Raw genomic sequence first — 219,080 nt, 5'->3', positions numbered from 1 at the left:
TCCGATGGTGGGACCCACCATAGTCCGCGGCAGCACATGCACCGCGGACCGGCCAGCGTACCTGCCCGTGGAACGCCCCATGACTCCCTGTGACGTCCTGATCGCGGAGCCGTCCTCCTTCGCGGCAAGCAGGATCGGGTCCGGCTGCTCCGCGTCCTCCGGCCGGCGCCAGAAGGCGCGGTTCCACACCCGGGCAATGGCCAGCAGGGTCAGCAGGCTCGTGAGGACGGAACCGGCCACCAGGGTGTAGGACAGCGGAGTGGCTAACTCCACGCCGGCCTGCAGCAGCCCCACCTTGCCCAGGAACCCCGAGAACGGCGGAATTCCGCCCAGGTTCATCCCGGGAATGAAGAACAGGATGGCAAGCAGCGGCGAAATCTTGGCCAGGCCCGCCAGCCGGTCCATATTCGATGTGCCGCCGCGCCGCTCGATCAGGCCTGTGACCAGGAACAGGCTGGTCTGGATCACGATATGGTGCGCCACGTAGTACACGGTGGCGGCAAGGCCCACTTGGGAGGACATCGCCAGCCCGAACACCATATAGCCGATGTGGCTGACCAGGGTGAAGGAGAGCATACGTTTGATGTCCGCCTGTGCAATGGCGCCGAGGATGCCGACCACCATGGTCAGCAGCGCCACCGTCATCAGGATGTTGTTGATACGGTCTCCGGGAAACAGCAGGGTCTCCGTTCGCACCAGCGCGTAGACGCCCACCTTGGTCAGCAGGCCGGCGAACACCGCGGTAACCGGCGCGGGCGCGGTCGGGTAGGAGTCCGGCAGCCAGAAGGACAGCGGGAAGATCGCAGCCTTGATGCCGAACGCCACCACCAGCATGAGGTGCAGGACCATATTGGTGGCCGGATCCAGCTCCGCGAGCTTCACCGCAAGATCGGCCATGTTCACGGTGCCCGTAGCTGCATAGATCATGGCGATCGTGATCAGGAACAGCAGCGAGGAAACAACACTGACGACGACGTAGGTCACCCCGGCGCGGATGCGCGGTGTGGTGCCGCCGAGGGTCATCAGTACGTAGCTGGCGGTCAGCAGGATCTCGAAGCCGACGTAGAGGTTGAACAGGTCCCCGGTCAGGAAGGCATTGGAGACGCCGGCGATCAGGATGAGGAACGTCGGGTGGAAGATGGAGATGGGCCCTTCCTCATCCCCGTCCGCCAGGCCCTGGCCGACGGCGTAGATCAGGACCGCAAGGCTGACCGTGGAGGACACCACGAGCATCAACGTGGAGAACTGGTCCACCACCATCGTGATGCCAAAGGGTGGAATCCAGTTGCCGATGAAGACGGCTTGGGTGCCGCTGTTCCAAGCATTGACCAGCAGCAGGCACTCGAGCAGCAGCGTAAGGGACACCGCGCCGATGCTGACCCACCGCTGCGCGACCGGGTGCCGAATGAGCAGGAAGGCGAGAGCCGCGCCGAGGAACGGAAAGACGACGGCAAGCGGAGCGAGGCTGGACACGTTGAGGCTGGCGATGTCGAAACCGGTCGTCATTGTGCCCTCCTCGAATCATGGATCCTGCGTTCGTTCTGGGAACCGGCTGCCTCATCCGCCGCTTCAGCGGGCGTGAATTCGGTCGTGTCGACGGGCATCGGCGCGTCGTCCTCGGCATCGAAGCTGCTTTGGCTTGCGACCCTGCGGTCTTCGATGTCATCCTGCACCACGTCCTTGCGGCCCAGCACCCACGACCGGTAAATGATGCCCAGCAGGAAGGCAGTGACCGCGAACCCGATGACGATCGAGGTGAGGATCAGGGCCTGCGGCAGCGGATCGCTGTACTCCTCGGCTCCGACGCCTGCCGCATAGAGCGGCGAGCGGCCGGCGAATCCGCCGGTGAGCAGCAGCAGCACGTTGGCTGCGTTGGTCAGCATCATCAGTCCCAGCATGACCCGGGTCAGGCTGCGTTCCAGCAGCAGGTAGATTCCGGCGGCGAAGAGCACGCCCATGACCACCAGCAGCGTAATGTTGACGCTCATCGGGCAACTCCCTCGTCCAAGGGCGCTTCCGCCCGGTGGGCCCGCCGGGACTTATCCGATTCCGCCCCTTCTTCCGTCCGTTCGTCGATTTCCGCCCCCAGGCTGCGCAGGACATCCAGGACCAGTCCGACGACGACCAGGTAGACCCCGATGTCGAAGATGGTGGCGGTAACGAACTTGATGTGCCCGAAGACCGGCACGGTGGCTTCGATGATGGCGCTCTGGAAAACCTGTCCGCCCAGGAAGACCGGGGCCAGCGCCGTCAGCGCGGCGATGCCCAGGCCGGTGCCCAGCAGCGCACCTGCACTGACCGGGCTGGCCTCGGCCAACTCGATCCGGCCGCCGGCCAGGTACCTGATGGTGAGCGCCAGCCCGGCCGTCAGTCCGCCGGCGAATCCGCCGCCCGGCGTGTTGTGGCCGGTCAGCAGCAGGTAGATGGAGAAGATGATCACCGAGTGGAACAGCAGCCGTGTGATGACCTCGAAGATGATGGAGCGGCGTTCGGGTGCCAGGGTGCGGCCGGCGACCAGCCACGCGTCCCGCTTCACGACGGCGAACTTGCGGGCCGTCGCCAGCGCTGCCGTGCCCCGTTTGGCCATGTGGAGTCCTTCGCGGCCGCGGTCCACCGTGCCGCTGGCAACCCCTTCGGCCCGGCGCCGCTTGTCCCCGCGCCCGCGGATGAAGATCAGGCTGGAAACGCCGGTCGCGGCAATCGCCAGAACGGAGATCTCGCCGAAGGTATCCCAGGCCCGGATATCCACCAGGGTGACATTGACAATGTTGGCGCCGCCGCCGTCGTTATAGGCCAGCTCCGGGAACTGCAGGGAAATCGGCGCGGCAACCCGGGAGGCCATCGCGGAGCCGACGATCACCATCATCGAGATGCCGAAAGCTGCCGCCACTGCAGCGCGCAGCAGCTTGTTGCTTCCGGACTCCCGCGTCCGCAGTCTGGCCGGCAGTGCCCGCAGCACCAGCACGATGGCCACCAGCACGATGGTCTCCACCAGCATCTGGGTCAGTGCCAGGTCTGGGGCGCCGTGCAGAGCGAAAATCAGCGCTATGCCGTAGCCCGTGACGCTAACCATCAGCACTGCCAGGAAGCGCTTGTCCGCCCGCACGGCCGCATAGGCGCCCAGGATGATGCCGAGGCCGGCGATTGCCTGGGCCGGCGTGTCGAACCAGTGCCAGGCCTGCGGGCGCGGGCTGCCCAGCAGGAAAACCGCGGTGATCGGCGTCAGGATAGCGACGCCAATGATCACGAACAGATAGAAGACCAGCGAGCCACGCTGGGTGCGGCCGGTAACCCAGACCGCCGCATCGTCCAGGACCCCGATGATATTCCGGTAGATATCCGCGGCATCCAACCGGGGAGCCAGCTTCTCCTGGGCGCGTTCGATCCGGCGCCGGCCCAGGTACATCCCGATGCCGACGGCGAAGGTGAGGACAGTTAGGCCCAGCGCGGGCGTGAGGCCGTGCCAGAGCGCCAGGTGGCCGGCGTCGGCTGTCTCCCCTGCGGGGGCGAAGAGTGCCACGTACGGCTGGATCACGGCATCCGCCGGATCCGGCCACAGGCCGAAGACGATCGAGGCGGCAGTGAGGACCGCCGGCGCGGCCAGGAACAGCACCGGCACCTTGGTGAATTCGATGTCCGCGACGCCGGACTTGCGGGCAAAACCGCCCCAGACGAAGCGGGCGCTGTAGGCGAAGGTGAACATGGAGCCGATGACCACACCGGCCAAGAGCACGCTGGAGGCGAGGTTGAACTGCTGCAGTTCGGCGTGGTGGAGGAACGCCTCGTAGACCGATTCCTTCGCGACGAAACCCAGCAGCGGCGGCACGCCGGCCATCGAGGCGGCGGCAATCACGGCGATCACCCCCAGCGCGGGCGCCTGCCGGTAGACCCCGGATAGCTCGCGGATGTCGCGGGACCCGGTCTGGTGGTCAATGATGCCGACCACCAGGAACAGCGTGGCCTTGAAGCAGCCGTGGGCCAGCAGCAGTCCCAGGCCAGCGAGGGCCGCTTCCGGGGCGCCCAGGCCGACCACCATGATCAGGAAGCCGAGCTGGCTGACCGTGCCGTAGGCCAGGATGAGCTTGAGGTCGAACTCCCGCAGGGCTCGCCAGCCGCCCAGCAGCATGGTGCCCAGGCCCAGCACCAGCACCAGGGGCTGCCAGTACGCGGAGTCCGAGAATCCAGGGGCCAGCCGGGCGACCAGGTAGACGCCCGCCTTCACCATCGCCGCAGCGTGCAGGTACGCGCTGACCGGGGTCGGGGCGGCCATGGCCGCCGGCAGCCAGAAGTGGAACGGCACCAGCGCGGATTTGCTCACCGCGCCGATGAGCAGCAACACAACCGCGACGTCGACCACGGCCCCCTGCGCCAGCAGCTCCGGGGCCGCGGCGAGGATCTCCGAGATCCGGTAGGTGCCGGCCGACTCCCCGAGCATGACGATGCCGACCAGCATGGCCAGGCCGCCGAAGGTCGTGACGACCAGGGCCTGCAGCGCCGAACGCCGGGCGGACAGCCGCTGCCGGGCATAGCCGATCAGCAGGTAGGACAGGATTGTGGTCAGTTCCCAGAAGATGAACAGCAGCAGCAGGTCATCTGCGGTGACCAGGCCGAACATCGCACCGGCGAAGGCCAGCAACTGCGCCCCGAAGGCGCCCAGGTCCGCATCGTCGGCCTTGAAGTAGCGTGCGCAGTAGAACAGGACCAGGGCCCCCACGCCCAGGACCAGAAGGCTCATGACAGCAGCCAGTGCGTCCATCCGGAACGCCAGTTCCAGGCCGAGCTGCGGAATCCATTTGATAATGACCGACGGCGGCGCGCTGGGGGCGCCGGAAGCCAGCGTTTGGTCGGCGGCCGTGAAGGCGCTGAAGCGGAAGAGCAGCCAGCCGAAGCAGGCGGCGGCGACGGCGGCCAGGACGTAGAATGCGGAGCGGCCCATCCGGCGAAAGAATGCAGGCGCTACAAGAGCCACCACGAAAAGAGCGGTGAGCACAAGCAGCAAAACTGGTCTCCGAACTGTTGCCTCTTCGACTCACAAACGGGCTGCGGGAGCTCACGGGATTGAGTTGTCGAAGACGGACGGTCAAGGGCCTGTCATCCATTCTAACCTTGTTATTCGGGTGTATTGTGCACCCGGGTATATGCCATGCCGCACATATACCGCAGGACCTGCTCCCCCACAGATTCACTTTTTGTTCAACTCCAAGGGATTTTCCGCCCTTTTGGACGTATAGCATTCACGGTATGAGCGACGCCCAGCATTCGTCCGCCAATCCCCCGTCCGCCGATCTTCCGTCCGCCGATCCTTCGCCCCCCAATCTTTCGTCCGGGGGATCACCGGCGGGCGCTCCGCCCCGGGCTCAGCGGCTGATCGGCCGCCAGGTCCTGGCATGGGCCGGCTGGGACTGGGGCTCAGCGGCCTTCTTCGCTGTCATGAGCACCTTTGTCTTCACCGTGTACTTGACCTCTGAGGCTTTCGGCGGCGAGGACCGTGCCTCGGCGGTCCTGGGCGCCGGATTGTCGATCGGCGGCGCAGTCATCGCGCTGCTGGCCCCGGTTACGGGGCAGCGCTCGGACGCCGGCGGCAGACGGCGGCTCTGGCTCGGCATCAACAGCGTCCTCATCGTGGTACTCACCGCCCTGTGCTTCTTCGTGTACCCGCGGCCGGAATTCCTGCTGGCCGGCGTCATCCTCATCACGCTGGCAAACATCTTCGCGGAGTTCGCCGGCGTCAACTACAACGCGATGCTGACCCAGGTCTCCACCCCGCAGACCATCGGCAAGATCAGCGGCTTCGGCTGGGCCATGGGCTATGTCGGCGGCATCGCGGCGCTGGGACTGGTGCTGGTGGGGTTCGTGCAGCCGGAGGTCGGCTGGTTCGGCGTCACCTCCGAGGACGGGCAGAATATCCGCGCGGTGGCACTGTTCTGCGCCGTGTGGTTCGCGGTTTTCGCCCTTCCGTTGTTCCTCCTTGTCCCTGAAGTGCCGCGGCAGAAGTCGGCGAAGCTGGGCGTTTTCGCCTCCTACGGGCTGCTGTTCCGCCGGATCAAGGCGATCTACCGGACCAGCCCGCACACCATCTACTTCCTCCTGGCCAGCGCAGTATTCCGTGACGGGCTGGCCGCGGTCTTCGCCTTCGGCGGGATCATCGCGGCGGGAACCTTTGGCTTTTCGCTGGCCGAAGTCATCGTCTTCGCCATCGCAGGCAACGTCGTCGCAGCACTGGGTGCCGTCGGCGGAGGCTGGCTGGATGACCGCGCTGGCCCCAAGGCAGTCATCATTGCCGCTCTGGCCGGGCTGCTGGCCGCAGGAACCGCCGTGCTGGTACTGGGGCCGCAGACGCACCGCTTCCTGGGCCTGGACTGGACAGGTGCCACCACGTTCTGGGTCTTCGGCCTGCTGCTCTGCCTGTTCGTGGGACCGGCGCAGGCCTCCTCCCGCGCCTACCTGGCCCGGCTGGCGCCCGAAGGCGAAGAGGGCGAGCTCTTCGGTCTGTACGCGACCACCGGCAGGGCCGTCAGCTTCCTGGCCCCGGGGCTGTTCGCCGCCTGCATCGCGCTCTTCGGATCCCAGCGTTTCGGCATCCTGGGCATCCTGCTGGTGGTGCTCGCCGGACTGCTCGTCCTGCTTCCGGTGCAGGCTCCCGGCCGCGTCCGGAAGGCCGTCATCCCGGCCACCTAACGGGCTTAAAGTTGAAGCATGAACGTCGACGAGACACCGCTTCCCGGCATCGGCATGCGCAAGGACATGGTCATCAGCGACGGACGGCGGGTCGGCGTCGTCAGCCACCGGGACGGCCGGACCGAGCTGATTATTTCCCGGCTGGATGATCCCGACGCCTGCCTCGCCTCGATCCCGCTGTCCGGCGAGGAGGCCGCCGCGCTGGGTACCCTGCTGGGCGGCCACCAGATCGTCACGCAGCTGACCGAGGAACATCGCGACTTCGAAGGCGTCAACACGCGCCAGTTCGTAGTCGAGCCCGACTCGCACTTCGCCGGACGCCCGCTGGGCGATACCTGCATGCGGACCAAGACAGGCGCCTCGATCGTGGCCATTGTCCGCGCCGGCAGGACGCATGCTTCCCCCGGCCCGGACTTCATCCTGAACGGCGGCGACATGCTCATCACGGTCGGCTCGACCGAAGGCCTCGACGCGGCCGACAAGCTCCTCAACCGCAGCTGAGGTCCGGTGACCGCCACTGCCCTCGCACTCACCGAACTGGGCGCGATCTTCCTCGGGCTCGGGGTGCTGGCCAGGCTCGCCGGGCGGATCGGCATGTCCCCGATCCCCTTTTATCTGGTCGGCGGCCTGTTCTTCGGCCACGGCGGACTCATCGAACTGCGCGGCATGGAGGAATTCGGCCACATCGCCAGCGAAATCGGCGTCGTCCTGCTGCTGCTCATGCTCGGGCTGGAATACTCCGGCCAGGAACTAATGACCGGCCTGCGGCACTCCTGGCAGGCCGGCGTCCTTGATATTGTCCTGAACACGGTCCCCGGGGCGCTCGTGGCGCTCATCCTGGGCTGGGGGCCGGTCGGGGCCCTGGTCATGGCCGGGGTGACCTACATATCGTCCTCAGGCATCAGCGCCAAAGTACTCACCGACCTGGGGCGGCTCGGCAACCGGGAAACACCGGCCGTGCTGTCCATCCTGGTCTTCGAGGATCTAACCATGGCCGTGTACCTGCCGATCCTCACCACCGTCCTGGCCGGCGCCAGTTTCCTGGGCGGGCTGCAGGCGGTGGGCATCGCCTTGGTGGTGCTGACGCTCGTGCTGCTGGTCGCACTGAAATACGGGCACACTGTGTCCACGGTCGTGGACAGCCCGAACAACGAGGTCTTCCTGCTCACCGTGCTGGGCGCGGCGCTGCTGATCGCCGGACTCGCGTCCGCGACACAGGTCTCCGCTGCGGTCGGCGCGTTCCTGCTGGGCATCGCGATCTCCGGCGCCACCGCGGACAACGCCAAGCACATGCTGGAACCGCTGCGCGACCTGTTCGCCGCGATGTTCTTCGTGGTGTTCGGCCTGAACACGGACCCGAGGGGCATTCCGCCAGTGCTGGGCTGGGCTGTAGCCCTGGTCCTGCTGTCCTGTGCCACGAAACTGGCCACCGGCTGGTGGGCTGCCCGCCGGCAAGCGGTCGGCGTGCTTGGCCGGGCCCGGGCCGGCGCCACCCTCATGGCCCGCGGCGAGTTTTCGATCGTCATCGCCGGCCTTGCCGTGGCCTCGGGAGCCGTCGTGCCCGAACTGGCCGCTCTGGCCGCGGCCTACGTGATGCTCACCGCCGTCTTCGGCCCGGTCGCCGCCCGCCTGGTGGAGCCGGTGATGCGCCGCCTCCTGGGCCGCGAACCGGAGACGATCCGGGCCAGGTTCTGACAGGCCCGGGCCTAGATCCGGGTGCGGTGGAAGTTCAGGTGGCTGCGCGACGCCGTCGGTCCCCGCTGGCCCTGGTAGCGATTGCCGTATTCACCGGCACCGTAGGCGTGCTCGGCAGGCGACGACAGGCGGAAAAAGCACAACTGCCCAATCTTGGAGCCTGGCCACAGTTTGATGGGCAGCGTGGCCATATTGGACAGCTCCAACGTGACGTGGCCAGAAAATCCCGGGTCGATGAATCCGGCGGTCGAGTGCGTCAGCAGCCCCAGCCGGCCCAGTGAGGACTTGCCCTCGAGCCGTGCGGCAATATCATCGGGCAGGGTGACCGTCTCGTAGGTGGACCCCAGGACAAACTCGCCCGGGTGCAGGATGAACGGCTCATCCGGGGCGACCTCGACCAGGCGGGTCAGGTCCGGTTGGTCCTGCGCGGGATCGATATGCGCGTACTTGTGGTTGTCGAACAGCCGGAACAGACGGTCGATGCGCACGTCCACGCTCGAGGGCTGCACCATCGAGGGGTCGAAGGGATCCAGGACGATGCGCTCGGCATCGATCTCGGCACGAATGTCACGGTCAGAAATCAGCACCGTCTAAAAATATCGCATCGGCTGCCTGCGGGTGGTGCCGCCGTCATTGCAGCGCCTCTGCGGCAGGTCTACCGTGGGAGCACAATGCGCTCTTCGATTGTTCCGCCCTACCTGCTGGCCCGGATCGCGTCCCTGACTGGTCCTGCTGTCCCCGGGGTTCCGGAGCTGCACCGGGCCCCGGACGCCGCCCGGCAGGCCATCGATGAAGTCGAACCGCTGCGCCGTGACCGGCAGGCAGCCACCGGCAAAACGGCACCGACCCCCACCGTGCCGGGTGCCGCCGTCGTACAACAGCTCCGGCGGATCATATCCGACGCCGGGAACGAGCTGGCGCTGCCCGGGCGCACGGTGCGCTCGGAAGGCGACCCGGCCACCGGCGACGCCGCTGCGGACGAGGCCCATGACGGCCTGGGCGCAACCTTCCGGCTGCTGGCGGACGCGTACGGCTTTCCGTCGATCGATGGCCGCGGCTCGCCGCTGCGGGCCACGGTCCACTACGGCCGGGACTATGACAATGCTTTCTGGAACGGCGAACGCGTGGTGGCCGGCGACGGCGACGGCGAGGTCTTCGAGCGGTTCACCAAATCGGTAACGGTGTTCGGACACGAGCTGGCCCACGGTTTCACGCAGCACACGACGCAGCTGGTCTACGCGGGGCAGTCCGGGGCGCTGAACGAACATGTCTCCGATGTGTTCGGCGTGCTCGTGGAACAGTACCTGCTGCGCCAGAGCGCCGAGGATGCTAGCTGGCTGATCGGAGCGGGCATCTTCACCCCGCAGATCAGGGCAGCGGCGCTGCGCTCCCTGAAGGCCCCGGGCACCGCCTACGACGATCCGCTCATCGGCACGGATCCGCAGCCGGCGCATATGTCGGGCTTTGTGCGGACGACCGAGGATAACGGCGGCGTCCATATCAATTCCGGCATTCCGAACCGTGCCTTCTACCTGGCCGCAGCCGCGCTGGGCGGCCATGCCTGGGAGCGCCCGGGAACCGTGTGGTTCGATGCCCTCACCGGGACGAAGGTCCCCTCCGACTGCAGCTTCGCGCGCTTTGCGGAGGCGACGACGGAAGCGGCGTCCGAGCGCTTTGGCGCGGCCTCCGCGGAAGCCGGTGCGGTCCTCGTCGCCTGGCAGGAAACAGGAGTAGTGGAGTGAAAATCACCGTGTCCAGGACGGGAGGCTTCGCGGGAATCCGCCGCACCTGGAGCCTGGAGGTGGACCGGGATGAAGACCAGCGCTGGCTGCCGCTGATCGAGGCGTGCCCCTGGGACGAGATCCCCGAGGAAACTACTCCCACCCCGGACTCCTATACCTACCGCATCTGCGTGGACCGGCAGGAGGCTTCCATCCCCGAACGCTTCCTCACCGGGCCCTGGCGCGAACTTGTGGACCGGACCCGGGAGCAGGGCCGGCCGCTGCTGGATCCTGGCCCGTATCCGGAGTAGTGCCTTCCGGATCCCGGGCGAGCCGGGACGGCCACCAGATCGCCGGACCAGTGTCGTAGGCCAGAGCAGGCACCAGCAGCGAGCGCACGAGGAGAGTGTCCAGGAGCACTCCGAAGGCCACGATGAAGGCGATCTGCGCCAGGAACAGGATCGGAATCACACCCAACGCCGCGAAGGTAGCGGCCAGCACGATCCCGGCAGAGGTGATCACCCCGCCGGTGACGCGCAGTCCGCGCAGCACACCGTCCCGGGTGCCCGAGCGGAGGCTCTCCTCACGAACCCGCGTCATCAGGAAGATGTTGTAATCGACTCCGAGTGCCACCAGGAACACGAACCCGAAGAGCGGCACCGAGGCGTCCGCACCGGGGAATCCCAGGACATGGTTGAACACGAGCGCGGAGACCCCGAGGGTGGCCGCATAGGACAGGGCTACGCTGCCCACGAGCAGCAGCGCAGCCACAACGGACCGCAGCAGCACCATCAGGATCAGTGTGATGACCAGCAGTACGATCGGCAGGATCTTGGCAAAGTCGGCCTGGGCGGTGTCGTTGGTGTCCACTGCCGTTGCCGTCACGCCGCCGACTAATGCCTGGGGATCCGCTGCGGGCAGCGCACGCCGAAGTTCGCGAACGGCGTCCTCCGCTTCCTCTGAGTCTGCTTCATAGGCCAAGGTCGCGGTGATCAGCACGCTGCCCTCCCGCACCAACGGGCTTCCGGCTGCGGAGGCAGGTCCACCGGCCTCAGCGCCTGCGGATCCCGTGAGCAAAGACGCCTGGGCGATTCCCTCGGTGCTCTCCACGAGCTCCAGTACTGCGCCGGCCTTCGGCTCGGTGGCGAGGATCGTCACCGGGCTGCCGCTGCCGGCGTCGAAATGACGGGCCTGCGCCTGCTGGCCGTCCGCTGCGTCCGACTCGCTGAGGACCAGGTCCGTCTGCGCCACACCGTGGGCCTGCAACTGGAACAGACCACCGCAGAGCAGCACCAGCAGCGCGGTGGACGTGATCCAAGTGGTGCGAGGCCGCGCGGCCACCAAGCGCGCAACGCCGCTCCAGACTCCGCGGGTGGCGGTCCGGGCTTCGTTGGCCTCGGCTCCCCCCGCTCCGGAAGGGCCAGGCCTGGGCGTGAACGGCCAGAAGGCCGTGCGGCCAAACATCGCCAGCAGTGCCGGCAGGAAGGAAAGCGACGCCAGCAGGGCGAAAATGATTCCGACGGCGGCAATCGGTCCCAGGCTGCGGTTGGACTGGAGATCGGAGAAAAGCAGGCACAGCAACGCAAGGACGACCGTGGCGGCCGACGCGACGATCGGTTCGGCCGAGCCGCGCACTGCCGTCCGCAGCGCTGCCCAGCTGGATGCGCTCCTCGTGAGCGCCTCCCGGTACCGGGCTACCAGCAGCAGCGCGTAGTCGGTGGCCGCTCCGATCACGAGGATGGACAGGATGCCCTGGCTCTGGCCGTTGAGCTGGATCCAGCCGGCACTGGCCATCAGGTAGACGGTCAGGATGGCCGCGCACAGCGCGAAGACCGAGGTCAGGAGCACCAGGAACGGAAGGATGACCGAGCGGTAGACCACCAGCAGGATGACAAAGACAGCCCCCAGCGCCACCAGCAGCAGCAGCCCGTCAACGCCGCCGAATGCGCTGACCAGATCCGCAGTCAGGCCCGCCGGGCCGGTTACGTAGCCTCTGGTTCCTGCAGGCAGCTCCTGTGCGACGACCTCCCGCAACTGCGCCACCGTCTCCTTGAGTTCCGCATCATCGCTGATGGGAACAATGAACTGCACCGCCAAGCCGTCCTCCGAAGGGACCGGACCGATGACGGAGGGTGCCTGCGGGCTGGCAGCGGGCTGCACGCCGCCAATCTCTGCCATCCGGCCCCCGATCTCCGCATAGCCGGCGAGGTCCTGGCCGTTCAGCCCGGTCTCGGATTCGAAGATCACGATGGCAGGAATGGCGTCCGACTCGGTGAATTTCCGCTGCCACTCGCCCGCCTCCGTGGACTCCGCGCTGGCGGGGAGGAAGGAAGCCTGGTCATTCGTCAAGACTTCGGAGATCCTGCCAAACATCGGCCCGCCCACTGCCGCGCTGGCGAGCCAGATCAGGATGAGCACCGCGGGCAGCAGCAGCCGAAGTCTCGTTCCCGGGGCGTGACGGGGGGTCATGGGATCCTCCTCAGATCATCCATCTCTCCACCGCAGAATATCTCTACGATGGAAACAATATACTGGAACGATGACCACTTCCCCGGACAATCCTGCCGCGGGCAGCACAGAACTCCTCTACGCGCTGCAGCGCTTCACCGTTGAGACCGAGCGCTTCATCGACTCCCTGAGCCGCAAGCACGGAATACACCGCACGGACCTGAACGCACTGAATGTGCTTGTCGAAGCCGAACGAACGGGACGGTCGGCGACCCCCGGCACCCTGGGTGCCGCACTGCAGCTAAGTTCCCCTGCCACCACCGCGCTGATCGACCGCTTGGAGCGCGCGGGGTACCTGCGGCGGCGGCGGAGCCCCTCGGACCGCCGCCGGGTGGAACTGGAAACGTCCGACACTGCCCGCGCCACGGGTTCAGCGATCTTCGGTCCGCTCGCGCAGGAGCTGCAGAAGGTGATTTCCGCCCACCGCCCCGAGGATGTGCAGCTGCTCTCGCAGTTCGCGCAGGAACTAGCGGATGCCGTGGCCCGTGCGCGCGTAGCCGGGGATGCCGAGCCATCGGAACGGCCGCCGCACCAGTAACGGGGCATCACCAGGGCAGGACCGGAAGGGCGGCAGTCAGCCGCCGCCTGCCTCCGCCATCTCCCCTCCCGCATGTTACGCACGTGACTCTTGTCACTATTGTTACAATAGGGACTGCTGAGACACTTGCGGTTCGGGGCAGCCACTTTTCCGCACCACCTGCGGAATACCGGGCTGTCCAGGCCCGCTGCGGTGCCTCATGGCCACCATCCTGCATCCTGCGCACTTAGACCGGCCGAAAGAACCGTTCTTCCGGGACGGTTATTGTTTGACCCGAATCCGCAGGGGGATCCGGCAGAAGCAGGACGGACGTTGCACAGTCCGTGCGATCTGCCATGCCCGAATACTTCTCGACTCCAGGGGACGACCACTATGAAGAAACACTCTGCCTACGCCGTCGCCACATCCGCCGGCCTGATGGCGGCTCTGGCACTGGGCACGGTGCCGGCACCGGCAGCCGCCGCCGCACCGGCCGCCGCCATCCAGTCCACGGCGCCGGCAGCAGTGGCCGCAGCCTCCTACTCCGACTCGTTCGCCAAGCAGACCTTCGATCTAATGAATGCCGAACGAAGCCGGGCCGGCGTCCGCCCCATGGCCTGGCACCAGAGCATTGCCAACGTCTCCCAGGACTGGGCCGCGCATCTGGGCAGCGCCACCGCCAAACCCGGCTTCAACATGGCCAACATCCACCGTTATGACGGCGGCGGATCGCTGATCCCCGGCGGTGCGAGCTGGTACCGGGAGATCATTGCCTTCAATTACACGCCGCGGGCCATCGTGGACTTCTGGATGTCTTCACCCGCCCACAAGGCGATCCTGCTGGACCCCCGGGCAACGCACGCCGGACTGGGTTACGTTGTCCCGACGTCGGGGCCCTACAAGGGTATGTGGATGGTCGTCTCGAATCTGGCCGCGTATCCGGGCACGCCGTCGCAGGGATCGGCCGGCCCCAGCGGGCCCTTCTGGGACACCGGCGCCTCGGGATTCGTCAAGGAAATCACCTGGATGAAGAACCGCGGCATCACCACCGGCTGGCCCAACGGCTCCTTCCGCCCCTTGGACGCAGTGAACCGCGAGTCGATGGCTGCCTTCATGTACCGGATGGCCGGCTCCCCGGCCTACGCCCCGCCCCGCACATCCCCCTTCGCCGACGTGCCGACCAGCCATATGTACTACAAGGAAATCGCCTGGATGCATGCCAAGGGAATCTCAACCGGCTGGGCGGACCGAACCTTCCGCCCCTACGAGCCGGTTCAGCGCGAGTCGATGGCAGCATTCATGCACCGCTATGCCGCTGCAGTCTGCGGAGTCAACCGGTACGGCCACCGCTCCTTCACCGACATGAACACCTCCATCTTCGCCAACTTCATCGCCTGGATGGGCGGCCATGGAATCTCGACCGGGTACCCGGACGGCTCCTTCCATCCCGCCGAAGCAGTCAACCGCGAATCGATGTCAGCCTTCATGTACCGGCTGGACGGCCACATCAAGGCCTACGGCGGATGCTGACCGCTCCCAGCCCCCCGCCCGCACCATGTCATGGTTCGGAGTCTGCGGCCGGCTGAGGTAAGCTAAGTTTCGTCGTTTTACCGGGATCCGGTGCCGCCCCGGCGGCCGGTCCCAGTGCGGGCGTAGCTCAATGGCAGAGCGCTAGCTTCCCAAGCTCGATACGCGGGTTCGATTCCCGTCGCCCGCTCCACCCAACGGCGCCTTTGGCTCCCAGACCGGATGCCGGCGTCGTACATCCGGACGCTGCAGCAGCAGTGTGTCCAGTGACACATGGAAGCTCCCCCGCGGCACGCGTAGAATAAGCTGCTGTGAATCGCAGAATGTTTAAGTCCAAGATCCACCGCGCCACGGTCACGCACGCGGATCTCCACTACGTTGGCTCCGTCACCGTGGATATGGATCTGCTGGAGGCTGCCGACATTTTGCCCGGCGAGCTGGTCTCCATCGTCGATGTCACCAACGGCGCCCGCCTTGAGACGTACACCATCGAGGGTGAGCGCGGCACCGGCGTCATCGGCATCAACGGCGCCGCAGCCCACCTGATCCATGAGGGCGACATCGTCATCCTCATCTCCTATGCGGACATGACCACGGACGAGGCGAAGGCCTACGTCCCCACCGTGGTCCACGTCGACGCGGCCAACAGGATCAAGCAGCTCGGCTCCGATCCGGCCGAGTCCGTCACCGAAGAGGTACAGCGCCCGCCGTACGCGGTCGCACGCTGATCGCCGGCCGCAGCCTGTGCTGGGGGTCATTTCCGGGTTTTCCATTGTCTGGATCATCATTCTGGTCGGCATGTTCATCGGCCGCACCGGAGTCCTCGGTGAGCGTGCGCAGCCGGTACTGAGCCGGCTCGCATTCTTCGTCGCCAGCCCCGCCCTGCTGCTGGAAACGCTCAGCCAGACGGACCTGCGGGAGGTCTTTTCCGGCTCCCTGCTTGTCGCGGCCGCCAGCGCGCTGGTCACCGGCGTCCTGTTCTTCCTGGTGGCCCGGCTCTGGCTGAAGCGGGAGACACCGGAGTCCCTGATGGGCGGCGTCTCCGCCTCGCTGGTCAACTCCGCGAACCTTGGCCTTCCTATCGCCGCCTACGTACTGGGCGACGCCGCGCTGGTGGCGCCGGTGCTGATTTTCCAGCTGGCCTTCTACAGTCCGCTCCACCTGATGCTGATGGACTCCACCACGTCCCGGCACCGCACCACTCCTGTGAGTTTCCTGGTGCAGATCGTGCGGAACCCGATCATCATCGGCTCGATGATCGGCCTGCTCCTCGCCGCCACCGGATCGACCCTGCCGGAGCTGGTGATGGAGCCGATCCGGCTGATCGGCGGGGCGGCCATTCCGGCGATGCTCCTGGCCTTCGGCGTGTCGCTCTACGGCTCCCGGCCGCTGCGGGCGGCGGACGGGCGGCGGCTGGACGTGCTCATCGCCTCGGTGTTCAAGCTGGTCCTCCAGCCGCTGCTGGCCTACCTGCTGGCCGCCTTCGGCCTGGGCCTTGAGGGCCACGAACTGTTTACCGCTGTCGTGCTGGCCGCACTGCCCACCGCGCAGAATGTCTTCGTAGCCGCCGCCCGGTACGAACGCGGGGTGGTGGTCGCGAAGGACACGGTGCTGGTCACCACGGTCGTGGCGATTCCGGCACTGATGGCGGTCGCCGCGCTGCTGGCCTGAGCCTTGCCGACCGGGCCCCGGCGGCGCGCCGGCGGCTCGACCACGGTGCGCCCCGATGCGGCCGCGGGCACTGAATGGTGACAATTTGACAGCGATCCCGGCACCATAGGTGGCACCAATCACAAACACGGCATATCGTCATTGCGAAGGTTGCTTATGATCCTCAGGCTGACCGGCCTGGGGATCCGGCTGTCTACGACGATGTGGAGGCAGGAACCCCATGCCGATCGATCGAATGCTGCGCACCCGGCGCTGGCCCTGGGCTGCGGGGGTCACAGCTGCCCTGGCCGGCACCCTCCTCACCGGCTGCAGTCCGGCCAGTGCCACCCCGACGCTGACCTGGTACATCAACCCGGACGACGGCGGCCAGGAGGCTATCGCGCAGAAGTGCACCGCCGCGGCGGACGGCAGGTACCGGATCCAGACTTCCCTGCTGCCCAATGATGCGGCCTCCCAGCGCGAACAGCTCGCCCGCCGCCTGGCCGCCGGAGACACCTCGCTGGACATCATGAGCCTGGATCCGCCCTTCATCCCGGAACTCGCCGAACCGGGTTTCCTGGCGCCGGTGCCGGAAGACGTGGCGGAACGCACCACGCAGAATGTGGTGGAAGGCGCCCTGCAGGGAGCCATGTGGGAGGACCGGCTGGTGACGGTGCCGTTCTGGGCCAACACCCAGATCCTCTGGTATCGGAAGTCCGTGGCCCAGGCGGCCGGGCTGGACATGTCCCAGCCGGTGACCTGGGACCAGCTGATGGATGCTGCGGCCAGCCAGGAGAAGTTCCTGGGGGTCCAGGGCGCGCGGGCCGAGTCCATGACGGTCTGGGTCAATGCGCTGGTGGAGTCGGCCGGCGGGCAGATCCTGGAGAATCCGGAGGCGCCAGCGGACCAGCTGGAACTCGGGCTGGATTCGGACGCCGGCAGGGAAGCGGCACGGATCGTCTCCCGGATCGGCGGGGAAGGCCTGGGCGGGCCGGGCCTGCCCACCCAGAACGAAAACGTTTCGCTGCTCAACTTCCGGACGAACGAAGGCTCCTTCATGGTCAACTATCCCTTCGTCTGGCCGGCGACCAACGCCGCCGTCGAGGAGGAAACCGTGGAGCAGAGCATGCTGGACGATATCGGCTGGACGCTCTACCCGCGGGTCCATCCCGACCAGGAAACCGCTCCCCCGCTGGGCGGCATCAACCTCGGCGTCGGAGCGAAGAGCGACCATCCGGAACTGGCCTACGAGGCCATCGAATGCATCGTCAGCCCGGAGAACCAGACGGAGTATTTCATCACCAACGGCAATCCGCCGTCGAACACCACCTCCTACGACGACCCTGCCGTCACCGAGTCGTTCCCCATGGCCGGGGTTATCCGGGATTCGCTGCAGCTGGCGGCGCCCCGGCCGCAGACACCGTACTACAACGAAATATCCACCGGACTGCAGCAAGACTGGACTCCCCCGGATGCGGTCGATCCGCAAACGACCCCCACGGCCACCGAGGAGTTCATCATCGCCGTGCTACGAGGGGAGAAACTGCTGTGAGCGCGCCCACAGTAACCCGGACCGCGGAAGAACCGCGTCCGCGCAAAGCCGGAGGCAAGGACAGAGGCAGGACCAGAGGCAGCGAACGGACCCGGGCGGAGGCCCGGCTGGGCTGGTACCTGGCCGGGCCGGCGTTCGTGATCATGCTGGCGGTCACCGCCTATCCCATCCTCCAGGCCCTCTATGATTCGCTCTTCAGCTTCCGCCTGACCACCCCGGATACCCGCGAGTTCATCGGCCTGACCAACTATGGGGTCATCCTCACGGACCAGGTGTTCTGGCGGGACCTCGGCGTCACGCTGCTGATCACGATCGTCACCGTCGTCGTCGAACTCATCCTGGGCTTCGCACTGGCACTGGTGATGCACAAGGCGATCACCCAGCTGCGGGGCCTGCTGCGGACGGCGATCCTGGTCCCCTACGGGATCATCACGGTGGTCTCCGCCTTCGCCTGGTTCTACGCCTTCGACATCAACTCCGGTTACATCAACCGCTGGTTTGACTGGGTTCCGGGCATTTCGCCGGACCTGAACTGGTTCTCCGAATGGGGCCCGTCGATGTTCGTCATCATGGTCTCCGAAATCTGGAAGACGACGCCGTTCATCTCGCTGCTGCTGCTGGCCGGCCTGGCGCAGGTGCCGGGGGAACTGACTGAGGCGGCGAAGGTGGACGGCGCCACCTGGTGGGAGCAGATGCGCAAGGTCATCATCCCAAACATGAAGGCGGCCATCATGGTGGCGGTGCTGTTCCGCGCACTGGACGCCTTCCGGATCTTCGACAATGTGTTCATCATGACCAAGGGCGCCTTCGGCACGGAAGTGTTGTCGGTGCTGGCCTACCGGACCTCAATCTCACGGCTGGAGATCGGGCTGGGCTCGGCGGTGTCCGTGCTGCTGTTCATCTGCGTCCTGGTCATCTGCTTCCTGGCCATCAAGATCTTCAAGGTCGATCTGGCCGGCACCCGGGGAGGCCAGTGATGCGCAATCTCTCCACCCGGATGAAGTGGGTCTGGTCACTGGTCGCCGTCCTGGTGCTGGTCTACGCGCTGTTCCCGGTCTTCTCGATCCTCGCTACCTCCTTTAAGCAGCCCAGCGACCTGACCTCCGGGAAGCTGCTGCCGACCACCTGGAACACGGCCAACTACGAGGAGATCCTGGTCGGGGACGCCCAGGGCCTGTTCCTGTCGGCGCTGCGCAACTCCATCGGCATCTCGCTCATCGCGACCTTTGTCGCCGTCGTCCTGGCCACGCTGTGCGCCTACGGGATTGCGCGGCTGAACTTCCCCGGCAAGAAGCTGGTCCTGACCACCGCGCTGGCGGTCTCCATCTTCCCTGTGATCTCCATCGTGACCCCGCTGTTCAACGTCTGGCGGACCATTGGCCTCTACGACACCTGGCTGGGCCTGATCATCCCGTACCTGTCGCTGACACTGCCCATCTCCATCTGGACTCTGGCGGCGTTCTTCCGCCAGATTCCATGGGAACTGGAGCAGGCAGCCCAGGTGGACGGTGCCACAACGTGGCAGGCGTTCCGCAAGGCCATCGTCCCGCTGGCCGCCCCCGGGGTTTTTACGACGGCGATCATCGCCTTCTTCATCGCCTGGAACGACTTCGTGTACGGCATCTCGCTCACCTCGACCGAGGCGGCGCGGCCGGTGCCGGCGGCGCTGGCCTTCTTCACCGGCGCCTCCCAGTTCGAAGCGCCGGTGGGCGCGATCTCGGCTGCCGCGATCATCGTCACAATTCCCATCGTGGTGCTGGTCCTGGTCTTCCAGCGCCAGATCGTCGCCGGCCTGACCCAGGGCGCGGTCAAGGGCTGAGCGCGCGATGCCAAGACTTTGTAAACCCCAAGAAGAGGACCTGTTGCCATGGCCGCAATTACCCTGAAGAACATCGTTAAGCAGTACGGAGACGGCTTCCCGGCTGTCAATGACGTCAGCATCGACATCGAGGACGGGGAATTCATCATCCTCGTGGGCCCCTCCGGCTGCGGAAAATCGACGCTGCTGCGGATGATCGTGGGGCTTGAGGACATCACCTCCGGCGATTTGCTGATCAACGGCCAGCGGGTCAACGACAAGGCCCCGCGCGACCGGAACCTGGCGATGGTGTTCCAGAACTATGCCCTGTACCCGCACCTGACGGTCTTCGAGAACATCGCCTTCCCGCTGCGCCTGGCCAAGAACAAGCACAGCGAGGAAGACATCCAGAAGCGGGTCAAGGATGCGGCCCGGACCCTTGAGCTCATGGAGCACCTGGACCGCAAGCCCGCCAACCTCTCCGGCGGCCAGCGGCAGCGGGTGGCCATGGGCCGGGCGATCGTCCGCCATGCCGATGCCTTCCTCTTCGATGAGCCGCTCTCCAACCTGGACGCCAAGCTAAGAGGCCAGATGCGCTCCGAAATCTCCCAGATGCAGCGCAGGCTGGGTGTCACGTCCGTGTACGTGACCCACGACCAGACCGAGGCCATGACCCTGGGCGACCGCGTAGCGGTGCTGAAAAAGGGCGTGCTGCAGCAGATCGCTTCGCCGCGGGAACTGTATGAACAGCCGGTCAACCTGTTCGTCGCCGGATTCATTGGGTCACCGTCGATGAACTTCCTGCCGGCAACCATTGAAGCTGCGGCCGGCGGCACCCTGCTGCGCACCCCGATCGGCGACATCCCGGTTCCGGCGGACACGGCAGGCAAGGCGGCCGGCCGATCCGTGGTCCTGGTCGGCATCCGGCCGGAGTACTTCGAGGACGCTGGCCTGGTCGACGAGGCCAAGCGTGCCAATGGCTCCGTCTTTACCGCGGAGCTGACCCACACCGAATGGCTGGGCAACGAGCAGTACGGCTATATCAACTTCGATCCCTCGCCGGAAGTCAGGGCACTGCTGAGCGGATTGGCCAGGGATATGGACGCGGAGGAACTGCGGCCGCAGGTGGTCGTGACGCTGGATCCGGGCAGCCGCATCCGGGCAGGCTATCCGGCGGAAATCTGGCTGGACACCAGGAAACTGCATCTGTTCGACCCGGAGACCGGCGACAACCTGACCCGGGATGCGGCAGCGGGCGCGGCGCTGACCGAGGAGGCCAACACCGTACGGGCGGAGCAGATCTCCCATGCCCAGGAGCGGGTCGCGTCCTGACTTCCGCTTGTCCCCCCGCCCGGTAACCTGCCGCAACCCGTTCCCCGGGTTCCCGGGCACGAGCAGGTAACCTGTGGAGGGTGCAGGCAACATCACAGGTCGTGAAAGTCGTGGCAGCATGGCTGCTGGGACTGATGCTTGTTGTGGTCGCGGCGATTGTGACGGTATTCGTCGTCAATACCAACGTCTACGGCCCCGAGCAGCAGGTCCGCAGCTATTTCGATGCCCTCCGCAACGGCGAAGGCGAAAAGGCCTTGGGGCTGCTCAACGCCTCCGTTCCGGACGCGAATGCCGCGATGCTCGACGGCCCGGCGCTGACGGCCTCCGCCCAGTCACTGGAGGACGTGGAGGTCGGCAAGGCCCGCAAGCTGGATGAGCGGCACGTGGAGATTCCGGTGACTTACCGGCTGGACGGCCAGGAGAAGAGCAGCACCTTCGGCCTGGAGAAGACGGGTACGGACTGGCTGTTTTTCAACAAGTGGGCCTTCGTTCCCAGCGCCCTGCCGACCATCGAGGTATCCGTCGTCAACAAGCAGGAAGCCACCCTCAACGGCACCGAGGTCGCCCTGCCCGACGGCAGGAACCGCTTCGCGGTGTTCTACCCCGGAAAATTCGAAGCGACCTACACGTCCGAGAACTTTGCCGCACCCGCGACCTCGGCCGTCGTCGTTGGGCGCCAGCCGGCGGAAGCCGCACGCCTGATGCTCTCCACCGAAGCCACGCCCAAGCTGGTGGAGGACGTCAATGCCCAGGTCCGCGGATTCCTGGACGACTGCACCCAGCAGAAGGTGCTCGCACCGGCCGGCTGCCCGTTCTTCCACTTCACCAACAACCGCATCAACGGCGACATCAACTGGAGCATCACTGAATATCCCGAAGTGGTCATCGAGCCGTTCCAGGGCGGCTGGGTCCTGAAGCCGCTCTCCGGCAAGGCTGAACTGAACACCACGGAGGTGGACCTCTTCACCGGCGCGGCTGCTCCGCTGCATGTCGTCCAGGAATTCAACTTCACGGCCCGGCTGGCGGTTTCGGACACGACCACCACCGTCACGCCCGTCGTCAACTACTAAGCCGGCCCCCCTCCCACTACCCGCGAAACCTCAGTTTTTGCTGGATTTCCTCCTGAAAACCAGCAAAAACTGAGGTTTCGCCTGGGGTGTATGGGGTGAGAAGGCCGGGGTCAGTCCAGCCCGCGCAGGTCCAGCGTCAGCTCGCTGTCGCCGGCGGCGGTCAGCACCACGGGGATGCCCCAGTCCTGCTGGTACAGGTGGCAGGCGGCGTGGTCCGGGATCTCGCCGCCGGGCTCCCCGTCGCAGGCCGCGGCCCGGGCGGTGATGTGCAGGACGCCCTCGGCCACCTCCGGATTCAGCACCAGATCGCGCAGGAGCCCCACGGAGGTTCCGCCGCCGGAAACCAGCAGTTCCTCCGGGGAGGATGAGATCTTCAGCTGCGTCGGGTCGCCCCAGCGGTCGTCCAGCTTCTGGCCCTTGGGTGCCTTGAAACGGACGGTCAGCCCCAGCGCCCCGGGAGCCACCGTGGTCTTCGGACGCTGTGTCTGCGACGCGCCTTCGTCCACCTGCTGGGCTTCCTTGGGGATGGGAATGCGGATCAGCTGATGCTTGTTCGCCTCGACCACGATCAGCAGCGGTTCCGGGCCGGCGGTGTCCAGCAGCACGTCGGAGGGTTCGGCCAGGCCGCGGGCCAGGGTCGAAACCGTCCGGGTCGCCGGATCGAAGCGCCGTACGGCGCCGTTGTACGTATCCGCCACCGCGACGGAACCGTCCGGCAGCGCGGCCACGCCCAGCGGGTGCTGCAGGCGTGCCTGGGAGGCGTCGCCGTCGCGGAAACCGAAGTCGAACAGGCCGGTTCCGACGGCGGTGCCCACCTCGATGCCGCTCCGGCCGTCGTTCCCGGCGAAGGTGATCACCCGGACCGCCGATGTTTCCGAATCGGCAACCCAGATGTTGCCGTGGGCGTCCTCGGCCAGGCCGGAGGACTGGGCGAACCAGGCGTTGCCGGGCGCACCGTCGAGCAGGCCCTCGTTGCCGGTTCCGGCGAAGATTTCGACGGCGCCGGTCACCGGGTCGAAGGCAAAGATCTGGTGCACCCCGGCCATCGCCACGACCACCTGCTCCAGCTTCGTGGACCACACCACGTCCCACGGGGAGGACAGCGAAATGGCCAGCGGATCGTGGTCGCCGCGCGCGTCGACGGTGGAGATATCCTCGCCGGCGGCCCGGGGCCCGGTCTGCGCCGGCGGCTCGACCACGGTACGCCCGGAGGTACCGGCCGGGCTGGCTGCGGGTGCGGCCGCCGGGGCGGCCAAGGCGTTGCCCGCGTCCAGCAGGCGCTGCACGCCGTTGCCGGCGACGGTCGCCACCTCGCCGGTGGCCAGGTTCACGCCGCGGAGCCGGTGGTTGACCGAGTCCGCCACGACGACGTCGTACCCCACCTGGGCGCGCACGGCCTCAGGCAGCAGGACCAGACCCTGGGGCTCGTTGAAGCGGGCGTCGTCCGCGCCGCCGTCGTGCCAGCCCTTGGTGCCGGATCCGTAGGTGCGCAGCACCGTGGCCAGATCCGGTCCCAGTTCCACCAGGCGGTGGTGGCCGGTGTCACTGATTAAGAAGGAGCCGTCAACGGATCCGACGCCGGCGGGCAGGGAGATGACCTTGCCCGGGAAGCGCAGGTCCCCCGCGGTGGAGGGAGCCGGCACGTAGGGGCCGTCGCCGCGGTGCAGCGTGCCCTTGGCCTCATGCTCCTCGATCAGTTCCTCGACCAGCGAGCCCAGACCGGAGGAGTGGCCCTCGCCGGCCAGGTGGGCGACGATGTAGCCTTCCGGATCGACCACCACCAGGGTCGGCCATGCGCGGGCCGCGTAGGCCTGCCAGGTCTCCAGCTCCGGATCGTCCAGGACCGGGTGGTGGATCTCGTACCGTTCCACGGCGGCGGCCAGCGCCACTGGGTCGGCCTCATGTTCGAACTTGGGTGAGTGGACGCCGACGGTCACCAGCACGTCCTTGTACTTCTCCTCCAGTGGACGCAGCTCGTCCAGGACGTGGAGGCAGTTAATGCAGCAGAAGGTCCAGAAATCGAGCAACACGATCTTGCCGCGCAGGTCCTCCAGGTTCAGGCTCTTGTCGCCGGTGTTCAGCCAGCCGCGGCCTGTCAGTTCGGAGGCGCGGACGCGGTAGTTGGTTCTCATCAGTGTCCTATACTTCTCAGTCAGCGGTTGGGTCAGTGGCTCAGCGCCGGACGTCCCGGTCCCGCTCGGCCAATTTGGCAAACATATCGTTATAAGCCGCCAGTTCGGCGTCGTTATTCCTGTCGGCCGCCCGATCTTTACGCTTTGTTTCACGCGCATCAGTGCGGGACCAGGTCACGGCCACGATGATCGCCAGCAGCACTGTCGGGATTTCGCCGATCCCCCACATGTACGCGCCGCCCAGCTGCTGGTCCTCGATCGCAGACAGGCCCCAGTCCCGGCCCATGTTCCCGAACCAGGAGGCCTGGATGAGCGAATCTCCCCCCATGATGGACACGGCGAAGAAGGCGTGGAACGCCATCGTGGCCAGCAGGAGCACCAACCGCAGCGGATAGGGCGCCCGCCGGGGCAGCGGATCAACGCCGACCATCGTCAGGACAAAGATGTAGCCGGTCAGGAGGAAATGCACGTTCATCAGCTCATGCCCCACATGCTCGCGCAGGGCCAGACCGAAGAGCGGCGAGTAGTAGAACAGGATGATGCTGCCGGCGAAGTTGGCCGCAGCGAACAGCGGATGCGTCACCAGCTGGGAGAACTTCGAGTGGATCAGGATCAGGATCCACTCCCGCAGCCCGCGCGAGCCGTCCCCGCGTGGTGTCAGCGCCTTCAGCGCCAGCGTCAGCGGCGCCCCCAGGACCAGGAACAGCGGCACCACCATGGTCAGCGCCATATGGTCCAGCATGTGGGCGCTGAACAGCACCATGCCGTAGACGGCCGGGGCACCGGACGTGAAGTACGTCAGCAGCACCATGCCCACGAACCAGCTGAGGATGCGCAGGACCGGCCAGGAGTCGCCGCGCCGGTGGATCTTGATGACGCCCAGGACATAGGCCACGATGAGGGTCAGTGCCACCGCGACCCAGAGCCAATCGAAGCGCCATTCCGCCAGGTACCGCTCGCTGGTCAGTTCCGGCGGCAGTTCGTAGCCGGTCAGCAGCCGGGCGGGCGTCGCCTCGACCGGCGGCAGTTCCGGCACGGGCGGGGGCGTCCGCGACAGCACCACGGCCACCGCCGATACCGCGCCCATGATGAGCAGCTCCACGGCGATCAGCTGCCACAGGACCCGCTTGGCGGACAGGACGACCCCGGTGGCCGTTCCCCCACCCGAGGTTCCGGTGCCCAGCTGCGGGATGATCCACCGCCGGTGCATCCACCCGATGGCGCCCAGCAGCAGGGTGGCCGCCGTCTTCACGAGCGCCAGCGTGCCGTATTCGGAGGAGAACAGCTGGGACCAGCTGTTGATCCGGTAGGTGGCATTGACGACGCCGGACAGCAGCACCAGCACAAAGGCGAACAGGGCGAGGGCCGAGTAGCGCGCCAGCACGGCAGCGGTGTCATCCCGTCCGCCGCCCCGGCCAGGGGATGCCGGCACCGTCAGGTCCCGGGAGACGAAGGCCAGCACGATCAGCCCGCCGATCCACAGGGCTACGCCGACCAGGTGCAGGCCGATCGAATTGACCGCGCCGTAGTGGTCGTCCGCGCCGGCCGCATGCCCGACCAGCGCCATCGGGATCAGGCCGCCGATGGCCAGCAGCATCGTCAGCGCCAGGCCGGTGGTCGACCGGACGCCGAAGGTCAGCGTCGAGACGACGGCCGCGATGACGGAGATCGCCAGCCATGCCCGGCCATTGGGAATATCGGTCACAAAGCCCACCAGCGCGCTGGTGTACTGTGCGTCACCGCTGAGCGGCAGTCCCGAGATGTCGGAGAAGGTGAGGACCAGCACTGTCACGGCGGCCAGCGTCCAGGCGATGGAGGCCCAGGCCGCCAGCTGCAGCGCATGGGCGAATGCCGGATGCTCGTCGGCCGGGTCCGGCTGCGCGCCGCCGCGGGCGCGCCGGGGCCGCAGCTGCCGCGGCAGGATCACGGCGGCGAAAACCAGGGAACCGATAACGGTGGCCGCAGCCAGATTATGGACCGCCTCGGCCACCGGCAGACCCCAGCGGGTCAGGCCACCGGGGTCGGATACCTCCCCTGCCGCCGCCGCCCCGGAATAGATCAGCGCCAGGACCAGCACCACCGCGGTAACTGCGGCGCCGGCCAGCAGCCAGGGTGTGCCGACGCCTGCCGCAGCCTGCGCTCCCGGGGAGGCAGCGCCGTCGTTCCTGGGCTGCTTCCGCGGGATCGGGGGCTTGGACTGGGAGGAGGGTCTTGCATGTGGCACCCATCCATTCTCGTCCACAGGGCACCAATACCGGTAATTTCGCTGCACGTGCCAGCCGGCCGACTGCGGGCATCGGGGGTGCCCGGCAGCCGGCCGGCCGTCTGTCGGCCGGCGGTAACGCCGGTCACGTCGCCTGGTTCCACAGCAGGGGCCGTTGCGGGTGAACCAGGACTTTGGGCCGCCCGGCCGAGGGCATCGGGGGTGCGCCCCGGCCGGCCGGCGGTCTTGGAAGCCGGGACCTGCGCAGCAGGTTCCGGCGGAATGGGAGGCCGCAGCGCCGGCATCGATCCCGCGGCGGGTCCTCAATTGGCCGCAGGCGCCGGGTCGGGCACAGCCGCCTGCGGACGAGGGCAGACGGTCGACGGCGGGCGGTTCAGCGGGCGGCTCGAGGGGCCGACGGAACGAGGCCAACGGATCGAGGCCGGCGGGTCAAAGGCCTGGCCAGGCACCGCCCGCGGTCAGACAGCCGGCCGCGCAGGTGGCCCACGGTGGCGCATCGCCATGGATACGTCGGGGCCCAGGTATATCGGGACGGCTGTCGAAAGCGGCGGCCGGGCAGTCCGCCCGGTGCCGGTGATCATCCGCAGCGCTGGGAGCAAGGAGCCGATCCGGGCGTGCACGGCACAGTACAGATGGAGCGCCAGCGCATCGCTGCGGCCCATCAGCAGAATGACGACCAGTGCCATGGCGAGATGACCCAGCCAGGTGTAGTCGGGTTCGTGGCCGCTATGGACCGCGGCGGCAAACGCCGGCAGTGCCTGGCTGGCCTGAAGCTGACCGCGGCGCAGCCTGCCCGGCTGTAGGCCGGAGACGGGCTGGCCGCCTGCCGCTAGGCCGGAGGCAGCGGCCATGCCCGCCAAGCGTGCGTTCGCTATCCAGCTGCGCAAAGGCTGCGCGGCGTGTGCAGGCATCGGTCCTCCCCTCGGGCCCTCAGCTGTTCGGTTTCACAATTATGCGGAAGCAACCGGCCAGCGTCGAACCCGGAACACGGCATTGCAGGATTTTCACAAGGCGAAGCCAACGGCAGGTTTAAAGGCAGCAGGGCCGTCACCTTTCGCGGTGACGGCCCTGCCGAAGTCCGGGTGGAGCTTACTTGTTGGAGACTGCAGCCTTCAGCTTGGAACCGGCGGTCAGCTTGACGCTATGGCCTGCTGCGATCTGGATGGTTTCACCAGTCTGCGGGTTGCGGCCGGTGCGGGCCGCACGGTCCGTGCGCTCGACGGCGAGCCAGCCGGGGATGGTGATCTTCTCGCCGTTGGCAACGGAGGTGGAGAAAACGTCGAACAGAGCGTCGAGGACGCCGTTCACGGCGGTCTGGCTGGTGCCTGCCTTTTCTGCTACAGCTGCAACCAGTTCACTGCGGTTCTTAGCCAATTTAGGTCCTCCTGGACTCTTATGGACTCTTGCGGGATACGTGAGCTTTGCGCGGTCGCGAAAAGCTTCTGTGCGAAAACTTACCAGCTTGGCCGGAAAACACCCGCAAAATCGCGGAGTTTTCGGCGGTTTCTGGCCCAATTCGTGGGTTTTTTGCCCCATTGGAATGTGAAAAAGGGCGGCGGCCGAGGCCACCACCCTTTTTCACAGTGCTGTGTTTCCTACGCAGCTTCCGCTGCGCCGCTGGTTACCAGCTGGACTTGGTTACGCCCGGCAGTTCGCCGGCGTGGGCCATGTTGCGGAAGCGAACACGGGAGATACCGAACTTCTGGAGGGTACCGCGCGGACGGCCGTCGATCTGGTCGCGGTTGCGCAGGCGGACCGGGGAAGCATTGCGGGGCAGCTTCTGCAGGCCCAGGCGTGCGGCCTCGCGGGCCTCGTCGCTGGCGTTCTCGTCGACAAGCGTCTTCTTCAGTTCGAGGCGCTTCTCGGCGTAGCGGGCAACAACAAGCTTGCGCTGCTCGTTGCGGGCAATCTTGGACTTCTTCGCCATGTGCTTAGCGCTCCTCTCGGAAGTCGACGTGCTTGCGGATCTTCGGATCGTACTTCTTCAGGACCATACGGTCCGGATCGTTACGACGGTTCTTGCGGGTGACATAGGTGTAGCCGGTGCCCGCGGTGGACTTCAGCTTGATGATCGGACGTACGTCCTTGTCCTTTGCCATTAGAGCTTCACACCCTTCGCCAGGAGATCGGCGACAACGGCGTCAATGCCACGCACGTCGATAGTCTTGATGCCACGCGCGGAAACCTGCAGCGTGACGTTGCGGCGCAGGGACGGAACCCAGTAGCGCTTCTTCTGAATGTTCGGGTCGAACCGGCGCTTGGTGCGGCGGTGCGAGTGCGAAATACTGTGGCCAAAGCCGGGGCCGGCTCCGGTCACCTGGCAGTGTGCTGCCATGACTCTCCTCCAGTTGTAGTAAATATTGGCGGTACTCAACAGATACAGCGGTTTGGGCTGCCTCTGAATCTGCGTGCAAGAGCACCCGCCACCAGTTGTTACACCGTTATTACTGCGACTTTCCGGAGGTTGACCAGGACAGGTGAGAACTGCCCGAAGTGCCTCGCCGCGGGGAAGACGGTGACGATCAATCAAGATCAGGTAGTCGGAGGTGGACTCAACCACGACGACAGCCTTAAATTCTAGGGAAATACAGGCTTCAGCGCAAACCGGGAAGGCACGACGGCGGCACCGGTCCGGGCGTTCACGTTGCCTAGGCGCGGGTCAGGAGGCTGTGCGGGTCCAGGCGCAGCCGGATTCTTTCCCCGATCCGCTCCAGGGCTTCGACATCCTCGTCGTCCAGCGCATCAAAGACGAGCTGCCGGACGGATTCGACGTGGATCGGTGCCAGCTCGACGATAGCCGACCAGCCGTCGTCGGTCATGGTGGCCGTGGTGACCCGCGCATCCACGGCTGACTGGGTGCGCTTCACCCACCCGCGCAGTTCCAGTTTCTTCACCACATGGGACAGCCGGGACAAAGAGGAATTGCTCCGCCGGGCCAGTTCGCTCATGGCCAGGGTGCGGTCCTGGGCCTCGGAGAGCATCGCCAGCACGGTGTAGTCAAAATGGGAAACCCGGGCCGCGCGCTGCAGGGGCTGGTCCAAGGCACCGGGCAGCAGGGTGGTCACCGCCAGCAGGGAGAGCCAGGCCTGGCGCTCCTTCGAATTGAGCCAACGCGCATCAGTCATAGGATCAATTCTCCCACAGGTGCTTTAGTCTTCAAGCATGGGCCAGGCGCGGACCGGAGACACTCAGGATTCCAGCAGGTTGACCACCAGATCCGCCCGCTGCGCGGTCCTGGCAATCAGCTCGGCATTCCGTTCATCCGTCCCCGCCGCCCAGGCCCGGGCCTGCGCGGCGGTCATGCCGAACTGCTGGTGCCGGCAGGCCAGCCGTTCGCGCCGGACCTCCTCCGGCGGGGCCAGGTACCAGACCTCGTCCAGGCACGCCCGGACCCGCCGCCACGGCCGGCCCTCGGACAGCAGATAGTTGCCTTCCGTGATGACCAGCGGCACGGATTCTTCCACCGCGAGGGCCGAGCCGATGGCTTCATCCACCTCCCGGCGGAATTCGGGCGCATACACCACATAGCCGGAACCGCGCTGGCTGTGCAGCCGTTCGAGCAGTTCCGCGTAGCCGGCCGCGTCAAAGGTGTCGATGGCTCCCTTCCGGTCCCGGATGCCCAGGTCGGTGAGCACGCGGTTGGCCAGGTGGAAGCCGTCCATGGAGACGACGGCGGCCCGGTCGGCGCCGAGCGCGTGGACCAGCTTTTCCGCCAGCCAGGATTTGCCGGCACCGGGGGCGCCGGTTATGCCCAGGAGGTGCCGCCGGCCGGGAACGGCCAGCCAGCGCGCGCGGTCCAGAAGGTCATCGAAGCCCAGATGCACAGTCGCCATGGCCCCAAGCCTAACGGCCGAGGGACCCGCCGCGAGCGCAGCGAGTGGTGGGAGGCTGTTGAGCGCTATGCTGTCCCGACGGGGCCGGGCCCGGCACCCGGGCCCGGCACCGGGGCCCGGCACCCGGCTCAGCGTCCGGGCCCAGCGTCCGGGCTCAGCGTCCGGCGGGTACCGGTTCCGCCTCCTGCAGCGGCATGTCGTCCAGGTCCAGCAGCGGGTTTTCGTCCTGGGTCTCCACCAGCTCACGGGCCTCGGCCTGGGTAGCGACCGTGGGCATGGAGCCGGGCATCGGGCGCAGCGCGGATTCGCGCATGAAGAAGACCGTAATGGCGCCGACGATCGACGTGAGCACCAGCCAGTAGGCCGGCATCATGTCATTGCCGGTCAGCTGGATCAGGCCCTGCATGATGAACGGCGCGGTGCCGCCGAAGATCGCTACGGCGAAGTTGTACGCAATGCCCATGGCGCCGTAGCGGCTGGCCGTCGGGAACAGCGCCGGCAGCGAGGAGGCCAGGATCGAAACGTAGAACGTAACCGGGAACGCGATCAGGGCCAGGCCCAGCAGTGTGGACCAGATCTCGCCGACGCCGATCAGCGTGAAGGCCGGGACGGCGAAGAGGACAGTGCTGCCCGAACCGATCCACAGCACCGGGCGGCGGCCGATGCGGTCGGACAGCCGGCCGGCCAGCGGAATGCACAGCGCCATGGCCACCAGGATCGGGATCGTCAGCACGGTGCCCTCGAGCGGCTCGTAGCCCATGGAACCCGTCAGGTAGGACGGCATGTAGGAGGTCAGGGCATAGCCCGCGGTGTTGGCTGCGGCCACCAGCAGCATGGCCACGAGAATGCCGCGCCAGTAGTCCCGGAAGATGGCCAGCGGGCCGCGGGACACGACATCGTCGTCGGCGGCAGCGGCAATTTGTTCCTCGCGGGCATCAAGGGTGGCCTGGAAGGCCGGCGACTCTTCGATCTTGAGCCGGAAGTAGATGGCAATCAGCCCCAGCGGGCCGGCCACCAGGAACGGAATGCGCCAGCCCCAGGCTTCCATGGCCTCGGCACCGAGGGTCACCTGCAGCAGCGACACCACAATGGCGCCGATGGCGAAGCCGAGATAGCTGCCCAGGTCCAGGATGCTGGTGAGGAATCCGCGGCGCTTGTCCGGGGAGTACTCGCTCACGAAGGTGGTGGCGCCGGCGTACTCGCCGCCGGTGGAGAAGCCCTGGATGATCTTCATCAGCACCAGCAGCAGCGGCGCCCAGAATCCGATCTGCGCATATCCCGGCAGCAGGCCGATGGCGAAGGTAGACACCGACATCAGAATCAGCGTCCAGGCGAGGGTCTTCTGCCGCCCGATCTTGTCTCCGAGGTGGCCAAAGATGACGCCGCCGAGCGGGCGGAAGATGAAGGTGACGGCGAAGGTGCCGAGGACGAACATCAGCTGCACGGCCGCATCCGCCTCGGGGAGGAAAACGGCACCCATGACCAGCGTCAGGTAGCCGAAGACGCCGACGTCGTACCATTCCATCGTGTTGCCGACGACAGTGCCGCCGACAGCCTTCTTCAGCATCGGCTTTTCGACGACGTTGACATCGTCAACGCACAGTTTCCGGCGCCGGATCTTCAGCAGATTCGCGGCCTGGGCGGGCGGACGGGTGGGAACGGAAGGATGGACGTCTCTCGGCATTTGGGCCTTCTTTCATAGAGGTCATTTGCTGTGACTAGCCGTGCATCCGGCGCCCCGGAAATACCGGATCCGCCAAACAAGCGTTATATATTACAAGCTTGCTGATCAGTTTCCAAAAGCAACGGACCGCTTAGACTGACCTCCATGACGGAACATCCGGTCCTGCTCATCCCCGGCTGGGCCTGCCCCGCCTGCTACTGGGAACCCGTCGCCGGCCGGCTGCGGGCGCTGGGGCACCAGGTGGAGCCCGTCACGCTCCCGGGTTACGGACCCGAGTCACCGCTGCCGGATAGCTTCGGGTGGACGGTTTCCGAAGCAGCCGAATGGCTCGCGGCAGAAGTACGACGCCGACAGCCCGGACTGGGTGCCGCAACTCCGGTTGGGCAGGCAGTTCCGTTCCACCTGGTGGGCCACTCGCTCGGCGGCAGCATCGGCGCGACGCTCGCCGCAGCGCACCCGAAACTCGTGGCCACGCTGACGCTGGTGGGGATGGTGCCCGTGCCGCCGGCCCCGGCTGTGCGCACGCGCCTGGCGGAGCTGTTCCTGACCGAACTGTTTCTTTCCGACCCTGTTATTTCCGGCCCTGTCGCTTCAGCACAGGTCGATCCGCAGGCGGCCGAACAGTGCCTGCACAGCTGGTACGGAAGCATCCCCCAGGAGCACCGCGCCATGCTGGAGGCGCCGTTCAAGCTGCCCGCCAGCGTCGTACTGGCAAGTCTGCGGGCCGGCCTGGAGGGCGCGGCGCCGGAGGTTCCAGACCGCATCGTTGCGCCCACCCAGGTGATCGTCGGTGCCGGCGACGGCACGCGGCCGCCGTCGGCGGTGGACGATTTCCTGACCCGGCATCCAGGCTGGCGGGCCATCGTGGTTCCGGGTGCGGGGCACATGGTCCACTGGGAGGCGCCGGAGCAGTGCGCCGCGGCGATCCACACCCTCATCACTACCCCCGCGAAACCTCAGTTCTTGCGGGAAAAGCACTCAAAAAACCACAATAACTGAGGTTTCGCGGCAGGGGTGGGCTCGGGAGGGCGGGAGGCTTAGGCCGGCTGCGGCGCGGTGTGCGCAGCCGGCACTTCCTCGCCCGGCCGGGCCGGCCCCGGCGCGGTCCCGTCACCGAAGGGCCGGCCGCCCAGCGCTTCGCGGCCGTGCGCGGTGTGCCAGTTGGACAGGTCCGGGCCCTTGGGCACGATCTGCGTGGGGTTCACGTCCTCGTGCACGATGTAGTAGTGCCGCTTGATCTGGACGAAGTCGATCGTGTCCCCGAAGCCGGGCGTCTGGAACAGGTCCCGGGCGTAGGCCCACAGCACCGGCATCTCCGAGAGCTTGTTGCGGTTGCACTTGAAGTGGCCGTGGTAGACGGCGTCAAAGCGCGCCAGCGTGGTGAACAGGCGCACATCCGCCTCCGTGATGGTATCCCCCACCAGGTAGCGCTGGCCGGCCAGCCGGTCCTCCAGCCAGTCCATCGCGGTCCACAGCCGGTCGTAGGCGGCGTCATAGGCTTCCTGGGAGCCGGCGAAGCCGCAGCGGTACACGCCGTTGTTGACCTCGGTGAACACGCGCTGGTTGACCTCGTCGATCTCCGCGCGCAGTTCCTCCGGGTACAGGTCCGGGGCACCGTCGCGGTGAAACTCCCGCCATTCGGAGGAGAAGTCCAAGGTGATCTGCGGGTAGTTGTTGGTCACCACCTGCCCGCTGGGAACGTCGACGACGGCCGGCACGGTAATCCCGCGCGGATAGTCCGGGAAGCGCCGGAAGTAGGCCTGCTGCAGGCGTTCGATCCCCAGCACCGGGTCCTTGCCGTCCGGGTCCAGGTCGAAGGTCCAGCTGCGCTTGTCATGCGTGGGCCCGGGCATGCCCAGCGAAATAACGTCCTCCAGCCCCAGCAGGCGACGGACGATGATCGTGCGGTTGGCCCACGGGCAGGCGCGGGCAGCGATGAGCCGGTAGCGTCCGGGCTCCACCGGCCAGCGGCCCTCGTGGGGGTTGTCCCCGCCGCGGATGATCCGGTCTTCGATGTAGTTGGTGTCCCGGTTGAACTCCTGGCCGCCGGTCACGTAGTTGCCCTTGAGGCTGGTGCTCAGATCCTCGAAGGGGATGTCGGCGTCCGCGTGCTTACCGTGCATCGGCTGGTTGGCGCTGTTCTCCGTCATGTCCCCACCCTATCCCTCCACTGGGTCAGCAGCACGCGCACGTCAGAGCGCCCAAACGAGCGCATGGCGCTGAGTGCACCGGAGGGGTAGCGGTCCTCAGGGGTAATGGACCGGAGGGAGATCAGTCCCAGTCCGGCTGGGTCAGTTCGGGGTATTTCGGCTTCAGGCTGTCGCCGGAGGACACGCCCCGCAGCCGGCGGCCAATCCAGGGCGCGACGAACCGGCGCGCCCATTCCGCGTCCGCCCGCAGCGCTGCCAGCCGGGACAGTGCCGGCGCCTGCTCCAGCTCCGGCAGCTCGATGGAATGGGACGCCTTGAGGGTCTCCAGCACCTTGGCCGCCATTAGAGTGTGGCCGGCCCGGGACATGTGCAGCCGGTCCGTGTCCCAGTAGCGCCAGTCGCGGAATTCCCGCATCCGCCAGTAGTCCACCAGCTCCGCGCCGTGGTTCTCCGCGATCTCGCGGACCAGCTCGTTGTAGATGGCGGTCCGGCCGCGCATCTTGCCAAAGACGCCGGATTCCACGGCGTCGAATCCGGTGAACACGAGGACCGTGGCGCCGGTCGACGCGAGCCGGGCGATGCCGGCGTCGTACTCCGCCATCAGGTCGTCGATGTCGATCCTGGGCCGCAGGAGGTCGTTACCGCCGGCGTAAACGCTGACCAAGGTCGGCTTCAGGGCCACGGCGGGTTCGATTTGCCCGGCCAGGACACCGCCGATCTTCCGGCCGCGGATCGCGAGGTTGGCGTAGCCCCAGCCCGGCTCCTCCCGGGTGCCCGGGTCCGCGAGGATCAGCTGCTGCGCCACCCGGTCCGCCCAGCCGCGTACGCCGTTGGGCAGGCGGACGTCCCAATCCCCTACGCCTTCAGTGAAGGAATCCCCGACCGCCACAAAACGCTGCGAAAAAGTCACAGCAGTACCTTACCCGCCGGAGGTTACCGGCCGGTACATCCGGGACCTGCGGTACGACGGCGGCCATGCCCGGCGGGTGCCGCGGCGATAGTCTGGTGCAATGTTCATTGCCACGCTCACCTACAAGGTGCCCCTGGAAGTTGTCGAGCAGCAGACGCAGCCGCATATCGACTGGCTGGAGGAAGCCTTCGCCAATGGCTCGCTCGTTGCGGCGGGCCGCAAGGTGCCGCGCACGGGCGGAGTGCTGCTCTCCCTGCTGCATTCCCGCGAGGCCCTGATGGCGGAACTGCACAAGGACCCGTTCCACACGGAAGGAGTGGCGGACTACGAGGTCATGGAGGTGGCCATGACCCGGACCGCCGCCGGCTTCCGGAATCTGATGCAATAGCCGGACCTGCCGCAGCCCCCGGACAGAGTGGATCCGGGCCGGCCCCGCTGCTGGAGCCGGCCCGGAATCTGTGGACGGGCCTAGGGGTGGCCCGTGCTCCGGCCGCTGGAGCCCGGCTCGCCCGGATAATTCCGGACTTCGAGGTCCGCGTCTTCGTACGGACCCGCGGCGGTATTGATGTCGTAGGCCGGGTCCGCGGCGAATGTTTCGCCGGCAGCGGACGGTGAACCGGCGCCGCCGGCCTGCTTGGCGTCCTTGACGTGCTGCGGGGCTTCGGACGCCCGCTCCTTCACGTCCTCGGCGGCGCCCTTTGTCTCCGTCTTCACGGTGTCCGCCGCATCCGATGCCGTCGCTTTGACCTGCTGGGCGGCCTCGCGTGCAGGCTCCTTCAGGTCCTCGGCCATGCCCTTGGCAGTATCGCGCAGTTCCGAAACCATCGGCTGGGCCTTCTCCTTCAGGGCTTCGGCAGCGCGGTGCTCCTGCTTGCTGGCCGGGATCAGGGAGGAAACCAGCCAGCCGGCGCCGAACGCGATCAGGCCTGCGGCCAGCGGGTTGCCCTGCGTCTTGGACGCAACCTGGTGGGGGGCGTCCTTCACCGCCTCGCCGGCGTCATGCATCATGGAGCCGGACTGATCGGCGGCGTGGTGCGCTTTCGCGCTGACGGTGCCGCTGACGTCGTCGGCCCTGCCCATCACTTTGTCCTTAACTCCCACAAACCCCTGCTTGACCTTGTCGGTCTGGCGGTGGGCGATGCTGGAGGGACGGACCTTCTCGGCGACGGCGTCCACGTCCGAATTCAGGTTGCTGCGGGTGCGTTCGATATCACGGCGGATTTCTTCAGGTGTCTGGCTCATGGCTTGTTCTCTCCAGGCTTGAAAGTTGCGGGAAATTCCTTGACGGTTTCGGTCGTCTCAGGCATGCCCTTGACGGCCTTCAGGTCCTTCTTGCCGACGAAGTACAGCACGGCGCCGATGATGCCCCAGATGACGGCGACAATCAGCGCCGCCCAACCCAGGTTCATGACGTTGCCCAAGGCCCAGGTGAGCGCCAGGGACAGGAACAGCAGGACCATGTAGCCGGCGAATCCGGCGCCCCCGAGCATCCCTGCTCCCTTCCCCGCCTTCGAGGCGGACTCGCGCAGTTCCGCCTTGGCGAGCGCCACTTCCTGGCGCATCAGCGTGGAGACATCACGGCTGACTTCGCTGAGCAGGTCGCCCAGGCTGCTGGTCGCCGCCCGCTCTTCGGCATAGGTCTTCCCGCTCGGGTCCGCGTACCGGGCGCCGGCTGCGGTGGAGCCGGTCCCTGCTCCGACGGGACTCGACCCGCCGGGCACGGAACTGCCTGCTCCCGGAACAGCTCCAGGCGCTCCTGCATGGTATGGATCCTGTGTCATCAGCGTTCACCTCCGCCCGGCTGGTGCGCAGGCTTGGGTGTGCCTTCCTCCGGCAGATTCGGAGATGGCCCCTTGTCCACGTGGCCCTCGGCGACGGGAACCTGGCTCTCTTCCGTCGTGACTTCCGTCTTCACGTCGCGGTCCGCCACCGAGGGATCGTCGAGGCGCAGCTCCTTCGTCTGGTCGAGCTCTTCGTCAGGATGGCTGCCCTGCTCTGGATTAGTGCTCATCTTGTCCTCCTTGGATTAGCGCTTCCCTGGTTCGCCGGGCACCGGCAGCGCGCCGGTACCCTGGCCGGACACTAGAGGCCCGTGGGCCGATGCCGCGGCAGGCCGGTGGCAGAATCGATGTCCGTTTCGACGTCCGCATCCGGGTTGTAGCCTGCGGGCCGTTCCCCGGTCAGCGGTTCATACCCCTCCGGCGGCTGCCCCGTAGCCGGGTTGTAGCTGGCGTCCGGATGGTGGCCCGCCGGCACGGACGGGTCGATGCCGGTCGGCGGGTAGTCCGTTACCTGCTCGTAGCCGACGGCGGCAGGCCCGGCAACGGGATCGACGCCGGTCATGGGCTGCGTGTAGGACTGTCGCCCGGCGTAGGGATCCGTCTCCGGCGACGGCGGCGTCGTGGTGTTGTAGGGTCCGGGATTGCCGGCCGAAGGCGGCATGGCCGGCTGCGGCGGAACGGTGCGGCGCGCGGTCTGGGACGTACCATCGTCGGATGCCAGCCCGCGGGTCAGCCGTCCGGCCAGCAGGCCGGCTCCTGCTGCCACGGCCAGGAAGACGCCGGGCCGCTGGCGGGCGAAGCTGCGGACCTCGTCCAGCAGCGAGCCGGGATCGCGGTTGTCCAGCCAGCCAGCGGCGTCCCCGGCGCGCTGGGCGGCCTGCTGGACCAGATGGGTGGCCGTGCCGTTCTCCGAGGAATTGGCGGCCATGGAGTGGAGCTCGTCGCTGATGGAGCGCAGGCCGCCGGCCACGCGCTGCTGCTGCTGGCCGGCCTGGGACCTGAGATCGTCCCTCAGCTGGCTGGCCAGGTTCTGCGCCTGGGCCTTGGCCTCGTGGGCCACTTCCTTGGCCTCGGTCTTGGCTACGCCGGCCACATGCTGTCCGGCTGCCGTGCTCTCCCGCCCAACGTCGCGGGCTTCCGATTTGGCGGCGTCGGTGGTCGATTCCTTTTCCTGCGGCAGGTAGTCATTCATGATTTCCTCCTTAAGGGAAATACCGTGGATGTGCCGGGACGGTCAGTCAGACACTGGTCAGTCCGGGCGCCGGGCGAATGTTTCGCGGAGCAGGCGCCCGTGTGCGATATCCTCCCTTTCCTGTTGCAGTTTCTTGTCGCTCCGCTTGGTATCACGGGGCGGCAGCTGGAGTGTTTCCTCCGCCTCGATGCCGCCCTGAAGCTCACGCCCCCGCTCCATCTCTGCGTCGAATTCGGCGCCGAAGAGCAGGGAGAGGTTGGCCAGCCAGAACCACAGCAGCAGTACGATCACGCCGCCGATGGCGCCGTAGGTCCGGTTGTAGTTGCCGAAGTTGCTCACGTAGAAGGCGAAGCCGGTGGAGGCAATGGCCAGGACCAGCAGGGCCATCGCTGAACCCGGCGTCATCCAGCGGAACTTGGGCTGACGTACGTTCGGAGTGGCGTAGTACAGCAGCGCGATCACTGCGATCGCGAAGATCACCACCACCGGCCACTTGGCGATATTCCAGACGGCCAGGGCCGTTTCACCGAGCCCAATAACGCCGCCGATGGCTTCCGCAAACGGTCCGGACACCGCCATGAGGACCGCCATGAGGACCGCCATGATCAGCACCACCACGGTCACCACCAGCATGGTCGGTCGCAGCTTCCAGAACGGACGCCCTTCCTCAACCTCGTAGATCTTGTTCATGGCCCGGCCGAAGGCGCCGACGTAGCCGGAGGCGGACCAGATGGCGCCCAGGACACCAACGATCAGGGCCAGCCCTGCCGTCGGAGCGTTCGTCAACTGCTCAATTGGCTGACGGATAGCGTCCACCGCCGTGCCTGGGGCAAAGCGCTGGATGATGTCCAGCATGGTTTGGGTTGTGGTTTCCGCCTGCCCGACGACGCCCAGCAGGGACACCAGCGCCAGCAATCCCGGGAAGATTGACAGCACCGAGTAGTAAGTCAGTGCTGCGGCCAGATCGGTGCACTGGTCATTGCTGAACTCGCGCACCGCCCGCTTGAAGATATATTTCCACGACGGCTTCCGCACTTCGGTGGGGCTCTGGGGCTTCCGCGCATCATCCGGCGGCGGGCTGTCCCCTTTGTCCAAGGTCTGCCGCCGCGACGCGGTCTGGTCCGACATGCGTCCTCCTCAGGCTCAAGTAGCTGCTGTCCGCTGGAATTCCGTTGGAAATTCCGCATGACCGCGGGAATGGCTCCGGGTGCTTGAAGCCGACTATGCGGTAGCGATTGATGCCAGCATAATCATAAGTAAGCTTACAAAGGCAAGGGTCCATGTCCATAGCCCCGCGAGGAGCAGCCATGCGGATCGCCCTCATCGGGGCAACCGGGAACGTCGGCACAGCACTGCTGCACCGGCTGCACACTGCGCACCAGGTGTCCGGGATCCTGGGCATCGCCCGGAGGGTGCCGGATGAGTCCCGCCGGCCCTATGCCTATGCCTCCTGGCTGGGCCTGGACATCGGTGCTCCGGAGGCGCGCCGGACACTGGCAGCCGCGCTGGAAGGCTGCGACGCCGTCGTACACCTCGCCTGGGCAGTGCGGCCTAGCCACCGCGAGGATCTGCTCTACCGGATCAATGTCACCGGCAGCGCCAACGTCTTCGCCGCGGTGGCCGAAGCCGGTGTCCCCCAGCTGGTGTACGCATCGTCGCTCGGGGCCTACAGCCGCGGCGGCAAGGACCGGCGCATCGACGAGAGCTGGCCGGTCGGCGGGATCAGCAGCTCGCATTACAGCCGGCACAAAGCGCAGGTCGAGCAGCTGCTCGACGCCTTCGAGGCGGAGCATCCCGAGGTGCTGGTCACCCGGCTGCGGCCGGCCCTCATCTTCCAGGCTGCCTCCGGAAGCGAGGTCGGCCGGTACATGCTGGGGCCACTGCTGCCGAAGTTCCTGCCGGGCAGGCTTCCGCTCCCGGTGCTGCCCCTCCCGCGGGAGCTGGTCTTCCAGGCGGTCCATGCCGAGGACGTCGCGGAGGCCTACTGGCGCGCGCTGGAGCGCGGCGAGCCGGGAGCGTTCAATATCACCGCTGAACCGGTCATCACCCCGCAGACACTGGCACGGATGGCAGGCGCCCGGCGGCTGCTGTGTTTTCCCGTGACCTGGCTGCGGGCGGCGATGCGGCTGAGCTGGCTGCTGCGCGTGCAGCCGACGGATCCGGGCTGGATCGACATGGCCGTACACGCGCCGCTGCTGAGCTCCAGCCGGGCGCAGCGCGAGCTCGGCTGGGAGCCGAAGCATACCTCGACCGAGGCCTTGGCCGAACTCTGGTACGCCCTCGCGGCCGGGCGGGGCGTCGGCGGTTCTCCCCCGCTGGAGCCGCGGCGGCCGGGGCCCCTCGCCGCTAGCTGAGTTCGGCCTTGCCCTGCCGCCAGTAGCCCATGAACGCGACCTGCTTGCGGTCGATCCCGACGTCCCGCACGAGGTAGCGCCGCAGTTCCTTGATCACGCCCGCTTCGCCGGCAATCCAGGCATAGAACGGGAGCGCTCCGGCCGGCTTGCCCGGATTCTTCCCCTGCGCGGCCACCGCCGCATCCAGCCGCATCGGCGTCTCCCAGAGGATGGCTTCATCGATATTGACGTCCTCCGGCTCCGGACCGGCGGCGTCCATGTCCTTGATCTCCACCCAGCCCGGCACCGCGACGGCACGGCGCACGGCAGCGTCGAGCAGTTCCCCGTGCGCTGTACCGGGATGGGCTCCGCGTGCCAGCCAGACGATCTCCACGCCGGAACGGGTCCGGATGTCCTGGAAATCCGCGGCATCCGGAACCTCGAGGATCGCGTGCCCGGTGATGTCCTCGGGCAGCGACTCAAGGATCGCGTTGATCGCCGGAACCGCCGTCTCGTCGCCGGCAATCAGCACCCGCTGTGCCAGGCCCGGCCGCCATTCAATGCCGCCGTAGCTTTCCGCCGTCGCGCAGTTCGCCGCGTGGATGTTGGGACCGATGAGGACGACGCCGGCCCCCGGCTTGGCTGCCGCCGCCCAGTTCGATGCCGGGCCGCCATGGCCGCCGGCGTCGACATGCAGCACAAAATCCACATCGATTTCCGGGACTGCGGCGCCGCTGCGGTCGGCCCGTACCGTGTAGGTGCGCATGGAGCCGCGCGTGGCCGGATCCAGCTGGCGCCACTGCTGGTACCAGCCGTGGCCAGCGCCGATGGAACCGGCCAGGTCCGGCAGCGGAACTTCCCGGCCGTCGACCATCGACGGGATTATGATCTTGATCCGCAGGTCCCGCGTGGGTCCATGGACGCCGAAGCTGCGCAGGCTCTCGCCGCCGAAGGTGATGCGCCGGAAATCCGGGCCGATGTCCCGCACCCGCGTTACGGCGACGTCGAACGCCAGCACGGGGGACGGAGCGGTTGCGGTAGCTGTTGTCTGGGTCACGCTGCGGGCTCCTTTGCCAGTAGGACTTCCTTGCTGGGATCTGCGTGGTGGCGGCCAATCGGGACGATCAGCGGCGTGCCGGACACCGGGTCCTGCAGCACGCGGGATTCCAGGCCGAACACGTTGCGAACCACCTCGGCGGTCACCACTTCCGTGGGTGCGCCCGTGACCACGATCCGTCCTGCCTTCAGCGCCACCAGATGGTCCGCGTAGCGTGCGGCCAAATTCAGGTCGTGCAGCACGATGCCCACAGTGGTTCCGGCCCGCCGGTTGAGGTCGGTGACCAAGTCCAGCACCTCGACCTGGTGTGCCACGTCCAGGAACGTGGTGGGTTCGTCCAGCAGCAGGATGTCCGTCTCCTGCGCCAGCGCCATGGCGATCCAAACGCGCTGGCGCTGGCCGCCGGACAGCTCGTCCACCGGCCGCCCGGCAAGCTCCAGCGTTCCGGTGGCCTGCAGCGCGGAGGCTACGGCGACGTCGTCGTCCGCGGTCCACTTCCGGAACCAGCCCTGGTGCGGGTAGCGGCCGCGGCCCACCAAATCGGCGACGGTGATGCCCTCCGGCGCCACCGGGGTCTGCGGCAGCAGCCCCAGCACGGTGGCCACCTGGCGGGTGGGCTGCGAGTGGATGTCCTTGCCATCCAGCAGCACCGCGCCGCCGGCCGGCTTGAGCAGCCGGGACAGGCCGCGCAGCAGGGTTGACTTGCCGCAGGCGTTGGCACCGACGATCATGGTCACCTTGCCCGCGGGCAGCGTGAGGGACAGGTCCTGGACCACCGTGCGGTCCTCATAGGACAGGGTCAGGTTCCGGGCCTGCAGGGTGTGCATCATACTCATGCTCCTTGTCCGCTTCGGTTGGCCGTGACCAGCAGCCACAGCAGGAACGGCGCGCCCAGCGCCCCGGTGACGACGCCGACGGGCAGCGAAGTGCCGTCCCACAGCAGCGGTGCCACACTGGCCGCCGCGAAATCCGCGGCCAGCACGATCACCGCGCCCACCAGTCCGGCCGCGGGCAGCGAGGCGGTGCCGTGCAGCAGGCGGCGGGCGATGGGGCCAGCCAGGAAGGCGACGAAGGCAACCGGCCCGGCAGCCGCCGTCGCCACCGCCGCCAAGGCGACGCCGGCCAGCATCAGTCCCAGCCGCGAGGCCTCCACCCGCACGCCCAGGCCGGCGGCGGCTTCGTCCCCGAACTCAAGGCCGCGCAGGTTCCCGGCCAGCGCCGTGGTCAGCGGCAGCAGCACCAGCAGGGAGAGCGCCAGGACGCCGGCACGGTCCCAGCTGCTGGAGTTCAGCGAGCCGTTCAGCCAGACCAGCGCCTCGGATGCGGTCCGGACATCCGAGCGGGTCATCAGGAAGCTGACCAGAGCGTGCATCACGGCAGCGAAGCCGATACCCACCAGGATCAGCCGGTAGCCGGCCACGGACTTGGTGCGCCCGGAACTGCGGCCGGCCAGCAGGTAGATCAGCAGCGCGACGCCCAGTGCGCCTACCAGCGCCGAGACCGAGACGGCAGCGCCTGCGGCACCGAACACCACGATCGCGGTGACCGCCGCGGCGCTGGCCCCGTAGCTGATGCCGATAATGTCCGGACTGGCCAGCGGATTGCGCAGCATCGTCTGGAACACCGCCCCGGAAATGCCGAAGGCCAGGCCGATCAGGACACCGGTCACCGCCCGCGGCAGCTTGTTCTCCATCACGATGAAGCTGGCGCCCGGGATCGTCTCGCCGGTGAAATGGCCGGCAAGGATGCGGAAGAAATCCGGGATAGTCACCGTGTAGGTGCCCAGCAGCACGTTTACGGCGAGCAGCACGACGACGGCCGCCACCAGCGCGGCCAGCGCCAGCCGGGTGCGGCGCGCCGAGGCCCGGCGGCGCAGCCGGGCCTGCGCTGCGAGGCCGGGGAGCACCGCTGTCACAGTCCCACGGCCTTGCGCCGGCGCATCAGCCAGATGAAGACGGGCGCGCCGATGACGGCGGTCATGATGCCCACCTGGATCTCCCCCGGCGGCGCGATGACGCGGCCCACAACATCCGCGCCGACCAGCAGCAGGGGCGCCAGCACCATGGAAAACGGCAGGATCCAGCGGTAGTCGGGGCCGGTGAGCGCGCGGACCACGTGCGGAATCACCAGGCCCACGAACGCGATCGGACCGGCCGCCGCGGTAGCCGAACCGCACAGCACCACCACACCCAGCGCGGTGACGGCCCGCGACAGCCCCACCTTCTGCCCGAGCCCGCGGGCGACGTCGTCGCCCAGCGACAAGCCGTTGAGGATCCGGCCGGTGAACAGCGTGATCAGGGCACCGGCAGCCAGGAACGGCAGTACTGCCAGCAGCGTGTCCCATTCCCGGGCGGCGACGGTGCCGACCTGCCAGAAACGGAACCGGTCCAGCGTCTCCTGGCTGGAGACCAGCACGGCGTTCATCAGCGAACTCAGCCCGGCGGACAACGCCGCGCCGGCCAGGGCCAGCTTGAGGGGCGTCGCACCGTCACGGCCCAGGCTCGCCACGGCATAGACCACGACGGCGGCAAGCGCGGCGCCGGCGAAGGCGAACCAGATGTAGCCGGTCACTGAGCTGACACCGAAGAGGTAGATGCCGCAGACCACGGCCAGCGCCGCGCCCGAGTTCACACCCAGGATGCCCGGATCCGCCAGCGGATTGCGGGCCACGCCCTGCATCGCGGCGCCGGCCAGGCCAAGCGCCGCTCCAACCACCAGACCGGTGACCGTTCGCGGAATGCGGGAATGGATGACGGCGTGATCGCCGTTGGCGGGATCAAAGTTCGTGAGGGCATCGATCAGGGTGGGCAGATTAACGGGCCGCGCACCGAAGGCCAGGGAGGCGAAGCCGGACAGGACCAGCAGGACCAGGCAGCCCAGCAGCAGGGCCGTGCGCGGACCCGGACTGCGCACAGTGCCGCGGCGCGTATGCAGGACCGCCGGCCCCCGGGTCATCTCCACGACGGTCATCCGGCCCTCCTTCCGGTCGCATCCGGCCGCTCCGGTCAACGGAAGTAAGGCTAACCTACCGTGGCGTGGATTACGAAACGTTGGCGTCACCTATTGCACCCGGATGAGGGGAACAATCAGGAGGCGGTGTTCTTCCGCAGGGTCCAGACGTTGGCACCGTCGCGGCGTTCGTACACCACCGTGGTCACCAGATCCTCAAGAACCGGAAGCAGCAGGCGCTGCGGAAGCTGGCGCTGCCGGACGGAGGACGGGGACAGACGAGAGTACACCGGAGGCGGAACTGGAAGTGTTCCGGAATGACGGCGCCACTCCCCTGGCGCTGCAGGAGCGGCCGGCGTACCGGGCCGCCGGCGGGGAATCCATTTCCGACCACCTGGTCTGGATGGTCCGTCCGCCGCACCAGAAGGTGCTCTCGACGTCGGCCCGCGCCATGCAGGACGAGGAAGGCCGTTTCGAAGGCTCCGTGGTCGCCTTCAACGACGTCAAGGAGCTGGTGGCGGCGCTCTCGGTCAACGACGAGTTCGTCTCCAGCCTCTCCCATGAGGGTCCGGCTGGTCTGCGAAGTCCAGGACACCGGGATGGGTATCAGCGAGGCGGACCGCGCAGAGCTGTTCACGAAGTTTTTCCGCACCCCCGCGGCCCGCACGGCCACGATCCCGGGCATCGGCCTGGGACTGGCGATCACCAAGCAATTAGCCGCTGCTAACGTTCTAGCAAACGCCATAGCAAAAGCAGCCATAGCAAAGCCTCATCAAGCAGAGTATGCATGGGAAGGGAAAGGCACGTCGTGACAGCACAGGCACCGGCAGACCGCGGCCAAGGCCTGGCCCTGGTGGCCAGCGCTGAGGCCGAGATCCTCGACCTTGCACAGGAGAGCCTGCGCGGCGGCGGGTTCGGTGTCCTGGGCGCCACCGGTCCGGATGAGGCGCTGGAGGCGGCGCGCACCGGCCCGGACGTGGCTGTCCTGTGCGATTCGATGCCTGGGCTCTCCGGCCTGCTGCGGCGGTTGAAGGAGGACGAAGCGTGCGCCCGCCTTCCTGTCATCATGCTGGTGACGGGAGACAGCGCAGGGGACGAAGCACTGCTGACCGCGTCCGACTACCTGGTCCGGCCCTTCCGCCCCCACGAGCTGGTCCGGCGGGTCCGGACGGTCCTGGGCCGAGCCCGGCTCCAGCAGAGCCGCCGGCGGGCAGCCGAACAGTTCCGGGAGCAGACCCGTGCCGTCTCCGCGGCGATCCGACGCACCAATACCCCGGAGGTCATGGCCGAACAGCTGGTCAGCGGGCTCGCAGCCGCCTTCGGCGCGGACCGGGTCTGGCTTGCCACGTTCCAGGACAGCCGTGTGCCCCTGCTGGCCAACGGCTGGTCCCGGGGACTGCCCGAGACCACGGTGCCGCTGGGGGAAAACGGAGTCCAGGCGGAGGCGCTGGCGGCCCTCCTGTGGGAACGGTCCACGGTCCTGTCCGTCGACGACCATGCCGGGGACCAGCCGGACCCATCGGAATCCGGCGTCCCCGGACGGGGCCGGCTCAACGCCTGGGCGCTGGCCCGCGGCGCCAGGGCCTCCGCCGTGGCTGCCATCGGCCAGGGAAACCAGCCCTTCGGCATCATCTGGATGAGCACGGCTGAACCGCGCCGCTGGTCGAACACCGAGCTGGCGCTGCTGCAGCATGTCGCCAGCAACTTCGCGTACGGCCTGGTGCAGGGGCACCTGATTACCGCCCAGCAGCAGGTGGTGCAGCGGCTCCAGGAGCTGGACCGGGCCAAGAGCGAGTTCGTGGCCACCGTCAACCATGAGCTGCGGACGCCGCTGACCTCGATCATCGGCTACCTTGACATGCTGGAGGAGGGCGCCGGCGGTCCGCTGCCGGACGGCGCCGCGCGTATGCTCCAGGTGGTCGACCGCAATGCGCACCGGCTGCGCGGCCTGATCGAGGACCTGCTCACCCTCTCCCGCACCGATGCGGGGGATGTCCACCTGACCATTGCCCCGGTGCCGCTGGCTCCGGTGCTGAAAGCCGTCGTCGCAGCCCTCGAGCCGATCGCCGAGGCCCGGAATGTGGCCGTCCGCCTGGCGGACATCCCGGCCACCGCCGTCGTCGACGGTGACGAAGCCCAGCTGGAGCGCGTGTTCACCAACATCACGTCCAATGCCGTCAAGTTCACACCGGCCGGCGGCAAGGTGGAACTTTCGGCCGTCCTGTCAGGCGCCGGGGAGAACGACGGCGGCGGTTCGGTAACCGTCAACGTCGCCGATACCGGGATCGGCATTCCGGAACAGGACATCCCGCGCCTGTTCAGCCGGTTCTTCCGCGCTTCCAATGCCACCGCCGCGGCCATTCCGGGCACCGGCCTGGGGCTGTCGATCGTTCGGGATGTGCTGGAGCAGCACGGCGGACGGCTGGCCATTACCTCGACCGTCGGCCAGGGGACGACGATGGCGGTCACGCTGCCGCTGCGGACCGGGTCCTGAATCATGGCGGAGCAGGAGAAAGCAGACCCACGGCTGGAAAAACTGGTCGAGGGCGTTGTGCGCCTTGCCACCGGGGACCTGAGCGCCCGGATGGAGCCGTCCGGCTCGCGGGACGCCGTCGATGCCGTCATCACCGGCGTCAATCTGCTGGCCGAAGAACTCCAGCACATGTACCAGGACCTGGAGGACCGGGTGGAACAGCGCACAGCGATGCTCCAGGAGGCGCAGGCCGAACTCCACGCGATGGCCATGCGGGACGCCCTGACCGGTCTAGCCAACCGGGCGCTGCTGGCAGAACGGGTGGCGCAGGCCCTCCAGGACGCTGGCGACGGCAGCCTGCCGCCGGCGCTGATGATGCTGGACCTGGACTCGTTCAAGGCCATCAATGACAGCCTGGGCCACGTCACCGGCGACGAGGTGCTGGTGGAAGTGGGCCGGCGGCTGGCCGGCATCGTCCGCGCCACGGACACGGTAGCCCGGCTCGGCGGCGATGAGTTCGCCATCCTGGTGCCGCGGGCCACCGAGGACGCGGTCAACGGCATCGCCCACCGCGCCCTGGAGTCGCTGCAGCACAGCATCGAGGTCGGGACGGTTTCCGTCTGGGCGCCGGCCAGCATTGGCGTCCGGATCGGACGCGCCGGCGAATCGTTCGCGCAGCTGATGCGGGACGCGGACATCGCCATGTACCGGGCCAAGTCCCGGGGCCGGAACAATGTGCAGATCTTCCACCCGCGGATGCGGGACGCCTCCCAGGAGCGCTCCCGGGTGGCCGCCGAGCTCCGCTCCGCCCTGGGCAGCGACCAGCTTCAGCTGCACTACCAGCCGATCGTTGAGCTGCGGACCGGCCGGATCACCGGCGTCGAGGCCCTGGTGCGCTGGCAGCATCCGGACCGCGGGGCCATATCACCGGAGGCGTTCATCAACGTCGCCGAGGACACAGGGCTGATCGTGGACCTGGGCCGCTGGGTGCTCCATGAGGCGGTCTCCCAGGTGCAGCGCTGGGACCGGCAGATTCCGTTCCACCCGCCCTTCCGGCTGCATATCAACCTCTCCGCCACCGAGCTGCAGCGGGCGGATCTGGTGTCCGACCTGCGCAGCACGCTGGACGCCCACGGCATCGACCCGTCCCGCCTGATCCTGGAAATCACCGAAACGGTGCTGATGACGCGAGAGGCCGAAGAAACGCAGACGCTGGCCGAGCTGCTTCAGCTGGGGGTCGGCGTCGACATCGATGACTTCGGTACCGGCTACTCCTCAATCAGCTACCTGCGCTCGCTGCCTGTGGACACCGTCAAGGTGGACCAGTCGCTCATCGCCGGCATGGGCACCGATCCGGAGCAGCGCGGCTTCGTCGGCGCGGTGCTGCAGCTGATCGCTGCCGCCGGACTGCAGGCGATTGCCGAAGGCATCGAGACAGCCGAACAGGCCGAACAGCTCTCCAGTCTCGGCTGCGCCTACGGCCAGGGCTACTTCTTTGGCCGCCCTGGTCCGGCTGCCCAGCTCGGAGAAATGCTCAGGGCGCAATCGGTGCGCCGGTAAAGTGAATCGCATGCCGAAAATCTGGGACCGCATCCTGCTGCTGCCTAAGCTCGCCCGGCTGTCTTCCCGCGCGCCGCGGGACGAAGACACCGCCTGGGAAAAGTACTGGAACGGAATACGGAACACCGGTTTCCAGGGCGAAGTGCTCTGGGACTCCGGCTCCGCAGCGGAACTGCAGCGCTACGAGGAACATCTCCGCCGGCATCTGGACCTCTCGCTGCCGGTCATCGATATCGGCTGCGGCAACGGCAGTTTCACCCGCTGGCTGGGCACTGTCTTCCCCCAGGCCCTCGGCGTGGACGTGTCGGCGAGCGCTATCGGCCGCGCGCAAGCCGAGGCCACGGCGGAAGGCACCGCCAATGTGCGCTTCATGGTCCTGGACGCAACGCTTCCGGGAGCCGACCGGGAACTGCTGGAGCAGCTGGGGCCGGCGAATGTGTTCGTGCGCGGGGTACTGCACGTCCTCAAGCATCCGGCCCGGCAGGCGCTGGCTGCGAACATCGGCCGGGTGACCGGAGACCGGGGCCGTGTCTTCCTGGCCGAAACGAACTTCCAGGGCAACGGGCTGGACTATGTGGAGCACCTGGGCGCGACGCCCAAGCACATCCCGGCGCCGCTGCAGCGCGCCATCGAGGGCCTGCCGATGCCGGGCCACTTCGGCCCGCCGGAGCGCGCGAAGGCCTTTCCGGAGGATAGGTGGCACGTGCTTGCGGAAGGGCCGACATCGATCGAAGCGGTGCCGATGCGCACGGCCGGGGTGCGGGAGCAGATCCCCGGCTACTTCGCGGTCCTGGCCCGCCGCTGAGCCTGATCCCCCTGTGAGCACAGGACGACGCCGGCCCCGCAAAGGCGGGGGCCGGCATCGTAATTCTTGTTACTGTGCCGCTGCGGCAGCCTCGCCCAGCTGCGGCAGGAACTTGTCCAGCGCCCACGGCAGGCTCAGCGGCGACGCCGCCGAGATGGACAGCGTGAGGGTGTTGTCCGGGTCGGCCACCAGCGCGCCGTTCTGCACGGCGGGGATCTGGCTCAGCAGCGGATCAGCGGTGATCGCCTCCTTGGTCCTGTTGTCCGGCACCCAGGTGACGAAGACATCGGACTCCAGTTCGTTGGCGCGTTCGGCGGACCAGGCGACGAAGAAGTCCGTCTTGGTCTTGGCCGCTTCGGTGACCACCGGCGCCATTTCCATTCCGATGCTGCTCAGGAAGCGCGGGCGGTTGTCCTCCGCGGTGTAGAGGTTGATGCCGTCGCCCCGGTTCGGCTCCAGGTTGCCGTAGATGAACGTCTTGCCCCCAAGCTGCGGGTACTTGGCGGCCTCGTCGGCGATGGTCCGCTCGGTTTCCGCCACCAGCTCCTCGGCCTCGGCGCTCTTGCCCAGGGCCTTGCCGATCATCCGGGTGGATTCCTGCCACGGCGTGCCGTAGGCGACCTCCGGGTAGGCCACCACAGGGGCGATCTTGGACAGCGTGTCGTAGTCCTCCTGGGTCAGGCCCGAGTACGCGGCCAGGATCACCTCCGGGGTGGTCGCGGCGATCTCGTCGAACGCGATCCCGTCCGTCTCGGAGTACTGCACCGGTGCGTTCTCGCTGCCGATCGGCGCGCCCAGCTCCTCCAGCTTGGCGTCCTTCCATGGGGTGGACTTGTTCTCATTGGCGCCGAATTCATCGGCGGCCGTGCCCACCGGAACCACATCCAGCGCCAGGGCAACATCCGCATTGACCCAGGAGACGGTGGCCACGCGGTCCGGCTGCTCTTCGATGACGGTCTCGCCGAAGGCATGCTCGATGGTCACCGGGAACTGGTCCGAGGCCGCGGCCTCGCCGGACTCCTCCGCGGAGGTACCGGCGGGGCCGGTGGCGCAGGCGGACAGGGAAAGAACGACGGCGGCCGCCGCGGCTGCGATGCCGAGCCTGCCGCGGCGCAGCGCGCCGGATACTGAAGCGCCCAAGGGCCCTCCTTGACTCAAGAGTGACAAAACAAGGTAAGGCTAGCCTATGGTGTCACAGATTACGAAACACCCGCGTGACCTAATCGCCCTGGTCACGCTGACCGAGGGCTGCGGCGAGTTCGTCAGGTCGGTCCGGGCCGATGGGGCGCCCCATTCCCCTCCCCAACCGGAGTATGACGCGCCGTAGCGGACATTAGCGGACATCACTGGCCGTGACCGCCGACACAGTGTGATAATGATGCGCTATGGGGGTAATTCATTGGTGCCAGCGCCTGTGGGCCGGGCAAATTCCAGTCAGCAACCGAGTTGCGGCGGCGATCATTGCCGCTGTCTTGGCACTTTGGATCTGGGCCGGGTTCGGCGGACTGTCTGCGCCCCACACCCCTGGCCTGATCGTGGCACTGGTCTGGATCTACGCGGTCGGCGCCATCATGGTGGCGTCGGCGACCGCCGCGGTGGTCGCCGTCCGGCTCATAGTGCTGAATCTGCAGTCCCGGACCAGGCCCATGGAGAATGTCGTCGTCAAGTCCGAGTACAGCTCAGTGAATCCGGGGAAGGGCTTCGTCAAGCCGGGGACCACCTCAATGAAGCCGGCTTGGCGCTGGCCCCGGAAGCAGGAGCCGGCTGAACGGGCAAGCCTGCAGGCCAAGCGCCGGGACGAGGACCTGGTGCTGGCCGGGCGCCGCTCCGGCCGGGAAGCCAACCTTGACGGCCGGCATTTCCGGACCGGCCGTTGACCGAAGCCGACGGCTCCCCGCCGGTGCCTGGACCACTTCCCGGGGCCCTTCCACGGCCCCTGGCCGGGCAGGCCGCCCTGGTGGCCGGAGCCACCCGCGGCGCCTCGCGGGCAGTCGCCGTCGAACTTGCGCGCGCGGGGGCCACAGTCTACGCGACCGGCAGAAGCAGCCGCGTGACCGGTCACTCCGAAATCAACCGGCCGGAAACGATCGAGGAGACGGGCGAGCTCATCGCCGCCGCGGGCGGCACCGGATACGCCGTGCGGGTGGACCATCTGGACCCGGCGCAGGTGGAGGCTCTGGCCGGGCGCATAGCCGACGAACACGGGCGCCTGGACATCCTGGTCAACGGGATCTTCGGTGGAGACGCCTACGCCCAGTTCGGGCGCACGCTGTGGGAGCACGACCTGCCCGGCGGACTGCGGATGCTCCGCATGGGCATCGACACCCATGCCATCACCAGCCACTATGCCCTCCCGCTGCTCATCCGCCACCCGGGCGGGCTGGTTGTGGAGTTGACCGACGGGACCCGCGAGTACAACCGGAACTACCGGGCCGGCGTCGGATTCTTCTACGACCTGGTCAAGGCCGCCGTCGACCGGATGACCCTGGCCCAAAGCCATGAACTGGCACCGCGCCACTGCACAGCCCTCGCGGTCACGCCCGGCTGGCTGCGGTCGGAGAACATGCTGGACATTTTCTCAGTAACGGAAGCCAACTGGCGGGATGCCTGCGCGCAGCAGCCGCACTTCTGCATCTCCGAGTCCCCCACCTATACGGGCCGGGGCATTGCCGCCCTCGCGGCCGACAGCGGCCGCCACCGGTTCACCGGTCAGGTCCTCTCGAGCGGCCAGCTGGCAAAGCTCTACGGAGTCACGGACACCGACGGGACCCAGCCGGACTGCTGGCGCTACCTCACTGAGGTGCAGGACGCAGGACTCCCGGCCGACGATACGGGCTACCGCTGAGAAGCCGGCCCGTGCAGCCCGGCCCCCTGACACCGCCGTAATGAAACGTACAAAATAGTGCCCGCAGCAGCAGATACGGGCACACTTACCGATACCAAACCACTGATGTTTTGCCATGGGGAAAGAGAACTTATGACTCCGCTTACCGGTTACGAACCATCCGTCTCCGCCGAACAGGCCACCTCGCTGGCCCTGGCCGAACCGGGCCCCGAACGCGACCGGCTGGTCTGCGCCGCGATCCGCGGCGAGAAGACCGCCGCCAGCCGGCTGGAGATCGTCCTGGAACTGGAAGGCAGCGTTGTTCCCGCCGAAGGCGAGCGCTTCACGTTGCTGGATTCCAACGGCGGAGCTGCCGCCCGGGTGAAGGTGACCGACGTCGAACGCATGCCTTTCGGACAGGTCAGCGACGAGATCGCCAAGGCCGAGGATCCCTTCCTCGCCAACGCCGATGAATGGCGCGCGGCACGGCGCGAATCGTGGTCCAAGCTCGTTCCCCAAATCCGCAAGCTCTCCGGCGACCAGGCCTGGGAACTCAACGACGACACGATGGTCGTGGTCAAGCACTTCCGGGTGGTCTAGGCAGCTGCGCCTGGCATGCCTGCGCCTGGCGGCATGCCGCCGACGTCACCGTCGGCGGTATGCGCTGACCATCGGGCAGTCGAAGGGGTCCCGGGCAGCCAGTCCAACCCGGTTGAGGTACCGGACCACGATGCCGTAGGAGTTGACCAGCGAGGTCTCGGTGTACGGAATCTTTTCCCGTAGGCAGAACTCACGCACAATCTCACTGGCCCGTGCCAGATGGGGCCGCGGCATATTCGGGAACAGATGGTGCTCGACCTGGTAGTTGAGCCCACCCATGAAGGAATCGATAAACCGTCCGCCGGTGATGTTCCGGGACGTCAGGACCTGGCGGCTGAGGAAATCCACCCTGCTGTCCGCCGGAATGATCGGCATGCCCTTGTGGTTCGGGGCAAACGAGGCCCCCATATACAGGCCGAACACAGCCAGCTGTACGCCCAGGAACGCGAACGCCATGCCCACGGGCAGGAAGTAGAACACCGCGCCCAGGTACAGGCCGATCCTGGCCAGCACCACGGTGATTTCCATCCGGCGGGCTTCCACCTTGCTGCGGGACATCAACGCCTTCATCGAGACGTAGTGCAGGTTGATGCCCTCCAGCAGGAGCAGCGGGAAGAACAGATAGCCTTGGCGGCGGGTCAGCCAGGCCATGAAGCCCTTCCGCGTCGCTGCGTCCTCCTCCAGGAAGGACACCGTGTCGATCTCGATGTCCGGATCCTTGCCCCTGGTGTTGGGGTTGGCATGGTGGCGGTTGTGCTTATTCATCCACCACGAATAACTGATTCCGACGACGGCAGTCGCCAGCCAGCGGCCGGCACGGTCGTTTACGGGGCCGGATTCGAAGACCTGGCGGTGGGAAGCCTCATGCGCCAGGAATGCGAACTGGGTCAGCAGCACGCCAAGGGCGGCGGCGATCAGGAGTTGGAACCAGGACTCGCCCAGCAGTACGAAGCCCGCTCCGGCGGCCACCAGGGCTGCGGTCAGGACAGCGAATGTCCAAATATAGAACGATCGCCGACGGCGCAGCAGGCCTGCGTCACGCACCGTTTTCAGCAAGGCGGAGTAGCTGCTGGTGGCGCGGTCCGGCCTGGCGGCCTTCCGGCGGATAGCGGACGGGGAGGCAACAGTCATAAAGGGCCTTCGAAGTCGGTGTCGACTTCTCAGCCGCGGTCCGAGCAGATGCTCGCAAGATACCTTAAGCCTACAGGGCATTATCGATCCCCGGCCGATTATGTGATTCGGGCAGCACCCCGTACAGTTGAAAGCAGTTGTTGTGTATCACCCTTGTATTTCAAGCTGTAGGAACTCCTGCTGGAGTAGCCGTTGGCTTTTCTGAAGAGCGGAAGATGAACACCGCGACGAGCGCTCCCGAAAGTCGGGACCGATCTCAAGCTCCAGAAGGATTAAACAAATGGCTATTGGAACAGTTAAGTGGTTCAACGCTGAAAAGGGCTTTGGCTTCATCGCCCCCGAGGACGGCTCTGCTGACGTCTTCGCCCACTACTCCGCGATCAACTCCGGCGGCTTCCGCTCCCTTGAGGAGAACCAGCGGGTCGAGTTCGAGACCCAGCAGGGACCCAAGGGCCTGCAGGCCGCGAACATCCGCGTCGTCTAAGACTGACCCGGACAGGTTTTAGCAGCGGGGACCGCAGCACCGAAAGGTGCTGCGGTCCCCGCTCTTTTCGCTAACCGTGCCTTTTGGGCTACCCAGGCCAATCCGCCGCGCCGAACCTGTTTCGTCGTAGTAGCGTGAAGGGCAAGCTAGGATCAGTCACCGGAAGGACCATCATGAACGGCTCACCTCCTCCGGCCAGTCCGGACTCTCCCTTTGACCGCATCGTCATCATCTTCAACCCCCACAGCACCGGTGATGCACCCGAACTGGCCGAGGAACTGAAGGCCGAGCTAACCGAGCGGCTGCCCCGGACGCCGGTCGGGCTGAAGCCGACCGAGTACGCCGGGCATGCACGGGAACTCGCCAAAGAAGCGGCGGACAGCGGCGCTCCGCTGATCGTCTCCGTCAGTGGAGACGGCGGTTACAACGAGGTGGTCAACGGTGTCATGCAATCCCCCGGCACCCGGGCCGTTTGCGCGGTGAAGGCCGCAGGCAACGCCAACGACCACCGCCGCGTCACCAAGGAACAACCGCTGGCCGATGCCATCGTAGAAGGCAAGCCCCGGCGGATCGACCTGCTGCGCATCACCATCGGCGACGGCCCGGAGGCCAGGACATCCTACGCGCATTCCTACATCGGCTTTGGCCTGACCCCTGTGGTCGCCATCGACCTTGAAAAGGGCGGCAAAGGCTCCTTCAGGGAGATAGTTTCCGTGGTGCGCACCTTCGCCAAGTTCCAGCCGTTTGAGATCGCGCTCGATGATGGCACCCGCCGCCGCATCGACAGCCTGGTCCTGGCCAACATTCCGGAGATGGCCAAGGTGGCCAAACTGAGTGAGGCCGCCGAGCAGCCGAACGATGGACGGTTCGAGGTCATCCTGTTTCCTCACGCCAGCAAGGCCCGCGTGCTGCTCAAGGCACTGAAGGCCGCCACGAAGGGCCTGGGCCCGCAGCAGAGTGTTCACGAATTCAGCTTCACCAGCGTCAAGCCGATGCCTTTCCAGCTGGACGGCGAAGTCGAGGAGATAGATGCCCGGACGCCCATCCGGGTGGAAAGCGCTACCCGCGCGCTGGCCATCGTAGGCTAGCGCCCGCCGCGCAGCGTCAGGCGGCCCAGTTGAGGTCGATGGTGCCGACGCTGGCCGGCGGGACGGGCGGAAGCGCGGTTTGCCGGTCCGCTGGTCCGCTGGTCCGGCGGCGTGCAGTCTTTGGACCAGCCAGCGGGCGTGTTTCGATGCCCGCCGCCTGCCCTGCCCGCCCCCGCCGGCCCTGCCGGTCCACGCTCCTGGTATCTCGACTCCTGGTATCGCAGCCCGGGCCGGTCCCCTGGCCCGTGTTCGGGCTGCCGGTGTTCCGGGCAGCGGCGGTGCGGTCGAGTAATAGGTGCGGCCGGTGGGGTGGTGGTTTTGACGGTGTGCCGGGCCGGCGCGTCGCACCAGGGGGTCCGGCAGGTCCGGTCCCGATCACCAGCAGCCAGCGCAGCCCGGCCGGGAACAGCCGGGCCCGCGAATCCATCCCCACCAGCTCCCGGGTGCCGGAACCGCCGGACGCGCCGGACGCGGCTGACGCGCCGTCGCCACACTGGCCCCCCCCGCCGGGCTGTTCGGGGTTGAGCCGGGTGCGGCCCATTCGCCCGGCAGCGTGCCGTAGCCTTCCAGCCAGGCCGGTTCACTGTCACCGGCGAACAGGGTCCGGTCGGTCATCACCGGCTGCATCTGACGGTCCACGTCCGCCGCGGCGGCCTGGCCGGTGACGCGTTCGACCAGGGTGTCGGCCATGATCTGCCCCCGCCCCCGGGCATCCCCCGGGCGCGCAGGGTGTCCGCGTGCCGGGTCAGGGCGGCGTGCACGGCCACGCCCTGGGTGACCGGCAGCAGCCCGGTCACCCAGACCCTGGTGTCCGGCGCCGGCCGACACGACACATACCGTGCAGTACGGCATCACGCCCAATCTTGAGTTCATGTTCTGGACCGCGGTGAAGGGCCTGGCCGACGCCGCTGAGGTGCTGCGCGCCGTCGACCATCCGAACATTGGACTACTGCTGGACACGCTGCATTTCGGCCGCTCGGCCAGCCGGATCGAGGTCATCGCGGGCCTGCCCCCAGGAGTGGTTCCACTATGCCCAGATCTGTGATGCTCCCGCCGAACCGCCGGCGGACACGGCGGAATTGATCCGCCAGGCCGGCAGGACCGGCTGTTGCCGGGGCGCGGTGGGATCGATCTGGTTGGTCCGCTGGGTGCGGTGCCCGCGGGCCTGCCCATCGGCGTCGAAATTGCCTTGGCGCAGCCCATTCCGCCGGCGGAGCGGGCGGTGCTGGCGCGGCAGACCAGCCTGGAGGTGCTGGCGCAGCTGGCTCAGGCGACGGCGGGCGGGCGCGCCACGCGGCGCCTCGCGACCAGTGCCAGCACGGCACAGACCACGTAACCGGCACCCACGAAAAGCCAGCCACCGGCGAACGCGCCGGTGCGCTCCAGCAACAGACCCATAGTCAGCGGACCCAGCGCAAAGCCGAAGTACATGCCCAGGGACGCCACACCGGACGCCGCGCCCACCCGGGCTGCGGGAACGGACTTCATCACGCCCGCCATGACGATCACGTTGACGCCGAGCACCATGGCACCGTGCAGGACGACGCCGGCCCACAGCATCACGTCATTGCGCAGGAGGCCGGCCAGCAGCAGCATGACGGCGCCGAGCACCGCGCCCAGCGCCAGCATGAACAGCAGCGAGAAGGCCGGGACGCCCCGGGCCATCTGCCGGCCCCAGCCGATGCGGGACATCACGCCCACGACTCCGGAAACGGCGGCCGTAATGCCGGCCAGGACCAGCGAATAATCCAGTTCCCGCTGCGCGAAAAGCGGCAGGTAAACGTTCGTGGCCTGCGTGCCCGCACCGGACAGGAACGCATACGCGGCGAACACCCACACTGCCGCAGGCAGCCGCTTGCTGCCCGCCGCCGCGGCCGTGCCCGTCGCAGGGATGGGGCCCGCAGCCGGACGTGCTGCAGGGTTGGCCTCCCGGTCGGCGCGCTGACCGCGGCCGGCACCACCGTCGTCGTTTCTGGACCGCGCCGCCGGCTTCGGCTCCACCGGCAGCAGCTTCAAGCCCCAGAGCAGCAGGCCGACGGCGATCGCCGCCGCCACGCCTGCAGCGCCCTGCCAGCCGATGTAGAGAGCAGCGGCGGGAAAGAACAGACCGGAGAACAGCTGGCTGCCCTGCACGCCCGACTGCTTGACCCCGATCCAGCCCGGGCGCTTCTGCGCTGGCACATGGTGGATGATCAGCCGGTTCGTGGTGGGATTGGAAATGGCCTGCGCCGGACCGGCCAGGGCCACCGCTACCAGCAGCCAGGAATAATTCGGGGCCAGCGCCATGACCAGCAGCGCCAGCGCAGTACCGCCGAAAATGATGAGCATCTGCATCCACGCGGACACCTTGTCGCTGAGCCGACCCAACCAGGCGGCGCTGAGCGCCGCGGTGAAGAAGACGATGGTCGCCAGCAGACCGAACTGGCTCTCGCTGATCTGCAGATCTTCGATGATGAGCGGGCTGGTGGCGCTGAGCCCGTAGTTCATCAGCGGGCCCACGCCCATCGCGCAGGTCAGCACGAACAGCAGGCCGGCACCCGGCTTCTTGGTCAACGTATCCCCTTGCATGCGTCCGGCGGAGGCGGAAAACCTCCCGTCCCACCTTAGTCGGTGCCTCGGCGGGGCCCGGACGACGCCGGGTGCCGGCTGATGCGGGCAGCACAAGAGCCCCTCAGCTGCGAGCAGATTTAGCAGCTCAGGGGCTCTTGCGGTGTGAACATCTTCTGTGGAATGCCGGCGGAGGCTGGTGCGCTTCCGTGTCCAGTAGCGGGGTGATGTGTGCCCGCGTCCTATATCCGTGCGGGTTCCGCTTGTGGCTGCCCCCGTCCTGTCTGCTATTTGACCAAATGACGGGCAGGACGTGCAATAGATATCAAAGGCATTGGTCAATATGACTAATGCGGTTCGTGACTCATCGGCGGGAAGTGGTCATTTTGCAGGAACTGGACGCAACGGACCGGCGGATCCTGCTGGCTTTGGACGGGGATCCCCGCATACCGGTCATGATGTTGGCCCAAAAACTCGGCTTGGCCCGGGGAACCATCCAGTCCCGGCTCGAACGCCTCTCCTCCTCCGGTGCGCTGCGCCTGCACAGCACCCGGGTGCTGCCCTCCGCCCTGGGCCGCGGAGTCACCGCCGCGGTCAGCGCGGAACTGAACCAGCGGATGATCGATGAAGCGGTCGAAGCCCTCCGGCGGATCCCCGAGGTGATGGAGTGCGTGGCACCGGCCGGGGACACGGACCTGGTCATCCGCGTGGTCGCGCGCAGCCCGGAGGACCTCTACCGGGTGAGCGAGGAAATCCGGCTCTGTCCCGGCATCGTCCGGACCTCCACCAGCCTGTTCCTGCGCGAGGTCATCCCCTACCGGATGACCGGACTGCTCACCGATGGCTGACCGGCCCCGCTGGCTCCGCAGCACGCGCTCGTCTGAGCGCTCAGGCGTGCGCGTGCTGCGGAATCAACGGGGTGGGCGCGGGCGGGGAATATCAGCGGAGCGGATCGAAGGCACGGATTTCCGCCGGAACGTTGCCGGTGACAATCTGCTCGGCCAGCAGCTTACCCGTGGCCGGACCCAGCACGATCCCCCACATGCCGTGGCCGCCGGCCACGTACACACCGGGTGAGCGCGTCGCGCCGACGACCGGCAGCCCGTCCGGAGTCACCGGCCGCGGACCCACCCAGATGTCCTGCGTATCCTCAAGGTCCACCCCGGTGAACAGCGGGCGGACAGCCTTGAGAATGGCGTCGATCCGGCCGGTCTGCAGCGGCTCGTCCGGGCCGCGGAACTCCATCGTGCCGGCGACCCGCAGCCGCCCTTGGTAGGGGGTGCAGGCGATGCGCCGGGCCGGGAAGTAGATCGGATACTTTGCGGGTTCCTCGGTAGCGATGCTGAAGGAGTAGCCGCGACCGGCCTGGATGCGCGTGCGCACGCCCAGCGGCTTGGCCAGTTCCGGCAGCCACGCGCCGGTGGCCAGGACCACTACATCAGCCTTGACTGGCTCCCCTGCGAAGGTATCTACGGAGATGCCGCCCGGACCGTGCCGCAGCGAGCGGACATCCGCGCCGACGACGATCCGGCCGCCGCGGGCCCGGACTTCATCCGCCAGAGCCTCCACGAACGGACCCGGTTCCAGGAAACGCTGCCGGCCCATCTTGTAGACACTGGTGACCTTGGCGGACAGCTGCGGCACCTCACTGCGCGGATTCGCCAGCGGTTCAAGCGGAACGACCTGCCCGGCCTTTTCCACGTTGTGGATCTCATGGATGAAAGGCCCGCTGTCCTTCTCATCTTCGAATCCGATAATAAACGGGCCTTCATGCGTCTTGGCGGCTACGCCGTTGTCTGTCAGCTGGTCGAAGGCATCCAGGGCCATCCGGTCGATCGGCGTGAGGGCGTCCATCGCCTTCCGCCACGCACCCGGCGTGCAGTGCAGGCCGAACTGTGCCAGGAACGACCACAGCTGCGGATCCACGCGTGCCGGCACATGCAGCGGCGCACCGGGATCCAGCAGCGCCTTGGGTGCGTAGGTGAGCAGGCTCCGCTCGGCCAGCGGCATGGCCATGCCGGGCGTCAACCAGCCGGCATTTCCCCAGGACGCTCCGGCGGCCACGCCGGAACGGTCCAGTACCGTAACTTCCACGCCGCGTTCCTGAAGGTGCCATGCGGTCGCAAGTCCCACCATGCCCGCTCCGACGACGACGGCGGTGCGAGGCGCTTTTCCGCGTGAATACAACGTTGACTCCCTTGACTTTAGCTATCCATCCGGACGGCGGTGTGGCGGCACAGGATGTGTCCGCTCTCACAGCCGGATGTTTCCATTGTGAATAATCGCAAAGCGTGAAGCAATACATTTGGTGATAATTCGGAATACACTGGTTATTGTGAGTGAATATTCAGGGAACCCTCGTGTTCCGGGTGCCAAACCGAAGAATCTTCGTGGCGCCGAACTCGACGAGATCGACCGCGCCCTCCTGACCGCGCTGGCGGCGGATGCCAGGACCCCGAACACGGAGCTTGCCGCCAAGGCCGGGATCGCGCCGTCGACCAGCCTTGGCAGGGTGAAGTCGCTGCAGGAACGCGGAATCATCCGCGGCTTCCACGCCGATATTGACCCGGCAGCGGTGGGACTGGGACTTCAGGCGATGATCTCCATCCGGCTGCAGGCGCAGGCCCGGAGGGACATGCCGGGCTTTACCGAGCGGCTCTCGGCCCTGCCTGAGGTGCAGAGCATCTTCTTCCTGGCCGGCGAACAGGACTTTGTCATCCACGTTGCCGTGGCGGACTCAGGGCAGCTGCGTGCGCTCGTCTCGGACAAGCTCAGCGTCCTGCCGGAGGTGGCTGACACCATGACGAACCTCATCTTCGAGCACGTCGTGCCGCGCCCGAATGCCCCGCGGGTCTAGGCTGGTCAGCGTGACGCCTCAGGTACCTGAACGGATCCGCTGGGCCTTGGACCTGCTCGATGTCCAGCCGCAGGACCGCATCCTGGAGATCGGCTGCGGCCCCGGCGCGGCCGCGGCGCTGATCTGCCCGCGGCTCGCAGGCGGGCATCTCACCGCGATCGACCGCTCAGCCGTCGCCATCCTGCGCTCGGTCCAGCGCAATGCCGCCCATCTGAATGCCGGCCTCGTGGACTTCCAGCTCGCCGAACTGGCTGGCTTCGATGCCGGCGGAAGTGTGTTCGACAAGATCTTCGCGGTCAACGTGAATCTCTTCTGGGTCCGATCCCCGGCACGCGAGCTGGAACTGCTGCGGACTCTGATGCACCGGGACTCCACGCTTCACCTGGTGTATGAGTTCCCGGCGGAGAGCCAGTCCGGCCGCATCGCGGAGCAGATCGCGGCAGCTTTCACCGAACACGGCTTCAACGCAGCCGTCCTGGCCGGCACGGCTCCCACCCTGCAGGCCGTCACAGCGACGCTCCAGGACTGAAGCTACAGTGGCGGCTGACGCTACTGGCCGGAAGGCCAGGCCTCCATTTCATCCCCGTGGGGATGGAGACCGTGCAGCGGATGCAGCGCGGCGCTCTTGTCGAACCAGATGAACGCGTCATACCGGCGGCCAAGGACGGTGGGCACGTAGTTGCCCCAGCGCTCGGCCCGCGGGTCGTACACCACTCCGACGGCGCGGTGTCCCATCCGTTCGGAGGCCCAGTCCGGCGGCTGGTCGCCGAAGATAAACAACGACGACGGCTGTCCCTCGAGTGCCTCGTGCAGCAGCGCCTCCACGCTGCCCTCGCGGGCCTGCGGAAGCCGCATCGCGTGCGCCCGGCCACCCCAGTAATCGGCGGCGACCACCTTCCCCCGGTGGGATCCGAAACCGACGATCACCACGCCGTCGTCCGCATGCTCCTCCCGGACCAGCTGGCCCACGTTCAGCAGCCCGGCACTGGCCATGTCCGTCCAGCGGGCATCGCCCACGTGGGTGTTGTGCTCCCACACCACGGCCTTGGCCGGCGCCCCCGCGCGCGACGTATGGAAGTCCACCAGCCGCCGCAGCGTCGCGAACATGTGCCTGTCCCGCAGGTTCCACGATTCTGGACCGCCCTGGACCATGGCCCGGTAGTAAGCCTCGGCTCCGGCAGCAGTGAGCGCATTCTGCTCCGCATTGAAATGGGCCTCGCTGTTCCGGCCTGCGGCGGCATCCGTGGGCGCGGAGCGCAGGTCTCGCAGCAGGCGGACCACATCCTCCTCGCAGGTCTCCGGCACCAGCCGGGTGGCCCGGGCGTACTCCTGCGGATCCTCGGCGTAAGGTTCAAAGCACCGGAACGCCTGCATGGCGGTTTCCGCATGCTCCGGCTGGTAGCGCTGCATGTAGTCCAGCGTGGCCTGCAGCGATTCCCAGAGGCTGTAGACATCCAGGCCAAAGAAGCCGACGCGCTGCTCCGCCGGAAGATCCGCGTTGTAGGCGCGCAGCCAGCGGGTAAAGTCCACGACTTCGCGGTTGGCCCACATCCAGGTGGGCCAACGGTCGAAAGCGTGCAGAGCCTCGGAGGGATCCTCCGGCGCGTCCGGGGCCAGCGTCACCGAGGCGTTCACCCGGTAACAGTCCGGCCAGTCACCCTCGACGCCCACAAAGGAGAACCCCCGCTCGCTGATCAGCCGCTTCGTCAGCAGGGCCCGCCACGCATAGTAGTCATGCGTGCCGTGCGAGGCCTCACCGATCAGGACATACCGCGCGTCCCCGATCCGCTCCATCAGAGCGTCCAGGTCCTCGGTTTCTCGCAGCGGCCCGGCGGTCATGTTGATTTCCGCGTGCTGATCCATGGCCGCTTGGTTCCTACTCGTTCTCCTGGTCCGCCGTTTCCTCTGCTGCATCAGCCGCTGCGCTCTGCGCAGTTCCGCCTTCGCCGTCGTCCAGCGATTCCGTCTGACGCCATTCCTCGGTATGCGCCGGCTGGGGACTGCCCTGCACGGTGCCCTGCACTTCCTGCTTCATCTGATCGTCGAGGGCCGGTCCATGCTTGTCGCTGCCGCGCTCTGCCATGATGTTCTCCTCTTCTCTCCAGGGAACGGGACTTTCCCGTTCCTTTGTGCTGCAGTGGCGCCGTTCAGCGCTGCTGGGGCCTGAACTTCGCCAGCGGATCACCGCCGCGGTGGGAGGGATCGTCGCTGCTGTCCAGCTCATCTGCAGAGACCGTATCGCCGAAGTCCACATCCGCTGCGGCCTGGCCGATGGTCGGCTCCTCCGGCGGCACCTGCTCGTCGCCCGCTTCGAAGCGGGCCCGCTCGGTCTCGTCCCGCAGGGCCTGGTCGGACTGGCCCGAACCCGGGCGGCCCGAGTCCGGTTGGTCCGACAGGGCGGGTTCGGACAGGAAGTCTTCCTCTTCGCCGGAGACGGTGTCGTCCTGGATGAGCGGGTCCTCCTGCCAGCGGTCCGGGTTCTGCTCGGCGGCTCCCGGGTAATCATCCGGCACGGCCCGTTCGGACTGCAGCTGCTCCGGCGGAACCGCATCCACGCCTTCATCCGGAATCACCGGCTCTTCCCCGATCAGGGTCAGTTCTTCATCGGGTAGGTTCTGTTCGCTCATCTTGATGCCTTTCTGCTGGGAACGGCAGGTCAGCCTGTTTCAGTAAGCGTACTGATGATCGTGCCGGTTGGCCATGACGCGGTTGGCCCTGGCGGACCGGCCGGTCAGCGGCGGTCCTGCTCATGCGCGGCATAGGCGTCGACCAGGCGCCGGGCGTGGTCCCCGGCTCCGCCCTCCTCGTCCAGCGCGCCGTACATCGGCTCCAGCTTGGCTGCGCCCGCCGGAAACGGCGGGAGCAGCGGCACCGCCGGGTCGGTCACGACATCGAGGACCACCGGCCGGTCAGCGGACAGGGCCCGGTCCCAGGCGCCGCCCAGCTCCTGTGGGTCCTCGACCCGGATGCCGGTGAAGCCCAGCAGCTCGGCGTAGGCTGCATAGTCGAAGTCCGGAAGGGTCTGGCTGGCGTCGAAACGCGGTTCGCCTTCGGTCTCGCGCTGCTCCCAGGTGACTTCGGCCAGATCCCCGTTGTTGAAGACGCAGACCACGAACCGCGGATCCGCCCAGTGCCGCCAGTGTTCCTTGACCGTGAGGAGTTCAGCCAGTCCGGCCATCTGCATGCCCCCGTCCCCGGCCAGGACGACCGCCGGCCGGTCCGGATAGGCCAGCTTCGCGGCGAGGGCGTAGGGCACCGAGCAGCCCATGCTGGCCAGGGTGCTGGACAGGTGCGCACTGGCGCCGCGCGGCAGGCGCAGCTGGCGCGCGTACCAGTAGACCGGACTGCCGACGTCAACCGCTACCTGCACGTTGCCGGGCAGCCGGTCCGTCAGTTCCCGCGCCACCCGCTCCGGATTCACCGGGTTCGCCGGGACGGCGGCGCGCTTTTCGGCGATGTCCCGCCACCGGCTGACGAAGCCTTCCACTTCGCTGCGCCACGGCGCCGGCCCGCGGTCCTCGAGCCGCTCCAGCAGCAGCTGCAGCGTGGCCCGGGCATCACCGACCAGCCCGACCTCGACCGGGTAGCGGTTGCCGATGATGCGGCCGTCGTTGTCGATCTGGACGGCCCGGGCGGCACCGGGCGGCGGATAGAACTCCGTCCAGGGGTCGTTGGAGCCGACGATCAGCAGGGTGTCGCAGCCGCCCAGCAGATCCGCGCTGGCCGTGGTGCCCAGGTGCCCCATGACGCCGGCGGCGTTGGGGAGGGACTCATCCACGTAGGGTTTGCCGAGCAGGCTGGTGGCGATGCCGGCACCGAGCCGGTCCGCCACGGCCACCACTTCGCGCTGCGCGTCCTGGGCGCCCTGTCCCACCAGCAGCGCAACTTTCCGGCCGGCGTTGAGGACCTCCACCGCGGCGTCGAGGTCCTCGCGCCGCGGAACCACTTCCGCGGAGCGCCAGATCGGCGCCGTGATCACCAGTCCGTGCTCCTGCTTCAGCTCCGGCGCCGGTTCCTGCTGCACGTCGTGGGGCACGATCACCACGCAGGGCGAACGCGTGGCCAGCGCCGTGCGGAAGGCCCGGTCGATCAGCATGGGGACCTGTTCGGCCGTCGCGGCCTGCTGGGAGAACTGCGCTGCCACGTCCTTGAAGAGGTTCGGCAGGTCGATCTCCTGCTGGTAGGCCGATCCCAGCACGCTGGTGGTCTGCTGGCCCACGATCGCCACCACGGGAACACTGTCCAGCTTGGCGTCGTATAGGCCGTTGAGCAGATGGACCGCCCCCGGTCCCTGGGTGGAAGTGACGACGCCGGCACCGCCGGCGTACTTGGCGTGCCCCACTGCCATGAACGCCGCGTTTTCCTCGTGGCGCGCCTGCACGAACTCCGGAGCGTCCGCCCTGCGCATGGCGCCCAGGAACGCATTGTTCCCGTCACCGCTGTAGCCGAAGACCCGTTCCACGCCCCAGGCCTGCAACCGCTCAACCATTACATCCGCAACCAACCGCTTGCCCACTGCAGAACCGCCTCCTGAACCTGTCGAGCCTTGAACTTCCGAACTTCCGTAAATCAGAACTCCCGCTGGAGTGCCCGGACCAGCGAAGCGAAACGCTCATGGCCCGGCAGGTCGTCAATCAGCACGGCCTTGCCGTCCGCGCCGGCCAGCGGGATCCGCCAGTTGGGGTATTCGTCATGGGTGCCCGGCTGGTTCTGGGTCCGCCGCTCCCCCACCGCGTCTACCAGGGCGACGCCCAGCAGCGTGGACGGTGTCTGGGCCGTGAAAGCGTACAGCGCCTCGACGGTGCGCTGGACCTGCTCAGGCGAGCCGCCGCCGTCGTTCTTGTCCAGCAGCCCGCGCTCCCGCAGCAGCGCCAGCACCTGGCCCTGGTCCGCCGCATCCGCCGCGCGCTCCTCCTCCACCGTGCGTGCCAGCAGCCCCAGCGATTCGCGCAGGTTGACATGCTCACCGGCCAGGTAGCCCGCCGTCGGCGGCAGGTCATGGGTGTTGACGCTGGTCAGGCACTGCTCCCGGTATTTGTCCGGCGTCAGCGGTCCCTTCTTGTCCCGCTCGAACCAGAGGATGGATGTGCCGTAGATGCCCCGCTCGGCCAGGTAGACCTGCACGCTCGGTTCGAACACGCCCAGGTCCTCGCCAATGACGACGGCGTTCGCCCGCTGCGCTTCCAGCGCCAGGATGCCAATGAGCGCCTCGTGGTCGTAGTAGACGTACGCCCCGCCGCCCGGCTGCGCGCCTTCCGGGATCCACCAGAGCCGGAAGAGCCCCAGGATATGGTCGACCCGGATGCCGCCGGCGTGGCGGAGGATGGTCCGCAGCATGTCCCGGTACGCGGCATAGCCGGATTCGGCCAGCCGTTCCGGATGCCACGGCGGCTGGGACCAGTCCTGGCCGGCCTGGTTGAACATGTCCGGCGGCGCACCCACGCTCACCCCCAGCGTCAGCACATCCTGCAGCGCCCAGGCGTCAGCGCCGCTGGGATGGACTCCGACGGCGAGGTCGTGGACGATTCCGATCTCCATGCCGGCCTTCTTTGCCGCACGGTGGGCGGACTCCAGCTGCTCGTCGCAGAGCCACTGCAGCCAGCGGTAGAAGTCCAGCCGTTCCTCCAGCCGGGCGCGCTGCTGCTGCGCATACGGCGTGTGGGGACTGGCTGCTTCCTTCCACTGCGGCGAGCCGGCGGGTAGCTTTTCGGCCAGTGCGCACCACAGCACAAAGTCCTCCAGCCCCTGGCCCTGCTCCGCGCAGAAGGCCGCGAACTGCTGCTCGCGCGCCGGGCTGCGCGGCACGTCGTACAGCAGTTCCAGGGCGGTGAGCTTGGCCGTATAGGCCGAGTCCCGGTCCAGCAGGTCCGCGCGGCGGTTGGCCGGATGCAGGTCCCGGGCCAGTTCCTCGACGACGGCACGCTGCTGGGGTGCCAGATAGGCGTATTCGGGAATCTCCTCCACGCGGATGTACAGCGGATTGAAGAAGCGCCGCGTCGCCGGCAGGTACGGGGACGGTTCGACCGGAGGCACCGGTTCGGCCGCGTGCAGCGGATTGACCAGCACGAATCCGGCGCCGTATTCAGCTCCGGCGATGGCGGCCAGGTCGGCCAGGTCCGCGAAGTCGCCGATGCCCCAGGACCGGGACGACCGCACAGAGTACAGCTGCGCCATCAGGCCCCAGCTGCGCTCGCCGGGGCCGGGGGCCGCCGGCTCGAGCCGCTGGGGCGTCACCACCAGGTTGCAGCTGGCCTCGGCGCCGCCCTGTTCGGCGAACAGTGAATGCCAGCCCAGCGGCAGGTCCGGCGGCAGGGCAAACATCACGCGGTCCGTCGCCGCACCGTCGACCTCCCGCTGCTCGGTGGCCACGTGCTGCGGCAGGACCTCGAACCGGGAACCGTCTTCGGCAACGATCCAGACCTTCGCACGCGCCCCCCGTGGGATGTGCACCGGAACGCGCGCGTCCTGCCCTTCATGAATGACGACGACGGGCGGCAGCAGCCGCCGCCACGGCGCCAGTTCGCGCTCCAGCAGGGAGGCGCGGATCTGGTCCGGGGTGTCCGCCGGCACGCCCAGGGCGGCGAGGATGCGCCGCAGCGTGTCCTCGCCGACCTCCTGCTGCTGCCCGTCCCAGCCCTGGAACGAAATACCGATATCGTGCGCCTGCGCCAGCCGCTGCAGCTCGCTCAGCGCCTTTACCGGCTGCTTCGCGCCCGCGTCGTGCTGTCTGTCCGTCATCTTGTCCTGAGGGTCCTGCTCGCGAAGATCAGCCATGGGTCCACTCTAGGGAGCCAAACGCGATCAGGGCCATAGGCAGGAACCTGCACGCCTACTCCGTGCCGCCGCCTCCGCCGGCGGGATACTCCTCCGTGTCCGCGGGCTCCTGCGCGTCCGCGTCCGGATTCTGGCCATTGCGCAGTTCGTACTCCCCGCCCTCATGACGGGTTTCGGCCGACGGCACGGCGCCGCGGCCCTGTGTCTGCTGCGCCTGGGTGGTGTCGTCCGCGTGGGCCTGTTCTTCCGTCCGGCCCGCTTCTTCGGTCATGGTGATAACCTCCTGCACTCCACGGTCCGCCAATCCGGCACGCGGCGCAAGCCCCCGCAAGCCCTGCAGCTGGCTAACCGCCGTCCCACACCACCCGGCCGGAGGCGTCCAGGCGCGCTCCGTCCGCCGCCCGATGCGGGGCGAGTCTGCCGCCGGGCATCAGATGGGTCACCGGCAGCCCGTATTCCAGGACCACGACGTCGGCAATCAGCCGGCGGTGGCAGCGCCACCACACGCTCTCGCTGCACATCACGGCCACCGGCTGCGCTGCGGCGAGGGCCAGCAGGCGGCCGAGGGCCTCCCGGAATTCCCCGGTCCGGGTATATGCCGCGTACGCGCGGAACGCTTCCACCGTCCACCACGTGTCCGTCACCGGTTCGCCGGCCGGCAGCCGGCGGCGGCCGCCCAGATGTTCCTCCCAGCTGTAGCCGATCCCGGCGGCGGGCAGGTGGCCGGCCAGGAAATCCCGCTTTGTCTCCGGATTCCGGCGGCTGCCGGGGAACCGCCGGATGTCCACGAGGTGCCGGATTCCTGCCCCGGCCAGCAGCCCGACCAGCTCCGCGGCGTCCATCTTGCCGTGGCCCACGGTGACGAACCCGGCGGCATCGTGGGTTGTTCCGGAGCTCCCCATGGCGTCAACCGCTCAGACAGCGGTGCAGCCGCCGTCGGCGTTGATGCACGCACCGGTAATGATGGAGGACCTGTCACTGGCCAGGAACGCCACCACCTGGGCAACCTCCTCCGGCTCCGCCAGCCGCCCGATCGGCTGCCGGTCCAGCATCGCCGACCGGACCTCCTGGGGCAGGCCGGCCACCAGCAGGGTGTTCACGTACTTCAGGATCGAAGCCATGCTGATCACTGAGCCGGAGCCGTTCGCCAACATCCTGGCGGCGGCATGCTTGTTGCACAGCGCCACACCGGTCAGGTCGATGTCGAGGACCTTCTGCCAGGAGGCGAGATCCAGTTCCTGCACCGGCCCCTTCTGTTCGGCGATCCCGGCGTTGGCCACCAGGATGTCCAGGGCGCCGAACCTGCTGACGGCTGCGTCCATGAGCGCTGCCACGTAAGCCTCGTCGGTGACGTCGGGAGGCACAAAAGCCGCCCTCGTCGCTACCTCCATCAGCAGACGCTGGTGCGCTTCAGCGACAGGATCCGGCAGGAACGGCCCGTTGGTGGTCCTCCGGCCCCGGACTGCTTCAAGAAATTCCACCGGCTTCAGGCGCCCCGGCGGCCGGTCGGGGCCGCTTTCAGGGAATCGCGGCGTCGGATCCAGGCGCAGATGAATCCGAGCTGGACGGCCGCGTCCGCCAGATACATCCTGCTGATGTGCCCGGCCGGAGCGTAGGTGATGTCGCCCGCCGCCAGGGCCGACGATGTCCCCAGTCCGATCCGCCGGGACTGTTCAATACTGTGCGGGTCCGGACGGGTGCCCAGTTGGACCAGTCCGTTCGCGAGCAGCAGCCCGCTGACAGTGCGCACCAGCCACCGGTCCGTCTTCGGGCCGAACACCGCCTCGAACCTGCGCATGTGCAGCAGCGGCCACAGGCCTCCGGCAACATTGAAGGCCCCATGGATCCGGGCCAGTCTCTGGTCGTCCATCATCGAAACCTTTCGTCCATCCGGTTCACCGGACTAGCCGAATGATCAGCATGCTGATAAGACCCTACTATGGCCCGTCCCCATCTGTTCGTCACCCAGGGTGATATCCGGAACCTCAGCTGCTCCGCCTGGTTGCTTCCCACCAACGAACGGCTGGAAGTGGAGGACCATTGGTTCCGGTCGCCGGCCCGCGACCAGGAGCAGGAGCAGGGCGGGGACGGCACGGCGTACGGGCGTCTCCGGTCCGCCTTCGAGAACCTGAAGGGCGACCGGCAGGCCTGGGCCGGGCTCGGCCGGACCGGCCGCTTTGCCGTCCCGCTGAAGCTGTCGTCGCAGGATCCGGTTCCGGTCCTCACTGCCCTGCCGGCGGAAGGGATCCGCAGCGCGGAGGAACTCGCTCCGCGGCTTGAGGACTACCTTCGCTGTGCCGCGGAACTGGTGTGCGCGCCCCGGGAGGACGACGGCGGCGGCCGGGGTGCCGCCGTCGGAACCGGAAGCCCGGGGCCGCACCGGAGCGTGCCGCTGCTGGCTGTTCCGTTCTTCGGCACCGCCGGCGGCGGGGGCGACATCTTCCGCGGAGCGATCCTGGACGTCATGCTCCGGCAGATCCCGTCCACGTTGGAGGACATCCAGCGGCAGTGCGGCCGGCTGGTGGATGTGGCCCTGGTGCTGCAGGATCGGGCCGCGCTGGCCCTCGCACAGGAAAAGCGCCGCCTGGACCGTGCGGGTTCGTGGCCGGCGCTCGAGGGGCGGTTGTGGAAGCACATCGACCGGCTCAAGGACGTGGCCCTGGCCGGAAAACTGGTGCCGTTCATGGGTGCGGGAGTCAGCGCGGCGGCAGGCGCGCCGACTTGGCGGGAGCTGCTGGACCGGCTGGCCGACAAGCTGGGGGTGCCGCCGGACATCCAGGCGGAACTGCAGCGGCTCAACGCCCTGGACTGCGCCGAGTACCTGCGGTCCCAGTGCAGCGACCCCGCAGAGTTCGGCCGCCAGGTGGCGCAGCTGGTCAATGTGCGGCGCTATGGTCTGGCGCCGCTGCTGCTGGCCGGACTTCCGTCACCGGCGGCCATCACGCTCAACTTCGACACGCTCTTCGAAGACGCAGCCGCCGACACCGGGAACCCCTGCACCGTCATCCCCGACGGGCCGGGACCGGATCCCGGGCGCTGGCTGCTGAAGCTCCACGGCTCCGTGCGGAAGCCGGAGACCATCGTCCTGACGCGCGGGGACCACCTCGAATTCACTACCAGCGGCGAGGCGCTCTCCGCCCTGGTCAAGGCCCCCATGCTGACCCACCACATGCTTTTTGTCGGCTTCGGGCTCAGCGACGACCACTTTCACGCCATCGTCCATGACGTCAACCGGGCCCGGCCGAGGCGTGGATCCGGACAAGGACCGGACCCGGAGCGGATGGCCACCGTATTGACCCTGCACGCCGACCAGGTCCGGGAACGGCTGTGGCAGGACCGGCTCAAGCTCGTGCCCATGCTGGAAGGACGGGCACCGGCCGAGGGGGATGGCCAGCGATCCGACGATGCCGGGCGGCTGCTCGAAATCTTCCTGGACGCGCTGTCCGCGCACGTTATCAAGAGCCATGCCTATTTCCTTGCTCCGCATTTCGAGGAGGCGCTGGGCGAAGACCAGCGTGAACTGCGCCGGGCCGTCCTCGACTTTGCGGACCGGACGGCAGGTAACCCGCGCTTCGGACGGCAGGAAGCCTGGCTGAAGCTTGAGGAGACCCTGCGGGGCCTGGGCTGGGAGGGGAACGACGGCCGGCCGCCGGGCGGGCCGAAAGGGTAGTCATCCCCCGCGGCCCTCGATAGGCTAACTATCTGAGCATGTTTTGGATTCCAACTGTCTATTCAACTCGCCAACGCCGAGGGACTTCAGATGGGCTTTGACCAATATCATGAACCGGCCGGGGAACTGTCGGCGCAGACGCGGACTTTCGCCCGGATGTGCGCCAACCTGACCGAGGAAGCCGAGGCGATCGGCTGGTACGAACAGCGCATTTCCCTGGAGCGGGACCCGGCGGCCCGGGCGATCATGCTGGATTCGCTGGGTGAGGAATACAAGCACTTCAGCATGGAACTGGAATACCTGTTCCGCAGCAAGCCGCAGTGGCGGGAGATCGCCCGCGGCATCCTGTTCCGCGACGGTGACATCGTCGCCCACGCCGAGGCGGCGGAGGCTGCGGCCACCGAGGGCGCCGCAACTGCCGGCGGATCCGAAGCAGCCCCTGGTGCGGCCGCACCGGACGAGCCTGCCGGACCGGCTCCTGCCTCCGGCCCGCGCACGCCCTCTCCGGACACATCCCTTGGAATCGGCAGCCTAAAGGAGCAAACGCTGTGGCCATGAACCATCTGCTGCGAGAACACGCACCCATCTCCGACGGCGCCTGGCGGCTGCTGGACGCGGAGGCCAAGCAGCGGCTCAGTGTCGCGCTGGGTGCCCGCAAGCTCGTCGACTTCTCCGGACCGCTGGGCTGGGAGTACTCGGCCACCAACCTGGGACGGACCGAACGCGTGAACGGAACCGCCGTCGAGGGCGTCGAGGCGCTGCGCCGCCGTGTCCTGCCGCTCGTGGAACTGCGCACCGACTTCAGCGTCTCCCGCCGGGAACTGCTGGACCACGACCGCGGCGCCACCGACGTGGACCTCCGGAGCCTGGACCAGGCCGCACTCCGGATGGCCAGCGCGGAGAACATTGCCGTCTTCCACGGCTGGAACGACGCCGGCATCACCGGTATCACGGATGCCTCGCCGCTGCAACCCATCCCCCGGGTAGAGGACTTCAACGACTATCCCAAGCGGGTGGCGAAGGCCGTGGCCGTGCTGCAGAAGGCTGGCATCGGCGGCCCATTCGGCCTGGCCATGGGACCGGAGCATTACACCGCGGTGATCGAATCCACCGAACGGGGCGGCTACCTGCTGGCCGAACACATCCAGCGGATCCTCGGCGGTCCGATCGTCTGGGCGCCCGGGGTGCGCGGGGCGGTGCTCACCAGCATGCGCGGCGGCGATTTCCTGTTCGAGTCCGGGCAGGACCTGTCCATCGGCTACGACCACCACGATGCCGAGGCGGTCCACCTCTACATCGAACAGTCGTTCAGCTTCCATGTGGCGACACCGGAGGCAGCAGTCCAGCTCGAAAGCAGCTAGCCGGGGCCCGGCCAAGGGCGGCTCAGCACTGCTGTGGGCGCGCCTAGAATGTTGCCCATGGAACAGCTCTCCGAAGAACAGACGAACAAGCTCATCACAATGGCGATGGACCTCGCCCGCCAGGGCAGCACCGCCGAGCTCCTGGAATTCTTCGATCACGGACTGCCTGTCAATACCCAGGATGGGGGCGGCAACACCGCGTTGATGCTGGCGGCCTACCACGGACATGCGGAAACGGTGCAGGCCCTGATCGAGCGCGGCGCCGACGTCGACCTGCGCAACGACCGGGACCAGTCCCCGATCGCCGGGGCGCTGTTCAAGGGCGAAGATGCTGTGGTGGCAAAGCTGGTGGCGGCCGGGGCGGACCTGGAGGCCGGTACGCCGACAGCCCGCGATGCGGCCAGGATGTTCGGGCGGGAACACCTGCTGGAGAAATGAGAAATGCCCGGGCCGACCACATAGGCCGGCCCGGGCATTTTCCGCTGGTTGCTAGATGCTAGACCGAGTCGGAGTTTACGTCCGTCTCGGAGAGGTTGCCTGCCCGCAGGGCCTCGATGGCCTTGCGCACGCCTTCGCCGTAGGCCGGGTCGGCCTGCGTGCAGTTGGCGATGTGCCGCTCAATGGTGGCCTCGGAGGCACCGTCGATGGCACGGGCGGTGTTCTCGAAGAGCACCTGCTGCTGCTCGGCGGTCATCTTCTCGCGGAAGAGGATGCCGGGCTGCTCGAAGTAGTTGGCGTCGTCCTCGCGGTAGTTGAACCGGTCGGCGACGGCACCGACGGCGAGCTGCGGCTCGCGGTAGGCCTGCTGCTCTTCCCAGCGGCCGTAGGAGTTCGGGTTGATGCCCGGGGTGGCGCCCTGGTTGCCGTCGACGCGCATGGCACCGTCGCGGTGGTAGGAGTTGACGACCTTGGCGCCGCGCGGGTAGTTCACCGGGATCTGGTGGTGGTTGACACCGAGGCGGTAGCGCTGGGCGTCACCGTAGGAGAACAGCCGGCCCTGCAGCATGCGGTCGGGCGAGAAGCTGATGCCCGGAACCACGTTGGCCGGAGAGAAGGCGGCCTGCTCAACGTCGGCGAAGTAGTTCTCCGGGTTGCGGTTGAGCTCGAACTCGCCGACCTCGATCAGCGGGTAGTCCTTCTTGGACCAGACCTTGGTGAGGTCAAACGGATGGAACTTGTAGGTTTCCGCCTCGGCCTCCGGCATGATCTGCACGAAGAGGGTCCACTTGGGGAAGTCGCCCTTCTCGATCGACTCGAAAAGGTCGCGCTGATGGGACTCGCGGTCCTCGCCGACGAGCTTGGCGGCCTCTTCGTCGGTGAGGTTCTTGATACCCTGCTGGGTGCGGAAGTGGAACTTCACCCAGTACCGCTCGCCGGCCTCGTTGTAGAAGCTGTAGGTGTGCGAGCCGAAGCCGTGCATGTGGCGGTAGGAAGCCGGGATGCCGCGGTCGGACATCACGATGGTGACCTGGTGCAGGGCCTCGGGCAGGTTGGTCCAGAAGTCCCAGTTGTTCTCCGCGCTGCGCAGGTTGGTGCGCGGATCACGCTTCACGGCGTGGTTCAGATCGGGGAACTTCAGCGGGTCGCGGAAGAAGAAGACCGGGGTGTTGTTGCCGACGACGTCCCAGTTGCCCTCTTCGGTGTAGAACTTCACAGAGAAGCCGCGGATGTCGCGTTCGGCGTCGGCGGCACCGCGCTCACCGGCGACCGTGGAGAAACGGGCGAACATCTCGGTCTTCTTGCCGACCTCGGAGAAGATCTTCGCGCCGGTGTACTTGGTGATGTCGTTGGTCACCGTGAAGGTGCCGAACGCGCCGGAGCCCTTGGCGTGCATGCGGCGCTCGGGGATGACTTCACGGTCGAAGTGGGCCAGCTTCTCCAGGAACCAGACGTCCTGCAGCAGCATGGGGCCGCGCGGGCCTGCCGTCAGGCTGTTCTGGTTTTCGGGGACGGGCGCGCCCGCAACGGTGGTCAAGGGATTGGTGTTGTTCACAGTCATTCCTTCTCCTTTGTGTGAATTTGTGAATAGCTTCGTCGTACCGGCCTGAGTGGCCCGCGGCCCTGGGGCCAACGGTCACGCCTTTCCCTCATTGCTGGTGACTGCCGTCTTGGTCCGGCAGTCCGCGCAGAGCCCCTGGTACAGGACATCCGCAATCTGGATGGCCATTCCATGGGTATCCGATGGAGTGAGACAGGGGGCATGGCCCACTGCGCAATCCACGTCTTCGATCCGTCCGCATTCGGTGCAGACGGCATGATGGTGGTTGTCCGCCACCCGGGTTTCGTAGCGTGCCGGATTCCTGGGTAGCTCGATCCGGCGCAGCAATCCGGTCTCGGTCAGATCGGAGAGCACTACGTAGACTGACTGCACCGTAATGTCCGGCAGTTCAGCACGCACGGCAGCGGCGAGGTCCTCAGCAACAATGTGCGGAGAACGTTCGACGGCGTTGAGGACCGCCAGCCGCTGCCTCGTCACCCTGCGGCCGCGGGAACGCAACTGTTCGGCCCAGCGGGCCTCACGTTCGTTAGCCGGTGCGATCCACGTCATAGCCTCATTTTTACCACTTATTGTGAGTAAGTCATAGTAAGGACAGGTTAAGTTTTCATGGCCGGCGGATGACATCCGTGGCCGCATGGGTCAGCGCTCTGAAGAGCTCCGATCCCTCGGCGCTATAGGCTGTGGGCATGTCTGCACTGACTCAACCTGCATCCATCCAGCGCAGCAGCCGGCTGACCCGGTACCTGCTGGCGCCCAATCCCGGGCCCATGAGCCTGGACGGCACCAACTCGTACCTCATCGCGGACCCCTCCCCGGAAGCATCCGGAGGCCGGGTGGTTGTGGTGGATCCGGGACCGCTGGACGAGGGCCATCTGGCGCCGCTGGCCGCCGCCGGCACGGTGGAACTGGTGCTCATCACGCACTGGCACCCGGATCACACGGCGGCCAGCGACCGGTTCCACCGGATGACCGGCGCCCCGGTGCGGGCCCTGGACCCTGCCTACTGCCACGGGGGGCCGCCTCTGCGTGACGGCGAGGAGATCCAGGCGGCGGGCGTGCGCCTGCAGGTGCTGGCCACCCCCGGCCACACGGCCGATTCGGTGTCTTTCCACCTGCCCGACGACGGCCCGGCCGCGGGTGCCGGCCCCGCCGGTTCCGGAACCGGGAATGGTTCGGTGCTGACCGGGGACACCATTCTGGGCCGCGGCACCACCATCATTGACTACCCGGACGGGCGGCTGGGCCCCTACCTGGACTCGCTGGAACGGCTGCGCACCCTCGGCCCGGCCACCGTGCTTCCTGCCCACGGACCGGTCCTGCCGGATCTGGCTGCCATCTGCGCCAAGTACACGGCCCATCGCAGGGAGCGCCTGGACCAGATCCGCGCCGCCCTCGCACAGCTAGGGCGGGCCGCGCCGGTGGAGGCCGTCACGGACGTAGTGTATGCCGACGTCGATCCGTCCGTGCGCCGCGCGGCCGAAAAGTCCGTGGCCGCGCAGCTGGACTACCTGCGCGGCTGAACCGGCTGACCGCCGGGATCAGGCCGTCAGCACATTCACCGGCCGCCCGGCCCGCCAGGCCTTGATGTCCTCGAGCATCTGCGTGTAGCCGAGCCGGTGGGCCTGCCGGCTGACAAAGCCGATATGCGGGCTGAGAATCAGATTCGGAGCATCCAGCAGCGGCGATCCGGCCGGCAGCGGCTCGGTGTCGAACACGTCCAGGGCTGCCGCGGCAATCCACCCCTCGTGCAGCGCCCTGACCAGCATCGCCTCATCCACCAGCGGCCCGCGGGAGGTATTGACCAGGCGCCCGTCGGGCCCAAGCAGGCGCAGTTCCGACTCGCCGACGATCCCCCGCACGCGCTCGGACAGGCGCAGGTGGATGGTGACGATATCGCTGCGGCGGAACAGTTCGTCCTTGCCAAGCAGTTCCACTCCGGCGGCCGCGGCGCGCTCCGAGGTCAGATGCGGGCTCCAGCCCAGGGCATGCATCCCGAAAGCCTCCGCGAAGCGCGCCATCCTGGTCCCCAGCCTGCCCACCCCAAAGATGCCCAGCGTCGCCCCGGCCAGATCCATGCCCAGCCGGGCCTGCCACACCCCCGCGCGGATGTCCCGGTCGTTGAGCGGGATGTCCCGGGCCACGGCCATGACCAGGGCCCAGGCGAGCTCGGCCGTGGCATTCGTGGTGCGGGTGGTTCCGCAGACCGTGATCCCGAGCCGGCCCGCCGCGGCCAGGTCGATCGAGGCATTCGCCATTCCCGTCGTCGTAATCAATCGCAGCCGCGGCAGCCGGGCCAGCAGAACGGCCGTCATGGGTGTGCCCTCCCGCATGAGGACGACGACGTCGAACGGCTGAAGCCTGTCTGCCAGGGCGTCGACGCTGTCCAGATGGTCCGTGAAGCGGGCCACGGAAACCTCCGGACCCAGCTCATGCCACGGCGCGCTGCCCAGTGCCGCGTCCTGGTAGTCGTCCAGAACGGCGACGGCCAGCGGGCCCGCCGGCAGCTGTGGGGCGTCAGTCATGGCTCCATTTTTCGGCATCCCGGCGTGCTTCATGAACTTCGCCGGGGCAACTACTCACTGGAATACTGGGCCACGCCCAATTCCTTGCCGTAAGGACTATGTATGACCGACCAGATATTCCAGATCATCGCCATGGCGCTCTACATGATCGCCATGCTGTGGATCGGGTGGTGGGCTTTCCGGCGCACCAGCGACCTGGACGACTACATGCTGGCAGGGCGGGACCTCAAGCCCGGGGTCGCCGCGCTGAGCGCGGGTGCGTCGGATATGTCCGGCTGGCTGCTGATGGGCCTGCCCGGCGCCATCTACGTGTCCGGCCTGGTTGAGGCCTGGATCGCCATCGGGCTGACCGTCGGGGCGTGGCTGAACTGGAAGTTCGTGGCCCCGCGGCTGCGGACCTACACCGAGGTCTCCAGCAACTCGATCACGATCCCGAGCTTCCTGGAAAGCCGGCTCAAGGACCGGTCGCGCCTGCTGCGGGTGGTGTCCGGCCTGATTATCCTGGTCTTCTTCACCTTCTACGTCTCCTCCGGCATGGTCGCCGGCGGCGTTTTCTTCGAAAGCTCGTTCGGCTCGACCTACCTGACCGGCATGCTGGTGGTCGGCGGGGTCACGGTCCTTTACACCTTGTTCGGCGGCTTCCTCGGGGCCAGCTACACGGACGTCGCCCAGGGCCTGCTGATGCTCGCCGCGCTGGTGGCGGTTCCGATCGTCGGGATTTTCGCCACCGGCGGCCTGGGGGAAACGGCCGCCGCCATCCGCGAGGTCAACCCCGACGCCCTGAGCCTGGTGGCCGGGGGCTCCGTGGTGGCCATCATCTCCGCGGCCGCCTGGGGCCTGGGCTACTTCGGCCAGCCCCACATCATTGTCCGCTTCATGGCGCTCCGCTCCGCCGCCGAGGCCAAGGCCGGCCGGCGCATCGGCATCGGCTGGATGGTCCTCACCGTCTGCGGCGCCCTTGCCACCGCCCTGATCGGCGCGGCCTATTTCCAGCAGAACCCCGGCGCCACGCTCTCCGATCCGGAATCTGTCTTCCTGGATCTGGCGCAGATCCTGTTCCACCCGTTCATCGCCGGACTGGTCCTGGCCGCCGTCCTCGCGGCGGTCATGAGCACCATCTCCTCCCAGCTGATCGTCTGCTCCTCTGCCCTGGTGGAGGATCTGTACAAGATCGTGGCCAAGAAGGACGCACCGGCCAAGGCGCAGGTGGTCCTGGGCCGGCTGGGGGTCCTGCTGGTGGCCGTGGTCGCGGCGGCACTGGCCTGGAACCAGAACGACACGATCCTGGCGCTGGTGGCCTTTGCCTGGGCCGGGTTCGGCGCGGCGTTCGGCCCGATCATCCTGCTCACCCTGTTCTGGCGGAAACTGACCACCGCAGGTGCCCTGGCCGGCATGATCGTCGGGGCCGTCACGGTCTTCATCTGGGGCAATTCCGAGCTGGCCGCGGTGCTGTACGAGATCGTGCCCGGTTTCGCCCTGAACCTGCTGGTCGCCGTCGTCGTCAGCCGCATGACCTACAGGCCGTCCGCTGAAATCGACGCGGAGTTCGACGCTGCCCAGCGCCTGCTCACGGCCGAGACGGCGGAAGCGGTCGCCGTCCGGAGCTAGCTGCCGGTGGGGGGAACGGCGGTGGTGGTGCCACGGCCGTCGGGTCTACGGTGGAGGCGTAACATCCCCAACTATTTGGAGGCAGTTATGGCATCGGATTCCCACACCACCACCGACCACGACGAGATCCGCAAGTGGGTGGAGTCGAACGACGGCAAGCCCGCCAGCGTCAAGGGCACCGAGTCCGGTGAGGCAGCCGGCGTGCTCCGCATCGACTTCCCCGGCGGCGCCTCGGAAGAAAGCCTGGAACAGATCAGCTGGGACGACTGGTTCAGCAAGTTCGAGGACAGCAAGCTCGCCTTCCTCTACCAGTCGGAGAAGGCCAGCGGGGAAAAGAGCACGTTCTTCAAACTGGTCAACCGGTAACCCGGTTAAGCGCAACGACGACGGCGGCACACCGGTGCCGCCGTCGTCGTCGTTAATACCGCGGGAGACGGGCCGCTACGCGGGGTCCAGCACGAAGTTGTAGGTCACCTGCTCGCCCTCGTCCTCGGACCGCGGCTGCGGATCCAGGATCAGTTCCGGCTTGACGGCTGAGGCGATGTCGTCCGAAAGGTGGGCATCGCCGGTGAAGTACAGCTGGGCGGTCAGCAGTTGGTGGCCGGGAGCCGAGACCTTCAGGTGAAGGTGGGCCGGCCGCCATGCATGCCAGCCGGCGGCGGCAATGAGCTGGCCACAGGCGCCGTCGGTCGGGATCTGGTACGGCGCCGGCTTGATGGTGTTGATCTGGAAGCGGCCCTCGCCGTCGGCGATCACGCTGCCGCGCAGGTTCCATTCCGGCAGGTTGGGTGCGAACTGCGAGTAGTACCCGTCATTGTCCGCGTGCCAGATTTCCAGCTTCGCGCAGCCCAGCGCGCTGCCGTCCGTCGCGGTCACCTGCCCTTGGAAGAGCAGCGGAGTACCCTGTTCCCCGTCACGCATCGGCAGGGTCGCCGGGGTCTCGAGTTCGGGGGAATCCGGAATGTAGTAGGGTCCCTCGATGGTGCCCTTGGAGCCGTGCCGGTCCCCGGTGGCGACCTCCTCGACGCTGTGCTCCACCCAGACATCAAGGAACAGCGGCCATTCGCCGTCCTCGCCCACCCTGATCAGCCAGGCTTTGAAGGCGTTGTACTCGTCGTAGGTGACCTTGTGCCGGTGGACGGTTTCATTGACGGCGTTGATGACTTCCGAGGCGAGCAGGTCGACGCGTTCCGTATCGACAGCAGCGGTCCCGACCTTGCCGCTCTGCCGGAAGCGGTTGGTGGCGGCACCGCCTGATGCGGCTGCGGTTGCTTTTTCACTGGTTTCGTGGGCCATGGCAAATCCTCTGGATGCGTGGGCCGTGCGCCGCAGCGGCGGGCGGCCGGCTTGGCGAATATTGGGGATATGGGTTCGGCCCGAAGGCCGCAGTAAAAAGAGCTATGCCTCCGCATCCTACCGCATGCCCTTGTTCCGCAGCGCCATGGCAATGGCTGCCGACCGGGTCTCCACGCCCAGCTTGGCGTAGATGTGCGCCAGGTGCGTCTTGACGGTTGCCTCGCTGATGAACAGCCGCCGGCCGAGCTCCTTATTGCTCAGCCCCTCCACCAGCAGCGACAGCAATTCCGCTTCCCGCGGCGTCAGGGCCTCCTGGGGATTCTGCATCTGCTGGAAAAGCCGGGAGGCCACCGGCGGGGACATTACGCTGCGGCCCGCCACCGCTCCGCGAAGGGCCGCGAAGATCTCCTCCGGCGCCGAGTCCTTCAGCAGATAGCCCATTGCCCCCGCGTCGACCGCGCGCACAATATCCGCATCCGAATCGTAGGTGGTGAAGACCAGCACCGCCTGTTTCGGCCGCTGCCGGCGGATCCCGCGAATGGCCGTGATTCCGTCCGGTCCCTCGCCGAGCGCCAGGTCCATCATCACCACATCCGGGGAATGTTCGACGGCGGCACTCACCGCGTCGTGGCCGTTGCCGGCCTCTGCCACCACGGAAATATCGGGCTGGGAGTCCAGCAGCGAGCGCAGCCCGGCCCGGACCACCAGATGATCGTCGACCAGCAGTACCGTGATCACGAGGCGCCGCCCGGGCGCGCTTCGTCGAGGGAGCCGGCGCCGCTAAGGACCGGGGCCGGCAGTTGGGCCGCGACCACGGTGCCCTCCCCTGGCGCACTTTCCACCGAGAACACCCCGCCCAGCTGTTCCGCCCGCTGCTGCATCGCGCGCAGGCCGTACCCTCCGGTCTCCGAACCGGTTACCGGACGCTGCGGGTCGAAGCCGGTGCCGTCGTCGTAAATATCCAGCGACACGGCCCCCGGCAGGAAACTCAGCGTGATGCGCACCGTGGCTGCCTGTGCGTGCAGCATGATGTTCGCCGCAGCGCTCTCCGTGATGCGCAGCAGCGCGTTCCGGGTCTCCGGAGCCAGCGGCCGGACTGCCCCGCTGACGCTGACCTGTGCCTGCGGCACGTAGCTGTGCGCGATCTGGGACACGGCCTCCGTAAGGCTCAGCTCATCGGCCGGTGACGCGAGATTGTGCACCAGCCGGCGGGTTTCGGCCAGGTTCCGGCGCAGCAGCGCCGCGGCACGCTCCAGATTGGTCCGGGTGGCCGCAGCATCCGCCGGGAGCTGCTCGGCCGCCTCCAAATGCAGCAGGCTGCTGGCCAGCCCCTGGGTCACCGTGTCGTGCAGTTCGCGCGAGAGCCTGTCCCGCTCCGCCCGGATCCCCGCCTCATGCTCCAGCCGGGCGACGCCGGCCTGAGCGGCGGCCACCTGGCGCAGCAGCGCCTGGCGGGCCGCGGCGTCGCGCTCGATCCTCTCATAGACCAGCAGCAGCAGTGTCCCGGCAGCCAGCGGACCGAGCAGCATGGCCGGGTCCCGGGCATCCTCCAGCAGATACAGGCCTACGGCCGCGGGAACCACCACGCCCGCCGCACCCAGGTATCCGGCCGTACCGGACAGGCGGCCGCGGCAGATGAAGAACAGGGGAAAGGCGCACCAGGCAAAACTCGGCGCGGTCAGCACCAGGGTCGCCCAGATGGCTATCAGAACGGCAATCCGGGTGCCGTCCGGCAGCCGCCGGCCGGCGCACAGCGCGGTGGCAAGGTAGGCAAGGGTGAGCAGGATGCTCAGGGCCGCCACCAGCGTCCCGCCTGCGTCCATCCCGTGCCGGAGCAGGTAGCGCACGGCGGACGTGGCCAGCAGGACGGCGAAGCTCAGGTGGACGACCAGGGAGCCGTGTCCGGGCAGGCCGGCCATCGTCCCCGGATCGCTGCTCCCCCGGGTGCACTGTGTGTTGTCCTTCACTGCTGCCCTCCTGTCCCACCATGGTAGTTCCGGCCACGGTGGTTCCGGCGGCTGCGGCCGGCCCTCTCATACTTTTGGCTGATATCGCCACCTATCCGGATGAGGACCGGGGCGACGGACCGCCGATGTGCCCGCGTCCCTGGGGCGGCCAGCATGGAGAGGACAGCAACAAGCGAATCCAAAGGAAGTGAATGACTATGCAGCGTTCCGCACTCGTTCTCGCCGCCGCCTCCGCTGCGGCAGCCCTGGCCCTGACCAGCTGCTCCGCCGCAGGCACCACCGCACCGGCAGCCGCCGGCTCGACCCAGCCCGTCGCCGTTAAGCCCGCTGCCGCCGTCGAGCCCGCTGCCAACCGTGGCCCCCAGCCGGCGCCGGACGCCGGAACCGTCCCTGCCGAGAACACCGTGCAGCAGCGCCGGATCAGCGTCCAGGCTTCCCTGGACGCCGTCGCGGCGGCGATGGAACACTGCCAGGCGGACAACCTGCCGTTCGTCACCGTCGCGCTGGTGGACCGCTTCGGCACCGTTCAGGCGGTCCTGCGCGGCGACAACGCCGGCGAGCACACCATCGAGGCCGCCAAGCAGAAGGCCTATACGGCCGCGGCCTTCGGCGCCCCCACCAGCGAACTGGCCAAGCGCGTGAGCGGCAACGGTCCCGGCATCGACGACCTGACGGGAACGCTCTTCCTGGCCGGCGGCGTTCCGCTGAAGGTCGACGGTGCCTCCATCGCGGGCATCGGCGTCGGCGGGGCGCCCGACGGTGCGCGGGACGAAGCCTGCGCTGCGGCCGGCGCCGCGGCGATCGCCCAAGCCACTCAGTAGCGGGCAGGAGGGACACGCTGCTTAGTGCTCGCCGAGGTCAGCGCCGGCCTTGCGCTCGCGTTCCTGATACGCGTCCTCGCCGGGACCGGCGAACTGCCGGTGCCGCTCAACGGCCTCGAGCGAGCCGGTGAACAGCGCACTGTCGGTGGCATCCGCCGCACGGGGGCCGGAACGGCGCCGGCCGCCGTCGTGCTTTTCCCGCGCCGGCACGGGCTCCCAGCGCTGCCGCGGCAGGCCGTACGCATGCTCGGACTGCAGGAAGGTGACCATGGTCTCGCGGATCAGGCAGCGCAGGTCGAACAGCGCACCGCTGTCCGCCGCGCTGACCAGGATCCGCAGCCGCACCACACCGCCGACCGCGTCGGTCACCTGCAGCACGCCGGTGCGGCCGTCCCACAGCTCGGTCCTGTCCAGCGTCTCCTTCAGGCATTCGCGCATTTCCTCCACCGGCACCCGCCAGTCCACATCCAGCTCCACCGTGCCCAGGATCGCCGACTGCCGGCGGGTCCAGTTCTCGAACGGCGTCGTAGTGAAATACGTCGAGGGCAGGATCAGCCGGCGGTCGTCCCAGACCCGGACCACCACGTAGGTCATGGTGATCTCCTCGATAGTGCCCCACAGCTTCTCCACCACCACGACGTCATCCACCCGGATGGCGTCGGTGAAAGCCAACTGCATGCCCGCGAACACATTGGTCAGCGAGCTTTGCACTGCCAGCCCGGCAACAATCGAGATCAGGCCCGCAGACGCCAGGATGCCGGCGCCGAGCGCGCGGACTTCGGGGATGGTCAGCAGGACGCTGGCGACGGCCAGGGTGATGATGACGGCGATGCCGACCCGCCGGGCGAGAGTCACCTGCGTCTTCAGCCGGCGCATCCGCCGGTTGTCCTTGGTGTCCGTGGAGTACTTGGTCAGCAGGGCAGCCTCGATGATCAGCAGAATGACGGCCGCCAGCCAAGCAATGGCGGCCACCAGCCCCACCACCAGCACGAAGTCGACAATCGGGAACCATTCCGTGTCCCGCGCGGTAGCACCCAGCGCTATGCGGGTGCCCACCAGCACCAGCACCAGCCGGAACGGATTCCGGGCCCGGGCCGACTGCTTCCGAATCCCCGGAACCTTGCGGAACAACCGGTTGAAAACCGCCCGCAGCACCGCGGTGACCAGCAGCGCTCCAGCCACCACGATGCCGACCGCAATCACCGGCTCAAGCACAGTCAAAAGATCATCCATGTTCCGATGCTGTCAGATCGGGCCCGGAAGGTGTCCAATTGCCGGCCGGGTACCGAGTAGGACGGCGGCAGCTGGCTGCCTGGCCGGCGTCAGTTCCCCGCTGGGTCAGTTCCGCGCTGGGTCAGTTCCGCGCTGGGTCAGTTCCGCGCTGGCCGGCCGGCGTGACGGGTGGTCATTGCGACGGCGGTGCGGCGGGTAATTGCGGTGCGGTGCTCCAGGAGCCACTCGCCGGTGGAGAGGACGGAGAAGGCGGCGGCGACCAGTCCGACCATGAGGGTCAGGACCACCAGCGGATCGATCGCGATGCTGGTCAGGTTGACGGCCAGGACCAGGGCAGCGGGAGCGCCGACCCAGCCGAGCCAGACCGGACGCAGTCGGTCGAAGGCATGCACCACGACCCGGAAATGCGATACGACGAAGCCGACCACGGTCCCGAGCACCGGCAGGGCAATAACCGCGTCCAGGTCCAGGGCATCGGCTTCACCGGGATCGGACATGCCCATGGCCCCCAGGCCGGCCGCCAGCGTTCCCACCAGCAGCCCGACCAACGCCCCGATACCGGTGGCCTCGGCGGCAACCCGGAGCGTCGCGGATCCGCGGCTGCCCATGCCAGAGGCAGACGGCGCACCAGACAACGGCAACCGCGGGCGTGGCCGCGACGATCAGGGCGAAGCCCATGAGCGCGAGCGAATGCTGCAGGAGCACGCCGTAGGGCAGGGGAACCGCCATGGTCCGGACCATCACCGCCAGGGCCAGCAGGCCCGTGATGCTGACCAGCAGCAGTCACCGGCCCAGCTTGGCATCGGCGCCGTGGCGGTGCCGGTGCCCGCCGGACTGCGTCCCTTCCATTCCTGTTCCACCGGGCCCTGTGCTGTGGCTGAGGCGGGCTGCTTCCTTCCACCACGTGGAGACTGCTGGTGCGTCCATCCGGTTATGTGTCCTTCCCCCTGCGGACAGCTGCGGCACGTGCCGCCGTCGTACTCCTAGTCGATGTTCTCCAGAATCTCCTCCGGCTCCGGCGCCGCCTCCGCGGCGGAGGTCCGCCGGTACAGGGCCAGGAAGCGGGCGACCCGGCGGACGGCTTCCTCGATGTCCTCCACCGAGGGCAGGATCACGAAGCGGAAGTGGTCCGGCGTCGGCCAGTGGAAAGCCGTCCCGTTGGAGATCAGCATCTTCTCTTCCGTAAGCAGCTGCAGGGCGAATTGTTCGTCGTCCTCGAACGGATACATGTCAAGGTCCAGCTTCGGGAACAGGTACATGGCCCCGGCGGCCGGCACGCAGCTGACGCCCGGTATCCGGTTGAGCAGCTCGTGGGCACGGTCCCGCTGTTCCCGCAGCCGCCCGCCCGGCTTCACCAGATCGTCAATGGACTGGTAGCCGCCCAGCGACGTCTGGATCGCATGCTGCGCGGGCACATTGGAACACAGCCGCAGCGAGGCCAGCAGTTCCAGCGCCTCCCGGTACCCGGCGGTGACGGGGCGCGGCCCGGTCACCGCGACCCAGCCGGCCCGGTAGCCGGGCATGCGGTAGGCCTTGGAGAGTCCGCTGAACGTCAGCACGCACAGGTCCGGGGCCACCGAGGCGGTATGGGTGTGCGTGGCGCCGTCGTAGAGGATCTTTTCGTAGATCTCGTCGGAGAACAGCACCAGGTCATGCTTGCGGGCCAGGGCCGCGAACTTCTCCAGGATGTGGCGCGGGTACACGGCGCCGGTGGGATTGTTCGGGTTGATGATCACGATGGCGCGCGTCCGCTTGGTGATCCTGGCCTCCACATCCGCCATGTCCGGCCACCAGTGGTTCTCCTCATCGCACAGGTAATGCACGGGTCGGCCGCCGCTGAGCGTGGCCGCCGCCGTCCACAGCGGGTAGTCGGGCGCGGGGATGAGGACCTCGTCCCCGTCCTCCAGCAGCGCCTGCAGGGTCATGGTGATCAGTTCGCTGACGCCGTTGCCAATCACCACGTCGTCCACGCCGATCTGCATCAGTCCGCGGGTCTGGTAGTACTGCGAGATGGCTGTGCGGGCGGAGAAGATGCCCTTCGAGTCGCTGTAGCCCTGCGCGCCGCGCAGATGGTGGATCATGTCCACTACGATCGATTCCGGAGCCTCGAGGCCGAAGGGCGCCGGATCGCCCAGGTTCATGCGCAGGATCCGCTGGCCTTCCGCCTCCATGTTCTTCGCGGTCTGGAGGAGCTGGCCGCGCAGCTCGTACCGGACGTTCTTCAGTTTGCTGGAGGGCTTCATCGAGAGCATGCTTTATTTTTCCACGCGCAGGCAAGCGGCCGCGCTGCACGAAAGGACACCAGATTGAATTTCCTGCACGGCTTGGAGCTGCCTAAGCGCCGTGACGTCAAGGCCATGACCCAGCTGCTGGCCGATGTCGCGCCCCCGGAACGGATCCAGGCCACGTTCAAGAGCGAACAATATGGCGTTTTCAAGGTCGCGGGCCCGGCGGTGAAGTCCGCGTCGACGGGCAGCATGGCAGTCGGTTCCTTGTTCATCGAGTCCCGCATGAAGCCGGAGAAGAATCTGCAGCTGCTCCAGATCGATTCGCTCGACGACCCGGATCCCGGCGCGGTCGATCTTCTCGCCGCGGCCAACGGGGAAGCAGGAACGGCTGACGTTATCGCCAACCTGTCCCACGGGGATCTGGTCCAGGCCGACTTCGAGATGGCACCCTACGGGCGCTTCACGGTCACCGGCGCCGCAGTCTGGGCACCGGTTGCCGGGTTCTTCATGCTGGGCTCGCTGATTCTGTCGAAGGACGGCGCGCCGGCTACCCGCGTTGCCGGCGTCCGGTTGCTGGCGGGAGCAGGAACCCACCATTTGTCCGTGCCGGAACCGATCCGGACCTGGCAGTTCCACGAAGGGGAAAGCCTGTAAGGTTCGACGGCGGCGCCCCGGCTTGGGTGCCGCCGGTTACGCCTGCAGCAGGCCGCGCACGTACGCGGCCTGCCCCGCGTGCTGCGTGCAGTCATTGATGACGCTGACCAGCCGGACGGCCAAGGTCACCGGCGGATCCCAGTTCCTGTCCACGATGCGGTCCAGATCCTCCGCGGTCAACGTTCGCAGGTAGCGGAGCGTCTGCCGGTGGACGTCGTCGAAATAGTCGGTCAGCAGCCCCGCCGATTCAACCTGGACCGCGGCGGCCTTCTCCGGGGTATGACCGTAGCCCGTTTCCTCGTCCGCCATCGGAAGTCCAAACCGTTCGGCCCAGCCGTTGGCAATCCAGCACTGCGGCGTTCCGGCCAGGTCGGTGATGTGGCCATCCTGCACCCGGGTGAGGTGCCAGACCAGCCAGGCGATCGAATTGCCCCGGCCGTCCGGCCGCATGGCCAGCTGTTCCGGAGTCAGTCCCTCCACTGCGTCATGGACGTTTTCGCTGACCCTGCCGAAGGCATCGGCAAGGAGGTCGTTGAATTCCATCGGAACCTCTCTTCAGGTAGGTGAGCCCGCCCGCTGGCATTGACGCTACTGCCGGCCACCGCCGTGGTCCAGCGTTCCGGCACGAAGCCGGGTGCCGCCGTCGTGGTCAAGGCCGGGCGCTATAGCGATTCGGGCCGGCCGGTGGGAAAGTGTAGCTAGGCCCCGCCGCGCCGGGACCGTACAGGAAAGAAGCCCCTCATGAACGCCGCCGTGTTCGCCATTATCGTCGCCGCCGTTGTCCTGCTCCTGGCCGTGCTGTCCATCCGGATCGTCAGGCAGTATGAACAGGGCGTCCATTTCCGTCTGGGCCGGGTGATCGGCGTCAAGATGCCCGGACTGCGGTTCATTGTTCCCGTCATCGACCGGCTGCCCATGGTTAGCCTGCGGATTGTCACCATGCCGATCCAGTCCCAAGGCATCATCACCCAGGACAATGTCAGCGTTGATGTCTCGGCAGTCGCGTATTACCGCGTCATCGATTCGGTCAAGTCCGTGGTGGCGATCGAAAACGTGGCCGCCGCCATCAACCAGATCGCGCAGACCACGCTGCGCAAGGTGGTCGGCCAGCACGACCTGGACCAGATCCTCTCCGAAACCGACAAGCTGAATATGGACATCCGGGAAATCCTTGATGCGCTGACCGGGGACTGGGGCGTGGAGGTCACCCTGGTGGAGCTCAAGGACATCCAGCTGCCGGAGAGCATGAAGCGAGCCATGGCCCGCCAGGCGGAGGCGGAACGGGAGAAGCGGGCCAAGATCATCGCGGCCGAAGGCGAAGCCATCTCAGCCACCGCCCTGGGCGCGGCCTCGGACACCATGATGGCCCATCCGCTTGCCCTGCAGCTGCGGAACCTGCAGACCCTGGTGGAACTGGGGATGGACAAGAACACCACAGTGGTTTTCCCCGCTCCGCTGATGAGCACCATCGGTGAGCTGGGGAACTTCCTCGCCAGTGAGAATGCTGCCGCCAAACCGGCGGCTGCTACCTGACGGCCTTATCCTCGAAGAACCGCGGACGGCTCACGATGAACGCGCCCACAGTCAGGATGGCCAGTGCCCCGCCAAGCAACCCGAAGGATGCGGTCCAGGTTCCGGCCAGATCGTGCACCAGTCCGAAGCACAGCGGGCCGGCGCAGGCCACGGCGTAACCGATGCCCTGGCTGAAGCCGGAGAGCGCGCCGGCGCCCGCGGTGGTCCGGGTCCGCAGGTTAATCAGCAGCAGCGCCATGGCATACGTGCCCTGGCCCAGGCCGGCGAAGGTGATCCACAGCCAGGTTCCGGCACCGAGCGAGAAAATCAGGCCCAGGTAGCCGCCGGCGTACAGCAGGATGAACAGCACCGCGAGCGGGAACGGATTGCGCAGGCGGGCGACGATGACCGGCACCAGCAGGCTGGTGGGAAGACCCAGGATCGCGTAATAGGCCAGCATGCTGCCCGCCTCGCCCCTTTCCAGGCCGGCGTCGGTCAGCAGGGGCGGCAGCCAGGAGAACATGGAGAACGTGTTCGTGGAGGTGCCGGCGAAGACGAGCGCCAGCCCCCAGGCCACCGGCGAGCGCCACGGGGCGAACCCTGCGGCCGGCGCGCAGGCGCGTGGAACCGGTGCGCCGCCGTCGTTCCGGCGCCGTGAACGCTCCCCGGCAATGGTGACGATCCACGGTACCAAGGCCATCAGGCAGATCGAGGTCCAGATGCCAACGGACCAGCGCCATCCCGCCGCCTCGGCGATGGGCACGGCAAGCTGCGGACTGAGGGCTGTGCTGACGGCCAGCAGCATGACGTACAGCGCCGTGACCAGGCCAAGCCGGTCCGGGAAGTAGCGCTTGACCAGGGGCGGCAGCACGATGTTACCGATGCCGTAGCCGATCATGATCAGCGCGGAAAACCCCAGGAACAGCGGCACATCTGAGACCAGGGCGCGGCCGGCCTGGCCGACCACTGTCAGGGTGATCGCGGCCAACAGCAGCGGATCGAGCCCAACGCGGCGGATCAGCCAGGGAGTCAGGAAGCCCATGAGCGCGAACGCTGCGGTGGGCAGCATGCCCAGCACGCCCATGGAGGCCACGCCGAAGGGAACATCGGCAGCGATCTGCCCGATGACCGGCGAGACTCCGGCGACTGCCACACGCAGGCTGAGCGCCAGGAACAGGATGCCGGCAAGCACCATCAGCCGGCCGCGGAAGGGTCGCGGGGCAGGCTGGGCGGTGGGCGCGGGCTGGCCGGTGCCGGATTCTGTTGTCCCGGTGGCAGGGGTGGTCATCGGCGGTGATCCTCCAGCAGCAGGGTCCCCATCTGCCGGGCCCGCCGCGCAGCATCCGGGTCACCCTCCACCGCCGCGATAATGGCGCCCTTGATCAGGATGTGCCACGAGCGGGAAAACGCTTCGGCATCCCGCAGCCGCGCTTCCTGCGCCAGCGCGCACACCTGCTCCCGGACCCTGGCCAGATGGACGATGCTGGCCTGACCCAGGGCATGGTCGGGCCCCATCTCCAGCAGCACCCGCACATAGGTGCACCCCTCGTAGTCCCGGCTGGCGAACCAGTCCCCCAGGACATCAAACATGGCCAGCAGACATTCGTCCGGAGCCGTGCCCCGGCGCCGGGACTCCGCCATCAGCTCCGCCGCCCACGCGGAATCGCGGCGCTGCAGGACCGCGAGCACCAGATCGTCCTTGGCGCGGAAGTGCCGGTAGAACGTCGCCTTGGCCACCTGCGCGCGGTGGATCAGTTCGTCGATGCCGACATCGCGGATGCCCCGAGTGGTGAACAGGTCGTACGCAGCGGCGAGTACGCGTTCCCGGGGCTCGGTCAGTTCCCGCTCGGCCTGTTCCAGGGACTTATCGCACACGGCGGCTTCCGGCATGGCACTCATACCGGCCATCCTAGACAGCCAGGAGGACCGTCAGGAGAAAGAGACAGACCGGTCTTTGCTTTCCGGGCGATTCCGTGTATGGTCATGGACCGAAGCAACATCCCGCCGTATCTGTCCCCCAACGAGATACGCCCGGATGGGCCCCCGCCGTCCCCCCAACGTGGCGGGGGCTGCTTCTTTTTAACGGACCGCTGATGGCACGAACGACGGCGGCACCTCACCTCACCCCCCCGCTGGGTCTGCAGTACGCGCATCATACGGCGCGCTTTCGAACGTCTGCCGCTGACTCACCGTGAGGGGGAAGGCGAGGGGTGCACGCGAGGGGTGCGGAAGCCCCCAAGAGATGGAGCCTTAAAGAGAGATGGAGCCGGCGGCTGGAATAATTGGGGGGCTATTCCAGCCTGCCGGCTCCTGATCGGAGGGGAACCGATCTTCATCACTCGCACCTTCAAGAGGTAGTAATAACTGTAAGGAGCGGACCTGTGCGCAAACCGGCCGCAGCCTGAGAATAAGCTGGGAAAACCGAACTCCGGCTGGACACCGGGGCGAATTGACAGCCAAAGGTGACGTATGTCATATTTCTCGGCGTGAACCTGTCAGACAGCAGGACAGCTGAGGTCCAGGCCCAGCCGATCGTCCGGAAGCGGCGCTCGCGGAGCAGTACGGCGTGAGCCGCTCGGTGATCCGCGACCGCCGGCCGGCGGGCTCGCCGCCGCGTGGCGCAGTCCCGAGGAGCTGGAGCATCTGCGGGACATCGTCCAGACCATGGCCGCCGAAGACGACCCCGACGCGTGGGTGAGCCTGGACGCAAGCTTCCATTCCGCCGTCGCACGCGCCAGCGGTAACCGCGTGTTTGAAAACGTGGTCACGGACATCCGGGAGTCGCTCTCCCACCAGTCGCAGACCCTGAACCTCGTCGCCGACCGCCAGCGTGGCTCCGATGCGGAGCACAGAGCCATTCTCAAAGCCATCGAGAATGGCTCGGCGGAAGAGGCCAGCGCCGCCATGGCCGCCCATCCCAAGGCCGTGCGCTCGGCCCTGGCCACGATCCTTGGCGCTGACTGACCTTCAGGATCGAAGCCGCGGACCAAGCCTCCGCCCCCGAAACCGCAAGCAGACCCACAGGACTTCCATGCCCCTCATGACCCCTGACCTCCAGACCGCCCCACAGCGGCGGGGGCCGCAGACCCGCCCGCGCCACGTTCCTGTGGCGGAGCAGACGCGCGGCGGCCTCGTGGAGAGCATCCACTACGGCTCCGTCATCGCAGTCGACGCCGCCGGGCAGCCCCTGCTCTCCGGCGGCGATCCGCTGGCCCTGTTCTACCCGCGCTCCGCGCTGAAGCCGCTGCAGGCCGTGGCGCTGGTACACGCCGGGCTGGAGCTGCCCGCGGACCTGCTGGCCCTGGCCGCCGCCAGCCACTCCGGCGGCCCGGAGCATATCGACGGCGTCCGCCGGATCCTGCGCCTGCACGGCCTGGACGAGTCGGCGCTGGAGAATTCGCTGGACCTGCCGTACGGCGGCCCGGAACGGGAGCGCTGGCTGCGCGACGGCGGCCGGCAGTCCCGGCTGGCACAGAACTGTTCCGGCAAGCATGCCGCCATGGCGGCGACCTGCATGCTCAACGGCTGGCCGGTTGCCGGGTACCTGGACCCGGAACATCCGCTGCAGCGGCACGTTGCCGGCGTCGTGCGCGGGCTTACCGGCGAGGACCTGCCCCACGCGAGCACCGACGGCTGCGGAACTCCGCTGTTCGCCGTAACGCTGCACGGCATGGCCAGGGCCTTCGGGCGGATCGCCTCGGCCGGATCCGGCACCGCGGAGGCAGCGGTGGCCGCCGCCATGAGGGACCATCCCGACCGGGTGGCCGGCGACGGCCGGGACGTGACCGCGCTGATGCGGCTGGTCCCCGGGCTGCTGGCCAAGGACGGTTTCGAAGGGCTCCAGCTCGTCGGCCTGGCCGATGGGCGGGCCGTGGCGGTCAAGATCGCCGATGGCTCCGACCGGACCCGGATGCCTGTAACGGTCCATGCCCTGGCAGCGATCGGCGTCAGGACAGCGTTCGCCGGGCTGGCCACCGTACCGGTCCTGGGCGGCGGCCGCCCCGTGGGCCGGCTGCAGGCCATCGGCTTCACCTCAACCAGCTAACGACAACCACCGTTAAACCCACTCCCCACAAAGGAAATCCATGACTTCCCACACCCAGGGACAGCACGGGCAGACCCAGCCCGACCACGTCTCCGACGCAGCGCTGCACGCGGAGGACCAGGGCTACCACAAGGGCCTGAAGTCCCGGCAGGTCCAGATGATCGCCATCGGCGGCGCCATCGGCACCGGCCTGTTCATGGGCGCCGGCGGCCGCCTCGCCGACGCCGGCCCGGCGCTGATCCTCACCTACGCCGTCTGTGGCCTCTTCGCCTTCTTCATCCTGCGGGCCCTCGGCGAACTCGTGGTGCACCGGCCGTCGTCGGGCTCCTTCGTCTCCTACGCCCGCGAGTTCTACGGCGAAAAGGCCGCCTTCGCCACCGGCTGGCTGTACTGGCTCAACTGGGCGATGACCGCGATCGTGGACATCACCGCCGTCGCGCTCTACATGAACTTCTTCGCCAAGTACTGGGCGCCCATCGGGGATGTGCCGCAGTGGGTCTTCGCACTCGGCGCGCTGGTGCTGGTCCTGGGCCTGAACCTCATCTCGGTCAAGGTCTTCGGCGAGCTTGAGTTCTGGTTCGCGCTGATCAAGGTCGTGGCGCTGGTTGCGTTCCTGCTGGTCGGTGTCTACTTTGTCATCTTCGGCACGCCCGTCGAAGGCCAGGAGGTTGGCTTCAGCCTGATCAGCGGCAACGGCGGCATGTTCCCGAACGGCCTGCTGCCGGCGATCGTCGTCATCCAGGGTGTCGTCTTCGCCTACGCCTCGATCGAGCTGATCGGCACCGCCGCGGGCGAGACCAAGAACCCGGAAAAGATCATGCCCAAGGCCATCAACACCGTGGTTATCCGCATCGCGGTCTTCTACGTCGGCTCGCTGATCCTGCTTTCCCTGCTGCTGCCCTTCACTGCCTACAAGGCCGGCGAGAGCCCGTTCGTGACGTTCTTCGGCTCCATCGGCGTGGCCGGCGTGGATGCCATCATGAACCTGGTGGTGCTGACCGCGGCCCTGTCCTCGCTGAATGCCGGCCTGTATTCCACCGGCCGCATCATGCGCTCGATGTCAGTGTCCGGTTCCGCGCCGAAGTTCGCGGTCCGGATGAATCAGGCAGGCGTGCCCTACGGCGGCATTGCGTTGACGGCCGCTGTGGCGCTGCTGGGCGTGGTGCTGAACGCGATCGTGCCGGCTAAGGCGTTCGAGATCGTGCTGAACATGGCTTCGATCGGCATCATCAGCGCCTGGGGCATGATCATGCTCTGCCAGATGAAGCTGACGGCCTGGGCGAAGAAGGGGCTGGCCACCCGCCCGTCCTTCCGCCTGCCCGGTGCTCCGTACACCGGCTACCTGACGCTGGCGTTCCTCGCTGCCGTGATCGTGCTGATGGCCTTCGATTCCCCGATCGGTACCTGGACCGTGGCCTCACTGGCCATCGTGATCCCGCTGCTGGTGCTGGGCTGGTACCTGTGCCGGGACCGCATCCGCGAAATCGCCGCCGCCCAGGAGGCGGCAGCGCAGGAGACCGCTGCCGCGGCTGAGCGGGAACTGGAGCCGGCCGGCCGGAACTGACGCAACAAGAACGACGCCGGCGCCTTGGGTTCCCCTTCGTACGGAACCTCAGGCGCCGGCGTCGTCATTTAATGCCCGGTTTCACATGGGTTCGGGGCTCCCCATCGTTTCAGGCGGGCACCAGGCCGCTGACCTCGGCCAGCAGCTCGACCGAACGCAGCCGGGCCTCGGTGGTGGTCGATTGGTGGGCGACGATCAGCTCATCGGCGTCGGCGTGCCGCGCGAATCCGTCGAGGTACTCCTTCACCGCGCCCGGCGTTCCGACCGCCGAATACTTCACCATCTGTTCCACGTGCTGGCCGGCCGGCGATTCCAGGACCACGTCCGCTTCCTCCGTGGTGAACGTCCGGTTCTTTCCGAACAGGAGCGAGACCCGGGCCCGCTTGACCTTGCGGTGCTGCTCCTGCGCGTCCGCGTTGCTGTCCGCGGCGATCACATTCACGCCGGCGATGACGTACGGCTCATCGAGCTGGGCCGAAGGCTGGAACTCGCGGCGGTAGGTGGCCACCGCATCCTGCAGGGCAGCCGGGGCGAAGTGGGACGCGAAGGAATACGGCAGGCCCAGGGCGGCCGCCAGCTTGGCTCCGAAGAGCGAGGAACCCAGGATGTACAGCGGCACGTTGGTGCCCTTCCCCGGTGTCGCGTCCACGCCCGGGACGCGGGACTGGCCGGTCAGGTAGCCCTGCAGTTCCAGCACGTCCTGCGGGAACGTGTCCGCCGAGGCGGGGTCGCGGCGCAGCGCCCGCATGGTCTGCTGGTCGCTGCCGGGAGCCCGGCCCAGGCCCAGGTCGATCCGCCCGGGATGGAGAGTTTCCAGCGTACCGAACTGCTCCGCGATGGTCAGCGGGGCGTGGTTGGGCAGCATGATCCCGCCGGCGCCGAGGCGGATGCGCTCCGTGTGGGCCGCAACGTGGGCGATCAGCACGCTCGTGGCCGAGGATGCAATGGCGGGCATATTGTGGTGCTCCGCGTACCAGACCCTCCGGTAGCCCAGCCTCTCCGCCAGCTGCGCCAGGGCCACGCTGGCCTCAAAGCTGTGCCGGGCGGATTCGCCCTCTCCGATCGGCGCCAGGTCAAGGATGGAGAGGGGAACGGTCACGGTGCAGTCCTTTCATCGGCGGCTTCCGGACACCGGAGCCGGTGCATCGGGCGAAGGTTGCCCGGGCGTACTTAGGGCACAACGCCGCCCGGGCCTCCCTTATTTCAGCCGCCCCTTCAGCCGTCAGAGGCCGGTCAGTCCTCCACCGGTTCCAGCGCCCCGGCGAACTGGGACTGGTACAGCCGGTAGTACGCGCCTTCGGCCGCCAGCAACTCCTGATGGTTGCCCTGTTCCACGATCCGGCCCTCCTCCATGACCAGGATGATGTCCGCATCCCGGATGGTGGAGAGCCGGTGCGCGATCACGAAGCTGGTGCGGTCCGTCCGCAGCGCGGCCATGGCGTGCTGGACCAGCACCTCCGTGCGGGTGTCCACGGAGCTGGTGGCCTCATCCAGGATCAGCAGCGACGGATTGGCCAGGAAGGCGCGGGCGATCGTGATCAGCTGCCGTTCGCCGGCGCTGACGTTGGTGGCGTCCTCGTCGATGACCGTGTCATAGCCATCCGGCAGCGCGCGGACGAAGCGGTCCACGTAGGTGGCCCGGGCCGCCGCCATGACGTCCTCCTCCGTGGCGTCCAGGCTGCCGTAGCGGATGTTGTCGTAGATGGTCCCGCCGAACAGCCAGGCATCCTGCAGCACCATGCCCACTTTGGAGCGCAGCTCGGCCCGGCTGATCCGGGTGATGTCCACCCCGTCGAGGGTAATCCGGCCAGAATTGAGCTCGTAGAAGCGCATGACCAGGTTCACCAGAGTCGTCTTGCCCGCTCCGGTCGGCCCCACGATGGCCACCGTCTGACCCGGCCGGGCCGCGAAGGACAGGTTCTCGATCAGCGGCTTGTCCGGGCTGTAGCTGAAGCTCACATGCTCGAACGCGACGTGGCCGTCAGCCCGCGCCGGCAGCGCCGTCTCGGCGGTGTCCGGTTCCTGCTCATCCGCATCCAGCAGTTCGAAGACCCGCTCGGCGGATGCCACGCCGGACTGCAGCATGTTGGCCATGCCGGCCATCTGCCCCAGCGGCTGCGTGAATTCGCGCGAATACTGGATGAACGCCGTCGCATCCCCCAGGGTCATCGCGCCCGAGGCCACCCGCAGTCCGCCCACCACCGCGATGCCCACGTAGGAGAGATAGGAGATGAACTGCATGACGGGCATGATCATGCCGGAGACGAACTGCGCACCGAAACTGGCTTTGAACAGCTCCTGGTTCTTCTCCTCGAAGCGCTCCATGACGTCCTGTTCCCGGCCGAAGACGCGGACCAGTTCGTGGCCGCTGAAGGCCTCCTCGATCTGGCCGTTCAGCTCGCCGGTGTTCTTCCACTGGCCGGCAAACAGCTTCTGGCTGCGCGTGCCGATCAGCCCCGCCCCCGCCGCGGAGAGCGGCAGGGCGATCAGCGCGATCAGGGCCAGCTGCCAGGACACCACGAACATCATCACGGTGATGCCCAGCACCGACAGCACGGAGAACACCAGCTGCGCGAAGGCCTGCTGTAGCGCCTGCTGGATGTTGTCGACGTCGTTGGTCACCCGGGAAAGCAGGTCCCCGCGCTGCCGTGTGTCGAAATAGTTCAGCGGCAGCCGGTTGAGCTTGGCCTCCACGTCCTGGCGCAGCCGGTACACCACGCGCATGACCACCTTGTTCAGCACGTAGCCCTGCAGCCACATGAACACGGAGGACACCAGGTACATGACCAGCACCAGCATGATCAGCCGGCCCAGCAGCATGAAGTCGATCCCCTGCCCCGGGGTCAGCTGCATTCCGGACAGCATGTCCGCCAGCTGGTCCTGGCCGTCGGCGCGCAGCCCGGCCTCCACCTGGTCCTGGCTCGCGCCGGCCGGCAGGTTCCGGCCGATCACGCCGCTGAAGATCACGTCCATGGCCTGGCCCAGTACCTTGGGCGCGATCACGTTGAAGACGACGGCGGCCGTCACCATGGCCAGCACCAGGTAGATCACCGCGCGCTCGGGTTTCAGCAGCCCGAAGAGCCGTTTGGCAGACGGCCAGAATTGCTGTGCCTTCCGTGCAGGGGCGCCGCCCCACATGTCCCCGTGCCCTTCCCCGGGGGTGAACTCCTCCTCAAGGTCGACCTCCGGAGCGTCGGCTTTCCGGTTTTCGGCGCTCATGCCGCCTCCTCCACGCTCAGCTGGGACTCGACGATCTCCTGGTAGGTGGGTGAGGTTTCCAGCAGCTCCTCATGGGTGCCGCGGTCCACGATCCGGCCCTTGTCCAGCACCAGGATCTGGTCCGCATCCGTAATGGAGGAAACGCGCTGCGCCACGACGATCACGGTCGCATCCCCGGTCCGGGACTTCAGCGCGCGCCGGAGCCTGGCATCGGTGGCCACGTCCAGCGCCGAGAAGGAGTCGTCGAAGAGGTAGACCTTGGGCCGGGCCACCAGGGCCCGGGCAATGCAGAGCCGCTGGCGCTGGCCGCCGGACACATTGGTGCCGCCCTGGGAAATGCGCGATTCCAGCCCGTCCTCCTTCTCCCGGACAAAATCCGCACCCTGGGCGACCTCCAGCGCATCCCACAGTTCGCCGTCGTCCGCGGCAGGGTTGCCAAAGCGGAGGTTGTAGCCGACGGTGCCGGAGAAGAGGTACGGCTTCTGCGGCACCAGCGCCACCCGGCCGGTGATTTCCCGCTGCCCCAGTTCGGTGACCGGCACTCCATCCAGCAGCACCTGGCCGCCGGCGGCATCGAACAGCCGCGGGATCAGCGAGACGAGCGTGGTCTTGCCCGCTCCGGTACTGCCGATGATCGCCGTGGTTTCCCCCGGCCGGGCGGTGAAACTGATGTTGCTGAGCACCGGCGCTTCCGCCCCCGGATAGGCGAAGGTGACGTCGCGGAATTCGACGACGCCGGCCCGTTCGGCGGGCTCTGCCGGCCGGACTGGCTCATGGATGCTCGGCTCGGTGTCCAGGACCTCGCCGATCCGGTCCGCACAAACGGCCGCGCGCGGAATCATCATCGCCATGAACGTGCCCATCATCACGGCCATCAGGATCTGCAGCAGGTACTGCAGGAACGCGGTGAGGGCGCCGACCTCCATCTCGCCGGCGTCGACCCGCAGCCCGCCGAACCACAGCACGGCCGCCGTCGAAATATGCAGGATCATCCCGATCGCCGGGAACATCAGCACGAACAGCGACCCGATGCGCAGCGAAACATCCGTCAGGTCCTGGTTGGCCCCGGCGAAGCGCTGGGTTTCGTACGGCTCACGCACGAAGGCCCGGACCACACGGATGCCCACGATCTGCTCGCGGAGCACGGCGTTGATCCGGTCGATCTTCGCCTGCATGGTCTTGAACAGCGGCAGCAGCTGCCACACCAGGTAGCCGACCACCACGAACAGCAGCGGCACGGCCACCCACACCAGCCAGGACAGCTGCAGGTCCTCGCGCAGGGCCATGATGATGCCGCCGATGCACATGATCGGGGTGGCCACCATGAAGTTCAGGCCCAGGAGAAGCAGCATCTGCACCTGCTGGACGTCATTGGTGCCGCGGGTGATGAGTGTGGGTGCGCCGAAGCCGTTCATCTCCCGGGCGGAGAATCCGGAGACGCGGTGGAAGACACCCCGGCGCAGGTCCCGGCCGAAGGCCATGGCCGCGTTGGCCCCGAAGTAGACAGCGGCGATGGCGGTGGCCACCTGGACCAGGCTGACGCCGAGCATCAGGGTGCCGGTGCGCCAGATGTAGTCCGTATCGCCGCGCGTGACGCCTTGGTCGATGATCTGGGCATTGAGGCTGGGCAGGTACAGGGCGGCGATGGTGGAGGCCAGTTGCAGGACGACGACGGCCAGGATCCATGGGGTGTATGGCCTGGCATAGGTGCGGATGAGGCGGAGCAGCATCGAAGGCCGGCTCTTTCTAGGAGGAGGTGCGCTGACGTCCACAAGCTACACCACGCCCCGGACACTCTGATCACCCCTGAGGATGATCTGCGGGGGAAGGCATATCCTACGGAGGGACTTTAACCACAAAGGAGACAGGTTTGACTGAGGCCGCCGCTACCGCCATCAGGACCATCACCTGCGCAGTGGGGATGCGCTGGGGCGACATGGATGCCTACGGGCACGTGAACAATGTGGAGATCCTGCGCATCCTCGAGGAGGCCCGCATCCATGCCTTCGGCCCGCCCGGCGGCACGGGCGGACCCGGGCAGGAGCCCGACGTGCCGCTGTTTTCCTCCGTGCCGGAGGGAACCCAGGCGCTGGTGGTGGAGCACCGGATCAAGTACCTCGCGCCCCTGACGTACCGGAATGTGCCGCTGGACATCGAGGTCTGGATCAGTGCCCTGAAGGCGGCCAGCCTCACCATCGCCTACCGCGTGCACGATCCCGTCACGGGGGTGCTGTGCGCCAAGGCGGAGACGGTGCTGGCGTTCGTAGACGGGGCATCCGGGCGGCTGCTGCGGATCACTCCGGAGCAGCAGCAGTTGATCCGGCCGTATGTCGGCGAGGCCGTGTTCAAGTAGCAACAACGACGGCGGTCCCCCCGGGTGCGCTTGGCACGGAACCCGGGGTGCCGCCGTCGTCCGGGTCAGCGGGGCTGGTAGGTGAGGCAGTCCGCTGCCTCGGCGCCGGGGCCGACGTGGACCTTCTCGGCGTCGCACATCAGGTGGTCGTTGTACTTGCACTCGGACCGCTGGCAGGCGCCGACGTGAGCCAGCACCTTGGGCAGGCCGCCCATGGCCGAGGTATCGATGAAGGTGGCGCAGGTGGCATGCTCCGCGCGGCCGCCAATGGTGATGGCGTAAGCGGTGCAGTCGTGCTCATGGTTGAAGGAGCAGGTGTCGACGTCGCACTCGGTGACGTCCGCTACATGTGCGGTCATGGTTCCTCCTGGTCACTGGTAACCGCCAGCCGCAGAGCTGCTGACGGCCACCAACCTAGCACTGAATTCCCGGTCCGGACCCGGAGAATATGCGCACTTTAACCTGACCTATTTAGGGACCGGAATCAGTAGCTGGCGCGGGCCAGCAGCGCCACGTCCGCGCCGAAGGTTCCTCGGGTTCTACTCGAAACGGCATGTGATGGATCCCAGCTGTCCATAGTCGGCGTGGACGGTATCCCCCTGGTGCACCCACATCGGGCGGGTGAAGGAGCCGGCCAGGACGATCTCCCCTGCCTCCAGCACGGTGCCGTGCTGGCTGAGCTTGTTGGCCAGCCAGTACACGCCGGCAGCCGGGTGGTTCAGCACGGCGGCGGCCACGCCGGATTCCTCGATGGTCTCGTTGCGGTAGAGCAGCGCGGAGATCCAGCGCAGGTCCACGTCGCCGATCCTGACCGGTGTGCCGCCCATGACCATGGCTCCCATCGCGGCATTGTCCGCGATGGTGTCCACAATGGTCCGCCCCTCCATCTGGACCCGCGCGTCAAGGATTTCCAGCGCAGGGACCACGTATTCGGTGGCATCGAGGACCTCGAAGAGGCTGCAGTTCGGGCCCTTGAGCGCTTTGCCCAGGACAAAGGCCAGCTCCACCTCGATCCGGACGTTGGAGAACCGGTCGAACGGCACCGTGGAGCCGTTTTCGATCACCATGTCATCGAAGATGATCCCGTAGTCGGGTTCGGTGATGCCCGTGGCTGCCTGCATCACCTTGGAGGTCAGGCCGATCTTGCGGCCCACCAGCTTGCGCCCGGCCTGCAGGCCGCGCTCCTTCCAGAGATTCTGGACGGCGTAGGCGTCCTCGACCGTCATGCCCGGATAGCGGGCGGTGATCAGCGGTACCGGTGTCCGCGTCCGGTCCGCCTCGACTAGCTCGTCGGCAATCTTCTCAATCGTCGTTGCGTCAAGCACGCCTTTGCACCACTTCCAGTTCGCCGTTGGACGGGAATGGGGACGCGGACTCGATGCTGCCGCGTCCCTTAGGCTTTAAAACCCGCCGGACAGCCGCTTCCGGGCCTCGTTCCGCGCCCGCTGGATCTTGTCCGTGTGCTTGCCCTTCGTCGCCTTCTCGGCGGCGCCCGCTGCCCGGTCCAGCAGCTTGCCGCTGATTTCCTGGCCCTTCCTGCTCCGCAGCGCTTTCTTCACCTTCGGATTCCGTGCCAGTTCCTGGGCCTTCCTGGCCCACCCGCTCAAACCTGCCATGGTAATCAGCCTCCTGTGCCATCCGTTTTCCCGAGACATCCACCCTACGACGCGAGCCTGAATAGTCTCTGGACAGGTCCAGTATCGTGGTGCCCAGCAGCGCCACAGAACCAGCAACTCCATCGGAAGGCCACAGCATGCGCAGCGCACTCTTCAGCGACCAGCACCAGGAACTGCAGACCGGCGAGCGGTGGGGGCTCCAGTCCTCCAGGATGCTGCGGACGGTCCTCGGCGACGATGTCATCGCCACCAAGGGCGCGATGGTGGCGTACCAGGGACAGATCCAGTTCCACCATGAGGGCGCCGGCAGTGTCGGCAAGCTCATGAAGAAGCTACTCACCAGCGAGGACGCTCCGATGATGCGGGTCTCCGGCCAGGGCGAGGTGTTTTTCGCGCGGCAGGCCAACAACGTGTTCCTCATGCAGCTCGAGGGCGATTCGATCTCCGTCGCCAGCAAGAACCTGCTGGCCATGGACGCGAACCTCCAGTGGGATATCCGGCGGGTGCAGGGCGCGGCCATGGCCAGCGGGGGCCTCTTCAACCTCCTGCTCGAAGGCCACGGCATGGTCGCCGTCTGTTCCGAGGGCGAGCCGCTCATCCTGGACTGCAGCCAGCAGCCGACATTCGTCGACGCCCAGGCTGCGGTGTGCTGGTCCGGCCATCTGGCACCGCAGGTGCACAGCTCCATGAACATGCGCTCGCTGCTGCGCGGCGGTTCCGGCGAAGCCTTCCAGCTCGCCTTCCACGGGCCGGGCTTCGTCGTCGTCCAGCCCAGCGAAGGCGTTCCTGCGCCAGCGGGCCAGTAGCTGCCGGCAACACCGGAGAACCTGCCGGGCATCGCCTAGTCTGGGAGCATGTCCCTGCCACCGCGGTCCGCGCTCGGAAAGCAGCCATCGTCCGGCGGCGGGGCCGCGGGACATTCGGTTTTCCGGCTCCCCGGCCCGCTGGCGCTGCTGGTTTCCGTTGCCGGCGGTGCCGGGCTGGCCCTGCAGGGCCGGATCAACGGTGAACTGGCCGTCCGGATGGATGACCGGATCGGCGCGGCCCTGATCAGCTTCGCCACCGGTCTTCTCCTGATGCTGGTCTTCAGCCTTGCCCTGCCGGCCGGACGGGCCGGGCTCCGCCGGGCTGCATCCGCCTGGCAGGAACGGCACTATCCGCGCTGGTACCTGCTCTCCGGCATTGCGGGAGCCTACTACGTCTTCACGCAGGCCGTGGCGGTGGGGGTGATCGGCATCGCGCTGTTCATGATCGCCGTCGTGACCGGGCAGACCGTCTCCGGGCTGGCCGCGGACCGGATCGGCATGGGACCCGCAGGACGCCGTCCCATCAGTGCCTGGCGGGCCACCGGGGCTGTGCTGACCCTGGTGGGAGCCAGTGTGGCCGTACTCCCCCACTTCGAAGCGAGCGCCCGGGCCGGCGCACTGTTGCTGCTGGTCCTGCTGCCGCTGCTTGCCGGCCTGTTCCAGAGTTTCCAGCAGGCCATGCTGGGGCAAATGGCCGCCGCCTACGGCACCCCGATCACGTCGACGCTGTTCAACTTCGGCGTGGGTACGGCCGCGCTCCTGGTGCTCTGGCTGGTGCAGACGGCGGTGACCAGGCAGGCTCCGCTGCTGCCGGCCGAATGGTGGCTCTACATTGGCGGTCCGGTGGGTTGCCTGATGATGGCGGTCACCACGCTGTCCGTGGCCAGCATCGGCATCCTGCTGACCGGCCTGGCTATGATCGGCGGCCAGCTGCTGGGGTCACTGGCGCTGGACGTTTTCTTCCCCACCGCCGGCAGCATCGTGACGGCGGCGACGGCGCTGGGACTGCTGCTGACGCTGGCCGCCATGGTGGTTGCCACGCTTCCCTGGCCGAAGCGTCTCCTGCGCCCCCACTCCCGTTGAGTCCGCAGCAAACGCACGTTTCAGCGCTGGAACGTGCGCGTGCTGCTGAGCGAGCGGGGCGTCAGGGAGGATTCAGGACAAAGCGAAAGGGATATGACGGTGGCACCGGAGCAAGATTCATCAACAGCCGGCCTCACGCGGCAGCTCAGGACCGCCGTCCTGCTGGTGGCCGGACTCAACCTGGCCTACTTCTTCATTGAATTCGGCGTGGCCGTTGCGATCGGTTCGGTCTCGCTGTTCGCGGACAGCGGGGACTTCCTCGAGGACACCGCCATCAATCTGCTGATCTTCGCCGCGCTGGGGTGGAGCCTGCAGCGCCGGGCCGTGGCCGGCAAGGTCATGGCAGGAGTCATCCTGCTCCCCGTCCTGGCTGCCGCCTGGCAGGCGTTCGTCAAGTTCGGCCATCCCGAGCCGCCGGATCCGGTATCCCTGGTCGTGACCGCGGGCGGCGCCGCCGTCGTCAATCTGGCCTGCTCGATCCTGCTGGCCCGCTTCCGCCGCCACGCCGGATCGATGTCGGCGGCGGCGTTCCTGTCCGCGCGCAACGACGTACTGGCCAACATTGCCGTCATCGTGATGGGGCTGCTGACAGCGTGGCTGGCCTCGGGCTGGCCGGACATCGTGCTGGGACTGATCATCGTGATGCTCAATGTCAGTGCAGCCAAGGAGGTCTGGGAGGCCGCCGGTCAGGAGCGGCTCGCCGCCAAGGCCCTGGCCGGCGAGGAGATCGGATAGCGGACCACTTGACCGTGAACGTCCCCTGCAGTTCACGGACTGTTCACGCTGGCCGGATAAGGTGGGGAGCGCCTGTCCGGCGCACGGACGGGCGCAAAGCTGACGCCGCCGCAACGGCTCTCTTTGAAGGGGACAGACCCATGAGCCAGACAGCCAAGGACCGCCTCCAGCCCAGCCTTCGGATAGAGCCTAGCCTCCATCCCGGCTCACTGTGCATGGACGAACCGGAGCTCGGCCCGTACCCGGTGACGGCAGCGGACGCCGACCGCAACTCCTGGACGGAGGGCGAAGCCAACGCCTACATCCAGCACACCAGCGGCATGCCCTCCCCCGATATTGTTGTGGCAGTGGAAGGCAGCGGGCAGCGACTCATCCTCAATGCCGCAGAGGCCCGCATCCTCGGCGAACGCCTGGTCTCGCTGGCGGACCTGAGCGACAGGACGCAGGGCTAGGGACCAGCCAGCCAACGGTTACAAAGAGATGGGCCGGCAAAGCCGGGAAACTCCCAGCCTTGCCGGCCCGAATCGGTTCTAGCCAACCGATCTCCATCACTCGCACCTTCAAGAGGTAGTCACCACTGTAGGGACCGAACCTGAGGGCGCACTGGCGCGAAGCTGCGCGTTGGCTGGAAGCCGCGTGCCGCCGTCGTACTTTTACTGGGACGGCTGAGGCAGTTCGCAGCCGACCTGCGGATTCACGCCCATGTAATTAAGCGGCCCGGCGACAATCGTCACCAGGACCGTTCCCGTCTGCGCGCAGGTTTCCGGAGTGCCCTGGAAGTAACCGCGCTGGAAGGCGGCGACCGCTCCGACAATCAGCCACAGCAGGACGATGAACGAGACGATCGACGTTCCGCGCATTCTCTTCGCCACCTCGGGTGCCTTCTCCCCTTTGCACCGGCTATAGCGCACATTATCCGCCGCTGCCCGGCGTTATCAAAGGTCTGCCGGACGGGTTCCGCTAACGCCGGCGGTGACCGGCCCGGTCTTGACCTGGCCGTTGGTGTAGACCGGCTCCGCACCCTTCGGAACAATGGGTGCCGCGTCAGGCTCGGCCGCCGCTGGCGGCAGGTGGTGCTGCTGGTGCACATCATCTCCGGCGTCGGCTGGATGGAGGTAGACCTGGCGCTGGCACCGCTGGCCATTACCGGACTGACCACCGACGACGGGCAGGTGGCCGCGGCCTGCTACCAGGCGATGGCCGTCCTGGTTCCGCCACACCCTTCCTGGCCGTGACAATGACCGCAACAGGGATCCTGCTCGGCTAGGGAACCCAATGGGGGGGCTGCTGCGCTACTGGTGGGTCTTCACCAAGCTGGCGATCGCCCTGGTGCTGACGGCGCTCGTCTTCGTGCTCCTGCTGCCGGCGGTGACCGGCGTGACCGGACTGGATCCGGCGGTCACCGGGGACCAGGTGCGCACAGCGCTGGGCACCTTCCCGGCCCAGGTAATGTTCCCGACCAGCGTTTCGTTTACGGCCTTGGCGTTCGCCGCGGTGCTCTCGGTGGTCAAGCCGTGGGGCCGGACGCCGTGGGGGGTCGGCCAGGCGGGGGAACAGGTTGAGGTAGGCCTCAAAGACGGCCCGACGGCGGCCCTTCAGTTCCGTGCCCGCGGAACCGAAGGGCCGCCGTCATACCTTAGAACCTAGAACGGGTACTGGGCGTGGCCCTGCTGCTGGACCGTGATCCAGCGCAGCTCGGTGAACGAGTTGATGCCGGCCTGGCCCCCGAACTTGCCGTAGCCGGACTGCTGGATGCCGCCGAACGGGGCCATCGGTTCGTCCTGGACGGGCTGGTCATTAACGTGGGCGATGCCGGTCTTCAGCCGCTGCGCCACCTTGATGCCTTCCTGCAGGTTCTCGCTGATGACGCCCGCGGTCAGACCATAGCTGGTGTTGTTGGCCAGCGCCACGGCCTCGTCCGGGCCGTCGACCGGCAGGACGGTGGTGGCGGAGCCGAAGATCTCCTCGTGAAAGATCCGCATGTCCTCGGTGATGCCGGTCAGCACCGTCGCCGGCACCACGGCCTTGTCCATCTTTTCCCCGCCGGCGCGGACCGTGGCGCCCTTGGAGACCGCATCCTCGATCAGCCCGTACTGCCGGTCCGCCGAACGCTGGTTCACCTGCGGGCCGATGAACGTGCTGCCGTCCTTCGGGTCGCCGGTGGGCAGTTTGGCCACCTTCTCGGCAAAGCGGTCGGTGAACTCCTCAGCGATGCTGCGGTCCACGATGACGCGGTCCACCGACATGCAGATCTGCCCGGCGTTCATGAACGCCCCGAAGGTCGCCGCCTGCGCAGCGTACTCGATGTCCGCATCCTTGAGCACCACCAGGCTGTTCTTGCCGCCCAGCTCCAGCACGGCCGGTTTCAGGTTCTGGGCCGCGAGGGTGCCGATGATGCGGCCGACGTTCGTGGAGCCGGTGAAGTTGACGTTGCGGACCCGTTCGTCGGAGATCAGGGCGGAGACGACGTCGTTCGCGTCCTGGCGGTCATTCGTGATGACGTTGAGGACCCCGGCCGGCAGTCCGGCGTCCAGCAGCGCATCGGCCAGGAAGAGGCCGCAGGCCAGCGGAGCATCCTCGCTGGGTTTCAGCACGGCGGTGTTGCCCACCGCCAGCGGAACGGCGATGGACCGGATGCCCAGAATGAACGGCGCGTTCCACGGGGACAGCGCGGCGACGACGCCGTAGGGCTGGCGGACAGCCAGCGAGTATTTGCCCGGCAGGTCGGTGGCCAGGACATCGCCCTGCGGAGCGGTGGTGGCCGCGGCCGCCGAGCGCAGGATATTCGCCGCCAGCTGGATGTTGAACTCTGCCCAGGGGCGCACGCCGCCCACTTCTTCCGCCATCAGCTGCACGCCCTGTTCGGTGCGTTCCTCCAGGATGTCCGCGGCCTTCAGGAAGATGCGGGCACGGGCGGTGGGGCTGGTGGCGGCCCATGATTCGAAGGCCGCGGAAGCGGCATCGACTGCCCGCTTCACATCCTCGGTGCCGGCAGCGGCCACGGTGGCGTAGGCGGAACCGGTGTAGGGATTGATGTCCTCGGTGGTCCGGCCGGAGGCGGCCGGGACGTGCTCTCCGTTGATGATCAGGTCGCGGGTAATGGACATGGTGATCTACTCCTTAGCGATGGACGGGCATCAACTACGACAGTAGGCTCACGGGTCACCCTTGGCCAGAAGAAAACCCTTGACCGCCGAGCGGCAGCCGCCTACTATATTTCATATAGCAATAAACTTCTTTCACCATATGAAAATTAAGAAAGGCGAAGGAGGAACGAGGAAATGGAGGCTCACGTGGGACACAACCCCACAACTGCCACGCCGGACTACGAGGCCGGGGGTACGGACCCGGACTTCTACTTCCCGCCCCGCAAGGAACGCTCTCCGAGCATCATCCGGAGGATGCTGCTGGGCGTTCCGGGACTGCGCCGCGTCCTGTCCGCCAAATAATCCCACCGCCGACGGGACAGTCCGGCCGCGCCCATCTTTGGTGCGTGCCGCCGTCGTAGTGACCGCGTGTCCGACGGCGGCACGCACTTTTGGCTTTCAAAGCTGGGCTGGGCGGGACGCTGCATGAAACTCGGCGTCCTCAGCGGCCGGGACGCGTGGCGGCCGAACGGAGCAGCTCCAGGCGCAGGCGCCGGGCTGTCTCCATATGCTGCCGGGCCAGGGACTGTGCGGTCCCGGCGTCCCGGGCCTCGATGGCGGCAATGAGCGCTTCGTGCTCGTCGAGGGACTTTTCCCACCGGTCACCCACCGACAGCGTGGACCGCGGGGCGTGGACCAGATGCGTGGACAGCCGCTCCAGCAGATCCTGCAGTACGCGGTTATGCGCCGCAGTCCAGACGGCTGCGTGGAATTCCAGGTTGGCGGCGGTCCGCTCTGCATCATCCGGGGACTGCAGCCGGCGGTCCCGGTCCAGCAGTCCCTTCAGGTGCATCAGGTCCGCCTCGTTCCGGGACTGCGCCGCCTGCCCGGCAGCCTCCGCCTCGAGCAGCACGCGCATGTCATAGACCTGGATGACTTCCTGCGGGTCGACCGCCGGGACCTGCAGCCCGCGCGCGGCCCGTTCCAACAATCGCTCGTGCTGCAGCCGGCCCAGCGCCTCCCGGACCGGAGTCCGGGAGACACCGAAGCGTTCGGCCAGGCCGACTTCGCGCATGGGAGTACCGGGCTGGTGCGTGCCGGCCAGGATTTCCGCACGGAGCCGGCGGTAAATGCCCTCCCCGTCAATGCGTTCCTGCGGGGGCGTCGGCACAGACACTGTTGCTTCCTCCAGTACTTTCATCGCGGCGCTTTCATCCCGCCCCGTTGGGCCGGACCACGGCTACGCCAGATTACCAGCGCGCCGGCCGAAGACCAGGCCGGCGGCCAGTCCTGAGCCGCCCGGGTAATTGGCGCTGAAGAGACCGCCGAGCATCTCCCCGGCGACATACAGGCCCGGTATATGTTCGCCGTCGATATTGAGCACCCGGCCATGCGTATCGGACTTAAGCCCGCCGAAGGTGAAGGTGATGCCGCAGGTGACGCCGTAGGCGTAGAACGGACCGGTTTCGATCGGTGCGGCCCAGTTGCTCTTGGGCGGGTCCACCTTGGCGGCCCGGCCGTCCTTGATGGTGGGATCGAACGGGATGCTGCGGTCGATGGAGTTGTTGAAGTCCGTCACCGTCTTCTCCAGGGCCTCCGGGCTGATGCCGATCTTGGACGCCAGCTCCTCCAGGGTGTCCGCGACGGTCTCGGAAATGCCGGGCATTTCGTATTCCTCGCTGCGCAGCATGGGACGGAGCGAGGCGTCGAAGATCTGGTAGGCCACCGAGCCCGGCTGCTTGAGGATTTCCTTGCCGTACTTGGCGTAGGTGTAGTTCCGGAAGTCGGCACCTTCATCCAGGAAGCGCTTGCCCTCGGTGTTGACGATGATCCCCAGCGGGTAGCTCTGCCGGGTCAGCCGGTTGGTCAGCTCGCGGTTGCTTTCATTGGTGGCAGTGAAGGCGTCCCACTGCACGCTGTGGCAGGTGCCCCAGTCTCCGCCCCTGGCGGCGCCGATCTTCAGGGCCGCCTCGATCATGGTGCCGGTGTTGTACGGAGTGCCGCGAACCTTGGCGTTCTCCCAGCCCTCGCCGAGGTGTTCGCGGCGCCACTGCGGGTTGGATTCGAAGCCGCCGGCGGTCAGGACCACCGATTCGGCGCGGAGCTCCGCGGGGCCGTTTTCCGTGCGGATCGTCACGCCGGCGACCCGGCCGTCCTCCACAATGAGGCCGCCCACGTCCTGGCCGTACCGGATCTCGACGCCCAGTTCACGGGCCACGCGGGTGTGGTCGGCGATCAGGCCCTCGCCGCCGTCAACGTTTCCGACATGCAAACCGCCCCAGAACAGGTAGCTGCCGTCGGGGCGCTCGTAGGCCTGCCGCTCGTACATCAGCCGGTACTTCAGGCCCAGGGACTGCAGCCAGCGCAGCGTCGGCTGGGCTTCCTCCACCAGCACCTTGGTCAGCTCCAGGTCGTTGCGGCCCTCCGTGACCTTGGCCAGGTCCGCGGCGTATTCCGCCGCCGAGTACGGCGGCACCTCGGTCACTGCGTGCCGCTCGTCCGGCTCAATGAAGTCCTGCAGGTCCTGCAGGCCGTTGTGCGCAATCCGGGTGGCCCCGGCCGTGTAAAAGCTGTTGCCGCCGGCCATATCTTCGGCGCCCTTCTCCAGCAGCACGACGCGGCGGCCGCGCACGGCGGCGGCGTGGGCTGCGGTGAAGCCGGCGTTGCCGCCGCCGACAACGATGACGTCGGGCTGGCCGGTTACGGCGGCTGAGGTGGAAGCGGTCTGGTTCATGTCACCCTCCTGTGGACTTGTGTATTCTACTGTATACAATAGAATACAAGGATGTCGAGAGGCAATCCGAAACGAGTGCAAAAACGGCTGCCGGTGCAGACCTCGGCAACGGCTACTGCTGCAGCGAATACCGGTTTTCCGGGCGCCCTGCCGAGCCATAACGGGGCCGCAGCAATGCCGCCCCCGTAGCGGTCAGATACTCCAAGTAGCGGCGGGCGCTGACGCGCGAGATTCCGCAGGACTCGGCGATTTCGGCGGCGGACATGTCGCCGCCGCTGCTGCGCAGGGTCGCCACCACCAAGTCCAGCGTGGGGACGGCCAGCCCTTTGGGGAGCACGCCGGCCCGGCGTACGACGGCCCGTGGCGCGGCGTCCACGCCCAGCAGCCGGTCCACCTCCTGCTGGGACAGCGGTTCCGGACCGGCCGCGCTCTGCCGGGCCCGGGACTGCCGGTAGCGTTCCAGGCGCGTAGTGAAATCGGCACGGCTGAACGGCTTGACCAGGTAGTCGACAACACCACTGGTCCGGGCCTGGCGGACGGTGTCCATTTCACTGGCGGCGGTAATCATGATGACGTCCACGGCGCCGGTATCTTCGGCGCGGAGCCGCCGCAGCACCTCCAGCCCCGACAGGTCCGGCAGGTGCACATCGAGCAGGATAAGATCCACATCGCCACGGCCGGCCAGCTCCAGCGCCTGGCTGCCACTTAGCGCGCGGCCCACCACCTCGAACCCCTCCATGGCTTCCAGAAAGCCCTCATGGACCATCGCCACGGCGAAATCGTCATCGACCACCAGCACCCGGATGGTTGCCTGCCCGTTGCTACCCATCGTTCCCTTCATTCACGGAGGCCGTCGGCCGCAGCTGCGAGCCGTTGCCCGGGAGGCTCACGGCGAAACGGGCGCCGCCGGCCGACGACGTGCCCACAGTTACCGTACCCCCACGGTGCCGCGCGATCCGCTCCACCAGCATCAGGCCGACGCCGCGCTGCGCCCCATCCTTGGTACTGAAGCCCCGCTCGAAAATGCTTCGGCGGGCCTGAACCGGAACGCCGGGGCCGTCGTCGTCCACCTGGATGCGCACCTCCTGGGGAGTGCAGCGCAGCCACACCTCGATCCGGCCGCTGCCACCGGTGGCCTCGAGCGCGTTGTTGATCAGGTTCCCCAGCACCGTCACGACAGCATCGTCGCTGCGCCAGCCGGGATCGATGTCGCTGGCCTCGTCCAGCCGGATCACACCGCCCGACTCAGCGGCGACGGCAGCCTTCGCCGCCAGCAGTGCCGCCAGGGTGGGGTCCTCGAGGTTCAGCTTGGCGGCTTCATGGACAATGCCGGTCCGGGTCGCCGAATCGATATAGTCCAAGGCCGCCTCCGGCTTGCCCAGGCCGATCAGTCCGGACACCACATGCAGCCGGTTGGAAAACTCATGCGTCTGGGCCCGGAGGGTCTGCGCCAGCGAGCGCTGCCCCTCCAGTTCGCGCAGCGTGTTTTCCGCCTCCGTGCGGTCCTGCAGGGTGAGCAGCCGGCCCACGGATCGGCCGTTGGCCTGCGGTTCGCTGCGCTCGGCCACCAGCACCCGCTCGCCGGCCAGCACCAGCTGCGCCTCGCTGGCGGCGTCATCGTTGCGGCTGAGCAGGGCCACGACGTCGGCGTCCAGGACCTCGGCCATGGGCCGGCCGACGGCATCTGCACCGACGCCCAGCAGGCGCGCGGCCTCGTCATTGATGAGGGCGATGCGCCCCTCGGGGTCCACAGCCACGACGCCGTCCCGGACGCCGTGCATCATGGCCTCGTGGGACTGCAGCAGGGACAGGATCTCGCGCGGTTCCAGCCCGTAGATCCGCCGCCGGACAATCCGCGAGACCCACGCCGCCGCGGCGGTACCGATGACGACGGCGGCAACCAGCCAGGGTGCCAGCGACTCCATGCTGTCCGACAGATCCGCGGCGATGTCGCTTTCGAGCAATCCCACGGACACGACGCCGATCGCGGTCCCCGGCTCATGCACCGCCCCGGAAGGATCCGGATAGACCGGCACCTTGGCCCGCAGGGTGACGCCGACCGGCCCCTCCTCGGTGCCGAGGAACTCCTCGCCGGCCAGCACCGGAGCATGGTCGGAGGAAGAGGGCAGGCCGATCAGGTCCGGATCCGGATGGGACACCCGGTTGCCGCTGCGATCGGTCACCACGACGAAATCGACGCCCGAGGCTTGGCCCACCAAGCTGGCGATGGGGGCGATCGAGGCCGCAGGGTCGGGGCCCTGCAGGCCTTCGATGACCGTGGGCAGCGCGGCCATGCTGCGGGCCACGGACTGCACCTGCGTCTCGGTGAAGGAACGAATCTGGCGGGCCTGGACATTGACCGCGATCACCGCCACCAGCGCCACGACGCCCAGCACGATGGCGATCTGCAACGCCAGCAACTGCAGATGCAGGGAGTCCTTGGCCTTGGAACTGCTCATTGATGCATACCTTCGAACGCTCCGTCTGCGCGGAGATTTCCCGTGAACTTAATGTCCAATACTGCCGATATGACCACAACCGGTTTTGCTCTGTGATGCCGGTCATAGCTTTGGCACCCTGAGATTACCAAAGCTACCGATTCGGTCGGTGAACAAAGATGTTAGGACCGCACACATGAGAAAACCGCTCCCCCGGATCATTTACGGGGCGATCGTCGCAGTGGTGGTTTCGCTGGCGTTCGTCAATGCAGCGTCCGCCGGCGGCGCCAGCACCGCCCGCCAGAAACTGACACTGATGGCACCGGCCGCCCCCGGCGGAGGCTGGGACGGCTTCGCCCGCGAAAGCCAGCAGGCCCTGCGCGCCAATGGCATCGTCAACAACGCCCAGGTGATCAATGTCCCGGGCGCCGGAGGCACCATCGGGCTGAGCCAGTTCGTCCAGATGCCCGGCCGGGAGGACATGCTCCTGGTTACCGGCGCCGTGATGATCGGTGCCATCGAACTGGCCGAAAACCCCGAGTCCATGCAGGATGTCACGCCGATCGCCCGGCTCTCCGATGACTACGCCGCCCTGGTGGTTCCGGCCGATTCGCCGTACCAGACGCTGGAGCAGTTCATCAAGGGCTGGCGGCAGGACCCGGGCGGACACGCCATCGCCGGCGGATCGCTGGGATCGATCGACCACCTGATGACCGGCCTGCTGGCCAAGACCGTGGGCATCGACCCGAAGCAGGCCAATTACGTTGCCTACTCGGGCGGCGGCGAGGCCCTGACCTCGATGCTGTCCCACACAACGGCGGCCGGCATATCCGGCTACAACGAGGTCAAGGACCAGGTCGAGGCCGGCAACCTGCGGGCCCTGGCCATCTCCTCGGCCGAGCCCCTGGAGGGCGTGGACGTCAAGACCTTCAAGGAGCAGGGCGTGGACGTGGCCATGTCCAACTGGCGCGGCGTGGTGGCCGCCCCCGGCATCAGCGACGAAGCGAAAGCCGAGTTCGAGGAGATCGTGCAGGAAATGCACGACTCCCCCGAATGGCGGGACACCCTGGAGCGCAACAACTGGGCGGACAGCTACCTGACCGGACCGGAGCTGGACGAATTCATTGACGAGGAAGTTCTCCGCGTCAAGGCGATCGTGGAGGACCTGGGACTATGAGCAGCAGCATTGACACCAAGCCGGCAGGCACCCAGCCAGCCGACTCCCAACTGGCCGGAGGCACTGAGGCGGCGGGCGCCGTCGTACCTGGTCCGGGCCCCGGAACCCGCCGTCCGGGATTCTGGACCGGCCGCAGCGAACTGGTGGTCGCCGCCCTGGTGCTGGCCGTCGCGGTCTTCCTGACCGTCGGCACCGTCACCATGGAAGTCACCGGCGACGCCGTCCCCGGGCCGCGGTTCTTCCCCGTGATCGTCTGCGTGGTGCTGTACGTGATGGCCGGGGTTCTCACCGTGCAGGTGCTGCGCCGGCCCCGCATCCCGGAAGCCCGCACCGAAGCGGCCGAAACGCCGAAAGCCCACTCGGACTGGCGGACCGTCGGCATCATCGTCGGTGCCGTCACCGCCTTCATCCTGGTGCTGAACCCGGTGGGCTGGATCCTCAGCTCCGCCATGCTGTTCTGGTCCGTCTGCTACGCCCTGGGCAGCAAGCGCCCGATCTTCGATCTCAGCCTGGCCATCCTCTTTGCCAGCGCCATCCAGCTCGCGTTCAACGCCGGGCTCGGCCTGCCGCTGCCGTCCGGCTTCCTGGAAGGTGTGATCTAGATGGATCAGCTGTCCCTGCTCTTCGAGGGCTTCGCCCACGCGCTGACGCCCATGAACCTGCTCTGGGTCACCGCCGGGGCCATCCTGGGCACCGCCGTCGGTGTCCTGCCCGGCCTGGGGTCGGCCATGGCAGTGGCGCTGCTGCTGCCGGTCACGTTCTCGCTGGAACCTACCGCCGCGTTCATCATGTTCGCCGGGGTCTATTTCGGCGGCCTGTTCGGCGACTCCACCTCCGGCATCCTGCTCAACACCCCCGGCAACTCCTCGGCCATCGCCTCCACCATTGAGGGCCACAAGATGGCCCGCAACGGCCGCGCGGCCAAGGCGCTGGCGACGGCGGCCATCGGCGCCTTCGTCGGCGGCCTGCTGGCCACCACCCTGGTGGTCTTCTTCGCCCCGACCCTGGTCAAGCTGGCCACCCTGTTCGGCCCGGCCGAGTACTTCGCCCTGGCGGTCTTCGCCTTCCTCGCCATCTCCTCCGTGGTCTCCGAGTCCGTGGTCAAGGGCCTGATCGCACTGGGCCTGGGCCTGGCGCTGGCGCTGGTCGGCGTCGACGGCCCCAGCGGCACCCAGCGGTTCACGCTCGGTCTGCCGCAGCTCTTCGACGGCATCTCCGTCATCGTGATTACCGTCGGCCTGTTGGCCCTGGGCGAGGTGCTGCACGTCGCCTCCCGCATCCACCGGGACCGGCAGGAGACCGGCATCATCTCCAACGGCCGCCCCTGGCTGGGGCTGGCAGACATTAAGCAGGCCCTGCCGGCCTGGCTGCGCGGGGCCTCCTTCGGCATCCCGTTCGGCATCATCCCCGCCGGCGGCGCGGAGGTTCCCACCTTCCTGGCGTACGGCACCGAAAAGCGGCTGGCCAAGAAACGCCGGGACGCAGAGTTCGGCAGCACCGGGTCGATCAAGGGCGTCGCCGCCCCGGAGGCCGCCGCGAATGCGACCGCCGGAACGGCCATGGGCGCGCTGCTGGCCCTGGGCCTTCCGACATCGGCCACCGCGGCCATCATGCTCGCTGCCTTCCAGCAGTACGGCATGCAGCCGGGTCCGCTGCTCTTCGATCGCAGCGCGGACCTCGTCTGGGCACTGCTGGCGTCCCTCTTCATCGGCCTGGTGGTCCTGGTCATCATCAATATGCCGTTCGCCGCCCTGTGGGCCAAGCTGCTGACCATCCCGCGCCACTACCTGTATGCGGGGATCACGGTCTTCTCCATGCTGGGCGTCTACGCCATCAGCTCCTCGGTAGTGGACCTGTGGCTGCTGCTGGCCGTGGGCCTGGTGGGCTTCATGATGCGCCGCTACAGCGTGCCGCTGGCGCCGGTACTGATCGCCGTCATCCTGGGCCCGATGGCCGAGACCGAACTGCGCCGCGCGCTGGCCGTCTCCGAGGGCAGCCTGGGCATCCTGGTCGGCAGCCCCATCACCGTCACCCTGTACCTGGTGCTCGCCGCTGCTCTGATCGGCACCGGAGTGCAACACCTGCGCCGCCGGCGGGCGGAAGCCCGCGCCATCCCCGCTGAGTCAGCAGCAGATGCTGGAAAGAGCGTCGAAACGAGCGTCTCGCGCTGAGTCAACGAGGGTAGGGAAACGAAACGCTAACGACGGCGGCAGCCCGGGTTCCGTAGGCACGGAACCCGGGCTGCCGCCGTCGTACGTGCCGTGGCTCTCCTGACCGCATTCCTGTGCCACGCCTTCGGTCTGCTACCCTTGGCCTATCCACGGACCTCCCGGCCTATTCTCTGGCCGGTCGCAGATAACGGGTGGACACCCTTTTTTGAAGTATTAGCGCAGGAGATCCCTATGCATTTGTCGCCCCGTGAGCAGGAAAAACTCATGATCGTGGTCGCTGCCGACCTGGCCAGGAAACGGCAGCAGCGCGGCCTCAAACTCAACCATCCCGAATCCGTCGCCATCATCACTTATGAGCTGATCGAGGGCGCCCGGGACGGACGCACCGTCGCGGACCTGATGAGCTACGGCACCACGATCCTCGGGCGTGACGACGTCATGGACGGCGTGGCTGACATGATCAGCGACGTCCAAGTGGAAGCGACCTTTCCCGACGGCACCAAACTGGTGACCGTGCACAACCCGATCCGCTAACCGAAGGAAGGACAAATCCCATGAAACCGGGCGAATACTTTCTCCGGACCGATCCCATTACCTGCAACGCGAACGGGGAGACAACCACGGTGCGGGTAACCAACCGCGGAGACCGGCCCGTGCAGGTCGGCTCGCACTATCACTTCGCCGAGGTCAACACGGCCCTGGAATTCGACCGTGCGGCCGCCTACGGCTTCCGGCTGGACATCCCCGCCGGAACGGCCGTGCGCTTCGAACCCGGCGATGCCCGGAGCGTGAATCTGGTGGCCATCGCCGGAGACCGCGAGGTCTTCGGGCTGCAGGACCGGGTCAACGGGAGGCTGCGCCCTTCCGCCCCGGAGGGACAGTCCGCCGCTGAAGGAGGCACGCGATGAGCTTCGACATGAGCCGCAGCCAGTACGCGGAAATGTACGGCCCCAGCACGGGGGACGCCATCCGCCTGGCCGATACCGATCTCTTCCTGGAGATCGAAAAGGACTACACCATCTATGGCGAGGAAGTGGTCTTCGGCGGGGGCAAGGTCATCCGTGACGGCATGGGGCAGAACGGCCAGCGGATCCGGGACGAAGACATCCCGGACACTGTGATCACCAATGTGGTGGTGCTGGACTACACCGGCATCTACAAGGCGGACGTAGCGCTGCGGGACGGCCATATTTTCAGGATCGGCAAGGCGGGCAATCCGCAGATCTCCGACGGCGTGGACATCGTGATCGGCGCCGCCACGGACATCATCGCCGGCGAGGGCAAGATTCTGACCGCCGGCGGCATCGACACCCACGTGCACTTCGTCAGCCCGGACCAGGTTCCGGTGGCGCTCGCATCCGGGATCACCACGCTGATCGGCGGCGGCGCGGGCCCCAGCGAGGGCAGCAAGGCCACCACGGTCACCCCGGGGACCTGGCACATCAGCCGGATGCTGCAGGCCGTCGAAAACCTTCCCATCAACATCGGCTTCCTGGGCAAGGGGCACGCCAGCGCCGTCGAGCCGCTGGCGGAGCAGATCCGTGCCGGCGCGATCGGCCTGAAAGTCCACGAGGACTGGGGCGCCACCACATCCTCGATCGACATGTCCCTGAAAGTGGCGGACGAATACGACGTCCAGGTTGCCATCCACGCGGACACACTGAACGAGTGCGGTTTCGTCGAGGACACCATCCGGGCGATCGGCGGCCGGGTGATCCATACCTTCCACACCGAAGGGGCCGGGGGCGGTCACGCCCCGGACATCATCAGGATGGCCGGGATGGCCAATGTGCTGCCGGCCTCCACCAACCCCACCCTGCCCTATACGGTCAACACAGTGGATGAGCATCTGGACATGCTGATGGTCTGCCACCACCTCAACCCGGATATTCCGGAGGACGTGGCGTTCGCCGACTCCCGCATCCGCCGCGAGACCATCGCCGCGGAGGATGTGCTGCACGATCTGGGGGTGTTCTCCATCACCAGCTCCGATTCCCAGGCCATGGGGCGCGTGGGTGAAGTGGTCCTGCGTACCTGGCAGGTGGCGGACGCCATGAAGAAGCAGCGCGGCCGGCTGGACGCGGATCCGGTGGTCGGGGACAACTTCCGGCTCAAGCGCTACATCGCCAAGTACACAATCAACCCGGCGATCGCGCAGGGAATCGCCGATTCCGTAGGCAGCATCGAGGTGGGCAAATTCGCCGACCTGGTCCTGTGGGATCCGGCGTTCTTCGGGGTCAAGCCGGAAATGGTGCTTAAGGGTGGCCAGATCGTCACCAGCATCATGGGCGACTCCAACGGGTCGATTCCAACGCCCCAGCCCCGCACCCTGCGCAGCAACTTCGGTGCGCTGGGCAGCGCCGTCCACGCGTCCTCGATCACCTTCCTGTCCAAGGCCGCCATCGAGGCCGGAGTGCCTGAGCGGCTGGGGCTGCGCCGGGTCATTCGCCCGGTCGGCGGCATCCGCCATCTCACCAAGGCGGACCTGAAGCACAACGGCGAGACGCCGGATATCCAGGTCGATCCGGAAACCTACACCGTGACAGTCGACGGCGAGAAAGCCACCTGCGAGCCCTCGAGCGAACTGCCGATGGCACAGCGGTACTTCCTCTTCTAAGCATCTCTCCTTCTTGAAAGCGATTAACCATGACCATCATTGAGCGCGTCATCGCCAACCGGCATGACCTGCCCGCCGGCGAACTGGACGGGCTGCACGAAGAAAAGGTCCTGCTGCCCAGCGCGGAACTGGTGAAGCGTATCCAGCGCGTCACCACGGACCACGGCCGGGAGCTGGGAATCCGGCTGGCCGAGGCCCGCGACCTGCGAGACGGGGACATCCTGCTGCGCGATGAGCGCAACGTCGTCCTTGTTTCCGTCCTGCCCACCGACGTCCTGGTGATCGCACCGCGGAGCATCGGGGAAATGGGATCCGTGGCGCACAACCTGGGCAACCGGCACATGCAGGCGCAGTTCTTCGGTCCGGAGAGCGAATACCGGGCCGAAGTGATGGTGGTGCAGTACGACCACACCATCGAGGATTTCCTGCAGCATGTGCAGGTTCCCTATTCCCGCCAGGAACGCGTGATGCCGGTGCCGTTCCGGCACGCCGGGCACACACACTGAGCCGGGGCAGCGGTGAGGCCGAGATGACTGTCCCCGCCCACGATACCGGCCGCCCGCCGTCGTACCTGCTGCCACTGCTGCAGCTGTCCGATTCCGCGCTGCCGACGGGGGCCTTCAGCCATTCCTTCGGCATGGAGACCTACCTGGAGCGCGGGCTGATCCACGATGAGGCGAGCTTCGCGGAATGGCTGCGGCAGTTCATCGGGATCCAGTTGACCTTCAGCGACGGCCTGGGCATCCGGCTGGCGGTGCAGGCCGGAGACCGGACGGAAATCCGCCAGCTGGACCGCATGCTGGCCGCCCAGGCCCTGCCGCGCCAGGTCCGCGAGGCGGGCATCAAGATGGGGGCCAGGATGCTGGACATCACGGGGGCGGTCTTCCCCTGCGCGGATCTGGAGGACTACCGGGCGGATGTGGCGGCCGGACGCTGCGCCGGGCATCCGGCCCTGGCGTTCGCCCTGGTGGGGCGGACTTTGGGCGCCCCGCTGCCGGAGCTGCTGTCCGCGTACCTCTTTTCCACTGCCACCTCGCTGACGCAGAACGCTATCCGTGCCATCCCGATCGGTCAGAACGCGGGGCAGCGGGTGCTGCGCGGGGCGCACGACGACGTCACCGCCGCGGTTGCCCGTATCCAGCAGCTGGGGCCGGAGGATTTCGGCGCTGCCGCGCCGGGACTCGAGATTGCCCAGATGCGCCATGAACACCAGCGGGCGCGCATGTTCATGTCCTAACCATGACACCTAGTATTCACAGATTCGTAAAGGAGAACTTCATGGAACCCGTCAAGATCGGCATCGGCGGCCCCGTGGGCGCCGGCAAGACCCAACTGGTGGAGCGCCTGACCAGGCACCTCAGCGGCGAACTTTCCATGGCCGCCATCACCAATGACATCTACACGATCGAGGACGCGAAGATCCTGGCCAAAAACGGCGTCCTGCCGCTGGACCGGATCATCGGTATCGAAACCGGCGGCTGCCCGCACACCGCCATCCGTGAAGACACCTCGATGAACTCCGCGGCCATCGACGAACTCAAGCAGCGCCACCCCGACCTGCAGGTGGTCTTCGTGGAAAGCGGCGGGGACAACCTGTCCGCCACCTTCAGTCCGGAACTGGTCGACTTTTCCATCTACATCATCGACGTGGCCCAGGGCGAGAAAATCCCGCGCAAGGCCGGCCAGGGCATGATCAAATCTGACCTGTTCATCATCAACAAGACGGACCTCGCCCCGCACGTGGGCGCGGACCTGGCCGTCATGGAGGCCGACTCCCGCCAGTTCCGCGGAAACAGGCCCTTCTGTTTCACCAACCTCAAGACGGATGAGGGCCTGGAGCGCGTCATCGACTGGATCAAGCGGGACGTGCTGATGCTTGATCTGGCACATTGAGCAGCCATCCGGTCGCCGGTGCTCCGGAATCTGCCGCCCCGAAATCTTCCCTCCCGGAGCTGACCGGCGACCTCAGGCTGACGGTGGGCCAGCGCGGAGAACGGGCCATCGCCACCCGGCAGTTCCACCGGGGCGCGCTGCGCATCATGCGCCCTCACTACCTGGATGACTCCGGCCAGGTCTGCTACGTCATCCTCAACCCCGGGGGAGGTTACCTGGGCGGAGACACCTATAGCATCGACGTGGAAGTCCGGGACGGCGCCAGACTGCTGCTCACCACCCAGTCAGCCACGAAGGTCTACCGCACCCCGGGCAGCCGCGCCGAACAGCACATGCGGCTCCGGCTGGGGCCGGGAAGCAGCCTGGAATCCGTGCCGGACCAACTGATTGCCTACAGGGAGGCTCGATACCGCCAGCAGACGATGGTCGACATGGATCCAACGGCGTCCCTGGTCATGGCAGAGGTGGTGACCCCAGGCTGGTCTCCTGACGGCCGGCTGTTCCGCTACGACGAACTCCGGCTCCGCACCGACATCTATGTGGGCGGAGAACTGATGGTGCTGGACAACCTGCTGATCCGCCCTGCCGATGAAGCGCCGGTGGCCGGGATGACCTTCCTGGAGGACTACACCCACGTGGGTTCGCTGGTGGTGATCGACCCGCGCGTCGACGCCGCGCTGCTGGAGGAAATCCGCGCCGCGGTGGCCGGGCTGGACCCGGACGGCCAGCTGGGGCTCTCGCTGCTGAACGGGCACGGCTTCGTGCTCCGTGCACTGTCCCGCTCCACGGAGGGCCTCAACTCCCTGGTGCTGGCCGCCGTCGATCTTTTGCGCGCCCGCTGGTACGGGCAGGGCCCGCTCAACCTGCGCAAGTACTGACGGCACCTGCTTCCACAGGCTGCCACCCACGATTACTGCCACCAAGGTGGCGGAGGAGGAGAAACCCGTGCCTGCCGCATCCCGGCTGTCCACCCGGCCCAGCTACCTGGACCGGGAGAAACTGCCCCTGGCCCGCCGCATCGGCATCACCTTCACGGCGGTCGCCGCGCTGCACCTGGCCGCCGCCCTGCTGCTATTGTCTTCGCTGACCAACGCCCGGCCGCTGGCCCTTGGCCTGGCGCTGACCGCATACCTGACCGGCGTGAAGCACAGCTACGACTGGGACCACATCGCCGCGATCGATAATTCCAGCCGCAAGTTCGCCGCGCAGGGCCGCGCCCCGGTCAGCGTCGGCTTCGCCTTCAGCCTGGGGCACAGCTCAGTAGTGCTGCTCGCCGGCGTGCTGGTGGTCAGCGGCGCCGGCATCATGGCCCAACTGCTGGAGGAAGGGACCGCGGCCAACACCACACTGGGGCTGATCGGGGCGTCGGTGTCCGCACTCTTCCTGCTGGCCATCGGGGTCTTCAACGGCACCGCATTCCGTCGGACGGCCCAGCTGTACCGCAGGGCCAGAGCGGGGCTTCCGGTCTCCGCCAAGGACCTGCAGGCCCGCGGCTTCGTGACGCGACTGCTCGACAAACCGCTGTCACGGATCCGGCGCCCCCGGGACATCTACGTGCTGGGCTTCCTGTTTGGCCTGGGCTTCGACACCGCCACCACTGTGGCGTTCCTGCTGATGACGGCTTCCGCCGCGTTGGCCGGAGTCTCCCCGCTGGCCCTGCTGGCGCTGCCGCTGGCCTTCACCGCCGCAATGACGCTGTGCGACACGCTCAACGGACTGGCCATGATGAAGATGTACCACACGGCCGTGGCGGATCCGGTCCGGAAGATCGGCTTCAACATGGCGGTCACCGGCCTGTCCTCGGTGTCCGCCCTCGTCATTGCCGTCATCACCATCGGCGGCATCCTGAACGGCGTCTTCGGCCTGGACGACCCGGTGTCGGCCTGGCTCGGCGGCCTCGACCTGGGCCACGCCGGGCTGGCGCTGGTGGGCACATTCCTTGCCGTGTGGGGCATCGCGGCTCTGACCTGGCGCCGCCGGCACCCGGCAGCTGCCGGATAGCTCAGCCGCCGGTTCCGCTGAACAGCGGCACAGAATAACGACGTCGGCCCTTGGTTCCGTGAGCACGGAACCGAGGGCCGACGTCGTTACTGACGCTAATTAAGGAGTCAGTGCACCTGCGGGAAGCCGAGGTCGATCTCGCTGGTGGACGGGTCCGGCCAGCGGGTGGTGACGACCTTGCCCCGGGTGTAGAAGCGGATGCTGTCCGGTCCGTACATGTGCGTGTCGCCGAAGAGGGAGTCCTTCCAGCCGCCGAAGGAGAACGAGCCGACCGGAACCGGGATGGGCACGTTGATGCCCACCATGCCGGCCTCGACGTCAAACTCGAACTGCCGGGCCGCGCCGCCGTCTCGGGTGAAGATCGCGGTGCCGTTGCCGAACTGGTTGTCGTTGACCAGCCGGACGGCGTCCTGGTAGGTCTCCACGCGGACCACGGCGAGCACGGGGCCGAAGATCTCGTCGTCGTACACCTTCATGCCGGGCTTGACGTGGTCCACCAGGCTGACGCCCAGGAAGAAGCCGCCGCCGTCGAACTGCTGCTCGCGGCCGTCGACGACGACGCTGGCGCCCTCCTCCTCCGCCCCCGCCACGTAGGAGGCGACGCGGTCGCGGTGCTCGGCCGTGATCAGCGGTCCCATCTGGGACGCCGGCTCCGTGCCCGGGCCGATCTTCAGGCGGGCCATGCGGTCGGCGACGGCGGCTACCAGCCGGTCGGCAATGTCCCCCACGGCCACCATCACGCTGACCGCCATGCAGCGTTCCCCGGCGGAGCCGTAGGCGGCGGAGACGGCAGCATCCGCGGCCATGTCCAGGTCCGCGTCCGGCAGGACGACCATGTGGTTCTTGGCGCCGCCCAGGGCCTGGACGCGCTTGCCGTTGGCGCCGGCGCGCTGGTAGACGGCCTGGGCGATCGGGGTGGAGCCAACAAAGCTGACGGCCTTGACCTGCGGGTGCTCCAGCAGGACGTCGACGGCTTCCTTGTCCCCCTGGACCACATTGAGCACGCCCGCCGGCAGGCCGGCCTCGGCGAAGATGTCCGCGAGGAAGATGGCGGCGGACGGATCCTTCTCGCTGGGCTTGAGCAGCACGGTGTTGCCGCAGGCGATGGCGCTGCCGATCATCCACAGCGGCACCATCGCGGGGAAATTGAACGGGGTGATGCAGGCGACCACGCCCACGGGCTGGCGGACCGAGTGGACGTCGACGCCGGAGGACACCTGTTCCGAGTGCTCGCCCTTGAGCATGTGGGACAGGCCGGTGGCGAATTCGATGTTCTCCAGGCCGCGGGTGATCTCGCCGGCCGCGTCGGAGAGGACCTTGCCGTGTTCGGCGGTAATGACCGCCGCGAGCTCGGCCTTCCGCTCGGTCAGCAGCTGCCGGACCTTGAAGAAGATGTCGGTGCGCTTGGCCAGGCTGGTGGCCCGCCAGGCCGGCAGGGCGGCGCGGGCGGCCTCGATGGCCTCCTCCACGCGGGCGGCGGAGGCGAGCGCCACCTCCTTTTCCTGGCTGCCGGTGGCGGGGTTGAAGACCGGGCCGTAGCGGTCGGCGTCGTGGATCTTGGTGCCGTTGATGAAGTGGGGAATCTGCTGCATGGCTACATTCTTCCTGTTGGTTCTCTTCACGTTCTTTACCGGGCCTGGTCCAGGGTGCCGTCGACCAGCTTGATGATCATCGAGCAGTCCCTGCCGGCCTGGTCCGCGTCGATCAGCCGCTGGAACAGTTGCTGGACGTGCCGGCCGACTTCCAGCGGCACGCCGGTTTCCTGCGCCGCGGCGATGGCCAGGTTGATGTCCTTGTTGGCCAGTTCCGTGGTGAAGGTGGGGGCAAAGTCCTTGTTGGAGGCCGCCGTGGGCACGACGCCGGGAACCGGGTACCAGGTCCGCAGCGCCCAACTGTCCCCGGAGGAGACGGAGGCGATGTCCCAGAACACCTGTTTGTCCAGCCCCAGCCGGTCCGCCAGGACGGCGCCCTCGGCGGTGGAGGCGAGGTTGATGAAGAGCATCAGGTTGTTGCAGATCTTCGCCGCCTGCCCGGTGGTGGGTCCGCCGGCCGGGATGATGTTGCCGGCCATCGGTTCGATGAAGACGGACGCATCCACCACAGCGGACTGCTCGCCGCCGATCATGAACGTGAGCGTTGCGGCCTCGGCGCCGCTCATGCCGCCGGAGACTGGGGCGTCGACGAACCGGAATCCGGCCGCGGCCGCCTTGTCGTGGAGGGTGCGGGCAGCCTGGATGTCGATGGTGGACGAGTCCACCAGCAGCGTCCGCTGGTCCGCTGACTCGAGGACCCCGTCCTCGCCCAGGTACACGGCCAGGGAATGCTCGCCCTTGGGGAGCATGGTGAAAACGACGTCGGCCCCGCGCACCGCATCGGCAATGCTCATCGCCGGTTTCACTCCGCGCGCCTCGGCCTCTGCAAGGGCCTGCGGATTGAGGTCGAAGCCTCGGACGTCATACCCGGCCTTGACCAGGTTTGCCGACATCGGGCCGCCCATGTGCCCCAGACCGATCCATCCGACTACAGCCATGATTCGAAGCTCCTTTGCTTTCCGGTTGGCGAGATATGACCACCATCACATCCTGCTAGAGTGCATTCAAGGCAAAAAACCACAGAGAGCATGTGCATGGATGCACACGCACCATGCACCGCCCAAGGAAGGGTCCATGGTCGATTTCAACCGCCTCCCCAGTCCGGACGACCTGCTGATCCTGCTCACGGTGGCCCGCCTGGGCCGCTTCAATGCGGTGGCCGACGCCCTGGGAACCACGCACACCACCGTGTCGCGCCGCATCCTGGCGCTGGATAAGCAGCTGGGCGGCCGCACCCTGGAGCGCAGCCAGCACGGCTGGGAGCTGACAGAACTCGGAGCGCATGCCGTCGCCGCGGCGGAAACCATCGAAGGCAGCCTGGGCGCCCTTGCCGCCACTTTGTACGCCGCCCCCGACACCGTCTCCGGGCTTGTGCGGATCGGGGCGCCGGACGGCTTCGGCGCCGAATTCGTCACCCCAGCTCTGGTGAAGGTCCAGCGGCGCCACCCGCATCTGGACGTGGAGATCCTCAGCGCCACCCGCAAAGTCAGCCAGAACCGTTCCGGCGTGGACCTGGAAGTCGTGGTGGGACGGGCGGAGACGCACAAGGCGCAGCCGCTGTTCCTGACCAACTACTTCCTGCGGCTCTACGCCACGGCCGACTACCTGGCCAAGCACCGCACGCCCCACACGGTAGACGACCTGCGGAACCACGCCTTCGTTTCCTACGTGGAATCGGCGCTGCAAGTGGGCGAACTGGGCCACCGTTCCTCCCAGCTTCCGACGCCGGTCCGCAGCTTCCAGTCGACCAGCATCTTCGCGCAGGTGGAGGCGGTGCGCCGGCACGCGGGGATCGGCCTGCTACCGAACTTCATGGCGGCCGCAGACCCGGCCTTCGTCCCGGTACTGCCAGACCTCTTCGAACGCCAGCTGCCCATCTGGGCCGTAGCGCGCCCGGAATCCCTGCGCTCGCCGGCCGTCACCGTGGTGCTGGAGGCCATCCGCGGGGAGATCGCCAGCCGGCGCAGGGTGCTGGCCGCCTGAGGTCCTGGCGGCGGAGCGAGCCGAGTCAGCCGCGCCGCCGCATCCGGATCCACGCTGTGCCGCATGCCTTTCGCTGCGCACGGTCCCGACATTCTCCCGGACGGAGCAACCATGTCCCATCACCATTCCGACCCTTTCGAGCCGGTCAACCCGAATCCCACACAATTCGCCGACCTGGATCTCCTGCTGGCCGAGCTCACCCAACGGGCGCGCGAGATTCTGCAGAGCAATTTTGTCGGCGCCTACTTGCACGGCTCTTTCGCCGTCGGCGACGCCGACCGTTACAGCGACTGTGACTTCCTCATCCCAGTCCACAGACCGATCACAGCCGGACAAGAGAGCGCCCTGCGTGCACTGCACTACTAGCCTGGACACAGCGCTACGCCGTCGCCACCTACGCCCGGATGCTGCACACGCTGCACACCGGCGAGGTCACCTCAAAACGAGCCGCCCTCCAATGGGCCCTCGGCGCACTGGATGAGCGGTGGCAACCGCCGCTGACCCAGGTGCTGGCAGACCGGACGCATCAGTGGGACGACCGTCCCCGCCCGGGCAGTGTGGCCGCCACCTTGGAGTTTGGCCGGTACGCCGAGCAACTGGCCCTCCACGCCTCTCCCCCGCCGGGGGCACCGTGACCAGCCCTGATTGAATTCGGTTCTTTCACCGGACCACCTGCACCTTCACCACCGCTTTGCCATACCTAGAACTGCTATGGTTCAATGCATTGCAGATCTAGGTATAGGAGGCGCGATGCGCATCGATAAGGACCTGGTCGCCGCTTCGGCTACCCCGCTTGTGCTGGGGATTCTGTCGGAAGGCGATCTGTACGGCTACGCGATCATCAAGCGCGTGGGCGAGCTGTCGGGCGGGGGCATGCAATGGACCGACGGGATGCTTTACCCGCTGCTGCACCGGCTTGAGCGGCTCGGCTACGTGTCGTCGTCATGGGGCACATCCGAGGCCGGGCGCCGGCGCAAGCACTACGCGATCACGCCGGCAGGCCGGGAGGTGCTCGCGGACAGGCAGGAGCAGTGGACCGTCGTTGCCGACGCGCTGCGGCAGGTGTGGCAGGCCGCGCAGCGGCCGCCCACCACGGCCGGGGGGTGGGCGTGATGGAGCCGCACGTGGAGCTGGAGATCCAAATCAGCCGGTGGCGCGGGTACGTCCAGCGGCGCCAGGTGATCTCCCCCGCCGACCTGGACGAGCTGGAGGACCACCTGCGCGAGCAGATCGCCGACCGACAGGCGACCGGGCTCGACGACGAAGAGGCCTTCCTCGTGGCGATCAAGCGCATGGGCAACCTCGACGCCGTCTCGCGCGAGTTTGCCCGCGAGCACTCGGACCGGCTGTGGAAGCAGCTCGTGCTGGTCCCGGAGGACTCCAACGACGCCGGCGCGCCGCCGTGGCGCGAGCTGGCGATCGTCCTCGCGCTCGCCGTCGGGGCGGGCGCGGCGGCCAAGGCCGGATTGGGATGGCTCGACGACGGCGCAGTGCTGGCACGCAACATGGGCCTGCTCGTCTTCCCCTTCCTGGCTGCATACTTCGCGTGGAAGCGCCGGCTCACCGCGCAGGTGGCGGCGATGCTGCTCGTCCCGTTCGCCGCGCTGGCGGTCGTACTCAACGTCTACCCGTTCGCCTCCGGCGGTTCCACGGAGCTGCTCGCCACGCTGCACGCCCCGGTCATCCTGTGGCTGCTTGCCGGGGTGGCCTACGTCGGAGGGAGATGGCGGTCCGACAACCGGCGCATGGACTTCGCCCGGTTCACCGGCGAGCTCGCGATCTACTTCACGCTCCTGGCCCTGGGCGGTGCCGTCCTGATCGGACTCACCTTTGCGGCCCTCCAAGCCGTCGGCACCGACCTCGAGCCGGTCCTGGAGGACTGGCTCCTGCCCTTCGCCGTCCCCGGGGCCCTCGTCATCGCCGCGTGGCTCGTCGAGGCCAAACAAAACGTCGTCGAGAACATCGCCCCTGTCCTCACGCGCGTTTTCACGCCCCTGACGATTGTCATGCTGCTGTCCCTCCTGGCCGTGCTCACGGCTTCCGGCGGCCTCGTCGACGTCGACCGGGACCTGCTCATCCTCATGAACGCGATCCTCGTGCTGGTCCTGTGCCTGCTGCTCTACTCGAATTCCGCCCGCGACTCGCTCGCGCCGCCCGGCCTGTTCGATGCCCTGCAGCTGGTCCTCGTCGTTGCGGCCCTCGCGGTCGACGCGGTGATGATGACCGCGATGCTGACCCGCATCGCCGAGTTCGGCTTCAGCCCCAATAAGATCGCCGCGCTCGGCCTGAACCTCCTGCTGCTGGTGCATCTGGTCCGAGCGGCCTGGCTCACCGTCGGGTTCCTGCGTGGGCGACGCCCGTTCACCTCGCTTGAGCGCTGGCAGACACGGTACCTGCCGGTCTACGGTGCCTGGGCCGCCGTCGTGGTCGTGGCCTTCCCGCCCGTCTTCGGCTTCGCCTGATCAGCGAGCCGACGGCCAGGGCGAAGCCGGGAATGTACTTCATTCCCGGCTTCGCCCTGGCTTTGGATCAGGAATGCCGCCGAGGTCAGCGGTGGCTGCGGCGGGACTGCCAGGCTGAATAGGCCAGCCACAGCAACCAGACAACGACCATCGTGGCAGCTCCGGCCAGCAGGCCGGACCGTGGAAGGCCACGGGCTGCGGAATCGGGCAGCAGTGCGAATCCGCCCGCGACGGCCCCGGCCACGACCAGAAAGGTGAGCAGACCGGCAAGCATATCGGCCGTCGCCCTTGGGCCGCGGACCCATTTGGCCGCCAGGTCGAAAGCCATGATCAGGACCACGGCTGCGCCCATGCCCAGCGGGTAGGAACTGAAACTGCTGCCAAAATCCTGGGCCGCGGCCCAGAACAGGAAGATGACCAGACCGGCCAGCAGTGCCAGCGCCTTGATCCAGGCAGCGGCGACGGCCAGACCAGTCAGCCGGCGGTCCGCGTCATGACGCTTCCGGGGAATGTAGTCCCAGGCCGCCCGGATGAACCGCGAACTGCTGAACGTTCCGATAACCAGGACGGTCAGCGGGGCCAGGAACGGCGTGACGTAGTTGTTGCTGATGACCCACATGCCGGCCAGCAGGGCCGTAAAGACCTGCGGGGTGGCAGCAACGCCGAACCACCAGCCCTTCAGGTACTCTTTCCGGGCAGCGGGCAGGTCGACGGGGTGGACCAGGTACTGTTGCTGCGGGTCCGGCAGCTGGACCTGTTCATTGATCGGTTTCATGGTGTCCTCCAGGGGACCGAGTCGATATACGGCGGACGAAGGCCGGCGCGGGCGATCTCGTAGACCTTCTGACGCGAAACGCCGAGCTCTCCGGCCACAGTCACGGCGCTGTACTCTTCCAGCAGTTCGCCAACGGCCGCGGATCTGACACCCGACGCCCGCGAACTTACCTGTGCGGCGAGAACGCTGATCTCCGCTGCAAGCAGGGCAACGGCCAGGGGGCCGCCGAAAGGCTCACTCCAGCCGGGACCGCCCTGCTGCGCCGCCGCATACAGGCCATCCCCGCCGTCAGCCAGGACCGCCCGCACCTGTGCGACGGTGACTCCTGCCTCCGTGAACCGACGGGCGGCAGATTCCCGTGACCCATCCTCGACCGGACGGTGGGCCAGGGCAGCCTGCCACTGCTCCTCGGCGGAAGGGGACGACATATTGTCACCCCGGGGGTTACTTGGCATGGTTCCATCGTGGAAGCCGCACCCCCCGTTTGTCAACCCCCGGGTGACAGCATTCCGAGTGGTGGGCCGGGACCACCGCCAATCCCGCCGACCGACCGCAAGGGCATCCCCCATTTTCGGGGGTCGACCCACCCCACACGGGGCTGTGGCCCGACGGCACCGGAGAGAAGAATTATTAAAAGTTCTCTGGGGGAGAGATGATGGAAAACACCACAGCATTAGTCGCTGATTATGCAGGCCGGATTTTGGGCCGCCGGTGGACCACGGACCAGCTGTATGCCTTGGCCGACAGGGACCGCAAGGTCCAGCGGCACGTCGAGCATGGTGCGGCCCGAAGCGCCCTGGCCGCGTATTTCCCGACCGTCGACACAGCTACTCTCCGTACGATGGTCACCGCGACCATGGGAACCATCGCCGGAACCTACTGGATGGTCGCTGCTCTGCACCTGGCCCAGCTGGCGCTGGCCCATCCAGAGCTGCTGACGTCCACCCAGTACAGCCTTCTGCTGGCTCCCCTGGAAGCCGCGGAAGCGGTGCCGGCCGCCGCCGACAACCGCACGGCCCCGGCTGACAGCCTCATGGCCGCCTAAGCACAGCCATCCCCTGGGTGGCTGCGCCCGGAATAGCTAGGCCCGGAACAGACGCCGCACCACCCTGCCGGCCGCCAGATCGTCCAGTCCCTCGTTGAGTTCGGACAGCGGGCGGGTGTCGGTATGCAGCAGTTCCACGGGCAGCCGGCCCTGGCGCCAGAACTCCAGGTACCGCGGAATGTCCCTGCCCGGAACGGCGTCGCCCATGTAGGAGCCGAGCAGCCGCTTGCCGGCGCCGGCAAACTGCAGGGCTGGGACGGACAGCTCGGCCGACGGGTGCGGCAGTCCCACCGCGGCCACGGCGCCGCCGCGGGTCGCCAGCTCCAGGCACGTGGCGATCACGGCGGCGGAGCCCGCCGCTTCAATGGCCACATCCACCCCATCGCCGGTGGCGTCGGCAACCAGGCGGGCGGCGTCGTCGGGCGTTCCCACCGCCGTCGCCCCGCACTGCAGCGCCAGCGGATGCTTGCCCTCATTCGGATCAATCGCGAGGATGCTGGACGCCCCGGCCAGCTTCGCAGCCATGACCGCGGACAGCCCCACGGCACCCAGTCCAAACACGGCCACGGACTGGCCCTCCGTAACCGCTGCCGTGTTGAACACCGCGCCCATCCCGGTGAGGACAGCGCACCCGAACATCGCCGCGACCGGTGCGGGGACGTCGTCGTCAATCACCACCGCGGATTCCCGGGCGACCACGGCGTAGTCGGCGAAGGCGGACACGCCCAGATGGTGGTTGATCCGCTCCCCCGCCGGCGTTTTCAGCAGCGCTTCGCCGTGCAGCAGGTCCCCGGAGCCGTTGACCTCCGCGGCCCGGTGGCACAGCGCCGGCCGGCCGTTGCTGCAGGCCCGGCAGCTGCCGCAGCTGGGAACGAACACCAGGACCACCTGGTCGCCGGGACGGACGCCCTCGACGCCCTCGCTGACCGCCTCAACCCGGCCGACCGCCTCATGGCCCAGCGCCATCGGCAGCGGCCGGACGCGGGTGCCGTCCACCACGGACAGGTCGGAGTGGCAGAGGCTGGAGTAGATGATTGCCACGCCCAGCTCCCCGGCGCGGGGAGCAGGGCGTTCCAGTTCCTCAAGGACCAGGGGCCGGAGCCCGGCGTAGGAAGCGCCGGACTCCGGCTTGCCTGCCGTCCGGTAGAGGACAGAGGCGTGCATCGTCACCGTGCGGCCGCCTGGGTCTCGGCGCCGGTCCGCAGGGCGGAGGTGGCGGCGGCATCGGCCGCGTCAACATCCTGCAGCGAGATGCCCCGTGTCTCCCGCAGCGCCAGGACGGCCACGACCGTGATGACACAAGCGATCAGCAAGTACACCGCCACCGGAACCGAGGAGCCGGAGCTCTCCAGCAGCCCGGAGGCGATGATCGGCGCCAGCGACCCGGCAACGATCGAGGTGACCTGGTAGCCCAGGGAGACGCCGGAGTAGCGCATCCGGGTGGGGAACATTTCCGCCATGATGGAGGGCTGCCCCGCGTACATGAGCGCGTGGAAGACCAGGCCGATCATGATCGCCGCGAGGATGACCAGGTCATTGCCGGTATCCATCATGGGGAAAGCGAAGAATCCCCAGGTGGCGCCGAGGATGGCCCCGGCCAGGTAGACGGGCCTGCGGCCAAGGGCATCGGAGAGCCGGCCGACCATCGGCACTACGCAGAAGTGGACGGCATGCGCCACCAGCAGCAGAAGCAGGATGCGGGCGGTGTCCGCCTCCACCACCACCTTGAGGTAGGTGATGGAGAAGGTGACCACCAAGTAGTACAGGATGTTCTCCGCAAAGCGCAGGCCCATAGCGGTGAACACACCGCGCGGGTAGCGACGGAAGACCTCCACCACGCCGTAGCCGGCCTTCGGGTTGGCTTCCGTCTGCTGCCTGGCTTCCACGAAGATCGGAGCGTCGCTGACCTTGGTGCGGATGTAGTAGCCGATGATCACGATGACGGCCGAGAGCCAGAAACCCACGCGCCAGCCCCAGCCCAGGAAGGCTTCGGCGGACAGCGTTGCAGACAGGACGAACAGCACACCCGTGGCCAGCAGGTTGCCCATCGGCACGGCCGACTGCGGCCAGCTGGACCAGAAGCCGCGGGACTTGCTGGGGCTGTGTTCGGCCACCAGCAGGACGGCGCCGCCCCATTCACCGCCCACCGCGAAGCCCTGAACGAAGCGCAGGATGACCAGCAGGGCCGGAGCCCAGTACCCGATCTGGCCAAAGGTGGGCAGGCAGCCCATGAGGAAGGTGGAGACGCCCACCAGGATGATGCTCAACTGGAGCAGCTGCTTGCGGCCGAACCTGTCGCCGAAGTGGCCGAAGACCACGCCGCCCAGCGGCCGGGCCACAAAGCCGACGGCGTAGGTCAGGAAGGCGGCAATGATCCCGTCCAGTTCCGAGCCGGCGTTGGGGAAGAACAGCTTTCCAAAGACCAACGTCGCGGCGGACGCGTAGAGGAAGAACTCATACCACTCCACGACGGTTCCGGCCATCGAGGCGGTGACAACCTTCCGTAGCCCCGATTCCTTAACTCTGTTCTTAACGACTCCGTCGTCAGACCCGCCGTTTCCGGCAATCCGTGCACTCATTCGAATCTCCTTTGGTCATCATTGACCCTGGTTTCGAACGCCCCAGCCCCGACGGCCGTGGCGGCAGTCACACTGCTTATGGTGCTACCGAGTATTGCCGCGGCCTCCGGCACCTTCAACCGCCATTCCTGCAGAAGCCATCTGCATAAATGCACATGGGCCGTGCCACCGGAGAGCTACTGCTTGACTAACGCAGAGACAGCCGGCGGGTCAGCAGCAGGGCCAGGACCCCCACCGCGAAGGCCCCGCCGAAGACCGCCGCGAAACCGGACGCCGGCGCCACCGGCAGCAGTGCCGCGAAGACTATGCTGCCCAGCGCCAGCCACAGGGACTGGACCACCGCGTCGTTGATCTGCATCGCCGAACTGGCCGCCCCTTCCCCGCCGTCCGCCGACCGGTCCAGCAGCAGCACACCCAGCGTCGAGTACGCCATGCCAATCCCCAGGCCGGCCAGTGCCCAGGCGGCCACAATCAGGCCGATCCACACTCCCCGGTCGATACTGAACCCGGCCGTTCCGACGCCGACTGCCAGCAGCAGCACACCGACCCGGGCCCGGACCACCTTCTCCGCCAGGAACGGAACATTCGCCGCCAGCCACGACCCGGAGAACCAGGCGACCGCCGAGGTGGTCAGCAGCAGGCCCGCCGCCGTGGGCGTGAAGCCGCGGAACTCCACCAGCGCCAGGGGAAGGTAGACCTCGGCCCCGAAAAACGCGGCCCCGACCAGGCCGCGGACAGAAATCACCGCGGGCAGGCCGCGGCGGAACAGCCAGGTGCCCACTGGCAGGAGCCCTGGCAACGCGGCCAGCACTGCGGCCACGGCCGCCATCAGCAGGACGGGCCACCAGGAGAACGCCTGCTGTCCCGCATAGCCCACGCCGAGGATCCCGGCGGCGACCATTGCTGCGCGGGCCGTGCGGCCGCCGTCGTACTTCCAAGTTCCGTTTTCTCCGGTGCGGCGCAGCGCCGGGGCCAGCGCCGCGTAGGACAGTACCGCGACCACCGGCGCCAGCCCGAAGACCCACCGCCAGCCCACCAGGTCGCTGATGGCTCCGGCGATGGCCGGCCCCACCATGGCGGGCAGGACCCAGCCGCTGGTCAGCACGGTGAAGACGCGGGCGCGCATGGTCTCCGGATAGGCCTTGGCGATCAGCACATACATACCGACGCCGGCCAGGCCGGCACCGAACCCCTGGACACCGCGGCCGATCAGCAGGACCGTCATGGACGGCGCGAGCGCAGCGGCGATAAGCCCGGCCGAGAACAGCGCGACGCCCAGCCGCAGCGCGGGTGCGGGGCCTCGGGCGTCGGTCCAGCCGCCGGCGACGGCGAGCGCCGGGACGGACACCGCCAGCGGCGCGGAAAAGGCGATCGCGTAGAGCGCCAGGCCGCCCAGCTCGCGGCCCGCCACCGGCATCACGGTGGCCACGGAGATGGCTTCGAACGCGAACACGAAGGCCAGCACGAACAGGCCGGCGGTGGTGCCGCGGTAGGTCCGCGACCACAGCGCGGCGGGGGCCAGTTCGACCGTCATGGCTGCGCTCCTTCCTTGTGCCATGCCGCATCCGGCTGCAGCACGACCTTGCCGTACGTCTCCCGTGCCGCCAATGCCCGGTGCGCCTCGGCCGCCTCCGCCAGCCGGAAGGCGGGATGGACCAGCGGTCGGCGTGAGCCGTCTGCGGCGGCCGCGAGCGCCTCCGCCTCCAGCGAGCGCAGCCCGCCCTCGCGTGCAGTCAGGGCCGGTCCGAGCACCTGTACTGCCGTCTTCGCCGGATGCTCGTAGCGGTTGCCTTCCCCGCCGGTCCAGCCGAAGACCAGCTGGGTGCCGCCCTCGGCCAGCAAATCGAAGGCGAGCCGGCCCACTTCGCCACCGACGCCGTCGTACACCACGGTGGGCGGCCGCCCCACCGCATGCAGGGCCTCCTGCCAGCCCGCCGCACGGTAGTCGATGACGACGTCGGCACCCAGCTGGCGGACGAGGCCCGCCTTGGCCTCGCCGCCGGCCAGGCCAACGACATACGCGCCCGCATTCCGTCCTGCCTGCACCAGCAGCGATCCCAACCCACCCGCGGCCGAGGGGATCAGAACGACGTCACCGCTGCCCAACCGAAGCTGGTCCAGGATGCCAGTGGCGGTGCGCCCGGTGCCGATCGCGGCGACCGCCGCTGGGCAGGTGAGCGGGTCCGGGATCGTGTGCAGGGAGGATGCCGATGCCAATGCCTGCTCGGCATAACCGCCGCTCGCTTGTCCCAGGTGCGCCACAACACGCCGGCCCACCCACTCCCCGGCGCCCGGTCCGGCGGCGTCGACGACGCCGGCGACCTCGCGGCCCGGGACCATCGGCAGCTCCGGCCGGGGCAAGGCGCCGAAGCCGGTGCCGGCACGGATGGAGGTGTCGAGCAGATGGACGCCAGCGGCGCCGACCGCGATGCGGACGTGCCCTTCCGGGGGGACCAGCTCCTGACGCTCCTCGTACCGAAGTACTTCCGGGCCGGCGAACTCGTGCTGGACAATCGCGTGCATGCCGTCTCCTTGGTTGGTCGCTGCTGCCTGACCAAGTCAAGGACCTCAAGTACGCTTGAGGTCAAGCGAAGGGATGACGGCATGGCAAATCCTGCAGTACAGCATACGGAACTGACGCCCGGCGAGCTGTCCGAGCGCAGCGGGGCAGCCGTCTCGGCGCTGCACTTCTACGAGAAGGAAGGCCTGATCGCCAGCCGCCGTACTTCCGGCAACCAGCGCCGCTACGCCCGCCATACACTGCGCCGGGTCGCGTTCATCCGCACCTCGCAGCAGCTGGGCATCCCGCTGCGCGACATCAAGGCCGCCCTGGACGCCCTGCCGCCGGATAAGGCACCCACCAAGGCGGACTGGGCGCGGCTCTCCGCCCGCTGGCGGGACCAGCTGGACGCACGCATCGAGCAGCTGCAGCGCCTGCGCGACAACCTGACCGGCTGCATCGGCTGCGGCTGTCTCTCGCTGAAGACCTGCCGGCTCAACAACCCGGGCGATGTCCTGGGCGGCGACGGCCCCGGCCCGCGCCGGTTCCTCGCGTGACCCCAGCCCCCTCTCCCGCTGACTCGGCAGCTCCCGCACGAATAACCCGTTATTCGTGCCTTTCGCGCAAAGTCAGCGGAGGGCAGGAGGGGCGGAGACTAGGAGGGCACGCGGGCCGGGAATAACGACGGCGGCCGCCGCTTCAGCGCCGCCGGGACCGTTTCAGGGCGCGCAGATCCGCCATGAGGTCATACACCAGCACCGCAATGGCGGCACCGGCCAGGAGCAGCACGACGATGCCGGCGGTGGAGACCCGCCCGGCTTGCCACGATGGAAGCCCGAGGAGTACCAGCCAGCCAATGGCCGCCAGTCCGGCAGCCACGGTCAGGGCAACAACCAGCAGCCGGGCCCTCTGGGCGGCGGCACTCCGGCGCTGAAGGGAACGGCCGGTCATGCGGCGGCCAGCACAGCGGGACGGGACTGGCCGGATACTGCCAGCGGGCAGTGGGGCAACACGTCCGGGGCATTGACCGAGAGCAGGGCGGCCGGCCCCGTCTGGTCCGGCGCTGCCTGGGCGGGCCCATCGGCCTGCTGCATCGCGAAAAGATTCAGGAAATCAAGGGCGCTCTGCTCAATGTGCCGGGCGCGGGAAAGGTCCACGGAAACGGATCCGCCGCCGGCCAGGCCCAGCGCCCGCCGGATCACGGGAAGCAGGGAACGGCAGCTGTCCTCGGTGAGGCAGCCGGCAACCTCCACGACAGCGCCGGGCTGGCTGATGTCGAGCTGAACGAGTACACGCAGTTTGTGATGGATAAATCTGTCCTTGACGAAGGGAAGCGGCCGGCTTCATGACCACTAAGCATGCTTACCTTGAGCACACTTACAATGTAAGCAGCGGCTGCACCGGGACACAAATCGGCAGACCGGCTACAGCGGCAGCCCGGCCCCGGCCTTGAGGTTCTTCATCACGATGGTTGACGTGAGTTTCTCCACGCCCGGCAGCGAGGTCAGCTTTTCATCGTAGAAGCGCTGGTAACCGGGCAAATCGGCGGCCACCACCTTGAGCAGATAGTCGATGTCACCGAAGAGCCGCTGCGCCTCGACAATATGCTCCATGCCGCCGACCTGGCGCTCGAATTCGGCCAGCGTGGCCCGGTCCACCTGCCGCAGGGTCACGAAGACGATCGCCTCGAACCCCAGCCCCAGCGCACCCGGATCAATGTCCGCACGGTAGCCCCGGATCACTCCCGACGCTTCCAGTTCGCGCAGCCGCCGGTGGCACGGTGCCACCGTCAATCCCACCTCTGCGGCAAGCGCGGTGGCGGTCATTCGCCCGTCATTTTGGAGTTCGCGCAAAATACTTCTGTCAATCGCATCAATCACGCAAAAAGTTTACCGAAAGCAGCGGCAATTCCGCATAAATCAGTGAGCACTTCTGCGCGGTTTTTCCATACAGTTGCTCCGTCACGTCCCACCGCCACCGCAGGAGTTTCCGCATGGACCAGCAGCTGTACCTGGGTTTCGCCGTCGTCGCCCTCACCATGGCCTGCACGCCCGGGGCAGACTGGGCCTACTCCATCGCAGCCGGACTGGGTCAGCGCAGCTTCGCCCCCGCCGTCGCGGGCCTGTGCAGCGGCTACCTGCTGCACACCCTCCTGGTCGCAGCCGGCGTCGCCGCCCTGGTGGCGAGCCAACCTGCACTGCTGGCCTGGCTCACCGTGGCCGGCGCTGTCTACCTGCTGTGGCTGGGCATCAGCACCGCCCGCTCCTGGCGCGGGGCCAACTTCAACCCGGACGCCGGCGCGTCCGCCGGTCCGGCCGGCCGCTCCAGCCGGCGCAGTTTCCTGCGCGGCATGGGAACGAGCGGCATCAACCCCAAGGGCCTGCTGCTGTATGTGGCGCTGGTGCCCCAGTTCATCACGCCGCAGGCGCCGCTGCCGGTACCCGCGCAGACCGCGGTCCTCGGCCTCTCCTTCGTCCTGGCCGCGGGAATCGTCTACAGCCTGGTGGCGCTGACCGCCAAGCGGCTGCTGCGCTCCCGCCCCGCCGCCGCCCGCCGGGTCACGCTGGTCAGCGGCGTCATCATGATCGCCCTGGGCGTGGCGCTGCTGGCCGAGCAATTGGTCCCCCTGCTCGCCAAGAGCGGCCAACTGCTCGCCGGCTGAAAATTCGCTGGGGTGGGCAGGAATGGCGACGTCGGTATCGGCGTGGGTGCCCATACGCGAACCGTCTCAATCGGTCGAAAATAAGTATTTCCCTTCCGGCGCTAGGCGGGATAACCCTAAGAGGAACAATTTATGTTTCGCCCCACATGCCGCGTTCCGCAACATACGGAGCGCGGCCGCTTTATGGCTGTGAACGGAGTCATCGTTGACCAAACCCACGTATAACGTCCAGCACGTTATCGACAACGCCCCTATGGGACTCGCGCGCTGGAGCGTCGTGGCCCTGTGTTTCACGATCGCACTGCTGGACGGGTTCGACACCCAGTCCATTGCATTCATCGGCCCGGCCATCGCCGAGGACTTCGGCCTGCAGGCCACGGACATGACCTGGGTCATCACCGCCAGCACCATCGGCATGGCCGTTGGCGCGATGAGCCTGGGCACCTTCGGTGACCGGATCGGCCGCAAGAAAACGATCCTGCTGGCCCTGGCGCTCTTCGGAGTCTTCTCCCTGGCCGGCGGATTCGCCCAGACGCTGGAGCAGATCGTCGCGCTCCGCTTCCTGATCGGCCTGGGCATGGGCGGTGCCACCCCGGCGCTGCTGGCCCTCACCGCCGAGTTCAGCCCCAAGGCCCGCCGCGGAACCTTCATGACTCTGGTCCTGCTGGGCCTGCCCGGAGGCGCCATGCTCGGCGGGCTGGTCGCCGCGGCCTGGCTGCCGCTGATGGGCTGGCGCGGAATCTTCCTGATTGGCGGCGCCCTGCCGCTGGCGCTGCTGCTGGTCTGCCTCAAGGCACTGCCCGAATCCCCGGTATTCCTGGTTACCCGGAAGACGGCGGCCGCGGATGCCCAGGTCCGCAGGACCATGGCTGCCATCTCCGGTGCCCCCGTGGCGGAGGATGCGGAGCTGATCACCGAGGACAAAGTGGAAGAGCACAGTTCCGTCCTGGCACTGTTCTCCGCCCGGTACCGGCTGGTCACCATCGGCGTGTTCGCGACCTACCTGTTCAACTGGATCGCCTGGTACCTGCTGCTGCTGTGGATGCCCACCGCGCTGAAGACGCTGGGCTTGGAGGCCAATATGGCGGCCATGGGCACCGTCACCGTCAATGGAGCCTTCATCCTCTTTGCCATCCCGCTCTCGATCATCCTGCCCAAGGTCAACGCCCGGAAGCTGCTGCTGCTCATGTTCGCAGCGGGCATCCTGATCTCCCTTGGCCTGGGCATCAGCGGCACGAATTTCGGCCTCATCTTCCTGCTCATCGGCCTGGCCGGCTTCGGCATCGGCGGCCAGCAGCTGGCGCTCAACTACCTCATTGCCAACGCCTACCCCACGCAGCTGCGGGCCACGGCCACCGGCTGGGGCATCGGCATCGGCCGCCTCGGCTCAATCGTCGGTTCTGCGCTCGGCGGCCTGATCCTGGCCGGGCTCGGGGTCTCCGGCTACTTCATGGCGCTGGCCGTACCGCTGGTCATCGCCGGCCTGGCCACGCTGCTGGTCCGTACCGGCACGCAGCCGGACACTACGACGGCGGCGGACACGGAACGCGAAACGGCCCGCTCTGCCGGGTAGCCCGGGATAAGCACGAAGGCTGGATAAGCATGGAAGGAGGGGTGGTCCCGGAACCCGGGACCACCCCTCCTTCCATTAAGCCCACTCGCAGCGAGCCTCAGGCAGGTCAGCGGTTGAGCGGCGCTTCGGTGCTCCTGGCTTCGCCGGCACCCGCCGCGTCGCGGCTGCCGAGATCAGCGGACAACGACTGCCCGGTCCGGTCCTTCAGCAACGTGACGGCGACCAGTGCAATGACCGTGAAGACCGCCAGGTACACGGACACAGACAGGGACGTTCCGGTGGAGCCCTGCAGCCAGGCCGCGATCATCGGCGCGAAGGCACCGCCGAGGATGGAGCCGAGGGCGTAGGCGATGGATGCGCCGGAGTAGCGGATGCGTGCAGGGAAGGCTTCGGCGAACATCGCCGACTGCGGACCGTAGGCCAGTCCAAGACCGATGGTGAGGACCATCAGGGACATGGCCAGCAGCAGGACATGGCCGGAGTTCATCATCAGGAACATCGGGAACACCCAGATGATCTGCGCAGCGAAGCCCAGTTGGAAGGTGCGTTTGCGGCCGATGCGGTCGGACAGCGACCCGCCCCAGGCAGTGGTAGCGATCCAGGCCGCTGCGGCGAGCGACACAGCGATGAGCACGGCGGTACGGTCCATGCCGAGGATGCCTGTGGCGTAGGAGAGGACGTAGCCGCCGGTGATCATGTAGCCGGCGACGCCGACCCCCACGAAGGCGAGCGAGCACAGCAGCAGCGGCTTCCAGTGGAAACGGGCCAGCTGCGCCAGCGGCGTCTTCGATTCCTCCTTGGTGGCCTGCAGTTCGGCGAAGACCGGGCTCTCAGAGACTTTGGAGCGGATGATCACGCCCACCGCGAACAGCACGATGCTGAGCAGGAATGGCACGCGCCAGCCCCAGGCGAGAAAATCTTCCTCGCTGACATTGGCCGTGATGAGGCCGAGCACGGCCGTGGCCAGGAGCATGCCCGCAGGCACGCCCATCTGCGGGAAGGACCCGAATAGACCGCGGCGGTTCCTGGGAGCATGTTCGACCGCCAGCAGCGCCGCCCCGCCCCATTCCCCGCCCGCGGAGAATCCCTGCAGGATGCGCAGGAGCACCAGCAGGATGGGCGCCGCGACGCCGATCTGGGCGTAAGTGGGCAGCAGTCCGACCGCGACGGTGGCTCCGCCCATCAGGAAGAGGGTCAGCACCAGCATGGCCCGCCGGCCCAGGCGGTCGCCCAGGTGGCCGGCGACGATCGCGCCCAGCGGCCGGAAGATGAAACTGACGCCGACGGTGGCGAAGGCGGCCAGGGTGGCGTTCGCCGAACCCATGGGCTCAAAGAACAGCGTGCCGAACACCAGTGCGGCGGCATTGGAGTAGATGAAAAAGTCGTACCACTCGATGGTAGTGCCGACCATGGTGCCGGCAACGACGCGGCGGTCTTCCCGGCTCATGGACTTCAGCGGCATGGGGGTCTCCTCAGAATGGGGCCGGAAGGCCTAGGCCCGGGACTTGGCCAGTTCGATCAGCTCCCGGACCCGGGACGGGTCCGGATGCTCGTCCGCCAGCAGCAGGGCCAGACGGGTCAGCAGGGCGGTATGGCCGGACGGTTCGACGGCGTCCAGGGCGTCGCTGATGGCCTTCCAGCTTTCCTCCGCCCGCTCCACCTCCGGTTCGACGGTGCGCAGCAGCGGGCTGGCCGGCTGGGGCCGGAGGGAGGTTCCGCTGCGCACGCCCTGGATGATTTCAGCGGCGTCGTACGGCCGGGAGGTGTCAATCCGGGCGAGCAGCAGGCCTTCCGGACGGATCACGAAAACCTCGCGGTTATCGGTGCCGAAGACGTCGGCGACCTTCTCGCGGGCGGCGTCGTCCAGTACGACGGCGTGCGCCCCCTCCTGCGGGAAGGCCGCCGCCAGCGCGGCCGCCAGCTCCTCGGCGGCTGCTGCTGCCGCCCGCTGGACGACCACCAGGAAGCCCGGGCCGGCCCCGCCGGCGAGGGTCCGGGACCGGTCCGGAGACAGGTAGAGGTCGGGGACGGGATCACCGGGCTGCAGCCCCGCCAGATCCTTGACGGCGTCGTTGTTCCAGTTGATCGCCGAGCCGCGGCTGTGGGTCGCGGAGGACTGGCGCGGGTTGATCAGGTTGCGGAACACCGGCCGGTCGTTGGCCAGGGCCAGCACGGCCTCGCGGGTGGTCTTGTAGCCGACCGTGCCCGGGGTCATGAAGAGGGTGCTCAGTTTCGCGGAGGCGATGTTCTGCTCCCAGGCGTTGCGCCGCTCCCAGGCATAGACGTCCAGCAGCTGGTCCTCGGCGCTGCCGCTGATGACGGCGGCAAGGGTCCAGCTCAGGGTGCTGGCGTCCTCCAGGCCGGAGTTCAGGCCGCGGACACCGAAGATGGGCACCAGGTGGGCGGCGTCGCCGGTGAACAGGACGCGGCCGTGGCGGTAGCTGTCCAGCGAGAGTGCATGCGCCCGGTACAGGCTGGACCAGACCAGCTCCCAGTCCTCGTCCTGGATGCCCAGCCACTCGAAGTGGCGGTTGATGCGGTCCCGGATGACGGCCGGGCGCGACTCGTGGTCCGCATCGTCGGCGTCGTCCAGCTGGTAGTCCACCCGCCAGATGTCGTCCGGCTGCCGGTGCATGATGATCGTCGATCCGGGGTTGCTGGCCGGATCGAACCAAACCTTACGTTCCGTGGGCCACGGGCTCTTCCAGCGGATGTCCGCGATGACGTAGCGGCCCTCGTAACTGGTGCCGGCCAAGCGCAGGCCCAGCTGGCTGCGGACCTCGCTGCGGGCGCCGTCCGCCGCCACTACCCAGTCAGCCGTCAGCGGCCGCTCGCCGGCGGGCGTGTCCAGCCGCAGCTCGGCGGAGTCTTCGTGCGGAATGTACTTGGTGAGCCGGGATTCGAACAGGACGGTGGCCAACGGTTCGGCCAGCAGCGCATCCAGCAGGTGCTGCTCGATGACGGCCTGGGAAATGTTGACCATGACCGGACGGACATTGGCCGGGATGGAGGGCATTTCGAAGCTGAGGACTTCCTCGCTGCGGTAGAAGCTGCGGCCCTTGGTCCACGCCAGGGAATCATCCTGGACCGCGTCGCCTACGCCGAGCCGATCGAGCACCTCCAGCGAGTGGCGGGAGGTGCAGATGGCGCGCGAGCCGTCCGAGACGGAGGTCCCCGCTTCCACCACCACCGTAGGCACACCCCGGCGGACCAGGCCGAGCGCGGCCGTCAGGCCCACGGGTCCGCCGCCGACGACGACCGCCGGGTGCCGCTGGGACCAGAACGCCTGCGGCTGGTCAGCGTAGCTGTAGTGCTTCTTGTTCTCGCTCACGGCTCTCCTATGAACTGGCGCTAGGTGGGGGTTCTGCATCGATGTTAGGAGAGTCACAGACTATAGTCAATCCATTTACTACATATCCGCTGCCCCCTTACTTCCGGGCACGGGCGCCAACCTCCTCGCGGTGTGCCATCAGCTTTTCCAGCAGCATGACCAGCAGGTCCTGCTCGATCTCGGTCAGCACGGAGGCCCAGCGGGACTCCCGCCGGTTGTGGTCCCGGAAGGTGTCCCGGATTTCCTGCAGCCCCTTGTCGGTCAGGCGCAGGGTGACGGCGCGGCGGTCCTGCACGGCTGCGTCCTTGCGGAGCATCCCGCTGGCCACCAATGTATTGCTCAGGTTGGACACGGCCGCGCGGCTCATGCCGCCCAGGTTTGCCGCGGTATTGGACTCCATGGGACCGGCCAGCCACAGGACGAACATCAGCCGGAACGCGGCCCAGGACCAGCCGCGCGGGCGGTGGATGGATGACTCCAGGTCATAGATCACCAGGCTCGCCGCACGGTTCAGGGTCAGGATCACCCGGGTGGCGCGGGCATCGTTGTCATCGAACTCCTCGTCGATCCGCTTCTGGGCCAGCTCCACGAAGGACCAGTAGTCCAGATCCTTGGGCGACGGGGCGGGAGTGCTCTGCTCTTCCATGCGCTCAATCTACCGTGAACCGGGCATCGTGACGGGGGTCGCTTTTTTTAGTAAAGGCGTTTACTATTAACGAAGCAGCTACCAAAGGAGTGCGACATGGCTTATTACCGTCAGCTGGGTGCCGTCCCGAAGACCCGGCATACCCTGTTCCGCGCCGATTCCGGAGCGATCTACTATGAGGAGCTGATGGGCGAGGAGGGGTTCTCCTCGGACTCGTCGCTGCTGTACCACCGCAGCATTCCCTCGGCGCTCGTCGGCGCCCGGGTATGGGAACTGCCGGACCAGTCCCTGGCCCCGAACGCCCCGCTGGTGCCCCGGCACCTGAGGCTGCACGACCTGTTCACCGCCGAACAGGCCCGGGACACCGACGCGGTGACCGGGCGGCGGCTGGTGCTGGGCAACGGGGACGTGCGGATCAGCTACGCCTGGGCCGGCGCGACCTCCCCGCTGTACCGCAACGCCACCGGGGATGAGTGCGTGTACGTCGAGGACGGGGCCGCGGTCGTCGAAACCGTCTTCGGCGCCCTGCCCGTAAGCCAGGGCGACTACATCATCATTCCCCGGGCCACCACCCACCGCTGGGTCATCCAGGACGGGGAGACCGCCCGGCTGTACTTCATTGAGGCCAACAGCCACATCGGCCCGGCCCGCCAGTACCTCTCCAAGGGCGGCCAGTTCCTGGAGCATGCCCCGTACTGCGAACGCGACCTGCGCGGACCCGAAGGGCCCCTGCTGGCCGAGGGACGGGACGTGGACGTGTACATCAAGCACCGCGGCACCGGCCCGAACGGGCTGGCCGGCACCGTCCACACCCTGCCGGAGCACCCGTTCGACGTCGTCGGCTGGGACGGCTGCCTCTACCCCTACGTGTTCAATATCAACGACTACATGCCCATCACCGGCAAGGTGCACCAGCCCCCGCCCGTGCACCAGGTCTTCGAGGGCCACAACTTCGTGATCTGCAACTTCGTCCCCCGCAAGGTCGACTACCACCCGCTCTCGGTACCGGTGCCCTACTACCACTCGAACGTGGACTCGGACGAGATCATGTTCTACGTCGGCGGCGACTACGAGGCCCGCAAGGGCTCCGGCATCGGCATCGGCTCCGTCTCCGTCCACCCCGGCGGCCACCCCCACGGCCCCCAGCCCGGCGCCATCGAGGCCAGCCTGGGCAAGGACTACTTCGACGAACTCGGCGTCATGGTGGACACCTTCCGCCCCCTGGACCTGGGCGAAGCCGCCCTGGCCAGCGACGACGGAAAATACGCCGGCTCCTGGACCGGCGGACGGTGGAACCATGGGTAAGCACGGGCCTGAGAACATCCCGGCCCCGTTCCTCGGCTTCTTCGACGATGCCGCGACCTTCCCCCCGGGCCTGGCACCGCTGGAAACGGCCGTCGCGGACCATGTGGCGCGCCGCGCCACTGAGCTGGCGGCCGCCGTCGGACCTCTGGTCCTGCCGCTGAAGGACCTGGAGCGCGCCAAGAAGCTGGCCACAGGCCAGGACCTGTCCGCCGGAGCGGTGCAGGTCGGCGTCGTGACCCCGGCCGGACAGCTGCAGGACGCCCTCGCGGCGGCCGAGACTGCCGGACCGGAGCTGGAGGTGGTGACGGTCGAGCTGAAGACCAGCCCGCAGAAAGCGGACTGGAGCGCCGAACTGGCCGAGGCGGCCCAGGCCGCCGGGCGGCTGCAGATCTTCACGGAACTGACGGCGGCCCAGGTGGCCGACGGCGCGCTGGAGCAGCTGGCCGGCACGGGCCTGCGGCTGAAGTTCCGCACCGGCGGGATCGAGGCATCACTCTTCCCGGCCCCCGCGCAGCTGGCCGCCGTGCTGGCTGCCGCGGTCCGGCGGGCCATTCCCTTCAAGCTGACCGCAGGCCTGCACCGGGCGGTGCGCTACACGGACTCCGCCACCGGCTTCACCCATCACGGCTTCCTCAACATCGCCGTCGCCACCGGGCTGGCGCAGGATGGCGCTCCCGAGGCGGAGCTCGAATCCGTGCTGCTGGAAACCGACCCGAAGGTCCTGGCCGAACGGTTCGCCGCGCTGTCCGCCGACTGGCGCCGCAGCTTCACCTCCTTCGGCACCTGCAGCGTGGCTGAACCGGCCGAAAGCCTGGAGGACCTAGCCATCTTCCGGCCCGGAACCGCAGCGTCCGCCCAATCCCCCCCAATCCCCCCAGTCCGCCCGGTCCGCAGAGAAAGTGACCCACGCATGACCCGCACCTCCCCCATTGAGCACCCTTCCACCATCGAACCGGGCAGCATCGCCGCACAGTATGCGACGGCCGGCTTCGGCACTGAAAACCTCCCGTACGCGTCCTTCGCTCCCGGCGCGGGACAGGATCCGCGGCTGGGCGCGCGGATCGGCGGCCAGGTCCTGGATGTCGCCGCGGCCCTGGTGAACGACGGCGACGCTTCCGCCGCCGTGCGTGCCGCCGTCGCCGGCCCCAACCTGGACCTGCTGCTGGCCGCCGGTCGCCCGGTCTGGGACGAGCTGCGGGCCCGCCTGACCGCACTGCTCAGTTCCGCCGACGCGGCACCGGCCCTGCAGCCGCACCTGCACAGCGTCGACACCGTAGAGCTGCGGATGCCGTTCACCGTCGTCGACTACGTGGACTTCTACGCCTCGGAAAACCACGCCACCAACGTCGGGCGCATCTTCCGGCCGGATCAGGCGCCACTGACCCCCAACTGGAAGCACCTGCCCATCGGCTACCACGGCCGCGCCGGCACGGTCGTCCCGTCCGGGACCGATGTCCCCCGCCCCAAGGGCCTGCGGCCCGAGCCGGAGGGAACGCCGTCGTTCGGCCCTTCCCGCAGGCTGGACATCGAGGCGGAGGTCGGCTTCGTCCTCGGCGGCAGCGCACCCGCCGGTGAGGTCAAGCTGGCCGACGCCGGCCACCACCTCTTCGGCGTGGTGCTGGTCAACGACTGGTCCGCCCGGGACATCCAGGCCTTCGAATACGTTCCGCTCGGCCCGTTCCTGGGCAAGTCCTTCGCCACCTCCATCTCGCTGTGGGTGGTGCCCATGGCAGCGCTGGAGGCCGCCCGCGTCGCTCCCCCGGCACGGGAAAAGGCGCTGGCCGCCTATCTGGACGACAGCGCCGCCGAACCGTGGGGGCTGGACATCTCGCTGGAAGTGGCTCTGGACGGACAGGTGGTCTCGCGCCCGCCGTTCGCCACCATGTACTGGACGCCGGCCCAGATGCTGGCCCACATGACGGTCAACGGTGCGGGCCTGCGCTCCGGCGACTTCTTCGCCTCCGGCACCGTCTCCGGTACCGAAAAGGACCAGCGCGGTTCCTTCCTGGAACTGAGCTGGAGCGGCAAGGATCCGCTGCCGCTGGACAACGGCAAGGAACTGAGCTTCCTGGAGGACAAGAACGAGGTCGTCATCCGGGCCACAGCCCCGGGACCGGACGGCTCCGTCATCGACTTCGGCGAGGTCGCCGGCCGCATCCTGCCCGCGGTCTAGGATCCACCCAGGTACGACGCCGGCACCCAGGTGCCGGCGTCGTACTCTTGTGGTTGGCGCCGCTACTGTCGATGATTAGGGTGATCATTCTGTGACATCGATCTCAGCGAGGTAACCATGGCAAGCGATCCATCGATAGTGACAATCCCGGAGCAGCAGGTGCTGGAGCTGCTGCCCATGCAGCTGGCCATCGACGCGCTCGCCCTGGCGCTATTGGAAGGGCTGGCCCCGGAAGAGACGCCCGCCCGCAGCGAAGTTCCCCTGCAGGCGGGGAGCATGCTGCTGATGCCCGGCGAATTCGGCCGCTACGCCGGCGTGAAGATCCTCACCGTCGCATCGGACGGAGCGCCGGCGGACGTGCCGCGCATCCAGGGCAATTTCCTGCTGATCGACGCGCAGACCCTCCGGACGCTGGCGTTGATCGACGGCGCTGCGCTGACGTCCCTGCGCACGCCGGCGCTCTCCGCCGTAGCCGTTGACCGGCTGGCGGCTCCGTCCGCCTCGACGCTGGCCGTCTTCGGCACCGGGCTGCAGGCGCGGGCACATGTGGAAGCGATCGCCTGCGTGCGGACCCTCGAGCGTGTTCTGGTCATCGGCCACACACCGGAGAAGACAGCGCGGTTCGTGGACGAACTCCGTCTTTCCGGCTACCCCGCCGATGACTCCGAACCGTCCGCCGTCGCCGATGCCGATATCATTGCCTGCTGCACCACCGCCCGCCAGCCGCTGTTCGACGGCTCGCTGATCAGGGACGATGCCGTCGTTGTCGCGGTGGGAACGCACGAACCGGATGCCCGCGAAACGGACGATGCCTTGGCCCGGCGCTCCACCGTCTACGTCGAGGATGCCGCGACGGCGCTGCGCGAGGCCGGTGATGTGATCCTGGCCGTGGCCAGCGGGAGCCTGGACCGCGCGCAGCTTCATACTGTCGCCGAACTCGTCGTGCAGGGAGCCCCGGAGCGTTCCGGTCCGGCCTTGGTCAAGACGGTCGGCCTGGGCTGGCAGGACATGATCGTCGCCAGTGCCGTCTACGAACGGGCGCAGTCGCGCCGCACCGAGCGGCTGGCGGCTGCGGACAAGGGCTGACCGGAGCCGTCACGGACGGCTTTGGTCACCCGGGCCCTGCTTCTTCCGTGCACTCGCCGTCCTGCCCGCACCGATGGCTGCGCCGACGGCCACGCCAAGCGCGATCCACCACCAGTCACCGGTGATCGTTGAAAGGACGACGCCGATCAGGATTCCCCAGATAAGCGCCACGTACAGTTGCTGGTTCCTGAGCGCTTTATCCGGACCGTCGGCGGCCATGGCTCCCCCTTGATAGGTGATGCCTCCGATCGTAGTGCCCGGGACCGGAGATTACGACGCCGGCCCTCCCCTACCGCCGGAAGCCGGCGCCGCGATGGTCTGCGGCCAGGCGCGGTCCGGCGCCCATGATGGTTTCGCGGAAGGTCGCCCCGGGCTCCGGATCCGCCAGCAGCCCGCGGCGGCGCAGCTCGGGCGAGACCAGCCGGACGAAGTCCTGCAGGTCCGCCGGGCGCACGGCCGAGGACAGGTTGAACCCATCGATGCCTGCCACGTCCACCCAGCGTTCCAGTTCATCGGCCACGGTAGCCGGGGACCCGGTGATGACCGGCCCGCGCCCACCGATCGCGATGAACTTCGCCAGCTCCCGGCAGGTCCACTTGCGGGACGGATCCATGGTAGTGAACTGCGCCAGCGCCGACTGGTTGCCCTCCGACTTGATGTACTCCAGCGGCGCATCGTGGTCCGCGCCGGACAGATCGACGCCGGTCCAGCCGGCAAAGAGCGCCAGCGCGGCGTCCGTGTCCACGTACTGTCCGTAGTCGCGGACCTTCGCCGCGGCGGCCTCGTCCGTCTCCGCCACGATCACCGTGGCCATGTTGAAGATCTTCACGGCATCCGCGGACCGGCCGGAGGCCACCAGTTCCGAACGCACGGCGTCCGACCATTTCCGGGTCAGCTCCGGGGCGTAGCCGGAGAAGAAAATGGCTTCGGCGTGCTTCGCCGCGAAGGCCTGGCCCCGCGAGGAGGCTCCGGCTTGGAACAGCAGCGGGGTCCGCTGCGGCGAGGGCTCCACCAAGGCGGGCCCGGGCACCTGGTAAGTGCCGCCGTCGTGCTTAATGCCGTGCACCCGGGCGGGATCCGTGAACGCGTTGGCCGCGGCGTCGGCGCGTACTGCGCCGTCCTCGATTGAGCCCTCCCACAGTTTGTAGACCACGTCCATGAACTCCTCGGCGCGGTCGTAGCGCTCATCGTGCGGGATCTGCTGGCCCAGGCCCAGGTTCCGGGCCGCCGAGTCCTGGTAGGAGGTGACAATGTTCCAGCCGACCCGGCCGCCGGTGACGTGGTCCAGCGTGCCGAACTTGCGGGCCAGCTGGTACGGGTGCTCGTAGGTGACGGAGGCGGTGACGCCGAAGCCGATCCGCTCGGTGGCCAGCGCGAGCGCGGAGATGACCAGCATTGGGTCCAGCATCGGATACTGCACCCCTGCCCGCACCGTCTCATCCGCGCTGCCGGCATAGACGTCGTACTGGCCCAGGATGTCGGCAAAGAACATGCCGTGGAAGCCGCCGCCCTCCAGCGCCCGCGCCAGTTCCACCCAGTAACCCAGATCCTTGTAGCGGGCGGCCTCGCCGGCCGGATGGCGCCACAGGCCGGGTGACTGGTGCGTGGGCACCAGCATCTCGAACGCGTTGAGCAGCAGCGGCTTGGTCATGGGCGGGCGCCTTTCCTCAGGTATTAACTGGCATCTGCCAACGACGATAGTGCCGACTCATCCAACACGGAAAACACCTCCGCATTTCCCGGAAATAATGCGTGCAGGGCCGTCCCCCAATTAAACGGCCCCGCACGCAGTCTGCGGTCACGGCCTCGCCGTGATGTGCCTCGTCGGGCGGCTACCCCGCCGCTGCCGCAACGGCGGCGGCCAGGTTGCCGGCCAAGGCAGGCCCGTGGCCCGGCAGGATCACGGTTTCCGCCGCGAACGCGAGCCGTTCCAAGGACCTTCGGGCCTCATCGATCCGGTGGTGGAACATCGGGTGCAGCAGTTGCGGTCCGGTCCGGGGGCTGATGGCATGCCCGGTCACCAGGGCGTCGCCGGTGATGACGACGCCGGCACCTGCCAGGTGGAAGGCCGAATGGCCGGGCGTGTGGCCGGGTGTGGGGACGGCGACGGGACCGCCGGGCAGGTCCCGCAGGCGTTCCGGTGTCCAGACGGCAGCCTGCGCAATGTCGTTGTCCTGGAGGCCGCCGGCCCTGATGGCGTGGGCCGCCCAGGCCACCATCCGGGGCCGCCAGGCGTAGGGCAGCACTTTGCCGACGGTGACCTGGAATTTTTCCCGGCCCAGCAGGTGGAGGTGTTCAGCGGCGCTGGAGAGCACCGGGGTTCCGTACTCGGTGGAGAAATGCCGGGCCGAGCCGGTGTGGTCCGTGTGGCCGTGGGTGATGAGCATCGCTGCCGCATTAGCCGGACGCAGGCCCACATAGCGGAGGGATTCGAGCACGTGCGGCACATCGGCGGGATAACCGCCGTCCACCAGGGTGAACCGGTCCTGCTCCCGGAGGATGGTCCAGTTGGACGCCGGCCCTTCGATGAAGAAAACGTCCGGCGCCTGCTCACTGGTGCGCGCTGCGGCGTGCCACGGCGGACGGCGGCGAAAAAACTGGGCACTCATGGCTGCACTCCTGAAAACACACCACTGAACATGGTTCCGGGGTACAGCCAGCCGGGCGTCCGCCCGGGAAGCTTAAGGAACTGGCCGTTCGAATGGATCGACCGGCCATACGCGCAGAATCATGCCACCGAAGCCGGCGTTGCGCAATGTCAACAACCGCACAACGTAAGGTCTGCCACTGCAGGTGTAACGGACCGCGATTCATGAAAAACCACGGTTCCGTCCGGACGAAGGCTGCTGCCAAGATGAGTCCTATGAGCGAGACGCAGGGTCAATGGGTGATGGTGGACATGCTCAGCATGGACCAGCTATGCCTGCTCAGCATTGGCGGGACGAATTATTTCGGCGCCAGCCTGCGCAAAAACCTGGATCCCCTCGGCCGGGAACTGCTGCGTGACAGTTTCAAGGAGGCCGCCACCACAGGCCGGACGGTCGACAGGATAGCCACTGCCCGCGGCAGCACCTGGCGTGTCCATGTGGAACCGGTCCTCGCTCCCATCTCCGGCTGCGTGGTCGCTGCCCTCGGCATCTTTCTCCCGGAGGGCGCCGAGCTGCCGGCCCGTCCGGTCCTCGGCGCCGGAGAATGGGAAATCTACCACGGCGGCAGGCGCATCGAGACGGCGTGGAACGACGACCTGTTCGCCTTGTATGAACTGCCGCGTGCCGGCGCCGCCAGCCCCACCGGGGACCTGAACCAATGGGTGTACCGGCTGGTCGCCCCCGAAGACCGGGCCCGGATGAAGGGCGGGATGGACCGGATCCTCGCCAATCCGGACGACCAGCGGCATGTGATCTCCTACCGGATTATTACCGGCGGAACCGGCCACCGGACCAGGCAGGTGGAATCTTCGGCGCGGCTGATCCCGGATGCGCACCGGCCGATCCTGTGGCTGCGCAGCATCTCCAGGGAAGTCAGTGAACTGGACCCGGCCCGCACCCCCGCCACCGCGGACACCACCAGCGGCGGGCTGCTGCGAGCGGCGTTCGACCTCGCGGCCGGCGCGGCCCTGATCGCCGTGGACACCAGCTCCTGGCAGATCTTCATGACCTCCCCGAACTGGTCCGGCTTCGGGCTGCAGTCCATGCGGTTCGGTTACCTGCCGCCCGCCATCCATCCGGATGACCTTGGCCGCTTCCAGCGCGTGTGCGGGATCGGGCACGCCGCCGCGGCGCCCGAGCCGGTGCGCTTCCTGCACGCCGATGGACAGTACCGCGCCCACCTCGTCACCGCCGGCAACGGCCATGCGGACGGCGAAGGGCACCGCTATGCGGTAGTCCGCCTGGGACCGGCGGACTGACAACCGCCCCGGCCCGCAACGTTGCCCGGAGCTGGAAAGGGCCCCGGACATGGAAAAGCCCCTTGACGCATACATTTGGGGGGCTGCATGCGGCAAGGGGCCTTGGACGAGTACGGCATACGGTTTCCCTAGGTTTCCAGCCGGCATCCACCCATGTGACCGACGGCACTGTGATGGCCGAGGGCGCTTACACCCCCAGCCCCCGGAGGATGGTGTCCACACCGAAGTCGAACGCTTCATCCCCCTGCGGCTCCTGGAGGCCGGGAAGCACCAGGCCGGCGCCGGCGAGCTCGGCCCGGGTCTGCTCCTCGGCGACCGCCCCGAGGATGAAGTGCATCAGCGTCCGGGCTCCCCAGCGCGCCTGCTCCGGCGGCAGGCCGCCGTCGGACAGCAGCGCTTCGAGCAGCCGCAAGGGCGCCAGGGACTGCGGATCCAGCGCCTGGGTGAGGGAGACGACGTCGGCGCCGTCCCGCACGGACAGCAGGGCCGCCCGGATGTCCCTGGCCAGCTTCCGGGAACCGGCGGCCGCACCGCCGGCGGAAGCGTCCACCGCCACCGGCGCCAGGATCCGTTCGGCCAGGACCGCCAGCAGCTCCTGCTTGTTCTTCACGTGCCAGTAGAGGGCGCCCGGCTGCACCCCCAGGTCCCGGGCCAGCCGCCGCATGGACAGGTCGGCCAGGCCGTAGCTGCGCAGGATCTCCAGGCCGGTGTCGATGATCTGCTGCCGCGATAACGCCATGCAAGCTCCTTCACGTTCGCGTCTGGCTCCGGCTTCACTATTGACAACCGGCAGGGGCCCGCCGACTATTGAACGGTGTTCAATTCATTCAATGAGATAGCGGACCGGCTGCTGGCCGGCGATCAGGCAACCCGGGCAGACGCACTTTCCGTCCTGCACTCTACCAACGAGCAGCTGATGGACCTCGTGGCCGCAGCAGCCCGGCTGCGGCGCGCGCACTTCGGCAACACCGTGAAGGTGAACTACCTGGTGAACCTCAAGTCGGGGCTGTGCCCGGAGGACTGCACCTACTGCTCGCAGCGGCTGGGATCGGCCGCGGAAATCCTCAAGTACACCTGGCTCAAGCCGGACGAGACGGTGCGGCAGGCCGCGATGGGGATCGGCGGCGGAGCCTCGCGGGTGTGCCTGGTCGCCAGCGGCAAGGGCCCCACCGACCGGGACGTGGAGCGGGTGGCCGGCGCAGTGGAGCGGCTCAAGGACGAGCATCCGCAGGTCGAGGTGTGCGCCTGCCTGGGCATCCTCAAGGACGGCCAGGCGGACCGGCTGAAAGCCGCCGGCGTCGACGCCTACAACCACAACCTCAACACCAGCGAATCCAACTACCGCGATATCTGCACCACCCATGAATACGCCGACCGCGTGCGCACCGTTGAGTATGCCAAGAGCGCGGGCCTGTCCCCCTGCTCCGGGCTGATCGTGGGCATGGGCGAGACGGACGAGGAACTGGTGGACGCGGTCTTCGCGCTGCGCGAGCTGGACAGCGACTCCATTCCGGTGAACTTCCTGATGCCGTTCGAGGGCACCCCGCTGGAGGGCACCTGGCTGCTCACCCCGGCCCAGTGCCTGCGCATCCTGGCCATGGTGCGCTTCGTCTGCCCGGACAAGGAACTGCGGATGGCCGGAGGGCGCGAGATGCACCTGCGGTCCCTGCAGCCGCTGGCGCTGCAGGTGGCCAACTCCCTCTTCCTGGGCGACTACCTGACCAGCGAAGGACAGTCCGCCGAGGCGGACCTGGCCATGATCGCCGACGCCGGCTTCGTGGTCCTGGGCGCGGACGACGCCGACGCTGACCCTGCCCTGACCGGCGAGATTGCGATCCGCCGCCGCGGCGCCGGAACGGAGCTGGCACCCAATGCCTAGCCCGGCGGGCCTGCCGCCGGCGGCAACCGCGACCTTGGCCGTCCGCGACCGGGGTCTGCTCTGGCACCCCTACGCTCCGCTGGACGGGCCGGCCCCCTACGCCGTCACAGGCGCGTCGGGGGTGCGCCTGCAGCTGGAGGCCGCGGACGGCGCGCGCTTTACGGCCATCGATGCCATGAGTTCCTGGTGGTGCGCGATCCACGGTTACCGCAACCCGGTCCTGGACGAGGCGGTGCGGCTGCAGACCGGGCGGTTCAGCCACGTGATGTTCGGCGGCCTGACCCACGAACCGGCCGTGCAGTTGGCCGAGACATTGGTCCGGCTGGCCCCGGAGCCGCTGCGGCATGTGTTCTTCGCCGATTCCGGGTCGGTCTCCGTGGAGGTGGCACTGAAGCTGGCCGTCCAGTACCAGGCGGCCGCCGGCCGGCCGGGCCGGCAGCGGTTCCTGGCCCTGCGCGGCGGTTACCACGGGGACACGTTCGCCGCGATGAGTGTCTGCGATCCGGTGGACGGTATGCATGCCGCCTTTCCGGGGCTGGTGGCCCAGCAGCACTTCCTGCCCAGGCCTCCGGCGGCCCGGCTTGCCGAAGACGGAAGTCTGGTCGCCGATGCCGCTGAGGTCGGGGCCTGGACTGCGCTGCTGGAGGAGACGGTTGAACGGCATCACCGCGAGCTGGCCGGGATCATCGTGGAGCCCGTGCTGCAGGGGGCCGGCGGCATGCATGTTTACGCCCCGGAGTGCCTGCGCGCCCTGCGCCGGGCCGCGGACCGGTACGGCCTGCTGCTGATTTTCGATGAGATCGCCACCGGCTTCGGCCGCACCGGGAAGCTGTTCGCCGCCGAATGGGCGGGGGTGGCCCCGGACGTGATGTGCGTGGGCAAGGCGCTGACCGGCGGCTACCTCACGCTCGCCGCGGTGCTGTGCTCGGCCGAGGTTGCGGACACCGTCACGGCTTCCGAATTCCGGGCACTGCTGCACGGGCCCACCTTCATGGCCAATCCGCTGGCCTGCGCGGTGGCCAATGCCTCCCTGGAGCTGCTCGAATCCAGCGGGTGGCAGCGGCAGGTGAACCGGGTCGGCCGCGGGCTGGCCGCGGCTCTGGCGCCGGCGAACGGCCTGGATCCGGTCCGGGACGTGCGCACCCTCGGTGCCGTCGGCGTCATCCAGCTGAACCGGCCCGTAGACGTGCCCGCGCTGACCCGCGCCGCGCTGGAACACGGTGTGTGGGTCCGGCCCTTCCGCGACCTGGTCTACACCATGCCTCCCTACCTGACCGAGGACGACGACGTCGCAGCCATCGGCGCAGCCCTCACCGCCGCCATCGCGCAGGTGCACGGCTGATGGGCACGCTGCAGGATTGGCTGGCGGACCGGCAACGCGTGCGGATCAGCCGGGGCTTGGTCCGGCGCACCACGGTGCGGGCAGGTGCTGCCGGCGGACAACAGCCGGCCGGAAACCTGCTGGATTTGGCCTCCAACGACTACCTGGGCCTCTCAACGGACCCGCGGCTGAAGGCCGCCGCCATCGCTGCCGTGGAGCACCATGGCACCGGGGCGCGGGCCTCCCGCGTGGTGACCGGGACCCAGTCCGTGCACGTGGAGCTGGAGGAACGGCTCTGCGCGCTGACCGGCCAGCCATCCGCCTTGGTCTTCTCCAGCGGGTACGCCGCCAACCTCGGGATCCTCACCGCGCTGGGCGGGCCCGGCACGCTGATCATCAGCGATGAGCACATCCACGCCTCGCTCGTGGACGCTGCCCGGCTCTCACGCTCACCGGTGCAAATCTGCCCGCACTCGGACCTGGCCGCACTGGAACGGCTGCTGGCCGGACGCACCCAGCCGCGCGCCGTCGTCGTACTGGAGTCCATCTACTCGGTGCTGGGAGACGCCGCTCCCCTGGCCGAAGCCGCCGCCCTGGCGGCGCGGTACGACGCGCTGCTGGTGGTCGATGAGGCCCACGGGCTGGGCGTGGCCGGGAACGGGCGCGGACTGGTCCACGCCGCAGGGCTGGCCGGCCGCGAACACGTGGTGCTCACCGCCACCCTGTCCAAGGCCCTCGGAGCGCAGGGCGGGGCGGTGCTGGGGCCTGCCCTGCTGCGCGAGCACCTGGTCAACACCGCCCGCCCGTTCATCTTCGACACCGGGCTCGCCCCGGCCGCTGCCGCCGCGGCTGCCGAGGCCTGCCGGATCATCCTGGCCGAACCGGGGCTGCCGGCGGCCGTCGCCCGCAACGCCGCGGTCATTGCCCGAATCTGCGGGATCGAGCGTGCGGCGGGTGCGGTCCAGTCGGTTCCGGTCGGTGGGCCCGGGCCGGCGGTGCGGATCGCCGCGCGGCTGGAGGCGGCGGGCGTGCTGGTGGGCTGCTTCCGTCCGCCCAGCGTGCCGGACGGCATTTCACGGCTGCGGCTGACGGCCCGGGCGGACCTGGCGGCGGAACAGACGGTGCGCGCCGCCGGGCTCGTGGCCGATGCCGTCCGGGCGGAACAGCCGGTACGGGCTGAACACGAAATCCCGGCGGAACAAACGACCCAGGCAGAACAGGCGGTACGGGCATGAATTTTCACGTAGTCAAGGATCCGGACCAGGTCCGCGAGGTCCTGCGCCGGACGGACGACTTTGTGCCCACGAACGCCCTGACCGCCGTCGTGCCGCTGGGCCCGGCGGCGCTGCGGATCCTCAGCCGCGCGCGCTTCGCCCTGCCGCCCGTGCTGGCCTCCGCCACCGGCGAGGACCACCGCAGCGTGCGGAAGCTGGTAGCCGGCTTCTTCACCCCCGCCAAAGTCGCCGCGCTGGGACCGCGGATCCGCGAACTGGCGCGCCAGCGGGCGGACGCGGCCGCCGCCGGACTGGCGCACGCACCAGTAGACCTGGCCGATCTGGTGGCCAAGCACATCCCGCCGGTCATCATGCAGGAACTGATCGGCCTCAACTGCCCGGACCTGGACAAGCTGAAACGGTGGAGCCGCGACTCCCTGGAGCTGTTCTGGGGCTGGCCGGACGAACAGCGCCAGGCCGAACTGGCCGCCGCCGCCGCCGAGTTCTACGGCTGGCTGCGCGCCGCAGTTGAGGCCAGCCGGGACACGGATTCGCTGTTCGGGGTACTGCACCGGGCGGGGGTGGATGCCGCCCGGATCTGCTCGCTCGGATACTTCCTGGTGATCGCCGGGCAGGAAACCACCGCCCAGCTGATCGCCACCACGCTGTACCGCTCGCTGGAGGACCCGGAGCTGTGGCGGCGGCTGGCGGCCGGCGACGCGGAAGCCGGACCGGTGGTACAGAAGGTGCTGGCAACGGAATCCTCCGTGTTCACCTGGCGTCGCGCGGCCGCCCGGGACACCGTGCTGGACGGACACGCGCTGCCTGCCGGCGCGGAGATCCTGCTCGAACTCAGCGGCCACCATCCGGCCGGCGCCGGCCCCACTGCGTATTCGCTGGCCTTCGGCCACGGGCTGCACCGCTGCCTCGGCGCCCGCCTGGCGGAGCTCGAGACGGTGCTGGTGCTGGAGGAAACCGCCCGCGCCCTGCCGGACCTGGTCCTGACCGGCCCCGAACCGGAATGGCTGCGGCTGCTGTCCTTCCAGGCACCGCTGGCCGTGACCGTCACCGGCACCGGCACCGGAACCGGAACCGCAACGGGAACCGCCGGGTCCCGGCCGGCCATGGCGGGGCGGTCCTGATGCCCGCTTCCCCGGCCGCACGAGCACCCGGGCTTCCCCGGATCGTGGTGGTCACCGGCACCGACACCGGGGTGGGCAAGACCATGACGACGGCAGCGCTGGCCGCCGCCCTCACCTCGCCGGCATGGGGCAGCCGGACGGTGGCCGCCTACAAGCCGGCCCAAACCGGAGTCGAGGACGGCGAGCCTGGCGACTCGGACGAAGTGCGGCGCCTGGCCGGCCTGGCGGCGGTTTCCGACGGCGCCCGGCTGCGGGCACCGATGGCCCCGGTGGCCGCCGCCCTCCGCGAGGACGCCCGGCTGCCCGGCCTGGAGGTTCATGTGGACCGGATCCGGCAGCTCGCCGCAACCCACAACCACGTGCTGGTGGAGGGCGCCGGCGGCTTGCTGGTCGAACTGGACTCGGCCAGGCATACGCTGGCGGACCTCGCGGCGGACCTCAGCGGCGGGGCCGGCACCCGCTCCGACCCGCCATCCGCCCTGACCGTAGGCGTCATCGTCGTCGCCCGCAGCGGCCTGGGAACCCTCAACCACTGCCTGCTCACACTGGAGGCGCTGGACCGGCGCGGGCTGGCGGTGGCGGGCGTGGTGATCGGCGCGTGGCCCGAGGAACCGGACGAGGTGGAAGCCAGCAATGCCGAGTACCTGCGCGGCCTGCACGTGCCGCTGGCCGGTGCCATCCCCGCCGGCGCGCCCGCTCTGGAGCCCCGCGTCTTCCAAAGCCTCGCCCCGCAATGGCTCAGTGGGCTCGCCCCCTCCCGCTGACCTGCCCCCGTTCACTCCGCAGCACACGTTCATTTAAGCGCCCATTCGTGCGTTTCGCGCAAAGTCAGCGGGAGGGGAAGGTGCATTAAATGACGACGCCGGCACTTAGGTTCCGTCTGCCGGGGGAACCCGAGTGCCGGCGTCGAGCCTGAGGGCGTCAGGCGGCGACGCGCCGCTCTGCCAGCGCCGCCCGCTCCTGGACGGCCGGGTCCTTCGCGGCCAGCGCCGCCCAGGTGGTCAGGCCGGCCAGCAGCACCAGGTAGCCGCAGATCAGCCACGGCTCGTTGCCGCCCAGCTCCAGCAGGGACGCGGCGATGAACGGGGTCAGGCCGCCGGAGAGCACGGTGCCCACCTGGTAGCCGAAGGAGACGCCGCTGTAGCGCAGGTGCACGGGGAACTGCTCCGCGAACCAGGCCGCCTGCGGTCCGTAGATGGAATCGTGCAGCAGGTTCATGCCCACGATCATCACCAGCGGCAGCAGCACCAGCGGCCCATTATCCAGGAACCAGAAGAACGGCCAGATGAATGCGGCTATGCCGACGGCGCTGCTCACGGCGATCCGGCGCCGGCCCACCTTGTCCGAGAGCCAGCCCCAGAACGGGCCGGAGATGATGCCCAGCGCGGAAACGATCAGGATGGCGGTCAGGCCGGCGGCGCTGTCGTCGCGGCGTTCTTTCAGGTAGCTGAGGATGTAGACGGTGAGGAGGAAGAACAGTGCCGGCTGGGCCAGGCGCAGGCCGATGGTGATCAGGATGGCCCGCGGGTGTTCGCGCAGCACTCGCTTGACCGGCCAGGCCTCCACCTGCTTCTCCTCCTTGAGTTCCTTGAACTCCGGTGCGTCATCCACGCCCAGGCGGATCACCAGGCCCACCACCACCAGCACGGCGGAGAGCAGGAACGGGATGCGCCAGCCGAAGGCGGCGAACTGCTCGGCGCCCAGCACCGACTGGGTCACCGCGAAGGCACCCGTGGCCAGCAGCATGCCCGCGGCGGAGCCGATCTGGGTGAAGCTGCCGAAGAAACCGCGCAGGTGGCTCGGCGCGTGCTCGACGGACAGCAGGGCGGAACCGCCCCACTCGGCGCCGGCGGACAGGCCCTGCAGCAGGCGCAGCAGCACCAGGCCGACGACGGCGAACCAGCCCGCCTGCGCGAAGGTCGGCAGCAGGCCGATCGCCGTGGAGGCGATGCCCATGGTCAGCAGCGAGATCACCAGCAGCGACTTGCGGCCGATCCGGTCGCCCAGCTGGCCGGCCACGATGCCGCCAACGGGGCGGGCGAAGAAGCCCACCGCGAAGGTGGCGAAGGAGGCCAGGATGCCACCGATCGGCGTGGAGGACGGGAAGAACTGCTGGTTGAAGATCAGCGCGGCGGCTGTGCCGTAGAGGTAGAAGTCGTACCACTCGATAGTGGTGCCGACGAACGCGGAGGACAGCACCCGCTTCTTGCGGGCGATGTGGGTACCGATGCTCTCAGGGCGCTCCCCGACAGCGGGCAGTGTTGCAGTCATGGTGGACCTTCAAGGCTCGCGGCGCCCGCGGAACGATGCGCCATACTTACGCGCCCGATCCTGCGCCGGGTCCGCGTCGAATCGTCACCTGGGGCACCCCACTACAGCGGCGAGGGTTGCCGTCCAGCCGGCCAGGGCCTTGTGGCTGGAACTCTTGATTCTGGTACCGATTCTGCAGGGCAGGTCCGTCACACTGCAAAATCCGCCGTCCCTGACGGTAATGCTTCGCAACACTTTCGATTCGGAAACCGGACCGTGCTAGGGGCTTGTGCCCTGCAGCAGGTCGTAGGAATGTGGACTCCATGCCGGCACATCCAAGCGAGGACGCATCAATGTCGATCAATCTGGTTCCCGATCTCCCCGACGCTTTCGCCGCGCTGCCCCGCTTTACCCGGGATCCCGCCGACCTTGAACTCGTCCGCACCGACCGCTCCGGCTATGTGCCCCCGACGCTGCCCGACGGCGTCGTGCTGGCCGAGTCCCTCCAGGATGTGGTGGATACCCTCCGCGCGGCCAGCGCCCACCGGCTGCCGGTGGTGCCCCGCGGGGCCGGCACCGGCCTGGCCGCCGGCGCCTCGGCGCAGGCCGGGGAGATCGTGCTGGACGTCAGCCGGATGAACCGGATCCTGCGCATCGACCCGGTGGAGCAGCTCGCCGTCGTCGAACCCGGCGTCCTGAACGCCGAACTGAACGCGGCCGCCGCCGAATTCGGACTCTTCTATGCCCCGGATCCGGCCAGCACGCTCTACTGCTCCATCGGCGGCAATATCGCCACCAATGCCGGCGGCATGCGCTGCGCCAAGTATGGCGTGACCCGCGAGTCCGTCCTGGCCCTGAAAGTTGTCCTGGCCGACGGCCGCGTGCTGGTTACCGGCACCGAAACCATTAAGGCCGTGACCGGCTACGACATGAACGCCCTGTTCATCGGCTCCGAAGGCACCCTCGGCGTCGTCGTCGAGGCGACCCTACGGCTGCGGCCGATGCCGGTGGCCACTGCGACCGTCGCCGCCTACTTCCGCGATGTTGAAAGCGCAGCCGCGGCGGCCTCCGCCGTCGTCGCCGCGCGGGCCACCCCGGCGTTACTGGAACTGGTCGACGGACCCACCCTAGGGGCCATCGATCTGGCCACGGGCACGGACCACCGGCAGCGCGGCGGTGCCTTCCTGCTGGCCCAGACGGACGTTTCGGTGCCGAAATCGAGCGCGACGTGGTGCTCAAGGCCATCGAACCGTTCGCCGAATCCGTCTTCGTCCCCCAGGACCCGGTCCAGGCGGAAGCGCTGGTGCAGGCACGCCGGGATGCGATCCCGTCGCTCCAACAACTGGGGCGCACCTCCATCGGCGACGTCGGCGTGCCGCGGAACCGGCTGGCCGAGATCGTCACCGGCATCCAGGAGATTTCCCGGGACACCGGGGTCAGGATCTACACGATTGCCCACGCCGCCGACGGCAACCTGCACCCGATGATCGTCGTCGAACCCGGGGAGTCGATCACCACCGGCGCCCCGAAGGAGGCGCTGGGACGCATGTTCGAACTCGCCCGGTCCCTGGGCGGGACGCTGACCGGTGAGCACGGCGTCGGCCTGCTCAAGCAGGACTGGGTCACCGCCGAGGTCGGCGACCTCTCCCGCGAACTGCAGCACCGCATCAAGGCGGCCCTGGACCCGCTGAACATCCTCAACCCAGGCAAGGCGATCTAAAGCAGCGGTTTCCCGTCAAAGTCCGACGGCGGCACTCGCCGGAGTGCCGCCGTCGGGCTTCTGTGCGGTTCAGCCGGTGCCGGCTGCCCTCAGCGCTTCTTCATGCGGGCGACCGGATCCGCGGACGCATCCGTGGCGCCCTTGGCCCGCTTCTCCGCGCGGCGCTGCTTGATGGATTTGGTCGGTTTCTTGTGTTCGTCCCGGTGCGGGGTCTTGTCAGGCATGGTGCTCTCCAACGGCGGATTCCAGGGGGCTGCGTGTGCCGTCCGCGCCGTCCCGAATTGAACAATACGCCGGTTCTGCACAGATGCAACGGGTTCCCGACCGCATCCTGTTCTTCCTCAGTTCCCGGGGCTGGCCGGTCCCAACGGTGGCCCTGTCAGAGCACCAGGCTCAGCGGCAGGATCAGCAGGATTGCGACGACCGAGGCCACGGAGACGCCGACGCTCACCGTCTTCAGGGCACCCCGCACAGTCTGGCCCAGCAGCGACTGCAGCAGCCAGAAGGTGTTGGAGGTGACATGGACCATGAAGAGAGAGCCAGCGCCGGCGGCCAGCGCGATCAGCACCGGATCCAGACCGATCGCGTCGGCGACCGGAGCCAGCAGGCCGGCCGCGGTGATCGCCGAGAGCGTCACGGAGCCGACGGCGATGTGCAGCAGGGCCGCGATTCCCCAGACCACCAGCAGCGGGGCAACGGTGCTGGCGGAGAAGAAACCGCCCAGGATGTCGCCCAGCCCGGCGGCGGCCACGGTCGCGGCGAGCGATCCACCGACGCCGGTCAGCAACAGGATCTGGCCGCTCTCCTTGAAACCGGTGGAGATGGCTTCCTCCACCCGCTTCTGGCCGATGGTGTAGTGGGCCACTACGGCCGTGCCGATCAGGCCGATCAGCAGTGCCACCACAGGAGAGCCGAGCAGCTGGAGCCAGGCGATTTCGATCTGTGCGATCTCCAGCACCGCCCCGGCGGCGATCAGCAGCAGCGAAGTGAACAGCGGGGCGAAGAGCAGCAGCAGCGGCGCTTCCTGCTGCTCCCGCTCGGCCAGCGCCACGGCGCCTGTCGCGGGGCGGAGGGCGTCGGCGTCGTCAGCGGTCGGCGCGGCACCCCCTGCCGGTGCCGGACGTCCTGCCCGCGAGTCACCGCCGGCGTCCTGCTCCAGTTCGTCGGCGAAGTCGTCGTTCTCGTCCGATTCAGGCTTCCAGAATCCGCGGCGGAAAAGGAACGTCATGATCGCGATCGCGATCACCACCGTGGGCACCACGATAATCAGACCGAACAGCAGCATCTTCCCCAAGGACACCCCGAGCACGCCGGCCAGGGCCAGGGCACCGACGCCGGGAACCATGAACACGATGCCGCACTCGAGTGAGATCGCCATCGCCGTGGCCAGCCTGGCCGTGCCGAACCTGCCGATCTTCGGCGCCAGCTTGCGGGCCAGCGGCGCTGAGATCACAATCATCACGTCCACGAAAATGGACTGCAGCACCGTGCCCATCGCCACGCCCATGCTGTATGGCATCGCCTTGGCGCCGAAGACGCGCAGCAACTGCTCGACCAGGCGGCGGATGGCACCGGTCTCGTTGAGGATCGAACCCATCAGCACGCCGAAGGCGATGAGCAGCCCAACCTCCATCATGATCTCGCCGAAGCCGCCGGTGATCGTTTCGACCGTCTTCGTGACCCCGAGTCCAGCCGACAGGCCCAGGTAGACGGAGCCGATGACCAGCGAGATGACCGGGTTCACCTTGAACCGGACAATCAGCACAACAGTGGCAAGCACTGCCACCGCCGTGTTGATCAGGATGGCGATATCAGACATGAGGATTCCGCTCGATTGTGGCCTCCTGCACCGAAGGCTTGTGGACGTGTCGTGGGTTGTGACGGGAGGCACAACGCCTGCCCATATTATGAGATGCAGACCACAATGCAAATTGGTGGACGCATTACGACGCAGGCGCCGGACTGGGATAACCTCTGTCCGCCCGCTGGCCGCGCGCTAGGGTGGAAGTGACCACGCCTGCCGCCGCCCGGAACCCAAGGGGAGCCATGTCCAGCCAGTACCAGTACCCGGATCCGCCGCACCAACCGCAGCCAGCCGCCATGTACCAGCCGGTGTACGTGCAGCCAGCCCAGACCAAGGGCGCCAGCATTACCTCCATGGTGCTCGGACTCGTGTCCATCCTGCTGGGCTTCACCTTCCTGGTACCCATCGTCGGCTTCATCTTCGGCGTGGCCGCCACATCCACGACCACCGGCGCCTGAGCGCCAGGACCGGCCATGGCAAACGATTCCGCGACGACGCTCAAGGGACGCCGGATCGGCGTCGTCCTGCACCCGGCCAGGCCCGTGGACGAGGCCCTGGAGCGCATCAACCAATGGTCCCGGGCGCACGGCATGGACGTAGCGGGGCTGCCCCGCGACGGAGCACGGCTGCCGGCGGACTGGCAGCGGATCGATGAGGCGGACTTCCCCGACGCCGTCTCAGCGGTCATCAGCCTGGGCGGAGACGGGACCATGCTCGGCGCCATGCGGCTGGTGGCCGACCGGCCGGTGCCCGTGCTGGGCGTCAACTACGGCCATGTCGGCTTCCTGGTGGAAATCGAACCGCCGGACCTGGCGGCGGCACTGGACATGCTCCTGGGCGGGGACTTCGCAATTGAGCCCCACCATGCCCTGGACATCGCCGTGGCGGCGGCCGAAGGCCGTGAAACCAAGCACTATCTGGCCTTCAACGACGCGGTGATCACCCGCATGCCGGGCCACGGAGTGGTCGCTGCCGAGGCCACCTTGGGCGGGGAGGTCTTTGGCTACTTCAAGGCGGACGGAATCATCGCCTCCACCCCGGCCGGATCAACCGCCTACACCTACTCCGCCGGCGGGCCCATCGTCTCGCCCGGCGTCACGGCCACCGTGATCACGCCCGTGGCCCCGATGGCGGGCATTAGCCGCGCGCTGGTCCTGGACCCTGCCCACTGCCTGGCGCTGAGCGTGACGGCACCCACCCTGCAGGCGGCGCTGGAGATCGACGGCAACATGGTCGCCCAGCTGGGGACGGGCGCGGCGCTGGAGATTTCACTGCGGACAGGCGCCGGCTCCGTGGTGCGGCTGAACCCGCGGCGCCATGTGGCCAGCGGGCTCATCAAGCTGAGCCTGATGGACTTGCCCCTGACCCGGTCCCAGATGCGGGAACTGCTGCCCGAGGACATCGAGGAACGCCTTAAGGCCCGGACGGACCATCTGCGGAGCTGAAACAGGAACGACGGCGGCACCCGGCCGCCGTGCCGCCTGTTGCCTTCAGTGGCTTAGGCGCAGGCCTCAGCCAGGGCGTCGACCGACGCGGCCGGAACCTGGTCGCCGGCGTCGGCGATCTGCCGCAGCGGAACCGAGAACTCGGAGGGCAGACCGGCCGCTTCGGCGGCATCCACCAGCCCGGACAACAGCTGCTGCTCCTGGGCGCTGACCATTCCGTCCTCCACCAGCGCGCAGACCTGGCGCTTGGCTTCGTCGACGGCGATTGTGGCGATCTCCGAGGCCGCGCTGCTGGCCGCGTTGGTGGCGGCCTCTTCAACCTGGGCGCAGCCGGCCAGGAGGGCGATCAGCGGGATTCCGGCAAGGACAACAAGGCGGCGGTTCACCCCAACAGCGTACCGTGGAACGGTGACAAACTCCCCCGAGACCCAGGCCCGGTTCCGTTCCGACGTGGCCGCAACCGCACTCGAGCTGTTCGTCAGCCAGGGCTATGAGGCCACCAGCGTGGACGCGATTGCCGAAGCCGCAGGCATTTCCCGCAGCAGGTTCTTCCGCCAGTTCCACTCCAAGGAAGATGTCATCTTCGCGGACCACGAGACACTGCTGGAGCGTGCGGAAGCCTTCCTGACCGAAGGACACGATGACCCTTGGGAAGCGGTCTGCCGGGCGGCGCTCATGGTGTTCGATCACTTCGCGCAGCAGGGCGAAACCGCCCGGCAACGGTACCGGGTGGTCAACGCGGTCCCGGCGCTGCGCGACCGCGAGCTCGTCACCGTCTTCCGCTACGAGCGGCTCTTCGGCCAGTACCTTCGCGATGCGCTGCCCGGCCTTGCACCGCTGGATGCGGTCCGCTTCGCGGCCACGCTCATCAGCACGCACAACTTCATGCTGCGCGAGCTCATGCGCGGCGAGCGGCCGGTGCCCGGCGCGGAGGTGCAGGACGCACTCGACGACGTCCGCCGGCTTTACGGTATCCTTCCGGCGAACGACGACGGCGGGCGGCCGCCGCAGGACGACGTGGTCGTGGCGGTGTTCCCCAGGTCGCTGCCGCCGGCGGAACTGGCCCGGCGCCTGGAGCAGCAGCTTGCGGATCGGAGCCACCCGAGCAAATGAGACTGCGTTTCCATTGACCTGACACTTGGTTTCACTACATACTGTCTCTGCAGCGACCGCGCGGCCGGCACCTCAAGGTCCGCCGCCTGAGCAAAGGGGCACGAGTGACGAGTGCAGAATCAGTGACCGAGGTCCGCACCAGCTTCGCGGACCATGGCGGCTTCCGTTTTGCGCTGCTGACGCTGGCAAACGAGGCCGGGCGTCCGGCCACGCTGGGTCCGGCGTCCCTGGACAACCTGGCCGCGGCGCTGGACGCCGTCGACACTTCCGCAGTGGATGCGGTGGCCGTTACCGGCGCGGGCAAAGTGTTCTGCGCCGGCGCGGATCTGAAGAAGATGGTGGAGGCACGGACACCTGAACGGGCTGAGGCGGTGGCCCGGCACGGCCTGGACGTCTTTGCCCGGCTGGCCGCCCTGCCTGTGCCGACCTTCGCCTTCCTCAACGGCGCGGCTCTGGGCGGCGGACTGGAACTGGCGCTCCACGCGGACTACCGCACGGCCGCCGATTCGGTACGGGCCATCGGATTCCCCGAGGTCCGGCTGGGCTTGATCCCCGGCTGGGCCGGCATCCCGCGCACCGTGGCACTCGCCGGCCCCGAAGCCGCAGCCCGGCTGGTCGTCACTGACTCGCTTGCCGCACAGAACCACGCCGCACCGGCGGCCGCAGGCCTGGGCCTGGTGGACGAAGTAATGCCGGCCGCGAACTTCCTGACCAGTTCCCTCGACTTTGCCGCCGACGTCCTCGCTGGCCGCCGCACTGTGGACCGGACAGCTGGGGACGGGACGACCACGGACACCGCCAAGGAATCCCTGGAGGCCGTCCGCGTCCGGCTGGACGAGCGGCTGCACGGCGCCGCCCCCGCACCGTACCGGGCGCTGGACCTGATCACCGCCGCAGCCGAGGAGACCGGAGCCCAGGACACCGCAGAACCTAACGCGGCGACGATCCGCACCTTCGGCGAACTCCTCCTCTCCGACGAAGCCCGCGCCAGCATCTACGCCTTCCACCTCACCCAGTCGCTGGCCAAGCACCCGGCCGGCAGGCCGGATGTGCCGCCGCGCCCGGTCCGCTCCGTCGGCGTGATCGGCGCCGGCCTGATGGCCAGCCAGCTGGCCCTGGTGTTCGCCCGGCAGCTGCGCGTGCCGGTGCTGATCACCGACCTCTCCCGCGAGCGCGTGGATGCGGCGCTGGGGTGGATGGACACCCAGCTTGCCGCGGACGTCGCCCGCGGCAAGCTGCAGGAGGACGCCGCCGCGCAGATCCGCGGACTCATCACCGGCACCACGGACAAGGCGGACTTCGCTGACTGTGACGCCGTGATCGAGGCGGTCTTCGAGGAGCTGTCCGTCAAGCAGGCGGTCTTTGCCGAGGTGGAGCCGCTTCTGCGTCCCGATGCCCTGCTGCTGACCAATACCTCGTCCCTGTCGATCGAGGAGATGGGCGCCGGGCTGACCCATCCGGAGCGGCTGCTCGGCTTCCACTTCTTCAACCCGGTGGCGGTGCTGCCGCTGCTGGAGATTGCGCGGACGCCCCGCACGGACGAGGCCAGCCTGGCCACAGCCTTCGAACTGGCCGCCGGTCTGCGCAAGACGGCGGTGCTGGTCAGCGATACGCCGGGGTTCGTGGTCAACCGCCTGCTGACCCGGCTGTTCAGTGAGGTCCTGGCACTGATCGACGCCGGCGGCGACCCGGCCGCCGTCGACCGCGTCCTGGATCCGCTGGGACTGCCGATGAGGCCGCTGGCCCTGCTGCGCTTCATCGGTCCAGTGGTCCAGCAGCACATCTGCGAGACCATGCACCGCGCCTATCCGGGCCGGTTCCTTCGCAGTCCCAGCCTGGCCGCCGTCGTCGATGCAGGCCTGCCGGGCTACCTGGACGACGCCGGCTCTGTCCCGCGGGAGGTCCGCGCCCTGCTGCCCGAACCTGCGGGCTTCGATCCGGCCGCCGCCCGGACCGGAATCCTCGCGGCGTTGGCCGACGAGGTGGAACACATGCTCGCCGAGGGAGTCGTTGCCGGGCCGGAGCAGATCGACCTGTGCATGATCCTCGGCGCCAGCTACCCCTTCCACACCGGCGGCCTGACCCCGCTGCTGGACCGGCTCGCAAGCACAGCAAGGGACAGCATCAATGCCTGACTATGACGTCTCCATCCCGCTCGACACCGACTACTACGGCGTCTTCGTCTCCCTCCCGGCGGCCGACCGTGCCGTCTGGGAGCGCGCCCGCGCCTTCACCGAAGAAGCCCTCCCCCAGATGAACGACTACTGGGACCGCGCCGAGTACCCGCTGCACCTGGTCAAGCGCCTGGGCGACCTGGACCTGCTCACTGACGGGCTGGCCGTACCGGGGCTGGAACAAATGTCCCCGCTGGCCGCCGGGCTGGTCAATATGGAGATCTCCCGCGGCGACGGTTCGCTGGGCACGATCGTCGCGGTCCAGGGCGGGTTGGCCCTGCGCTCCATCGCCTACTTCGGCTCCGACGAACAGAAGGCCCGCTGGCTGGAGCCGCTGGCGCGCGGCGAGGAGTTCGGCGCCTTCGCCCTGACCGAACCGGACCACGGCTCCGACTCGGTCTCCCTGGAGACGACGGCTGTCCGGGACGGCGCCGAGTACGTCCTGAACGGCGAAAAGAAATGGATCGGCAACGGTTCCGTCGGCGGCGTCACCGTCGTCTGGGCCAGGGACGACGACGGCGCGGTCCGCGGCTTCCTGGTGGAGCAGGACACCCCCGGCTACCAGGCGGAGACCATCACGGGCAAGGCCTCGCTGCGGGCGATCTACCAGGCCCGGATCCGGCTGACGGACGTGCGGATTCCTGCGGAGAACGTACTGCCGGGCTCACACTCGTTCAAGGACGCCTCCAAGGTGCTGGTCGCCACCCGCCTGGGGGTCGCCTGGTCCGCGCTGGGGCATGCGACGGCGGTCTACGAGGCCGCGCTGAACTACACCCGGCAGCGGGTCCAGTTCGGCAAGCCGCTGGCCAGGTTCCAGCTGGTCCAGGAGCGGCTCAGCTACATGCTCTCGGAGCTGACGAGCATGCAGCTGCACTGCGTCCGGGTGGCCGAGCTGGATGCGGCCGGCACCATGGATCCGGTCCAGGCCTCGATGGCCAAGTATCACAACACCCGCAAGGCGCGGGACCTGGCCTCGATCGCCCGGGACATGCTGGGCGGCAACGGCATCCTGCTGGAAAACCACGTGGTGCGCCACCTGATGGACATCGAATCCCTCCACACCTACGAGGGCACCGAGAGCGTGCAGGCTCTGCTGATCGGCCGCGACATTACCGGCTACAGCGCCTTCGCCTAGGACCGCCGGCCCACGACGACCGTCGCATCCAGCTCCTCCGACCTGGCAATCCGCGGAACCAGCCCGCTGCGGGCGAAGATGCCGGCGGTTACCGGAGCCTGGAGCCGGCTGGTCTCGACCAGCAGGCACCCGCCCGAGGCCAGCCAGTGCGGCGCGGCGGCGGCCACCCGGCGCTGGAGATCCAAGCCGTCCGCGCCGCCGTCGAGCGCCGTCCTTGCTTCGTGCAGGCGGGCCTCCGGGGGCATCGTCCCGATCGCCCCGGTGGGCACATAGGGCGTGTTAGCGGCGATGATGTCCACCCGGCCGCGCAGCCGCGCAGGCAGCGGCTCGAACAGGTTCCCTTCATACACCCGGCCGGCGACGCCGAGGGTGCTGCGGGCGCACCGCACGGCGGCGGGATCGATATCCGCCGCATGCAGTTCAATCCCGGGACAGGCCGCAGCCAGCGCCGCGCCTACTGCACCCGAACCGCAGCACAGATCAACCACCACTGCCTGCGGCCCGGCGAGGGCGGCCGCCTGCCGGACGAGGAACTCGGTGCGGCGGCGCGGCACGAAGACGCCGGGCGCCACCGTGATCCGCAGGCCGCAGAACTCGGCCCAGCCCAGGATGTGCTCCAGCGGCTGGCCGGCCACCCGCCGGTCCACCATGGCGTCAAGTCCGGCCGGCGTCGGTGCCGCGGAGAGGAGCAGGCGCGCCTCGTCCTCGGCAAAGACACAGCCGGCGGCCCGCAGCCGGGAAATAATGGCGGACGGGGAGCAAAGTGGCGGCGGTTCCGGCATGGGAGCGCCTTTCGGTAGGCCCGCGGGCGATCGGCGGCAACGCTATCAGAGCCCGGCCGGAATTTCGCCCCCTTCCGGACCCGCCGCGTCTGTTCAATAATCAGACCCGTCACCCTGACGCCCACGAGAGGACGATTCATGGCCACCCGTCTCAACCCGTACCTCGGCTTCCGCGACAACGCCCGGGAAGCAATGGATTTCTACCACTCCGTCTTCGGCGGGGAACTGACCCGCAGCACCTTCGGCGAGTACCACGCCAGCGACGACCCGGCGGAGCAGGACAAGATCATGCACTCCATGCTCGAAACCGACAACGGCCTGACGCTCATGGCCGCCGACACCCCGAACGGCATGGACTACATGCCCGGCAACAACCACACCGTCGCGCTGACCGGCGAGGACGAAGCCGAACTGCGCGGCTACTGGGACAAGCTGTCCGACGGCGCCGACATCACCATGCCTCTGGAGAAGGCACCGTGGGGAGACACCTTCGGCATGCTGACCGACAAGTTCGGCATCCCATGGATGTTCAACATCGCCGGCCAGCAGGCCCAGCAGTAACCCAGGCCCAGGAGTATCCACAGCGCAACAGGGACGACGGCGGCACGCGAGTGCCGCCGTCGTCCTCTTTGTGTGGCCCTGCCGGATGACCAATGGTCACTTCACGTTGACACAGGAAGTAACTAGCTGCGCCGGTGGATGGACTTGTAGCTCAGGTAGGCGTTGAGTCCCTCGATGCCGTACTCGGTGCCCAGGCCGGAGTCGTGCCGGCCGCCGAACGGGGCGGAGTGGTTCGAGGCAAAGAAATTGATGCCCACCGACCCGGTGTCCATCCGGTCCGCCACGGCCAGCGCCGCGTCCGGATCCTGCCCGAACACCAGCCCGCCGAGGCCGAAGTCCGTGTTATTGGCCAGGGCCACGGCCTCGTCCACAGTGGAATACTTCAGCACGGAGATTACCGGCCCGAAAATCTCCTCCCGCGCGATCCGCATCGACGGCGTGACGTCCGTGAACACGGTCGGTTCCACGAAGAACCCGTTCTCCAGCCCGCCGCCCAGGGACGCGGCACGCCCGCCGGTGGTGGCCCGGGCGCCTTCGGCATAGCCGGACTCCAGGTATTCCAGCACGGTCCGGTACTGGGCTTCGGTGGCCGCCGGCCCGAAGACGGTGGCCGGGTCCAGCGGGTCGCCCTGCCGACCGGCTGCGATGGTGGCGGTGACCATGTCCGCAACCTCGCTGTACCGTTCCGCGGGGGCCAGGATCCGGGTGGAGATGTAGCAGGTCTGACCGGTGTTGCGCATGCAGGAGCGGACCAGCACCTGGGACATCGCGTCCAGGTCCGCGTCCGGCAGCACAATCGCGCTGGACTTGCCGCCCAGCTCCAGCGTGACCGGACGCAGCAGCTCGCCGCAGGCCGCGGCGATCCGGCGGCCCACCGGCGTCGAACCTGTGAACGCCACCTTGTCCACGCCGGGATGCTTCACCAGCGCGTCCCCCAGCCGGCCGGAGCCGGTGACCAGGTTGACCACACCGGCCGGAACGCCGGCCGCGGCCACGGCGTCGAGGACCAGCCGGATGGACAGCGGTGTGGGCGAGGCCGGCTTGATCACCACCGTGCAGCCGGCCAGCAACGCCGGGGCCAGCTTGATGACCACCAGGTTGATCGGGAAGTTCCACGGGGCGATCAGCGCGCAGACCCCCACCGGGTCGCGGCGCACCACGGACTCGCCGCCGCCGCGCGGAAACGGGCGGACGTCGTCGCGCTCCAGGTACCCGGCCAGCGACGCGAAGTAGCGGAAGATGCCCGCGGCGTTCGCGGCAGCTCCGGCGGTTTCCGACACCGGTGAACCGTTCTCCAGGGTGTTGGTCAGTGACAGCTCTGCGGCGCGCTTCTCCACCTCGTCCGCGATCCGCAGCAGGTAGGCCGCGCGCTCGGACGGAGCCAGCCGCGGCCATTCGCCGCCGAAGGCCCGGCGGGCGGCGGCGACGGCTGCGTCCGCATCCTGTGCGGTGCCCTCCGGCACCGAGCCCCAGACCTGTCCGGTGGCCGGGTCCGTCACCGGGCTCCGGTCGGAACCGGCAGCCGGCGTCCAGGCGCCGTCGATGAAGAAGTCCTCCACCTGGGTGTACGGCAGGGACAGCGCGGCGCGGGCCTCGATGGCGGACGACGCCGGCACCTGGCCGGGTGCCGCAGCGACGGCTGCGCCCTCGGTAGCTGTGGTCATCGGATCACTCCTGTCTTGAGCAGCGCATTGGAGCGCGCCAGGTCCGCGGTGCCGATCTGCACCGCGGCCTCGGTAATCAGTTCGGGAACAATCTCCGCGGCCAGCCGGTCCGTGTAGACGTCGGGCGACATGCCGAACCAGGAGGAGGCCAGCGCAATCCCCGCGTGGTCGAACCGCCACAGCCGGTCCGCGTCCCGGACCAGCGCATCCTCCAGCGAGTAGGCCACCGGGCGGGTGTCATGCCCGTCGATGATCTCGCAGACCCGGTCGATGAACTCCGGGGAGTAGCCGAGGCCGGGCAGGACCCGGCGGGCCACCTTGCAGCCTTCGGCCTCATGCTCGTACCGGATGGCGGCCTTGCGCCAGTCCCCGGCAAATCCCTCGGAGATGATCCGCGACTCGTCCACGTGGGCCCAGCCGGTGTCGTGCAGCAGGATGGCAACGCGGACCAGCTCGGCATCGGCGTCGGGGTAGGCGCGGCAGAGCCGCTCGGCGTACGCCAGCGAGATCGGCAGGTGGATATCGTTGCCGCGCGTGCGGGTCTCCGCCACGACCGTCTTCCACAGCGGGTCCAGTCCACCGGAGGCCGGTGTTCCGGCGATCGGCGAGGTGTCGACCGGGCCTGGGGCCGGAACCGGCCGGACCGGGTGGGCCGCCGCGAAGGCGCGGGCGCGCGGATCCTCGGCATGCGCGCCGGCGTCGGCCGCGGCCCAGGCCGGGGCGGTGTCCTGCTGGGTCTGGGTATCGGGGGTGCTCATGGGGCTCCTTAGCCGTCCGTGACGATGGTTTTCAGGACGACGGCGGGATCCGCCGCGGCGTCCGCGGGTATGTTCAGGCCCTTCGCCAGCGCGTTCTTGACCGTCATGAAGTCCAGCGGCGCATTGACGCAGTCGGCGGCGATGATCCGGCCCTGGCGGTAGTAGAGGACGGAGAATTTGCCGCGCGCCTCGTCGCGCCGCACCACGGTCCGGTTGTAGCCCAGGGTCAGCCCGGCGATCTGCAGCTTCAGATCCGCCTGGTTGGACCAGAACCACGGAATCCCGGCGTAGTCCTCGCGCCGGCCCATCAGCGAGTACGCGGCAACCTTGGCGTGCTCGATGGCGTTGTTCACGCTTTCCAGCCGGATCCGCTCGCCGGCCGGAGCACCGGGCAGCGGGTTGGGGATGTTTGCCACGTCCCCCACCGCCACCGTGGTGCCGTCGGAGGCCAGGGCGTGGCGGTCCACCACAATCCCGTTGTCCACCTCAAGGCCCAGCTGTTCGGCCAGTTCCGTGTTGGGTACCACGCCGATGCCCACCAGCACCAGCTGCGCCGGTACCACCGTGCCGTCTGCTAGTTCGACGCCGGCCACCCGGCTGCCGTCCGGCACCAGCCGGTTCATCCGGGCGTTGAGCCGGATGTCCAGGCCGCGGTCCCGGTGCGCCTGCAGGAAGTACTCGCTGGTTTCTTCGCCCACGGCCCGGCCGATCAGCCGCGGACCGTACTCCAGCACCGTGACGGACTTGCCCATCTTCTGCAGGCTGGAGGCTGCTTCGAGCCCGATGAACCCGCCGCCGATGACCACGGCCTCGCGGACGCCGTCCAGCCGGGCCTTCAGCTCCAGCGCGTCATCGGCATTGCGCAGGTAGACCACCCCGTCCAGGTCCGCGCCGGGCAGGTCCAGTTGGCGGGCACGGGCGCCCACGGTCAGGGCCAGCCGCCGGAACGGATACTGTGCGCCGGCGGCCGCGTGCGCCACTCCGGAGCCGTCCTCCTCCCGGTCGATCCGGACAATGCGCTCGCCCTTGACCAGGGCCACATTGTGTTCGTCCCAGTACTCATTGGAGCGGAAGATCAGGGATTCGCTCTCCACGGTTCCCTGCAGGAATTCCTTGGACAGGGCCGGGCGCTGGTAGGGCCGGTGGTCCTCGTCACCCAGCAGGGTGATGTGCTCGTCGAACCCCAGGCCCCGCAGCGAAACCGCCAGCTGGACGCCGGACTGGCTCGCGCCGATGATCAGCAGCCCTGTGCGCACGGCGCCGCCGGCCGCGGCTGCGGGGGCCGCCGTCGTACTTGTTGCGGTGGCAGCCATGTCAGACCTGCGTTTCCGGGGTGGTGACGTACAGCTCGCTGTCCTCGGCCAGGCGCAGCTGGCAGGACAGGCGGGAGTTGTCCTCGCGGTCCACGGCCGTGCCGTAGAGCATCTCGTCCTCCATGTCCTCCATGGGCGGCAACTGGTCCAGGCAGTCCTCGCCGACAAAGACATGGCAGGTGGCACAGGACAGCGAGCCGCCGCATTCGGCCACGATGCCGGGGACGCCGTTGCGCACCGCGGTCTCCATGACCGAGTCGCCGGCGTTGCCTGCAACGTCGCGGACGGTTCCTTCCGTGTCGGTGAAATGTACCGTAGGCATGGTTCTCCTTCGGGTGGTAAGTGGTCTAGATGAACTGGCGGCCGCCGTCGACGACGAGGGTCTGGCCGGTGATGTAGGAGCTGTCCGGTCCGGCCAGGAACAATGCCGCGCCGACAATGTCCTCCGGCTGGCTGGCGCGCTTGAGGGCGCCGCGGTCCACGCCGTAGCTTTCCGCGTTGTCCATGAGGGAGTAGCTGGCCTCGGTGAGCGTGAACCCGGGGGCGATCGCGTTGACCGTGATCCCCCGCCGGCCCAGCTCCTTGGCCAGCACCCGGGTCATGGCCACCACGCCGCCCTTGGAGGCCACATAGTGCAGCCACTGCTCGGAGCCGGAGTAGATGGTGGCGCTGGAGAGGTTGATAACGCGCCCGCCCTCGGGCAGGTACTTGCTCGCGGCCCGGGTGACCAACCACGGCCCCTTGAGGTTCACGTTCATCACCAGGTCCCATTCGTCCGGGTCGATCTCCTCGAACGGGCTGCGGGTCACGGTGGCGTAGATCGCCGCGTTATTAAGTACGACGTCGATGCCTCCGTTCCCGAATTCGGCGCACCTTTCGGCAAGGGCCCGGGTGGAGTCGGCGCTGGTCACGTCGGCCTCAAAGGCCGCCGCCTGCGCCCCGGTGTCCCGGACCAGCCGGGCGGTTTCCTCCGCGCCGGCCAGGTTCACATCTGCTACGGCCACACGGTAGCCGCGGCCGGCGAACCCCAGGGCGAAGGCCCGGCCCAGGCCGCCGGCGGCACCGGTGATCAGTACCGTGCGCTCGCTGGCGGGCGTTGGAGTGGATTGCTGCGTCATGTCACATCTTTCAATTGGGGGGGCCGGACCGGGGCATTGGGGGGATGCCCCGGCCCGACGGGGATCGCCTGGCCGGAAGGGGAACCGGCTCAGGCGTGGCTGTGGGCGCCCGGGCCGACGACGAGCGGCTCACCCGCCCCTTCGGCGTCCAGGATCTCCACGGTGCCCTTGGTCCCGTCCACCCGCAGGCGCTGGCCGGTCTTGATGGTGGTGGAGGCGGAGCCAGTGCCGGTCACCGCGGGCAGCGCGTATTCGCGGCAGACGATGGCGGCGTGGCTCATCATGCCGCCGATGTCCGTGACGGCGGCCTTGATCCTGCCGAAGATCGGACCCCAGCTGGGGGCTGTCACCGGCGCCACCAGGATTTCGTCCTGCTGGATTTCGCCGAGCTGGTCCGCGTCCATGACCACCCGTGCAAAGCCTTCGACCACGCCGGGGGACGCGGCCATGCCGCGCAGCCCGCCGCCGTCGACCTCTTCGCCCTCGCCCAGCCACTGCTGGACCTGTTCGGTGGTGATGCCCCAGAGCATCCGGGTGAACGGTTCGGTGATGGACGCCGGCGGCGTGTTCAGGGCCGGTGCCGGGCGGGCGGTCTTGAGCGCGTTAACGATGCCGCGGCGGCGTTCGATCTCCTCCGGCCAGTAGGTGGAGCCGATCGGTTCGGCGCCGACACCCCAGCCGGTGACCAGGTCGAAGAGCGCGTCCCGGACCTCGTTGCGGCCCAGGTAGAGCAGGTCGTCCGGTTCGTTCCAGAAGCCCTCGGCGTGCAGCATCCGGGACAGTTCCCGGATCTTGCGCCAGAACACGCCCATGGTCCAGTGCTCAATGTAGAAGTTGTGGTTTTCCACGTACGGGTACGCGGTGGCGGCCAACTGGCGCTTGGCGTCGAAGACCGCCTGGGCGTCGCCTTCCAGCAGCTCGCGGTATTCCTCGACAATGCGTTCCTTCTCCGCGATCAGCTCTTCCTTGGGGCGCATGATCTGCTGACCCTCGTCCAGCCGGCGAATGTAGTCGGCGATGTAGCCCAGCGGGATCTCCTGGTGCTCGATCCAGTACTTGTCGTGCCCGTAGAAGCCGTTGCCCACTGTGAAGTTGAACCAGGGGTCCTGGGCCGCTTCGTACTGCCGGATCCAGCGGTCCCCGCCAGCGGAGGCGCGGACGGCAGCCAGGGTGGCTTCGACGTCGTCGGTATTGCCGAAAGCGGACTGGATGCCCAGTTCCACGGCGAGTGTGGCCAACTGCTTGAGCTCGTCGTCCGGCCGGAACAGCTCCATGTCCACGCCCTGGACCATCGTGGCAATCGACTGGTCCGGGATGTTCGGGAAGACTTCCTTGCAGAAGTTGAAGAAGTCCAGGTAGGCGATGTAGCCCAGGTTCAGGAACTCGAAATGGTACTGCCAGTTCTGGTAGGTCAGCTGGATCAGCCGGTCGTAGTTCTCCAGCAGGACCTCGGAGCCGTCCTTGGCCTTGCCGGTAACGATGTCATCCATCGGCACCATGTCGGGGAGCTTCCGGAAGGACAGGGACTCCATCTCCTCAATGGTGCCGCGGACCTTCACATGCCACTGCTTGAGCAGTTCCTCCCAGTTCTGGAAGTAGTGGCCCACGCGCTGTTCGAACAGCGGCACGCGCTCGGCGATCTGCTCCTCCGGCACCGGGATCGGGGACATGTAGAGATAGCCCAGGTGGATGCGGAATTCGATGCCGTTGGCGTTGGGAATCATCAGGTGCCGGGCGTTGTACTGGCCCAGGCACTTCACCGCGAACTCACCGCCGATGGTCTCGAACGGCTTGAAAACGGTGGGCCAGTGCTGGCTGTCGCAGAACCAGAACTTGGCGTCTTCCTGCTCCTTGAGCTTGTCCTGGAAGACCAGGTAGTACGGGTAGATCTTCTCCCAGCCCTCGGCGCCGGCGGGCACCGGCAGTTCGGACGGTTTCGGGAAGGACTTCAGGGACATGGGTGTCCTTTCGGTTTCAGCTCGACGTCGAGCCTGGGGACAGCGGTAATGGGGGGGAATCCAGGTCAGGCGGAGGTTTTCAGCAGCGAGGCGGTGATGCTGCCAAGGCTGAACGCCCCGGTCGCCATGGCCGCTGCGGCCGGCGCTGCGGCGGGCTTCGACGAGTGCACCGTCTCCGGACGGGACTGCAGCAGCAGCAGGTTCGCGCCGTCGGGCAGGTCCGCGTCCAGGGCCCATTCGATATCCTGCGGGCACTTGTAGTGCTTCTCCGCGCGCTTGGCCATCGCCGCGACGGCACGCAGTTCGTCGTCGGTCAGGCTCCGGCGGGCCCGGCGCTCGGCGTCAACTTCGCGCTCGACCAGGGTGTGGGCGGCGCGGTCCGGGACCAGCTCGGCGTGCTTGTCGCCCAGGTGTTCGGAGACGATAGCCAGCGTGACCTTGTCCAGCACGATGTTGTCCGGGGTGACCTGGCCGGAGACCACCATCTCGCCCACTCCGTAGGAGGAATCAATGGTGATCTTGGAGCGGTCCCCGTTGGCCGGGTCCAGCGTCATGGCGACGCCGGCGACCTTGGAGTTGACCATCTTCTGCACTACGACGGCCATCGAGAGACCTTCGTTGGGGATGGAGTTCTTCAGCCGGTAGATGATGGCCCGCGCGGTGAACAGTGAAGCCCAGCACTGCCGGATGTGCTCCGTGACGGACTTGACGCCTTCGAGCCACAGATAAGTGTCCTGCTGTCCGGCAAAGGAGGCGTCGGGCAGGTCCTCGGCGGTGGCGCTGGAGCGGACCGCGACTGGAACGGCGGCGTCGAACCGGGACATCAGCGCCTCGTAGGCCTCAAGGGTCTGGGCCCGCAGGCTGGCCGGAACAGGTTTGGAACAGATGTCGGCACGGATACCGGCGGATACCTTCTCCACCTGCGCCACGTCCTCCGGGTCCAGTCCTTCCAGCAGTTCATGGATTTCCGCTGTGATGCCGGCTTCGGCCATGAACTGGTCGAAGGCGGCGGTGGTGAGGACGAAGCCCGGAGGTACGGGCATTCCGGCCGAGGTCATGGTGACCAGGGACGCGCCTTTGCCGCCGAGGATTTCGAGCTTCGGCTCAATGCCGCCGTCGAAAAACTGGATGTAGTCGTTGCTTTCCATGGTGCTTAGGCCTCCCAGGCGACGGGAACGGATTCGGGGACGCGGAAGGAGAGGTTCTCGCGGAACTCGATCGCTTCCGGCTGTGCCAGCTTCAGGTTCGGTGCCAGCCGGATGATTTCCTCCAGCGCGATCTTGGCCTGCAGCTTGGCGAGCATGTTGCCCAGGCAGTAGTGGATTCCGAAGCCGAAGGACAGGTGTTCGCGCGCATTGGGGCGGGAAATGTCGAACTCCTCACCGTCGTCGAACCTCTGCGCATCACGGTTGGCCGAGCCCATCAGCAGCAGCAGTTCGGCGCCTTCGGGAATCGCCACGCCGCCTACCTCGGTGTCCTTCAAGGCCTTGCGGCGCCAGCCCACAATTGAGCCGGAGTACCGCAGCACCTCATCGATCGCGGCCGGGACCTTCTTGGGCTCCTCGATCAGCTGCTGCCACTGATCCGGGTGCGCCAGCAGCACGCGTACCGCGTTGGAAATCAGCGTGGTGGTGGTTTCATGTCCGGCGAAGAGCATGCTGTAGAGCACGGAAGCGATCTCGTGGTCGCTGATCTGGGCACCCTCCCGCTGGGCCTTCACCAGGTCCGCGGTGAGGTTGTCGCCGCCTTCCTCCTTGGCCACCCGCACCAGCCGCTGGCACTCCTGCCAGTACTCCACCAGGTTGTGGGCATGCGGGATCTGCTCCTCGTCGGACAGATCGCCCCAGGTCATGGCGGCGCGGGAGTCGCTCCAGCGCTTGAACATATCCACCTTCGTGACGTCCGCGCCGATCAGCGTGAGGATGGTGATGGTCGGCACCTCGTAGGCGAGGTCGCGGACAATGTCGCCGCGGCGCCCAGGGTTCGCCAGCATCTTTTCCAGCTGGTCCACCACGTTCTGCCGGATGAACGGCTCCAGCACCTTGAACCGGCGCGGGGTGAAAGCTTTCTGCACCACGGAGCGGATGCGCGTATGCTCCGGCGGCCGCCGTGCCGACAACCCCGAGTAGGCCGTGAACCCGCCCTCTTCCATGATCTTCTTGGCAGCCGGACCGCGTTCGCGCACCGGAGCCTGGGCGTTTTCGCTGGAGAATGTCTCCCAGTCCTCGAAGACGGCTTTGATGTCCTCATAGCGGGTCAGGACGTAGCAGCCGATGCGCTCATCGAACATGACCGGCTGCTCCGCCCGCAATTGGGCGTAGGCCGGGAACGGGTCCTTCTGCTGGAACGGTTCGTAGCCGTGGTGCCCGGCGGGGGCCTCGGCACCATAGCCGAAGGGGCAACGGGCAGCCGTTTCAGTCGACGGTGACATCAGTACTCCTTGGAATTCGGTTCCCGGGCCGGCAACTGGGCCGCCCTCGGGTTCGTTCGCATTCCAGTGTTGCCTGAATCACTGTATGGCGCACACCACTCGCTTCCACTGAGTGGAAGTTGATTTAATCCGGCGCCGCTGCCGGAGCCGGAAACCGGCCGCTGGCGGGTGGCGGCTGCGGCCGGCGGGTCAGCCTTTCCGGGCGTGGCTGCCCAGCAGCGATTCAAGCGGAATGTGCGCGGTGGCGCGCTCGATCTGCGCCGAGACTCCCTTCAGCGCCGGCAGATACCGGGTCATTGAGACACCCTGCGAAGAGGCCATGACCAGTCCCAGGCCCGCGCCGATCCTGCCGGCATGGAACACCGGCACCGCGATGGAGCACGAGCCCAGCCTCGCTTCTTCCAAAGTGGTGGCGTAGCCCTGCTCGCGGATCTGGTCCAGCTCCTCCGCAAGCCGGCGGGGATTGGCATGCGTGTGGGGGGTGGTCCGTTCCAGCTGCCGGTTCAGGTACGTCTGGCGGACCCAGTCCTCCTCGAAGGCCAGGATGGCCTTTCCGACCGCCGTTGCATGCATCGGCAGCCGCCCGCCGACCCGGGAAGCCCGCGGAACCCGCTTGGTGCCGTACATGCGCTCGATATAGAGCACCTCATGCCCTTCCCGGATCGCCAGCTGCGCGGTCTCGCCGGTGAGCGAAAAGAGGTCCTGCACAAACGGCCGGGCCGCCTCGCGCAATTGCCGCCCCGCGTGCTGGGCCAGTTCCCACAGCCGGATTCCCAGCTGGTACCGGCCGGTGGCTCCGCGCGAAAGAAAGCCCCAGTCAGACAACTCCGCGACCAGGCGGTGAGTAGTGCTGAGCGGAAGTCCGGAGCCCTCGGAGATCTCCGTCAGGCTCAGTGCACCGTGGGACTTCTCGAACGCCTCCAGGATGCTGAGCACCTTTGAAGTCACAGTCCGCCCCTGCTCACGGCTGCCGCCGGCCATCGCAAGCCTCCTGTCGCGCTATCGGACCGGACGCGCCGTCCGGCACACTGAGTTTAGGCCAGCAACCAGCCGGCGGGACCTGACCAATGGTCACTTCATGCTGGCATCCCGGACGAATAGCCACGCGATGCGACCATTGGGCGCCCGGCGGTCCGCACGGCGCCGGAACGCGGGATGATGGAACAGGAAGGAATCGCCATGTTTCCCGTTCAAATGCGCGGCACCAAGCACCCGGTTCTGCTGTGGCAGCGCGAAAGCGAAATCGAGCCGGAGGCCCTGCAGCAGCTGCACAACATCGCGTCCCTTGAATGGGTCCACGGTGTCCGGGTCATGCCCGACGTCCATGTCGGCAAGGGCGCTGTGGTCGGCTCCGTCATCGCCATGCGCGACGCTGTTGCCCCGGCGGCCGTCGGTGTGGACATCGGCTGCGGCGTGAACGCGGTACGGACGTCCCTGACCGCCGCCGACCTGATCAACCTGCACGGGCTGCGGCTGGCCGTCGAGTCCGCGATCCCAGTCGGGGCCAACTCCCACGACAGACCGGTGGACCTGAAGCGCCTGGGCCTGGACAAGGGCTGGGCGCAGTTCTGGTCCGGATTCCAGGACCTGCACCCGGGGGTCCGCAGGCTCGAGTCGCGGGCCCGGGCGCAGCTGGGTACCCTCGGCAGCGGCAACCACTTCATCGAGCTCTGCCTCGACGAATCCGATCATGTCTGGCTGACGCTGCATTCGGGTTCCCGCAACATCGGCAAGGAACTGGCGGATCACCATCTGCAGATCGCCCGCTCGCTGCCATACAACCAGGGCCTCGTGGACCGCGACCTGGCCGTGTTCCTGGCGGACACCCCGCAGATGGACGCCTACCGCCATGACCTCTGGTGGGCCCAGGAATATGCCGCCCGCTCCCGCGCGGTCATGATGGGCCTGTTCAAGGAGCAGGTCACGCGGCACTTCCGGCACGCGCACGTCACCTTCGGCAGGGAGATCAACTGCCACCACAACTTCGTGGCCGAGGAAACCATCGACGGCGAGAGCATGCTCGTGACCCGCAAGGGCGCCATCCGCGCCGGCAAGGGAGATTTGGCCCTGATCCCCGGATCGATGGGGGCCGGATCCTATATTGTCCGCGGCCGCGGCAATGACGCCTCGTTCCAGTCGGCCTCGCACGGTGCCGGCAGGCTGATGTCCCGGCACGCGGCCGTGCGGAGATATACGGTCCAGGACCTGGTGGCACAGACCTCCGGGGTCGAATGCCGCAAGGACCAGGGCATCGTGGACGAAATCCCGGCCGCCTACAAGGACCTGCACTCGGTGATGGAAGCGCAGAAGGACCTGGTCGACGTCGTGCAGCACCTGCGCACGGTGCTCTGCGTCAAGGGATAACAGAGCGTCAAGGGGTAGCAGGGCGTCAAGGGGTAGCTCCGCGCACCATGGGGCACCGCCTCAGATCTCGCGGACGACGCGCGCCGGATTGCCGACCGCCACCACGTTCGCGGGCAGGTCCCGCGTGACCACCGCGCCGGCACCCACAACAGAGTTCTCCCCGATCGTGACACCCGGCAGCACGATCGCGCCGCCGCCGATCCACACGTTGTCCCGGATGGTGATCGGCTCTGCCGCCTCGAGCTTGTCGCGGCGCGGCCCGGGCTCCACGGGGTGGGTGGGCGTGAGCAGCTGGACGTTCGGGCCGATCTGCACGTCGTCACCGATGGTGATGGCGGCGACGTCCAGGGCGGTCAGGTTGTAGTTGATGAAGGTGCGCGCCCCGATGCTGATGTACTTGCCGTAATCGACGAACAGCGGCGGGCGGATCTCGCTGCCCGGGCCGATTGATCCCAACAGCTGTGCCAGGATGCGCCCGGCTTCCGACCTGTCCATGGGATATGTCCGCCCGTACCGGTCCGCCAGCTCGACCGCCCGAAGGCTGTCCACAGCAAGCTCGGGATCATTGGCAATGTACAGGTCCCCGGCGAGCATGCGTTCCCGCATCGACCGGTTGTCACCGGCAAAATACTTTTCCACGGCTGATCCCTTCTTCAACTCAGGTTGACTTGGTCCCAGATTGCGTCCGGGACTGGCCTGGTTCCGGAGTCAACGCACCCACCGTACCGCGGAAGGGAACGACGGCGGCGGCCAGGTTCCGCCCAAAGGTTCTGTTCGAGCGGAACCAGGTGCCGGCGTCGTTCGCTAGCGGGTGACCTTCCCGTACAGCGAGGCGATCGGGCGCAGGAACAGCGGCCGCGCCAGGAACCAGGCGGCCACGATGACGGCCAGCGAGGCCGCGAAGATCCAGAATCCCGCCCAGCTGCCGTCATCGCGCGCGGCGTACATGTGGTTGAGGTTGCGCAGCGCCCCCGTGGCCAGCACCAGGGTCACGTGGACGATGATGAACAGCACGTAGTAGACCATGACCGGGAAGTGGATCGCGCGGGCGGCCTCGATCGGGAAGAACCGGTTGACCTTCGCTTTCTTCGGCCACGCGGGGGAGGTCCGCAGGCCGGAGAGGATGGCCAGCGGGGCGGCGATGAAGACGGTGGCGAAGTAGGTCAGCAGCTGGAGGCTGTTGTAGTTGACCCAGCCGTTTTCGGTCGGCCAGTTCAGCGAGGCATACTGCAGCGCGGTGGAAACCGCATTCGGGAACACGTCCCAGCTGGTGGGCACGATGCGCATCCACTGCCCGGTGGCGAAGAGCAGGACGATGAAGATGATGCCGTTCAGCACCCACAGCGCATCCAGGGAGAGGTGGAACCACAGGTCCAGGCTGATCTTCGTCGGCGGGTTCTTGGTCCGGATCATGCCCTTGTTGTTCCGCGTCCAGTGCCCCGGCGGCCGGGTAGCCGTGCGGACTTGCCAGCCGGAGCGGATGATCAGCACCAGCAGGAACACGTTCAGGAAATGCTGCCAGCCCAGCCAGGCCGGCAATCCAACCGGCGCGCCGGCGGGCAACTCCGAGTGGCCGGGATAGTCCAGCAGGAACGCCTCCACCGCGGGCAGGGTTCTCAGCCATCTGGCCAGCAGCACCACCAGCAGCAGCGCCAGCACTGCCGCGGCCACGATCCAGATAAGCCTGGACCACTTGACCTGGGTGCTCCCGGACGATCTTGTCGACGTGGACTTCACCGCTGCTCCTTGAATACATCGCACTGAAATGACGCACAGCTCCCGTCCGGCTTCCGGAACGGGTTACGGGCGTTTGGTCCTTCAAGTGTTCGACGGCGGCGGCTCGCCGTGCAACTTTTCGTCCGGTTACGTCCGGTTTTCCGGCGGGGAGTAATAATCCGCCACTGCCTTGACGGCGGGCATAGCCAATTGGACTGCCCTGCGGCCACCGTCTAGCGTGAGTCCTATGCCCGGGGCCCAACCACCAGCCAAGTCAAGCAACAATCCGCTGCTCGTGCTGGGGAAAATCACCTCGATCCTGGATGCCTTCTCCCTGACCCGGCCGGTGCTCACCCTGGCCGACATCCGCGAGGCCACGGGGATGCCCACCTCCACCGTCCAGCGGCTCGTCACGAATCTCACCGCCCAGGGATTCCTGGACCGCGAGGAGGACGCATACCGGATCGGGCTCAAGATGGCCTACTGGGCCGCACCGGCCACCCGCGGCAAGGAAGTGCTGGACGTCATCAGCCCGCTGCTGAAGGACCTGCGGGATACCACGGGCGAGACCGCCTGCTTCTTCAAGGCCGAGCAGCGCTACCGCGTCTGCGTGGCGCTCGCCGAAACGCGCCACGCGCTGCGGCGTGAAATGCATCTGGGCAAGATCCTGCCGCTGCACGCCGGTTCGGCCGGCAGGGTGCTGCTGGCCTGGGACCCGGAGCTGCTGGACTCGGTGCTGCAGTCGCCGCTGGAGCCGATCACCGAAACCACCATCACCAGCTCCGAGGATCTGGAGACCGCGGTGAAGCGGACCCGTGCCGACGGCTTCGCCATCACCACCGGCGAGCGCGAGGACGGGTCCTCCGGCCTGTCCGCCCCGGTCTTCGACTCCGCCGCCGGCCTGGTCGGCGCCGTCACAATCAGCGGTCCAACACTGCGCATGCCGCGGGAGGTCTGCGACGGCTGGGTGGAGACGCTCCTGCAGACCGCCGAACGCATGACCCGGCTCATCGGCGGCCGGTTCCCGGGCGAGGGCAAGTCCTAACCGGCAGCTCCGGCGCCGGTCAGGGAACCGGTGACGGCCGCCCCCGCAGCGCGCATGGCGGCTGCGTCCGAGGCGACGATAACGTCGGCGAAGTTCGCGCGGTAATCACCCAGATCCGCTGCCACGGATCCGACGACGGCGAAGACGGGCACGTCACTCCCGCATTCGCGGACGCGCCGCAGGATGGCCGAAATGATCTTGCCGTCGCCGGTCTGCGAATCCAGCCGCCCCTCACCGACGACGACGGCGCCAGCCTGGGCAAGGTGCGCATCGAATCCGACGGCGTCAAGGACAACGTCTGCTCCCGAGACCAGTTCCGCCCCGTAGTGAGCCCACAGTCCGCCGGCGAATCCGCCCGCCGCGCCGGTGCGCGGTACCCCGGTGGGAGCCCGCGGATACTGAGCGGCCTGCCGCCTCAGCCGGTCTTCAAGCACCTGCACCGTGGCCGCATCCGCGCCCTTCTGCGGCCCGAAGATCCGGGCCGCATCCAGGAACGTGGTGGTCACGTCGGAGAGCACAGTGAGCCGGGCTCCCTGCAGTCCGCCCGTATCCTCGATCGCACTGACGGCGCCGGAGCCGCCGTCAGTGGTGGCGGAACCGCCCGCGGCGACCAGGATGTTCCGCGCCCCGAGCCGGACGGCGGCGGCGATCATCATGCCGGTGCCGTAGGTGCTGGCCGCCACCGGATCGCGGTGGCCGGCGTGCGGCATGGTAATGCCGCTGGCCTGGGCGAGTTCGACGACGGCGGTGCCGCCGGCGATCCCGATCTCGGCTTGGGCGGGACTCCCCCAGGGATTCTGCACCTGAACCGGAACCGGAACGGCATCGAGTCCGCGGCACAACGCATCGAAGGTGCCTTCGCCGCCGTCGGCCACGGGAAGCTGGACGGAGCGGCCGCCGCCCGCATCGACGCCGGCGGCCACGGCCGCGGCGACCTCGGCGGCGGTGTAGGTGCCCTTGAAGCTGTCCGGGGCGATCAGAACCGTCATACCCAGGCCTCCGGGTTCACGGCATGCGGCGGAATCCGGTCTTCGGCCATCGCGATGGCATTCAGTGCGCTCAGCCGCGCCATCTCGGCGCGGACCGGCACCGTGGCGCTGCCGACATGCGGGAGCAGCACCGTGTTGGGCAGTTCGGCCAGCCCGGGCGCCAGGCGCGGTTCGTCCTCGAAGACGTCCAGGCCGGCCCCGGCAATTTCCCCGTTCCGCAGCGCGTCCACCAGCGCGGCTTCGTCCACCACCGGACCCCGGGCGGTATTGATCAGGATGGCTCCGGGCTTCATCCGGGCCAGCACCGCGGTGTCGACCAGGTGGTGCGTCTGCTCCGTCAGCGGCAGGTGCAGGGACAGGAAGTCGCTGCGCTCCACGAGCTCCTCCCACTGCACCTGGCGGACCTTGCCGGCAAACTCACCGAGCTCCTCGTCGCTGACCGGCCGGTCCCCCGGCGGCCGCGGGGCGAAGATGATCTCCATGCCGAAGCCCAGCGCGCGCCGGGCAACGGCCCGGGCGATCCGGCCGAACCCGGCCAGTCCCAGCACCCGTCCGGAGACATCGCTGCCGAGCATCAGTTCCGGTTCCCAGCCGTGGAACCTCCCCTCGCGGACTATCCGGTCCGCCTCCACCACCCGCCGGGCCGTGCCCAGGATCAGCAGCAGCGCGATGTCCGCCGTCGCATCCGTGAGCACACCGGGGGTGTTGCCCACCATGATGGCGTGGGCGGTGGCGGCGTCCACGTCGATGTTATTGTAGCCGACCGCGAAGTTGGACACCCCGCGCACCCGGGCACGGGCCAGCAGCGGTGCGTCCACCAGGTCTCGCAACTGGGTGAGGACGACGTCGAAATCACCGGACGCGCACAGCTCACCGAGGGTTTCATGGTCGGGAGGCTCGGGCAGGACCGTGACCTGGCCGGCTTCCTTGAGCAGCCCAAGACCAGGCGACGGGATGGGCGTGGTGACCAGGAACCTGCTTCCCATGCTCACTTGCTCCTGTCGCAGGCCGGGACCTTGTCCGAGGCGATAACCCACTCGAAGGCCTCCGCCTTGGACCGGGCGCCCTGCGCGGACTTGGAGCGGTTGGGTTCGCCCAGGTCCGCCAGCAGCTTCTCGGACAGCTCCACCAGGCCGGCGAACGTGTCCGGGGTCAGCCACTCCGGCCGGGTGGCGAACAGGATGTCCTCGGTCGAGGTATTGCCGCTGGCCCCCGGGGCGAAGGGGCAGCCGCCCAGCCCGCCCAGCGCCCCGTCCACCAGGGTGGCGCCGGCGCTGATCGCTGCCAGGGTGTTGGCGACGCCGAGCCCCCAGGTGTCGTGGCCGTGGTAGACGATCCGCCGCGCGGGGGACTCATCCCGCACCCGCCGGATCAAACTCGCCACCTGCGCCGGAACCGCCTGGCCCAGGGTGTCGCAGATGACGATGTCGCAGGTGCCCTCGGCCCGCGGATCCTTGGCGATGGACAGCACCCGCTCCTCCGGCACGATGCCTTCGAACGGGCAGGTGAAGGAGGTGGCGATGCAGAGCTGGATCTGCCCGTTGACGGCACGGGCGTACTCCACGGCCTGCGGCAGCGCTTCCAGGCTGGCATCCGTGCTGCGGCCGATGTTCGCCTGGTTGTGGGAGTCCGACGCCGAGAGGCAGTACTGGAAATTCCGCGCCCCGGCGGCCGCGGCCTTGGCCACATGGCCCGGGGTAGCGACCCAGATCCAGCATTTCTCCAGTTCCTCCGGCGTCAGCGCCTGGACCACCTCAAGCGTGTTGGCCATCGGCGGCACCAGGTCCGCCCGGGCCATGGATCCGAGCTCGATGGACGGCACACCCAGGCGCAGCAGCTCGCGCACGGTCTCCACCTTGGCCTCGGTGGAGAGCATCTTGCCGGTCAGCTGGAGCCCGTCACGCAGGGTGACGTCGCGGAGTTCCGCGCGGGGTTCGTAGGTGAAGCTCATGCCTGCAGTGCCTCCTCGCGGCTCGATGCCGCATTGATCTGGTCCGTGTCCATGTTCAGCAGCCCGCCCAGGACCTCCTCGGTATTCTCGCCCAGGTCCGGGCCGAGGTTCCGGATCGGCAGCGACTGCCCGCCGATCACGGGCACAATGCCCGGGAAGCCGACGTCGGAGAGCGTTTCCTCGCCGGTGGACACGTCGAATTTCTGGATCATGTTCCGCGCCGCGTACTGCTCGTCGGCCACAATGTCGGCGGCCGTGTAGATCGGACCGGCCGGAACGCCGGCCGCGTCCAGGGCCGCCAGCGCCTCGGCGGCGGTGAGCCGTCCGGTCCATGCTCCGATCGCCGCGTCCAGCTCTTCACGCCGGGCCCAGCGTTCGGCGTTGGTCTGCAGTCCCGGATCGGAGCCCAGGTCCGCCCGGCCGATCGTCTCCATATAGCGCCGGAAAATGCCGTCGCCGTTGCCTGCCACCACGATGGACGCTCCGTCCGCACAGACGTAGGCATTGGACGGGGCGATGCCCTCCATCCGCCCGCCGGTGCGCTCGCGGCGGACCCCGTACGCCTCGTAGTCCGGGATCAGGGATTCCATCATGGAGAACATCGCCTCGTTCAGCGCCACGTCGATGATCCGCTCCGGCAACGCCACCGCGGAAGCCGCCGTCCGGCGTCGTGTTTCCCGCTGGAACAGGCTCATCACGGAGCCGAAGGCGGCGTACAGTCCGGCGATGGAGTCGCCGATCGAGACGCCGACGCGCACCGGGGCGCGGTCGGGATCCCCGACCAGGTTGCGGAATCCGCTGTAGGCCTCGGCGACGGCGGCGAATCCGGGCCGCTCGGACAGCGGGCCGGTCTGGCCGAAGGCCGAAACGCGGGTGATGATCAGCTCCGGGTTGGCCTGGTTGAGCACCTCGGGGCCCAGCCCCCACTTTTCCAGCGTGCCGGGGCGGAAGTTCTCCAGCAGGATGTCCGACTTCGCCGCCAGCTCCAGGACCGCCTGCCGGCCCGCTTCCGTCCGCAGGTCCAGCACCACCGACTTCTTGTTGCGGTTGATCGTCCGGTACAGCATGGACGTGTCCCCCTTGTGGAGGCGCCAGTTGCGCAGCTCATCGCCGGTGCCCGGCCGCTCCACCTTGATCACCTCGGCGCCGAAGTCCGCCAGCAGCCGGCCGGCGGTAGGGGCCGCAATGTAGTTGCCCAGTTCCAGCACGCGGACGCCGTCCAGCGGGGCGATGGCATTCTGTGTCATTGTCTTCCTTCGTTTCGTGGTCTGTTGTTGCCGGCCGGGGCGGTGCCTAGAACAGCAGGCTCATGGGCAGGATCAGCAGGAGTGCGACGACGGACGCCACCGAGACGCCGACGCTCACCGATTTCAGGGCGCCCCGCACGCTCTGGCCCAGCAGCGACTGCAGCAGCCAGAAGGTGTTGCTGGTGACGTGGACCATGAAGAGGGAGCCGGCGCCTGCGGCCAGGGCGATCAGGACGGGGTCGATGCCGAGAGCCGGCGCGATTGGCGCCAGCAGGCCGGCCGAGGTGATCGCGGACAGCGTCACGGAGCCGACGGCGATGTGCAGGACCGCGGCGATGCCCCAGACGACGACCAGCGGGGCAACGGTGCTGGCGGAGAAGAACCCGCCCAGGATGTCGCCCAGTCCCGCGGCGCCCACCGTTGCCGCCAGGGATCCGCCGACGCCGGTGAGGATGAGGATCTGGCCGCTCTCCTTGAAACCGGTGGAAATGGCTGCCTCCACTCGCTTTTGGCCGACGGTGTAGCGGCCCACCACGGCGGTGCCGATCAGGCCGATCAGCAGGGCCATGATCGGCTCGCCGAGCAGCTCCAGCCACGGGATCTCGACTTCGAGGATTTCCAGGATGGCACCCGCGCCGATGAGCAGCAGTGACGTCAGCAGCGGCGCGAACAGGAGCAGCAGCGGCGCGGACTTCGCCTCGGGTTCGGCCAGGGCCACACCGGCCGGTGCCGGCTGCGCGTGCGGGACCGCCGAGCCGTCCCTGTTGGAGCGCACTGTACCGCCGGCGGGAGTGGCGCCGGCGGTGCCGTCGGACGCGGCCGGGGTATCGCCGTCGTTCTCCAGGTCAAAGGTGTGGTCCTCATCCTTGGCCTCGTTCCAGAAGCCCTTGCGGAACAGGAACGTCATGATGGCGATGGAGATGATGATGGTCGGGACAATCAGCAGCAGGCCGAATACCAGCATCTTGCCCAGCGGCACGCCCAGCAGCCCGGCCAGGGCTAGTGCGGCGACGCCGGGCACCATGAACACGATGCCGCACTCGAGGGCAATCGCCATGGCCGTGGCCATCCGCGCCGTGCCCAGCTTGCCGATCTTTGGGGCCAGGCGGCGGGCCAGCGGGGCCGAGATCACGAGCAGGACATCCAGGAAGATGGACTGCAGGAGCGTACCGACGGCCAGTCCCATGGTGTAGGGCAGCCGCTTGGGGCCAAAGACCCGCAGCAGGTGTTCGACGAGCCGCCGGATGGCGCCGGTCTCGTTGAGGATCGAACCCATCAGCACGCCGAAGGCGATGAGCAGACCGACTTCCACCATGATCTCGCCGAAGCCGCCGGTGATGGTTTCGACGGTCTTCGTGACGCCGAGGCCGGCGGAGAGGCCGAGGTAGACGGAACCGATGACCAGGGAGATGACAGGGTTGACTTTGAACCGGACGATCAGCACGACGGTGGCGAGCACTGCCACCGCCGTGTTGATCAAGATGGCGATATCAGACATTAGGAATCCGATCGGTTGGGACCTTCAACGCTGAAGGCTATGGACACGCTTGTTGCTGTGACGGGAGGCACAACGCTTGTCCCATATTATGGGTTTTGACCCACAATGCAAGTGCAGGGCCGGCGGCGGCACCGCGCAGAAGCCTCATGAGAAAAGACTCACGTTCTTCTCATGGCCCTCTCACGAACGCTGAACAGACTGGATGCATCAACAGATCAGGCGGCCTCCGGCAACACGGGAGCAGCCTGAACCGCACAAATGAGTTGGGAGAGAGTCATGAACAAGACAACGCGAAAGATCCTCGGCACCGCAGCCATCGCCGGAATGGTAATGGCAGGCGGAGCGGCCGCCGCCCAGGCTGACGACGGCGGGGTGATCGATCCGGCCACCGGCGCCATCATCGATGACCACGGCGTTCACGGACCGGGCCACGTCGACCTGAACGACGCCCCGGACGACGGCGACACCGCCGTAGCCCCCGCGGTCGACCCGGCCGCCGTCCCCGCCGCGGATCCGGCCCTCACCGAGGACGAAGCCGAAGACGCTAAGGACGCCGAGGACGAGGCCGAAGAGGCAGCCAAGGACGCCGCGGACGAAACCAAGGTCGAGGATGACGGAGTACCGCACGCCGAGGGCCTGGACGACGCACCGGGCGCACCCGACGACGGACTCTAGACCGGCACAGCACGCCCCCGGGGAATCCCCCCGTTCAGCCTGAACCCGCTACGCTGCCGGGCCTTCGTCCGGCAGCGTAGCGTTGGTAACGGCTACCGCCCGGTCAGGACAGCACGTCCTTGGTGGCGAACCGGCTGTAGGCCAGGGCGCAGAAGGTGGCAATGTAGGCGCCCTGCAAGAGCGCGTTGTCCGCGAAGGAAGACCACACGATCGGTTCGCGCAGCAGGTCGGCGAAGCTCAGCCAATGGTGTGTGAACAGCCAGGGGTGCAGCCATTCCAGCTGCGGCACGGCACCGAGAATCTGAGCCACCACGGCCAGTACGGCGGTGGCCGCCATGGCTCCCACCGGCACCTCGGTCAGAGTGGAAATGAATAGCCCAATGGCCGCAAGCCCCATCAGCGAGAGGCTGGCGTAGCCGGCCACCAGCAGCAGGCGCAGCACGGATTCACCCACGCTGATGGTCGCACCGGAGAGCAGCGTCACCGGCTGCACCTGGAAAAGAACGACGCCGACCAGCGCACCTGCCGCTGCCACCGACAGCGCCGCAGCAAGGCAGAAAACCACTGCGGCCGCATATTTCACGGCCAGCAGGCGGACCCTTCCGGCGGGGGCTGTGAGCAGGTAGCGCAGCGTGCCCAGCCCCGCTTCGCCGGCGATCGTATCCCCGGCGACGACGCTGACGGTCAGCGGCAGGAACAGCGGGGCGGAGACCACCAGACCGGTCAGCGCTACGAAGAGACCATTCTGGGTGACCCGGTCCAGGAACGGCGGCCCCTGTCCCGGACCAGGATCCGAAGAGGAGAGCTTCACGGCCAGGGCAATCACCACCGGGATGGCCGCCAGGGCCAGGAGCATCGCCCAGGTCCGGCGGCGCCGGAACAGCACGCTCAGTTCGGATCTAAGGAGCGCCCACCCGGCCGCCGGGCGGGGACGGGCACGGCTGCCGGACAACTTACTGGACGACATCGAACCCCTCCCCGGTCAGCGCCACGAACCGCTCCTCAAGACTGCTGTTCTCCACCGCGAACCGGCGGACCCGCACACCCCCGGCCACGAGGGCTGCAACGATCTGCTCCGGCATCAGCGCCGGATCCGTCAACGGGGCGCTGACCTGTCCGTCGGAGGCAGCGTCCGGCTGGTCCGGCGCGAGCCCGAGCCGTTCCAGCACGCGGCGGGCGCCCCCTGCGTCCGGTGTCTGGACCTTCACCCGGTCCCGCCCTGCCCGGCGGAGTTCCTCCAGCGGCCCCTGCGCCACAAGCCTGCCGGCACTCATGATGGCCGCGTGCGTGCACATCTGCTCGACCTCCGCCAGCAGGTGGCTGGAGACGAAAACGGTCGTGCCCTCCCCCGCGAGGGAGCGAACCAGGCTGCGGACCTCCCGGGTTCCCTGCGGGTCAAGCCCGTTGGTCGGTTCGTCCAGCACCAGCAGTTCGCGCGGGACCAGCAGGGCATTGGCGATGCCCAGCCGCTGCTTCATCCCAAGCGAATATGCCCGCACCTTCTTGTCCGCCGCGTGGGTCAGCCCGACGCGTTCGAGCGCCTGGTCCACGCGGGCACGGCGGCTGGCCCGGGATGCCTGCCGGTCCGCGGTGTCGAACCGGAGCAGGTTGTCGGCGCCGGAAAGGAAGGGGTAGGAGGCCGGGCCTTCGATGAGTGCGCCCACCCGCGGCAGCACGTCCCGCAGCCGGGCGGGCATGTCCTGGCCCAGTACCCGGATCCGGCCGCCCGTGGCGCCGGCGAGTCCGAGCAGCACGCGGATAGTGGTCGTCTTGCCGGAACCGTTGGGGCCCAGGAAGCCGAAAACGGCGCCATGCGGAACGGCCAGGTCAATGTTGTCAACGGCGGCCTGCCGGCCGAACCGCTTGGTCAGCCCTTTCGTTTCAATCGCCAGCTCAGCGGACGGGCTCACCAGCCCTCCGCTGCCGCCTGCAGTTGCTCAAGGGGAACCGATCCAGCGAACACGCGGCCGTCGTCGGCCAGGAACACATTGACCAGGGCGGTGGACAGCAGCCGTCCGCCATCGACCGACTGGGTGAGCTGGTCCAGCAGGTCTGAAGTAGCTGGGTCCTGCGGCCGGTCCTTGGCCGGCAGCTCGACCACAGTCTCCCAGCCGGTTCCGTGCTTGATGGCCTTGCCGTCCTTGGCATAGTCGTGCTTGTCCGCGTCATGGTCCCGCACAGCGTGCTCGGTCACCGCGGCCCCGGCCGGCGGCGTGAACGCGAACAGCTCCGCTGCAGGTGTCTCAAGGCTCAGCTCGGTGAAGCCAAGCTCGAAGGCCGGCTCCTCCTGGCCGCGCGCCTCCACCTCCACGCGCAGCGGCAGTCCGGTCTCGGAATCGACCGCCAGCGAGACGGATCCGATGAGCGTCTGAGCGCTGTCCGGCTCCAGTACCAGGGTGTAGGCCGTCCTGCCGCCCACCATGGCGTCCTCTTCCACGGTCACTTCCGTCGTGGGATCGATGGCCTTGAGGAAATGCTGCGCCAGATCCTCCGGCGTGTAGCCCTCGGCGTGAGCTTTGTCCGCCGCATGGTTCGGCAGCGTCGCGTGGACGGCTTCGTTCTGCCGCGAGTTGTACAGCCAGAGCTCCTGGCCGTTGCGGATGACGTCCCGCTCCGCCCAGCGGTCGAACACCTGCAGCCGCGCCTTGTCGTGTCCGTCCAGATAGACCCGGGCAGTATGCGAACCGGTCAGCATCTCCAGGGCGGCCGCGGCACCCGGCCGCCCGCCGTCGTCGTTCCCGTTCCGGTCCTCCGGCAGCTCAGGCAAGCCGAGTGCGGACGTCTGCTCCAGCGTTCCCGAGAGGGCACGGCCATCGCTGTCCGCCACCATTTCCAGGACTTCCTGCGGCGTCTTGTCCGGCAGGTCGACGGCGGCGCCCGCCTGCACGGAGCCAAGCACCGCACCGGCGGCGATCATTGACGGAACGACGGCGGCAGGAAGCCAGCGCGTCCACGCACGGGCCATGGGAATCACCTTCCGACCTTGCAAGCTTTATCACCAGAGTACGCCGGTTCCGCGGCCGGATCAGTCCTTCACAGCAAGCCCTCAGGCAACGCCCTTCAGCGTCTTGGTCTCCGTGTCGATGCCCAGGAGGCGCCGTGCCTCGTTCAGGGCGGCCTGGGAATCCTTCTTGCCGAACTGCGCAAGCGTCAGCAGATTCGCAATCCGCTGCTCGCGCCGCTGTTCCGCGACTTCCTCTGCGAATTCGATCATGGCGAGCACCCGGGCATGGGCGCGGCGGCCGCGCGCCTCGCTGCTGGCATCGTCAGCGTCGATTTCGTCCAGAATAGCGAGCGCCTCTTCGAGCCGCTTGTTCATGTTCTTGTCCTCCAACACGTCGGTGGGTAGAAGGTTTCCCGTCACTGTCTAATGATTGCTTCATCGAACCGTAACCGTGCCGGCCGCGAAACAAAAGGTGAGCCACGTAACAATACGACAAAAGGCGTGTTTGTGTCATCGATCTGAACCAAACCCCCAACTCCCAATACTTTTGGGAGTGGGAGTTAGGCATTGTCTTATTGCGGTCAGTTGTCCTGCGGTCCCGATACTTCAACCTCACTGCCCGGAGCAACGTTCTTTTCCCGCTTCTCCCGCTCCGCCTCAATCCGCTTGGCCTGCTTCAGGATTGCCCGTTCGGCAAGGCTTCGGGCGCCGCCGAAGACACCTTTGACCGCTCCCCCGACACTGGCGCTGCCCTTTTGTGCGACGTCGGCGACAGATCTGCCCCAGCCTTTCTCGGTGGCGTTGACCCAGGACGTCCAGCGTTGTGTCGGCTTCTTCCACGCTGAACTCTTTGGGGTCCAAGATCTCGCCCGGCCGCAGTCCGAGCTATTCCTGAGGTGCCTGTGCTCGGTGGTCCGGATCCCCGACCGCTTCCAGCAGGTCCTGTCGTCCGCCAGATGCCGCCGCTGTCCTCCTGATGCGCGCCCCTGCCCGCCGGTGCGCCGAGGAAGACGTGCCTTTGAGTCGGAGTCGAGGAGCTTCTCCAGCGTGATGAGGTGCTCCCAGTCGTCACCGAAGTCATAGGTGTAGGTGACCTAGCCCCTTCGCGGGCAAGATGTCGGAAACCTGCATGATGGTTTCGTCAACCGGCGGGTCGCCGAACGGATCCACCTCGGGATCCGGTCGGCCGCATGTGATTCCGCGTCGCCCACTAACCTGGAAGTGGTAGACGTTTTCGCGTTCGTTGCCGTCCGCATCCAGGGCCGGCTGCCAGTTCTTTTTGTTGCTGATCCAGTCGATCATGTGGACCTTGCCGAGCGGGACCGGGTAGGAGACGGAGAACTGCGCGCCGCGCCCGTGCAGCTACCGCGGGAACTTCCGGGAAGCGCCGCCGTGTCGGTGCGGATACGGAGGTGGTCGGCGGCGTCGTTTGTGCTTAGACACCTCTACTCTCCCTTGTCAGAACTCCTTCTCCTGTTTAAGGCACACCGATTACCCCAACCCCGAGGAACACCCCGGACTGGTTCCGGTGTCGAATTCCTGGACATATTTTTTCATACTTTCGGACGAGAAACGGTGGTAATTTGTAATACATTTTCTATCAATGAGGCATTCACCAGCTCATCCGAAATTCCGGATTCTACAGCAGCAAGTACGGCCCGATTAGCGTAGGCAGCTCCGGATCTGCCTGAAGCCAGCAGAGGGAACAGGACCGAGTCCCCGGGGGTCCAGTAAAGAGAGTATCCGGAAACGACAATGAGTCGCATGGGTTTAGCCGTTCATACAACCCATGAGATGAGCTTGGACTTTTGATGAGAATTCTCTCATCCACCTGCGGGCCATAACGACTCGTGCGCGGATTTTCAAGCACGCATTATCCGGCCGGCATATGAGAGTTTATTAATTCATTTCTCACAGTCTTCTCATCCATATGGGCCACCATCGGATCTGTGGCATTTTTCAGGACGAGTAGGCGCGTGAAGTTTTCGTGGGGTCTAGGCACCGCCTTGTTTCTGGCGACCTGCCCGGCAGGTCTGCTGATCAGGAGCCAAGTGGTTGCCGGGTTCCGGTCCCTGAGTTGTCGGGCACCAGTGTCGGCTTCACCGCGAGTCCGACGGTCCGTGACCTACCAACTGTTCGGATCACCGCTGCGGCCACGGCAGTCCCGGCCATTCCCGTTTGATGAAAGTTTTGATGCCAGCGTCGGTGTGGAGGACTGACGGGCAGGAGTATCTGGCACGGCCGGCAACGTCGGGTTCCGGGCCCCGAGACAGCATTTGGCGGAGGGAGACAATTCATGGATACACCCGCGGTACCGCACCAACCGATAAAGGTGCAGCTGATCGGGAGCCTGCGGATCCGGACCCCGGAGCGGGTCCTTGACGCCTACAGCCTCGGCGGCACCAAACCACGCCAGCTCCTGGAGATCCTGCTGCTGCACCGCGGCGCCGCCCTCTCCAGGAACGAAGCCATAGAGCTGCTGTGGGACGGGGATCCTCCCGGCAGTCCCGTGGCTTGCCTCGAAAGCTACATCAGTATCCTGCGCCGTCACCTGCAGCCCGATCACCGGATGAACGGCCCGCTGCGCGTAGCCGCCGGCGGCTACCTGATCGAACCCGGCCTCGTCGACGTCGATCTGGACCACTTCGAGGCCCTGATCCGTGCCGCCGACCGGGCCTCACCCGAGGACGGCTACCCCCTGCTGTGCCGGGCCCTCAACCTGACCGGTGAACCCCTGCTGGCCGATGACATGTACCCGGACTGGGCCGAGACCGAACGCAGCCGGCACGACATCCGGGTCACAGACACCCACATCCGCGCCTCCGAGACAGCTCTGGCGATCGGCAGAACCGACGACGCCATCGACTGGGCGCAGCGCGCCCTGGGAACGGACCGGTTCAGTGAACGCGCCTGGACCGCGCTGATCCTGGCCCTGGAACAGGCCGGCCACCATGCCGAAGCCCTGCAGGCCTACAACCGGTACCGGCACCTGCTGCACCAGGACCTGGACTGCGCCCCCGGCTCCGGCCTGCGCACCGTCCGCAACCGGCTGCTCACCGCCACCGTGGACGGACACGCCGAACTGTCCAAAGCCGCAGCAGCCCTGGCCTTCCTGCACGAAAACCAGCCAGTCACCGGCAATTGCGCAGCAGTCACCGAACCGGCCAGCCCCGCCGCCTTGGCCGCAGCCGCCGACACACTGCGCCGCTTCGTGTACAAAGCACTTTCCCAGCCGCATCCGGCCGACCCCAAGGCCATGCACGCAGCCGCCGAGGTACTGCACCGCTTCGTGAACAAAGCACTCTCCCAACTGCCGGACCGCGCTTGAACCAGCACGGTGGTTCCACACTGCGCTCGTGACCCCCGTCTCACCGCGGGTCTTCTTACACTGCAGTGTCGCCAACGAAGCCGCCGGAACCGCCGCCGATCCATGGTCCGGCCCGATGAACCATCTGCAGGTCCTCCGTGCTGGGAGGCACGCAGTGCTCCGCCCCGACCGCTGCCGTCGCGAAAAATCCCGGCACTGGTACTACATAGCCAACGCAAAAACGCCGGGTCTCCCGCGCGTGCGGAAGGCCCGGCCTGTAACCTGCGGGTGCGCAGAGTCTAGCCCTCGACTGCCGGCATAAGGACATCAGCCGGAGCCTCTTCCTCAACCGGCTCCTCTTCCTCAGCCGGAGCCTCTTCCTCAACCGGCTCCTCTTCCTCAGCCGGAGCCTCTTCCTCAACCGGCTCCTCTTCCTCAGCCTCTTCCTCAGCCTCTGCCTCTTCCTCTACCTCTTCCTCTTCCTCGTCCCGAACCTCTTCCCGAACCTCTGCCCGAGCCTCTGCCCGAGCCTCTGCCCGAGCCTCTGCGTCCCCCTCTGCCTCAGCCTCTGCCCGAGCCTCTGCCCGAGCCTCTGCGTCAGCTTCGTCTTCTTCCTCTTCCTCTTCCTCTTCCTCGTCCTCGTCCTCGTCCTCGTCCTCGTCCTTGTCCTCGTGCTCTGCCTCGTCCTTGTCCTCTGCCTCCATCGGATCCTGCTCGGCGGCGTCTATGAAGACGGTTTCGGCGGCAACACCGGCGGTGTCTTCGCTCTCTTCGGCAGCCTGGGCACCGGCAATTCCGCCGGCGAGGAAAATTCCGGAAACTGCCGCTGTACCGATAATCTGTCGGGTCTTGTTCTGCATGGTCTTTTCCTAACATGGGTTTTCGAAGTGCCCATCGGCACCCTTTTCGGATGTGCGGATCTTCTTGCTGCCGCCGTTGACAGTTGGGGCATGAGCGACAATCGCAGCGCTAAAAATCCAATCCGCAATCCTCGGCCATTTTGTCATTCTCGGTTTGAGAAAAGGTTGAGGAATCATGTCTTTTCATGAACTCCAAATAAGGCGGATTTCACCGTCCGGCCCGCACACCAAACAAGACCGAGCCCGGCCGCTGTCCGTGTCCACCGCCAAAGCTACAGAAGCTGCTGTTCGCCGACGCCATCGGCACCGCGTTCCCCCTGACGATCCTCCGTTCCGGAAGGGTGTGAACCTCATTGCTGTCCCGAAGGAGATGACTGAGAGCACCTGACTTATTCGCGCCTCAGGTTCCTGACCACGGAATCCCAGGTGCCGGCGCCGTCAGCCCTCCACGCAGGGCGGTCAGTGAAACGTCCGGACATGGCGCCCCCTCTGTCATCCTCAGTCCAGTCCTCTGCGCCGCCAGCATGCTGCCGAACAAGGCGTTCGGCGGACATTGGCATGGTATGTGTAGGGTCCAATCCAACAGTCCTTTGAGGGAGGAGTAGGGAAATGACGGATGCTGCCGATGTGACGGACCTGGAGGCGGCCGCGACCGCCGTCGTGCTGCGCGCCTCCCCCGAAGGCCCCGAGGTTCTGATGGTGGAGCGGCCCTCCCGCAGCAGTTCCTTTGCCGGCGCGTGGGTATTCCCGGGCGGGAAGGTCGACCCTGAGGACAGCAGAGGTTTCTCCGGGCTGGGGCTGCAGGCCGAAATGGAGGCTGCACGGCGGGCAGCCGTACGGGAAGTGCGGGAGGAGACCGGCCTGCAGTTGGCTCCCGCGGATCTGGTGCCCAGCGCTGCGTGGGAACCGCCGGCCGAGGCTCCGCGCCGGTTCCGGACCTGGTTCTTCCTGGCTCCCGCCCCGCAGGCGGAGGTGGTCCTCAACGAAGGCGAGCTTATCGGATTCCAGTGGCTCTCCCCCCGAGACATTCTGCGCCGCCACAAAGCAGGAACGATGCACCTGGTGCCGCCGACCTGGGTGACGCTGCACAGCCTGCTGGACTTTGCCACCGTTGAAGAGGCGCTCGGCGCGGCCCGGACGCGTGAACCGGAATCCTATACAAGCCGCATCCTGACGTCCGAAGGCGAGGGCAAGGTCATCGCCTGGGCCGGCGACGAGCTTTATGTCCCCGCCGGAAAACCCGGCGACCGGCACCGCCTGGACATGCACTCGCTGCCCTGGGTGTACGAGCGGAAGTTCTGAGCTTCACCACTCCGCCGGCAGCTTGTCCACCCCGTAGACCAGCGCGGCCTTCTTGAACGGAATCTCCTCGAACGGGACGGCGAGCCTCAGCTTGGGGAAGCGCTCAAACAGCGCAGGCAGCGCGATCTGCAGCTCCGCCCGGGCCAGCGGCTGGCCCAGGCACTGGTGGATGCCGTAGCCGAGGGCCACGTGCTGGCGGGCGTTGGGACGCGCCAGATCCAGTTGTTCGGCACCCGGGAAAGTGCCGCCGTCGTAATTGGCTGCGCCCAGGGCGATGATCACGCCCTCGCCGGCTCGGATCGTCACGCCGCCAACCGCAAAGTCCTCGGTGGCGTAACGGCGCAGGCCCAGGTGCACGATGGTGAGGTAGCGCAGCAGCTCCTCCACGGCATTGGCCGCCTCCGCCGGACCGGCCTGCAGCCGGGGCACCTGGTCCGGGTTCCGGAGCAGGGCGATGGTGCTGAGCGCCGTCATGTTCGCGGTGGTCTCGTGGCCGGCGATCAGGAGGAAAATCCCCAGATTGACGGCGTCCCGGGCGGTGATCGTGCCATCGTTGGCGTACGCACCCAGCCTGCTCAGCACGTCGTCGCCGGGCTCGGTCCGCTTGCGGTCCACGAGCTTCTCCAGGAACTCCCGCAGCTCGTCCGCCGTCATCTCCAGCAGGTCGGGATCCGATCGGGTGTCGACCAGGATCTTCGTCCGCCGCTGGAAGAAGTCATGGTCCTCGTACGGCACGCCGAGCAGGTTGCAGATCACCAGGGACGGTAGCGGCAGCGAAAAGTGCTCCACCAAATCCAGCGGCGCACCCTGCTGCTCCATCCCGTCGAGCAGCTCGGCGGTCAGGGCCTCGATGCCGGGGCGCAGGGCGTTGATCCGCTTGATCATGAATTCACGGGTCAGCAGCTGGCGCATGAAATCGTGCACCGGCGGGTCCTGCGCTATGAAAAACCCCGGCTCGGGCTCGAATTGGCCCTCCCGGAAGCTCGGGAAGGGCGGCATGCCGGGCCGCGGTGTGGGGTCGCTGCTGAAGGCCGGGCTGGCGAGGATGGTACGGGCATCCTCATAGCGGGTGACCAGCCAGGGCGTAAGTCCGCCGTCCCAGATGGAGATGCGGCTGATGGGCTGCTCGGCCCGCAGGCCGGCGTACTCGGGCGGCGGAGCCAAGGGGGACGAGACTGGCCGGGTGAGCGGCAGGCCGGGGAGATTCTCGGGAGTCATAGCGTCAGTCCCTTCTGCAGTTCGGGTTCGACGGCGGCACCCCACCGGGTGCCGGCGGCCATCTCGGCGCGCCACGGGAGAAGTGCCTTCGGCGGCATGCCCACGGCGACCACGCCGCTGAGCCGTCCGCCGGTGCGGTAGGCGGCGAGGAAGCGGCCCGCTGACGGACTGCCGTCGACGACGGCGGCCTCCTCGTGGCCGGACAGGTGGCCATAGGCCTGGATCTCCAGGTCATACTGGTCCGACCAAAAGTAGGGCACGGGGGCAAACGGCACCGCCTGGCCCAGCAGGTTGCGCGCCGCGGCCACGCCCTGCTCCGCGGCGTTGGTGCGGTGCTCGATCCGCATTGTGCCGAACCGCGGGTGGTCCCAGCGGGCCACGTCCCCCGCCGCGTACACGCCCGCCGCCGCGGCGCAGTACCGGTCACAGGCCAGACCGTCGTCCACCCGCAGGCCGCTGCCGGCCAGCCACTCGGTATTCGGGAGCGAGCCGATGGCCACGAGCACGTCGTCGGCCGGCAGGACGCTGCCGTCCCCCAACCGTACGCCGGCGGCCCGGCCGTCCTCGGTGACAATTCCGACGGCGGCCGTGGCCGGCCGCAGGTCCACGCCGTGGTCGCGGTGGACCTCGGAGAGCACGGAGCCGACGAGTTCCCCGAGAGCCCTTGACAGCAGCTCCGGCGCCGGCGTCACGAGGGTCACCTGCGCTCCCGCGGTCCGGGCGGCGGCTGCCGCTTCGGCGCCCAGGAAGCCGCCGCCGATGATGACCAGCCGGCGGCCCGGTCCCAGGCGGGACCTCAGCCGCAGCGCATCGCCGAGGGTGCGGAGGGTGTGTAAGCCGGCCACGCCGCCGTCGATGTCCGCGGCCCCGGGCACGGTCCCGGGCAGCTGCCGCGGACGGACACCTGTCGCGATCACCAGAGCGTCGAAGTCAAGCCGCTCCCCCGTCGACAGGCGGACGGCCCGGTCCGCCAGATCCAGCCCGGTGGCGGCGGTCGCCCGCCGCTGGTCCAGGCCCAGCGCAGCCAGGTCGCCGGGTTCCCGCAGCGCGGTGCGCTCCGGTTCCCATTCCCCGCGCAGGACCTGCTTGGTCAGCGGGGGACGGTCATAGGGAGCATGCGGCTCGTCGCCGACCAGCGTAATGATGCCTTCAAAGCCGAAGCCACGCAGTGCCTCCGCCGCGGCCAAACCTGCCGCCGAGGCACCGACGATGACGACCCGGCGCAGGGTCACTGCTGCTCCAGCCGGATGGCAGCGGCCGGGCAGATCAGGGCGGCCATCCGGACACCGTCCTGAAGTTCGGGTCCGGGCTCCTCCTCCAGCAACTGGACCTTGCCGTCGTTGTCCCGCTGGTCGAACACCTCGGGCGCGGCCAGGACGCACTGCCCCGAGGCCACGCACTTGTGCACATTGACTTCGACCCGCATGGCCGGTCTCCTCTCGCGCTGTCCATCCATGGTCCACCCGTCAGGGCACCGGCAGAAGACCCACGCAAAGGTAGGCGGCCCCCTAAAACTGGGGGCCGCCGTCGTAATGCTGGAAGACTGCTGTCAGGCGGCGGTGTAGCCGCCGTCCACGACGAACTCGGCACCGGTCACAAAGGAGGCCTCGTCGCTGGCCAGGAAGGCGATGACCGCGGCCAGCTCCTCCGGCTTCGCCAGCCGGCCCATGGGGGTGGTGCTGGCGAGCATTTCACGGTCGGTCTCGCCGAGGATGGGCGTCTCCACGAATCCGGGATGGACCGAGTTCACCCGCACGCCTTCCTTGGCCCAGCCCAGCGCGGTGCTCTTGGTCAGCAGCCGGACCGCGCCCTTGGCCGCGTGGTACGCCGGCGAGGTGCCGAACCCGCCCACGATGCCGAACATCGAACTCACGTTGACCACGGATCCGTTGCCGGACTTCTTCAGTTCCGCGCTGGCCGCCTTGTGGCCCAGGAAAACGCTGGTCTGAGTGATGGCGATGACGTGGTCGTACGTTTCCTTGGAAGTCTCCTCGATGGCTTGGTTGTCGCCGATGCCGGCGTTGTTGACCAGGATGTTCAGTCCGCCGAATTCCCGCACGGTGGCGGCTACGGCCTCGGCCCAGGATTCCTCGCTGGCGACGTCGAGCTTCTGGAAGACGGCGCTGCCGCCGGCCTCAGTGATCTCCCGCGCGACAGCGTCCCCCGCCTCCTGCTGGATGTCAGCTACGACGACGGCACCTCCTTCGCGGCCGAGGCGCAGGGCTGTTTCCCGGCCGATACCGCTGGCGGCGCCGGTGATGAGTGCGGTCTTACCTTCGAAACGTGACATGAATTGTTCTCCGTTCTTCGTGGTGGCCTGGCGCGGGCCCGATTCCGGCATAAGACCAGCCCAAGGATTCCCGGTCAGAGGCCGAAGCCGCCCAGCTTGTCCTTCAGGGCACCGCCCAGCTTGTCGCCCAGTCCGCCGGGCAGCTTGCTGAGCAGCGCGTCGACGTCGATCCCGAGGTTGGAGAGCAGTCCGGAATCGCGTTCGGTGTCCACCTGGTCCGGCAACTGCTGCTCTGCCTCGGAGGCCTTGCCGTTGTCTCCCCTGGACCTGAGAAAGTCCAGAATCTGCTGCTTGTCGATCTGCATGGTGGTTCCCCCTTCACGGGATTGTCAGCATGCTTACCACCCTGCCAACATCGGCAGCACATCACAACCCCGAACGCCTCACATCTGCACGCTAAGGGACTACGGCTAGAACTGTGCAATGCGGAGCGGCGCCCGGTTTCCTACCGTGGAAACCGGGCGCCGCCGTTCACGAGCAGAACCGGATCAAGAACCGGTCTTCTCCACGACGAAGTCGCCGCCGGGGAAGACGACGGACTCATGGCCGTCATCGAAACGGACAAAATACGGCGGTGCCCCGTTCTCGCCCCGGACCTCGAGGATCTCACCGTGCCGGTCCGCCGATCCGACCGTCCTGCCGTGGATAACAATGCGATCGCCTTGCGCTGCATTCATGGCTAATCACCTCCTCTGCCCCAAGCCTACGGACCTCGACCCTCCAAGGGAACAAACCGTACGTCTACCCGGTCGCGGGCTCAACGATCCTCAGGCGCCGGCGTCGTTCGTTGCTTCCGTTCGCCCCTTCGCAGTCAGCGTCGATTCAAGCAGGCTAATGAACCACTTCTGCGGAGCGGACAGATTCGCCTCCGGTTTGGAGTAGAGGGATATTTCCACGGACGGCACCTCGAAGGGCAAATCAAAGTACTTGACAGCGGCCGTCTGAACATAGGACTCGGCGATATGCCGGGGAACCACCGCGATACTGTCAGCGGCCTGGACAATATGGGCCACGGCGCTGAAGCGCGAGAGCCTCAAGGAGACACGGCGGTGGACATTCAGCTGCGCGAGTGCCTGGTCCGGGGCGGTATGGCCGGTTTCACCGGAGATGGCGATATGCCGCTCTGAAGTGAACTGCTTGAGCGACAGCGTGGTCTTGACTCGGGGGTGGTGCGCCGAGGCCAGCACCACATAGTCCTCGTCAAACAGCTTCCTTCGGGCCACGCGCTCCGGACTAAGGAGCGGGTTGCAGATGACAGCATCAGCCTCGCCCTTGATGAGCTGATTCTCGGCTGTTGCGACATCCAGCGGCAGCACCTTCAGAGAGGCACCCGGCGCGGCGGATTCCATGGCCGCGTGCAGCCGGGGCAGGAACGCAGTTTCCCCGAGATCGGAGAGGCACAGCGCAAAGCTGTCCGTGGCCGTCGCCGGGTCGAAGCTTTCCGCCTGGCCAACGGCGTCGTCAATGGCCGCCAGTGCGTTCTGGATCGGCGGAAACAGCTGCCGGGCCTTGCTTGTGGGCACCAGCCCGGTGGTCGAGCGCACAAAGAGCTGATCCTTGAACTGGGAACGCAGCTTCTTCAGGCTGTAGCTGACGGTGGGCTGTGTGAGGGACTGCAGCTGGGCCGTATGGGAGACGCTGCCGGTCTCGAATAGCAGCACGAAGGTCCGCAGCAGGTTCAGGTCGACATCACGCATGCCTATATTGAAACATTCGATATTCCTCTTTCAAAGTATTGATTTGATCTAGTTTGTGATCCTCCCTACGCTGTGAGTCAAGCAACAGATTCCCCAAGGAGGCCCTATGCCCACCATCCGCGAGGTGACGCATTCCCTGATGCGTCAGCATGGGATGACCACCATCTTCGGCAACCCCGGCTCCAATGAACTGCCCTTCCTGCGCGATTTTCCGGAGGACTTCCGGTACGTACTGGGGCTCCACGAAGGGGCGGTGGTCTCCATGGCGGACGGCTACGCCCAGGTCACGGGCAGGCCGGCGTTCGTGAACCTGCACGCCGCCTCCGGCTCCGGCAACGCCATGGGCTCGCTGACGAACGCTGTCTACTCACACAGCCCGCTCGTGATCACGGCGGGCCAGCAGGTGCGGTCCACCATCGGCCTGGAGTCGATGCTGGCTAATGTGGATGCCGCCCAGCTGCCCAAGCCCCTGGTCAAGTGGTCCTGCGAACCAGCCTGCGCAGAAGATGTTCCCCGGGCAGTAAGCCAGGCCGTACTGGAGACGCAGACCGGCGGCGGCGGGCCGGTCTACCTCTCCATTCCCTACGATGACTGGGACCAGGAGGCGCACAGCAATACGGCCTTCCTGGCCGGGCGTTCGGTTTCAACCGCGGGCAGCCTGAGCGCGGATCAGCTGTCGGATCTGGCCGAAAGGATCAACGACGCCTCCAATCCGGCGCTGATTCTGGGCGCCAAAGTCGACGCCGAAGGCGCCAACGGCCTTGCCGTGGAACTGGCGGAGAAGCTCGGCTGCGAGGTCTGGGCCGCCCCGTCCCTCTCCCGGCTGCCGTTCCCCAACCGGCATCGCCAGTTCAAGGGCGTGTTGCCCGCGGCCATCGCGGATATCTCCTGCCTGCTGGCGGGCCATGACCTGGTGCTGGTGGTCGGAGCGCCGGTGTTCCGCTACCACCAGTTTGTGCCGGGAGACTACCTGGCGCAAGGCACCGAGCTGATCCAGATTACGGACGACGTCGGCGAAGCCACCCGCGCGCCGGTCGGCCAGGCGATTGTCGCCGGAGTGGCCGACGCGCTGGCGCAGCTGGCCTCCGCCGTCGCGTCCCGGGAACTGCCGCCGCGGCCGGCGCGGGCGTTCCAGCCCGCACCCGAAACCAGCGGGCCGCTGCATCCGGAGAAGGTCTTTGAACTGCTCCGCCTCCATGCCCCCGAGGATGCCGTCTACGTGGTGGAATCCACGTCGACCACCGGCGCCTTCTGGAACCAGATGGACCTCAAGCATCCGGGCAGCTACTACTTCCCTGCCTCCGGCGGCCTGGGCTTCGGGCTGCCGGCCACGGTCGGAGCGCAGATGGCCCATGACCAGCGACAGGTCATCGGCCTGATCGGGGACGGCTCGGCAAACTACGGGATCACCGCCCTGTGGAGCGCGGCCCAGTACAACATCCCGGCCATCTTCATCATCCTCAGGAACGGCACCTACGGCGCCCTTCGCTGGTTCTCGCAGATCCTGGACGCCGGCGAAGTCCCGGGCCTGGATGTTCCGCAGATCGACTTCGTGCACCTCGCCAAGGGCTACGGCGTCGAGGCTGTCCACGTGGACGAGCCGGAGGAATTCACCGTCGCCTTCAAGTCCGCGCTGGAAGCCGGCCGTCCCACCCTGATCGAAGTCGATACCGCACTGACCCAGCCGTAGGGCTGATCCGAAAGGTTTACGCATGACTGCCATACCGGTCAACAAGGTTGTTGACGACGCCAAATTCAGCAAATTCCATATGCTGGTCATCGGACTGTGCTCGCTGCTGATGATCATCGATGGCTACGACATGATTTCCTACGGTTCCGTGGTGGCCCACCTGATGGGTCTGTGGGACATGAGCCCGGTCGCCGCCGGCCTGCTGGGGGCGGCAGCGCTGCTCGGCATGCTCGTGGGCGGGATGGGTATCGCTCCGCTGGCCGACAAATACGGCCGCCGGCCCCTCATGCTCGCCAGCCTGACTGTGTCCTCACTGGCATCCCTGGGCTGCGCCCTGTCCACCGGCGTCGTCTCCCTGGGCATCTTCCGTTTCCTGGTTGGCGTTTCGCTCGGTGCGATGGTGGCCAACCTGCTCTCCCTGGTGGGCGAGTACGCGCCCCGGAAATCCCGGGCCTTCGCCGTGTCCTTCGTCGGCAGCGTCTACTCCGTCGGCGGGATCCTCGCCGCCGCACTGGCCATTTACCTGATCCCGAACTTCGGTTGGCAGAGCGTTTTCATCCTCTCCATCCTGCCCATCCTCTTCGTCCCCGTGCTCTGGCAGATCCTGCCGGAATCCCCCGAATTCCTGGCCCTGAAGAACCGGCGGGCCGAACTGGAGAAGGTCCTGGCCAAGGTCGACCCGCAGTGCGATCCGCGGACCGTCACGGCCGTCGTCCAGGAGGCGGAAGCCAAGGCCCCAGTGGCCAAGCTCTTCGCCGAGGGCAATTTCAGGAACACCATCCTCATCTGGGTTGTCTTCGCCATGACCATGCTGCTCAGCTACGGGCTCAACACCTGGCTGCCCACCCTGATGACGACCGCGGGCTACCCGCTGGGATCGGGCCTGTTCAACCTCGTGATTCTCAACGTCGGCGGCCTCATCGGCGCCATGGCCGGCGGCTGGCTGGCTGACCGCTGGACACTCAAGCGCGCACTGCAGTTGTACTTTGTCCTGGCCGCCCTCTCCCTGGTCTCCCTGGCGTCCAACCCCGCCCCGCTGGTCCTCAACCTGCTGCTCATGGTTGCCGGCGCCACGACCATCGGAACCCTGGCCATCGTCCACGCCTTGGCGGTGGAGTACTACCCGTCCACCATGCGCTCCACCGGCGTCGGCTGGGCCGCCGGCGTGGGCCGGATCGGCGCCATGGCCGGCCCCATCCTTGGCGGCACCCTCCTGTCCCTGGCCCTGCCGTTCGAACAGAACTTCATGGCCGTGGCGGTCCCGGGCGTCATCGGCGCCATTGCCATAAGCCTGATCGCCTTCAAACAGCCCGCACAGCAACAGCTGACGACGGCTGCGGCAGACTCGGTCCGCGTCTAGCCAGCAACCCACCACCACTCCCCAAGAAGTAAGGGACTGAAAAATGACTCTGCTTGACCCCGCTCTGTGGAGCGAGAAGATCTATCTCAACGGCTGGCGGTCCGGCGGCGCCGGTGCCGCAGACGCCGTCGAACCGGCCACCGGGGACACCCTGGGCCGCTACGGCCTCGCCTCCGTCGAGGACGTCCGTGAAGCCGCGGCCGCCGCGGCTGCCGCCCAGAAGGAATGGGCCGCGAAGAAGCCGGAGGAGCGCGCCGCGGTGCTGCGCCGCGCCGGGGCGCTGTGGGAAGAACACGCAGCGGAGATCCAGGACTGGATCGTCCGCGAATCCGGCGCCATCGGACCGAAGGCCGGACTGGAAACCCACATCGCCGCCAACGAATGCTACGACGCCGCCGCCCTGCCCGCCCTGCCGGCCGGCGATGTGCTGACCTCCAACGAGGACCGCTGGTCCTTCGCCCGCCGCCGCCCCGCCGGCGTCGTCAGTGTGATCGCCCCGTTCAACTTCCCGCTCATCCTCTCCATCCGCGCCGTCGCCCCGGCCCTGGCCCTGGGCAACGCCGTCCTCCTCAAGCCGGACCCCCGCACTGCCGTCTGCGGCGGCGTAGCCTTGGCCCGCATCTTCGAGGAAGCCGGCCTGACCGCCGGCCTGCTGGCCCTGCTGCCCGGCGGGGCGGACATCGGCGCCGCCGTCGTCGAAGCCCCCGAAGTCCGGGTCATCGCCTTCACCGGCTCCACCGCCGCCGGCCGAAAGATCGGCGAATCCGCCGCCCGGAACCTCAAGCGCGCGCATCTGGAACTGGGCGGCAACAACGCCATGATCGTCCTGCCCGGCGCGGACCTGGCCGCGGCCGCCTCCGCCGCGGCATTCGGCTCCTTCATGCACCAGGGCCAGGTCTGCATGACCACCGGCCGCCACCTCGTCCACGAAGACATCTACGAGGACTACATCGCCGCCCTGGCCGAAAAAGCGAAGAACCTGCCCGTCGGCGACCCGAAGACCGGCACAGTGGCCCTGGGCCCGATCATCGACGAGAAGCAGCTCAAGCGCGTCGACGGAATCGTCCAGGACGCCGTCCTGGCCGGTGCCCGCCTGGCCGCCGGCGGCACCACCGACGGCCGCTTCTACCAGCCCACCGTCCTGGCCGACCTGGCCAAGGACAACATCGCCTGGACCGAGGAGATCTTCGGCCCCGTCGCCCCGGTCATGAAATTCTCCACCGTCGACGAGGCCGTCGAACTGGCCAACGACAACGAATACGGCCTCTCCGTCTCCATCCTCGGCGACGTCGGAACCGCCATGAAGATCGCCGACCGGATCGACTCCGGCAAAATCCACATCAACGAGCAGACCATCTCCGACGAAGCCAACTCCCCCTTCGGCGGCGTGAAGAACTCCGGCAACGGCTCCCGCATCGGCGGGCACCAGGCCAACATCGAATCCTTCACCGAAACCCAGTGGCTCACCGTCCGCCCGGAAATCGCCCCGTACCCCTTCTAAACGGTTCCCTTTGATTACGACGCCGGCGCCTGAGGTTCGCTGTGAACGGGACCTCGGGCGCCGGCGTCGTTCAACGATCAGCGGTACTCGAAGACGGCCCAGACCACCATTTCGGCGTTGGGCAACGCACCTGCTTCGTAGCCGTAGAGCTGGCCGTACTTGGGACGCATCGCGTCCACGGCCGCCTTGGCCACGGCCAGGTTCCAGTTGGCGAGGAAACCGGTATGGGAGTTCGCCGACGGGTCCACAAAGTTGCTGAACGGGTTGTCCGCAATGGCCTGGCCCACGGCCGCCTTCAGGTCCGCGACGTAGGCCAGTTCGAAGTCGATGTCCTCGCGGTAGCCGATGTTGCCGTGGCTGCCGGAGAGATAATCCCACTCCAGGTCGTAAATCTCCTTGAGGTTGGACTCGTGGAAGTGGAACCTCTCATTGCCGGCGAACTTCCAGAACGGCGGCTGGTCCGGATTGATCTGGTCAGGCGAATGGATGATGCACTCCTGCATCAGCAGCCAGCTGCGTGGTCGTCGGTGTGGACGGCCCATTCGAAACCGTGCAGTTCGACCGTCAGCCCTCGAAGTCGAAGCTGTCCCGGGGCCAGGCCAGCACTTCCGTGGGCGGCGGGAAGGAACTGGTGCTCAGCTCCATGGACTGCTGGGTCTTGGCGCTGCCGATAATCCGCAGGGAAATCCCCTGCGCCTGGGCGGCCTCGACGTACTTGCCGATGTCGCCGATGTGGTCGGCATGGTAGTTGGGGATAGACGACGGCGGTGACCGGTTTGTCCGTGACGGACGCGATCGCCGCGGTGATGTTGTCGTAGACGCCCTCGAGGGTATCCATGACCAGGACTCCCTCGCCGCCGACGTAGAACACCGTGTCGTAGTTGAAGGACTGGACCCACCAGGCCTTGTCTGAGAGCCGCTGCAGCACATACCGCTGGCTCATGTTGAGCGGGTACAGATCCCGGATCTTGGTCCCCGGCTTCAGAATGTTCTCCGCTGACGGGTCGACGTACGTCCCGCCGACAGTGGAGGGAACTTGGGTGGCATCGCTCATGACTGGCTCCTGTGTGCAGGCCCTGCCCGCGCGCAGCGCAGAACCGACCAATAGACCGCTAATCGCTGAGACTTGAAGTCTTCAACGGACGATTTCGCCTGGTGTGCAGGCGTGCGCAACCGATCCACCGCCGACGCTAGCACCGGTGTCCGGGGCTGCCGATTGCCGAAGGCTGCGCCGGGGCTAGGCTGGGCAGTATCCGGCGGACCAGCAAACCTGCAAGGAGCACAGCATGAAAATCAACGCCCTGGTAGTAGAGGAAAAGAACGCCCCTTTTGTCCCGGAGGAGTTGGAGCTGGATGCGCCCGGCCCCGGCGAAGTCCTCGTGAAGATCGTTGCGTCGGGCGTCTGCCACACGGATATGAACACCCAGGCCGGGGACATGCCGCTGCCGCTGCCCGGGGTTCTCGGCCATGAGGGTTCCGGTGTGGTCGAGGCCATCGGCGACGGCGTGACCAGCGTTGAGGTCGGCGACCACGTGATCATCGGCTGGCCGTTCTGCGGCGAATGCCGCAACTGCCAGCGCGGCGAACCCCGCTACTGCCTCCGGCTGGGCGAGGCCCTGGTCGGCGGCCAACGGTTCAAGGGTCCCAAGGCCGGCACCTCCGCCTACACCCGTGCGGACGGCACCGCCCTTTCCGGCCACTTCTTCGGGCAGTCCTCCTTCGCCGACTATTCGCTGACCATGGCCTCTGCCCTGGTGAAGGTGGACAAGGACGTTCCCCTGGAACTGGTCGGCCCGCTGGCCTGCGGCATCACCACCGGCGCCGGCGCGGTCTTCAACACCGCCAAGCCAGAACCCGGCGAGTCCCTGGTGGTCTACGGCGCCGGCGCCGTCGGACTGGCTGCCGTCATGGCCGCGCGGAACACCCCCGCTGCCACCATCATCGCCATCGACCTGCACGATTCCCGGCTGGAACTGGCCCGCGAATTCGGCGCCACCCACACCATCAACTCCGGACAGGTCAATGCCCTGGATGAAATCCAGCGCGTCTGCGGCGGCCCCGCCGACTACGTGCTCGAATGCACCGGCTCCATGCGCGTTCTGGAAGAGGCCGCCGAGGCCATCGGCATGCTCGGGACCCTCATCCTGATTGGCGGCGCCCCGGCCGACGCCCGCTTTTCCGTCGATCACCTGCGCACCCTGTGGGGCAAGCGCATCGTCGGCACCCTCGGTGGCTCCTCCACCTCCGCGCAGCTGATCCCCGGGCTCGTCTCCCTCTACAAGCAGGGACGCTTCCCCTTCGATAAATTGGTGCAGACCTACGCCTTCGACGAAATCGACCAGGCCATCGCGGACAGCAAGTCCGGCAAGACCATCAAGCCCGTACTCAAGCTGGCGCAGTAGACACAATTACGACGCCGGCGCCTGGGTTCGCTTCACACGGAACCTCGGGCGCCGACGTTGTTCCGGAGCTTTAGGGTGTCGGTGATCCGGCCGACCTCGTCGTGCCCGTGGCCGCGGTCGTCGGCGGCGGCCACGTACTGCAAAGTTCCCTGCGGTGCGGCGGCATCCAGCCCGCGGGCACTGGAAGCCGAGACCAGATGGGTCAGGGACGACCGGATCGAGGCGATCGTCTCGAGGTCGGCTCGCCGTGCCGGCCCTCCGCAACGCGCTGTGTCAGATCATCGAAAATATTGGGCAGGATCTCCGGATGCCATGTGCATGTGGGAGGAACTCTTCGGCGCCGATTCCCTCCGCCTCGGCCAGCGCCAGGGCATGGAGATAGCCCGAAACCGTAGTCCAGAACAGATCCAACAGGGCAACGTCGAAAGCCGCGGCCCGGACCGGCGAACAGCATCGAGGCCGAGGGCGTACCAATGGTATGGATCAGCGGCATGATTGCTCCGTCCAGATAGCGGCCGCCATGGTCCATGACAAGACAGGCGGTGCGGCGGGCACGGTCCGGTGTGTCGCTGGTCCGGCCAATGACGGTCCGGCCCTCCAGCGCCGCGCCGGCCGCGGTCAGGATCGCGTCGAGCACCTCGTGCCTCGGCCCGCGCTCAGGCCGCCGCCTCCGCAGCCACCCCGGCTGCCTCGCCTGCGTCTGGCTCGCGGCCTGGTGGCAGGGCGCCGGATTCGCCGGGTACGGGGGGTGCGTCCTCCGGACAGGGTGGCTCCGATTCCGGCGGTGATCACCAATGCGATCCCGATCAGCGCGCTCAGGTGAGGAACCTGTTGAAGGAAGACGAGACCGACAATCAGGGCGATTGCCGGCTCCAGACACATCAGTGTCCCGAATGCACTTGCCTTCACGCGCTTCAGGGCGAGCATTTCCAGGCTGAACGGTATCACCGGCAGCAGCAGCGCCAGTCCGAAGCCGATGAGCAGCAGCTGACCGTCAATCCGGCCGAAGGCGGAAGGTCCAACGGTGATTGTGGCGACGAGTGCGGCAACCGGCATCGACACCGCCAGAGCCCGCACCCCGGTGGCTTCGTCTCCTGCGCGCTGGGTAAACAGGATGTAGCCGGCCCAGCAGGCTGCGGCTCCGAGGGCGAGCAAGACTCCTCCCGGGTCCGTCTGACCCCGCCATGGCTCCGTCAGGGCGAGCACACCGGCCCCTGCAACCACCGCCCAGAGCCTGCCTTTCCCATGCCCCTGGACGATGGCGACCCCGAGCGGCCCGAGGAACTCGAGAGCGACCGCTGTTCCAAGGGGCAGGCGTTCAGCCGCGGCCATGAACAGGATGGTCATCCCGGCGGTCACCACGCCAAGAAGAGCGCAGGTCCGCAGCAGGGACGGACTGAACCGCATCCTCCACGGACGCAGGAGGACCACCAGGATGACGCTGGCCCACGCCAAACGCAACCAGGTCACTCCTCCCGCTCCTAACTGGTCGAGGAGACCGACCGATAGGGCAAGGCCGAGCTGAACGCAGCTCATCGCCGCGACCGCCATGATGGACCCGGCGCCGGCGCCGGAGAATCGAGGAGCACTGATCATGGAACAAGTAGACCCATACCTGAATGTTCGCGTCCACGTGATGATGATCGACATATCGTTTAGCATTTATGGACAATTGGAGCATGGACATACGACGGCTGCGGATCCTGCTCGAATTGTCCCGGTCCGGATCGATGCGTGCTGTTGCAGATCTGATGGGAACCACCACCTCGACCGTCTCTCAGCAAATCGCGGCCTTGGCCCGTGAGACCGGCACGGCACTGCTCGAAGCCGAGGGCAGGGGTGTGCGTCTCACCCCCGCCGGCAGGCGCCTGGCCGACCACGCGCTCACCATCCTCGCCGCGGTCGACGCCGCCCACGCGGATCTGGATCCCGGCGGCGAGCCCAGGGGCACCCTCCGTGTCTCGGGGTTTGCCACCGCGATCCGCAGGAACCTGATGCCCATCGTTACCGAGACGGCTACGACACGTCCGGCCATGAAAATCGTGGTGCACGAACACGAACCGGCTGAAGCTCTCGCGCTGCTGCGGGCCGACCGAGTCGATCTCGCGTTGACCTACGACTACAATCTCGCCCCGGCCCCCAGTGATCCCGCCTTTGACGTCCTGCCGCTCTGGTCCACCGCGTGGGGCCTGGGCGTCCCGACAAGCGACGCGGACCAAGCGCGGGGAACCGCCCCCGAAGTATTTGCCGCTTTCCGCGACCGTGACTGGATCGGAAACTCCCGGAACCAGGCCGATGAGGAAGTGCTGCGTCTCATCGGCTCCCTCTCCGGATTCGAACCCAACCTCCGGCATGAGGCAGACAGTCTCGACCTCGTAGAAGACCTCATCCTCGCGGGCATGGGTGTCGGCCTGCTGCCCTCGGACCGCACCACGCAACCCGGCGTCACCATTGTTCCCCTCACCCAGCCCGACGTCCGCTTACGCGCATACGCACAAACACGCAGAGGACAGGCCAACTGGCCGACCCTGCAGCTCGTCCTCGCCCGCCTGACACACCAGCGGGCGTAACCAGCAACGCGGATGATCAGCTACTGGACACCTCGGCGTTTGTCCCACTGCTCATCCTGGAACCGATACCCGCCGAATGCCGGCGCCTCTGGGACGCCACTACGACTCCGTCGGCGACGCTGCTGTATGTCGAGACTGCTGCGGCGCTCCACCAGGCGCATCGGCTTGAGCGCATCGATCCGGGCCAGCTGGACACGCTGCTTGGTGAGCCTGAATCGTACTGGGAAAGCTTCGGCATCATCGCCCTGGACGATACCGTCATGCGGCGCCGGACTTTAGCTGCCCCGCCATCCTTGTCAGCTTCCGGGGGCCGTGCTGTAGTTGGGTGACGCAGGCAATAAACGTTCCATGGAACGGCGGTGCGAAACCGGCTGCGGCTGCTGAAGGGAGGGAACTCGATGAGCGTCTCCCGACTGCTGCCCTCCGAGGAGGCACAGGACCTGATCGACCTCACGCGCGAGATTGCCGCCAAGGAGCTGGCACCGCTGGCCGCCACGGTGGAACGCGCCGAAGCATTCCCCCGCGAGGTCTTCCGCACCCTGGGCCGCGCCGGGCTGCTGAGCCTGCCGTACGCGGAGGAATACGGCGGCGGCGGACAACCGGCCGAGGTATCCCTGCAGGTGCTGGAGGAGCTGGGTTCTGCGTGGGCCAGCGTCGGCGTCGGTGTGAGCGTGCACGCGCTGTCCTGCTTCCCGCTCGCGGCGTTCGGCACCGATCTGCAGCGCAAGTCGTGGTTTGCCGACCTGCTCTCCGGCGAAACGCTGGGGGCCTACTGCCTCTCCGAGTCGCACGCAGGATCCGACCCTTCCGCCATGCGGACCCGCGCGGTGCGCAAGGGCGACGGTTACGTTATCAGGGGCGCGAAGGCCTGGACGACGCACGGCGGGAATGCCGATTTCTATACCGTGTTCGCCCGCACCTCCGACGAGGGCGGACACGGCATCTCCTGCTTCCTGGTACCCGCCGACGCCGACGGGCTGAGCGCCTCGCCGCCAGAACGCAAGATGGGCCTGACCGGATCGACCACGGCCACGATGAATTTCGACGGCGTCTTCGTCGCCGCCGAGCGGCGGATCGGGAATGAGGGGCAGGGCCTGGCCATCGCCTTCGCCGCGCTCGATTCGGGCCGGCTGGGCATCGCGGCGGTCGCGACCGGTCTGGCGCAGTCCGCCCTCGACCTCGCCGTCTCCTACGCGAAGGAGCGTGAGTCGTTCGGCAAGCGGCTCATCGACCATGAGGGACTGGCGTTCCTGCTGGCCGATATGGCCGCCGATGTTGAATCGGCGCGGGCCACCTACCTATCCGCGGCACGGCTGAAGGACGCCGGACGCCCGCACCGCCATGAGGCAGCGATCGCCAAGCTGGTGGCGACCGACAATGCCATGAGGGTCACCACCAATGCGGTGCAGGTTCTCGGCGGCGCTGGCTACACCACAGATTTCCCGGCCGAACGCTACATGCGCGAAGCGAAGGTCATGCAGATCTTCGAAGGCACCAACCAGATCCAGCGCCTGGTCATCTCGCGGCAGCTTGCGCGCTGAAGCGGCACCACGGCACCCGCCCGGGTGCCGCCGTCGTTCTCAGTCCGCCGCCCGGGCCGTGCCGCGCGGGCCGACCACGGCATCCTCGGCGCGGTCCCGGTGCATCGCAGCGACCAGCTCCGCGAAGAACCTGCGCAGCCACTCCACCGCGGCGGCATGGTCGCCTGCCCCGAGCAACCGTGCGGTTTCACGCAGGGCCCGGCTCCACAGCGGCCTCAGGTGCTCGGAAGGGTAAATCTGGATCCGTCCCATGGAGCGGAGCATGACCTGGTCCATCACGGCGCGCAGCTCGTCGTTGCCGGCGGCGTCGAAGATCAGGTCAACGATCCGCGCGAACGCCGCGGCGGGCGCGTCCGGGTCCTCCGCTGTCAGCGCGGCCTCGAAGGCCTCGGTAAGGCGCTCAAAATCCGCCAGCCATTCCGCGGACGTATTGCCCCGGACCCGCTCCAGCCCGGCTACCAGCACAGCGCCGAGGACGTCCATCAGGTCGATCGCCTGTTTCTGCGTCAGCGCGCTGACGCGGCGGCGCTTGTTGGGCAGCGACTCGATGAAGCCCTCGCTGATCAGCTGGGTGATGGCCTCCCGCACCGGTGTGACGCTGACACCCAGCCGCGCTGCCAGCTCCGCGTCCTTAATCGCGGCACCGGGTTCCAGCCGGCCGGAAAGGATCTCGCCGCGCAGCTGCCGGACCACCGTATCCTTCCGCGAGAGCGGCAGTTCGAACTCCATCCGGCCGCTCCTCCCCGTCCCTGTCGTACCGTCCAGTCCACATTATCCGCAAGATGGGCCGAAAATCCTGAACCCCTTCCCAAGCAAATGAATGCATTCTATAGTGATGTGACCCGCATCACTTCAGTGCGGGATCCGGCAATCCACTCAACGAAGAGAGATTGATATGGCACTTGATGAAGCTACGATGAATTTCCTGGCCGCAGCTGCCGAGGCAGCCGGCCCGGACGCCGTCCCGATGTGGGAAATGGAACCGGCACAAGCCCGTGCCACCTCCGCCGCGATGAACGCTATGTTCGGCGAAGGCCCCGCGATGCACCGCACCGAAGACCATTCCCTGACCGGGTACGACGGCGAAGAGTTCGCCATCCGCGTCCATGTTCCCACCGCGAACCCCACCGGAGTCTTCCTCTACATCCACGGCGGCGGCTGGGTGGTCGGCGACATCGACGGCTATGACACGCTCGGGCGCCAGCTGGCCGAGAAGACGGGTAACGCCGTCGTCCTGGTCAATTACCGCAAGGCTCCGGAAAAGCGATTCCCGGCCGCCGTCGAGGATTCCTGGACTGCGCTGCAGTGGGCCGGCGAGCATCTTGAAGACATCGCCGGCGCCCGTGTGCCGCTGTTCGTCGGCGGCGACAGCGCCGGCGGCAACCTCTCTGCCGTCATGGCCCTGCGCGCCCGGGACGAAGGCGGCCCCGAGCTGGCCGGCCAGCTGCTGATTTATCCGGTCACGGACGCGGACTTCACCCGTGTCTCCTATGACGAGCCGGAGAACCAGACCCTGCTGACCAAGGAATTCATGATCTGGTTCTGGGACCACTACGCGCCGACGCCGGCGGACCGTGCCCATCCGCATGCCTCGCCGCTGCGGGCCGAAAGCCTCGAAGGTCTTCCGCCGGCGCTGGTGGTGACCGCGGCACATGACGTCCTGCGGGATGAGGGCGAGGCCTACGCGAAGCGGCTGGAGGAAGCCGGCGTCGACGTCGAATTCCACCGCTGGCCGGGGCAGATGCACGGCTTCTTCTCCATGGTCAATGTGCTGCCGGCCAGCGCCCAGGTCATGGACCTGGTGGCACGCCGGGTGCAGGACCTGACCAGCGCGTCCGTGGAGGCCTGATGAGCACCCCACGCCACGTAGACGCCGTCATCGTCGGAGCCGGTTTCGCCGGCCTGTACATGCTGCATAAGCTGCGCAACCAAGGCCTGGCCGCCGTCGTCATGGAGAAGGGCGACGGCGTGGGCGGCACCTGGTACTGGAACCGCTACCCGGGCGCGCGCTGCGATGTGGAGAGCCCATACTACTCCTACTCCTTCGATCCGGAGCTGGAGCAGGACTGGGAATGGACCGAGCGCTACCCGGCGCAGCCGGAACTGCTGCGTTACCTCAACCATGTGGCGGACCGCTACGACCTGCGCCGCGACATAGAGCTGGAGACCACCGTGACGGCGGCGGCGTACGACGGCGCCACCCGGCTCTGGCGGGTGTCGTCCAGCGGGCCGCGGGGTACGGAAGAGACGACGGCGCGGTTCTGCATCATGGCCACCGGCTGCCTGTCCGCCAGCCGGATTCCTGATTTCGAAGGCCTCGATTCCTACACCGGCGAGGTCTACCACACCGGTGCCTGGCCACACGACGGCGTCGACTTCACTGGCAAGCGCGTAGGCGTGGTGGGCACCGGGTCCTCCGGGATCCAGTCCATCCCGGTCATCGCGGCACAGGCGGAGCACCTGACGGTCTTCCAACGCACGCCGAACTTCAGTGTCCCGGCCAACAACGCACCGCTCGACCAGGAGCTGTGGCGCAGCGTCAAGGCCAACTATCGGAAGATCCGCGAAGACGCCAAACACACCCCCACCGGTCTGCCGTTCCCGCCCGGGTCCGATTCAGCGCTCGAGGCCGCACCGGAGGACCGGCAGCGGGTGTTCGACGAGCACTGGACGCTTGGCGGGTTCCGGCTGGGGCAGTGCTTCTCCGACCTGGCCATCAGCAAGGACGCGAACGACACGGTGGCCGAGTACATCCGCACGAAGATCGATCAGATCGTCACGGACCCCGAGACTGCGCGGCTGCTCAAGCCGTACGACCACCCCGTTGGCTCCAAGCGCATCTGCGTAGACACGGACTACTACGCCACCTACAACCGGGAGAATGTCTCGCTGGTCGACGTGCGCAAGTCCCCCATTGAGGCCATCTCACCGGCCGGGCTGCGCACCGCGGACCAGGAGTTCGATCTGGACGCCATCGTCTTCGCCACCGGTTTCGATGCCATGACAGGGGCGCTCCTGGGCATCGACATCCGCGGCCGGGACGGCGTCCGCCTGCGGGACAAATGGGAGGCCGGCCCGCGCACGTACCTGGGCCTGTCCGTGGCGGGGTTCCCGAACCTGTTCACCGTCACCGGCCCCGGCAGCCCATCGGTGCTGAGCAACATGGTCACGTCCATCGAACAGCATGTGGACTGGATCGCGGACCACATCGCCTACCTGCAGGAGAACGGGCTGGCGTATTCGGAGCCGCTGCCCGAGGCCGAGGACGCCTGGGTGGCGCACGTCAATGACGTGGCCGCCACGACGCTCTTCCTGGAGGCAAACTCCTGGTACCTGGGCGCCAATGTGCCCGGCAAGCCACGGGTCTTCATGCCGTACGTCGGCGGCGTGGGCGCCTACCGGGCCAAGTGCGACGAGGTTGCCGCCAGGTCCTACGAGGGGTTCGTCCTCGCCTGACGCCTACCCTCCTGCTTACGACGGCGGCACCCGGGTTCCCTTCGTGCGGAACCCGGGTGCCGCCGTCTCAGCTTGGTTCCGGGCAGGGCACGTTCCCCTCGTGGCACCCTGAATTTTGGGGGTGGGGGTCCACCCCACGCGGGGCTTTGGGCGGTTGTTTGCCGGCGCCATGATTGAAACATCAAGATTCCTTGAGGGGGGACATCATGGA

General features: G+C 67.6%; 223 protein-coding genes, 1 tRNA gene, 3 pseudogenes and 1 riboswitch (1 of these 228 running past the window's edge). Of the genes and pseudogenes, 102 read left to right on the top strand and 125 right to left on the bottom strand.

Annotated elements, in window-relative coordinates:
* The 3 genes in view from AC5RWU_RS01135 to AC5RWU_RS01125 are tightly spaced (each overlapping or abutting the next) and all read right to left on the bottom strand, a layout consistent with a single transcriptional unit that may run on beyond the window.
* Nucleotides 1-1,506 carry the 5' portion of a Na+/H+ antiporter subunit D gene (locus AC5RWU_RS01135; protein WP_494029033.1) on the bottom strand. 174 nt of this gene lie to the left of the window's left edge, so 1,506 of the gene's 1,680 nt are visible here — the first part of the coding sequence; it begins with the start codon at nt 1,504-1,506; its stop codon lies beyond the left edge, outside the window.
* The gene (locus AC5RWU_RS01130; RefSeq protein ID WP_494029032.1) at nt 1,503-1,988 is read right to left on the bottom strand and encodes a Na(+)/H(+) antiporter subunit C; all 486 of its coding nucleotides are present in this window, start codon (nt 1,986-1,988) and stop codon (nt 1,503-1,505) included. The genes AC5RWU_RS01135 and AC5RWU_RS01130 overlap by 4 nt, the downstream gene beginning before the upstream one ends.
* The gene (locus AC5RWU_RS01125) at nt 1,985-4,999 is read right to left on the bottom strand and encodes a Na+/H+ antiporter subunit A (protein ID WP_494029031.1); all 3,015 of its coding nucleotides are present in this window, start codon (nt 4,997-4,999) and stop codon (nt 1,985-1,987) included. The genes AC5RWU_RS01130 and AC5RWU_RS01125 overlap by 4 nt, the downstream gene beginning before the upstream one ends.
* A 242-nt stretch (nt 5,000-5,241) precedes the next feature.
* On the opposite strand from AC5RWU_RS01125, the gene AC5RWU_RS01120 reads away from it, so the two are divergent.
* Genes AC5RWU_RS01120 through AC5RWU_RS01110 form a run of 3 tightly spaced genes read left to right on the top strand, consistent with a single transcriptional unit; the run spans nt 5,242 to nt 8,373 of the window.
* Nucleotides 5,242-6,678 carry an MFS transporter gene (locus AC5RWU_RS01120; protein WP_494029030.1) on the top strand — a complete coding sequence of 479 codons (1,437 nt, stop codon included), beginning with the start codon at nt 5,242-5,244 and terminating at the stop codon, nt 6,676-6,678.
* Between the two features lie 18 nt (nt 6,679-6,696).
* On the top strand, nt 6,697-7,179 hold the full coding sequence (locus AC5RWU_RS01115) for a cation:proton antiporter regulatory subunit (protein WP_494029029.1): 483 nt from the start codon (nt 6,697-6,699) through the stop codon (nt 7,177-7,179).
* Between the two features lie 6 nt (nt 7,180-7,185).
* Nucleotides 7,186-8,373 (top strand): cation:proton antiporter, encoded by a 1,188-nt coding sequence (locus tag AC5RWU_RS01110; RefSeq protein WP_494029028.1) that lies wholly within the window; start codon nt 7,186-7,188, stop codon nt 8,371-8,373.
* 11 nt (nt 8,374-8,384) lie between these two features.
* On the opposite strand, the gene dcd is transcribed toward AC5RWU_RS01110, so the two are convergent.
* Nucleotides 8,385-8,960, bottom strand: coding sequence for a dCTP deaminase (gene dcd, locus AC5RWU_RS01105; protein ID WP_494029027.1), 576 nt, complete (start codon nt 8,958-8,960; stop codon nt 8,385-8,387).
* Nucleotides 8,961-9,044: 84 nt separating this feature from the next.
* Here dcd and AC5RWU_RS01100 point away from each other — a divergent pair, with 84 nt between their 5' ends.
* Nucleotides 9,045-10,115, top strand: coding sequence for a M4 family metallopeptidase (locus AC5RWU_RS01100; protein WP_494029026.1), 1,071 nt, complete (start codon nt 9,045-9,047; stop codon nt 10,113-10,115).
* Nucleotides 10,112-10,405, top strand: a complete 294-nt coding sequence (locus AC5RWU_RS01095; protein ID WP_494029025.1) for a protealysin inhibitor emfourin — start codon at nt 10,112-10,114, stop codon at nt 10,403-10,405. Before AC5RWU_RS01100 ends, AC5RWU_RS01095 begins: the two co-directional genes overlap by 4 nt.
* On the opposite strand, the gene AC5RWU_RS01090 is transcribed toward AC5RWU_RS01095, so the two are convergent.
* The gene (locus tag AC5RWU_RS01090) at nt 10,323-12,563 is read right to left on the bottom strand and encodes an MMPL family transporter (RefSeq protein WP_494029024.1); all 2,241 of its coding nucleotides are present in this window, start codon (nt 12,561-12,563) and stop codon (nt 10,323-10,325) included. The genes AC5RWU_RS01095 and AC5RWU_RS01090 overlap by 83 nt on opposite strands.
* Nucleotides 12,564-12,633: 70 nt before the next feature.
* On the opposite strand from AC5RWU_RS01090, the gene AC5RWU_RS01085 reads away from it, so the two are divergent.
* The 10 genes from AC5RWU_RS01085 to AC5RWU_RS01040 all read left to right on the top strand — a co-directional run bounded on the left by AC5RWU_RS01085 (nt 12,634) and on the right by AC5RWU_RS01040 (nt 22,048).
* Complete coding sequence (locus tag AC5RWU_RS01085) at nt 12,634-13,140, top strand: MarR family winged helix-turn-helix transcriptional regulator (protein ID WP_494029023.1); 507 nt, start codon at nt 12,634-12,636, stop codon at nt 13,138-13,140.
* Nucleotides 13,141-13,512: 372 nt separating this feature from the next.
* Nucleotides 13,513-14,649 (top strand): CAP and S-layer homology domain-containing protein, encoded by a 1,137-nt coding sequence (locus tag AC5RWU_RS01080; RefSeq protein ID WP_494029022.1) that lies wholly within the window; start codon nt 13,513-13,515, stop codon nt 14,647-14,649.
* A 116-nt stretch (nt 14,650-14,765) separates the two neighbouring features.
* Nucleotides 14,766-14,839 (top strand) — tRNA-Gly (locus AC5RWU_RS01075).
* Nucleotides 14,840-14,969: 130 nt separating this feature from the next.
* Nucleotides 14,970-15,374, top strand: a complete 405-nt coding sequence (gene panD / locus AC5RWU_RS01070) for an aspartate 1-decarboxylase (protein WP_494029021.1) — start codon at nt 14,970-14,972, stop codon at nt 15,372-15,374.
* 16 nt (nt 15,375-15,390) lie between these two features.
* Nucleotides 15,391-16,317: an AEC family transporter gene (locus AC5RWU_RS01065; protein WP_494029020.1), complete on the top strand. Its 927-nt coding sequence runs from the start codon at nt 15,391-15,393 to the stop codon at nt 16,315-16,317.
* A gap of 220 nt (nt 16,318-16,537) precedes the next feature.
* On the top strand, nt 16,538-17,848 hold the full coding sequence (locus AC5RWU_RS01060; protein ID WP_494029019.1) for an extracellular solute-binding protein: 1,311 nt from the start codon (nt 16,538-16,540) through the stop codon (nt 17,846-17,848).
* The gene (locus AC5RWU_RS01055) at nt 17,845-18,825 is read left to right on the top strand and encodes a carbohydrate ABC transporter permease (protein ID WP_494029018.1); all 981 of its coding nucleotides are present in this window, start codon (nt 17,845-17,847) and stop codon (nt 18,823-18,825) included. Before AC5RWU_RS01060 ends, AC5RWU_RS01055 begins: the two co-directional genes overlap by 4 nt.
* Entirely contained in the window at nt 18,825-19,667 is an 843-nt protein-coding gene (locus AC5RWU_RS01050; RefSeq protein WP_494029017.1) for a carbohydrate ABC transporter permease, read from the top strand. The genes AC5RWU_RS01055 and AC5RWU_RS01050 overlap by 1 nt, the downstream gene beginning before the upstream one ends.
* A 48-nt stretch (nt 19,668-19,715) precedes the next feature.
* Nucleotides 19,716-20,978: an ABC transporter ATP-binding protein gene (locus AC5RWU_RS01045; protein WP_494029016.1), complete on the top strand. Its 1,263-nt coding sequence runs from the start codon at nt 19,716-19,718 to the stop codon at nt 20,976-20,978.
* Between the two features lie 101 nt (nt 20,979-21,079).
* A complete protein-coding gene (locus tag AC5RWU_RS01040; protein ID WP_494036871.1) occupies nt 21,080-22,048 on the top strand; it encodes a zinc ribbon domain-containing protein in 969 nt (322 codons plus the stop codon).
* Nucleotides 22,049-22,158: 110 nt separating this feature from the next.
* Here AC5RWU_RS01040 and AC5RWU_RS01035 read toward each other — a convergent pair whose 3' ends face one another.
* The 10 genes from AC5RWU_RS01035 to AC5RWU_RS00990 form a co-directional block, all read right to left on the bottom strand.
* Nucleotides 22,159-24,180: an NHL domain-containing thioredoxin family protein gene (locus AC5RWU_RS01035; protein WP_494029014.1), complete on the bottom strand. Its 2,022-nt coding sequence runs from the start codon at nt 24,178-24,180 to the stop codon at nt 22,159-22,161.
* 40 nt (nt 24,181-24,220) lie between these two features.
* Nucleotides 24,221-26,404, bottom strand: coding sequence for a bifunctional copper resistance protein CopD/cytochrome c oxidase assembly protein (locus AC5RWU_RS01030; protein WP_494029013.1), 2,184 nt, complete (start codon nt 26,402-26,404; stop codon nt 24,221-24,223).
* 458 nt (nt 26,405-26,862) lie between these two features.
* Nucleotides 26,863-27,315 carry a hypothetical protein gene (locus AC5RWU_RS01025; RefSeq protein WP_494029012.1) on the bottom strand — a complete coding sequence of 151 codons (453 nt, stop codon included), beginning with the start codon at nt 27,313-27,315 and terminating at the stop codon, nt 26,863-26,865.
* Between the two features lie 178 nt (nt 27,316-27,493).
* Nucleotides 27,494-27,778, bottom strand: coding sequence for an HU family DNA-binding protein (locus AC5RWU_RS01020; protein ID WP_494029011.1), 285 nt, complete (start codon nt 27,776-27,778; stop codon nt 27,494-27,496).
* A gap of 247 nt (nt 27,779-28,025) precedes the next feature.
* On the bottom strand, nt 28,026-28,331 hold the full coding sequence (rpsN, locus tag AC5RWU_RS01015; protein ID WP_494029010.1) for a 30S ribosomal protein S14: 306 nt from the start codon (nt 28,329-28,331) through the stop codon (nt 28,026-28,028).
* A gap of 4 nt (nt 28,332-28,335) precedes the next feature.
* Nucleotides 28,336-28,503 carry a 50S ribosomal protein L33 gene (gene rpmG / locus AC5RWU_RS01010; protein ID WP_494029009.1) on the bottom strand — a complete coding sequence of 56 codons (168 nt, stop codon included), beginning with the start codon at nt 28,501-28,503 and terminating at the stop codon, nt 28,336-28,338.
* Nucleotides 28,503-28,739 (bottom strand): 50S ribosomal protein L28, encoded by a 237-nt coding sequence (rpmB, locus tag AC5RWU_RS01005; RefSeq protein WP_494029008.1) that lies wholly within the window; start codon nt 28,737-28,739, stop codon nt 28,503-28,505. Before rpmB ends, rpmG begins: the two co-directional genes overlap by 1 nt.
* 313 nt (nt 28,740-29,052) lie before the next feature.
* Nucleotides 29,053-29,529, bottom strand: a complete 477-nt coding sequence (locus AC5RWU_RS01000) for a MarR family winged helix-turn-helix transcriptional regulator (protein ID WP_494029007.1) — start codon at nt 29,527-29,529, stop codon at nt 29,053-29,055.
* Between the two features lie 63 nt (nt 29,530-29,592).
* The gene (locus tag AC5RWU_RS00995) at nt 29,593-30,237 is read right to left on the bottom strand and encodes a nucleoside/nucleotide kinase family protein (protein WP_494029006.1); all 645 of its coding nucleotides are present in this window, start codon (nt 30,235-30,237) and stop codon (nt 29,593-29,595) included.
* Nucleotides 30,238-30,391: 154 nt separating this feature from the next.
* Nucleotides 30,392-31,921 (bottom strand): MFS transporter, encoded by a 1,530-nt coding sequence (locus AC5RWU_RS00990; RefSeq protein ID WP_494029005.1) that lies wholly within the window; start codon nt 31,919-31,921, stop codon nt 30,392-30,394.
* Nucleotides 31,922-32,065: 144 nt separating this feature from the next.
* On the opposite strand from AC5RWU_RS00990, the gene AC5RWU_RS00985 reads away from it, so the two are divergent.
* Nucleotides 32,066-32,920 (top strand): alpha/beta fold hydrolase, encoded by an 855-nt coding sequence (locus AC5RWU_RS00985; RefSeq protein WP_494029004.1) that lies wholly within the window; start codon nt 32,066-32,068, stop codon nt 32,918-32,920.
* Nucleotides 32,921-32,958: 38 nt separating this feature from the next.
* Here AC5RWU_RS00985 and AC5RWU_RS00980 read toward each other — a convergent pair whose 3' ends face one another.
* Entirely contained in the window at nt 32,959-34,044 is a 1,086-nt protein-coding gene (locus tag AC5RWU_RS00980) for a glutathione S-transferase family protein (protein WP_494029153.1), read from the bottom strand.
* A 148-nt stretch (nt 34,045-34,192) separates the two neighbouring features.
* A complete protein-coding gene (locus tag AC5RWU_RS00975; RefSeq protein WP_494029003.1) occupies nt 34,193-34,981 on the bottom strand; it encodes an SGNH/GDSL hydrolase family protein in 789 nt (262 codons plus the stop codon).
* 100 nt (nt 34,982-35,081) lie between these two features.
* Here AC5RWU_RS00975 and AC5RWU_RS00970 point away from each other — a divergent pair, with 100 nt between their 5' ends.
* The gene (locus AC5RWU_RS00970) at nt 35,082-35,369 is read left to right on the top strand and encodes a YciI family protein (protein WP_494029002.1); all 288 of its coding nucleotides are present in this window, start codon (nt 35,082-35,084) and stop codon (nt 35,367-35,369) included.
* A gap of 80 nt (nt 35,370-35,449) precedes the next feature.
* Here the strand turns inward: AC5RWU_RS00970 and AC5RWU_RS00965 are convergent, their stop codons facing one another.
* From AC5RWU_RS00965 to AC5RWU_RS00945, 5 genes are all read right to left on the bottom strand, one after another.
* Entirely contained in the window at nt 35,450-36,223 is a 774-nt protein-coding gene (locus tag AC5RWU_RS00965; protein ID WP_494029001.1) for a DUF3618 domain-containing protein, read from the bottom strand.
* Nucleotides 36,220-36,588: a phage holin family protein gene (locus tag AC5RWU_RS00960; RefSeq protein WP_494029152.1), complete on the bottom strand. Its 369-nt coding sequence runs from the start codon at nt 36,586-36,588 to the stop codon at nt 36,220-36,222. Before AC5RWU_RS00960 ends, AC5RWU_RS00965 begins: the two co-directional genes overlap by 4 nt.
* 173 nt (nt 36,589-36,761) lie before the next feature.
* Nucleotides 36,762-36,992 carry a hypothetical protein gene (locus AC5RWU_RS00955; protein ID WP_494029000.1) on the bottom strand — a complete coding sequence of 77 codons (231 nt, stop codon included), beginning with the start codon at nt 36,990-36,992 and terminating at the stop codon, nt 36,762-36,764.
* 71 nt (nt 36,993-37,063) lie between these two features.
* Nucleotides 37,064-37,954, bottom strand: a complete 891-nt coding sequence (locus AC5RWU_RS00950; protein WP_494028999.1) for an ATP synthase subunit B family protein — start codon at nt 37,952-37,954, stop codon at nt 37,064-37,066.
* Nucleotides 37,955-38,011: 57 nt separating this feature from the next.
* Nucleotides 38,012-39,082: a YihY/virulence factor BrkB family protein gene (locus tag AC5RWU_RS00945; RefSeq protein ID WP_494028998.1), complete on the bottom strand. Its 1,071-nt coding sequence runs from the start codon at nt 39,080-39,082 to the stop codon at nt 38,012-38,014.
* 179 nt (nt 39,083-39,261) lie between these two features.
* On the opposite strand from AC5RWU_RS00945, the gene AC5RWU_RS00940 reads away from it, so the two are divergent.
* Nucleotides 39,262-40,308 (top strand): NAD-dependent epimerase/dehydratase family protein, encoded by a 1,047-nt coding sequence (locus AC5RWU_RS00940; RefSeq protein WP_494036870.1) that lies wholly within the window; start codon nt 39,262-39,264, stop codon nt 40,306-40,308.
* On the opposite strand, the gene AC5RWU_RS00935 is transcribed toward AC5RWU_RS00940, so the two are convergent.
* From AC5RWU_RS00935 to AC5RWU_RS00915, 5 genes are all read right to left on the bottom strand, one after another.
* Nucleotides 40,301-41,344 (bottom strand): siderophore-interacting protein, encoded by a 1,044-nt coding sequence (locus tag AC5RWU_RS00935; protein ID WP_494028996.1) that lies wholly within the window; start codon nt 41,342-41,344, stop codon nt 40,301-40,303. The genes AC5RWU_RS00940 and AC5RWU_RS00935 overlap by 8 nt on opposite strands.
* Nucleotides 41,341-42,171, bottom strand: a complete 831-nt coding sequence (locus tag AC5RWU_RS00930) for an ABC transporter ATP-binding protein (protein ID WP_494029151.1) — start codon at nt 42,169-42,171, stop codon at nt 41,341-41,343. Before AC5RWU_RS00930 ends, AC5RWU_RS00935 begins: the two co-directional genes overlap by 4 nt.
* A gap of 5 nt (nt 42,172-42,176) precedes the next feature.
* Nucleotides 42,177-43,259: a FecCD family ABC transporter permease gene (locus AC5RWU_RS00925; RefSeq protein ID WP_494028995.1), complete on the bottom strand. Its 1,083-nt coding sequence runs from the start codon at nt 43,257-43,259 to the stop codon at nt 42,177-42,179.
* Nucleotides 43,256-44,299 (bottom strand): FecCD family ABC transporter permease, encoded by a 1,044-nt coding sequence (locus AC5RWU_RS00920; protein ID WP_494029150.1) that lies wholly within the window; start codon nt 44,297-44,299, stop codon nt 43,256-43,258. The genes AC5RWU_RS00925 and AC5RWU_RS00920 overlap by 4 nt, the downstream gene beginning before the upstream one ends.
* 131 nt (nt 44,300-44,430) lie before the next feature.
* Nucleotides 44,431-44,583 (bottom strand): hypothetical protein, encoded by a 153-nt coding sequence (locus AC5RWU_RS00915; RefSeq protein ID WP_494028994.1) that lies wholly within the window; start codon nt 44,581-44,583, stop codon nt 44,431-44,433.
* 27 nt (nt 44,584-44,610) lie between these two features.
* On the opposite strand from AC5RWU_RS00915, the gene AC5RWU_RS00910 reads away from it, so the two are divergent.
* The 4 genes from AC5RWU_RS00910 to AC5RWU_RS00895 are packed head-to-tail and all read left to right on the top strand — an operon-like array spanning nt 44,611 to nt 49,131.
* The gene (locus tag AC5RWU_RS00910) at nt 44,611-45,105 is read left to right on the top strand and encodes an ATP-binding protein (protein ID WP_494028993.1); all 495 of its coding nucleotides are present in this window, start codon (nt 44,611-44,613) and stop codon (nt 45,103-45,105) included.
* Nucleotides 45,102-46,787 carry an ATP-binding response regulator gene (locus AC5RWU_RS00905; RefSeq protein ID WP_494028992.1) on the top strand — a complete coding sequence of 562 codons (1,686 nt, stop codon included), beginning with the start codon at nt 45,102-45,104 and terminating at the stop codon, nt 46,785-46,787. The genes AC5RWU_RS00910 and AC5RWU_RS00905 overlap by 4 nt, the downstream gene beginning before the upstream one ends.
* Before the next feature lie 3 nt (nt 46,788-46,790).
* Nucleotides 46,791-48,326: a putative bifunctional diguanylate cyclase/phosphodiesterase gene (locus AC5RWU_RS00900; RefSeq protein WP_494028991.1), complete on the top strand. Its 1,536-nt coding sequence runs from the start codon at nt 46,791-46,793 to the stop codon at nt 48,324-48,326.
* A gap of 10 nt (nt 48,327-48,336) precedes the next feature.
* Nucleotides 48,337-49,131 carry a class I SAM-dependent methyltransferase gene (locus AC5RWU_RS00895; RefSeq protein ID WP_494028990.1) on the top strand — a complete coding sequence of 265 codons (795 nt, stop codon included), beginning with the start codon at nt 48,337-48,339 and terminating at the stop codon, nt 49,129-49,131.
* A 69-nt stretch (nt 49,132-49,200) separates the two neighbouring features.
* Here the strand turns inward: AC5RWU_RS00895 and AC5RWU_RS00890 are convergent, their stop codons facing one another.
* Nucleotides 49,201-50,271, bottom strand: coding sequence for an iron-siderophore ABC transporter substrate-binding protein (locus AC5RWU_RS00890; protein WP_494028989.1), 1,071 nt, complete (start codon nt 50,269-50,271; stop codon nt 49,201-49,203).
* Nucleotides 50,272-50,516: 245 nt separating this feature from the next.
* On the opposite strand from AC5RWU_RS00890, the gene AC5RWU_RS00885 reads away from it, so the two are divergent.
* From AC5RWU_RS00885 to AC5RWU_RS00875, 3 genes are all read left to right on the top strand, one after another.
* Nucleotides 50,517-51,008: a hypothetical protein gene (locus AC5RWU_RS00885; RefSeq protein WP_494036869.1), complete on the top strand. Its 492-nt coding sequence runs from the start codon at nt 50,517-50,519 to the stop codon at nt 51,006-51,008.
* Nucleotides 51,005-51,976 carry an SDR family oxidoreductase gene (locus tag AC5RWU_RS00880; RefSeq protein ID WP_494036868.1) on the top strand — a complete coding sequence of 324 codons (972 nt, stop codon included), beginning with the start codon at nt 51,005-51,007 and terminating at the stop codon, nt 51,974-51,976. The genes AC5RWU_RS00885 and AC5RWU_RS00880 overlap by 4 nt, the downstream gene beginning before the upstream one ends.
* Before the next feature lie 132 nt (nt 51,977-52,108).
* Nucleotides 52,109-52,555 carry an ASCH domain-containing protein gene (locus tag AC5RWU_RS00875; protein ID WP_494028986.1) on the top strand — a complete coding sequence of 149 codons (447 nt, stop codon included), beginning with the start codon at nt 52,109-52,111 and terminating at the stop codon, nt 52,553-52,555.
* Between the two features lie 45 nt (nt 52,556-52,600).
* Here the strand turns inward: AC5RWU_RS00875 and AC5RWU_RS00870 are convergent, their stop codons facing one another.
* Nucleotides 52,601-53,686, bottom strand: coding sequence for a fatty acid desaturase family protein (locus AC5RWU_RS00870; RefSeq protein ID WP_494028985.1), 1,086 nt, complete (start codon nt 53,684-53,686; stop codon nt 52,601-52,603).
* Between the two features lie 280 nt (nt 53,687-53,966).
* Between AC5RWU_RS00870 and AC5RWU_RS00865 the strand changes: the two genes are divergently transcribed.
* Entirely contained in the window at nt 53,967-54,170 is a 204-nt protein-coding gene (locus tag AC5RWU_RS00865) for a cold-shock protein (protein WP_494028984.1), read from the top strand.
* Nucleotides 54,171-54,343: 173 nt separating this feature from the next.
* On the top strand, nt 54,344-55,258 hold the full coding sequence (locus tag AC5RWU_RS00860; RefSeq protein WP_494028983.1) for a diacylglycerol/lipid kinase family protein: 915 nt from the start codon (nt 54,344-54,346) through the stop codon (nt 55,256-55,258).
* Nucleotides 55,259-55,633: 375 nt separating this feature from the next.
* Here the strand turns inward: AC5RWU_RS00860 and AC5RWU_RS00855 are convergent, their stop codons facing one another.
* Nucleotides 55,634-55,948, bottom strand: a complete 315-nt coding sequence (locus tag AC5RWU_RS00855) for a hypothetical protein (protein WP_494036867.1) — start codon at nt 55,946-55,948, stop codon at nt 55,634-55,636.
* Between the two features lie 148 nt (nt 55,949-56,096).
* Between AC5RWU_RS00855 and AC5RWU_RS00850 the strand changes: the two genes are divergently transcribed.
* Entirely contained in the window at nt 56,097-56,303 is a 207-nt protein-coding gene (locus tag AC5RWU_RS00850) for a hypothetical protein (protein ID WP_494028981.1), read from the top strand.
* Nucleotides 56,304-56,524: 221 nt separating this feature from the next.
* On the opposite strand, the gene AC5RWU_RS00845 is transcribed toward AC5RWU_RS00850, so the two are convergent.
* On the bottom strand, nt 56,525-57,811 hold the full coding sequence (locus tag AC5RWU_RS00845; protein ID WP_494028980.1) for an MFS transporter: 1,287 nt from the start codon (nt 57,809-57,811) through the stop codon (nt 56,525-56,527).
* Nucleotides 57,812-58,182: 371 nt separating this feature from the next.
* Here AC5RWU_RS00845 and AC5RWU_RS00840 point away from each other — a divergent pair, with 371 nt between their 5' ends.
* Nucleotides 58,183-58,653, top strand: coding sequence for an Lrp/AsnC family transcriptional regulator (locus AC5RWU_RS00840; protein WP_494029149.1), 471 nt, complete (start codon nt 58,183-58,185; stop codon nt 58,651-58,653).
* A 91-nt stretch (nt 58,654-58,744) separates the two neighbouring features.
* Here the strand turns inward: AC5RWU_RS00840 and AC5RWU_RS00835 are convergent, their stop codons facing one another.
* Complete coding sequence (locus AC5RWU_RS00835) at nt 58,745-59,992, bottom strand: NAD(P)/FAD-dependent oxidoreductase (RefSeq protein ID WP_494028979.1); 1,248 nt, start codon at nt 59,990-59,992, stop codon at nt 58,745-58,747.
* A 148-nt stretch (nt 59,993-60,140) separates the two neighbouring features.
* On the opposite strand from AC5RWU_RS00835, the gene AC5RWU_RS00830 reads away from it, so the two are divergent.
* Together AC5RWU_RS00830 and AC5RWU_RS00825 are read left to right on the top strand one after the other, a co-directional pair.
* Entirely contained in the window at nt 60,141-60,662 is a 522-nt protein-coding gene (locus AC5RWU_RS00830) for an Lrp/AsnC family transcriptional regulator (protein WP_494028978.1), read from the top strand.
* A 10-nt stretch (nt 60,663-60,672) separates the two neighbouring features.
* Nucleotides 60,673-61,191 carry an SAM-dependent methyltransferase gene (locus AC5RWU_RS00825; protein WP_494028977.1) on the top strand — a complete coding sequence of 173 codons (519 nt, stop codon included), beginning with the start codon at nt 60,673-60,675 and terminating at the stop codon, nt 61,189-61,191.
* Nucleotides 61,192-61,211: 20 nt separating this feature from the next.
* On the opposite strand, the gene AC5RWU_RS00820 is transcribed toward AC5RWU_RS00825, so the two are convergent.
* The 9 genes from AC5RWU_RS00820 to AC5RWU_RS00780 form a co-directional block, all read right to left on the bottom strand.
* A complete protein-coding gene (locus AC5RWU_RS00820; protein WP_494028976.1) occupies nt 61,212-62,525 on the bottom strand; it encodes an erythromycin esterase family protein in 1,314 nt (437 codons plus the stop codon).
* A 13-nt stretch (nt 62,526-62,538) separates the two neighbouring features.
* Entirely contained in the window at nt 62,539-62,745 is a 207-nt protein-coding gene (locus AC5RWU_RS00815) for a hypothetical protein (RefSeq protein WP_494028975.1), read from the bottom strand.
* A gap of 64 nt (nt 62,746-62,809) precedes the next feature.
* Nucleotides 62,810-63,289: a hypothetical protein gene (locus AC5RWU_RS00810; RefSeq protein ID WP_494028974.1), complete on the bottom strand. Its 480-nt coding sequence runs from the start codon at nt 63,287-63,289 to the stop codon at nt 62,810-62,812.
* 104 nt (nt 63,290-63,393) lie between these two features.
* Nucleotides 63,394-65,178, bottom strand: a complete 1,785-nt coding sequence (locus tag AC5RWU_RS00805; RefSeq protein WP_494028973.1) for a thiamine pyrophosphate-requiring protein — start codon at nt 65,176-65,178, stop codon at nt 63,394-63,396.
* Nucleotides 65,179-65,231: 53 nt separating this feature from the next.
* On the bottom strand, nt 65,232-67,436 hold the full coding sequence (gene malQ, locus AC5RWU_RS00800) for a 4-alpha-glucanotransferase (RefSeq protein WP_494028972.1): 2,205 nt from the start codon (nt 67,434-67,436) through the stop codon (nt 65,232-65,234).
* 55 nt (nt 67,437-67,491) lie between these two features.
* Nucleotides 67,492-67,707: a hypothetical protein gene (locus tag AC5RWU_RS00795; RefSeq protein WP_494028971.1), complete on the bottom strand. Its 216-nt coding sequence runs from the start codon at nt 67,705-67,707 to the stop codon at nt 67,492-67,494.
* 73 nt (nt 67,708-67,780) lie between these two features.
* Entirely contained in the window at nt 67,781-68,338 is a 558-nt protein-coding gene (locus AC5RWU_RS00790) for a DUF488 domain-containing protein (protein ID WP_494028970.1), read from the bottom strand.
* Between the two features lie 12 nt (nt 68,339-68,350).
* Nucleotides 68,351-68,917: an SDR family NAD(P)-dependent oxidoreductase gene (locus AC5RWU_RS00785; RefSeq protein ID WP_494028969.1), complete on the bottom strand. Its 567-nt coding sequence runs from the start codon at nt 68,915-68,917 to the stop codon at nt 68,351-68,353.
* Between the two features lie 5 nt (nt 68,918-68,922).
* Nucleotides 68,923-69,309, bottom strand: a complete 387-nt coding sequence (locus AC5RWU_RS00780; protein ID WP_494036866.1) for a hypothetical protein — start codon at nt 69,307-69,309, stop codon at nt 68,923-68,925.
* Nucleotides 69,310-69,375: 66 nt separating this feature from the next.
* Between AC5RWU_RS00780 and AC5RWU_RS00775 the strand changes: the two genes are divergently transcribed.
* The 4 genes from AC5RWU_RS00775 to AC5RWU_RS00760 all read left to right on the top strand — a co-directional run bounded on the left by AC5RWU_RS00775 (nt 69,376) and on the right by AC5RWU_RS00760 (nt 72,905).
* The gene (locus AC5RWU_RS00775) at nt 69,376-71,106 is read left to right on the top strand and encodes an SIR2 family NAD-dependent protein deacylase (protein ID WP_494028967.1); all 1,731 of its coding nucleotides are present in this window, start codon (nt 69,376-69,378) and stop codon (nt 71,104-71,106) included.
* A gap of 90 nt (nt 71,107-71,196) precedes the next feature.
* A complete protein-coding gene (locus AC5RWU_RS00770; protein WP_494028966.1) occupies nt 71,197-71,664 on the top strand; it encodes a ferritin family protein in 468 nt (155 codons plus the stop codon).
* Nucleotides 71,661-72,467 carry a family 1 encapsulin nanocompartment shell protein gene (locus AC5RWU_RS00765; RefSeq protein WP_494029148.1) on the top strand — a complete coding sequence of 269 codons (807 nt, stop codon included), beginning with the start codon at nt 71,661-71,663 and terminating at the stop codon, nt 72,465-72,467. Before AC5RWU_RS00770 ends, AC5RWU_RS00765 begins: the two co-directional genes overlap by 4 nt.
* Before the next feature lie 57 nt (nt 72,468-72,524).
* Nucleotides 72,525-72,905 (top strand): ankyrin repeat domain-containing protein, encoded by a 381-nt coding sequence (locus AC5RWU_RS00760; protein ID WP_494028965.1) that lies wholly within the window; start codon nt 72,525-72,527, stop codon nt 72,903-72,905.
* Nucleotides 72,906-72,963: 58 nt separating this feature from the next.
* On the opposite strand, the gene AC5RWU_RS00755 is transcribed toward AC5RWU_RS00760, so the two are convergent.
* Complete coding sequence (locus AC5RWU_RS00755; RefSeq protein ID WP_494028964.1) at nt 72,964-74,466, bottom strand: catalase; 1,503 nt, start codon at nt 74,464-74,466, stop codon at nt 72,964-72,966.
* Nucleotides 74,467-74,541: 75 nt separating this feature from the next.
* The gene (locus AC5RWU_RS00750) at nt 74,542-75,015 is read right to left on the bottom strand and encodes a Fur family transcriptional regulator (protein WP_494028963.1); all 474 of its coding nucleotides are present in this window, start codon (nt 75,013-75,015) and stop codon (nt 74,542-74,544) included.
* A 137-nt stretch (nt 75,016-75,152) separates the two neighbouring features.
* On the opposite strand from AC5RWU_RS00750, the gene AC5RWU_RS00745 reads away from it, so the two are divergent.
* On the top strand, nt 75,153-75,986 hold the full coding sequence (locus AC5RWU_RS00745; protein WP_494028962.1) for an MBL fold metallo-hydrolase: 834 nt from the start codon (nt 75,153-75,155) through the stop codon (nt 75,984-75,986).
* A gap of 18 nt (nt 75,987-76,004) precedes the next feature.
* Here AC5RWU_RS00745 and AC5RWU_RS00740 read toward each other — a convergent pair whose 3' ends face one another.
* Nucleotides 76,005-76,988: a D-2-hydroxyacid dehydrogenase family protein gene (locus tag AC5RWU_RS00740; RefSeq protein ID WP_494028961.1), complete on the bottom strand. Its 984-nt coding sequence runs from the start codon at nt 76,986-76,988 to the stop codon at nt 76,005-76,007.
* A 102-nt stretch (nt 76,989-77,090) separates the two neighbouring features.
* On the opposite strand from AC5RWU_RS00740, the gene putP reads away from it, so the two are divergent.
* Both putP and AC5RWU_RS00730 read left to right on the top strand, forming a co-directional pair.
* Nucleotides 77,091-78,596, top strand: a complete 1,506-nt coding sequence (gene putP / locus AC5RWU_RS00735) for a sodium/proline symporter PutP (protein WP_494028960.1) — start codon at nt 77,091-77,093, stop codon at nt 78,594-78,596.
* Nucleotides 78,597-78,683: 87 nt separating this feature from the next.
* Nucleotides 78,684-78,962 carry a hypothetical protein gene (locus tag AC5RWU_RS00730; protein ID WP_494028959.1) on the top strand — a complete coding sequence of 93 codons (279 nt, stop codon included), beginning with the start codon at nt 78,684-78,686 and terminating at the stop codon, nt 78,960-78,962.
* Between the two features lie 75 nt (nt 78,963-79,037).
* Here the strand turns inward: AC5RWU_RS00730 and catA are convergent, their stop codons facing one another.
* The 3 genes from catA to AC5RWU_RS00715 form a co-directional block, all read right to left on the bottom strand.
* Nucleotides 79,038-79,892 carry a catechol 1,2-dioxygenase gene (gene catA / locus AC5RWU_RS00725; protein ID WP_494028958.1) on the bottom strand — a complete coding sequence of 285 codons (855 nt, stop codon included), beginning with the start codon at nt 79,890-79,892 and terminating at the stop codon, nt 79,038-79,040.
* Nucleotides 79,893-80,009: 117 nt separating this feature from the next.
* A complete protein-coding gene (locus AC5RWU_RS00720; RefSeq protein ID WP_494028957.1) occupies nt 80,010-80,630 on the bottom strand; it encodes a response regulator in 621 nt (206 codons plus the stop codon).
* Nucleotides 80,627-81,859: a sensor histidine kinase gene (locus AC5RWU_RS00715; protein ID WP_494028956.1), complete on the bottom strand. Its 1,233-nt coding sequence runs from the start codon at nt 81,857-81,859 to the stop codon at nt 80,627-80,629. The genes AC5RWU_RS00720 and AC5RWU_RS00715 overlap by 4 nt, the downstream gene beginning before the upstream one ends.
* A gap of 197 nt (nt 81,860-82,056) precedes the next feature.
* Here AC5RWU_RS00715 and AC5RWU_RS00710 point away from each other — a divergent pair, with 197 nt between their 5' ends.
* A complete protein-coding gene (locus AC5RWU_RS00710) occupies nt 82,057-82,680 on the top strand; it encodes a GlcG/HbpS family heme-binding protein (protein WP_494029147.1) in 624 nt (207 codons plus the stop codon).
* Nucleotides 82,681-82,701: 21 nt separating this feature from the next.
* Here the strand turns inward: AC5RWU_RS00710 and AC5RWU_RS00705 are convergent, their stop codons facing one another.
* From AC5RWU_RS00705 to AC5RWU_RS00690, 4 genes are all read right to left on the bottom strand, one after another.
* Nucleotides 82,702-83,913, bottom strand: a complete 1,212-nt coding sequence (locus tag AC5RWU_RS00705) for a mechanosensitive ion channel family protein (protein ID WP_494028955.1) — start codon at nt 83,911-83,913, stop codon at nt 82,702-82,704.
* Between the two features lie 137 nt (nt 83,914-84,050).
* Nucleotides 84,051-84,521 (bottom strand): hypothetical protein, encoded by a 471-nt coding sequence (locus AC5RWU_RS00700; protein WP_494028954.1) that lies wholly within the window; start codon nt 84,519-84,521, stop codon nt 84,051-84,053.
* A 175-nt stretch (nt 84,522-84,696) separates the two neighbouring features.
* Entirely contained in the window at nt 84,697-84,840 is a 144-nt protein-coding gene (locus AC5RWU_RS00695) for a hypothetical protein (RefSeq protein ID WP_494028953.1), read from the bottom strand.
* A 56-nt stretch (nt 84,841-84,896) separates the two neighbouring features.
* A complete protein-coding gene (locus tag AC5RWU_RS00690) occupies nt 84,897-86,165 on the bottom strand; it encodes a pyridoxal phosphate-dependent aminotransferase (protein ID WP_494028952.1) in 1,269 nt (422 codons plus the stop codon).
* A gap of 54 nt (nt 86,166-86,219) precedes the next feature.
* On the opposite strand from AC5RWU_RS00690, the gene AC5RWU_RS00685 reads away from it, so the two are divergent.
* A complete protein-coding gene (locus AC5RWU_RS00685; protein WP_494028951.1) occupies nt 86,220-86,795 on the top strand; it encodes a hypothetical protein in 576 nt (191 codons plus the stop codon).
* Nucleotides 86,796-86,831: 36 nt separating this feature from the next.
* On the opposite strand, the gene AC5RWU_RS00680 is transcribed toward AC5RWU_RS00685, so the two are convergent.
* On the bottom strand, nt 86,832-87,338 hold the full coding sequence (locus AC5RWU_RS00680) for a mycothiol transferase (protein ID WP_494028950.1): 507 nt from the start codon (nt 87,336-87,338) through the stop codon (nt 86,832-86,834).
* Nucleotides 87,339-87,536: 198 nt separating this feature from the next.
* Between AC5RWU_RS00680 and AC5RWU_RS00675 the strand changes: the two genes are divergently transcribed.
* Complete coding sequence (locus tag AC5RWU_RS00675; protein WP_494028949.1) at nt 87,537-88,328, top strand: slipin family protein; 792 nt, start codon at nt 87,537-87,539, stop codon at nt 88,326-88,328.
* Here the strand turns inward: AC5RWU_RS00675 and AC5RWU_RS00670 are convergent.
* Together AC5RWU_RS00670 and AC5RWU_RS00665 are read right to left on the bottom strand one after the other, a co-directional pair.
* On the bottom strand, nt 88,321-89,595 hold the full coding sequence (locus tag AC5RWU_RS00670) for an MFS transporter (protein ID WP_494028948.1): 1,275 nt from the start codon (nt 89,593-89,595) through the stop codon (nt 88,321-88,323). The genes AC5RWU_RS00675 and AC5RWU_RS00670 overlap by 8 nt on opposite strands.
* The gene (locus AC5RWU_RS00665; protein WP_494028947.1) at nt 89,592-90,206 is read right to left on the bottom strand and encodes a TetR/AcrR family transcriptional regulator; all 615 of its coding nucleotides are present in this window, start codon (nt 90,204-90,206) and stop codon (nt 89,592-89,594) included. The genes AC5RWU_RS00670 and AC5RWU_RS00665 overlap by 4 nt, the downstream gene beginning before the upstream one ends.
* A gap of 693 nt (nt 90,207-90,899) precedes the next feature.
* Between AC5RWU_RS00665 and AC5RWU_RS00660 the strand changes: the two are divergent.
* The 3 genes and pseudogenes from AC5RWU_RS00660 to AC5RWU_RS00650 form a co-directional block, all read left to right on the top strand.
* A pseudogene (locus tag AC5RWU_RS00660) lies at nt 90,900-91,271 on the top strand (FadR/GntR family transcriptional regulator); the annotation flags it as partial.
* Nucleotides 91,272-91,338: 67 nt separating this feature from the next.
* Entirely contained in the window at nt 91,339-92,352 is a 1,014-nt protein-coding gene (locus AC5RWU_RS00655) for an asparaginase (protein WP_494028946.1), read from the top strand.
* Nucleotides 92,353-92,392: 40 nt separating this feature from the next.
* Nucleotides 92,393-93,916: an amino acid permease gene (locus AC5RWU_RS00650; protein WP_494028945.1), complete on the top strand. Its 1,524-nt coding sequence runs from the start codon at nt 92,393-92,395 to the stop codon at nt 93,914-93,916.
* Between the two features lie 109 nt (nt 93,917-94,025).
* Here AC5RWU_RS00650 and AC5RWU_RS00645 read toward each other — a convergent pair whose 3' ends face one another.
* The 3 genes from AC5RWU_RS00645 to AC5RWU_RS00635 all read right to left on the bottom strand — a co-directional run bounded on the left by AC5RWU_RS00645 (nt 94,026) and on the right by AC5RWU_RS00635 (nt 98,865).
* Nucleotides 94,026-95,015: an LLM class flavin-dependent oxidoreductase gene (locus tag AC5RWU_RS00645; protein ID WP_494028944.1), complete on the bottom strand. Its 990-nt coding sequence runs from the start codon at nt 95,013-95,015 to the stop codon at nt 94,026-94,028.
* Nucleotides 95,016-95,149: 134 nt separating this feature from the next.
* Nucleotides 95,150-97,135: an ABC transporter ATP-binding protein gene (locus AC5RWU_RS00640; protein ID WP_494028943.1), complete on the bottom strand. Its 1,986-nt coding sequence runs from the start codon at nt 97,133-97,135 to the stop codon at nt 95,150-95,152.
* Nucleotides 97,132-98,865, bottom strand: coding sequence for an ABC transporter ATP-binding protein (locus AC5RWU_RS00635; RefSeq protein ID WP_494028942.1), 1,734 nt, complete (start codon nt 98,863-98,865; stop codon nt 97,132-97,134). The genes AC5RWU_RS00640 and AC5RWU_RS00635 overlap by 4 nt, the downstream gene beginning before the upstream one ends.
* Before the next feature lie 191 nt (nt 98,866-99,056).
* Between AC5RWU_RS00635 and AC5RWU_RS00630 the strand changes: the two genes are divergently transcribed.
* Entirely contained in the window at nt 99,057-99,488 is a 432-nt protein-coding gene (locus AC5RWU_RS00630; RefSeq protein ID WP_494029146.1) for an acyl-CoA thioesterase, read from the top strand.
* A 65-nt stretch (nt 99,489-99,553) separates the two neighbouring features.
* Here AC5RWU_RS00630 and AC5RWU_RS00625 read toward each other — a convergent pair whose 3' ends face one another.
* From AC5RWU_RS00625 to AC5RWU_RS00615, 3 genes are all read right to left on the bottom strand, one after another.
* Nucleotides 99,554-99,847, bottom strand: a complete 294-nt coding sequence (locus tag AC5RWU_RS00625; protein ID WP_494028941.1) for a DUF1540 domain-containing protein — start codon at nt 99,845-99,847, stop codon at nt 99,554-99,556.
* Between the two features lie 180 nt (nt 99,848-100,027).
* Entirely contained in the window at nt 100,028-100,813 is a 786-nt protein-coding gene (hpaH, locus tag AC5RWU_RS00620) for a 2-oxo-hept-4-ene-1,7-dioate hydratase (protein ID WP_494028940.1), read from the bottom strand.
* A gap of 75 nt (nt 100,814-100,888) precedes the next feature.
* A complete protein-coding gene (locus tag AC5RWU_RS00615) occupies nt 100,889-101,104 on the bottom strand; it encodes an antitoxin (protein ID WP_494028939.1) in 216 nt (71 codons plus the stop codon).
* Between the two features lie 137 nt (nt 101,105-101,241).
* Here AC5RWU_RS00615 and AC5RWU_RS00610 point away from each other — a divergent pair, with 137 nt between their 5' ends.
* From AC5RWU_RS00610 to AC5RWU_RS00595, 4 genes are all read left to right on the top strand, one after another.
* Nucleotides 101,242-101,910: an AIM24 family protein gene (locus AC5RWU_RS00610; protein WP_494028938.1), complete on the top strand. Its 669-nt coding sequence runs from the start codon at nt 101,242-101,244 to the stop codon at nt 101,908-101,910.
* Between the two features lie 48 nt (nt 101,911-101,958).
* The gene (locus AC5RWU_RS00605) at nt 101,959-102,993 is read left to right on the top strand and encodes a DMT family transporter (RefSeq protein WP_494028937.1); all 1,035 of its coding nucleotides are present in this window, start codon (nt 101,959-101,961) and stop codon (nt 102,991-102,993) included.
* A 99-nt stretch (nt 102,994-103,092) separates the two neighbouring features.
* The gene (locus tag AC5RWU_RS00600; RefSeq protein ID WP_494028936.1) at nt 103,093-103,728 is read left to right on the top strand and encodes a cation efflux transmembrane domain-containing protein; all 636 of its coding nucleotides are present in this window, start codon (nt 103,093-103,095) and stop codon (nt 103,726-103,728) included.
* A gap of 140 nt (nt 103,729-103,868) precedes the next feature.
* Nucleotides 103,869-104,180, top strand: a complete 312-nt coding sequence (locus tag AC5RWU_RS00595; protein WP_494028935.1) for a hypothetical protein — start codon at nt 103,869-103,871, stop codon at nt 104,178-104,180.
* Nucleotides 104,181-104,381: 201 nt separating this feature from the next.
* On the opposite strand, the gene AC5RWU_RS00590 is transcribed toward AC5RWU_RS00595, so the two are convergent.
* Nucleotides 104,382-104,600, bottom strand: coding sequence for a hypothetical protein (locus tag AC5RWU_RS00590; protein ID WP_494028934.1), 219 nt, complete (start codon nt 104,598-104,600; stop codon nt 104,382-104,384).
* A gap of 210 nt (nt 104,601-104,810) precedes the next feature.
* On the opposite strand from AC5RWU_RS00590, the gene AC5RWU_RS00585 reads away from it, so the two are divergent.
* Both AC5RWU_RS00585 and AC5RWU_RS00580 read left to right on the top strand, forming a co-directional pair.
* A complete protein-coding gene (locus AC5RWU_RS00585) occupies nt 104,811-104,963 on the top strand; it encodes a hypothetical protein (protein WP_494028932.1) in 153 nt (50 codons plus the stop codon).
* 40 nt (nt 104,964-105,003) lie between these two features.
* Nucleotides 105,004-105,375: a hypothetical protein gene (locus tag AC5RWU_RS00580; RefSeq protein WP_494028931.1), complete on the top strand. Its 372-nt coding sequence runs from the start codon at nt 105,004-105,006 to the stop codon at nt 105,373-105,375.
* Here the strand turns inward: AC5RWU_RS00580 and AC5RWU_RS00575 are convergent.
* Nucleotides 105,372-106,835, bottom strand: a complete 1,464-nt coding sequence (locus AC5RWU_RS00575) for an aldehyde dehydrogenase family protein (RefSeq protein ID WP_494028930.1) — start codon at nt 106,833-106,835, stop codon at nt 105,372-105,374. The genes AC5RWU_RS00580 and AC5RWU_RS00575 overlap by 4 nt on opposite strands.
* A gap of 186 nt (nt 106,836-107,021) precedes the next feature.
* Here AC5RWU_RS00575 and AC5RWU_RS00570 point away from each other — a divergent pair, with 186 nt between their 5' ends.
* A complete protein-coding gene (locus AC5RWU_RS00570; protein WP_494036865.1) occupies nt 107,022-107,177 on the top strand; it encodes a hypothetical protein in 156 nt (51 codons plus the stop codon).
* 139 nt (nt 107,178-107,316) lie between these two features.
* On the opposite strand, the gene AC5RWU_RS00565 is transcribed toward AC5RWU_RS00570, so the two are convergent.
* The 4 genes from AC5RWU_RS00565 to AC5RWU_RS00550 form a co-directional block, all read right to left on the bottom strand.
* Nucleotides 107,317-108,015, bottom strand: coding sequence for a GntR family transcriptional regulator (locus AC5RWU_RS00565; protein WP_494036864.1), 699 nt, complete (start codon nt 108,013-108,015; stop codon nt 107,317-107,319).
* Nucleotides 108,016-108,054: 39 nt separating this feature from the next.
* The gene (gene tcuA / locus AC5RWU_RS00560; protein WP_494028927.1) at nt 108,055-109,548 is read right to left on the bottom strand and encodes an FAD-dependent tricarballylate dehydrogenase TcuA; all 1,494 of its coding nucleotides are present in this window, start codon (nt 109,546-109,548) and stop codon (nt 108,055-108,057) included.
* A gap of 112 nt (nt 109,549-109,660) precedes the next feature.
* The gene (locus AC5RWU_RS00555; RefSeq protein WP_494028926.1) at nt 109,661-110,377 is read right to left on the bottom strand and encodes a response regulator; all 717 of its coding nucleotides are present in this window, start codon (nt 110,375-110,377) and stop codon (nt 109,661-109,663) included.
* Nucleotides 110,370-112,007 carry an ATP-binding protein gene (locus AC5RWU_RS00550; RefSeq protein WP_494028925.1) on the bottom strand — a complete coding sequence of 546 codons (1,638 nt, stop codon included), beginning with the start codon at nt 112,005-112,007 and terminating at the stop codon, nt 110,370-110,372. The genes AC5RWU_RS00555 and AC5RWU_RS00550 overlap by 8 nt, the downstream gene beginning before the upstream one ends.
* Before the next feature lie 175 nt (nt 112,008-112,182).
* Here AC5RWU_RS00550 and AC5RWU_RS00545 point away from each other — a divergent pair, with 175 nt between their 5' ends.
* The 11 genes from AC5RWU_RS00545 to AC5RWU_RS00495 all read left to right on the top strand — a co-directional run bounded on the left by AC5RWU_RS00545 (nt 112,183) and on the right by AC5RWU_RS00495 (nt 121,845).
* Entirely contained in the window at nt 112,183-113,163 is a 981-nt protein-coding gene (locus AC5RWU_RS00545; RefSeq protein WP_494028924.1) for a Bug family tripartite tricarboxylate transporter substrate binding protein, read from the top strand.
* Nucleotides 113,160-113,765 carry a tripartite tricarboxylate transporter TctB family protein gene (locus AC5RWU_RS00540; protein WP_494028923.1) on the top strand — a complete coding sequence of 202 codons (606 nt, stop codon included), beginning with the start codon at nt 113,160-113,162 and terminating at the stop codon, nt 113,763-113,765. Before AC5RWU_RS00545 ends, AC5RWU_RS00540 begins: the two co-directional genes overlap by 4 nt.
* Nucleotides 113,766-115,334, top strand: a complete 1,569-nt coding sequence (locus AC5RWU_RS00535; protein WP_494028922.1) for a tripartite tricarboxylate transporter permease — start codon at nt 113,766-113,768, stop codon at nt 115,332-115,334. It abuts the gene before it with no gap.
* Nucleotides 115,335-115,565: 231 nt separating this feature from the next.
* On the top strand, nt 115,566-115,868 hold the full coding sequence (locus AC5RWU_RS00530; protein WP_494028921.1) for an urease subunit gamma: 303 nt from the start codon (nt 115,566-115,568) through the stop codon (nt 115,866-115,868).
* Nucleotides 115,869-115,888: 20 nt separating this feature from the next.
* Nucleotides 115,889-116,242 (top strand): urease subunit beta, encoded by a 354-nt coding sequence (locus tag AC5RWU_RS00525; protein ID WP_494028920.1) that lies wholly within the window; start codon nt 115,889-115,891, stop codon nt 116,240-116,242.
* Nucleotides 116,239-117,951 carry an urease subunit alpha gene (gene ureC, locus AC5RWU_RS00520; RefSeq protein ID WP_494028919.1) on the top strand — a complete coding sequence of 571 codons (1,713 nt, stop codon included), beginning with the start codon at nt 116,239-116,241 and terminating at the stop codon, nt 117,949-117,951. The genes AC5RWU_RS00525 and ureC overlap by 4 nt, the downstream gene beginning before the upstream one ends.
* Before the next feature lie 29 nt (nt 117,952-117,980).
* Nucleotides 117,981-118,457 (top strand): urease accessory protein UreE, encoded by a 477-nt coding sequence (gene ureE, locus AC5RWU_RS00515; RefSeq protein WP_494028918.1) that lies wholly within the window; start codon nt 117,981-117,983, stop codon nt 118,455-118,457.
* A gap of 23 nt (nt 118,458-118,480) precedes the next feature.
* Complete coding sequence (locus AC5RWU_RS00510; RefSeq protein ID WP_494028917.1) at nt 118,481-119,188, top strand: urease accessory protein UreF; 708 nt, start codon at nt 118,481-118,483, stop codon at nt 119,186-119,188.
* A 41-nt stretch (nt 119,189-119,229) separates the two neighbouring features.
* Nucleotides 119,230-119,844 carry an urease accessory protein UreG gene (ureG, locus tag AC5RWU_RS00505; RefSeq protein WP_494028916.1) on the top strand — a complete coding sequence of 205 codons (615 nt, stop codon included), beginning with the start codon at nt 119,230-119,232 and terminating at the stop codon, nt 119,842-119,844.
* Nucleotides 119,841-120,722, top strand: coding sequence for an urease accessory protein UreD (locus AC5RWU_RS00500; RefSeq protein WP_494028915.1), 882 nt, complete (start codon nt 119,841-119,843; stop codon nt 120,720-120,722). The genes ureG and AC5RWU_RS00500 overlap by 4 nt, the downstream gene beginning before the upstream one ends.
* Before the next feature lie 67 nt (nt 120,723-120,789).
* Nucleotides 120,790-121,845, top strand: coding sequence for a HoxN/HupN/NixA family nickel/cobalt transporter (locus AC5RWU_RS00495; protein WP_494028914.1), 1,056 nt, complete (start codon nt 120,790-120,792; stop codon nt 121,843-121,845).
* Nucleotides 121,846-121,952: 107 nt separating this feature from the next.
* Here AC5RWU_RS00495 and AC5RWU_RS00490 read toward each other — a convergent pair whose 3' ends face one another.
* Nucleotides 121,953-123,437 (bottom strand): CoA-acylating methylmalonate-semialdehyde dehydrogenase, encoded by a 1,485-nt coding sequence (locus AC5RWU_RS00490; protein ID WP_494030904.1) that lies wholly within the window; start codon nt 123,435-123,437, stop codon nt 121,953-121,955.
* Between the two features lie 35 nt (nt 123,438-123,472).
* Complete coding sequence (gene mmsB, locus AC5RWU_RS00485; RefSeq protein WP_494030903.1) at nt 123,473-124,375, bottom strand: 3-hydroxyisobutyrate dehydrogenase; 903 nt, start codon at nt 124,373-124,375, stop codon at nt 123,473-123,475.
* Between the two features lie 136 nt (nt 124,376-124,511).
* Between mmsB and AC5RWU_RS00480 the strand changes: the two genes are divergently transcribed.
* From AC5RWU_RS00480 to AC5RWU_RS00460, 5 genes are all read left to right on the top strand, one after another.
* Nucleotides 124,512-125,420, top strand: a complete 909-nt coding sequence (locus AC5RWU_RS00480; RefSeq protein WP_494030902.1) for a LysR family transcriptional regulator — start codon at nt 124,512-124,514, stop codon at nt 125,418-125,420.
* A 111-nt stretch (nt 125,421-125,531) separates the two neighbouring features.
* The gene (locus AC5RWU_RS00475) at nt 125,532-125,786 is read left to right on the top strand and encodes a nucleotidyltransferase domain-containing protein (protein ID WP_494030901.1); all 255 of its coding nucleotides are present in this window, start codon (nt 125,532-125,534) and stop codon (nt 125,784-125,786) included.
* Between the two features lie 38 nt (nt 125,787-125,824).
* Nucleotides 125,825-126,055 (top strand): aminoglycoside adenylyltransferase domain-containing protein, encoded by a 231-nt coding sequence (locus AC5RWU_RS00470; RefSeq protein ID WP_494030900.1) that lies wholly within the window; start codon nt 125,825-125,827, stop codon nt 126,053-126,055.
* A gap of 115 nt (nt 126,056-126,170) precedes the next feature.
* Nucleotides 126,171-126,533: a PadR family transcriptional regulator gene (locus tag AC5RWU_RS00465; RefSeq protein WP_494030899.1), complete on the top strand. Its 363-nt coding sequence runs from the start codon at nt 126,171-126,173 to the stop codon at nt 126,531-126,533.
* A gap of 11 nt (nt 126,534-126,544) precedes the next feature.
* Complete coding sequence (locus AC5RWU_RS00460; protein ID WP_494036863.1) at nt 126,545-127,882, top strand: permease prefix domain 1-containing protein; 1,338 nt, start codon at nt 126,545-126,547, stop codon at nt 127,880-127,882.
* An 85-nt stretch (nt 127,883-127,967) separates the two neighbouring features.
* Here AC5RWU_RS00460 and AC5RWU_RS00455 read toward each other — a convergent pair whose 3' ends face one another.
* On the bottom strand, nt 127,968-128,657 hold the full coding sequence (locus tag AC5RWU_RS00455) for a hypothetical protein (protein WP_494030898.1): 690 nt from the start codon (nt 128,655-128,657) through the stop codon (nt 127,968-127,970).
* Nucleotides 128,654-129,085, bottom strand: coding sequence for a hypothetical protein (locus AC5RWU_RS00450; RefSeq protein ID WP_494036862.1), 432 nt, complete (start codon nt 129,083-129,085; stop codon nt 128,654-128,656). Before AC5RWU_RS00450 ends, AC5RWU_RS00455 begins: the two co-directional genes overlap by 4 nt.
* 224 nt (nt 129,086-129,309) lie before the next feature.
* Here AC5RWU_RS00450 and AC5RWU_RS00445 point away from each other — a divergent pair, with 224 nt between their 5' ends.
* Entirely contained in the window at nt 129,310-129,702 is a 393-nt protein-coding gene (locus AC5RWU_RS00445) for a hypothetical protein (protein WP_494030896.1), read from the top strand.
* 36 nt (nt 129,703-129,738) lie between these two features.
* Here AC5RWU_RS00445 and AC5RWU_RS00440 read toward each other — a convergent pair whose 3' ends face one another.
* The 4 genes from AC5RWU_RS00440 to AC5RWU_RS00425 form a co-directional block, all read right to left on the bottom strand.
* Nucleotides 129,739-130,866: a zinc-binding dehydrogenase gene (locus AC5RWU_RS00440; protein ID WP_494030907.1), complete on the bottom strand. Its 1,128-nt coding sequence runs from the start codon at nt 130,864-130,866 to the stop codon at nt 129,739-129,741.
* Nucleotides 130,867-130,868: 2 nt separating this feature from the next.
* Entirely contained in the window at nt 130,869-132,281 is a 1,413-nt protein-coding gene (locus tag AC5RWU_RS00435; RefSeq protein WP_494030895.1) for an MFS transporter, read from the bottom strand.
* 187 nt (nt 132,282-132,468) lie between these two features.
* Nucleotides 132,469-133,815 (bottom strand): MFS transporter, encoded by a 1,347-nt coding sequence (locus AC5RWU_RS00430; protein WP_494030894.1) that lies wholly within the window; start codon nt 133,813-133,815, stop codon nt 132,469-132,471.
* Nucleotides 133,812-134,804, bottom strand: coding sequence for a zinc-binding dehydrogenase (locus AC5RWU_RS00425; protein ID WP_494030893.1), 993 nt, complete (start codon nt 134,802-134,804; stop codon nt 133,812-133,814). The genes AC5RWU_RS00430 and AC5RWU_RS00425 overlap by 4 nt, the downstream gene beginning before the upstream one ends.
* A gap of 81 nt (nt 134,805-134,885) precedes the next feature.
* Between AC5RWU_RS00425 and soxR the strand changes: the two genes are divergently transcribed.
* Entirely contained in the window at nt 134,886-135,338 is a 453-nt protein-coding gene (gene soxR / locus AC5RWU_RS00420) for a redox-sensitive transcriptional activator SoxR (RefSeq protein ID WP_494030892.1), read from the top strand.
* Nucleotides 135,339-135,480: 142 nt separating this feature from the next.
* On the opposite strand, the gene AC5RWU_RS00415 is transcribed toward soxR, so the two are convergent.
* The 3 genes from AC5RWU_RS00415 to AC5RWU_RS00405 all read right to left on the bottom strand — a co-directional run bounded on the left by AC5RWU_RS00415 (nt 135,481) and on the right by AC5RWU_RS00405 (nt 136,661).
* The gene (locus tag AC5RWU_RS00415; RefSeq protein WP_494030891.1) at nt 135,481-135,732 is read right to left on the bottom strand and encodes a hypothetical protein; all 252 of its coding nucleotides are present in this window, start codon (nt 135,730-135,732) and stop codon (nt 135,481-135,483) included.
* A complete protein-coding gene (locus tag AC5RWU_RS00410; protein WP_494030890.1) occupies nt 135,729-136,034 on the bottom strand; it encodes a hypothetical protein in 306 nt (101 codons plus the stop codon). The genes AC5RWU_RS00415 and AC5RWU_RS00410 overlap by 4 nt, the downstream gene beginning before the upstream one ends.
* A 171-nt stretch (nt 136,035-136,205) precedes the next feature.
* Entirely contained in the window at nt 136,206-136,661 is a 456-nt protein-coding gene (locus AC5RWU_RS00405) for an Lrp/AsnC family transcriptional regulator (RefSeq protein WP_494030889.1), read from the bottom strand.
* Nucleotides 136,662-136,774: 113 nt separating this feature from the next.
* On the opposite strand from AC5RWU_RS00405, the gene AC5RWU_RS00400 reads away from it, so the two are divergent.
* Nucleotides 136,775-137,443, top strand: coding sequence for a LysE family translocator (locus tag AC5RWU_RS00400; RefSeq protein ID WP_494030888.1), 669 nt, complete (start codon nt 136,775-136,777; stop codon nt 137,441-137,443).
* A gap of 205 nt (nt 137,444-137,648) precedes the next feature.
* Entirely contained in the window at nt 137,649-139,016 is a 1,368-nt protein-coding gene (locus AC5RWU_RS00395; protein ID WP_494030887.1) for an MFS transporter, read from the top strand.
* A 106-nt stretch (nt 139,017-139,122) separates the two neighbouring features.
* Here the strand turns inward: AC5RWU_RS00395 and AC5RWU_RS00390 are convergent, their stop codons facing one another.
* From AC5RWU_RS00390 to AC5RWU_RS00380, 3 genes are all read right to left on the bottom strand, one after another.
* A complete protein-coding gene (locus tag AC5RWU_RS00390; protein WP_494036861.1) occupies nt 139,123-140,478 on the bottom strand; it encodes an MFS transporter in 1,356 nt (451 codons plus the stop codon).
* Between the two features lie 30 nt (nt 140,479-140,508).
* The gene (locus AC5RWU_RS00385; protein WP_494030885.1) at nt 140,509-142,347 is read right to left on the bottom strand and encodes an FAD-dependent monooxygenase; all 1,839 of its coding nucleotides are present in this window, start codon (nt 142,345-142,347) and stop codon (nt 140,509-140,511) included.
* Nucleotides 142,348-142,444: 97 nt separating this feature from the next.
* Complete coding sequence (locus tag AC5RWU_RS00380; RefSeq protein ID WP_494030884.1) at nt 142,445-142,993, bottom strand: MarR family winged helix-turn-helix transcriptional regulator; 549 nt, start codon at nt 142,991-142,993, stop codon at nt 142,445-142,447.
* A gap of 96 nt (nt 142,994-143,089) precedes the next feature.
* Between AC5RWU_RS00380 and AC5RWU_RS00375 the strand changes: the two genes are divergently transcribed.
* From AC5RWU_RS00375 to AC5RWU_RS00365, 3 genes are all read left to right on the top strand, one after another.
* The gene (locus AC5RWU_RS00375) at nt 143,090-144,298 is read left to right on the top strand and encodes a homogentisate 1,2-dioxygenase (RefSeq protein WP_494030883.1); all 1,209 of its coding nucleotides are present in this window, start codon (nt 143,090-143,092) and stop codon (nt 144,296-144,298) included.
* Complete coding sequence (gene fahA / locus AC5RWU_RS00370; protein WP_494030882.1) at nt 144,291-146,471, top strand: fumarylacetoacetase; 2,181 nt, start codon at nt 144,291-144,293, stop codon at nt 146,469-146,471. Before AC5RWU_RS00375 ends, fahA begins: the two co-directional genes overlap by 8 nt.
* A gap of 117 nt (nt 146,472-146,588) precedes the next feature.
* Nucleotides 146,589-147,557, top strand: coding sequence for an ornithine cyclodeaminase family protein (locus AC5RWU_RS00365; protein WP_494030881.1), 969 nt, complete (start codon nt 146,589-146,591; stop codon nt 147,555-147,557).
* Nucleotides 147,558-147,566: 9 nt separating this feature from the next.
* On the opposite strand, the gene AC5RWU_RS00360 is transcribed toward AC5RWU_RS00365, so the two are convergent.
* The 3 genes from AC5RWU_RS00360 to AC5RWU_RS00350 form a co-directional block, all read right to left on the bottom strand.
* Complete coding sequence (locus AC5RWU_RS00360; protein ID WP_494030880.1) at nt 147,567-147,776, bottom strand: hypothetical protein; 210 nt, start codon at nt 147,774-147,776, stop codon at nt 147,567-147,569.
* A 70-nt stretch (nt 147,777-147,846) separates the two neighbouring features.
* Nucleotides 147,847-149,208: an LLM class flavin-dependent oxidoreductase gene (locus AC5RWU_RS00355; protein ID WP_494030879.1), complete on the bottom strand. Its 1,362-nt coding sequence runs from the start codon at nt 149,206-149,208 to the stop codon at nt 147,847-147,849.
* A 181-nt stretch (nt 149,209-149,389) separates the two neighbouring features.
* Nucleotides 149,390-150,166: an MBL fold metallo-hydrolase gene (locus tag AC5RWU_RS00350; protein WP_494030878.1), complete on the bottom strand. Its 777-nt coding sequence runs from the start codon at nt 150,164-150,166 to the stop codon at nt 149,390-149,392.
* A gap of 254 nt (nt 150,167-150,420) precedes the next feature.
* On the opposite strand from AC5RWU_RS00350, the gene AC5RWU_RS00345 reads away from it, so the two are divergent.
* Nucleotides 150,421-151,464: a hypothetical protein gene (locus AC5RWU_RS00345; protein WP_494030877.1), complete on the top strand. Its 1,044-nt coding sequence runs from the start codon at nt 150,421-150,423 to the stop codon at nt 151,462-151,464.
* Between the two features lie 187 nt (nt 151,465-151,651).
* Here AC5RWU_RS00345 and AC5RWU_RS00340 read toward each other — a convergent pair whose 3' ends face one another.
* Complete coding sequence (locus tag AC5RWU_RS00340) at nt 151,652-152,203, bottom strand: TetR/AcrR family transcriptional regulator C-terminal domain-containing protein (RefSeq protein WP_494030876.1); 552 nt, start codon at nt 152,201-152,203, stop codon at nt 151,652-151,654.
* Nucleotides 152,204-152,278: 75 nt separating this feature from the next.
* Between AC5RWU_RS00340 and bioB the strand changes: the two genes are divergently transcribed.
* From bioB to bioD, 5 genes are read left to right on the top strand one after another with little or no spacing between them, the layout of a single operon-like run.
* Entirely contained in the window at nt 152,279-153,343 is a 1,065-nt protein-coding gene (gene bioB, locus AC5RWU_RS00335) for a biotin synthase BioB (RefSeq protein WP_494030875.1), read from the top strand.
* Nucleotides 153,336-154,685, top strand: coding sequence for an adenosylmethionine--8-amino-7-oxononanoate transaminase (locus AC5RWU_RS00330; RefSeq protein ID WP_494030874.1), 1,350 nt, complete (start codon nt 153,336-153,338; stop codon nt 154,683-154,685). Before bioB ends, AC5RWU_RS00330 begins: the two co-directional genes overlap by 8 nt.
* Nucleotides 154,685-155,899 (top strand): 8-amino-7-oxononanoate synthase, encoded by a 1,215-nt coding sequence (locus AC5RWU_RS00325; protein WP_494030873.1) that lies wholly within the window; start codon nt 154,685-154,687, stop codon nt 155,897-155,899. Before AC5RWU_RS00330 ends, AC5RWU_RS00325 begins: the two co-directional genes overlap by 1 nt.
* On the top strand, nt 155,896-157,020 hold the full coding sequence (locus AC5RWU_RS00320; RefSeq protein ID WP_494030872.1) for a cytochrome P450: 1,125 nt from the start codon (nt 155,896-155,898) through the stop codon (nt 157,018-157,020). The genes AC5RWU_RS00325 and AC5RWU_RS00320 overlap by 4 nt, the downstream gene beginning before the upstream one ends.
* Nucleotides 157,020-157,784: a dethiobiotin synthase gene (gene bioD / locus AC5RWU_RS00315; RefSeq protein ID WP_494030871.1), complete on the top strand. Its 765-nt coding sequence runs from the start codon at nt 157,020-157,022 to the stop codon at nt 157,782-157,784. The genes AC5RWU_RS00320 and bioD overlap by 1 nt, the downstream gene beginning before the upstream one ends.
* A 157-nt stretch (nt 157,785-157,941) precedes the next feature.
* Here the strand turns inward: bioD and AC5RWU_RS00310 are convergent, their stop codons facing one another.
* Nucleotides 157,942-159,291 (bottom strand): MFS transporter, encoded by a 1,350-nt coding sequence (locus AC5RWU_RS00310; protein WP_494030870.1) that lies wholly within the window; start codon nt 159,289-159,291, stop codon nt 157,942-157,944.
* Nucleotides 159,292-159,328: 37 nt separating this feature from the next.
* Nucleotides 159,329-159,451: riboswitch (SAM riboswitch) on the bottom strand.
* 142 nt (nt 159,452-159,593) lie between these two features.
* On the opposite strand from AC5RWU_RS00310, the pseudogene AC5RWU_RS00305 reads away from it, so the two are divergent.
* A pseudogene (locus AC5RWU_RS00305) lies at nt 159,594-160,103 on the top strand (FAD-binding oxidoreductase); the annotation flags it as partial.
* 395 nt (nt 160,104-160,498) lie between these two features.
* A complete protein-coding gene (locus tag AC5RWU_RS00300; RefSeq protein WP_494030869.1) occupies nt 160,499-160,990 on the top strand; it encodes an FAD-binding oxidoreductase in 492 nt (163 codons plus the stop codon).
* A gap of 89 nt (nt 160,991-161,079) precedes the next feature.
* Here the strand turns inward: AC5RWU_RS00300 and AC5RWU_RS00295 are convergent, their stop codons facing one another.
* A complete protein-coding gene (locus tag AC5RWU_RS00295; protein WP_494030868.1) occupies nt 161,080-161,214 on the bottom strand; it encodes a hypothetical protein in 135 nt (44 codons plus the stop codon).
* Nucleotides 161,215-161,369: 155 nt separating this feature from the next.
* Nucleotides 161,370-162,809 carry a GntP family permease gene (locus AC5RWU_RS00290; protein WP_494030867.1) on the bottom strand — a complete coding sequence of 480 codons (1,440 nt, stop codon included), beginning with the start codon at nt 162,807-162,809 and terminating at the stop codon, nt 161,370-161,372.
* A gap of 227 nt (nt 162,810-163,036) precedes the next feature.
* On the opposite strand from AC5RWU_RS00290, the gene AC5RWU_RS00285 reads away from it, so the two are divergent.
* Both AC5RWU_RS00285 and AC5RWU_RS00280 read left to right on the top strand, forming a co-directional pair.
* The gene (locus AC5RWU_RS00285; protein ID WP_494030866.1) at nt 163,037-163,252 is read left to right on the top strand and encodes a hypothetical protein; all 216 of its coding nucleotides are present in this window, start codon (nt 163,037-163,039) and stop codon (nt 163,250-163,252) included.
* Between the two features lie 15 nt (nt 163,253-163,267).
* Complete coding sequence (locus AC5RWU_RS00280; protein WP_494030865.1) at nt 163,268-164,239, top strand: NAD(+)/NADH kinase; 972 nt, start codon at nt 163,268-163,270, stop codon at nt 164,237-164,239.
* Nucleotides 164,240-164,292: 53 nt separating this feature from the next.
* On the opposite strand, the gene AC5RWU_RS00275 is transcribed toward AC5RWU_RS00280, so the two are convergent.
* A complete protein-coding gene (locus AC5RWU_RS00275; protein WP_494030864.1) occupies nt 164,293-164,625 on the bottom strand; it encodes a hypothetical protein in 333 nt (110 codons plus the stop codon).
* Between the two features lie 22 nt (nt 164,626-164,647).
* Here AC5RWU_RS00275 and AC5RWU_RS00270 point away from each other — a divergent pair, with 22 nt between their 5' ends.
* The 3 genes from AC5RWU_RS00270 to AC5RWU_RS00260 all read left to right on the top strand — a co-directional run bounded on the left by AC5RWU_RS00270 (nt 164,648) and on the right by AC5RWU_RS00260 (nt 168,661).
* Entirely contained in the window at nt 164,648-165,352 is a 705-nt protein-coding gene (locus tag AC5RWU_RS00270; protein WP_494030863.1) for a TetR/AcrR family transcriptional regulator, read from the top strand.
* A 104-nt stretch (nt 165,353-165,456) separates the two neighbouring features.
* The gene (locus AC5RWU_RS00265) at nt 165,457-167,487 is read left to right on the top strand and encodes a 3-hydroxyacyl-CoA dehydrogenase NAD-binding domain-containing protein (protein ID WP_494030862.1); all 2,031 of its coding nucleotides are present in this window, start codon (nt 165,457-165,459) and stop codon (nt 167,485-167,487) included.
* A complete protein-coding gene (locus tag AC5RWU_RS00260) occupies nt 167,480-168,661 on the top strand; it encodes an acyl-CoA dehydrogenase family protein (protein ID WP_494030861.1) in 1,182 nt (393 codons plus the stop codon). Before AC5RWU_RS00265 ends, AC5RWU_RS00260 begins: the two co-directional genes overlap by 8 nt.
* Here the strand turns inward: AC5RWU_RS00260 and AC5RWU_RS00255 are convergent.
* Nucleotides 168,658-169,443, bottom strand: a complete 786-nt coding sequence (locus AC5RWU_RS00255) for a putative protein N(5)-glutamine methyltransferase (RefSeq protein WP_494030860.1) — start codon at nt 169,441-169,443, stop codon at nt 168,658-168,660. The two genes, AC5RWU_RS00260 and AC5RWU_RS00255, sit on opposite strands and share 4 nt — an antisense overlap.
* A 138-nt stretch (nt 169,444-169,581) precedes the next feature.
* On the opposite strand from AC5RWU_RS00255, the gene AC5RWU_RS00250 reads away from it, so the two are divergent.
* Entirely contained in the window at nt 169,582-170,004 is a 423-nt protein-coding gene (locus AC5RWU_RS00250) for a VOC family protein (RefSeq protein ID WP_494030859.1), read from the top strand.
* A 122-nt stretch (nt 170,005-170,126) separates the two neighbouring features.
* On the opposite strand, the gene AC5RWU_RS00245 is transcribed toward AC5RWU_RS00250, so the two are convergent.
* The 9 genes from AC5RWU_RS00245 to AC5RWU_RS00205 all read right to left on the bottom strand — a co-directional run bounded on the left by AC5RWU_RS00245 (nt 170,127) and on the right by AC5RWU_RS00205 (nt 180,227).
* A complete protein-coding gene (locus tag AC5RWU_RS00245; RefSeq protein ID WP_494030858.1) occupies nt 170,127-171,668 on the bottom strand; it encodes an aldehyde dehydrogenase family protein in 1,542 nt (513 codons plus the stop codon).
* Nucleotides 171,665-172,426, bottom strand: a complete 762-nt coding sequence (locus AC5RWU_RS00240) for an HD domain-containing protein (RefSeq protein ID WP_494030857.1) — start codon at nt 172,424-172,426, stop codon at nt 171,665-171,667. Before AC5RWU_RS00240 ends, AC5RWU_RS00245 begins: the two co-directional genes overlap by 4 nt.
* Nucleotides 172,427-172,434: 8 nt before the next feature.
* Nucleotides 172,435-173,739 carry an NAD(P)/FAD-dependent oxidoreductase gene (locus tag AC5RWU_RS00235; RefSeq protein ID WP_494030856.1) on the bottom strand — a complete coding sequence of 435 codons (1,305 nt, stop codon included), beginning with the start codon at nt 173,737-173,739 and terminating at the stop codon, nt 172,435-172,437.
* 1 nt (nt 173,740) lies between these two features.
* Nucleotides 173,741-174,061, bottom strand: a complete 321-nt coding sequence (locus AC5RWU_RS00230; RefSeq protein ID WP_494030855.1) for a 2Fe-2S iron-sulfur cluster-binding protein — start codon at nt 174,059-174,061, stop codon at nt 173,741-173,743.
* 25 nt (nt 174,062-174,086) lie between these two features.
* Nucleotides 174,087-174,857 (bottom strand): SDR family NAD(P)-dependent oxidoreductase, encoded by a 771-nt coding sequence (locus AC5RWU_RS00225; RefSeq protein WP_494030854.1) that lies wholly within the window; start codon nt 174,855-174,857, stop codon nt 174,087-174,089.
* An 89-nt stretch (nt 174,858-174,946) separates the two neighbouring features.
* The gene (locus AC5RWU_RS00220) at nt 174,947-176,815 is read right to left on the bottom strand and encodes a PEP-utilizing enzyme (RefSeq protein WP_494030853.1); all 1,869 of its coding nucleotides are present in this window, start codon (nt 176,813-176,815) and stop codon (nt 174,947-174,949) included.
* Nucleotides 176,816-176,880: 65 nt separating this feature from the next.
* Entirely contained in the window at nt 176,881-177,963 is a 1,083-nt protein-coding gene (locus tag AC5RWU_RS00215; protein WP_494030852.1) for a PEP/pyruvate-binding domain-containing protein, read from the bottom strand.
* Nucleotides 177,964-177,968: 5 nt separating this feature from the next.
* Nucleotides 177,969-179,246 carry a cytochrome P450 gene (locus AC5RWU_RS00210; RefSeq protein ID WP_494030851.1) on the bottom strand — a complete coding sequence of 426 codons (1,278 nt, stop codon included), beginning with the start codon at nt 179,244-179,246 and terminating at the stop codon, nt 177,969-177,971.
* 189 nt (nt 179,247-179,435) lie between these two features.
* Complete coding sequence (locus AC5RWU_RS00205) at nt 179,436-180,227, bottom strand: IclR family transcriptional regulator (RefSeq protein ID WP_494030850.1); 792 nt, start codon at nt 180,225-180,227, stop codon at nt 179,436-179,438.
* Between the two features lie 198 nt (nt 180,228-180,425).
* Between AC5RWU_RS00205 and AC5RWU_RS00200 the strand changes: the two genes are divergently transcribed.
* A complete protein-coding gene (locus AC5RWU_RS00200; RefSeq protein ID WP_494030849.1) occupies nt 180,426-181,610 on the top strand; it encodes an RtcB family protein in 1,185 nt (394 codons plus the stop codon).
* A gap of 60 nt (nt 181,611-181,670) precedes the next feature.
* Here the strand turns inward: AC5RWU_RS00200 and AC5RWU_RS00195 are convergent, their stop codons facing one another.
* Together AC5RWU_RS00195 and AC5RWU_RS00190 are read right to left on the bottom strand one after the other, a co-directional pair.
* Entirely contained in the window at nt 181,671-182,216 is a 546-nt protein-coding gene (locus AC5RWU_RS00195; RefSeq protein ID WP_494030906.1) for a sugar O-acetyltransferase, read from the bottom strand.
* A 198-nt stretch (nt 182,217-182,414) separates the two neighbouring features.
* Entirely contained in the window at nt 182,415-183,347 is a 933-nt protein-coding gene (locus tag AC5RWU_RS00190; protein WP_494030848.1) for a cytochrome b/b6 domain-containing protein, read from the bottom strand.
* Nucleotides 183,348-183,573: 226 nt separating this feature from the next.
* On the opposite strand from AC5RWU_RS00190, the gene AC5RWU_RS00185 reads away from it, so the two are divergent.
* Entirely contained in the window at nt 183,574-184,371 is a 798-nt protein-coding gene (locus tag AC5RWU_RS00185) for an IclR family transcriptional regulator (protein ID WP_494030847.1), read from the top strand.
* Here the strand turns inward: AC5RWU_RS00185 and AC5RWU_RS00180 are convergent.
* The 5 genes from AC5RWU_RS00180 to AC5RWU_RS00160 are packed head-to-tail and all read right to left on the bottom strand — an operon-like array spanning nt 184,368 to nt 190,056.
* Nucleotides 184,368-185,360, bottom strand: a complete 993-nt coding sequence (locus AC5RWU_RS00180; protein WP_494030846.1) for a glycerate kinase family protein — start codon at nt 185,358-185,360, stop codon at nt 184,368-184,370. The genes AC5RWU_RS00185 and AC5RWU_RS00180 overlap by 4 nt on opposite strands.
* Nucleotides 185,357-186,346: a 2-hydroxyacid dehydrogenase gene (locus AC5RWU_RS00175; protein WP_494030845.1), complete on the bottom strand. Its 990-nt coding sequence runs from the start codon at nt 186,344-186,346 to the stop codon at nt 185,357-185,359. The genes AC5RWU_RS00180 and AC5RWU_RS00175 overlap by 4 nt, the downstream gene beginning before the upstream one ends.
* Nucleotides 186,347-186,348: 2 nt before the next feature.
* Nucleotides 186,349-187,311, bottom strand: coding sequence for a hydroxymethylglutaryl-CoA lyase-like TIM-barrel protein (locus AC5RWU_RS00170; RefSeq protein WP_494030844.1), 963 nt, complete (start codon nt 187,309-187,311; stop codon nt 186,349-186,351).
* Nucleotides 187,308-188,558 carry a CaiB/BaiF CoA transferase family protein gene (locus AC5RWU_RS00165; RefSeq protein ID WP_494030843.1) on the bottom strand — a complete coding sequence of 417 codons (1,251 nt, stop codon included), beginning with the start codon at nt 188,556-188,558 and terminating at the stop codon, nt 187,308-187,310. Before AC5RWU_RS00165 ends, AC5RWU_RS00170 begins: the two co-directional genes overlap by 4 nt.
* 46 nt (nt 188,559-188,604) lie before the next feature.
* A complete protein-coding gene (locus AC5RWU_RS00160) occupies nt 188,605-190,056 on the bottom strand; it encodes a GntP family permease (protein ID WP_494030842.1) in 1,452 nt (483 codons plus the stop codon).
* A 276-nt stretch (nt 190,057-190,332) separates the two neighbouring features.
* Here AC5RWU_RS00160 and AC5RWU_RS00155 point away from each other — a divergent pair, with 276 nt between their 5' ends.
* On the top strand, nt 190,333-190,731 hold the full coding sequence (locus tag AC5RWU_RS00155; protein WP_494030841.1) for a hypothetical protein: 399 nt from the start codon (nt 190,333-190,335) through the stop codon (nt 190,729-190,731).
* 103 nt (nt 190,732-190,834) lie between these two features.
* On the opposite strand, the gene AC5RWU_RS00150 is transcribed toward AC5RWU_RS00155, so the two are convergent.
* The 6 genes from AC5RWU_RS00150 to AC5RWU_RS00125 form a co-directional block, all read right to left on the bottom strand.
* Nucleotides 190,835-191,698: an ABC transporter permease gene (locus AC5RWU_RS00150; protein ID WP_494030840.1), complete on the bottom strand. Its 864-nt coding sequence runs from the start codon at nt 191,696-191,698 to the stop codon at nt 190,835-190,837.
* Nucleotides 191,685-192,641 (bottom strand): ABC transporter ATP-binding protein, encoded by a 957-nt coding sequence (locus tag AC5RWU_RS00145; RefSeq protein WP_494030839.1) that lies wholly within the window; start codon nt 192,639-192,641, stop codon nt 191,685-191,687. Before AC5RWU_RS00145 ends, AC5RWU_RS00150 begins: the two co-directional genes overlap by 14 nt.
* A complete protein-coding gene (locus AC5RWU_RS00140; protein ID WP_494030838.1) occupies nt 192,638-193,696 on the bottom strand; it encodes a LolA family protein in 1,059 nt (352 codons plus the stop codon). Before AC5RWU_RS00140 ends, AC5RWU_RS00145 begins: the two co-directional genes overlap by 4 nt.
* Before the next feature lie 81 nt (nt 193,697-193,777).
* Complete coding sequence (locus AC5RWU_RS00135; protein WP_494030837.1) at nt 193,778-194,095, bottom strand: hypothetical protein; 318 nt, start codon at nt 194,093-194,095, stop codon at nt 193,778-193,780.
* Nucleotides 194,096-194,256: 161 nt separating this feature from the next.
* A complete protein-coding gene (locus AC5RWU_RS00130; protein ID WP_494030905.1) occupies nt 194,257-194,721 on the bottom strand; it encodes a hypothetical protein in 465 nt (154 codons plus the stop codon).
* A gap of 31 nt (nt 194,722-194,752) precedes the next feature.
* Nucleotides 194,753-194,977: a hypothetical protein gene (locus AC5RWU_RS00125; RefSeq protein ID WP_494030836.1), complete on the bottom strand. Its 225-nt coding sequence runs from the start codon at nt 194,975-194,977 to the stop codon at nt 194,753-194,755.
* Between the two features lie 994 nt (nt 194,978-195,971).
* Here AC5RWU_RS00125 and AC5RWU_RS00120 point away from each other — a divergent pair.
* Complete coding sequence (locus AC5RWU_RS00120; protein WP_494030835.1) at nt 195,972-197,003, top strand: AfsR/SARP family transcriptional regulator; 1,032 nt, start codon at nt 195,972-195,974, stop codon at nt 197,001-197,003.
* A 278-nt stretch (nt 197,004-197,281) separates the two neighbouring features.
* Here AC5RWU_RS00120 and AC5RWU_RS00115 read toward each other — a convergent pair whose 3' ends face one another.
* Nucleotides 197,282-197,842: a hypothetical protein gene (locus AC5RWU_RS00115; protein WP_494030834.1), complete on the bottom strand. Its 561-nt coding sequence runs from the start codon at nt 197,840-197,842 to the stop codon at nt 197,282-197,284.
* A 609-nt stretch (nt 197,843-198,451) separates the two neighbouring features.
* On the opposite strand from AC5RWU_RS00115, the gene AC5RWU_RS00110 reads away from it, so the two are divergent.
* Nucleotides 198,452-199,144, top strand: a complete 693-nt coding sequence (locus AC5RWU_RS00110) for an NUDIX hydrolase (protein WP_494030833.1) — start codon at nt 198,452-198,454, stop codon at nt 199,142-199,144.
* Nucleotides 199,145-199,147: 3 nt separating this feature from the next.
* On the opposite strand, the gene AC5RWU_RS00105 is transcribed toward AC5RWU_RS00110, so the two are convergent.
* The 7 genes from AC5RWU_RS00105 to AC5RWU_RS00075 all read right to left on the bottom strand — a co-directional run bounded on the left by AC5RWU_RS00105 (nt 199,148) and on the right by AC5RWU_RS00075 (nt 204,349).
* Complete coding sequence (locus AC5RWU_RS00105; RefSeq protein WP_494030832.1) at nt 199,148-200,362, bottom strand: cytochrome P450; 1,215 nt, start codon at nt 200,360-200,362, stop codon at nt 199,148-199,150.
* The gene (locus AC5RWU_RS00100) at nt 200,359-201,594 is read right to left on the bottom strand and encodes an NAD(P)/FAD-dependent oxidoreductase (protein WP_494030831.1); all 1,236 of its coding nucleotides are present in this window, start codon (nt 201,592-201,594) and stop codon (nt 200,359-200,361) included. The genes AC5RWU_RS00105 and AC5RWU_RS00100 overlap by 4 nt, the downstream gene beginning before the upstream one ends.
* Nucleotides 201,591-201,788, bottom strand: a complete 198-nt coding sequence (locus AC5RWU_RS00095; protein WP_494030830.1) for a ferredoxin — start codon at nt 201,786-201,788, stop codon at nt 201,591-201,593. Before AC5RWU_RS00095 ends, AC5RWU_RS00100 begins: the two co-directional genes overlap by 4 nt.
* Before the next feature lie 123 nt (nt 201,789-201,911).
* Complete coding sequence (locus AC5RWU_RS00090) at nt 201,912-202,652, bottom strand: SDR family NAD(P)-dependent oxidoreductase (RefSeq protein WP_494030829.1); 741 nt, start codon at nt 202,650-202,652, stop codon at nt 201,912-201,914.
* Between the two features lie 74 nt (nt 202,653-202,726).
* Nucleotides 202,727-202,957, bottom strand: a complete 231-nt coding sequence (locus tag AC5RWU_RS00085) for a hypothetical protein (RefSeq protein ID WP_494030828.1) — start codon at nt 202,955-202,957, stop codon at nt 202,727-202,729.
* A 183-nt stretch (nt 202,958-203,140) separates the two neighbouring features.
* Nucleotides 203,141-203,329: a DUF1918 domain-containing protein gene (locus tag AC5RWU_RS00080; RefSeq protein WP_494030827.1), complete on the bottom strand. Its 189-nt coding sequence runs from the start codon at nt 203,327-203,329 to the stop codon at nt 203,141-203,143.
* A gap of 90 nt (nt 203,330-203,419) precedes the next feature.
* The gene (locus AC5RWU_RS00075; RefSeq protein WP_494030826.1) at nt 203,420-204,349 is read right to left on the bottom strand and encodes a LysR family transcriptional regulator; all 930 of its coding nucleotides are present in this window, start codon (nt 204,347-204,349) and stop codon (nt 203,420-203,422) included.
* Between the two features lie 106 nt (nt 204,350-204,455).
* Between AC5RWU_RS00075 and mdlC the strand changes: the two genes are divergently transcribed.
* Genes mdlC through AC5RWU_RS00060 form a run of 3 tightly spaced genes read left to right on the top strand, consistent with a single transcriptional unit; the run spans nt 204,456 to nt 208,900 of the window.
* Nucleotides 204,456-206,039, top strand: a complete 1,584-nt coding sequence (gene mdlC, locus AC5RWU_RS00070; RefSeq protein WP_494030825.1) for a benzoylformate decarboxylase — start codon at nt 204,456-204,458, stop codon at nt 206,037-206,039.
* Nucleotides 206,040-206,061: 22 nt separating this feature from the next.
* Nucleotides 206,062-207,399, top strand: coding sequence for an MFS transporter (locus AC5RWU_RS00065; protein ID WP_494030824.1), 1,338 nt, complete (start codon nt 206,062-206,064; stop codon nt 207,397-207,399).
* Nucleotides 207,400-207,442: 43 nt separating this feature from the next.
* Nucleotides 207,443-208,900 carry an aldehyde dehydrogenase family protein gene (locus AC5RWU_RS00060; RefSeq protein ID WP_494030823.1) on the top strand — a complete coding sequence of 486 codons (1,458 nt, stop codon included), beginning with the start codon at nt 207,443-207,445 and terminating at the stop codon, nt 208,898-208,900.
* Nucleotides 208,901-208,977: 77 nt separating this feature from the next.
* Here the strand turns inward: AC5RWU_RS00060 and AC5RWU_RS00055 are convergent, their stop codons facing one another.
* Together AC5RWU_RS00055 and AC5RWU_RS00050 are read right to left on the bottom strand one after the other, a co-directional pair.
* Entirely contained in the window at nt 208,978-209,403 is a 426-nt protein-coding gene (locus tag AC5RWU_RS00055; RefSeq protein WP_494030822.1) for a hypothetical protein, read from the bottom strand.
* Complete coding sequence (locus AC5RWU_RS00050; RefSeq protein WP_494030821.1) at nt 209,403-209,954, bottom strand: hypothetical protein; 552 nt, start codon at nt 209,952-209,954, stop codon at nt 209,403-209,405. The genes AC5RWU_RS00055 and AC5RWU_RS00050 overlap by 1 nt, the downstream gene beginning before the upstream one ends.
* A 232-nt stretch (nt 209,955-210,186) precedes the next feature.
* Here AC5RWU_RS00050 and AC5RWU_RS00045 point away from each other — a divergent pair, with 232 nt between their 5' ends.
* Nucleotides 210,187-211,302 (top strand): NAD(P)-dependent alcohol dehydrogenase, encoded by a 1,116-nt coding sequence (locus tag AC5RWU_RS00045; protein WP_494030820.1) that lies wholly within the window; start codon nt 210,187-210,189, stop codon nt 211,300-211,302.
* A 32-nt stretch (nt 211,303-211,334) separates the two neighbouring features.
* On the opposite strand, the pseudogene AC5RWU_RS00040 reads toward AC5RWU_RS00045, so the two are convergent.
* From AC5RWU_RS00040 to AC5RWU_RS00030, 3 genes and pseudogenes are all read right to left on the bottom strand, one after another.
* A pseudogene (locus AC5RWU_RS00040) lies at nt 211,335-211,532 on the bottom strand (imine reductase family protein); the annotation flags it as partial.
* 43 nt (nt 211,533-211,575) lie between these two features.
* Nucleotides 211,576-211,776, bottom strand: a complete 201-nt coding sequence (locus AC5RWU_RS00035) for an imine reductase family protein (RefSeq protein WP_494030819.1) — start codon at nt 211,774-211,776, stop codon at nt 211,576-211,578.
* A gap of 144 nt (nt 211,777-211,920) precedes the next feature.
* A complete protein-coding gene (locus AC5RWU_RS00030) occupies nt 211,921-212,772 on the bottom strand; it encodes an EamA family transporter (protein WP_494036860.1) in 852 nt (283 codons plus the stop codon).
* Nucleotides 212,773-212,966: 194 nt separating this feature from the next.
* Between AC5RWU_RS00030 and AC5RWU_RS00025 the strand changes: the two genes are divergently transcribed.
* Both AC5RWU_RS00025 and AC5RWU_RS00020 read left to right on the top strand, forming a co-directional pair.
* Nucleotides 212,967-213,872, top strand: a complete 906-nt coding sequence (locus tag AC5RWU_RS00025; protein WP_494036859.1) for a LysR family transcriptional regulator — start codon at nt 212,967-212,969, stop codon at nt 213,870-213,872.
* 398 nt (nt 213,873-214,270) lie between these two features.
* Entirely contained in the window at nt 214,271-215,413 is a 1,143-nt protein-coding gene (locus AC5RWU_RS00020; protein ID WP_494030816.1) for an acyl-CoA dehydrogenase family protein, read from the top strand.
* Nucleotides 215,414-215,452: 39 nt separating this feature from the next.
* On the opposite strand, the gene AC5RWU_RS00015 is transcribed toward AC5RWU_RS00020, so the two are convergent.
* Nucleotides 215,453-216,142, bottom strand: coding sequence for a GntR family transcriptional regulator (locus tag AC5RWU_RS00015; protein ID WP_494030815.1), 690 nt, complete (start codon nt 216,140-216,142; stop codon nt 215,453-215,455).
* A 166-nt stretch (nt 216,143-216,308) separates the two neighbouring features.
* Between AC5RWU_RS00015 and AC5RWU_RS00010 the strand changes: the two genes are divergently transcribed.
* Nucleotides 216,309-217,262 carry an alpha/beta hydrolase gene (locus AC5RWU_RS00010; protein ID WP_494030814.1) on the top strand — a complete coding sequence of 318 codons (954 nt, stop codon included), beginning with the start codon at nt 216,309-216,311 and terminating at the stop codon, nt 217,260-217,262.
* Nucleotides 217,262-218,869 carry a flavin-containing monooxygenase gene (locus AC5RWU_RS00005; protein WP_494030813.1) on the top strand — a complete coding sequence of 536 codons (1,608 nt, stop codon included), beginning with the start codon at nt 217,262-217,264 and terminating at the stop codon, nt 218,867-218,869. Before AC5RWU_RS00010 ends, AC5RWU_RS00005 begins: the two co-directional genes overlap by 1 nt.
* Nucleotides 218,870-219,080: the final 211 nt, after the last annotated feature.

The sequence above is a fragment of the Arthrobacter sp. B0427-1-12 genome (assembly GCF_059092905.1).
The sequence above is the reverse complement of the archived record's forward strand: the minus strand, read 5'-3'. Positions and strand labels throughout refer to the sequence as shown.

What these genes read in the sequence shown, in the direction of transcription:
- AC5RWU_RS01130 (WP_494029032.1), bottom strand. Translation starts at nt 1,988, where the DNA reads ATGAGCGTCAACATTACGCTGCTGGTGGTCATGGGCGTGCTCTTCGCC.
- AC5RWU_RS01120 (WP_494029030.1), top strand. Translation starts at nt 5,242, where the DNA reads ATGAGCGACGCCCAGCATTCGTCCGCCAATCCCCCGTCCGCCGATCTT.
- AC5RWU_RS01115 (WP_494029029.1), top strand. Translation starts at nt 6,697, where the DNA reads ATGAACGTCGACGAGACACCGCTTCCCGGCATCGGCATGCGCAAGGAC.
- AC5RWU_RS01100 (WP_494029026.1), top strand. Translation starts at nt 9,045, where the DNA reads ATGCGCTCTTCGATTGTTCCGCCCTACCTGCTGGCCCGGATCGCGTCC.
- AC5RWU_RS01090 (WP_494029024.1), bottom strand. Translation starts at nt 12,563, where the DNA reads ATGACCCCCCGTCACGCCCCGGGAACGAGACTTCGGCTGCTGCTGCCC.
- AC5RWU_RS01085 (WP_494029023.1), top strand. Translation starts at nt 12,634, where the DNA reads ATGACCACTTCCCCGGACAATCCTGCCGCGGGCAGCACAGAACTCCTC.
- AC5RWU_RS01080 (WP_494029022.1), top strand. Translation starts at nt 13,513, where the DNA reads ATGAAGAAACACTCTGCCTACGCCGTCGCCACATCCGCCGGCCTGATG.
- panD (WP_494029021.1), top strand. Translation starts at nt 14,970, where the DNA reads ATGTTTAAGTCCAAGATCCACCGCGCCACGGTCACGCACGCGGATCTC.
- AC5RWU_RS01060 (WP_494029019.1), top strand. Translation starts at nt 16,538, where the DNA reads ATGCCGATCGATCGAATGCTGCGCACCCGGCGCTGGCCCTGGGCTGCG.
- AC5RWU_RS01050 (WP_494029017.1), top strand. Translation starts at nt 18,825, where the DNA reads ATGCGCAATCTCTCCACCCGGATGAAGTGGGTCTGGTCACTGGTCGCC.
- AC5RWU_RS01045 (WP_494029016.1), top strand. Translation starts at nt 19,716, where the DNA reads ATGGCCGCAATTACCCTGAAGAACATCGTTAAGCAGTACGGAGACGGC.
- AC5RWU_RS01035 (WP_494029014.1), bottom strand. Translation starts at nt 24,180, where the DNA reads ATGAGAACCAACTACCGCGTCCGCGCCTCCGAACTGACAGGCCGCGGC.
- AC5RWU_RS01025 (WP_494029012.1), bottom strand. Translation starts at nt 27,315, where the DNA reads ATGCCTGCACACGCCGCGCAGCCTTTGCGCAGCTGGATAGCGAACGCA.
- rpsN (WP_494029010.1), bottom strand. Translation starts at nt 28,331, where the DNA reads ATGGCGAAGAAGTCCAAGATTGCCCGCAACGAGCAGCGCAAGCTTGTT.
- rpmG (WP_494029009.1), bottom strand. Translation starts at nt 28,503, where the DNA reads ATGGCAAAGGACAAGGACGTACGTCCGATCATCAAGCTGAAGTCCACC.
- rpmB (WP_494029008.1), bottom strand. Translation starts at nt 28,739, where the DNA reads ATGGCAGCACACTGCCAGGTGACCGGAGCCGGCCCCGGCTTTGGCCAC.
- AC5RWU_RS01000 (WP_494029007.1), bottom strand. Translation starts at nt 29,529, where the DNA reads ATGACTGATGCGCGTTGGCTCAATTCGAAGGAGCGCCAGGCCTGGCTC.
- AC5RWU_RS00995 (WP_494029006.1), bottom strand. Translation starts at nt 30,237, where the DNA reads ATGGCGACTGTGCATCTGGGCTTCGATGACCTTCTGGACCGCGCGCGC.
- AC5RWU_RS00990 (WP_494029005.1), bottom strand. Translation starts at nt 31,921, where the DNA reads ATGCCGAGAGACGTCCATCCTTCCGTTCCCACCCGTCCGCCCGCCCAG.
- AC5RWU_RS00985 (WP_494029004.1), top strand. Translation starts at nt 32,066, where the DNA reads ATGACGGAACATCCGGTCCTGCTCATCCCCGGCTGGGCCTGCCCCGCC.
- AC5RWU_RS00980 (WP_494029153.1), bottom strand. Translation starts at nt 34,044, where the DNA reads ATGCACGGTAAGCACGCGGACGCCGACATCCCCTTCGAGGATCTGAGC.
- AC5RWU_RS00970 (WP_494029002.1), top strand. Translation starts at nt 35,082, where the DNA reads ATGTTCATTGCCACGCTCACCTACAAGGTGCCCCTGGAAGTTGTCGAG.
- AC5RWU_RS00965 (WP_494029001.1), bottom strand. Translation starts at nt 36,223, where the DNA reads ATGAGCCAGACACCTGAAGAAATCCGCCGTGATATCGAACGCACCCGC.
- AC5RWU_RS00955 (WP_494029000.1), bottom strand. Translation starts at nt 36,992, where the DNA reads ATGAGCACTAATCCAGAGCAGGGCAGCCATCCTGACGAAGAGCTCGAC.
- AC5RWU_RS00950 (WP_494028999.1), bottom strand. Translation starts at nt 37,954, where the DNA reads ATGAATGACTACCTGCCGCAGGAAAAGGAATCGACCACCGACGCCGCC.
- AC5RWU_RS00945 (WP_494028998.1), bottom strand. Translation starts at nt 39,082, where the DNA reads ATGTCGGACCAGACCGCGTCGCGGCGGCAGACCTTGGACAAAGGGGAC.
- AC5RWU_RS00940 (WP_494036870.1), top strand. Translation starts at nt 39,262, where the DNA reads ATGCGGATCGCCCTCATCGGGGCAACCGGGAACGTCGGCACAGCACTG.
- AC5RWU_RS00930 (WP_494029151.1), bottom strand. Translation starts at nt 42,171, where the DNA reads ATGCACACCCTGCAGGCCCGGAACCTGACCCTGTCCTATGAGGACCGC.
- AC5RWU_RS00920 (WP_494029150.1), bottom strand. Translation starts at nt 44,299, where the DNA reads ATGACCCGGGGGCCGGCGGTCCTGCATACGCGCCGCGGCACTGTGCGC.
- AC5RWU_RS00910 (WP_494028993.1), top strand. Translation starts at nt 44,611, where the DNA reads ATGACGGCGCCACTCCCCTGGCGCTGCAGGAGCGGCCGGCGTACCGGG.
- AC5RWU_RS00900 (WP_494028991.1), top strand. Translation starts at nt 46,791, where the DNA reads ATGGCGGAGCAGGAGAAAGCAGACCCACGGCTGGAAAAACTGGTCGAG.
- AC5RWU_RS00895 (WP_494028990.1), top strand. Translation starts at nt 48,337, where the DNA reads ATGCCGAAAATCTGGGACCGCATCCTGCTGCTGCCTAAGCTCGCCCGG.
- AC5RWU_RS00885 (WP_494036869.1), top strand. Translation starts at nt 50,517, where the DNA reads ATGGGGGTAATTCATTGGTGCCAGCGCCTGTGGGCCGGGCAAATTCCA.
- AC5RWU_RS00875 (WP_494028986.1), top strand. Translation starts at nt 52,109, where the DNA reads ATGACTCCGCTTACCGGTTACGAACCATCCGTCTCCGCCGAACAGGCC.
- AC5RWU_RS00870 (WP_494028985.1), bottom strand. Translation starts at nt 53,686, where the DNA reads ATGACTGTTGCCTCCCCGTCCGCTATCCGCCGGAAGGCCGCCAGGCCG.
- AC5RWU_RS00865 (WP_494028984.1), top strand. Translation starts at nt 53,967, where the DNA reads ATGGCTATTGGAACAGTTAAGTGGTTCAACGCTGAAAAGGGCTTTGGC.
- AC5RWU_RS00860 (WP_494028983.1), top strand. Translation starts at nt 54,344, where the DNA reads ATGAACGGCTCACCTCCTCCGGCCAGTCCGGACTCTCCCTTTGACCGC.
- AC5RWU_RS00855 (WP_494036867.1), bottom strand. Translation starts at nt 55,948, where the DNA reads ATGGCCGACACCCTGGTCGAACGCGTCACCGGCCAGGCCGCCGCGGCG.
- AC5RWU_RS00820 (WP_494028976.1), bottom strand. Translation starts at nt 62,525, where the DNA reads ATGGATCAGCACGCGGAAATCAACATGACCGCCGGGCCGCTGCGAGAA.
- AC5RWU_RS00815 (WP_494028975.1), bottom strand. Translation starts at nt 62,745, where the DNA reads ATGGCAGAGCGCGGCAGCGACAAGCATGGACCGGCCCTCGACGATCAG.
- AC5RWU_RS00810 (WP_494028974.1), bottom strand. Translation starts at nt 63,289, where the DNA reads ATGAGCGAACAGAACCTACCCGATGAAGAACTGACCCTGATCGGGGAA.
- malQ (WP_494028972.1), bottom strand. Translation starts at nt 67,436, where the DNA reads ATGGCTGATCTTCGCGAGCAGGACCCTCAGGACAAGATGACGGACAGA.
- AC5RWU_RS00795 (WP_494028971.1), bottom strand. Translation starts at nt 67,707, where the DNA reads ATGACCGAAGAAGCGGGCCGGACGGAAGAACAGGCCCACGCGGACGAC.
- AC5RWU_RS00790 (WP_494028970.1), bottom strand. Translation starts at nt 68,338, where the DNA reads ATGGGGAGCTCCGGAACAACCCACGATGCCGCCGGGTTCGTCACCGTG.
- AC5RWU_RS00780 (WP_494036866.1), bottom strand. Translation starts at nt 69,309, where the DNA reads ATGATGGACGACCAGAGACTGGCCCGGATCCATGGGGCCTTCAATGTT.
- AC5RWU_RS00775 (WP_494028967.1), top strand. Translation starts at nt 69,376, where the DNA reads ATGGCCCGTCCCCATCTGTTCGTCACCCAGGGTGATATCCGGAACCTC.
- AC5RWU_RS00770 (WP_494028966.1), top strand. Translation starts at nt 71,197, where the DNA reads ATGGGCTTTGACCAATATCATGAACCGGCCGGGGAACTGTCGGCGCAG.
- AC5RWU_RS00765 (WP_494029148.1), top strand. Translation starts at nt 71,661, where the DNA reads ATGAACCATCTGCTGCGAGAACACGCACCCATCTCCGACGGCGCCTGG.
- AC5RWU_RS00760 (WP_494028965.1), top strand. Translation starts at nt 72,525, where the DNA reads ATGGAACAGCTCTCCGAAGAACAGACGAACAAGCTCATCACAATGGCG.
- AC5RWU_RS00755 (WP_494028964.1), bottom strand. Translation starts at nt 74,466, where the DNA reads ATGACTGTGAACAACACCAATCCCTTGACCACCGTTGCGGGCGCGCCC.
- AC5RWU_RS00750 (WP_494028963.1), bottom strand. Translation starts at nt 75,015, where the DNA reads ATGACGTGGATCGCACCGGCTAACGAACGTGAGGCCCGCTGGGCCGAA.
- AC5RWU_RS00745 (WP_494028962.1), top strand. Translation starts at nt 75,153, where the DNA reads ATGTCTGCACTGACTCAACCTGCATCCATCCAGCGCAGCAGCCGGCTG.
- AC5RWU_RS00740 (WP_494028961.1), bottom strand. Translation starts at nt 76,988, where the DNA reads ATGACTGACGCCCCACAGCTGCCGGCGGGCCCGCTGGCCGTCGCCGTT.
- putP (WP_494028960.1), top strand. Translation starts at nt 77,091, where the DNA reads ATGACCGACCAGATATTCCAGATCATCGCCATGGCGCTCTACATGATC.
- AC5RWU_RS00730 (WP_494028959.1), top strand. Translation starts at nt 78,684, where the DNA reads ATGGCATCGGATTCCCACACCACCACCGACCACGACGAGATCCGCAAG.
- catA (WP_494028958.1), bottom strand. Translation starts at nt 79,892, where the DNA reads ATGGCCCACGAAACCAGTGAAAAAGCAACCGCAGCCGCATCAGGCGGT.
- AC5RWU_RS00710 (WP_494029147.1), top strand. Translation starts at nt 82,057, where the DNA reads ATGCAGCGTTCCGCACTCGTTCTCGCCGCCGCCTCCGCTGCGGCAGCC.
- AC5RWU_RS00705 (WP_494028955.1), bottom strand. Translation starts at nt 83,913, where the DNA reads ATGGATGATCTTTTGACTGTGCTTGAGCCGGTGATTGCGGTCGGCATC.
- AC5RWU_RS00700 (WP_494028954.1), bottom strand. Translation starts at nt 84,521, where the DNA reads ATGGGCAGCCGCGGATCCGCGACGCTCCGGGTTGCCGCCGAGGCCACC.
- AC5RWU_RS00695 (WP_494028953.1), bottom strand. Translation starts at nt 84,840, where the DNA reads ATGGACGCACCAGCAGTCTCCACGTGGTGGAAGGAAGCAGCCCGCCTC.
- AC5RWU_RS00690 (WP_494028952.1), bottom strand. Translation starts at nt 86,165, where the DNA reads ATGCTCTCGATGAAGCCCTCCAGCAAACTGAAGAACGTCCGGTACGAG.
- AC5RWU_RS00680 (WP_494028950.1), bottom strand. Translation starts at nt 87,338, where the DNA reads ATGGAATTCAACGACCTCCTTGCCGATGCCTTCGGCAGGGTCAGCGAA.
- AC5RWU_RS00675 (WP_494028949.1), top strand. Translation starts at nt 87,537, where the DNA reads ATGAACGCCGCCGTGTTCGCCATTATCGTCGCCGCCGTTGTCCTGCTC.
- AC5RWU_RS00670 (WP_494028948.1), bottom strand. Translation starts at nt 89,595, where the DNA reads ATGACCACCCCTGCCACCGGGACAACAGAATCCGGCACCGGCCAGCCC.
- AC5RWU_RS00665 (WP_494028947.1), bottom strand. Translation starts at nt 90,206, where the DNA reads ATGAGTGCCATGCCGGAAGCCGCCGTGTGCGATAAGTCCCTGGAACAG.
- AC5RWU_RS00655 (WP_494028946.1), top strand. Translation starts at nt 91,339, where the DNA reads ATGCCCCTCATGACCCCTGACCTCCAGACCGCCCCACAGCGGCGGGGG.
- AC5RWU_RS00650 (WP_494028945.1), top strand. Translation starts at nt 92,393, where the DNA reads ATGACTTCCCACACCCAGGGACAGCACGGGCAGACCCAGCCCGACCAC.
- AC5RWU_RS00640 (WP_494028943.1), bottom strand. Translation starts at nt 97,135, where the DNA reads ATGAGCGCCGAAAACCGGAAAGCCGACGCTCCGGAGGTCGACCTTGAG.
- AC5RWU_RS00635 (WP_494028942.1), bottom strand. Translation starts at nt 98,865, where the DNA reads ATGCTGCTCCGCCTCATCCGCACCTATGCCAGGCCATACACCCCATGG.
- AC5RWU_RS00630 (WP_494029146.1), top strand. Translation starts at nt 99,057, where the DNA reads ATGCGCTGGGGCGACATGGATGCCTACGGGCACGTGAACAATGTGGAG.
- AC5RWU_RS00625 (WP_494028941.1), bottom strand. Translation starts at nt 99,847, where the DNA reads ATGACCGCACATGTAGCGGACGTCACCGAGTGCGACGTCGACACCTGC.
- AC5RWU_RS00615 (WP_494028939.1), bottom strand. Translation starts at nt 101,104, where the DNA reads ATGGCAGGTTTGAGCGGGTGGGCCAGGAAGGCCCAGGAACTGGCACGG.
- AC5RWU_RS00610 (WP_494028938.1), top strand. Translation starts at nt 101,242, where the DNA reads ATGCGCAGCGCACTCTTCAGCGACCAGCACCAGGAACTGCAGACCGGC.
- AC5RWU_RS00605 (WP_494028937.1), top strand. Translation starts at nt 101,959, where the DNA reads ATGTCCCTGCCACCGCGGTCCGCGCTCGGAAAGCAGCCATCGTCCGGC.
- AC5RWU_RS00595 (WP_494028935.1), top strand. Translation starts at nt 103,869, where the DNA reads ATGAGCCAGACAGCCAAGGACCGCCTCCAGCCCAGCCTTCGGATAGAG.
- AC5RWU_RS00580 (WP_494028931.1), top strand. Translation starts at nt 105,004, where the DNA reads ATGGGGGGGCTGCTGCGCTACTGGTGGGTCTTCACCAAGCTGGCGATC.
- AC5RWU_RS00575 (WP_494028930.1), bottom strand. Translation starts at nt 106,835, where the DNA reads ATGTCCATTACCCGCGACCTGATCATCAACGGAGAGCACGTCCCGGCC.
- AC5RWU_RS00565 (WP_494036864.1), bottom strand. Translation starts at nt 108,015, where the DNA reads ATGAAAGTACTGGAGGAAGCAACAGTGTCTGTGCCGACGCCCCCGCAG.
- tcuA (WP_494028927.1), bottom strand. Translation starts at nt 109,548, where the DNA reads ATGAACCAGACCGCTTCCACCTCAGCCGCCGTAACCGGCCAGCCCGAC.
- AC5RWU_RS00555 (WP_494028926.1), bottom strand. Translation starts at nt 110,377, where the DNA reads ATGGGTAGCAACGGGCAGGCAACCATCCGGGTGCTGGTGGTCGATGAC.
- AC5RWU_RS00550 (WP_494028925.1), bottom strand. Translation starts at nt 112,007, where the DNA reads ATGAGCAGTTCCAAGGCCAAGGACTCCCTGCATCTGCAGTTGCTGGCG.
- AC5RWU_RS00545 (WP_494028924.1), top strand. Translation starts at nt 112,183, where the DNA reads ATGAGAAAACCGCTCCCCCGGATCATTTACGGGGCGATCGTCGCAGTG.
- AC5RWU_RS00540 (WP_494028923.1), top strand. Translation starts at nt 113,160, where the DNA reads ATGAGCAGCAGCATTGACACCAAGCCGGCAGGCACCCAGCCAGCCGAC.
- AC5RWU_RS00535 (WP_494028922.1), top strand. Translation starts at nt 113,766, where the DNA reads ATGGATCAGCTGTCCCTGCTCTTCGAGGGCTTCGCCCACGCGCTGACG.
- AC5RWU_RS00530 (WP_494028921.1), top strand. Translation starts at nt 115,566, where the DNA reads ATGCATTTGTCGCCCCGTGAGCAGGAAAAACTCATGATCGTGGTCGCT.
- AC5RWU_RS00525 (WP_494028920.1), top strand. Translation starts at nt 115,889, where the DNA reads ATGAAACCGGGCGAATACTTTCTCCGGACCGATCCCATTACCTGCAAC.
- ureC (WP_494028919.1), top strand. Translation starts at nt 116,239, where the DNA reads ATGAGCTTCGACATGAGCCGCAGCCAGTACGCGGAAATGTACGGCCCC.
- ureE (WP_494028918.1), top strand. Translation starts at nt 117,981, where the DNA reads ATGACCATCATTGAGCGCGTCATCGCCAACCGGCATGACCTGCCCGCC.
- AC5RWU_RS00510 (WP_494028917.1), top strand. Translation starts at nt 118,481, where the DNA reads ATGACTGTCCCCGCCCACGATACCGGCCGCCCGCCGTCGTACCTGCTG.
- ureG (WP_494028916.1), top strand. Translation starts at nt 119,230, where the DNA reads ATGGAACCCGTCAAGATCGGCATCGGCGGCCCCGTGGGCGCCGGCAAG.
- AC5RWU_RS00490 (WP_494030904.1), bottom strand. Translation starts at nt 123,437, where the DNA reads ATGCAGCAGATTCCCCACTTCATCAACGGCACCAAGATCCACGACGCC.
- mmsB (WP_494030903.1), bottom strand. Translation starts at nt 124,375, where the DNA reads ATGGCTGTAGTCGGATGGATCGGTCTGGGGCACATGGGCGGCCCGATG.
- AC5RWU_RS00480 (WP_494030902.1), top strand. Translation starts at nt 124,512, where the DNA reads ATGGTCGATTTCAACCGCCTCCCCAGTCCGGACGACCTGCTGATCCTG.
- AC5RWU_RS00475 (WP_494030901.1), top strand. Translation starts at nt 125,532, where the DNA reads ATGTCCCATCACCATTCCGACCCTTTCGAGCCGGTCAACCCGAATCCC.
- AC5RWU_RS00470 (WP_494030900.1), top strand. Translation starts at nt 125,825, where the DNA reads ATGCTGCACACGCTGCACACCGGCGAGGTCACCTCAAAACGAGCCGCC.
- AC5RWU_RS00465 (WP_494030899.1), top strand. Translation starts at nt 126,171, where the DNA reads ATGCGCATCGATAAGGACCTGGTCGCCGCTTCGGCTACCCCGCTTGTG.
- AC5RWU_RS00455 (WP_494030898.1), bottom strand. Translation starts at nt 128,657, where the DNA reads ATGAAACCGATCAATGAACAGGTCCAGCTGCCGGACCCGCAGCAACAG.
- AC5RWU_RS00450 (WP_494036862.1), bottom strand. Translation starts at nt 129,085, where the DNA reads ATGTCGTCCCCTTCCGCCGAGGAGCAGTGGCAGGCTGCCCTGGCCCAC.
- AC5RWU_RS00445 (WP_494030896.1), top strand. Translation starts at nt 129,310, where the DNA reads ATGATGGAAAACACCACAGCATTAGTCGCTGATTATGCAGGCCGGATT.
- AC5RWU_RS00440 (WP_494030907.1), bottom strand. Translation starts at nt 130,866, where the DNA reads ATGCACGCCTCTGTCCTCTACCGGACGGCAGGCAAGCCGGAGTCCGGC.
- AC5RWU_RS00435 (WP_494030895.1), bottom strand. Translation starts at nt 132,281, where the DNA reads ATGAGTGCACGGATTGCCGGAAACGGCGGGTCTGACGACGGAGTCGTT.
- AC5RWU_RS00430 (WP_494030894.1), bottom strand. Translation starts at nt 133,815, where the DNA reads ATGACGGTCGAACTGGCCCCCGCCGCGCTGTGGTCGCGGACCTACCGC.
- AC5RWU_RS00425 (WP_494030893.1), bottom strand. Translation starts at nt 134,804, where the DNA reads ATGCACGCGATTGTCCAGCACGAGTTCGCCGGCCCGGAAGTACTTCGG.
- soxR (WP_494030892.1), top strand. Translation starts at nt 134,886, where the DNA reads ATGGCAAATCCTGCAGTACAGCATACGGAACTGACGCCCGGCGAGCTG.
- AC5RWU_RS00415 (WP_494030891.1), bottom strand. Translation starts at nt 135,732, where the DNA reads ATGACCGGCCGTTCCCTTCAGCGCCGGAGTGCCGCCGCCCAGAGGGCC.
- AC5RWU_RS00400 (WP_494030888.1), top strand. Translation starts at nt 136,775, where the DNA reads ATGGACCAGCAGCTGTACCTGGGTTTCGCCGTCGTCGCCCTCACCATG.
- AC5RWU_RS00390 (WP_494036861.1), bottom strand. Translation starts at nt 140,478, where the DNA reads ATGCCGCTGAAGTCCATGAGCCGGGAAGACCGCCGCGTCGTTGCCGGC.
- AC5RWU_RS00380 (WP_494030884.1), bottom strand. Translation starts at nt 142,993, where the DNA reads ATGGAAGAGCAGAGCACTCCCGCCCCGTCGCCCAAGGATCTGGACTAC.
- AC5RWU_RS00375 (WP_494030883.1), top strand. Translation starts at nt 143,090, where the DNA reads ATGGCTTATTACCGTCAGCTGGGTGCCGTCCCGAAGACCCGGCATACC.
- fahA (WP_494030882.1), top strand. Translation starts at nt 144,291, where the DNA reads ATGGGTAAGCACGGGCCTGAGAACATCCCGGCCCCGTTCCTCGGCTTC.
- AC5RWU_RS00365 (WP_494030881.1), top strand. Translation starts at nt 146,589, where the DNA reads ATGGCAAGCGATCCATCGATAGTGACAATCCCGGAGCAGCAGGTGCTG.
- AC5RWU_RS00360 (WP_494030880.1), bottom strand. Translation starts at nt 147,776, where the DNA reads ATGGCCGCCGACGGTCCGGATAAAGCGCTCAGGAACCAGCAACTGTAC.
- AC5RWU_RS00355 (WP_494030879.1), bottom strand. Translation starts at nt 149,208, where the DNA reads ATGACCAAGCCGCTGCTGCTCAACGCGTTCGAGATGCTGGTGCCCACG.
- AC5RWU_RS00350 (WP_494030878.1), bottom strand. Translation starts at nt 150,166, where the DNA reads ATGAGTGCCCAGTTTTTTCGCCGCCGTCCGCCGTGGCACGCCGCAGCG.
- AC5RWU_RS00345 (WP_494030877.1), top strand. Translation starts at nt 150,421, where the DNA reads ATGAGCGAGACGCAGGGTCAATGGGTGATGGTGGACATGCTCAGCATG.
- AC5RWU_RS00340 (WP_494030876.1), bottom strand. Translation starts at nt 152,203, where the DNA reads ATGGCGTTATCGCGGCAGCAGATCATCGACACCGGCCTGGAGATCCTG.
- AC5RWU_RS00330 (WP_494030874.1), top strand. Translation starts at nt 153,336, where the DNA reads ATGCCTAGCCCGGCGGGCCTGCCGCCGGCGGCAACCGCGACCTTGGCC.
- AC5RWU_RS00325 (WP_494030873.1), top strand. Translation starts at nt 154,685, where the DNA reads ATGGGCACGCTGCAGGATTGGCTGGCGGACCGGCAACGCGTGCGGATC.
- AC5RWU_RS00320 (WP_494030872.1), top strand. Translation starts at nt 155,896, where the DNA reads ATGAATTTTCACGTAGTCAAGGATCCGGACCAGGTCCGCGAGGTCCTG.
- bioD (WP_494030871.1), top strand. Translation starts at nt 157,020, where the DNA reads ATGCCCGCTTCCCCGGCCGCACGAGCACCCGGGCTTCCCCGGATCGTG.
- AC5RWU_RS00310 (WP_494030870.1), bottom strand. Translation starts at nt 159,291, where the DNA reads ATGACTGCAACACTGCCCGCTGTCGGGGAGCGCCCTGAGAGCATCGGT.
- AC5RWU_RS00295 (WP_494030868.1), bottom strand. Translation starts at nt 161,214, where the DNA reads ATGCCTGACAAGACCCCGCACCGGGACGAACACAAGAAACCGACCAAA.
- AC5RWU_RS00290 (WP_494030867.1), bottom strand. Translation starts at nt 162,809, where the DNA reads ATGTCTGATATCGCCATCCTGATCAACACGGCGGTGGCAGTGCTTGCC.
- AC5RWU_RS00285 (WP_494030866.1), top strand. Translation starts at nt 163,037, where the DNA reads ATGTCCAGCCAGTACCAGTACCCGGATCCGCCGCACCAACCGCAGCCA.
- AC5RWU_RS00280 (WP_494030865.1), top strand. Translation starts at nt 163,268, where the DNA reads ATGGCAAACGATTCCGCGACGACGCTCAAGGGACGCCGGATCGGCGTC.
- AC5RWU_RS00260 (WP_494030861.1), top strand. Translation starts at nt 167,480, where the DNA reads ATGCCTGACTATGACGTCTCCATCCCGCTCGACACCGACTACTACGGC.
- AC5RWU_RS00255 (WP_494030860.1), bottom strand. Translation starts at nt 169,443, where the DNA reads ATGCCGGAACCGCCGCCACTTTGCTCCCCGTCCGCCATTATTTCCCGG.
- AC5RWU_RS00250 (WP_494030859.1), top strand. Translation starts at nt 169,582, where the DNA reads ATGGCCACCCGTCTCAACCCGTACCTCGGCTTCCGCGACAACGCCCGG.
- AC5RWU_RS00245 (WP_494030858.1), bottom strand. Translation starts at nt 171,668, where the DNA reads ATGACCACAGCTACCGAGGGCGCAGCCGTCGCTGCGGCACCCGGCCAG.
- AC5RWU_RS00240 (WP_494030857.1), bottom strand. Translation starts at nt 172,426, where the DNA reads ATGAGCACCCCCGATACCCAGACCCAGCAGGACACCGCCCCGGCCTGG.
- AC5RWU_RS00235 (WP_494030856.1), bottom strand. Translation starts at nt 173,739, where the DNA reads ATGGCTGCCACCGCAACAAGTACGACGGCGGCCCCCGCAGCCGCGGCC.
- AC5RWU_RS00230 (WP_494030855.1), bottom strand. Translation starts at nt 174,061, where the DNA reads ATGCCTACGGTACATTTCACCGACACGGAAGGAACCGTCCGCGACGTT.
- AC5RWU_RS00225 (WP_494030854.1), bottom strand. Translation starts at nt 174,857, where the DNA reads ATGACGCAGCAATCCACTCCAACGCCCGCCAGCGAGCGCACGGTACTG.
- AC5RWU_RS00220 (WP_494030853.1), bottom strand. Translation starts at nt 176,815, where the DNA reads ATGTCCCTGAAGTCCTTCCCGAAACCGTCCGAACTGCCGGTGCCCGCC.
- AC5RWU_RS00215 (WP_494030852.1), bottom strand. Translation starts at nt 177,963, where the DNA reads ATGGAAAGCAACGACTACATCCAGTTTTTCGACGGCGGCATTGAGCCG.
- AC5RWU_RS00210 (WP_494030851.1), bottom strand. Translation starts at nt 179,246, where the DNA reads ATGTCACCGTCGACTGAAACGGCTGCCCGTTGCCCCTTCGGCTATGGT.
- AC5RWU_RS00205 (WP_494030850.1), bottom strand. Translation starts at nt 180,227, where the DNA reads ATGGCCGGCGGCAGCCGTGAGCAGGGGCGGACTGTGACTTCAAAGGTG.
- AC5RWU_RS00200 (WP_494030849.1), top strand. Translation starts at nt 180,426, where the DNA reads ATGTTTCCCGTTCAAATGCGCGGCACCAAGCACCCGGTTCTGCTGTGG.
- AC5RWU_RS00195 (WP_494030906.1), bottom strand. Translation starts at nt 182,216, where the DNA reads ATGCGGGAACGCATGCTCGCCGGGGACCTGTACATTGCCAATGATCCC.
- AC5RWU_RS00185 (WP_494030847.1), top strand. Translation starts at nt 183,574, where the DNA reads ATGCCCGGGGCCCAACCACCAGCCAAGTCAAGCAACAATCCGCTGCTC.
- AC5RWU_RS00180 (WP_494030846.1), bottom strand. Translation starts at nt 185,360, where the DNA reads ATGACGGTTCTGATCGCCCCGGACAGCTTCAAGGGCACCTACACCGCC.
- AC5RWU_RS00175 (WP_494030845.1), bottom strand. Translation starts at nt 186,346, where the DNA reads ATGGGAAGCAGGTTCCTGGTCACCACGCCCATCCCGTCGCCTGGTCTT.
- AC5RWU_RS00170 (WP_494030844.1), bottom strand. Translation starts at nt 187,311, where the DNA reads ATGAGCTTCACCTACGAACCCCGCGCGGAACTCCGCGACGTCACCCTG.
- AC5RWU_RS00165 (WP_494030843.1), bottom strand. Translation starts at nt 188,558, where the DNA reads ATGACACAGAATGCCATCGCCCCGCTGGACGGCGTCCGCGTGCTGGAA.
- AC5RWU_RS00160 (WP_494030842.1), bottom strand. Translation starts at nt 190,056, where the DNA reads ATGTCTGATATCGCCATCTTGATCAACACGGCGGTGGCAGTGCTCGCC.
- AC5RWU_RS00155 (WP_494030841.1), top strand. Translation starts at nt 190,333, where the DNA reads ATGAACAAGACAACGCGAAAGATCCTCGGCACCGCAGCCATCGCCGGA.
- AC5RWU_RS00150 (WP_494030840.1), bottom strand. Translation starts at nt 191,698, where the DNA reads ATGTCGTCCAGTAAGTTGTCCGGCAGCCGTGCCCGTCCCCGCCCGGCG.
- AC5RWU_RS00140 (WP_494030838.1), bottom strand. Translation starts at nt 193,696, where the DNA reads ATGGCCCGTGCGTGGACGCGCTGGCTTCCTGCCGCCGTCGTTCCGTCA.
- AC5RWU_RS00125 (WP_494030836.1), bottom strand. Translation starts at nt 194,977, where the DNA reads ATGATCGACTGGATCAGCAACAAAAAGAACTGGCAGCCGGCCCTGGAT.
- AC5RWU_RS00120 (WP_494030835.1), top strand. Translation starts at nt 195,972, where the DNA reads ATGGATACACCCGCGGTACCGCACCAACCGATAAAGGTGCAGCTGATC.
- AC5RWU_RS00115 (WP_494030834.1), bottom strand. Translation starts at nt 197,842, where the DNA reads ATGCAGAACAAGACCCGACAGATTATCGGTACAGCGGCAGTTTCCGGA.
- AC5RWU_RS00110 (WP_494030833.1), top strand. Translation starts at nt 198,452, where the DNA reads ATGACGGATGCTGCCGATGTGACGGACCTGGAGGCGGCCGCGACCGCC.
- AC5RWU_RS00105 (WP_494030832.1), bottom strand. Translation starts at nt 200,362, where the DNA reads ATGACTCCCGAGAATCTCCCCGGCCTGCCGCTCACCCGGCCAGTCTCG.
- AC5RWU_RS00095 (WP_494030830.1), bottom strand. Translation starts at nt 201,788, where the DNA reads ATGCGGGTCGAAGTCAATGTGCACAAGTGCGTGGCCTCGGGGCAGTGC.
- AC5RWU_RS00090 (WP_494030829.1), bottom strand. Translation starts at nt 202,652, where the DNA reads ATGTCACGTTTCGAAGGTAAGACCGCACTCATCACCGGCGCCGCCAGC.
- AC5RWU_RS00085 (WP_494030828.1), bottom strand. Translation starts at nt 202,957, where the DNA reads ATGCAGATCGACAAGCAGCAGATTCTGGACTTTCTCAGGTCCAGGGGA.
- AC5RWU_RS00080 (WP_494030827.1), bottom strand. Translation starts at nt 203,329, where the DNA reads ATGAATGCAGCGCAAGGCGATCGCATTGTTATCCACGGCAGGACGGTC.
- AC5RWU_RS00075 (WP_494030826.1), bottom strand. Translation starts at nt 204,349, where the DNA reads ATGCGTGATGTCGACCTGAACCTGCTGCGGACCTTCGTGCTGCTATTC.
- mdlC (WP_494030825.1), top strand. Translation starts at nt 204,456, where the DNA reads ATGCCCACCATCCGCGAGGTGACGCATTCCCTGATGCGTCAGCATGGG.
- AC5RWU_RS00065 (WP_494030824.1), top strand. Translation starts at nt 206,062, where the DNA reads ATGACTGCCATACCGGTCAACAAGGTTGTTGACGACGCCAAATTCAGC.
- AC5RWU_RS00060 (WP_494030823.1), top strand. Translation starts at nt 207,443, where the DNA reads ATGACTCTGCTTGACCCCGCTCTGTGGAGCGAGAAGATCTATCTCAAC.
- AC5RWU_RS00055 (WP_494030822.1), bottom strand. Translation starts at nt 209,403, where the DNA reads ATGCAGGAGTGCATCATCCATTCGCCTGACCAGATCAATCCGGACCAG.
- AC5RWU_RS00050 (WP_494030821.1), bottom strand. Translation starts at nt 209,954, where the DNA reads ATGAGCGATGCCACCCAAGTTCCCTCCACTGTCGGCGGGACGTACGTC.
- AC5RWU_RS00045 (WP_494030820.1), top strand. Translation starts at nt 210,187, where the DNA reads ATGAAAATCAACGCCCTGGTAGTAGAGGAAAAGAACGCCCCTTTTGTC.
- AC5RWU_RS00025 (WP_494036859.1), top strand. Translation starts at nt 212,967, where the DNA reads ATGGACAATTGGAGCATGGACATACGACGGCTGCGGATCCTGCTCGAA.
- AC5RWU_RS00020 (WP_494030816.1), top strand. Translation starts at nt 214,271, where the DNA reads ATGAGCGTCTCCCGACTGCTGCCCTCCGAGGAGGCACAGGACCTGATC.
- AC5RWU_RS00015 (WP_494030815.1), bottom strand. Translation starts at nt 216,142, where the DNA reads ATGGAGTTCGAACTGCCGCTCTCGCGGAAGGATACGGTGGTCCGGCAG.
- AC5RWU_RS00010 (WP_494030814.1), top strand. Translation starts at nt 216,309, where the DNA reads ATGGCACTTGATGAAGCTACGATGAATTTCCTGGCCGCAGCTGCCGAG.
- AC5RWU_RS00005 (WP_494030813.1), top strand. Translation starts at nt 217,262, where the DNA reads ATGAGCACCCCACGCCACGTAGACGCCGTCATCGTCGGAGCCGGTTTC.